Source organism: Arthrobacter sp. M4, from assembly GCF_020251205.1.
Taxonomy (GTDB): domain Bacteria; phylum Actinomycetota; class Actinomycetes; order Actinomycetales; family Micrococcaceae; genus Arthrobacter.
This window is the reverse complement of record NZ_JAIWYX010000006.1, coordinates 115,344-337,618: the sequence shown is the minus strand read 5'-3', so window position 1 is coordinate 337,618 and position 222,275 is coordinate 115,344. Positions and strand designations below refer to the sequence as shown.

Genomic DNA, 222,275 nt, shown 5'->3' with positions numbered 1-222,275 from the left:
ACAACTGACATCACGCGGAGGTATTGCAATGAGGCAACGATGCACCTATCCGGAGGTTTTCAAATGAGGCAACGAATCACTTTTGCCGGAGGTATTGCAATGAGGCAACGGGGGAACTCTTCGTGACGCCACCTTGACCGCGCATCAGGGCAGGTCTACCTTAAATTCATCAGGTGATGAATTTATTGGGCCAGTTCCCTATAGGGCTGGCCGGGATGCCTCGCAGATGAAGTGCCAGAGGGACCACGGAGGAAGCCATGTCCCATATCGCCAAAGCCGCCCGGGATGTCCCCCGGATGCCGGAAGCTATTCAAAGCACTGCAATTGACGTCCGAGGTCTGCACGTCAGAAGGCGTCGCACAACCATCCTTCGCGGACTGGACTTCACTGTGGACTCCGGACGGATCACAGGGCTGCTGGGGCCGTCAGGAAGCGGAAAGACAACTCTCATGCGCACACTGGTGGGTGCCCAACGGATCACCAAAGGCACGGTTACAGTACTCGGCAGGCCTGCAGGGGCCGCTTCCCTGAGGCATGAAGTCGGCTACCTGACCCAGGACCCAAGCGTGTATCCGGACCTTAGCGTCGAAGCCAATGTTCGCTATTTCGGCGCCATGCATGGCATGAAGGCGCCGGACATCGCTGCGGCGATTGCCGCCGTCGGGCTTGAAAAGTTCACCAAACAGCGGGCCGCGGACCTTTCCGGCGGGGAGTTCAGCCGCGTATCGCTGGCTTGCGCGCTAGTCTCGCGGCCAAAGCTGCTGATCCTCGACGAACCCACAGTTGGGCTGGATCCTGTGCTCCGCGCGGACCTTTGGGAGCGGTTTGCAGCCATGGCAGCTGCCGGTACCACACTCCTGATTTCAAGCCACGTGATGGAAGAAGCCAGCCACAGCTCATCGCTGCTGCTGCTCCGGGAAGGCCTGCTGTTGGCGCAGCTGACCCCCGCCGAACTGGGTGAACGCGGGCACAGTTCCGACTTGGAGCGCGCCTTCCTCAACATCATCCGCGACGCGGAGGCCGCAGCGAAGGTCGCCCCCGAGGAAGGACGGTGACGTGATGAATGCACTCATGATGTTCGCAACTGCCAGGCGGGTCCTGGAACAGTTGCGACACGACCATCGGAGTGTGGCCCTGATCCTGCTGGTGCCGGCGCTCCTGCTGACCGCCGTCTACTTCCTCTTCGAAAACGAGGTTCTCCCGCCAGGAATGCCACGGACCTTTGACCGCATCGGCTTGATGATGCTGGCAATTTTCCCGTTCGTGGCGATGTTCCTGGTCACCTCCATCACCATGCTCCGTGAGCGGACTTCCGGCACCTTGGAGCGACTGCTGACCACGCCGATCCACAAGGCGGACCTGCTGTTCGGCTATGCGCTGGCGTTTTCCCTCATGGCGTCCCTGCAGTCGCTCGTTGCTACGGCGGTGGCCTACTGGGTTTTCAACTTGGATATCAAGGGCGGCCCCGGGCTCGTGGTCATGATCGCGGTCATCAACGCCGTCCTTGGTGTGGCCCTGGGCTTGCTGTGCTCGGCGTTTGCGCAGACCGAGTTCCAGGCCGTGCAGTTTATGCCTGTGGTGGTCGTTCCGCAGATCCTGCTGTGCGGGCTGTTCGTGGCACGCGACAGGATGAACGAGGTCCTTGAGGCAATCTCCAACGTCCTGCCGCTGACGTTTTCCGTGGACGCGCTCCAGGAGATCGCCGGCCACAGCGATGCCACCGAAGCCATGTGGCGGGATGCCGGAACGGTTGGCGGGATTGTGGTCCTGGTCTTGGTGCTGGCATCGTTGACGCTCCGACGGCGGACGGCATGAGCGCAACTGAGCCAACTGCGCGGCGCGGCCGACGCGCCGGCGGCGAAGACTCACGGGGCCATATCCTCGCGACAGCCAGGCATCTCTTCGCGGAACACGGCTTCGAAGGAACCAGCCTTCGCCAGGTGGCCCGGGAAGCGCACGTGGATCCCGCGATGATCCACCACTACTTCACAGGCAAGGACGAACTGTTTGCCCTGAGCGTCGAGTTGCCGGCCGATCCCAACCAGGTGCTGGAGGGCGTGGATGAATTGGACGCCGGTGTCCGTGCCGAAGCAATAGTCCGCGCCGTCCTGCGGCTGTGGGACAGTCCGATGCAGCACGCCCTAGTGGCATTCGTCCGGGGAACCATCGGTTCCAAAAGCAAGACCGCGCTAATGCGGCAAATGGTCAGCCGCACTATCCTCTCCCGGATCATGGCCGGAGTGCCTGGTTCGCCGCACGAAGTGGCCTTGCGAGGCGACCTCGTGGCCACTCAAGTGATGGGTCTGATGCTGGTCCGGTACGTGGTCCGCTTGGAGCCACTGGCTTCGGCGACACCCGAGGAAGTGGTTCGTTTGGTGGCGCCGAATGTCCAGCGGTACCTCACAGGTGACTTGGACGCGGTATAGGAATCGACGCCGCAAAGCACTGTGCCCCAGGTCCGCCCTGCGGTGCCTACTTAATGAGGGCTGCTGCCTGATCCAGAAGAGTGCCGGCCCGGTCCTTGGCTGCTTCTTCGCTGGCGCCACCGCCCGCCGTCGCGGTGATCAGAACATCGTCCTTTACTACCTGCGCGACGATCACGGATTGCCGCTGTCCACTCGAAAGCTTGGTGTCCGAGCGATAGGCCAGCGTTCCGGGAACCGACCCCACACCAGCGACCTTGGTAGTCGTGACGGTCGACGTGACACCCTGCATCGTCACCTTCAAGGTGGCGCAAGACGACAACTGCTGGTCCGATTGGGCAATCATCTGATCCAATACGGCTTTGTCGAGTCCAGAAGAAAGCGTTAGGGCGTTACTCGTTCCGGTGGCAGCATCCTGGTTTAGGCCCATGGCTATGGAGGCACCCTCAACAGGCCTGTTGAGTCCGGCCATGGCCAGGTCCTTGCATGTCGCTGGCTCCGCCGTGACTTGGGACATCAACGCCTTGACCTGCTCAAGGCTCGCCGCAACATCCTTTTGCGAAATTACCTTGAGGGACGCGCCAGTACCGTCGGTTATTTGGTGGACAACTGCCTCAAGCTCTGCAGCGGTGTATTTCTTTGGAGTTGGTGTCGGTGTGGGCGTCGGGCTCGGACTGGAAGAACTGCCGGCCGTGCCGCCGGCCGGGGTCGTCGTCGATCCCCCACAGCCAGCCAGCGAAAAGGCGAGTGCCCCGCACACCATTACCGCAGCCAAAGCTGATTTGGCCGCAAAAATCGTGTTCTTCATTTGTTCCCCCAAAGGCGAGTGATCGCGGACACTCGCCCGCTAGAAAAGCACTGTAGCGAACGTTCCGCGCTGGCTGAAGCCCACACGTTCGTAGGTTGCCCGGGCCCGGGTGTTGTAGTCGTTCACATAGAGACTGGTGATGGGTGCGAACTCCCTGGACAGGGCCACGACGGCGGCCATGTAGCCGGCGCTTAGGCCGAGTCCGCGGTAGTCCGGGTTCATCCACACGCCCTGCACCTGGGTGACCCCGCTGGTCACCGCTCCGAGCTCAGCTTTGAATATAACGTTGCCCACTTCATCGAGATGGACCAATGAATGCCGCTGCCGGATCAGGCCTGCGATTCTGCGGCTGTAGTACTCCTTGCCGCCAAGGAACGGCGAATAGCCCACTTCTTCCTCGAACATGGCCGCGCAGGCCGGAAGGATCCGATCGAAGTCTGCCATGTCGCCGAAGCCCAAATTGGGGTTCGGCGACACTGCGGGCAGTCCGCTGAGCACCAGCAATGGCTGGTGCGCGCGGACTTCGTGGGCGTAGTGCCCCAGTTGCTCCAGGCGGGAGTAGAGGGCGAGTACTGCGTCCGCCGGCCCGAAGATCGAGGCGAAACGGCGGCCGGACTGATGAGCGGCCATGGCCACGTATCCTGCGAGGTCCGGAGCCAACTGAACCGGCACCAGGTTGGCGCCGGCCCAGCACGCGCCAATTAGCTCAATGCCGTCGAAGACACCGTAGACCCGCGCGCCGCCCTGGGTAGGGGCGGCCGTTCCGGAGGTCTCCAGATGCGCGAGGATAAAGACGTTGGCTACTTCGTCCGTGAGGGCCAGTTGGCGCAGGGTGTCCGTGTCCAAGCCGGTGAGTTCCCTGACGGACAGGCCCGGCCGGACCGCCGTGTCGCTACGAGACGCTAACCACGGGGCTACCTTTGACAGCATCTTCGCCATCGGCCTCCCCCATCTCTTCAGCGATACGCATGGCCTCTTCGATCAGTGTCTCAACAATTTCGCTTTCGGGCACAGTCTTGATGACCTGGCCCTTAACAAAGATCTGGCCTTTGCCATTGCCGGACGCCACGCCAAGATCCGCCTCGCGTGCTTCGCCTGGACCATTGACCACGCAGCCCATAACAGCAACGCGCAGCGGAACTTCCATTCCTTCCAGACCGGCTGTGACCTGCTCGGCCAGCGTGTACACGTCCACCTGGGCGCGTCCGCAGGACGGGCACGAGACGATTTCCAGCTTCCGGGGACGAAGGTTCAGCGACTGCAGGATCTGGATGCCCACCTTGACCTCCTCCACGGGAGGTGCGGAAAGGGATACGCGGATGGTGTCGCCGATGCCCTTGGAAAGGAGCGCGCCAAACGCGGTGGCGGACTTAATGGTGCCTTGGAAGGCCGGCCCGGCCTCGGTGACGCCAAGGTGCAGCGGCCAGTCGCCGCGTTCGGCCAGGAGTTCGTAAGCACGCACCATCACCACGGGATCGTTGTGCTTCACGGAGATCTTGAAGTCGTGGAAGTCGTGCTCTTCAAAGAGGCTGGCTTCCCAGACGGCGCTTTCCACCAAGGCCTCCGGCGTGGCCTTGCCGTACTTCTGCAGGAGGCGCGGGTCCAGCGATCCTGCGTTGACGCCAATGCGGATGGACGTCCCATGGTCCTTGGCCGCCTGCGCGATTTCCTTCACCTGGTCATCGAACTTGCGGATGTTGCCTGGGTTGACGCGCACCGCTGCGCAGCCGGCCTCGATCGCCGCAAAGACATACTTTGGCTGGAAATGGATGTCCGCAATCACGGGGATCTGCGACTTCTTGGCGATGATCGGCAGGGCTTCAGCGTCGTCGGCGGAGGGGCATGCGACGCGCACAATGTCGCAGCCCGCGGCCGTGAGCTCGGCGATCTGCTGAAGGGTGGCGTTAATGTCCGTGGTGGGCGTGGTGGTCATCGACTGCACGCTGACGGGGTGCTCGGAGCCTACCCCCACCGAGCCAACCTGGATCTGGCGGGTCTTGCGGCGCGGGGCGAGGACGGGTGGCGGGGCCGACGGCATTCCCAGGCTGACCGATGTCACGGGGACTCCTTGGGTTCTTTCTTGGGGATCGTAGTTTGCGTCTTGAAGGCTCTTAGGCCGCGTGGGGAGCCAGGATGCCAATCACCGGCGTCCATTCGGTTGTCCGAATACCTGCGATGGTGCCTTCGGCGGCGTAGGGGTCCTGCTTGAGCAGCTCGTTGAGCTCGGCCTCATCGTTGGATTTGAAGATCAGGAGGGCACCGGCACCGTCGCCGTACGGACCGCTTGTAAGAAGCTTGCCTTCCTCTGCCAGGCCAGCCAGCCAGGCGCGGTGGGCGGGACGGGTTTCGTCGCGGGCTCCCTCGGAATCTGCGGCATACACGTACTCAACAGCGAAAACAGTCATACGGCTACCCTATCCGTTTTAGCCGAACAGATTGACCGGCTTGACGATGTCAGCGTAGATCAGGAGGGCCCCCATGGCGATGAGCAAGCCCGCCACAACATACGTCAGGGGCAGCAGCTTGGCGATGTCGAATGCACCCGGATCAGGCTTTCCTGCCAGTTTGGCCACCCTCCTGCGCACCCCTTCATACAAGGCTCCGGCGATGTGGCCGCCATCCAGGGGTAGCAGCGGAATGAGGTTGAACACAGCCAGCGCGAAGTTGAGGCCGGCCAGGATGCCCACCATGGCCGCGGCCCGGGCCTGCGCGGGCACTTGCTCCATAGCCGCCACTTCCCCGGCGACGCGCCCGACACCCACCACACTCATTGGCCCGTTGGGATCGCGCGGCTCGTCACTGAACGCGGCCTGCGCAACGCCCGCAACACGGGCAGGAAGGTTTAGGACGACCCCGGCAACCTGCCTGATGTTCTCGCCCGCCATAGGCAAAACGCTCGACGCCGGCTGCGGCACCAGGGCGGTCTGCGCTCCGATGCCCAGGAAACCGACCTCCCGGTACAGCGGCTGCCCGTCAGCCCCCTTGGCCTGGCGGCCGTCGTCGCCGATCACCGGCCGGGACGTTAGGACCGGCGTGACCGCCGTCGCGATTGTGGAGCCGTCCCGCTCAACGGTGACCGACACTTGCCGCCCTGCGGACGCGCGGATCCAGCCGCTCAGTTCATCCCAGCTGGTGACATCCTTGCCGTCGAAGGTCTTGACCACGTCGCCTGGCTTCAGCCCTGCTGCGGCGGCCGGTGTTGCCTTGCAGTCAGCAGAATTCGGATCCACGGTCTGACCGGCGTTCACCTGGCACTTTGACACTTCAGCGATAGTGGTGGAGGGCATCGAAATGCCGAAGCCCATCAGCAGTATGGCGGTGAAGACCACACCCAGGACCAGGTTCATGGCCGGCCCGCCAAGCATGATGATGATCTTTTTCCAGACGGGAAGCTTGTAGAAGACCCGGTTCGCGTCGTCCGGCCCCACGTCCTCATGGGCAGCGGAACGGGCCTCCGATGCCAGGGTTTGGAACATGCCCGTGCTGGACGGTCGGACGCTGCCGTCCTCCTTGTTGGGCGGGTACATGCCAATCATGGCCACATAACCACCCAAGGGGATGGCCTTGAATCCGTACTCGGTTTCGCCTTTGCGCTTGGACCACAGTGTGGGCCCGAAACCGATCATGTACTTGGTCACGCGGACTTTGAACAACTTGGCAGGCAACAAATGGCCCACCTCGTGCAAGGCGATGGATACCGCAACGCCGACCGCCACAATGACGACGCCGAGAATGAAGAGAAGGACGGAATTCATAGACGGGAGGCGCTGCTTCTTTAGACGATGTGTGCTTCTTAGAGGATGCTCTTGGCTAAACGATCGTGGGTACGGGTCCGTGCCCACTCTTCAGCATGCAGCACAGACTCAACCGTTAGCTCGGAAGAACCTGAATGTTCGCTGAGCACGGAATCAACCGTATCCACAATGTCGGTGAAGCCGATACGGCCGGCGTGGAAAGCCTCCACCGCTTCCTCATTGGCCGCATTAAACACAGCCGGATAGGTGCCCCCCTGCTTCGCCGCGTCCTTGGCCAGGCTGACCGCCGGGAATGCCTCCGGGTCCAGGGGTTCGAAGGTCCAACTGGTGGCCTGGCTCCAGTCGCAGGGGCTGGCTGCGCGGGGAACCCTGTCCGGCCAGCCAAGCCCCAGCGCGATGGGCAGGCGCATATCCGGCGGGGAAGCCTGGGCGATGATGGAGCCATCCACGAACTGCACCATCGAATGGACCACGGACTGGGGGTGGACCACAACGTCGATGCGGTCCAGCGGAACATCGAACAACAGGTGCGCCTCGATGACTTCCAAGCCTTTGTTGACCAGCGTGGCGGAGTTGGTGGTCACCATGAGTCCCATGTCCCACGTCGGGTGGGCCAGGGCCTCCGCGGGAGTCACACCGCGCAGCTCGTCCCGGTTCATGCCCCGGAACGGCCCACCGGAGGCTGTGAGGATGAGTCGGTCCACTTCATCCCGTCGGCCGGAGCGGAGGCACTGGGCGATGGCCGAGTGTTCCGAGTCGACTGGGACAATTTGCCCATCGTGGGCGGCTTCCTTCACGAGGCTTCCGCCGACGATCAGCGATTCCTTGTTGGCGAGTGCCAGTGTGGCGCCTGAAGCGAGCGCGGCCAGTGTCGGGGCCAGGCCGATGGAGCCCGTGATCCCGTTGAGGACCACATCGCACGGGATGGCGGCGATGGTGGCCGCGGCGTCCGGCCCGGCGAAGATGTCCGGCCGGTAGTCGCGGAGCCCGGCCACTGCGGCGGCATCCTCAATCAGTCGGCGCAGTTCCGCCGCGTCCCCCTGGGCGATCCCGACGGCGGCAGCCCGCGTGTGGACAGCCTGCCGCGCCAGGAGTTCCAGGTTCGCGCCGCCGGCGCTCAGGGCCAGAACGTTGAAAAGGTGCGGGGCGCCGTCGACGACGTCAATCGCCTGCGTGCCGATGGAACCGGTGGACCCGAGGATGACGATCGTGCGCGGCTGCATGGCTTAAGTATCCCGCAGGCAAGACACGCGCCCGCACCCATGGTTGGCGCGGTCCGCCCGCGACGGGCAGACTGTGTCCCATGGACACCGCACAAGCAGGACGGCTTCCGTGACTGATGTCACGGTGGTGGGCAGCGGTCCGAATGGCCTGGCGGCAGCGGTCACGGCCGCCAAGGCGGGGCTGAGCGTTCGCGTGCTGGAGGCGGCCCCGCACATCGGAGGCGGGCTGCGCACGGAGGAACTGACCCTGCCAGGATTTCGGCACGATGTGTGTTCGGCAGTGCACCCCGCCGCGGTGGCCTCGCCGTTCTTCCGCGCGTTCGGCCTCCTGGACCGAGTCCAGTGGATCACTCCCGAGATTTCCTATGCGCATCCCCTCCCCGGCGGCAAGGCCGCGCTTGCGTGGCGGGACCTGGAAAGAACGGTTGAGGGGCTGGGCCGCGACGGCGCGGCCTGGCGTGGCCTGCTGCGCCCGCTTTTGGACAGGCTCGACGGCGTGGTGGACTTTACGGGGTCGCCGCTGCTTCGTGTGCCGCGGGACGTTATGGCCGCATTCCGGTTTGGCCTGGCCAGCCTGGAGCAGGGCACTCCCCTGTGGAACGTGCGCTTCCGGGAAGAGTCCGCCCCCGCGCTTCTGACTGGTTGTGTGGCGCATGCGGCCGGGCGGATGCCGTCGCTCGCATCGGCCGGGGCGGGATTGCTTTTGGCCGTCCATGCCCACGCGGGAGGATGGGGGTTCCCGGCGGGCGGCACGCAGGCCATCGCCGACGCGCTTGCCGCCGAGCTCAAGGCCCACGGCGGGACGATCGAATGCGACCACACCGTGACGTCCCTGCAGGAACTGCCTCGGAGTCAGGTGACCCTGTTGGACACGTCGCCACGGCTGCTGCTGAGCGGCGACGTTCCTCAGCGTTATGCACGGGCCATTCACCGCTTCCGCTTTGGCGCCGGGGCAGCCAAAGTGGACTTTGCCCTTTCCGCGCCGGTGCCGTGGACCAATCCCGACGTGGCACGCGCGGTCACGGTCCACCTTGGCGGGGACCGGGCAAGCATCGCTGCCGCGGAGAACGCCGTACAGAACGGACGAATTCCCGGGGAACCGTACGTTCTGGCCGCCCAGCCGAGCGTATTGGACCCCACCCGAGCCCAACCGGGGGGGCACGTCCTGTGGGCCTACATCCATGTTCCGCCCGATTCCGCAGCGGACCCAACGGAGCTCGTTACCGCCACCGTGGAGCGCTATGCGCCTGGGTTCCGGGACGTCATCCTGGCCTCGACGGCACGACCGGCGTCGGAACAGGAAAGCTATAACGCCAACTACGTTGGCGGGGACATTTACGGCGGGGCGCTGACCATGTGGCAGCTCGCCAAACGGCCGGTACTGTCCCCTGCCCCGTGGCGTACACCGGTGCCGGGCGTGTATTTGTGCTCGTCGGCCACGCCGCCAGGGCCCGCCGTGCACGGTATGGCCGGGTGGTTTGCGGCACGGCTGGCACTCCGGGAACGGTTCGGGATCGAGGCGCCCTACGGGGACCTGGTCGCGGGAGGTTGATGGCCACCGGGGATTGATCCGGAGCGGCTCAGGCGTAGCGTGGTGATTGTGGACTGGCTTGCCTGGTTCGACGCGCCAGAATACGGGTTCGCACGGCAGGTGCTTCAGCGGGGCATCGCTGCGCTGTTTTTTGTGGCTTTTACCTCCACGCTGAACCAGTTCCCGGCGCTCCTCGGCGAGCGCGGACTCTTGCCCGTTCCTGCCTACCTGGCGCGCATCGGCAAACCGTTACGCCCGTCGCTTTTCACCTGGCGATATTCGGACGGACTCCTGCGCACGGTCTGCTGGATCGGCGTGGCTATCTCCGCGTCCCTCATCCTTGGCCTGCCCCAACTGGGTCCGCCGTGGGTTCCCATGCTGGCGTTCCTGTCCCTGTGGCTGCTGTACATGTCCATCGTCAACGTCGGCCAGACCTTTTACGCCTTCGGCTGGGAGATGTTGATCCTGGAAGCGGGATTCACCGTAGCGTTCCTGGGTTCGGACCAGTCGCCCCCGCCGCGTCCCATCCTGCTGTTGCTGGCCTGGTTGGTGTTCCGCCTGGAGTTCGGGGCGGGGATGATCAAGATCCGCGGTGGCCAGGAGTGGCGGGACCTGACGGCGCTCTACTACCACCACGAGACGCAGCCGATGCCCGGTCCGCTCAGCCGCCAGTTCCATCTATTGCCGAAGGCGTTCCACAGGCTGGAGGTCCTGGGCAACCACGGGGCCCAACTGGTGGTGCCGTTCCTGCTGTTCGCGCCTCAGCCGGTGGGAAGCATTGCCGCGGGGGTCATTATCTTTACCCAGTTGTGGCTGGTGGCCAGCGGCAATTTCGCGTGGCTGAACTGGTCCGCGATCGTCCTGGCGTTCGCCGCCGTGAGTGACCCGGTGGCGCATGCGGTCCTTCCCATCATCCCGCCGTCCTGGGTTCCCGCTCCCGGGTCCTCCGCCAGCTCGCCCCTCTGGTGGGTCGGCATCGTCCTTGCCGTCACAGTGTTGCTGCTGGTCCTGAGCTACTGGCCTATCCGAAACCTGTTCTCCAGGGGACAGCTTATGAACGCGAGCTTCAACCGCTGGCAACTGGTTAATACCTATGGAGCTTTCGGCACCGTGACCAAGGACCGGATCGAAGTGACGGTGGAAGGGACCATGGACGAAGACCCGGATGAGGGTGCTGACTGGCAGGAATATGGCTTCAAGGGCAAACCGGGCGATGTGAACCGGCTGTCCAGGCAGTTTGCGCCCTACCATCTGCGCCTGGACTGGCTCATGTGGTTCCTGCCGCTCCGCACGGTCCACGAGCGGTGGTTCTACGCGCTGCTGGCCAAACTCCTGGAAGCGGACCAACAAACCCTGGCGCTGCTCCGCAAAGACCCTTTCAACGGGGAGAAACCCCGTTGGGTGCGCGCCACAACGTACCTCTACCGCTTTTCCACCCGTGCCGAACACAAACAAACAGGCCAGCGATGGATCAGGCTCTACCTGGCCGAGGCAATCCCGCCGCTCTCCCGGAGGCTGGAGCGGCGATAGCATGGCCGCCGGGACGTGAGGCGGCTTCAGCGGCTGGCAGTAAGCCCGGCCCGGCGCAACGTGGCTTCGGCGTGCTTTAGCACCGGCTCGTCAACCATGGCACCGCGATACTGGAACACTCCGGTGCCGGCGGCGGCCGCCGCGTCAAGCAGCTCCCGGGCCGCGGTTACGGCTCCCTCCGAGGGACGGTAGGCGTCACGGACTACGGACACCTGGCTGGGGTGGATACAAGCCTTGGCCCCGAAGCCGCTCGCTGCCGCGTCGCGGGCCTCAATGCCAAGCCCGTCGAGGTCCGGGATGGCAACATAAACGGCGTCGATTGCTTCTTTCCCAGCGGCTTTGGCCGCCAGCAGCACCGATGATCGGGCGTGCAGCGCTACGGCACGGTAGCCGCCGTCGTCGTTCCTGCTGGAGGTGCCGCCGAGGGTGGCCAGCAGGTCCTCGGCGCCCCACATCAGGGCGACAACGTTGGGTTCGGCGGCGATGGCGGGAGCGTTCAGAACGCCGACGGCGGTCTCGCAGAGGGCAATGACGTGATAGTCCTTCAGGGCTTTCACATCCGCGGGGCTTTGCGTCTTGGCGAGCATCACGGTCTGGTACGGAGTGTGTGCCAGGCAGTGCAGGTCCTTGTCGAACTCCCCCGTCCCTGCCGGGTTGACCCTGATGATGGTTCGGCTGGGGTCAAGTTCCGGGCTGTCGCTGTCGGCGCCGAGCTGGGCAAGGATAGCTCCCCGGGCCCGTTGCTTTTCGGACGGCGCGACGGCGTCCTCCAGGTCGAGGATGACAGCATCAGACCGTTCGGCGGCTTTCTGGTACCGCTCGGGACGGTCGGCGGGACAGAACAACAACGCGGGGCCCATCGTGAACGTCATGTACTGATTGTCCCCTCTTCAGCCGCTTCGTGCGCGGACTTGGTCCACATCAGGCAGCTCCTGGTTGCCAGCGCCACAACAATGCCGTCCTGGTTGCGTCCGGTGTGCCGCAGGGTCACCACCCCCTGGCCGGGGCGCGACGACGACAATCGCCGCTCGGTGACAACGGTCTCCGTGTAGAGGGTGTCGCCATGGTAGAGCGGGTGGGGGAAAGAAATATCGCTGAGGCCGAGTTGCGCCACGATGGTGCCCTGGGTCAGTTGCGTGACCGACTGCCCCACCATGGTGGCCAGCGTGAACATGGAGTTGACCAGCCGCTGGCCGAAGGGCTGCCCCGAGCTCCACGCGGCGTCGAGGTGCAGGGCCTGTGTGTTCATGGTGAGGGTTGTGAACAGGACATTGTCTGCCTCGGTAACGGTGCGGCCCGGCCGGTGGGCGTACACCACGTCCTCTTCCAATTCGTCGAAATACAGCCCGCGCTGACGGACCACCTTCGGCTGGCTTGCTTCGGTTGCGGCCTGGGGCGTCGCGGGCTTGTCCGTCATACGGTCAGTTCCTGGTCCTCTTCAAAAACTTCGACGCCGGTGGCCGCGGCGACGTCTTCGGCTGAGACGTTGGGGGCGAGTTCGCGCAGCACCAGCCGGGACTCGTTGCCCTCCGTGACGACGTCGATCACCGCCAGGTCCGTGATGATCCGGTCGACGCAGCCCTTGCCCGTCACGGGCAGCGAGCATTCCTTGACAATTTTGGGCCTGCCGCTGCGATCGACGTGCTCCATCATCACGATGACTTTTTTCGCCCCGAACACCAGGTCCATGGCTCCGCCCATGCCCTTGACCATCTTGCCGGGGATCATCCAGTTGGCCAGGTCGCCGTTTTCTGCCACTTCCATTGCTCCGAGCACGGCAACATCCACGTGGCCGCCGCGGATCATGCCAAACGAGGTGGCTGAGTCGAAGAACGCGGCACCGGCGTTGACCGTCACCGTCTCCTTGCCGGCGTTGATGAGGTCCGGGTCCACTTGGTCCTCGCGCGGATAGGGACCGACACCCAGGATGCCGTTCTCCGAGTGCAGGATCACCTCGACGCCTGCCGGAATGTAGTTCGGAATCAGGGTCGGCATTCCTATGCCCAGGTTGACGTACTGGCCGTTCTCCAATTCCTGGGCCACCCGGGCCGCGAGTTCGTTGCGGGTCCACCCCTTGCCGCCGGGATGCCCCTCGGCCGCTCGACGGTATTCATGGCGAACTGCTTCCGGGCGGGGAGGAAGGTCCGGGTTGCTGTTCGACTCCATGGTTACGCTCCTGCCTGCTCTGTGTTCGGTGACGGGAGGGACACCGTCCGCTTCTCTATCCGCTTTTCGACATCCGGTGCGAGGACTACCCGCTGGACGAAGATGCCGGGAGTGTGGATGTGTTCCGGGTCGAGCTCCCCGGGTTCCACCAATTCCTCAACTTCGGCGATGGTGATTTTGGCGGCCATGGCGCACAGCGGGTTGAAGTTCATTGCGGTGGCGTGGAAAACCAGGTTGCCGTGCCGGTCACCTTTCCAGGCGTGTACCAGCCCAAAGTCGGGGGTTAGCGACTCCTCCAGCACGTAGTCGGTGCCGTTAAAGGTGCGCACTTCCTTGGCTGCGGAAGCGATCGCGACCCCGCCATCGGCGTCGTACTTTTGCGGGAGGCCGCCCTCGGAGACCTGCGTTCCAACTCCTGCCTTTGTGTAGAAAGCGGGGATGCCGGCTCCGCCGGCGCGCAGCTTCTCGGCCAGCGTTCCCTGCGGGGTGAGGACCACTTCCAGCTCGCCGGCGAGGTATTGCCGGGCGAATTCCTTGTTCTCGCCCACATAGGAGCTCACCGTGCGGCGGATGCGGCCGTCCCCGAGGAGGATGCCCAGCCCCCAGTCGTCCACCCCACAGTTGTTGCTGACGGTCTCAAGGTCCGTAGTTCCCTGCGCATGGAGGGCGTCGATAAGGGCGACGGGGATGCCGCACAGTCCAAAGCCTCCGACGGCGAGGGAGGCACCGTCGGGTATGTCTTTGACTGCCTCTGCGGCACTGGCAACAACCTTGTCGATCATCGTCGATCCTTCCTCCGTTGCGGGGTTAGAGACCCAACTCCCGGGCAATGAGCATCAGTTGCACCTCGGTGGTGCCTTCCCCGACCTCAAGGATCTTCGAGTCGCGGTAGTGGCGTGCCACCGTGAATTCGTTCATAAAGCCATAGCCGCCGAATACCTGGGTGGCATCCCGCGAATTGTCCATGGCTGCCTCGCCTGCGACCATCTTAGCGATGGCCGCCTGCGTCTTGAACGGCTTGCCCGCCAGCATTCGCGCAGCCGCGTCGTAGTAAGCCAGGCGCGCCGTGTGCGCCCTCGCCTGCATGCGCGCGATCTTGAACTGGATGGCCTGGTATTCGCCGATCTTGTGCCCAAAAGCCTGCCGTTCCTTGGCATACTTCACGGACAGGTCCACGCAGCCCTGGGCCGCGCCGGTGGCCAGGGCCGCGATCGCGATCCGGCCCTCATCCAGCACGGACAGGAAATTGGCATATCCGCGGCCGCGCTGGCCCAGCAGGTTGGCCTCCGGAACGCGCACATCGCTGAGGGTCAGTGGATGGGTGTCAGAGGCGTTCCAGCCAACTTTGTTATAGGCCTTCTCCGCGCGAAAACCGGGCGTGTCGGTGGGCACCAGAATCGTAGAAATCTCCTTCTTGGCTTCTCCGCCCGGGGCCTCGTTTTGCCCGGTCACAGCAGTGACGGTCACCAGGCGTGTGATGTCGGTTCCCGAATTGGTGATGAATTCCTTGCTGCCGTTGATCACCCAGTGTCCGTCCTCGAGCCGTGCTGTGGTTTTGGTTCCCGATGCGTCTGAGCCAGCCTCGGACTCCGTTAGCCCGAATCCTGCGATGGCCTTCCCCGCAGCGAGGTCGGGAAGCCACTGCTGCTTCTGATCCTCGGTACCAAATCGGTACACGGGCATGGCGCCCAATGACACCCCTGCTTCCAGGGTGATAGCCACGGATTGGTCAACGCGGCCAAGCTGCTCCAGTGCCAGCGAGAGGGCGAAATAGTCGCCACCCATCCCGCCGTACTCCTCCGGGAAAGGCAGGCCGAACAGACCCATCTCCCCCATCTGCTTGACTACCTCGTACGGAAAACTGCGTTCCTCGTCGTGGCGGGCGGACACGGGTGCCACCACTTCGTCGGCGAACTCCCGTACGGTGTCGCTGAGGTCCTGGTAGTCCTCGCTGAGCTCAAAATCAGGCATGCTGCTTCCTTCAGTCCTGAAGGGCGGCCACGGCGCCGCCGGTTTCGGGGATGGTTGTGGAAAGAACGACGCCGGAAGGGTCACCGGAGTCGGTTTGGGCCGGGTTTGCCGGGACAGGGTTTGCCGGGGCAGTGTGGATGGTGGCGACCACCTGATCGGCCTTGACCAGGTCCCCGGTGCGCACGGCAATGTGGACCGTTCCGGCAATCGGCGCAACCAGCCGGTGCTCCATCTTCATGGCTTCAACGGACACAAGCACCTCACCTGCGTCCACCACGTCACCATTGCCCACGCCAATGGAAACCACGGTTCCCGGCATTGGCGAGCGCACCTGCGGGTCGGCAGCGCCTTCCACCCTGCCGATTGCCGCCAGCTTTCGTCGCAGCCGCTCCTCACGGCTGGGGAGGCCGAGGCTAACTGCCCAGCCGGCATTACCGAGCCATAGTTGGGACGGTGCCGGGGCCGCGGAGCCAAGGCCTGCATCGCTCGAGCCAAGCTGTACGGCCGGCACCGCGACAGCGAAAGTGATGGTCCCGCCGTCGAACTCCAGGGCCATATAGCCGCTGTTGCCGGGCCCGGGAAGGCCTGGCTTCAGGGACGCCAGGTGAGCCGGACCGCCGTCCACCGTTATCTGAAACTCTCCCGCCTGATCGGTGCGGGACACCCGCAGGTCCTTGATACCGCCGTCGGGCGTTGCTATGGCGACGCGACGCGGTGCCGGTGCGCCCAACCGCCAGCCGTCTCGATGGTGCCACGGACCTCGGCCCCGCTCGGCGTCCGCCGGACCTTCCATGGACAGGGCGTACAACGCTGCAGCGGCCACTTCGGAGTCGCCAAGCTCGCGAAACCCCAGGCCCGGCAGCTTCCGTTCGATGAGGCCGGTGTCGAGATGGCCGGAGCGGACGTCGTCGTCGTTGACCAGCAGCCGCAGGTATTCCACATTGGTGTCCACGCCCAGCAGCGTGTACCTTCCCAAGGCTTCATCCAAGGCACTGAGCGCTGCCGTGCGGTCAGCTCCCCAGGCGATGACTTTCGCCACCATGGGGTCATAGTCACTGCTCACGCCCTGGCCCTGTTTCACCCCGGAATCCACCCGGATCCGTGTGTCGGCGGGCCCACCGGCGTGGCTATCCGGCTCATCCAGGAACAGAACGGTCCCCGCCGACGGAATGAAACTCCGCCGCGGCACTTCCGCGTACACGCGCGCCTCAGCCGCGTGCCCGGACAGTTCGACGTCGGCCTGCGCCAGCGTGAGCCGCTCCCCCGCCGCTATCCGCACCTGCCACTCCACCAGGTCGACGCCCGTCACCATCTCCGTCACCGGGTGCTCCACCTGGAGCCTGGTGTTCATTTCCATAAAAAAGAACTCGTCCGGGTGCTCGTCGGACACCAGGAACTCCACGGTTCCCGCGCCGCTGTAGTGCACGCTCCGGGCCGCATTGCAGGCGGCCTCACCCAGTCGGTCTCGTAATGCTGCCGGATCCTGCGCCGCTTCCACCAGAGGTGACGGGGCCTCCTCGATCACTTTCTGGTGCCTTCGCTGAAGCGAACATTCGCGCTCGCCAAGGTGGATGACGTTCCCGTGGTTGTCCGCGAGGACCTGGACCTCGATGTGCCGGGGCGAACGCACCAGCCGTTCCAGGAACAATGTGTCATCGCCAAATGCACCGGAGGCCACACGTCTGGCCGCGGCGAGTTCGTCCATGAGGTCTTCGTGGCGTTCTACTATGTGCATTCCCTTGCCACCCCCGCCTGCCGAGGGTTTGATCAGCAGCGGATACCCAACACGCCGGGCGGCGACTTCCAATTCGTCGTCGTTCATCCCGGGTCGCGCAATGCCCGGCACCACCGGCACGCCGTGCGATGCAACGTGGTTCTTGGAGCGAATCTTGTCCCCCATCACCGCAAGCGCCTCAGGTCCGGGACCGATGAAGACGATGCCGGCCTCTTGCAGGGCGCGCGCAAAAGTGGAGTTCTCGCTCAGGAAGCCATAGCCGGGGTGGACTGCCTCAGCTCCGCTCGCGCGGCAGGCACGGATAATCGCCTCGATATTGAGGTAGCTTTCCGCGGCAGGTGCCGGGCCTAGCCGGACAGCGGCGTCAGCCTCGCCTACATGCCGGGCATTGGCGTCGGCGTCGCTGTAGACCGCGACGGCACGAATGCCCATGGACTTGAGCGTGCGGATAACGCGGCAAGCAATCTCGCCACGGTTTGCAACCAAAACAGTTCGGAACATTTCAGGGCCCATTCCGTTCACATCCTGAAAACGCCGAAGGAGGTGTCCGGAAGCGGGACCCGGGACACGACGTCGAGGGCGAGCCCCAGTACGGTCCGTGTGTCAGCGGGGTCGATCACGCCGTCGTCCCACAGCCTGGCGGTGGAATAGTACGGGCTGCCCTGTTCCTCGTACTGCTGCCTGATGGGGGCTTTGAACGCCTCCTCTTCTTCTGCCGGCCAGTCAGTGCCGGCGGCGTCGAACTGGTCCCGCTTGACGGTGGCCAGCACGCTGGCCGCCTGGGCTCCGCCCATCACGGAAATCCGGCTGGCCGGCCACATCCACAGGAAGCGCGGCGAGTAGGCACGGCCGCACATCGAGTAGTTACCTGCGCCAAAGGAGCCTCCGATCACCACAGTCAGTTTGGGCACCCGCGCGGTGGCCACGGCGGTCACCATTTTGGCGCCGTTCTTGGCTATGCCGCCGTGTTCGTAATCCTTGCCGACCATAAACCCGGCCAGGTTTTGGAGGAAGATGAGCGGAATGCCGCGCTGGTCGCAGAGTTCGATGAAGTGGGCTCCCTTGAGTGCGGATTCGCTGAACAGGACACCGTTGTTGGCCAGGATGCCCACGGGGTGTCCGTGCAGCCGTGCGAAGCCAGTCACCAGCGTGGTGCCGTAGTTCTTCTTGAACTCGTGGAACGCCGGCCTCCCACCCGGTCCGGGGCCATCCACTATCCTGGCGATCACCTCCCGGACGTCATACGGCGTGTTGAGGTCCGTGGGTACCGCGCCATACAGCTCGGCCGGGTCCGCAACGGGTTCGACGACGGCGGCCACCTCCCACGCCGGCGCGGCCGGCGGCGGAAGCGTAGCCACAATGTCCCGGACGATGTGGAGGGCGTGCTCATCGTTCTCCGCCAGATGGTCGGTGACTCCAGAGACCATGGAATGGACCTCGCCGCCGCCGAGCTCCTCTGCAGTCACCACTTCGCCGATTGCGGCCTTCACCAGCGGCGGGCCACCCAGGAAAATAGTGCCTTGGTTCCGGACGATGACTGTTTCATCGCTCATGGCAGGGACGTAGGCTCCCCCGGCCGTGCAGGATCCCAGCACTGCCGAGATCTGCGGGATCTTGGCGGCAGAGAGCCTGGCTTGGTTGTAGAAGATTCGCCCGAAGTGTTCCCGGTCCGGGAATACCTCGTCCTGGCGGGGCAGGAAGGCTCCCCCCGAATCCACCAAGTAAATGCACGGCAACCTGTTCTCCAAAGCGACTTCCTGGGCCCGGAGATGCTTCTTGACGGTCATCGGATAGTACGTTCCGCCCTTGACCGTGGCGTCGTTGGAGAGCACCATCACGTGGCGTCCGTGCACCAGGCCGATGCCTGCAATGAGTCCGGCTCCGGGCGAATCCCCGTCGTACATGCCGTGGGCAGCCAAAGGCGCCAATTCCAGGAAGGGGCTGCCGTCATCCAGGAGATAGTCCACGCGGTCCCTGGGCAGGAGCTTCCCCCGGGACACGTGACGTTCGCGGGACTTGGCAGGTCCGCCGAGTGCCGCCGTCGAAAGCTTTTCCCGCAGTTCGGCCACGAGGGCCGATTGTGCAACGTGGTTGCTTTGGAACACCTCCGAGGAGGGGTCCACCAAGCTGGTCAAGGTCTCCATCGACTCCCCAGTACCAATTCATCCTGCGCAGTTCAGTTAGTCCCCAATAACTGAAATTTAGGTTAGTCTCTATTAACTGAAATGTCCACGCAGCGGCGGCTCAACCTACAGGCCAGGCCCCCGCGATCGTCCCAAGGAGTCCTGTGGCAGCGCAGCCAGATTCCCAGCGGGAAACCAGCCGCAGCCAGGCGAAGGAAACCCGGCGGAAAGCCCTGTTGTCCGCTGCGGCAGGCCTATTCGCCGAGAACGGTTTCCGCAGCGTGTCGCTGGAGGATCTGGGGGCTGCCGCCGGGGTCAGCGGACCAGCCGTGTACCGGCATTTCCCCGGTAAGCAGGCGGTACTGGGGGAACTGCTGTTGAGCGTCAGCCGCGATCTCCTGGAGGGCGGCCTGGACGTTGTAGACCGGGCCAAGGATCCTGCCGACGCCCTGGCCGGACTAATCCGATTCCATGTGGACTTCGCATTGAACAATCCGGACGTGATCCGGGTCCAGGACCAGGACTTCAGCTCATTGGCGGAAGAGGACCAATCCACCGTCCGCAAATTGCAGGGACGCTACGTGGAAGTGTGGGTTGGCGTGCTGCAACGCCTATATCCTGCGTCCGAGGAAGCCGGGCTTAGGGTGCGGGCCCATGCGGCCTTCGGGCTGATCAACTCCACACCGCACGCACTGCGCAGCCACGGGCGCCGAGTAGCGGCCAGGACTGCCCGTCCCGTCCTGGAACAGATGGCGCTCGCAGCCCTTACCGCTTTCGACTGACGTCTTTCAATCAAGCACTGACGTCTTTCAATCAGCAACGCGGACACGCAAACGGCGGATCCCGGCTGCGGCCGGAATCCGCCGTTGTTTTCTCACACCATCGTCAGGACCATCCCGGGGTCGCGCAACACCGCACCGACGTCCGCCAGGAACCGCGAGCCCTGTTCTCCGTCCACCAGCCGGTGATCGAAGGACAGGCTCAGGGTCATGACCTGCCTGAGGGCTATTTCGCCGTTGTGTTCCCACGGTGTGGGGCGTACGGCACCTATGGACAAGATGGCAGCTTCGCCCGGGTTGAGGATGGGCGTGCCGGCGTCAATGCCAAAGACGCCAATATTGGTGATGGAAATGGTCCCATGCGACAAGTCTTCCGGTGTGCTCTTCCCCGCCCGGGCCGTCTCCGTCAACGATGCGAGCGCCTCCGACAGTTCGAGCAGTCCCATGTCCTGCGCGTCCTTGATGTTCGGCACCAACAGCCCACGCGGAGTGGCTGCGGCAATTCCCAGATTGACGTAGTGGAACTGCACAATTTCCTGGTTCGCGTCATCCCAGTGGGAATTGAGCGTGGGGTTGCGGCGCAGGGCGACGAGCAGGGCTTTAGCCACGAGGGTCAGCGGGGTCAGTTTGTGACCGGCAAACTCGCGGCTGGCCTTCAGGCGCTCCAACAGTTCCATGCCCGCGGTCACGTCTACAGTGAGGAACTCGGTGACGTGCGGTGCCGTGAACGCACTCGAAACCATCGCCGCGGCCGTGTACTTCCGCACGCCTTTGATGGGTGTCCGGGTTTCACGAACGCCCGACGGCGGCAGCGTCACGGCTGCTGCCGGCGGCACCGACGACGGTACGGCCTCAACACCGGGGGCCTTGTCGGCGAAGCCGCGGACGTCGTCGCGAGTGATGAGCCCTCCGTGTCCTGTGCCGGAGACCTCGTGCAGGTCCACTCCGAGGTCCTTGGCGAGCTTCCTGACGGGCGGCGTAGAACGCGGACGGTCGCCGTTGTGGACGGCCGGCGTCGGCGCAGCAGCGGCCGTGGCCGACGCGGCCGGTGCGGCTGGCGTCGGCGCATCAGTGGCCATGGCCGACGCGAAGACCCGCGGCCTGCGGACCGGATGCCCCTCGGGCTCCGGGGCAACGCCGTAGCCCACAAGGTTCGGTTCGCGGCGCGGTAGCGTCGGGGTTGGAGCCCCGCGTTCCACAGGCGAGGTCCCGCCGTCGTCCGCTGCCGCCGCGTCTTCTGCTTCGGCCGTGTCTTTCGCCGCGGCGGTATCTTCCGCCCCGGCGGTATCTTTCACTCCGGCCGCGTCTTCCACTTCAAACGAGACAATCGGCTTGCCAACTTCGACGACGGTTCCCGGCTGCTCGTGCAGGGCGGCGACTACTCCGGCGAATGGTGAGGGGATTTCGACGACGGCCTTGGCCGTCTCTACCTCGGCGATGATCTGGTTCAGCGCTACGGTGTCCCCCACATTGACCTTCCAGCTGAGGATCTCCGATTCCGTGAGTCCCTCGCCGAGGTCCGGCAGCCTGAATTCCTTGATCATGATGGCACTCATCCCTCCAGTCCGCTCAGTGAATTCGGCCGGCCCAGCGCCCGGTCCACGCCGTCCAGGATCCGGTCAAGATCCGGCAGGTGGTGCATTTCGAGCCTGGAGTATGGGTATGGCACGTCGAAGCCAGTGATGCGCACGGGTGCTTCTTCAAGGTAGTAGAAGCACCTCTCGGTGATGCTCGCGGCAATTTCCGCGCCGAGGCCGCCGTACTGCCCGGCCTCGTGGGTGATGACCAGTCGTCCGGTCTTGCGGACGGATGCCTCGATGACCGGGAAGTCAACCGGGGCTAGTGATCGGAGGTCGATGACTTCCACGGAGACGCCCTCATCCTTGGCTGCCAGGGCGGCGTCCCGGGCAGTCTTCACCAGCGGCCCGTAGGTCACCAGCGTGACGTCCTTGCCTTCCGTCACCACGCGGGCCCGTTCCATGGACAGTGCCGTGGAGATGTCCGCCGCCTCATCCACCTCACCCTTGTCGTGGTACCGGCGTTTCGGCTCGAAATACACCACGGGATCGTCACTGGCGATCGCCTGCTGGATCATTGTGTAGGCGTCCTGCGGATTGGACACACTGATCACACGCAGCCCGGAGGTGTGCGTGAAGTAGGCTTCCGGGGACTCGGAGTGGTGCTCCGGTGACCCAATACCGCCCCCAAAGGGGATCCGGATGGTGATGGGCATCTTCACTGAACCCATCGTGCGGTAGTGCAGCTTGGCCACCTGGCTAACGATCTGGTCGAACGCCGGGTAGACAAAGCCATCGAACTGGATCTCGCAAACAGGGCGGTAGCCGCGATAGGCGAGGCCCACGGCTGTGCCGACGATGCCGGATTCAGCCAACGGCGTGTCCACTACCCGATGCTTGCCGAAGTCCTTTTGAAGGCCGTCGGTTACCCGGAAGACGCCTCCGAGCATTCCGATGTCCTCACCGAGCAGCACCACCTTGGGGTCGTTTTCCAGTGCCTTGCGTAGTCCGGCGTTGATGGCGCGGGCAAAGGTGAGCTGTGACATCAGCGGACACCTCCTTCTTGTGTGCCTTCTGCCAATCCACTGCCTGATCCACCAGCGCCGGAACCGCTAAAGGAGGCGAGATAGCGCGAATAGTGGTCTTTCTGGCGTTCTATCCAGGAGTTCGGTGTGCTGTACACGTGCTCGAAAACGTCCATAGGCTGGGGATCCGGCAGGGTGATGCAACTATTGCGCAGATCAGCGCCCACCTGGTCCGCTTTGCGGTCGACGGCGGCAATTTGCTCCTCGGTCAAGGCACCTTTCGCTTCAAGCAGCGTTCGCAGGCGCTTGATCGGGTCCTTCGCTGCCCAGTCTTCCAGCTCGTTCGGATCACGGTACCGCGTGGGGTCGTCCGCCGTCGTATGCGGGCCCATCCGGTACGTGACCGCCTCGATGAAGGTGGGTCCGCCGCCTTTCCGCGCCCGGTCCAGGGCGATGCGGGTGGCGGCCATAACCGCCAGGACGTCGTTGCCGTCCACCCGCATACTAGGAATGCCGAAGCCCACGGCACGGTCTGCCAATTGGATGTGCGACTGCACGGTCACAGGCTCGGAGATGGCCCAATGGTTGTTCTGGCAGAAGAAGACGACGGGCGCTTGGAAGCTGGCTGCGAACACCAAGGACTCGTTGACGTCGCCCTGGCTGGTGGCCCCATCGCCGAAGTAGGTGATGGTGACGTTGTCCGACCCATCGTTCAGGATGCCCATGCCGTACCCCGCAGCATGCAGGGTCTGGGACCCAATAACGATTTGCGGTGTGGCCATCTTGATCCGATGGGGGTCCCAGCCGTAGAGGGCGTTGCCCCGCCAGGTCCGGACGATCTCTGTCAGCCGTGCTCCGCGGCAATAGGCGACGCCGCTCTCCCGGTAGCTGGGGAAGATGAAATCGTCGTCGCGCAATGCGCGCACTGATCCGATTTGGGAAGCTTCCTGGCCCAGCAGGGGTGGCCACAAAGCGAGTTCGCCCTGCCTTTGAAGTGCCGTGGCTTCCTTGTCGATGCGGCGGATGACCACCATATCTTCATACAAAGCTAGCAGTTGCTCGTCGCCAAGATCCTTGATCCAGACGTCGAACTCCGGCCGGTGGACGCGCTCCCCCTCGGGGCTGATCAGCTGGACCAGGTTCCCGCCGGTCCGCAGCGTGCTCCCTGTACCGTTTGCCGGACCTCCGTTGGTGGGGTGGCCGGGGCCCGTCTCTTCCGTCAACACAGTCGATCGCACCTTTTCACGTTGTTGTGCCGGTGAATCCGGGACTTGTGGTCCCTTGATCAGCCGACCACCAGGCGTCTTTGCCCTAGTTAATTGTGACCCTACTCACAATGCTCATTGGGTACAACCACTACAGTGATTCTTGAGCACAATGCCCTGTCTGATATGGCTGCACCGTGCTAATCTTGCGCAATATGCGAAGCTTGGATGGCCATCATGCACACTCTTGACGGGACTGACACTCGGCTCCTGTCTGCCATGGCGAAGGACCCGCGTGGAACCGTGGTTGCGCTTGCCCAGAGGCTGGGACTATCACGCAATACCGTCCAGGCGCGCGTGGCCCAACTGGAAAAGAAGCACGCGTTCCTGTCCTTTGAGCGGCGCATCAATCCCTCGGCACTGGGGTACCCGCTCATGGCATTCATCTCAGTCCACGTCCAACAACAAAAGCTGGGCCAGCTTTCAACGGATCTGGCGGGCATACCCGAGATTCTGGAGGGCTACGGGCTGACCGGCTCCGCAGACTTGTTCCTTCGGGTAGTGGCCGTGGATGCCGAAGACCTTTTCCGAATCAACGGGAAGATCCTGGCGTGCGACGGGGTGGAGCGCACCGATACCGCCTTGGCCATGGGAGAGTTGATCCCCTTCCGTGTACAGCCGCTCCTGGACCGGGGCCCGCGGAATCCCTAACCCGTCGCGGCAAGTGCCACGTTGACAGCTCCCCGTCGCGTCCATCTTCCTGTCGCGTCCCATCGCCGCGCAGCAGACACACGGCGTTAAGCTGTACCTGCATTGACGGCTGTGGGGATCCGATTGGCGCTCCCCCGAACTACAGGGCAGCGGGTTCGAGGGCTGCCGGGAAGGCCTGGCCATGAGCACCCCCAACGAGCCCCGCGAGCCCCGCGACTCCCGCGACGACGCAAAGGAACCCAACGATCCCGACAACGTTGCGGACACCGGCCAATACAGCACTGGCCCATACAGCACAGGCGAATACGGTCCGCCGGGGCCTTACGGCAGACCGTACGGCGCACCGTACCCGGCTCCGCGCAAGAGCAGAAAGGGACTGTGGATTGCTTTGGGCATCGTCGGCGGCGTAGTGGTGCTGGCTGTCATTGGTGTCCTGGTACTCGTCGGACTAATAGGCAACAGCACAGGCAAAGCGCGACAGACCGCCGACGACTTTACGAACCTGCTCATCAAGGGTCGAACGGACGAAGCCTACGACAAATACCTGGACCCGGCCCTCATGGAAAACCTGAGCCGGGAAGACTTCAACTCCGGCATAGCAAGCCTGGCACTCGACGATTCCTGCAAGGCGAACTACGGCATCATCAACGTCAGCTCGCAGAACGGCAACAACGCCGCGGACGTGGCCGGGGACCTTAACTGCTCGGGTAAGACCATTGACCTTGCCTATCGCTTTGAGGGGCGGGACCAGCTCAAGATGATGTCCATCCGTCTCCGTCCCAAGGCCTGATGCCGAAGAGGTAACTGTCCCAGGAGCCCATCCCCGACGCGCCAAAAAAATCTTCCATCCAGACCCATCCACCAGCGCGAACGGTCCGAATGACGTGTGAGAGCCCCGCCCGGGGCCTCGCAGGACGGCCGGCAGGGACCGGCCCCATTGGAAGGTTTGGACCAATGCGCACTTCCCCCAATCGCTTGATCGCCACCGTCTTCGGAGCCGTTTACCTCCTGGTCGGCGTCCTCGGCTTCTTTGTCACGGGAGGGACCAGCTTCTTTGCCACTGAAGGCGCCAACCTGATCATTTTCGCCGTGAACCCGTTGCACAACGTCATCCACCTGGCCATCGGTGCGGCCCTTCTTTACTCCGGCCTCAACGGCGTCACCCTGTCCAGGACAGTGAACTCGACCGTAGGCGCCGTCTACCTATTGGTAGGCATCCTTGGCCTGTTCCTGGTTGGCAGCCCGTTGAACATCATCGCCCTGAACGGAGCAGACAACGTCCTGCACCTGGCCAGCGCCGTTGTGCTGCTTGGTGTGGGCCTGTCCCAGGACAAAGTTCCGGCAACCGCCCGGGCATAGCAACCCGCTGCTGCCTCGGCAACCCGCTACAGTCTCGCCAAGCCCTGTCAGGGGCCGGAGCCAGCCGATAACCAACACGAAGGGACAGGAACCATGAAGGCCTCAGCACGGCCAACACTTCGCGCGGCAGCGCTGCTCTTCTTCTGTTTCGCCATCCTGGCCACCGGGATGGTTGAGTTGTCCATCGCCGCTGGCTACCTACTCGGTCCGGTATCCGGGACAGGCACCTCCGTTGCTGCCGGCGCCGCCGCCCTTGTTGCCGGAATTGGGTGTCTGGGATGGTCCCTCACGGGACTGCACAGGGGGTCCATCCCTTATCCCAGGGCAACGGTTCCAGCTCTCGCCGCAACGGCCGCCGTTCACGCGGCAGCCGTTGTTGGCGGCCTTTTCAAGGCCACACCCATTGTCGATGCCGGCCAACTGGCCGCCCTTGCGCTGTGCCTCATGGGTTTGGGCTCAGCCGGTTGGCTTGGCCGGCAGCCTTTGATCAACGACGGCGGCAGGAACAGCCAGCCAAGGACCGGGCGGCTCCTGGCAGCTGCCTTCGCTGCCGCCGTCGTTGTTTCTTCAGTAGCGACGCCGGGACTCGCGGCGTCCTTCGCGGGCCAGCGCGCAGTGCCGCACGGTGGCCACACACAACCGCCACCCGCCGTCGATCCGACCAGCGGCAACTCGGGCCGCCACCACCACTAACAACGGGAGTTTGTGTACAGCTCGTACCTTTTTGTTAGTGGTCCACGTTATTAGTGGTCCACGGCTTTTTCTGCGCCGACTCCGGTGAGTGACCGGACTTCCATTTCGGCTTGCTTGGCCGGGTCCTCCGCACGCTTGTCCAGGACGGTACCGAGGTAGCCAAGGAGGAAGGCCAACGGGATGGACACAATGCCAGGATTGCTCAGCGGGAAGAAGGCGAAGTTGGCCGCGGGGATCATCGAAGTCTTGGCGCCGGACACCACCGGGGAGAAGGCTATGAGGATAATCGCTGAAGCCAGGCCACCATACATGCTCCACACCGCTCCCCTCGTGGTGAACCGCCGCCAAAAGAGTGAGTAGACGATGGTGGGCAGATTGGCCGACGCCGCCACGGCGAATGCGAGCGCCACGAGGAATGCGACGTTCTGCCCGTTGGCGAAAATGCCGCCGAGGATTGCCAGGATACCGATCACCACCACCGTACGCCGAGCCACCTTCACTTCCGTTGCCGGGTCGGCGCCGCCCTTTGCGATGACGTTCGCGTAGATGTCGTGCGCAAAGGAGGCCGCGGCTGTGATGGTCAGGCCGGCAACGACGGCCAGAATCGTGGCGAAGGCCACCGCGGAGATAAAGCCAAGCAAGAGTGGCCCGCCCAAGTGGAAGGCCAGGAGCGGAGCAGCCGAGTTGACGCCGCCGGGGGCCGATTTGATGGTGTCGGCACCCACCAGCGCTGCGGCGCCATAACCCAGGACCAGCGTGAACAAATAGAACAGGCCGATTAGCCAGATGGACCAGACCACGGACTTGCGTGCTTCCTTGGCCGTCGGAACCGTGTAGAAGCGCATCAGTACGTGGGGCAATGCCGCCGTGCCGAGCACCAGGGCGAGTCCCAGCGACATGAAGTCGAGCTTGCTGGTGTCGCTCTTGCCGTACTGGAGGCCTGGGTTCAATACGTTCGGATTGTTCGCCGCTTCAGCGGCGGAACCAAGCAGGTTGGAAAGGTTGAAACCGTAGATGGACAGGACCCACAGCGTCATCACGGCGGCACCCGCGATCAGGAGCACGGCCTTGATGATCTGCACCCAGGTGGTGCCCTTCATCCCGCCGATAAGCACATACAGGATCATGAGGGCACCGACAACGATGATCACCAGTGACTGGCCGCCCCAATCACTGATGCCGAGCAGCAGCGAGATCAGGCTTCCCGCACCAGCCATCTGGGCCAGCAGGTAGAAGAAGCACACGGCTAGCGTGGACAGGGCTGCAGCAATCCGCACCGGGCGCTGGCGGAGGCGGAAGGAGAGCACATCCGCCATGGTGAACTTGCCAGTGTTGCGCAGCAGCTCTGCCACCAGCAGGAGCGCCACCAGCCAGGCAACCAGGAATCCGATGGAGTAGAGGAAGCCGTCGTAGCCGTTGATGGCGATGGCTCCGGTGATGCCCAGGAAGGACGCCGCAGAGAGGTAGTCTCCCGCGATCGCGGTTCCGTTCTGTGATCCGGTGAAGGAGCGCCCGGCGGCGTAGTAGTCAGCCGCGGTCTTGTTGTTCCGGCTGGCCCGGAACACAATCACCATGGTGACCAGCACGAACAGGGCGAAGATCCCCATGTTCAGCAGGGTGGTGTCCTTCAGGGCCGAGACGTTGACCATGGGTACCATGCCGCTCACCGCCCCTGCCTGGCTGCCGCGCCAGTCTGCATGTCATGCTCATGGCCCTCGATCTCCGTACGGATTTCCTGGGCAATGGGGTCAAGCCGGCGGTTGGAATAGCTGACGTACCAGGCTGTGATGCCAAAGGTCGAGACGAACTGCAGCAGGCCCAGGATGAGGCCTACGTTGACGTTCCCCCACACCTTGGTGGACATGAATCCCACCGCGTAGTCGGCCAACAGCACGTAGGCGAAGTACCAGAGCAGGAAGGCTACGGCCATTGGAAAGACAAAGCTGCGGTGACGCTTGCGCAGTTCCCGGAAGCGCGGCGTCTGCTGGACCTCTTGGAAGTCCACGGACACACCAGTGTCCGGCATGTGGGCGTCATTACCCATAATTCCTCCTGTAGTGAGAGACCACCGGCAGGGCCCGACGTACCATTCCAATCGCCCGCCAGTGTGATTGTGATCACTATTCATCGGACCGGGCCGTGGCTTCCAGAGCCCGCACGATCACCGTCGCCAAGCGGCCTCCGTCCTGCGCCCAACGGCAGGTCCAAGACCACGGAACACGCGGGAGGCTACGCTGGCCTCATGCCGGATTCACCACTACTAACGGGCGCGACCGTCATCGTGGCGATAGCCCTCGTGATCCTGGCGATCGCCGCCGTCGTCGGGGTTGGACTGAAGGTGATCCGCGCTTTCCGTGACCTGGGCAGCGACGCCGAACAAGCCACCTACCGGACACTGCATGCGGCATCGCGGGCGGGCAAATCCCTCCGTAATGGCCTGGAGCCGTCAGGCGCCGCAAGGGCGGGCCGCCAGTTGCGGTCCATCCTTGGCTGCGACGGCCTGGCTATCACTGACACCGACGGTGTCCTGGCCTGGGACGGCGGTGCCGAAGAACTGCGCCCGCACCTGATGGAGCTGGCGGCGGGACCGCTCGACGACGGTCACACGGCAGTGTTACCCGCCTCCGCCCTCCGCCACGCTCACCTCGCCCCGGCGACGGGGCCTACCGCCCCAAGCCCGGGCGGCACGGCGTCCGCGGATTTCGGAGCTGTCATCGCGCCGATCCGGGTAGGTTCACGGGTTGTCGGCTGCGTTGCCGCCTTCTCTGCCGTCAAGGCCGGATCCCCCGGTGCCGGGCTGGTCCGCGCCACAGGCGAGGTTGCCGATTGGGTTGCCGCCCAGGTTGAACTGGCCGAGCTGGACGCTTCCCGGAGGTTGTTGGTGGAAGCCGAAGTCCGTTCACTCCGAGCCCAGATCAGCCCGCACTTTATCTACAACTCCCTCAATGCGATTGCCTCGTTCATCAACACCGATCCTGCGCGGGCGAGGGAGCTGGTGGTCGAGTTCGCCGATTTCACGCGGTATTCATTCCGCCGGCACGGTGACTTCACCACCCTTGCGGAGGAACTGCGGTGCATCGACCGTTACCTGCTCCTGGAACGTGCCCGTTTCGGTGACCGGGTCCAGGTCAGCCTGCGGATTGCCCCGGAAGTGCTGGGCACCGTCATCCCCTTCCTGAGCCTGCAGCCGCTTGTGGAGAACGCCGTGCGGCACGGGCTCGAAGCCAAGGAAGGGCCCGGGCATATCACCATTTGCGCCAACGACTCCGGGGCTTTCGCCGAAGTCACCATCGAGGACGACGGCGTTGGCATGGATCCGGAAAAGCTTCGGGCAACGCTGGCAGGACACAACGACGGCGAACACGTTGGGCTCCGCAACGTCGATGCACGGCTGAGGCAGGTCTACGGCGACGATCACGGACTGGTCATCGAAACGGCACCGGGCGAAGGCACGTTGATCACCATGCGCGTCCCAAAGTCCCAGCCCGGCCACGACGCCTGAGCCTGACGCCCCGGCCGAGTGGGGGCCCGGCCCGAGTGGGGGCCAGGCCCGAGTGGTGGCCCGGCAACTGCCCCAGCTGCCCGGCGCTACGCTAGGACAATGATCAATGTGCTCGTCGCCGATGACGAGATTCCGGCAGTGGAAGAACTTGCCTTCCTCCTGGGCCGTGACGAACGGATCGGCACCATTTACCGCGCGTCCTCGGGCACCCAGGCCCTTCGCGCACTCGAAGCCGAACCGGTGGACGCCGTTTTCCTCGACATCCACATGCCCGTTGTCTCCGGGCTGGAAATCGCCCGGGCCATCGCCCGCAGTGGGCAACAGCCCGCCGTCGTCTTCGTCACCGCGGATGAGGACTGTGCGCTGGAGGCTTTTGAACTCGCTGCGGTGGATTACCTGCTCAAGCCCGTCAGGGCGGAACGGCTGGCCAAGTCCGTGAGCCGCATCTGTGAGCTCCGGGAAGGCAGGGACGCTCCGGAGATGATCACCGTCGACCAAGGCGGCACCACGCGCATGATCCGGCGCGACGACATCAGCTACGTGCAGGCGCAGGGCGACTACGCCCGGCTCCACACCGCCGAGGCCAGCTACCTCATCCGGGTTCCGTTGAGCGATTTGGAGCAGCAGTGGGCAGACGCCGGTTTCATCCGGATCCACCGGTCCTACCTGGTGTCGCTCAACCACGTCGGGAACATCAAGCTTGCCGCGACAGGCCCCAGCGTGCGCGTGGCCGGGACGGAACTACCCATTAGCCGCCGGCATTTGCCCGCGGTTCGGGAAAAGCTTGAGGCTACGCGCGTGCGGCCGCAACTATGACCCGCGTGAGGGTGACGGCTCCGAGGACCGCGGCGCGTCCAACCCCGCGATTGTCCGCGTCGTCGCCCGCGCTGGAATCCGAAGTTGGCCAGGTCTACGTCCGGTCCCTCATCCGTTCGCAACTTCGGCTCGCCGTGGTGGTGGCCTGCGGTTTCCTGGTGGTCTTGACTGCCTGCGGGCTGCTGATCGGCCTTGTGCCGGGAATCGCTGAGGCCGAGTTGCTTGGCGTCCCCTTCGCCTGGCTGCTGCTGGGGGCGGGCCTCTACCCCGTGATTGGCCTGAGCGCCTGGCTGTACAACCGGGCCGCTGCCCGGAACGAGGCGCGCTACCGCGACCTGGCCCAGGACGGGTGAGACTCCGGTGAGTCCCGCCGTCGGCATCGCCGCCTTTGTCCTGGTTTCCGTCGCGACGGCGGTTGTTGGGTTTTATGGGCTGCGCATCTCGCGCACTACCGGGGATTTTTACGTCGCTTCGCGGACCGTCCGGCCGTGGTGGAACGCCTCGGCGATCGGCGGCGAGTACCTCTCCGCGGCGAGCTTCCTGGGCGTTGCCGGGCTGATCCTGTTGTCCGGGACGGACGCCTTGTGGTTTCCGGTCGGTTATACGGCCGGGTACTTGATGCTGCTGCTTTTCGTTGCCGCGCCGCTCCGGCGCTCGGGCGCCTACACCATCCCGGATTTCACGGAGGCCAGGCTGGAATCCCGTGCGGTTCGGCGGGTCACGAGCCTTGTAGTGGTGGCTGTCGGGTGGCTCTACATCGTGCCGCAGCTGCACGGGGCCGCCCTGACCCTACGCATCACCACGGGGCTACCGTCCTGGCTGGGCTCGCTGGCCGTGGTCTCCGTGGTTTGCCTCACCGTGGTGGCGGGCGGCATGCGGTCCATCACGTTTGTGCAGGCGTTCCAGTACTGGCTGAAGCTGACAGCACTGGCCGTTCCGGTGGTCTTTGTGCTGTTGTCGCTGGCCGGGAACAACACCCCGCCGGTGGCTGACGCAGCATTGAACCCCACCTCGCTTCCGACTGCGGGCGCCTACCAAAACATATCCCTTATGGTGGCACTCTTGTTCGGCACGCTCGGACTGCCGCACGTGCTGGTGCGGTTCTACACGAATCCGGATGGCAGCTCTGCGCGGCGGACCACATTGATTGTGCTTGGGCTTTTGTCCGTGTTCTATTTGTTCCCCACCGTGTCCGGACTCGTGGGCCGAGTCTTCGCCCCGGAACTGGCCGACGGTGGCCGCGCCGACGCGCTGGTCCTGCTCCTTCCGGGACGGTTGGTGGGCGGTCCTGCCGGAGAACTCCTGTCCGCCCTGGTGGTGGCCGGAGCCTTCGCAGCGTTCCTCTCCACGACGTCAGGGTTGGTGGTCTCCTTGGCCGGCGTCATCAGCCAGGACGTCCTGGGCGGCAGCGTGGCTGGCTTCCGCCTGGCCGCGGTCCTGGCTGCCGTAGTGCCATTCGGCTTTTCCCTGGCCAGCGATTCCCTTGCCCTGGCCGGCAGCGTGGGCCTGGTTTTCGCCTTCACAGCCTCCACGATTTGTCCGGCACTCCTGCTTGGAATTTGGTGGCGGGGACTTACCGACGCCGGCGCCATAGCCGGAATGGCCACCGGCGCCTTGCTCTGCGGCGGGGCCATGGTGACGGGAACCGTCATGGGTTCGACGACGCCGGGCTGGCTGGCCCAGCCTGCAGCCTGGACAGTGCCTGCAGCCTTTGGGGTGATGGTCCTGGTTTCCCGCGCCACCAAACGGCGCGTGCCGGCATCCGTCACGAGGATCATGACCCGACTGCACGTGCCGGAACGAAAGCTGGCAACCGAACGCACCTTCGTGCCCGGGACCTCTGGGCGCTAGGGCGGCCTACCGCTTCTGGTTCACGGGGTGGACAATGGCCGCATGCCCGCGAACGCGGCGGAGCCGCTCCGGAGCCAAGGGCCGACCAACAACACCGGCGACGATCCCGCCGTCGCACCATCCGCCGTCGGGGGCGTCACGCCAGGGCAATCCGACGCCGCCCCTTCAGCTACCGTCCGCGCCCAGCTTCTTGCTACTGAGCACTGGAGCCTACTGGCCTCACGGAGCACTGCTCAAGGCGAGGTGCTCACCCGGATCAGCATGTTCCTGACTTTCACTTCGGCAAGTCTCCTGAGCTTGGCCTTGGTAGGACAGGCAACACGGTTCACTGACTCGTTCATGGCGTTCGCCATCACCATTTTGTTTGTGGACGTTGCCATCGGCCTCCTGACGCAACTGCGTGTCATGAACGTAGCCCTCGAGGACCTGATGTACGTCGTGGCAATGAATCGGCTACGCGCCGCTTACCTGGATCTGGACCCGGGGCTCGCACGCTACTTTATGGCCGGCGTCCACGATGACCAGTCCGGGTCGCGCACCACGTACGACTTCTTCGAGCGACGCAGCACGTTCAGCCACGTGGCGGGAAGCAGCATGATCTTCATGAACGCAGCCAATTCGGTCTTGATCGCGTTACTGGCCGGGACTATATGGTGGGCTGTTGGTGCGCCGCTGGGCGTCTGCATCCTGCTGGGGTCCCTGCTGGGTGCGGCGTTCCTCGTTGCGTGTGCCGTGTCCGGCTACCGGAACTATCGCGCAACGTGGAACACGTTCAGCCCGGTCTCCCCCACGCCCACGCCGGATTCCGAGCGGTAGCGCGGCGCCAGTTCAGCAGATGGCCGGCCCTGTCGGCCAGCTTCAGTCGATGGCAGCCATGAGTTCCACGACGCGGTCAAGGAACGCATCCACCTGCGTCTCCTCATAACCATCCTGGCCCTTCGCCGCGCGGAAAACGGCGCGACGGACCGTGTCCACACTCATCGCCTGATCCTCTTCCAGATAGCCGATGAGCTGGCGGCAGAGGCGATCCACGTCCACGGTGTTGTAGCTCCGCGCGTTCCTCTTGGCGGGGCGCCGGAAGCGTTCGCCGTCCGGCCGGTGCAGGCGCCCACGCAGGACACCGGACAGCTTTCCAATCTGGCGCAACCAGGCATCCTCGCCGTGGAGGGCGATGAGCTCGTCCCGTTCCCGGCGGGCAAAAGCGTCTTCAAGGCGATCCAGTGCTGCGTCTACCGCAACGGCGTCGTATCCGCCCTTTACGGGATCGAAGGAAACCGTACGGACGTCAACACTTCCGATCGTATGCTCGGCACCGGCGGGGGACTCGAAGGAAACCCGGGCTCGCTTGAGGAAATGGTCCACCTGCTTGGCGTTGTAGCCATAGCGGCTGCGTTCCACCCGCTCGAATGACGCGGGAATCTGGCGTCGGCTGTCCACTGACACTGCTAGTCCTTCATTGCTTGTCGGCTGGCGATGCTCCGATCCAGCCTAGGGTTTCAAACACCTGAGAAAAGAGAGAACACCACAAACGACACAGGCGCCGCGAACACTATGGAGTCCAGACGGTCCATCACGCCTCCGTGCCCCGGCAGGATGCTGCTCATGTCCTTGACGCGCAGCTCTCGCTTGACCATGGACTCCGCCAGGTCTCCGGCGGTTGCAGCAGCCACCATGGCCACGGCAAGGACCAAGCCGAACCACCACGGCTTGTCCAGGAAGATCAGGCAGGCAAGGACTCCAATCAGCGCCGCGCCCGCCACCGAGCCGGCAAAGCCTTCCCACGATTTCTTGGGGCTGATTTTCGGAGCCATTGGATGCTTGCCGAAGATCGATCCTACGAGGTAGCCGAAGGTGTCGTTGGAGACGACCAAAAGAAGCATCGCCGCGGTCTGCCAGGCGCCTTCCGGGACCCTGCCATCAGGCCAGAAACCAACGGGAGTAGCCCCGGACACGGCGTGCAGGGGAAGCAGCGCGAAGCTGATGAGGAAAGGAACCCACGCCAGCGTGAAAACCCCTGCAAAGATGCTGCGGGGTGCCCCTGCTGCGCCTTCAATGGTCCGCCAAAGCATAACCGCAGCCGAGCTCAGCAACAGGGCAAAGAGCTGGCTCTCCTGTCCGCCGAAGTACGCCGCCAAGGGAATCGCCACCGTGCCGGTCATAACAGGCACGATCGGAAGGGTGGTCCCCCTCCCCTGCAACGCCCTGAAAATCTCCCACACGCCAAACACCGTGAAAGCGGTGGTCAGGAGAACGAAGCCCAGGGGCAGCAGCACCAGCCCGCCGAGTACCACAACCAGCATGGAAAGCCCGACGCCGACAGCCGCCGGCAGGTTCCGTCCCGCCTTGGGCGTTGGGTTGCTTTGTGCCTTGGCCTGGGGCGACTTCCGGCGACCGTTCCGGCCAGCCCCGGGAGCAGCGCCGTCTCCGGGCTGTCCCGGCGTGGCAGGCGCGGGCGCAGACTCAGCGGGGTTCATCAGACCTCGAGGAGCTCGGCTTCCTTGCGCTTGAGCAGTTCGTCGATGCTCTCGACGTGCGCCTTGGTGATGGCGTCCAGTTCGCGCTCACCGCGGGCGCCTTCGTCCTCGCCGGCCTCGCCATCCTTGACGAGCTTGTCCAGGGAGTCCTTGGCCTTGCGGCGAATGCTGCGGATGGATACCTTGGCGTCCTCGCCCTTGCCCTTGACGATCTTCACGTATTCCTTGCGGCGTTCCTGGGTGAGTTCCGGGATCACGACGCGGATCACGTTGCCGTCGTTGGAGGGGTTGGCGCCTACCTCGGAGTCGCTCAGCGCCTTTTCGATGTCGCGAAGAGCAGACTTGTCGTAGGGGGTGATGAGGATGGTGCGAGCGTCCGGCACTGCAAACGAGGCAAGCTGCTGAAGGGGCGTCGGAGTGCCGTAGTACTCCACGATCACCTTGCTGTAGAGGCCCGGGTTTGCGCGGCCGGTGCGAATGGATGCGAAGTCTTCCTTGGCCACCTCAACAGCCTTGTCCATCTTCTCCCCGGCTTCAAGCAGGGTCTCTTCGATCACGGTGTCTCCTATGTATTAGTCGTTCCCGGCGTTGCCGTCACGGGTGAGCGGTCAGGATCCGCGCCAAGCGGAAAGGGTCTGGATTCATCCTAGCGGTGCTAGGGCGTAACCAGCGTTCCGAGGCGTTCGCCGAGGATGGCGCGCGTGACGTTGCCTTCACCCTCCATGCCAAATACCACCATGGACAGGTTGTTGTCCTTGCACATCGTCATGGCGGTCTGGTCCATGACGCGAATGTCACGGCGGAGCGCGTCGTCGTAGCTCAGCACATCAAGCTTCTCTGCGTCGGGGTTCTTCTTGGGGTCCGCGGTGTAGACACCGTCGACGCCGCTCTTGGCCATCAGCACAACATCGGCGTGGACTTCAAGCGCACGCTGTGCGGCCACGGTGTCAGTGGAGAAGTAAGGAAGACCTGCACCGGCACCGAAAATCACCACGCGGCCCTTTTCCATGTGGCGGATCGCGCGGCGGGGAATGTAGGCCTCAGCCACCTGGCCCATGGTGATGGCACTCTGCACGCGGGTTTCCACTCCCGCCTGCTCCAGGAAGTCCTGAAGGGCGAGGCAGTTCATGACGGTGCCGAGCATGCCCATGTAGTCTGCGCGGGAGCGGTCCATGCCGCTCTGGGACAGTTCTGCGCCACGGAAGAAGTTTCCACCGCCAACCACAATGGCAACTTCCACTTCCGCTACGGCAGCGGCGATTTGCTTGGCAATCGCACGGACGGTCTCCGGGTCCACCCCGAGCTTGCCGCCGCCGATGACCTCCCCTGAAAGCTTCAAAAGCACACGGCGCCGGTTTTTGCCAGGTTGGATTGCAGTATTGACGGTTTCCATGGTGCCTTCCCCTTGGTGGACTCGGAGCTAGATTATCGTGCTGTCAGCTGTTCGCGCTGGGCCGCGGGCGATTCACCGCCCGGCCCCGCGCATGCAAAAGGGGCGGCCACTCGTGGTGGCCACCCCTTTTCATGTGGTACTAGTTTCCGACGCGGAAACGAGCGACTGCAGTTGCCTTGACGCCGGCCTCTTCGAGGACCTGGGCCACGGTCTTCTTGGCATCCTTGGCGAATGCCTGGTCGAGCAGAACCTCGCCCTTGTAGAAGCCGGTCACGCGGCCTTCCACAATCTTCGGCAGGGCAGCCTCAGGCTTGCCCTCGGCCTTGGCGGTCTCCTCAGCGATGCGGCGCTCGGACTCAACGAGTTCTGCCGGCACGTCTTCGCGGGTCAGATAGTTCGGTGCCATGGCAGCCACGTGAACAGCGACGTCGTGGGCAGCGGTCGCAGCGGCTTCGCCTTCACCGTCGACGGCGAACAGAACGCCGACCTGGGCCGGGAGGTCCTTGGAGGTCTTGTGCAGGTAGGCGTCTACGGTGGCACCCTCAATGCGGGCGATGCGGCGGACGACAACCTTCTCGCCCAGGACGGCGCCTTCTTCGACGACGACCTCGGACAGCGGCTTTCCCTCGACCTCGGTGGCCAGGAGGGTCTCAAGGTCGGCAGCACCGGACTCGACGGCGACGGCCAGGACCGTGTCAGCGAGCTGGATGAACTTGTCAGCCTTGGCAACGAAGTCGGTCTCGCAGTTGACCTCGATCATGACGCCCACGCCGTTGGTGACTTTGGCGGCAACCAAGCCCTCGGCGGTGGAGCGGCCTTCGCGCTTGGTAGCGCCCTTCAGGCCCTTGATGCGAATGATCTCAATGGCCTTCTCGGCGTCGCCGTTGGCCTCGTCCAGCGCCTTCTTGACGTCCATCATGCCCGCGCCCGTGCGCTCGCGCAGAGCCTTGATGTCAGCAGCAGTGTAGTTCGCCATGTGAACCCCTCTGTCTAGAAATATTTGTGTTTACGGACCGACAGGACGGTTGCCCACCTGGTGGGCAACCATCCTGTCAGGGGCCCCGCGACCGGAAACCGGCACGGGGAACGTCCAGATTTACTTGGCTTCGGCTTCGCCTTCGGTGCCTTCGGCTGCAGCCGGAGCCTCGGCAGCCTTGTTGCCTTCGAGGAGCTCGCGCTCCCACTCGGCCAGCGGCTCTTCCGTGGTCTCTTCGGTGCCCGCGGCGCGGTTGTTGCGGGCAATGAGGCCCTCAGCAACAGCGTCTGCCACCACGCGGGTGAGCAGGTTCACGGAGCGGATGGCGTCGTCGTTACCCGGGATCGGGAAGTCGACTTCGTCCGGGTCGCAGTTGGTGTCGAGGATAGCCACAACCGGGATGTTCAGCTTCTTGGCTTCGTCAACTGCGAGGTGTTCCTTCTTGGTGTCAACAACCCAGAGGACAGACGGAGTCTTGGTGAGGTTGCGGATACCGCCCAGGTTCGCCTCGAGCTTGCCCAGTTCGCGCTTGAGGAGCAGCAGCTCCTTCTTGGTGTAACCGGAACCGGCGACGTCGTCGAAGTTGATCTCTTCGAGTTCCTTCATGCGCTGGATGCGCTTGGCAACGGTGGAGAAGTTGGTCAGCATACCGCCCAGCCAGCGCTGGTTCACGTAGGGCTGGCCCACGCGGGTTGCCTGCTCGGCGATAGCTTCCTGAGCCTGCTTCTTGGTACCGACGAACAGGACGGTGCCGCCGTGGGCAACCGTAGCCTTGACAAATTCGTAGGCGCGGTCGATGTAGGACAGCGACTGCTGGAGGTCAATGATGTAGATGCCGTTGCGCTCCGTAAAGATGAAGCGCTTCATCTTCGGGTTCCAACGACGGGTCTGGTGTCCAAAGTGGACGCCGCTGTCAAGCAGCTGGCGCATGGTTACGACGGGCATGCCGACGCTCCTTCCGGCAGGTCACTCATGAGAAAGCCCTGGGGACCTTCTTACCCTGCCACTAGTTGACGGTTGATTAGCGTGGCCCGGAGGGGCCGTGCTCCTGGCATCCATTGCCCTCTTCCAGCAGGTTTCCCCGCAGGACCGCAAGAGGCGCAATCCTTCCCGCACACGGCAAGTGACATGTGAAGGATGGGCTGGATACGCGAAGTCAGCTTGGAACCCACACGCAATCACAACAGCATGTGGGCACAGCAAACTGCAGGATCAAGTGTACTACAGCGGGTCGCCCCCAAAGACCGGCTGCCAGGTCGGCGGAACACCGGAACAGACCGGTTTTCCACATAGGCCGGCCACCCCATTCCTGGGGATAGAGGCAGGTCCGAAGACTGGCCCTGTGAAGATTCCCAGTCTCTCAGCCGCCGGGCTCCTGCTTGCAGGAGCGCTTAGCTTCTCGTTCAGCTCACCTGTGCCGGACACCAAGGGCAGCTCCGAGGCGGACCACACGCAAAGCAAACCACAATCGGAATACGGCTGGTCATGGCCACTCTCCCCCAAGCCCAAGGTGCTCCAGCACTTCGACCCGCCGCCCAAGCCGTGGCTGAGCGGACACCGGGGCGTCGACCTGATGGCATCGGGCGACGGCACCGAGGTACTAGCTCCCGAGTCCGGAACGGTCTCCTTCGAGGGCGTCGTTGTGGACCGTCCCGTGATCACAGTGGATCATGGCTCTGGCCTCCGGAGCAGCTTTGAGCCGGTAGCCACCACGCTCGAGGCCGGCGCGCGGGTAGAGAAGGGCCAGGTAATCGGCACCGTCCAAGGTGGCCACTGCCCAACAGACGTATGCCTGCACTGGGGCGTGCGCCGGGGTGTCCAATACGTCAACCCGTTGTCGTTTGTCCTGGATATGCGCCCTTCCGTGCTGCTTCCCCTGGAACCTACACGATGGCAGACACGCCCGTGATAGCCCGGCCAGTCACCAAGGCATTGACTTCATACGTTCCCTCGTAGGAGTAGACGGCTTCAGCATCAGCAAAGATCTTGGCCATGCCGTAGTCGGTCACGATGCCGTTTCCACCGAGGATGCTCCGGCCCAAGGCAACACTCTCCCGCATCCGCGCTGTAGTGAACGCCTTGGCCAAGGCGGACTGTTCGTCTTTGGCTTCACCGGCGTCTTCCAACTGGGACAACCGCACCATCATGCCCATCGAGCTCACGGCATTTCCGAGAATCTGCACTAACTGCTCCTGCACAAGCTGGAACGATGCCAGCGGTCGGCCGAACTGAAACCGCTCCACCGCGTATCGCCGAGCGACGTCGAATGCTGCCAACTGCTGGCCAACCGCCTGCCATGCGACAGCCAGGCGCGTAACCTTGAGGACCTTATTGACGTCGCGGAAGCTGTTGGCGCCTGCGAGCTTGAAGAAACCAGGGACACGAACGTTATCCAAGGTGATGTCGGCGTTCTGCACCGTCCTCAGCGAAATCTTGTTCTCTATCTTTGTCGCCCCATAGCCGGGAAGCGAGGTATCGACAAGGAAGCCCTTCACCTGGTTATCAGCGACGTCGCGGGCATAGATGACCACCCAATCTGCGAACGTGGCATTGCCGATCCAGCGCTTGGCTCCGCTGAGGATCCAGGCGTCGCCGTCCCACCGGGCGGTGGTCCGTGTCCCACCGGCGACATCGGAACCTCCAAGGGGTTCAGTGAGACCAAAGGCACCAACTTTTCGGAGCGCATAGATGTCCGGAAGCCAGGCCTCCTTCTGCTCCTCGGACGCCAGGGCTTCAATCGATCCGGTGAAGAGCCCGTCGTGGACCCCCATAAACGTGGCAATGGAGGTGTCGGCACGGGTCACTTCGGCGTGCACCAAGCCTGCGAAGAGGCTTGAGTAGCCTTGGCGGCGCACCGGACTGACGAGGTCGATTTCCGCGAGCTTAGGGATGAGGTCCATAGGAAACTCGGCGCGGTTCCAGCAGTCCACCGCAATCGGCTGCACTTCGCGGGCCAGGAACTGGCGGACTTCCGCAAGGCGATCCCGCTCCTTGGACGTCAGCAATTGTTCGAAGGCGTAGAAATCTCCATCCGCATAGGGAAGGTTTTCTGTATCGATGGCTGCCTGGGACATATCGCTCCTTTGAGTGCACCCTGACGTTGCTGCCGGGACTTTTGTTACCGACGGGTAGATTAAGTTACCGATGAGTAACATAGCTCAGGTGCGGTTACGGGCGCAATGGTTCCGCCCAACACGTGACGCAAAAATGCAGAAGGGCCGAGGATGACTGACTGTCATCCTCGGCCCTGCCGGAGGAAATGTTCTGGAGGAAATGTGTAGGGCTACTCGGACTTGAACCGAGGACCTTAGGATTATGAGTCCCGCGCTCTAACCAGCTGAGCTATAGCCCCGTGCAGACCGATCCCCCAGGGTGAATCTGGGTTATCGGACTAAAAACACTTTAGACATACTAACGGCTCGCTGGACCCTGCATGTACGCACTGAACCCGTCGCTGGCCTCGCCTCTGCCTAGAGAACCTTGTCCTCGTAACTGGCGCCCCTGTAGAGGTCCTCAAAAGTCTGCAGCGTGCCCTCAATGCTGTGGGGTTCCACCATGGCGCGGCTGGCCTTCCCCATCGAGGCCAGCTCTTCGGTCGGAAGTTCAAACATCAGGGTCAGCTTCGCCGCCAGCTCGTCGCTGTTGTTCGGCGTGAACAGGTAGCCATTTTCGCCGTCGCGAACCAGGTGCGGGAGCGCCATGGCGTTGGCCAGCAGCACCGGCGTGGATGCAGACATTGCCTCAAGGGTGACCAGTGACTGCAGTTCCGCGGTGCCGGGCATGCAGAAGACGTCGGCACGGATGTAGGCCTCCCGCAGCTCTTCATCGCTTGCCAGGCCCAGGAATTTGACGCGCTCCTTGAGGCCGAGCCGGGCTACCTGGGCCTCGAGTGCAGGCCGGACCTCGCCTCCGCCCACGATTTCCAGGTGGATGTCCAGTGCGGACGGGGTCTTGGCTATGGCATCGATCAGGACGTCCACGTGTTTTTCCTCGGCCAGCCGGCCGGCGAAGAGGACCGTGGGATGGGCCGCCTTTTCAATCTGCTCGTCCGCCCCCAATTCGTAGGCTGCGGAGTCGATGCCGTTGGAGAGCGGAAGGACCTTGGGAAGGAATGCATGCTGGTGCATGGCCTTGGCAGCGAGCGGGGTGGGCGTTGTGACAACATCGGCCTGGCCCATGACCTTGCCCATGTCCTTCCAGGAGATGCGGCCAATGATGTCCTTGAACCATTGCGGGAATGGCAGGAAGGGATTCAGGTTCTCCGGCATGAAGTGATTGGTTGCGATGATCCTGACGCCACGCTTCACGGCCTCGTAGAGCACGTGCTCGCCGATCATGTAGTGGCTCTGGATGTGAACCACGTCCGGCTGGACCTTGTCGAAGAGGAGCTTGATCTCTTTCTTGATCTCCCAAGGGAAGCAGATCCGGAAATACTCGTGCGTGGGAACGGAATGGGAGCGGAGGCGGTGAACCGTGGCCTCCTGGCGGAATTCGGTGAAGCTCTTGCCCTTGTCCGTCCTGCCGGCGAGGACATGGACGTTGTGCCCGCGTGCCGTCATTCCCTTGGCCAGCCGGTATCCGAACTGGGCGGCGCCGTTTACGTGTGGCGGATACGTGTCCGCCGCAATCAGGATAGTGAGGGGTTTATTGCTGTCGGGAATGGTCACGTAGAGAACTCCTGATTGTCACGGTGCGAACATCGCTGTGCGATCAGCGCTGTGGTGTCGTCGCCGGTAGCCGGACCTGCGGTGTGCGCAAGCCGGGTAATGCAATTGCCCTAGCTCCTCCTCCCGGAAGCCGGCTTGGCGTCTTTGCGCCGCTTGCTGACCTCGGGGTGGTGACGGCTGAGGGCAATTACCCCAACGATAGCAAGGGTTGCGGCGGTACCCATGGCAATCGCCGTCACAGCCTGCACATCGGGACGCAGCTCACCAAGGATGGCGATGCCGATGGCAATTCCCACTATGGGATCAATCACAGTAAGTCCGGCGATGACCAAGTCCGGTGGACCAGTGGAGTAGGCGCTCTGCACAAACCAGGAACCGAGTCCACCCGCAGCAGCGATCGCGAGCACGGTATACCACTGGACATTCAGCAGGAACAGGCCGTTAGGGTCCAGGAGGTGCTTACCGATGGTTCGGGTCAGGACGGCCACAAATCCAAACAACACCCCGGCCCCCAGGATGTAGACAAACGCGCTCATCCGGTGCTTGAACACTGCCGCCAACGTGCCAAACAGCCCTACCGCGAGGGTCAGCAGCAGGACGATGGTCAGTTCGTCGCTGGCGCTGACGTGGTGGTTTTCCTCTGTGACGTTGACTGCAAGGAGCACAAAAAGCGCTGACCCTGTGACGCAGGCACAGATGGCTACCACCGTAGCCCGGTTGATTGTCAGTCCTTGGTCCTTGGTGTTGACCACTGTTGTGATGACCAGGGCGATCGCGCCGATGGGTTGCACCACCGTGAGGGGCGCAGTCACAAGGGCAACCGAGTTCATGGCCATGCCGCTGATCAATAGCAGCAGTCCAAACACCCAACGGGGATTACGCAGCAGGCGGAGGAATCCGTTGGAGCTCAGCGCCAGGCCGCCGGTGTCGGCTTTGACCGCGCTGCCCTGTCGCTGCGCCCCAAAGGCCAGGCAGAAGGCGCCCATGACCGCCAGGAAAACGGCAAGCCAGACCATCAGGTGGCTCCGCCGTCGTTGTTCAGGGGTTGGCCGCCGTTTCGGAGTCCGCGGCCTTTCCGGACGATAGCCCAAAAGTAGTTGTAAGCGGCCACCCAGTGTCCCAGCAGGCCAAGCCCCAGGAAGATCCAGGCAGCTACGAAGTACACCTCAGTCAGAGGCACGGAGAGCTTGGACAGCACAAGCAACGGCGTTCCGGCCAGCAAGAGCGCTGTCCGAATCTTGCCGATCCTGCTGACGGGAAGGTCCGGATGGCTGTGGAAATACAGCAGGGAAGCCGTGGCCAGGATGGCGTCCGGGATGACGAGGGCTGCGAGGTACCACCACTGAACCACACCGGCGATTGCAAGTGTCACGGCAACGGCTATGAGGGCGAGCCTGTCGGCCATCGGGTCCAGGATCCGGCCCAGCTTGGACGTCTGGTTGAAGCGCCTGGCAATGTAGCCATCCACCCAGTCGGTGCTGCCCATGACTGCCAAAACCAGCACTGCGTAACCGTACTCTTTCTGGCTGAGCACCAGCCAGACGAACAGCGGAACGCCCATAAAACGCAACACCGTCAGCAGGTTTGGGACCGTGAAGACCAGGTCATGGTCGACCTGTGGCTGGCCGGGCCGGGCTCCGGCGCCGATGAATCTCACGTGTCCCCCTTCCTTCTCCTGGCGGTGCGAATGAGTGATGGCCCTGACAATCAGGCGCCGTGCAGTTTTCGGTGTGCAGTGGCTGATAGCCGGATCACCGGCCATCCCCTACTTCCTGAGGAGCCTGCGGAGGACAACGACGACGACCGTTGCCGATGCGGCGAAGGCCGCGAGGGCCTTCCAGCGGTCAGCGACGCGCTGCGCGAAGTCGGGCGGAAAGGCATCCCCAGCGGCGGCCAGCCTGGCAGCCGCGAATGTCCTGGCGCTTTCGACCAGCCGCTGGGCGTCCTTCAGCAGGGCCTCGCCCTGGGTCTTCGCATCCAACTGGACGCCAAGCTCGTCGCGGATTTCCGTCAGGTGCGTCCGCCGCCGTCCAAGGCGCTCCAGGAGTTCCTCCTCCGTCGGCGCCGGGCCCGTCTTGCCAAGCACTTCATCCTCATGTGCGGCCTTGGCGGCCTTCTCCGCCTTGGCTTGGGCGGCTTTTGCTTCCTTGGCCGCCTTGGCGGCAAGGGCCTGGGGTGAGTTGGGATCCAGGATCGCGGCGTCGAAGGAGCTGCCTTCCTTGACGATTCCCAGATCGTGCTTGAGGCCACGAATTGCCTTCTCGGGGATCATCGGCATGGCCTGCTTGAACTTCACGGTGCCGGTGAGGGCTCCGACGGCCACGATCAGCAGGAAAACTGCGCCGACCACAAGCGCCGCGAGCCAGCCCGGCATCACAGTGGCCAAGCCCAGGATCGCTGCCACGATCAGTGCCACCACCAGGAACGAAAGGAACACTACGGCGATGCCCAGGGCCGCACCGGCGACCCCCAGGTGCTTGCCCTTGTCTTTGAGCTCTGCCTTCGCGAGGCTGACCTCGTCGTTGAGCTGCCGAGGTAGGAGGCCAATGGCGAGCTTCACGTTCTCCGGCAAGTCCGAGAGGCGGGGGCTGGGGTTTGTTCGGCTGCTGTGACGTCCGGTCATCGGTTCCGCCTACCTGCTTCCTTGACGCGTGATTCGGCATAGGTGCGGCACGGCTACGGCTCCCCGAACGCGCCTGTCCACCAAACTACCATTCAGGCTTCGGACAACCTTCAGGGAACCAGCGGTGGCGCGCCCTGCAACGCTGTAAAAATATGATTCTTGGGCCCTAGGATGGGTGATCGTGACCACTGCCTCCAATCCGGGTGATGCCCTGAGCCGACGACGACGAATCCTCTACATCCTTCTCCTTGGCGCCCTGACCGCGCTCGGCCCATTCACTGTGGATCTCTACCTGCCGGCCTTCCCGGCGCTGGAGGAAAGCTTCAAAGTGTCCGCCGCCGCGATCCAGCTCACCCTCACTGGAACCACCATCGGCTTCGCCCTGGGCCAGTTGGTTGTTGGCCCGTTCAGCGATGCCTTTGGTCGCCGCGGACCCTTGATCCTTGCCACGGCCGTGCACATCCTGTCGTCCCTGGGCGCCGCCTTGTCCCCCGACATCACGACACTTTCGGTGTTCCGTGTTCTTATGGGCGTGGGTGCGGCAGGCGGCGGTGTGGTGGCGATGGCGATGGTCCGCGATCTCTTCAGCGGCTATGCGATGGTGCGGATGTTTTCACGCATGTCGCTCGTCAGCGGACTCGCGCCCATCCTGGCACCAGTGATTGGCTCGCAATTGCTCCTCATCATGCCCTGGCCCGGAATCTTTTTCGTCCTTGCGGGATACGGCACGCTGGTCTTCATTGCGGCGATGTTCCTCATCCGGGAAACGTTTCCGGCTGCGTTGCGCCGCAATTCAGGCACGACGGCGGCCCAGCGCTACCGCGTTTTGCTCACCGACCGTGTTTTCGTCGGAATGCTTCTGGTAGGCGGCTTCAACGTCGGCGGACTCTTCGCCTACCTGTCGGCGTCGTCGTTCCTTTTCCAGCAGGTCCACGGTTTCTCCCCGCAGGAGTATGGCCTGCTGTTTGGCATCAATTCCCTTGCCATTGTTGCCGGGGTCCAGATCGGCTCGCGGTTGATCAAGGTGGTCCCACCACAGTGGATCCTAGCGACCACCACACTCTGGATGCTCACCATGGGCGCGGTAATGATCGGCCTGGAGATGGCCGGAGCCGGCCTTTGGGGCATTCTGGTGCCGCTGTGGTTCTACATCCTGGGCGTCGGGCTCACCTTTCCCTGCGTCCAGGTGCTTGCCTTGTCCGGGCACAGTGCCCAGGCTGGAACAGCGGCCTCGCTGTTGGGTGCCTCAACGTTCCTGATGGCGGGTATCATCTCCCCCATCGTTGGCTGGTTGGGGGTTTCCTCCGCGACTCCGATGGCCACTGTCCAGGCGGCGTGCATGGTTGCCGCGATCTCAGCCCTGTGGCTGGTTGTCCGTCCCCGAACTGTTCCATCCATCCACTGAAATGGCCCATAGCAAAACCCCAGGCGATCCGCCCCTGCAAATAAGCGCAAACCGTCCCGAAACGGCCGGGGACTCTTTCTGGGTGCCGTGCTGGGCGGCGTCATCGGCTTCTTGCTGGGCCGCGCGGCAGGCAACCCGGCTTTCGGCGCGGTCCTTGGCGCCGTCGTCGGGTCCGCCCTGCTCTACCGGGTCAATCCAGGCCCCTGGAAGCGAAAGTAGGCACAGGGATAAGCCCGCCCGCGTGCCCTGTTGCCTGTCCAGCCCCGGAGATACAGTTATTGTGTGCCTCACAGGCAGGACCGCACCCCGCTCCCCGCCGCATGGCAGCGCATCGATGAAGGGATCCTGCCCATGTGGTGGGACAGGCTGTGCTCTGTGACCAGTCCGCAATCGGCTGCCCTGTACGCAGCGGGGCTCTTTACGGAGGATCGTCGGCGGCCCATCGCGCAATGGTTCAATCCCGCGGCCGACGCAGCACTCCTTGTTGCACCCGAGACATCCCCCGAATGGCCAGTCCAGCGTTTTGGAATCTTCTACGCTCCCCCGGGCAGCGGCTTTACGCGGGTGTATTCCGCGCCACATGAGTGGCATCCCCGCGAACCGAGGAAGTCCCCCACTGAGGAAGAGGCGTTCCAGGCCGCAGTGGCCGAAGCCGTTCGCTTCCTCCAAGTGGAGATGGATTTCGTATAGCAGCCCTATTTGCAATAAAAAATGGGCCCCGCAGCCGGTGAATTCCGGTTGCGGGGCCCTGACGCTCCTCCGACTGGACTTGAACCAGTAACCCTTCGATTAACAGTCGAATGCTCTGCCAATTGAGCTACGGAGGAATGAAGCAGGTATGACTTTAGCAAAGGAATTCCGCGAAAGTGAAATCGAGGCTTGCTTCGCCAGAGGTCTCGCGAAATACCCCCGCCGGGTATGAAAAATCCCCGCCAAGAAATGCCTTGACGGGGATTGTGAGCTCCTCCGACTGGACTTGAACCAGTAACCCTTCGATTAACAGTCGAATGCTCTGCCAATTGAGCTACGGAGGAATGCAGCGCGTTCTAGCCTAACAAAGCCGCGCCACGAAGTGAAATCGAGCCCGAAGCTACTCCTGGCGGAGGGCCCGGCGCTCCATCTCGAGCATCATGAGCTCACGATTGAGCCGCTGGAATTCCTCGGGGTGTGCAGCAGCATCCAGTCGTTGCAGTTGCCCCATCTTGTCGGCCTTGACCCGGGTGATCTGCAGCTCAAAAAGCCGTGCCATGATGTCGCGGCAGTACCGCTGCATCGCCTCCGGTGTATTCGCGGGAAGTGGCACGACGGCGAGTTCGGACACCAGCGGCCGGAGCGGTTCGGGAACCTTCCGGCCGACGGCTTCCACCCAAGCGACAGGATCCGCGGCAGCAGCAAGCCCAGCGGCCCGAATGGCGTCATGCACTGCGGCATACGCAGGCGTGGCAAAACGCGACGCCTCGAAGCGCTCCCAGGAGCCGCCAGCAAGGACAGCCGGCTCCTGGAGCACCACCTCAAGGGCCTGCCGTTCCATGCCGGCAAGCGGGTCCCTCGGGTCCGGACGGCTGAACGCGGGGACCTCCGGCAGGGCACCGGAAGGGGAAGTATCCGGCCCACCCTGCCCGGCATGGTCCGGGCGGCCGGGGGCACCCTGTCTGGGCTGCGCTGCCGCCCGTTTGGCCGCCGCACCTACAGCCCGGCTGACCTCTTCGATGGGCATGCCCAGCCACCCAGCCAATTCCCGCGTGTAGGCAGGCCGGATTCCGGAGTCACGGATCTGCGCGACCACCGGGGCAGCCTCCCGGAGGGCTGTGACTCGTCCCTCGACCGTGTCCAAATTGTGGCGCTTCAGCGAGGCCCTGATGGCAAATTCAAACAGTGGCCGACGACTGGAAATCAGCTCACGCACAGCATCGTCTCCGCGCTGCTGGCGAAGGTCGCAGGGATCGGCGCCGGTAGGCTCCACCGCCACAAAGGTTTGCGCGACGAACCTCTGGTCCTCATCGAACGCCCGCAGGGCGGCTTTCTGGCCCGCCGCATCGCCGTCGAACGTGAAGATCACCTCTCCTCCGCTGCCGTCGTCTGACAGCAGCCTGCGGACAATCTTGATGTGCTCTGTTCCGAACGCGGTACCGCAGGTGGCGACGGCGGTGGGAATCCCGGCCAGGTGGCAGGCCATCACGTCCGTGTAGCCTTCCACAACCACCAGCTGCCGGTCGCGTGCGATGTTGCGCTTGGCCAGGTCGATGCCGTAGAGCACCTGGGACTTCTTGTAGAGGGTGGTCTCCGGAGTGTTGAGGTATTTTGGCCCCTGGTCGTCCTCGAAGAGCTTCCGGGCGCCGAAGCCGATAGTGTCCCCGGCTATATCCCGGATCGGCCAGATGAGGCGTCCGCGGAAGCGGTCATATAGGCCCCGGTTCCCCTCAGAAAACATCCCGGTCAGCCTCAGCTCCGCGTCGTGGAAACCCCGGCCACGCATGTGGTTCAAGAGGGCGTCCCAGCCCTGCGGCGCATAGCCAACGGAGAACTGCTCCGCCGCGGAGCGGTCGAAACCGCGGCCCTGCAGGAAGGCCCTGGCCCTCTGTGCACCCGGAGTCATGAGCTGCCCGCGGAAGAACTCATCCGCTATCTTGTGGGCGTCAAGGAGCCGCTGCCTCCGTCCGACTTCTTCGCGGCTTGGTCCGGTGCCGCCATCCTCGTAACGGAGTTCGTAGCCAATGCGGGCGGCGAGCTTTTCGACGGCTTCGTGGAACGTGGTGTGGTCCATTTTCTGGACGAAGGAGATCACGTCCCCGTCTTCCCCACAGCCGAAGCAGTGGTATCTGCCTACCTGGGGGCGAACAGTGAAAGAGGGTGAACGCTCATCATGGAAGGGACACAGGCCTTTGAACGTTCCCAGACCGGCACCCTTGAGCGTGACGTAGCCGTCCACGACTTCCTTGATGTCTGTGCGCTGGCGTACCTCGTCGATGTCCTCACGTTTGATCAAGCCAGCCACCCAACCATCCTAGTGGAGGCTCACCAAAGCGATGGCAGGCTCCCCACCAAGCGCTCGTACATCGCCAGGGCGGAGGCATCGGTGAGCGACGCCACCTGGTCGATGACCACGCGAAGGCGGGCGCCGTCGTCGTTCGCTTCCCGCCAGTCCGCAGCGAACATGGGCTCCAGGTGCCGGTCACCGGTGGCGTTTAGCACGCCCACCAGGGCGTGCAGCACCTCGCGCTGCCGCTCATACACGGGCTGCCGATGGTCGGTGCTGATGACGAAGGTAGTGGCGAGGCCTTTCATCACGGCGATTTCCATCACCGTCTGCTCCGGTACGATCAATTCCGCGTTGTAACGGGTAAGGCAGTCCGGACCGTAGACGGCGCGGGTGGTCTCCAGCGCGCTCTGGCAGAACCGCCCGATGAGCTGGCTGGTCATATCCTTGAGCGCGGCCATGGACTTCCGGCTGCCATCGGCTTCCCGCACCCATACGCTGGTGGCTTCGAGACGTGCCAAGGCCTCATCGATCTCCGCGGGGTCGTTGTGCGGGAGGTACCACTGCTTGGCGTAGCCGACCACGCGGGCGCGATGGTCCGGGTTGTCCATCCAGCGCAGTTGGAAGTGGCCCGCAACGATTGCGTCCTCGACGTCGTGGACTGAATACGAGATGTCGTCCGCGAGATCCATCACTTGGGCCTCAATGCAGGAACGGTTGGGTGGCGCGCCGTGGCGGAGCCACTGGAAAATGGGCAGGTCGTCTTCGTACGCGCCGAACTTACTGGTCCGTTGGCCGTGGATCACGGGGGCTTCTTCCGCCGACCACGGATACTTGGAGGCTGCGTCAAGGCTGGCCCTGGTGAGGTTCAAGCCAGCGGGCTGCCCATCCGTTGTCAGTACTTTGGGCTCGAGCCGCGTGAGCAGGCGAAGGGTCTGGGCATTGCCTTCGAAGCCGCCGATGGCATGGGCAACCTCGTTGAGCGCCGACTCACCGTTGTGCCCAAAAGGCGGATGGCCCAGGTCATGGCTCAGGCAGGCGGTGTCCACAACGTCCGGATCGCATCCCAGGGCCCGGCCAAGTTCCCGCCCCACCTGGGCCACTTCCAGGCTGTGCGTAAGGCGCGTCCGGACGAAATCGTCGGTGTCAGGGGCAACCACCTGCGTTTTGGCCCCTAGGCGCCGCAGGGCAGAGGAATGGAGTACGCGGGCACGGTCCCGCTCAAAGTCCGAGCGATAGGTGCTCTTAGGCGGTTCCCCGACCCAACGTTCGGAGTCTGTTGCCGAATAGCCGGGGATGGCTGCCGGGCGCGATGGCGCAGCCAGTGAATCAGTACCCATATGATCTGCCTCCTCCGGAGTCTCTACTCCCGCTGATGCAGTCCAGTTTTCCACGGATCACCGACAGCCTTGCGCCAGGGGCTCCTTATCCCCCGGAAACGTCCAATTCTGCCGCCGCGATGTCCCGCGACTGCGCCTCGTCCATGTGACGGTTGAGCAGCCAATCCTTGGGCAAAGCAGGTGCCTTGGGCGTCCCTGCCCTGCCGCGTGGCCCTTCCGAATCCACACCGGGATACGGCAGGTCCAGGTCCAGCTGGTCGAGAAGTTCGCGCAGGACCTCCAACGTGGGCACAGTGGCCAGTTTGGCGCGTAGCTCTCCGCCCACAACATAGCCCTTGAAGTACCAGGCCATGTGCTTGCGGATCTCGCGGAGCGCTTTGCCCTCGTCGCCAAAGGTCTCAATCATCAGCTGGGCGTGCCGGTAGACGCCGTCGGCGACCTGCCGCAGCCCCGGCCGGTGCCGGTGCTCACTGCCCTCGAAGGCGGCCTGCAAGTCACCGAACAACCACGGACGCCCCTGGCAGCCGCGTCCGACGACGACGCCATCGACGCCGGTTTCCCGCACCATCCGTACTGCGTCCTCTGCGGACCAGATGTCTCCGTTGCCGAGCACAGGGATGTCCGGAAGGGCTTCCCGAAGCCGCGCGATCGAGGACCAGTCGGCCTGGCCGGAGTAGAACTGCGCGGCCGTCCGCCCGTGAAGGGCGACGGCGGCCACGCCGGAGTCCCTGGCGATGCGGCCGGCGTCGAGGTACGTGAGGTGGTCCTCGTCGATGCCTTTGCGCATTTTGATGGTCAGTGGGATGTCACCTTTGGAGGCTTCGCGCACGGCGGTTTGCACGATTGACGTGAAGAGGTCAATCTTCCAGGGCAGCGCAGAGCCGCCGCCGCGCCGGGTCACTTTGGGCACCGGGCAACCGAAGTTCAGGTCGATGTGGTCTGCGCGGTCCTCTTCCACCAGCATCTTGACCGCCTTGCCGACGGTGACGGGATCCACGCCGTAGAGCTGCACGGAGCGGACTTTTTCGTCATCGTCATGCGAGATGATGCGCAGTGATTCGGGGGTGCGCTCCACGAGGGCGCGCGAGGTCACCATCTCCGCGACGTACAGCCCTCCCCCGTATTCGCGGCACAGCCGGCGGAACGCCGTATTGGTGATGCCGGCCATCGGAGCGAGGATGACTGGGGTGTCCACGGTGATCCGGCCCAGCTTCAACGGGGGAAGCTCGAGCTTCGGGGCGGGAGGGGTTGCTACAACAGTCACCCATCTATTCTCTCAAAGCGGGGCAAATCGGCATTCGGGGCACGCATGCCGCCGTCCGCCGTCGGGCAGTTAGTCCCCGGCGGCCCGCCTCTCGGCAGCCCTTTCGGCCTCCCGCCGCTGCCGGCGGGTTTCGACGACGGCGGCCAGCTCGGCGGTGTCGAGGTGGTCGACGACGGCGGGCAGCACCTCCGCCGATTCCGGCAGCTCGGCCGCTTGGCGCCGGCCGGTGGACTTGACCACCAGGACGGCGATCAGCGTGGTGACGGGAATCGCGAGGACGAGTCCGATAGAGCCCACCAGCGTCCTGATCACTTCCTCAGACAGCTCAGCGCTGGTGAGGGCGTCGAGCAACGGCCGGTCGTACAGCATCACGATAATCAGGATGGGCAGGGCCGCGCCTGCGTAGGCAAAGGCGATTGTATAGACCGTGGATGCGATGTGGTCCCGGCCAATCCGCATGGCAGCGGAGAACAACGTCCGGGCACTGGACTCCGGCGCCAGTTCGTAGAGTTCCCACACGGCCGACGACTGCGTGATGGTGACGTCATTGAGCACGCCAAGGCCGGAGATGATGAGCCCGCAGAGGATGATCCCGGAGATTGAGATCTTGTCACTCATGTTCACAAGCGTGGCGGCGTCGTGGCTGCCCACCCCGGCGAGGTTCGCGGCGTCGGTAGCCCAGGCGGCCAGCAGCGCCGTGATGCCCAGCCCGAAAATTGTCCCCAGGAGCGCCGTGGAGGTGCGGGCTGAGAAACCGTGCGCGAAATACAGGACGCCGATCATGATGGCCACTGAACCTGTGAGCGCCACCAGCAGGGGCGGTTTGCCTTCCACAAGCCCCGGAAGCATAAAGGAGACCAGCACTGCGTATGCCCCTATGAGGCCAAGGAGCGCACGGAAGCCACGCCAGCGGGCAACGGCGATGACCACCACCGCGTAGACGACGGCGAGCAGCATGATGGGCACCGTACGGACAAAGTCAAGGAAGATATACGAGGGGCCGCCCTGCGCGTGCTGGCCGGCGTCCTGACCGTTGCCCTGCTGGCTCCCTTGCTGGCCTGTGGCTGCCTGGACTCCGGTCAGGTTGATGTACCGGATGTTGTCGCCCGGCTTGACTCCATGCGACTTGGCCACGTCCGGATTGATCACTACTTTGACGGGATTCCCGCCCTTGTCCGGCTCGGTCAAGGCGAAAGTGCAAAGGGAGCCCTGCTGCTGCCCGCTCGCCTGCCCTTGCTGCGCTGTTGGCGTGCAGCTCTCCTCCGAGACAGACTGGATCCGGCCGGTATCGAAGGTAACACCCGGCGCGGCGGCATAGGGGCTGGCGAAGGAGATGCCTTCCTTGCTGCCGGAAGGCCACAACGCCACCATGGAGCCCACGGTCAGCAGCGCCAGGGGAATCAGGATCGCGGCGAGGAGCCAGTTGGCCCGTTTCCTTAAGGCACGTGTTGCCGGCGACGTTTCGCCGTTGTCATGGGTGTGAGAATGTCCGTGTCCCACGGCTAATCGCTGACAACCAGAGTCTCGGAACCGCGGAGCCGCGCCTTGCCTGATTCCAGCAGCGGTTCGACGACGGCCGTTACGGCTTCCATGGCGTCGTCCAGTTCCAGGAGCACCGGGTACCGATGCGCGATCAGCGCCAGGAGATCCCGAACTGCGGCCCGGGCGTCGTCCCTGTCCAGCCGAGGTTCGTGGCCGAGGAAGACGTCCGAAGGCTGGTCCTCCCGGCCCACCGCGTAGCTGACTGCGAAGGCCTGGATGGCGCCCTTCCGGGTGGCCGGAACCGTGGCACCGAAGGCACTGGCCTTGGGAGCACGTAGAACGATGGCGCCGTGGGCCCCGGTCCTGTCGTCCAGGAAGAGCCTTTGCACCGTGCCGATACTGATCTCGCCAGGGGTGTCCCAGTGGTGGACGGAGGTGTAGTAGCGGCCAACAACATCGCTGAGCTCCACGGACCCGGTAGCAAGGTCCTCAATCCGCTCAGAGGCGGCTTCGTCCGAGCCATCGCCAAAGACCGGCAGCTTCAGCGGTTCGGGATCCACTACCACCAAGCGGGAACGCTGGATGGGCGACATCCCGGCCCACTCCGCAAAGGCCGCGCCGGCGGTGCCCGGCTGGATCTTGGAACGAAGCTTGGTGGTTCCGGACGGCGCACGCTCAGCCTCGCGGCGAAGCATAGTCAGCAAGGTTGCACCAATCCCTGTCCGCCGGTGGTCGCGCGCCACCTCGACGTACGCCCACAGCCGCTCCGGGTGGAGGGAGGCCTCGTGGACGACGCCGGCAGCCACCGGGATCGCTACACCGTCAACGACGTCCTCCGCCACGATGCACCGCCGCCACGGCGATTCGGACGACGGTGCCAGGGCGGCCCGGAACTGCTCCGCTGGGAGGGTTTCCGGGTCACCCCAAATTTCCAGGAGGGCGAGATCGTCGCCATCGCGCCATTCGCGGTATGCGATGGCCACGGTTAGGCGCCGATCAGCCGTGCGGCCAAGTAGCTTTCCACCTTGTCCAGGGAAACGCGGTCCTGGGCCATGGTGTCGCGTTCACGGATGGTCACTGCCTGGTCTTCCAGCGTGTCGAAGTCGACGGTGATGCAGAACGGCGTGCCGATCTCGTCCTGGCGACGGTAGCGGCGGCCGATGGCGCCGGCGTCGTCGAAGTCGATGTTCCAGGTGCGGCGCAGCTGGGCGCCCAGGTCCCGGGCCTTCGGCGAGAGGTCCTCGTTACGGCTGAGCGGAAGCACCGCCGCCTTGATGGGCGCCAGGCGCGGGTCAAGCTTCAGCACGGTGCGGACGTCCACGCCGCCCTTGGCGTTGGGAGCCTCGTCTTCGGTGTAAGCGTCGATGAGGAAGGCCATGAAGGAACGCGTCAGGCCCGCAGCGGGTTCAATCACGTATGGGGTGTAGCGCTCGTTGGTGGCCTGGTTGAAGTAGCTCAGGTCATGGCCAGAGTGCTTGGAGTGCGTAGACAGGTCAAAGTCGGTGCGGTTGGCGATACCCTCCAGCTCGCCCCATTCGGAGCCCTGGAATCCGAAACGGTATTCGATGTCCGTGGTGCCCTTGGAGTAGTGGCTGAGCTTGTCCAGCGGGTGCTCGTAGAAGCGGAGGTTCTCCGGCTTGATGCCCAGGCCGGTGTACCAGGCCATGCGCTCGTTCATCCAGTACTGGTGCCACTCTTCGTCCGTGCCGGGCTCGACGAAGAACTCCATTTCCATTTGCTCGAATTCACGGGTGCGGAAGATGAAGTTGCCCGGCGTGATCTCGTTGCGGAAGGACTTGCCGATCTGGCCGATGCCGAACGGCGGCTTCTTCCGGGATGTGGTGAGGACATTGTTGAAGTTCACGAAGATGCCCTGGGCAGTTTCAGGGCGCAGGTAGTGCAGGCCCTCGTCGCTGGCTACGGGGCCGAGGTAGGTCCGGAGCAGGCCGGAGAATTCCTGGGGTTCCGTCCATTCGCCACGCGTGCCGCAATTGGAGCAGGCGATGTCCTTGAGGCCGTTCTCCGCGGGGCGGCCCTTCTTCTCCTCGTACTCTTCCTCGAGGTGGTCGGCGCGGAAGCGCTTGTGGCAGGAGAGGCATTCCACCAATGGGTCGGAGAAAACCTCGACGTGGCCGGAAGCCTCCCAGACCTGGCGGGGCAGGATGACGGACGAGTCCAGGCCCACCACGTCGTCCCGGCCACGGACAACGCTCTGCCACCACTGGCGCTTGATGTTTTCCTTCAGTTCGGCACCAAGGGGTCCGTAGTCCCATGCAGAGCGGGAGCCACCATAGATTTCACCGGCCTGGAACACAAAGCCGCGCCGCTTGGCGAGGGAAATGATCTGGTCGAGGACGGATTTTGCTGCCATGGGTACTCCAATGTTGTCTACAGGGCCGCTGGGTGCGGTCCGCGGTTCCGGGCCCGCCCGAACTATACGCCTCCGCACAAGTCGGGCATGCTGTCCGGGGAGGGCTGACGGGAGGGTGCGTGGGAAGGGTTGGGGTTTAGGTCTGAGGAAAGTTGCGTGTCCTAGCCTACAAGCCTTTTGGCCGTCTCTTCCGCCCCAAGGCCCCCTTGGGCCATGGAAGAGTGGCCACAACGATTGATGCCAGCGTAAGTATGGTTCCGAGGACTGTCTCCGGCGCCACAACCGCACCTGGTGCCGGAACCGCGATGTCGAGGGCCAGTGATCCAAGAAGCTGTCCGGCGATCATTCCGAGGCCAGTCACCAGGACGCCCAGGCTGCGAACAAGCAGGGCGGCAAGGCCTATAAAAACGCACCCCATGGGGCCGCCCAGGTAGTACCACCACTCCCCCGGGAGCTCTCGCCCGGCACCCGCCACGGCCACTTTGATCAGCCAGGCAACCCACAACACCAATGATCCGGCAACAAAATTCACCAGCGTGGCGGCCATCGGCGTACCGTAGGCAACTGCAGCGGTGCCGTTCATGGCCTGCTGGAAGCTCATGAGGAAACCACTGATGACCGGCAGGATGACGAGCGCCAGGAGCGCGCGGACGTCGCTCGCTGCGCCGACGTCGCTCGCTGCCCCTGCGGCCCCCGCGGATCCCCCCGCGAACCGCGGCGACACCGCCCACGCGACGGCCGCGATCGTCAGGACGCTGCCCAAGAGCCGGAGGCGGGTGATGGACCGCCTGCCGCCGGGACCGAATCCCGTCCTGTCCACCAACAGGCCGCTAACCGTCTGACCCGTCACGGTCGCGACGGTAAACAGCGCCACACCCAAAATGCCCACGGTAAACGACTGCGAAAACACAAAGAAGGCGCCGATGGCTCCAGCCAAGGCATAGAAAGGCGGAAAACTGCGGTTCTTCAGGGCCGGCAGAATGCGGGCCAGCCCCTGCCGGCCTTTCGGCAGTGCAAACCCTATAACAATCATCAAGAGCAGTCCTGTGGTGAAGCTCACCACAGCGGCCGCTATGCCGTCGTCGAGCCTGACTCCAAGGGCGCCGTTAATACGGCCCTGAACCGGGATGGCGAGGCCGGCGACGACTGCCACCAGCAGTCCGGCGGCAGGCGGGAGTCCGGTTCGCGGGGATGATGGGGCCATTCCATCCACCCTATGTCAGGCATGATGGCAGTATGAGCAACCCGGAAATCGAAGAGATCCCCATCCGTGATGAGATGATCCGCCTTGGCCAGCTGCTGAAGCTCGCCAACCTGGTGGAAGACGGCGTCGAGGCCGCTGACCTCATCAGGAACGGCCTGGTGAAGGTCAACGGGGATATCGAAGAGCGCCGGGGCCGGCAGCTCCACGCCGGAGACACCGTGACCGTGAACGGACGGACCGTCCGGGTGTCGGCTTAGGGGCCCGGCTAGGCCTTGAGCACCTCGTGGGCCAGGAACTCGCGGACGTGACCCACTTCCTGCTCGTTGATGCCGTGCCACATGCCCGTGTACAGCACTTTGGTGAGCTTCACGTGCTTGCGGACCCAGCCCATGGTGAACTCGATCTTGTCCGGTGTGATCACGGGGTCCTGTTGGTCGCGGCCCCAGAACATGGGCACGGTTCCGTCCATCTCCGCGTCCCGGAACGTGGGGTCCGCACCGGCGTCGACGGCAAACCCTGAAAGTCCGACGACGGCCGCATAGTCCGCCGGTCGGCGCCGCAGCAGCGTGGTGGCCATCGCCATGCCCATCGAGAATCCAAGAAGCGACACAGAGGGATGCCCGTCCCGAACGGAGTCGAGCCAGGCGTCAACGTAGTCGGCGGCGTGCTTTACGGCGTCCAGGGAGTAATCGATGGACTGCGTCAGCGGGAACCACGTGAACCCAGGGCCCATTGGCATGGGCGCGCGCACGGAAGCCACGGCGAATTCCTCGGGGAGCATCCCTGCCAGGCTGAACAAGTCCCGTTCGTTGGCTCCGTAGCCATGGAGGAGGACCAACAGTGGCCTGCCGGCACGCTCCTGCTCGTCGTGGGACCAGAGGACAACGGGGGCGGGGAATTCCGGGGCGTCAGTCATGGGTCTATTCTTACAGTTACCCACAAGTAACACGCTTCGCCCGAGGGGCTTCCGAACCGGGAGCACCGCGGGGCTTTCGACGCGGAAGGCAGGAAAACAGTGAGCGACATCATTGCCCACTCAGTGACGGTCAGCGGTGCAACCACCCACCCGTGGAGCCGCTACGTAGCGATCGGTGACTCCTTCACCGAGGGCATTGGAGATCCGGAACCCAGCAGCCCGGGCGGCCATCGTGGCTGGGCAGACCGGGTTGCCGAGGAACTGAGCCGCGGTCACGACGATTTCGCCTACGCGAACCTGGCCATCCGTGGCAGGCTGCTGCAGCAGATCATCGACCAGCAGCTGGAGCCATGCCTCGCCCTCAAGCCGGATCTCGTCTCTATTTCCGCCGGCGGCAACGACCTCATCCGTCCGGGCGGCGACCCGGACGCCCTGGCGGAAAAATTGGACGACGCTGTGGGACGCCTGGGCGCCGGCGGTGCCACAGTGATTCTTTTCAACGGGCCGGATACCGTGTCCACGGTACTGGCGAGGATCCGCGGCAAGGTGGCGATTTACAACGAGAACCTGCGCACGGTAGCTGCACGGCACGACGCGATCGTTGCGGACATGTGGTCCCTGCGACAACTGGCCGATCCCAGGATGTGGGACGAGGACCGCCTGCACTTCTCTCCGCTGGGGCACCACACAATAGCCATGATGGTGCTGGAGGCGCTGAATGTGCCGCACACCCTGGAACCGCTGGCACCAAAGCCCCTCCCTCCGCGGACATGGCGGGAGGCGCGTACCGAGGACCTGGTCTGGGCCCGCGAGTACTTTGTACCGTGGGTCATCCGACGCCTGAGGCACCAATCCTCGGGGGACGGAATCAGCCCCAAGCGGCCAACGCCGGGACCAGTTTTCGGCACTGGACGCGAGTCCGGCGTCGTCATTCCGCAAAGCTAGCTAACGCATGGACGCCGCCGCGCTGGTCAGCCTCAGGCTCCGCAGTCAGCGGCTGCGCGGGCGCCGTGCAGCCACGCCCCAGGCGGCGCTCAGGGACCTCCTGGCGGTCCAGTCGCAGGAGTTCGCCTACGCGCGCTGGACCCTCGGGCAGCGCAGTACGGCTGCGAGCGCGGGCGGCGTCGAAGCGGCGGTGGCGGACGGAGGCATCCTCCGGACGCATGTCCTTCGTCCCACCTGGCATTTTGTCCATAGGGACGACTTGGGCTGGCTCATGCCGCTCTCCGCTCCCCGCTTGCACCAAATCAACCGCGGAATGTACCGGCAGACGGGGCTCGATGAAGTGGCCGCCCGCCGCGGGGACGAGTTGGTGGGCGAAGCTGTTGCCGGGGGCGCCCACAAAACGCGCGAGGAACTGGCGGACGTCCTTCGCAGCGCTGGCTTCGCCGGCAAGGGGCTCGAACTCGCCTACGTGATTATGCACGCCGAAGTAAACGGTGTGCTGGTCAGCGGCATCCCCGTGCGTTCTCCCGGCGGTGCGTTGAAGCAAACGTATGCCCTCTTCGAGGAGCGTGTGGGACAGCCTTCCGTGGAGCCCGGATTGGCTCTGGCCGAACTGGCGTGGCGATACTTTTCCAGCCGCGGTCCGGCCACGGTGAAGGACTGCGCCACGTGGTCCGGGCTCACCCAGAAGGATGTGAGGCTCGGGCTCGCCCTTGCGGAGGACCGGGACCCCGGGGCGCTGTCAACGGTAAACGTGGACGGCGTCGCCTTCCACTTCACGGAAAAGTACGACGACGGCGGGCGACTAGCGGACGACGACGTGGACTGGGACGGCGGGGCGGGACCGCGAATCGACCTCATCCAGTGCTACGACGAATACATCATGGGCTACTCGGAAACCCGGCACTACCTCGGCGGAATGGCGTCGGTCTTCCCAACGGCGGAACTGCCCATACACGTGGTGCTCTTGGACGGGAAACTGGCCGGATGGTGGCGGCATAACTTCCTCCGGGATGGCTGCGAAGTCGACGTCAGGATGACAGTTCCCGTTGACAACGCCATTGAGCAGGCCATTGACGCCGCGGTCCGGGACTACGGGGAATTCCTGGGGATGCCCGCTGCGCGCATCTCCGGCGCGGGCGGTGCCACCTGACCCAGGCGCCGGACTTAAACTTGAAGAACAGCCGGGAGGTGCTGTGCCGTGAACAACATGTTCTTTTGGATCATCGTGCTCTCATGGGTCATTCCGGTGGGCATCCGCATGTATCACCGCTCCCGCAATCGCCGGATTATCGATGAGAACCGGGATTACGGAGGTTACCGTGGCTACCCTGGCATGGACCGGGACTACGGAGGCTACCGGGGCTACCCTGGCATGGACCGGGGCTACGGCGACCCGCGCCACGAGCCGCCGCTGATCATTCCGCCGCCCGGCCCGTACCCTCCCCATTCCTATCCGCCCGGCCCGTACCCTCCCCATTCCTATCCGCCCGGCCCGTACCCGCCCCCTATTGCCCAACAGCCGGTTCCCCAACAGCCTCCTGGCGCCATGCCGCCGTCGGGCGCCATGCCGCCGTCGGGCCCTACTGCTCCACCGGAACCGGCAAGCGATACGGGACCCGCGCCCAAAGGTTACCGGGCACGCAAGTTGGCGGAGCTCGATGATCTGTTCACGCAGGGGAAGATCTCCCTGGAGGACTACATGAAGCGACGCCAGGAGATCATGGACGGCTGATTCAGCCGAAGAAGTCCTGCCGCAACTGCTCGTTGAGCTGGCCGATTTCGGTGAGGAAGCCGTCGTGCCCAATCGGTGCCTCGATGAGGTAGACCGGAACATCGCCCGGCAGCGCGTCAGCGAGTTCACGGGACTGCGCAGGGAAATACAGGCGGTCAGTGCTCACGGCGGCGATGAAGAAGTGTGCCGTGGTGCGGCTGAGCGCGTCCTTGAGCGTGCCCCGCCCCCTGGTGACGTCGTGGCTCATGAGCGCCTCGGTGATGGCGATGTAGCTGTTCGCGTCGAAGCGCCGGACCAGCTTTGTGCCCTGGTGGTCGAGGTAGCTTTCCACCTGGTAGCGGCCGCGGCGGTCCAGGCGCGCGGCTTCCAGCGGCGTTTCCGTCCCCTGCGCGTTCCGGCCAAAGCGGACGTCGAACTCGGTGGCTGAGCGGTAGGTGATATGTGCAATCCGCCGTGCAAGGGCTAGGCCAGCCTCCGGTGCGGGACCGTCGTAGTAGTCTCCGTCCCTGAAGTTGGGGTCCTGCCTGATGGCGAGCGTCTGGGCCTGCGCGAAGGCGATCTGCTCAGCAGTGCTGTAGGCTCCGACGGACACCACGCCACAGCGCTTCACCCGCTCGGGGTAGGTGACTGCCCATTCCAGGGCGCGGGCACCCCCCATGGAGCCGCCGATCACTGCGTACCAACTGTCGATGCCCAGGGCATCGGCCAGCCTGGCTTCCGCGGCAGTGCTGTCTCGCAGGGTCACCAGGGGGAAACGCGATCCCCAGGGGCGACCGTCGGGGCCCGGCGATGCGGGGCCGGTGCTGCCGTAACAGCCGCCAACGATGTTGACGGACACCACGAAGTACTTTCCGGTGTCCACGGGGGCGCCGGGCCCAACCAACTGTTCCCACCAGCCGTCCTCGTCACTACTGCCTCGTGTGACGTGCGTGCTGCCGGTCAGGGCGTGTTGGATGAGAACGGCATTGGAGGCGTCCCCGTTGAGTTTGCCCCAGGTCTCAAACGCCAGCGTTACCTCAGGCAGGAAGCCACCGGCCTCGAGTTCCAGGGCGCCGATGGACAGGTACTGGAGAGTTCCTTCAGGGATACTGCCCGTTCCGTCCGGGACACTGTTCAGGGCTTCCCCGTTGGTGGTTTCCGATGGCGTTTCGGCTGCCGCGGTAATCGACATGTCATAGACCTCTTCATCGCGCTTGCCCGCCGTCAGCAGTACGACAGGCCAGGTCTTCACCCGGGGCACCCCGCCGCGGTGGAGGGTTGCCGGCCAGCAAGCCGGGGCTGTCGCTGGCACTCATGACCTTCCATGAAGTGTACGGAAGGGCTGCAGCCATGGCCCAAGAATGTGACAGCTTTGTGACTGCTATGTGTCCCAGTCTGACGTCGTGGCGGGAACCGCCGCTGAGGGAGTTCCCGTGCTTCAGCTTTGACCGGTAGAATCGGCCCGCCGCCCGCGTTGTGCGGCTTTGGGGCTCGGCGACTGCCGGCAGTGCGATGCAGGGGAGCATATGCGTTTTCCGAAGGTCTTGGGCGTCCTTGTGGCCGCCGTTGTTCTGTCAGGTTTTGGGACAGCCCCGGCGTGGTCGACGGAGGATTCCGGCAATCCGTCCCCCTCCCCTTCCGTAGCCGGCACCGATTCGCCTGTTCGCTCCGCCGAGGGCGTCCCCGCGCCGGAGCCGGGCCCCGGCGAGGACCGCTATGTCGTGACGTTCGACGGCGACACGAACGCGGCTGCCAAAGCCTCCGAGCTGAAGACCAAGGGAGTCCGGGTCGGGGAAACCCTTGAGCACGCGCTCAAGGGCGCCGTTGTGACGGCCACGCCGGAGAAAGCGGCGGAATTGTCCCGAACGGACGGGGTTTCGAGCGTGCGGCGCGACCAACGCGTGACCCTGGAAGCGACGCAGGCGCCCGCACCGTGGAACCTTGACCGCATCGACCAGCGCACGCAACCCTTATCGGGATCCTTCACCCCGGAGACCTCAGGCTCGGGCGTGGACATCTACATAATCGACACCGGCATCCGCGCCTCGCACCTAGACTTTGGCGGCCGCGTGACCGCCGGGTGGACCGCCTTCGCGGACAAACCCGCCACCGAAGATTGCAATGGCCACGGAACCCACGTGGCAGGCACAGCTGCCGGCAGCTACTTCGGTGTGGCCAAGTCGGCCACGCTGGTCCCGCTTCGAGTACTGGACTGCGACGGCGGAGGATGGACCTCTGATGTCATCGCGGCCCTTGACTGGATAGTGGCCCGCCACCAGAACAACACTCCCGCAGTGGCAAACCTGAGCCTGTCAACCGATGGCGATTCCGCAGTGGACACCGCTATCCAATCCGCAATTAATGACGGAGTGACAGTTACGGTTGCGGCCGGGAACAAAAACACTGACGCCTGCTCCTTCTCCCCTGCACGCGTTCCAGATGCTTTGACCGTCGCGGCAACAGATAGCTTCGACGGGCGGGCTGCCTTTTCCAACTTCGGCACCTGCGTGGACTTGTTTGCCCCGGGCGTCAAGATTGCATCCGACTGGATGACAGCCGACAATGCCGTAGCCGAGCTCAACGGAACGTCGATGGCCTCACCCCACGTTGCTGGTGCCGCTGCCCAGTTGCTTGCCCTGCACCCATCCTGGTCCCCAGCGCAGGTGGCGTCAGCCCTCACAGCTGCCGCCACGACGGGCACCGTCACCAATCGTGGCGCGGGGTCGCCGGATCGCCTACTGTATGCAGGACCCAACGACAGCAACGGTTCGGTGAGTGTTGCTGGCGGATTCGTTGCCCGGGCTCCCTACCGACTACTCGATTCGCGGATCGGGACAGGAGTACCGACAGGGCCGATCGGCCCGGGTCAAACCATCACTGTTATGGTCGCCGGACGCGGCGGGATCCCAAGCAATGGTGTGTCAGCCATCGCGATGAACATCACAGTAACCGAGACCACCGCGGCAGGATATATCACCGCCCAGGCCGGAGGCATGTCCGCGTCGCCAACGTCGAACGTCAATTACGGCCCTGGCCAAACCGTTGCCAATTTCGCCATCACGCCGGTAACCGGCGGCACGCTGCCCTATGCCGCGGTGTCATTCACCAACACTTCCAGTGGCTTCGTGCACCTTATTGCCGACGTCTCGGGCTACTACCTGTCCGGACGCCCGACTGCATCCGGATCGTTTTCGGCCCTCAGCCCCGCAAGGCTTCTCGACAGCCGGGACGGCACCGGCAACGTAACAGGACCCGTTGGACCGGGCCAAACGATTACCTTCACGGTGGCCGGACGTGGAGGCATCTTGCCGGGCGCGTCCGCGGTAGCGATGAACATCACGGTGACTGAACCGTCGTCGTCGGGCTTTATCACGGCACATGCCGGGGGAACCACTCCGCCCGGAACATCCAACGTCAACTACGGCCCCAGCCAGACAGTGCCGAACTTCGCCCTGGTGCCTGTATCGGTGGATGGGAAAGTGTCATTCACGAATACGTCGAATGGCACGGTCCAGCTGATCGCGGATAGTTTCGGCTATGTCCTTGGTGGCACGCCTACGGCTCCGGGAACCTTCAAGAGCCTGGCATCGCCCGCGCGCCAATTGGACACCCGCACCGGAGTGGGCGGGGTGACAGGCCCGTTAGGCCCGGGACAGCTCATAGCGGTGAAAGTCACAGGCAGCAACGGGGTGCCAGCCAACAACGTATCCGCGCTCGCCCTGAACATCACTGTTACTGAACCGACGTCGGCGGGCTACATCACCGCGTTCGCGGGCGGAACCGCCCTGCCGTCCAGCTCCAACGTCAACTACGGACCTGCCCAAACGATTCCGAATTTCGCCGTCACTCCGATCTCCACTGACGGCAAAATTGCCTTCAAAAACACTTCAAACGGCACCGTACAACTCATCGCGGACACGTTCGGCTACTACCTTGGCGGGTGACCAAGGGGCTCCGAAAATCCAGCATTACGACTGCAAGTAACAACCACCTCAGCTTAGGTAACCCTAAGCTGAGAGGCCAATCACAAAGTGCCAAGATGAAGCCATGCGCATGGATCACGTTTCTTACGCTTGTGAACACGATGGCCTAGCGGCCACAGCAGAGCGGATTTCCGCGGCACTCGGCGTTGAGGCCGTCAAGGGGGGCGTACACCCGCGCTTCGGAACCCGCAACATGATTATTCCCCTGGCAGACCACAAGTACGTCGAAGTCGTGGAGGTCCTGGACCACCCGGCATCCGACAAGGCTCCGTTTGGCCAGGCAGTCCGGGCGCGTTCAGCGGCCGGAGGGGGCTGGATGGGATGGTGTGTCTCTGTAAACGACCTGGCCCCCTTTGAAAGGCGCCTGGGACGCTCCGCGGTTCCCGGCAACCGCAAGTTCCCGGACGGCCGTGAACTTGTCTGGCAGCAGATCGGAATTCTGGGGCTCATCGCTGATCCCCAGGTCCCCTACATGCTCAAGTGGGAAGGCGACCCGACGCTGCACCCCTCCAACGCCTACGCCAGTGACGTCAAGATGTCCAGCCTCACCATCGCGGGCTCCGCAGAGCGCGTGACGGAGTGGCTGGGTGAACCGGTGGAGAAGCCGCTGGAGGATGTCGCAGTGCAGTGGGTGGCACCGCACGGAACACCGGGCATCATGTCCGTTACGTTCGAAACCAGCAAGGGCGCCGTGACGATCTGACGCTTCGCCCAGGCGCTTCGGCCGCCATCAGCGGGTGTCAATGACGACGCCCGATGATGGCGGCCGAACTGCTTTAAGACCTGGTCAATCTAAGACCTAGCCAAGCCCCACAACTTTGCCAAATAGGCTGAACCCCACAAACGCAACAATGTCCAGGAGGGCGTGGGCCACCACAAGGGGCATAACGCGGCGGGTCCTCGTGTAAAGCCACGCGAAGAGCACACCCATCACCGCGTTCCCGATAAACGGACCGAAGCCCTGGTACAGGTGGTAGCTGCCCCGGAGGACTGCGCTGGCCCCGATCGCGACGGGCATCCTCCAGCTAAACCTGCCCAGGCGATCCATCAGGTATCCAACAACAATGACTTCCTCCACCACGGCGTGCCTCATGGCTGAAAGGATGAGCACCGGGACAGTCCACCAGTATGCGTCGAGTCCGCTGGGAATGATGGCGGTGGTGATCCCCAGCGACCGCCCAGCCGCATAGAGCCCCAAGGACGGGATGCCGATGGCCGCGGCGAGTCCCACGCCCTGCAGCAGGTCCTTGCCCGGGCGGGTCAGGTCGAAGCCAAGCCGACCAAACGCCGTTCGTCCCTCCTCGCCAGGATGCCTGGGAACGGTGAGGAAGTAGAAGACCAGCGCCACAGGCACCAGTGCGAAGGCGATATCGAGCAGCTGGTACGTGAGGTCGAAGTATTCCCGCGGACTCTGTGAGCGGTTCAGGGTGGACGTCGCCTGGGACAGTGGCGCGCGGGTCATCTTGTCGAGGAGTTGGACCACCGAATAGACGGCTGACTGACCCAGGGACAGGCCCAGGACAATGAGCACTTCTGTCCGGAGACGACGGCGCGACGCTAGCAGCATGGTCCTATCTTGCCCTAAGCCACGCGGTTGCCCTTCCGCCAAACGGCGTGGGTCAGGGGAATCCCCGGGCGGTAGGCCAGATGGGTCGCCGAAGGGGCGTTCAAGAGGTGCAGGTCTGCCCGGTGGCCAACGACGACGGAACCCACCGCCCGTTGCCCGTCGACGTCGTCGCCGGTCTCCCTGCCCAAGGCGAGGGCACCGGTGTAGGTTGCTGCCCGGACGGCCTCATGAACGCTGAGTTTCATCTGCAGCACAGCAGTGGTGACGCAGAACGCCATGGAACTCGTGTACGACGTCCCCGGATTGCAGTTGGACGCCAGGGCCACGGGAATGCCGGCGTCGAGCAGTTCACGTGCGGGTGCCAGCGGTGCCCGGGTGGAGAGGTCGCACGCCGGGAGAACGGTGGCAACGGTGCCGCGCCGGCCGCTCCCCTGGGCTTCGTTCCGGCCCGACCAGCTCCCTGCCAGCGCGTCAATGTCCTTGCCTGACAAAAAGTTCACGTGGTCCACGCTGGCGGCTTGGAACTCTACGGCAAGCTGCACCCCCGCGCCTTCTCCCAACTGGTTGCCATGGACGCGCAGGCCAAGCCCGGCTTCCTTGCAGGCCTGGAGGACCCTGCGTGACTGCTCCTCGGTGAAGGCGCCGCGTTCGCAGAACACATCGGCCCAGCGCACGTAAGGGCGGACGGCCTGGAGCATGGGACCACACACCAGGTCGGTGTATGCCTCTGCATCAACTCCTGCCGGGACCAGGTGCGCGCCGAGATAGGTGACCTCATCCACCAATTCCGCCGCGATGCGTGCGCTCCGGGCTTCCTGCTGGACGTCCAGCCCGTAGCCGGTCTTCGTCTCCAGATAGGTGGTCCCCTGGGACACCGCCTCGGCGACGCGCCCGGCAGTCAACCGTTCCAGGTCCGCATCGCTCGCCGAACGGGTGGCAGACACCGTCACTGCGATCCCGCCGGCGCTGTACGACTCCCCCGCCATCCGGGCCTCAAACTCTGCTGTGCGGTCACCGGCAAAAACCAAGTGCGAGTGCGAATCAACCCAGCCGGGCAGGACGGCCCTGCCGCCGGCATCAACGAACTCATCCGCTGCCGGGGCCTGCGACGACGGTCCAATCCACGCGATCCGTTCACCGTCCATCACCACCGCGGCATCGCGGAGGACACGGTGTTCCGCATCCTGGGTCATCAGTTCGCCGATGTTGCCGAGGAGAATGCTCATGTTGCCATTCTTTATCGGCGGATGGACCACCGGGTGGCTGCGAGCGCCGATGCTGTCCGGGATTCCGGACTCCCCTCGGTGTCGGCTGAATCGCCCAGGATCTGCGTTGCGGCCAGTTCTGCCATCGCTGAGGAAGTCTGGAATCCGTAGCCGCCCTGCCCGGCGAGCCAGTAGAAGCCGGGGGCCTCGGCGTCGAATCCGGCGACCGGGACGCCGTCGGCCGCTTCGGTGCGCAGCCCCGTCCAGGCGCGGCTGACGGCGTAGATGCCCAGGGTGGTGAGCTGGTTGAGCCGCTCAATGAGCCGCTCGACGTCTCCGGGCGCCGGTTTTGAGTCCTCGGGACCGCTGGGCACGGCCTCCGACGGTGAAACCAGAACCTGTTCTCCCTCCGCTCGGAAGTAAAAGCTGTTGTCCGCCGCAGCCACCATTGGCGCGCCTTCAGGCAAGGGGTATTCGACGTCGACAATCGCCGCGGTGCGCCGGTATGGCTGCAGCCCGAGCTTTTCCACGCCGCTGATCACGGCCAGCTCATCTGCCCAGGCACCTGCGGCGTTAACGACGACGGCGGCGGCCAGGGCTTCCTGGCCCGCACCGAGGTGCCAGCCCTGGCCGATCCGCTGGGCGGAGTGCACACGGGCACCAGTGATGATGTCCACGCCGCCGGCGGCGGCCCTGGCGCGGTGGTCCTCCAGGAGGACTGGTGCGTTGCAGGCGAACGAGCCCGTGTCCAGTCCGGCCGCACTGAACGATTCCGGCTTCAACGCGGGGCAGAGCCGGAGGGCTTCCTCATGCGAAATGGGCTGCATGTGTCCGCTGGCTTCGGCCCGGACGTTGCTCGCATCGCCAATCAACATGAAGCTGCGGGGTGTGAGGACGGGAACCGGCAGCTCTCGGTCCCGTTGGGCGATGACGTCGAGCGTCCTGATAGTCAGTTCCTGCACGACGTCGGGGCCGTAGCTGGGGATAAGCTGTCGGGCGGACCGTGACGAGGTGTGGTACGCGAGGGTCTGTTCTGCTTCCACCAGGGCCACGCTGCACCGGCCCGCCAGGGCCGAGGCCAGGGACAGTCCGGCGATACCCCCACCAACGATCACAACGTCGTAGCTCTGTGCCATGACCTTATCTTGTCAGAGTTGCGATCTGCCGGACTGTCCGCAATGCCGGGGCTAGCTGGCCACTGCTGCCCGGCTGGCCACAAAGGCCTGCACGCAGGCTTCCACGTCTTCCGGGCTATGCGCCGCGGAGAGCTGTACGCGGATTCGGGCTGCACCGCGTGGCACTACGGGGTAGCTGAAAGCGGTGACGAAGACGCCATGGGCAAGCATCTGGTCCGCGATCCTGGCAGCGAGTACGGCGTCACCGAACATCACCGGAATGATGGCATGTTCGCCATCGAGCAGGTCGAAGCCTTCCTCGACCATTCGTCGGCGGAAGAGCGAGGCGTTGTCGAACAGGCGTTTGCGGAGTTCACCGGAGCCCTGGACCAGTTCCAGCGCCTTGATGGTTGCCGCCACGATGGCCGGGGCCAGGGAGTTGGAAAACAGGTAGGGCCGTGCCTTCTGGCGAAGCATTGCGATGATCTCGCCACGTCCGGAGACGTAGCCACCCGAGGCGCCGCCCAGGGCCTTGCCGAATGTGCCCGTGTAGATGTCCACACGGGATGAGACCCCGGCATGCTCGGGCGTGCCGGCGCCGGTTGGTCCCATAAAGCCCACGGCATGCGAGTCGTCCACCATCACCAGGGCGTCGTACTTTTCGGCGAGGTCGCAGATGTCCTTGAGCGGAGCAAGGTAGCCGTCCATGGAGAACACGCCGTCCGTCACGATGATCTTCCGGCGGGCAGGGGCCACTCCGGCATCTTGGTCTCCGTTGGAGGCTTCCTGGAGCCGCGCCTCCAGGTCCGCCATGTCCTGGTTGGCGTAGCGATAGCGGCGGGCCTTGCACAGTCGGATGCCGTCAATGATGGAAGCGTGGTTGAGGGCGTCGGAGATGACCGCGTCCTCGGGGCCGAACAGGGATTCGAAGACGCCGCCGTTGGCATCGAAGCAGCTTGAAAAGAGGATGGTGTCCTCGGTGCCCAGAAAGTGCGAGACACTCTTCTCCAGCTCCAGGTGGAGATCCTGGGTGCCGCAGATAAAGCGCACTGACGCCATCCCGAATCCCCTGCTGTCCATGGCTTCCTTGGCCGCGGCGATGATGTCCGGGTGGTCAGCGAGGCCCAGGTAGTTGTTGGCGCAGAAATTCAGCACGTCCGTGGCGGCCTGGCCCAGCTGGCCGGCCGCAATATGGCTGGCCTGCGGCGAATCGATGTGTCGCTCGGTCTTATAGAGTCCGGCCTCGCGAATCTCGTCGAGTTCGTCCTGCAGCTGGTCCTTGATGCTTGAGTACATGGCGTTGCTCCCCTTGGTGAAAGTTCTTGGATCCCTTTGCGAACCTAGATCTCGGTCCAGTCGAGGACCACTTTGCCGCCGACGCCTGCGCGGGCGATTTCAAAGCCCTTCTCCCAGTCCGCCGCGGAAAGGCGATCAGTGACAACGGCAGAGATGTTGGCGTGCAGTACCGGATTGGAGGAAAGCATGGCGCTCATGGCGTACCACGTCTCAAACATCTCCCGCCCATAGATTCCCTTGAGCGTCAGCATGTGCGTGACCACCTTGCCCCAGTCGATGTCGATGGGCTGGCTTGGAAGTCCCAGCATGGCGATCCTGCCACCGTGGTTCATGTTGTCGATCATCTCAGGCAGGGCCGTGGGGTGGCCGGACATTTCCAGCCCGATGTCAAAACCCTCCACCATGCCGAGTTCCTTCTGGGCGTCCCGGACGCGCATCCGCGAGACATCAACGGCGAGGTCCACGCCCATGCGGCGGGCCAGGTCCAGCCGAGGCGCGGACACATCCGTGATGGCGATCTTTCGTGCCCCGGCGTGCCGTGCGACGGAGATGGCCATCAGCCCGATCGGACCGGCGCCGGTGATCAGGACGTCCTCTCCCACCAGAGGGAAGCTGAGTGCCGTGTGCACCGCATTGCCGAAGGGGTCGAAGATGGCGCCGAGCTCGGGCGTGATGGATGGATCGTGGTGTACCCAGACGTTCGTTTCCGGGATGACTACATATTCCGCGAAGGCACCGTCCCGTTGCACCCCGACGGACACCGTGTGGATGCACATCTGGCGGCGCCCTGCCCGGCAGTTCCGGCAGATGCCGCACACCACGTGGCCTTCGCCGGAGACGCGGTCGCCCACTTTGACGTCCCGCACATCCTCGCCGACTTCAACCACTTCGCCATAGAACTCGTGGCCCGGGATCAGTGGTGTCTCGATGATGCTCTGTGCCCACGCGTCCCAGGATTGGATGTGCAGGTCGGTTCCGCAGATACCCGTGGTCATCACACGGATCTTGACGTCGCCCGCTCCAGCCTCCGGTTCGGGCCGGTCGACAAGGTCGAAGCCGGCGCGTGGGCCGGACTTAAAGAGAGCCTTCATTGGATCTTCCTCACTCGAGCAGGGTGCCGTTCCAGTCCATTGAAACGCCGCAGATGATTTAGTACAACTAGGTATTTCTCAATCAACGATTTAGCATTTACTAAATGGAAATCCATCAGCTGCAGATGCTCCGGGAACTCGGCGACCTTGGGAGCGTCAAAGCCGTAGCCGAGACCTTGATGGTTACGCCGTCGGCGGTTTCGCAGCAGCTGGCGCTCCTGCAAAAGAGCGTCGACGTTCCGCTGACACGCAAGGAGGGCCGCGCCCTGGTGCTGACCGACGCAGGCCGCGTCCTCGCGGAGGCGGGTGCCGCCGTCGTGAACGCCATGGCAGACGCGCGGGCAGCCATTGGCGCCTACCACGATTCGCCCGACTCCGCGGTGACCGTCAGCGCCTTCCACAGTGCGGGGCAGGCGCTGTTCGCGCCGCTTGCGGCACGACTCGCACCGGGAGGTGAAGGAATCAACGCGTCCCTGGCGCCGCAATTGAAACTCAGTGACGAAGACGTGGCCCAAGAGGATTTCCCAGGGTTGGCCGCCCGGTACGATCTGGTCCTGGCCCACCGCATGGAACACGCACCAGCCTGGCCTCGCGACAAGGTAGCCGTCATCCCGCTCGCGGAAGAGCCCCTCGATGTCGCGCTGCCGGCCGGGCATCCACTTGCCGAACGCGAGATACTGTTGCCCGACGACGTGGTGGAACAGCCCTGGGTGACCAGCCGGGCCGGCTACTCTCCAGCGGACGTCCTGTCCGCCGTCATCGCTGTTGCAGGGCGGCCGGCGAAGGTGCTGCACCGCATCAATGACTACTCCACCGTGGCCGCCCTGGTGGGCGCCGGGAGCGTGATTGGACTACTGCCACGCTTCACGGCGCTGAGGGTCCTCGACGCAAGCGTGGTGCTGCGGCCGCTGTCTGGCGTTAGCGCCGTGCGCCGCATCGATATCCTGGCCCGTCCGGAAGCCCTGAAGCGTCGTTCCGTGGCGATGGTGTGCGACGCACTGCGCGATGTTATGGCCGAACTGGTTGTTGCTGGTCAGTCGTCCAAGTGATGGCCGCGGCCAAATTCCTTGCCGAAACCAAAGCCATGCCCTTTGCCTTGGCCCGCAGTGGGCAGGTCACCCGCGACAATCCGCTTGGCGGTCGCTGAATTTCCACTCTTCGTACCCGCAATGCGGACTGTGTCGCCGGACTTGAGGTCGGAGGCCTTGATATCACTCGGCTTCTGCCGCGAACCGTCAGGATTCTTGGCCACCTTGCCGTCGGCACCAACTGCGGGAAGTCGAGTGATCTTCGTGTCGCCGTTGATGGCATATTGCTGGCTGAAGCCGTCTTCGCTCTTGACCGTGATCGAAGTATCGCTCACAGATTCCACCGTGCCCCGCTGGGCCAGCAGGGTCTGGATTGTGCCGTCAGCCTTCTTGATCACACTCTCGCTGTGGAGGTGCTGGGCACCCTTGCCGGGTTTCTGACTACCAGTTGCACTGGGTGACGGGGAGGACGTGGCCGACGGCGACGGGCTGGGTGTAGCTGTGGCCGCCCAGACGGTTGCCGCTCCGGCACCGCTCAAAGCAACGACGACGGCCCCGGCCAGCAGCGCCCGCCGAGTCCTGAGGCGGCGTCCGGGGTCATTCCCGCCCGGCGAGCCGGACGATGATCCCGGTGCATGGTCCGGTAATGGAGGAAGCTGCTGCATGGACATCGCTCATATCCTCTCGGCGCAGTCAGTCCGTAGCGCTTAAATCCCACAGCACTGCTGCTGCCATCATGATCCCGCCAACAACTGGATTTTTCCTGTGAATTGGATCACTTTTAGCGCAGACATTCCCCGCGAGTTGGCAGTTAACGCCGATGTTTAAGCGCAACACGCGCGCTAACTGCCAACTCGCTCCGCGGCGCTTAGCCCTGGACGCCGAGCTTCTCGAGGATCAGTTCGCGCACGCGGCCGGCGTCTGCCTGGCCGCGGGTGGCCTTCATGACGCCACCAACAATCGCACCAATCGCCTGGACCTTGCCGCCACGGATCTTGTCCGCGACGTCGGGCTGGGCTGCCAGGGCGGCGTCGATGGCTTCCAGCAGCGGGCCGTCGTCGGACACCATGGCGAGGCCACGCTTTTCCACGATCTCCGCGGGGGCACCTTCGCCGGCGAGGACGCCGTCGAGGACCTGGGAAGCCATCTTGTTGTTGATCTTGCCGTCCACCACAAGCTGGTTCAGCTCGACTATGGCCTGCGGCGTAACGCCGAGGTCAGCGGGATCGACGTCGGCTGCCTTGGCGCGGCCAACGATCTCACCCATCCACCACTTGCGCGCGGCGTCTGCCGTCAGTCCAACAGCAGCACCTGCAGCGATCGTCTCCTCAATGGAGTCCATGACGCCGGCGTTGACGACGTCACGGAACTCGAGGTCGGAGTAGCCCCAGGCTTCCTTGAGCCGCTTGCGGCGCTCAGCGGGAGGCTCGGGCAGCGTGGCGCGCAGTTCCTCCACCCATTCACGTGAGGCAACCACGGGCACCAGGTCCGGCTCGGGGAAGTAGCGGTAGTCGTCGGCGTCGGACTTTTCCCGGCCAGCCGTCGTCGAACGCGTGTCCTCATGCCAGTGGCGGGTCTCCTGGGTGACCGGCACGCCGGACTCCAGGACGGCAGCGTGGCGCTGGATCTCATAGCGGACGGCGTGTTCGACGGCGCGCAGTGAGTTGACGTTTTTGGTCTCGGAGCGGATGCCGAACCGTTCCTGGCCGTGCGGGCGCAGGGAAACGTTGGCGTCGCAGCGGACGTTGCCACGCTCCATGCGGGCCTCGGAGACACCCAGGTTCTTCACGATTTCACGGACCGCAGCAACGTACGCCTTGGCCAATTCCGGGGCACGGCTGCCGGCACCCTCAATCGGCTTGGTGACGATTTCCACAAGCGGCACGCCTGCCCGGTTGTAGTCCACCAGGGAGTAGTCGGCACCCTGGATGCGGCCGGCCTGGCCGCCCAGGTGGGTCAGCTTTCCGGCGTCTTCCTCCATGTGGGCCCGCTCGATCTCCACGCGGAACACCGTGCCATCTTCGAGTTCGACGTCAAGCCAGCCGTCGTAGGCGATCGGCTCGTCGTACTGCGAGGTCTGGAAGTTCTTGGGAGTGTCCGGGTAGAAGTAATTCTTCCGCGCGAAGCGGCAAGACTCCGCGATCTTGCAGTTCAACGCAAGGCCGATCTTGATGGACGATTCCACGGCGGCCTTGTTCACGACGGGCAGGACGCCGGGCATGCCCAGGTCCACCTCGTTGACGTTGGTGTTGGGGTCGTCGCCGAAGACGTTGGGCGCGGAGGAGAACATCTTGGTCCTGGTGTTGAGTTCCACGTGGACCTCGAAGCCAAGGACGGGATCGTACTTCTCCATGGCTTCTTCGAAGCTGAGGATGGTGTCAACGGACATTAGAGCGAACCTCCCGCGACGGTTGAGTTTGAATCCAGGACGGGAGCCTGTGCCAGCAGCGGCCCGCCCCACTTTTCTTCGAGCAGGGACTCGAGGACTGCGCCAACACGGTAGACGCGCGCATCTTCCCGAGCGGGGGCCAGCAACTGGATGCCTACCGGCAGCCCGTCCTCGTCGGCCAGGCCGCCCGGCAGCGACAGGCCGGGTACCCCTGCCATGTTCGCGGGGATTGTGGCGACGTCGTTCAGGTACATGGCCAGTGGATCGTTGAGCTTCTCGCCGAGCTTGAACGCCGTGGTGGGCGCCGTGGGCGAGATCAGGACGTCGGCCTGCGCAAAGGCGGCGGCGAAATCGCGCTGGATCAGCGTGCGGACCTTCTGGGCCGAACCGTAGTAGGCGTCGTAGTAGCCGGCGCTCAAGGCGTAGGTACCCAGGATGATGCGGCGCTTCACTTCGTCGCCGAAACCGGCTGCGCGGGTTGCGGCCATCACGCGTTCGATGGTCAGCGGGCCGTCCTTGGGCAGGACGCGCATTCCATAGCGGACGCCGTCGAACTTTGCCAGGTTGCTGGACACTTCGGACGGCATGATGAGGTAGTAGGCACCGAGGGCGTACTTGAAGTTGGGGCAGGAAACCTCCACGATTTCCGCGCCGGCTTCCTTGAGCAGCTCGAGGGACTCGTTGAAGCGGTTCTCAACGCCGGCCTGGTAGCCCTCGCCGTGCAGTTCCTTGATGATGCCGATCCGCATGCCCTCAACGTTGCCCGTGCGGGCTGCCGCCACCAGGTTGTCGAACGGGTCCGTCAGCGACGTGGAGTCGTACGGGTCGTGGCCGCCGATGACCTCCTGGAGCAGCGCCGAGTCCAGGACAGTGCGCGAGACCGGTCCGATCTGGTCCAGCGAAGAAGCCATGGCGATAGCCCCGTAGCGGGATACCGCACCGTAAGTGGGCTTCACGCCCACCGTCCCGGTGACGGCGCCCGGCTGGCGGATGGAACCACCGGTATCCGTGCCCAGCGCCAGCGGTGCTTCAAAAGCCGCGACGGCGGCAGCCGAACCGCCGCCGGAACCGCCGGGGATGCGCTCCAGGTCCCACGGGTTCCGCGTTGGCCCGTAGGCGGAGTGTTCCGTGGAGGAACCCATGGCGAATTCGTCCAGGTTGGTTTTGCCCAGGATCGGCATCTTGGCTGCGCGCAGCTTCCTCACGACGGTTGCGTCGTAGGGGCTCCGCCAGCCCTCAAGGATCTTGGAGCCCGCCGTTGTGGGCTGGCCGATGGTGACAATAAGGTCCTTGACCGCGATGGGAACGCCAGCCAGCTGGTGGAGTTCCTCAGCCGCTGCGCCGCCGGCGGCGCGGATGCCGTCCACCTCGGCCGCGACGGCCAGGGCTTCGTTGGTGTTGACGTGGAGGAACGCGTTGATCTCTCCGTCCACGGAGGCGATGCGGTCCAGGTGCGCCTGGGTGACCTCGACGGCGGAGACCTCGCCCGCCTTGAGCTTCGCGGCGAGCGCGGCGGCGGAGAGGCGGATCAATTCTGTGCTTGGTTCGAAGCTGCTCATCGGGATGTCTCTACTCCTCGTCCAGGATTGCCGGGACCTTGAAGCGGTCATCCTCGGAGTCCGGGGCTCCGGAAAGTGCTTCAGCGGGCGTCAGTACGTGCCCCACAACGTCCTCGCGGAACACGTTGCTCAGCGGGATCGGGTGGGACGTGGCCGGGACGTCTTCTCCGGCGACTTCACTGACGGACTTGACCGAATCCACGATGACGGCAAGTTCGCCGGCCATCCTGTCCAGCTCTTCGGCACTCATTTCAATGCGAGCGAGTCGCGCAAGATGCGCGACGTCGTCACGGTTGATCGCAGCCATGGATCTCCCCTGCAAATGTGGTTGGTTTCCCACCTAGTCTACGTGTACGGGGATGGACCTATGGCGGACGCAGCAGTACCCGTCCGGCGTCCCCCAGTGGGCACCAGACGGGCACTGTTTTGCCCACGGTTTTCCCGCGGACACGATCAGACTAGCCGATACCGATGGCTCCCGTAAGCATCCCGACAGCCAGCATTGCGACGGAGATCACAGCGGTGCGCCACAGGACTTTCTTGTGGTGGTCGCCGAGCTCCACCTTGGCCAGGGAGACCAGGAGCAGGATGGCCGGAACCAGCGGGCTCTGCAGGTGGAACGGCTGGCCGGTGATGGAAGCCCGTGCCATCTCGGCGGCGGAGATTCCGTAGTGGCTGGCGGTTTCGCTCAGGACGGGCAGGACTCCGAAGTAGAAGGCGTCGTTGCTCATGAAGAACGTCATCGGAATGCTGAGCAGGCCGGTGATGACCGCCATGAACGGGCCGAGATCCGCGGGGATGATCTGGACGAGCCACTCGGACATAGCCTTGACCATGCCCGTGCCATTGAGCACGCCGGTGAGGACTGCGGCGGCCATCACCATGCTGACCACGGCCACGATGGACTGTGCGTGGGCTACAAGCTGGGCGCCCTGGTCCTTGACCTTGGGGAAGTTGACCAGCAGGGCAATTGCCGAACCCGCCATGAATACGAAGGGCAGCGGAACCAGGTCGAGCACCAGCATGGTCATTACGGCAACAGTCAGCACAAGGTTGAAGACGAACAGGCGCGGACGCAGCGTCTTGCGGTTGGGGTCCAGTGCCGTACCGGCCAGTGCTTCGTCGTCGGCAAGTTCGGTGCGGGAGCCGCCGTCGGACAGTTCGGTGCGCTCCAAAACCGCGACGCCGGAGCCGCCGGGAGCAGCCGGGGTGCCGGCCGGGCGGGGTGCGCCGGGCTTCCTGAAGCCGGCGCCGCCGTCGAACACGTCGGCAGGATCGGCGAGGTCACCCCAGATCTCCGGGTGGGCTGCCTTGAGGCGGTTGCGCTCCTGCAGGCCGAGCAGCCAGGCGAAGACGAAGACGATGACCAGGCCCGCAATCAGGGACGGGATCATGGGGACGAAGACCTCGGACACACCGATCTTCAGCGCCGTGGCGGCGCGGGCGGTGGGGCCACCCCACGGGAGGATGTTCATGGTGCCGTTGGCGAGGCCTGCCACGCAGGTCAGGACCACAGGGCTCATCTTCAGGCGCAGGTAGACGGGCAGCATGGCGGCCGTGGTGAGGATGAAGGTGGTGGATCCGTCGCCGTCGAGCGAAACAGCCGCCGCCAGGAGGGCGGTGCCCAGGACCACCTTGGCGGGGTCGTTGCCGAGCTTGCGGAGGATGAACTTCACCAGCGGGTCGAAGAGCCCGACGTCGATCATCAGGCCGAAGTAGACAATGGCGAACATGAGCAGCGCGGCCGTGGAGGTCATGCTCTTCATTGAGGTGAGGACCATGTCGCCGATGCCAAGGCCGGCACCTGCAAACAGGCCGAATGCGGTGGGAACAATAATCAACGCCAGAACCGGCGTGAGCTTCTTAGTCATGATCAGCACCATGAACACCGCAATCATGGCGAATCCAAGCAGTACCAGCACAGCCGGCTCCTTACTTCTATGAACCGCATCACGGCGGTGTGATGCGCAATACAGACGTTAGGGTGGCGTCCGTCACGGCCGGGGGTTTGCTTCATTTGATTGGCATACTGCTCATTCAAGGCATTTTGCGCGTTTTGCTCAGTGCTTCAATGGATCAGGACGCATCAACAGAGCAAAGGAGACCTGATGCAGCGGCTAGGCCTGCGCTTCTCCACCCAAACGCTGCTGCTCCAGCTGGGCGTCGTGATCCTGGTGGTCCTGCTCAGCTTTGCCGTCCATGCCTGGCTCACTTATGACCGCATAGGGCGGGAGGCTGAGAACCAGGCGCTGACCCTGGCCCGCACGGTTGCCTCGGACCCGAGCCTGCGCACCACAGTGACGTCAATCAGCAAGGAGCAAGGTACGCCTCCGCGCGATGTGCTGGCAGAGGGTCCGGTTATGGCCGCGGCAGAGGCCGCCAGGATCCGCACGGGCGCCCTGTTTGTTGTGGTGACGGACGAGACCGGCCTGCGGCTGGCGCACCCCGAGGTGGACAGGCTCGGCGAGCGCGTCAGCACGGACCCGAGTGAAGCCCTGTCCGGCCGGGAGATCACAACGCGCAACACAGGCACGCTGGGCCCTTCCGCGGGCGCCAAGGTTCCGGTGTACAGCACCGACCGGTCTGACGCCGTAGTGGGAGAGGTCAGTGTGGGCTATTCCATGGAGACGCTGGCGCAAAGCCTGGCCCGGGACATCGTGCCCACCGCGTTGACGGCGGCAGGGGCCCTCCTTGTTGGCGTCCTGGCATCGTTCCTGCTGCGCCGGCGCCTGCAGCGGCTGACGCTCGGGCTGGAGCCAGAGGAGATCAGCACGCTGGTGCATGACCAGGTGGCGGTGCTGGAAGGCGTGGACGACGGCGTGATTGGCATCTCCGCCGACGGCAGGATCACCGTTTTCAATGGCGCAGCCCGGCGCTTGTTGGGCGGTTCGCACGAGCCCGCACCGGACCTGACCGGCGCGCCGTGGGACGATGCCCCGGTTCCGGCAGCGTTGAAGACCCTCACCGTGCCTGCCTCCCACGACGCTGAGCCCGTGGAGCTTGTGGCTGGCGACCGCGTACTGGTGGCACGGGCACGGAAAGCCCTCCACCGCCGCGAGGACCTCGGCTGGGTGGTGATGCTCCGGGACCGCACCGAACTGCAACAGCTCACGCGCCAGCTGGACGCCGTCGGAACCATGTCCGCCGCGCTGCGCGCCCAGCGCCATGAGTTCGCCAACCAACTGCACACCATCGCCGGTTTTATGAGCGTTGGACAGCACGAGCAGGCCCGCGAGTATCTGGCGGGCCTAGCCGCCACCGGTCCGCTGCGATTCCCCGTAGAGCAGATGGAACTGCTGCAGGACGCCTATCTCCAAGGTTTCGTCGGCGCCAAGGGCGTCGAGGCCGACGAACGCGGAGTAAACCTGCGGATCGGCCCCGAAACGCTGGTCCGGGGACACGTCAAGGACCCCCAGGACGTCACCACGGTGCTTGGCAACCTGATCGACAATGCGGTGAATGCCGCCGTCGCAGGTTCTTCCGGCCAGCGCTGGGTGGAAATCGAACTGCTGGACGAACCGGAAGTCGACGGCGGCACACTGCACATCGTCGTGGCGGACTCCGGCGACGGCTTGGGCGACATTTCGCCTGAGCAGGTATTTGTGGAAGGGTTCACGACGGCGGAACGGCCGGCCCGTGCGGGCGGCGGCCAAGGGTTGGGGCTGGCCTTGGTGAGGCAGTTGGCCCGTCGCCGTGGCGGCGATGTCCGTGTGCTGGACGCCGGACATCCCGGTGGCCCGGGCGCGGTATTCACTGCCAGGCTGCCGGGAACTATGGCCGCACGACAGGATGTGGCAGGCAATGGGAGGAACGCATGACTGAGGACATACGCGTGCTGATTGTCGACGACGACTTCCACGTGGCCAAGCTCCATGCCACCTATGTGGATTCGGTGGCAGGTTTCCTTGCGCTGACGCCCACCAACTCGGCTTCGCAGGCACTGCAGGCGGTCCACAGCCTTCGCCCTGACCTGGTGCTCCTGGACGTTTTCCTTCCGGACGGTTCGGGGCTGGACCTGTTGGGACAGTTGGACATCGATGCAATGATGCTGACCGCGGCCTCGGACCCCGTTTCCGTGAAGACCGCGTTCCGGCGCGGTGCCCTGGCGTACCTGCTCAAGCCGTTCACGGCCGAGTCCTTGTCCCAGCAGTTGCGGGCGTACGCCAGGTACCGGCGGATCCTCAGCCACGGCATCGTGGACCAGGACACGGTGGAGCGCGCAAAGCGGGCCCTGATCTCGGGCGATGTGGGGCCGAGCAACAGGCCGCGTTCCGCTACGGAAGCCGCGGTTCTCGATTCCCTCGAGCCGGGAGCCCAGTACTCTGCGGCAGAAGTAGCGGAACGAGTAGGCGTGTCCCGCGCCACAGCGCAACGGTACCTGTCATCGCTGGCCGATGATGGCGCCGTCGAAATCCAGCTCCGCTACGGGACCACCGGCCGGCCGGAACACCGATACGGCGTTCCGGCCCGGTAACCGGCTAGGCGCTCTGGTGGCTAGGCGCTCTGGTGGCTAGGCGCTTTTCTGGGCGACGAGTTCGATCTCCACCAGCATCTTTGGGTCGAGGAACGGCAGCACGTGCACTAGGGACAGCGTGGGGCGGATCTCGCCGAAGACTTCGCCGTGTGCCCGCCCGGCATCTTCCCACTTGCTGATGTCCGTCAGGTAAAGCTTGGACTGGACGACGTCCTCATAGGAGAAGCCCGCGTCTTTGAGGACCGTGTCGAGTTTCTCCAGGATGTACTTGGTCTGGCTATAGAAGTCGTCTCCCACAATGCCATCGGGGCCGGAGGCAGCCGTCGCCGAAATGTACAGGGTGTTGTCCACCTGGACCGCACGTGAGTAGCCGAGGGTCTGCTCCCAGGTGGAGCCGCTGCCGTAGATAGTGCGCATGGATAGCCTTTCGCTGGTTTACGTCGCCTCAACTGTAGGCGGCTGCAGCCCAAGCCGATAAACCAGCAGCTTTATGTCGGTTCCGGGGACAAACCAGTCCCGTTCCGGGGCGCGGTGGAAGCCCATCCTCTCGTATAGCGCGCGGGCGCCAGTCCAGCCGCTGCCCGTCGTCAAGACGACGGCGTGCACATCCGAGAGCGTCCGTGCGTGCCCGACGACGGCCTCCACCAAAGCCCGCCCCGCACCGCTGCGCTGGACGGCCGGATCCACCACAAGCATCCGGAATTCCAATTCGCCATCAAGGGCGATGTCCGCGAACGGTTCCCCCGCCAGGGCCAGCGTGACGGAGCCGATGATCTGTCCGGCTCGCTCAGCCACCCACACGAGCGCCTTTTCGGCTCGGTCCGCGACATTCTGAATGGCCAGCATGTAAGGGTGGCCGGGATCGTCGAAGTGTCCGGCTTCAAGATAGGAGTCCCGGGTAATGCGGGCGATGTCCTGGTAGTCATCTGGATGGGCGGGACGGATAACAATCTGCGGCTGCACCGGTCAATAGTAGTGGGCAGGCGCGGCGGGCCCAGGCAAAAGGGCCGAATCCGTGATGGAAGTATCACTTGCAGCCCCAATGCCAGCCCTGCGCGGTAACAAGCTAATTCGATGACGAGATGTGGCCCGGCATTGCTTTCCATGGCGTTTCATGTCTGCCGCATGGCGTTCTGTTGAGCCGGATTTCTGGCTTTTGAAGTGCTTCGTCACGATGCTGGCGCAGGGCAGTTGAGGCGTGCTTAGGTGGTGTCCACCCCCCGCTGACGGGGCTCCCCGCTGACGGGGAACAGAGACTGCACCAGCAGGAGACAGGAGGACCCAATGCCTGAGGCACACACCATGCGGAACGCCTACGCGCCCGCTCGCTCCTGCTGTCCCTGCCCGCCCGGCTGTTGACATCGCCGAGCTCCTGATGCCGCGCTGACAGCAGGACCGGATCGCACAGATCCCGCTCTGGGCCAGTGCGGCTGGCCGGACCGGTAGGCTGCTCGCGCCTCGGTCAGCCAGTCGCCGGACACGGGAATCCCTCACACTTAGTGCCGCCGGACAGCCTCCCCTTATCGGAGCACCTCCGGCCGCTTGCGGCGTCACCACTGTCGCCTACTCCCGCGCTTCCCCATGCCCGGGACTGAAGTTTCATGCCCTCGCAACGCAACGCAACTCATTCCTGAAAGGCAGCCATGTCCTTCGCTGCACACCGTATTCCAGCGGCTCACGCGGTCACCGAACTCAGCCGTCGTCGTGCCTTGGGCGCACTGCTGACCCTCCCCGCAATCGGCCTCCTGAGCGCTTGCTCCGGAGCGGCCACTGCCGGCGGTCCGCAGGCCAGCCAATCGGCTCCGGCGCCTTTGGCCTCCAGGGTTCCCGCAGGCACCACCATCAAGGTCGGAGATCCGAGTGTCCGCGTGGCCTTGGAACTGTCCGGGCTGATCGAGGAACTGAACTTCAACGTCGAGTTCGCCAACATCTCCGGCGGCCCGCAAACCACCGAAGCCTTCCGCGCCAATGCCCTGGACGCCGGCTCCGTAGCCGACATCCCGCCCATCCATGCCACTTGGACCGGGCTCGACGTGCGCATCATCGCCAGCGCCTACCGCAAGGACCCACTAAACCACCCACTCTACGAACTCGGCATCGCACCCGGAACGGGCATCACCTCGCTGGACGGACTCCGCGGAAAGAAAATCGCCTACAGCCCCGGACAGGCGCAGGGCGCACTGGTGCTGCGCATCCTGGAAAAGGCCGGCCTGCAGCAAAGCGACGTCAAACTGGTGGAACTGCCAAGCACGGGCGACGTCTACGCGACGTCGCTGGCCAGCAAACAAGTGGATGCCGCACCGCTGGGTGGCGTGCAAATCAAGCGGTACCTGGCCAAGTACAAGAACGAAGGGGCCACCACCCTGCGGCACGGACTCCGTGACGATCCCGGCCATCTATACTCCCCCGCCAAAATCCTGGCCGACCCGGCAAAGGCTGCTGCCCTCGCCGAGTACGTCCGCGTGTGGGGCAAGGCGCAGCGCTGGATCGAGGACCATCCCAAGGAATGGCTGGAGGGTTACTACATCAAGGACCAAGGCCTCTCAGCGGAGGACGGCCAGTACTTGATCGACGCAGCGGGCAAGAAGGACCTCCCGACATCCTGGTCAGAGGGCATCGAACGCCACCAGCAGACCATCGACCTGCTGTCCCGTGAGCAGAAGAAGCCCCGGCTGGAGGCCGCCTCACTGTACGACAAGCGCTTCGAGGCCATTGCCGGCACTGCCTTTGCCGCCGCAGCAGCGTCCCCCTCGGCGAAGGCGGGTGCCTAATGGCCGCCGGACGCACGGCCACAGCAGTTGCCTTCGGCCCCGGCGCGGTGCCCTATGCTGTGGAGCCAGCCGCCGTCGTCGAACCCCATTTGGACCCGGCCCTAGCCGGGTGCCCTAACGTCCGCCCAGTTGCCCGCCGGCTGGGACCCGGCCCGCGACGGCGGCTGGCCTGGCTCGCAGGGCCACTCGCCCTGCTGCTGCTGTGGACCGTATGCTCTGCCACTGGGCTGCTTGATCCGCGGATCCTGTCCGAGCCCTGGACAGTTTCCTCGACCGCGGGCGAACTGATCGCCGACGGACGCTTGCAGGAGAACCTCGCTATTTCGGCACAGCGAGCGTTCCTCGGCCTATTCTTCGGAATCCTGGCAGGCGCGCTCCTTGCCCTCGTGGCGGGTCTGAGCCGGATCGGCGAGGCATTGATCGATGGCCCCGTGCAGATCAAGCGCGCCATCCCCGGCCTGGCCCTGATACCGCTGCTCATTCTGTGGTTCGGCATCGACGAAACCATGAAGGTCCTCACCATCACGCTGGGTGTATTCGTCCCGATCTACCTTCAGACGCATGCCGGCCTGCGCGGGATCGACCTCCGCTACGTGGAACTCGCCCAAACGGTCGGCCTGAATCGCGCCTCATTCGTCCGCCGAGTGGTGCTGCCTGGTGCATTGCCCGGCTTCTTCCTAGGCCTCCGCTTCGCAGTTACCGGCGCCTGGGTGTCGCTTGTGGTGGTGGAACAGATCAATTCCACCAGCGGCATCGGCTACATGATGGAGCTCGCCCGTACGTATGGCCAGACCAACATCATCGTCCTCGGACTCGCCGTCTACGGCCTGCTGGGCCTGCTCTCCGACGCCGCAGTCCGCCTCCTCGAACGAAAGGCCCTCGCATGGCAGCGCACCCTGGCGGGCTGACCGCCGTCAACATTCCCTCCCCCACTGAACCCGCCGTTTCAGTGCGGGAACTCATCCGGAGTTTCGGCCCCAAGGGGGTCCTCAACGGCGTCGATCTGGACATCGCTCCCGGCGAATTCGTTGCCCTGTTGGGTCCGAGTGGCTGCGGAAAAAGCACCCTGCTGCGGGCCCTCGCCGGACTGGATCACGACGTGCGCGGCAGCGGCGTGATCAGCGTTCCGGAGCGCGTCTCCGTGGTCTTCCAGGATTCCCGCCTGTTGCCATGGGACACCGTGCTGGGCAACGTCACCTTAGGCCTGCGGGAGCACGACGCCGACGCGAAGGGTCGCCGCGCACTCGCCGAAGTAGGCCTCGCCGGACGGGAAAAGTCCTGGCCGCACCAGCTCTCTGGCGGGGAGCAGCAACGCGTGGCGCTGGCCAGGTCCCTGGTCCGGGATCCCCAACTTCTTCTGGCCGACGAGCCGTTTGGGGCGCTGGACGCGCTGACCCGGATCAGGATGCACGGACTCCTCCGCGAACTGGTCGCCACGCACCGCCCCGCCGTCCTGCTGGTCACCCACGACGTGGACGAAGCAATCGCATTGGCCGATCGGATTGTGGTTCTGGACCACGGTCGGGTGTCGACAGTGCGGAGCGTGACTGCCGATGTTCGATCCTCCGCTGACCCCGCAGGCCACGAAGTCCTTCGCCGCGAACTACTGACCGACCTCGGCGTCAACGCCCCAACGGCGCGAGCCAGCTAACGCTTCCGTCCACCCAACCCAGCTACACACGATTCCATTAGGAGCCACTATGAGCACACCGCAGCGCACCCTCCACCTCAACGCCTTCCTCATGAGCACCGGACACCACGAAGCCTCGTGGCGGCTGCCGGAGACCGACCCATATGCAAGCAGCAAAATCGAGCATTACAAGAAATTGGCCCGCACCGCAGAACGCGGCAAGCTGGACTCCATCTTCTTCGCTGATTCGCCCGTTCTGTTCGGCGAAGTAGGCCGCCGCCCCGCGGGGAAACTGGAACCCACCGTTCTCCTCACTGCCATCGCCGGCGCCACGGAACGCATTGGACTCATTGCCACGGCCTCCACCACGTACAACGAACCCTTCAACCTGGCAAGGCGATTTGCCTCCATTGACTGGGTGAGCGGCGGCCGGGCCGGTTGGAACGTGGTCACTACGGCAGGACCGGACGCCGCCCGCAACTTCGGCATCGAAGACCAGCCTGCCCACGCCGCACGATACGAACGTGCGGCGGAATTCATCGAAGTGGCGCAGAAACTCTGGGACAGCTGGGAGGACGACGCCATTCTGGCGGACAAATCCGAAGGTGTCTGGGGCGACTCCACGCGGATCCGCACCATCGACCACGAAGGGAAGCACTTCAAGGTCCGCGGTCCGCTCAATGTGCCCCGCACGCCACAGGGCCACCCGCTCATCGTCCAGGCCGGTTCTTCCGAGGACGGAAAGAACCTTGCTGCCCGCTACGCTGAGGCAGTCTTCACCGCGCACCAGACCTTGGCCGATGCCCAGGCCTTCTACACCGACCTCAAAGCGCGGACCGCCGCCGTAGGACGCGACCCGGAAAGTATCAAGATCCTGCCCGGCATCGTCCCGGTGATCGGTTCCACCGAGGCGGAAGCCCTCGAGCTTGAACAAGAGCTGGACAACCTGATCAAACCCGAATATGCCCGCATCCAGCTGGCCAAGACCCTGCGAGTGGACGCCGAAGAACTCCCCTTGGACCGCCAACTCCCCGAGGATCTTCCCAGCGAGGACGAGATTGAGGGCGCCAAGAGCCGCTATACCCTCATCGTTGAACTGGCGCGGCGGGAACAACTCACAGTGCGGCAGCTCATCGGCCGCCTGGGCGGCGGACGCGGCCACCGGACGTTCACCGGAACACCCGAGCAGGTGGCGGACGCTATCCAGGACTGGTTCTACGCCGGGGCAGCGGACGGCTTCAACATCATGCCCCCTGTCCTGCCTTCCGGCTTGGAATCGTTCGTGGACCACGTGGTCCCGATCCTGCAGGCCAGAGGTTTGTTCCGCACCGAGTACACCGGCCGTACCCTGCGTGAGCACTATGGCCTGGAACGGCCCGCCAACCGCTACGCCGGCACCGCAGGCCCTGCCCTCACGTCCATCGGTTCAGGCTTCTAGCGCGCAAACTAGTCGAGCGGGAACCGCCCCGAGAACTCAATGCCTGCGGCGCAGGTCCAGGCGGCGAGCCGTTCTGCGTCGCTGGGGCCGCCGTCGAGGGGGCTGGTCAGGTGCGGCCGACGCACCCAGCAACCAGCTTCCTCGGCGATCAGCGCACCGGCTGAGAAATCGTGCTCATTGAGTCCGCGTTCCCCGTAGGCGTCGTGGGTTCCGTCAGCAACCAGACAGAGGTCCAGGGCGGCCGAGCCAAGGCGGCGCATGTCGCCGAAGCCGTCCATAAGGCCGGGAAGGAACCGGGATTGTTCGGCCCTGATGCCCGGATCGTAGCTGAAGCCAGTGGCAAGCAGGGCAGACCCCGCGGCTCCGCGCCCAGGCTCGGGTCCGTCGAGGCGTCGCGGAGCCGACCTCCCGGCGTCCAGGCGCCAGGCGCCGCCTCCTCGAACGGCCCAGTACTCCCGGCGTAACGCCGGGGCGTTGACGACGCCGGCCAGCCAGCGCCCGTCGGCGTCGGCAACTGCCACACTGGTGGCGTAATAGACGATGTCGCGGATGAAGTTGGTGGTGCCGTCCAAGGGGTCGATGGACCAGCGGAACCCGCTGGGATCCTGTACCCGGGTGGTGCCTTCCTCTTCGCCAGTCACCACGTCAGCCGGACGTTCCGAGACCAGGACCTCCCTCACAGCTTTCTCCGCGGCAACGTCGAACTCTGTCACCCAGTCACTGCCCGAACTCTTGTTCTCCTGCGTCCCGTCACCGGCGAGGACGCCGCCGTCCCGGGTGGCCAGGACGGCGGCACCAGCCGCTGCAGCCCTCCGTGCGACGGCCAGGAGTTCGGCCAGGAAGTCGCCGTCGCTTGCGTTCGACGCGGTCATGAACCCGCCCCGGTTGTCTCTACCGCGTTTTCCGGCAACTCTTCGGCAGCCACTTCCTCCGCTTCCGGGACAGCGGGGCCCTGCCCGCCGCCAACCCCTGCCGGCCCATGGTCCAGGAGCGCCCGGAAGCCGTCCTCATCAAGCACCGTCAAGCCCAATTGCTCTGCTTTATCGAGCTTGGTGCCCGCGTTCTCGCCAGCGACAACGTAGCTGGTGTTCTTGGACACTGAGCCTGCCGCTTTGCCGCCTCGCGTGATGATGGCTTCCTTGGCCTCATCGCGGCTGAAGTTGGGCAGGGTACCCGTCACAACGACGGTGAGGCCCTCGAGGGTACGGGGTGTGGAACCATCGCGTTCATCCTTCATGCGGACGCCCGCTGCCTTCCAGGAGTCGACGATTTCCCGGTGCCAATCCTCGGCGAACCATTCCTTGAGCGCTGCGGCGATGGTCGGGCCAACCCCGTCAACGTGGGCCAACTCTTCCTGGCTGGCGGCCCGGATGGCGTCCATTGAACCGAAGGCCCTGGCGAGGGCACGGGAGGCGGTAGGACCTACGTGCCGGATGGAAAGGGCCACGAGGACACGCCAAAGCGGCTGGGTTTTGGCCTTCTGGACCTCAGCGAAGAGCTTCTCCGTGGACGCCGTGGGTTTGGAAGGGGTCTTGGCTGTGGGCTTGGTCCAGAAATAGGGAACCAGCTCCCATTGCCCTGTGCCAACGCCCTTGGAGCGCTTCTCCCGCCAAACTTTGACGTCGGCCAGCCTGTCACGCAGTTCACTGCCGGGGTAATCGGCGGCAAGCTCAAAGATGCGGGCTTCACTTTCCAATACACCGGGACCTTCCGGCTTAGGGTAGCCGCCGATGGAAGCCGGATCCGGTCCGGGGCCAGAGGTCAGCGCAACCGCCGCTTCCCAACCGAGCGCTTCGATGTCGAAGCCGCCCCGGCCAGCGAGGTGGAAGACCCGTTCCCTCATCTGTGACGGGCACGAGCGCGCATTGGGACAACGGATGTCCACGTCGCCCTCCTTGGCGGGTGCCAGGGGCGTTCCGCAGGAGGGGCAATCAGTGGGCATCACGAAGTCCCTGACCGGCGGTTCCTGCTGATCGCGCAGCGCCAGGACGGGGCCGACGATTTCCGGAATGACGTCTCCGGCCTTGCGCAGCACCACAATGTCGCCGATCTTGACGCCCTTGGCGCGGACCACGTCCTGGTTGTGCAGCGTAGCCATTTCCACCGTGGAGCCGGCAACCTTCACCGGCACCATCACGCCGAACGGCGTCACGCGGCCCGTCCTGCCGACGTTGACCTGGATGTCCAGGAGCTTCGTGTGGACTTCCTCCGGCGGGTACTTGAACGCCACCGCCCAGCGCGGAACCCGGCTGGTGTGCCCGAGGGCGCGCTGGGTGGCGAAGTCGTCCACCTTGACCACAATGCCGTCGATCTCGTGCATCAGGCTGTGCCGCTGTTCACCGTATTGCTCGATGAACTTCAGCACCTCCTCATAGGAGTCCAGGATTTTGAAGTACGGGCTGGTTGGCAGCCCCCACGACTTCAGGAGCTGGTAGGTCTCGGATTGGCTGGTAGTGGGCAGCCCCTCGCGGGCGCCGATGCCATGGACGAACATGCTCAGAGGACGCTTGGCCGTCTCCGCGGGGTCCTTCTGCCGAAGGGACCCGGCAGCGGCGTTGCGCGGATTCGCCAGCGGTGCTTTGCCTTCGGCAATGAGGGCCTCGTTGAACTCGTTGAAGGCCTTGGTGGGAATGTAGACCTCGCCGCGGATCTCCACTTCTTCCGGGTGGCTGTCCCCGGCGAGGCGCCTGGGGATGTCCTTGATGGTGAGGACGTTGTGCGTGATGTCCTCACCAACGTGCCCGTCACCCCGGGTGGCCGCCCGCACCAGCTCGCCGCGCCGGTACAACAGGTTTACGGCCAGGCCATCGATCTTGAGTTCGGTGAGCCAGCGGGCCTTGGGCTGCCCGACGGCGGCGACGCTCGCCTCTGCGCGCCGGATCCAGGCCTCCAACTCGTCGATGGAGAACACATCCTCCAGGCTGTACATCCGCTGGAGGTGCTCGACGGCGGCAAAGGCGGCAGAGACTTCACCGCCAACCTCCTGCGTAGGCGAGTCATTCGACACAAGCTCCGGGTAGAGCGCCTCGAATTCCTCAAGCCTGCGGTACAGCTGGTCGTACTCCGCATCGCTGACCGTGGGGGCGTCCTCCTGGTAGTACGCATAGCGATACTTCCGGACGAGGTCCGCGAGCTTGTCGTATTCCTCCCGAACGGCTTCCGACGGAATGCTTCCTGGCTCAAGCTGGGATGTGGCGGTGTTCTCTGTTGTGCTCACAGCACTATCTTGCCTTACCCCACTGACACAACAGCGGCCTAGTGCTGTGCCAGGCGGTTCCGGCTCCACAATGCAAACGCCAACCCCGCGAGGCCGATCAGCAGGACCCCACCCATGATCGCCATGAGTCCGCCCAGGTCCACGCCGCCGACATCCTTGGCGACGACGGCTGCCGCCTGGGTTGCCCGCTTGCTGCTCTCGACGGGCTTGTTCCAGTTGGGCTCGGAAGATGGCGCAGCGGACGCCGCGGCCATGCTCGGAATGGGCGTGACGGTGGAAGTCGAAGCAGCGGACGGTGACCCCGTCGTCGTCGGGCCGGGTTCAGCGGGCGCGGGGGCGGCGGTTGAGGCAGCCGGTGCCGGGGCTGCAGGTGGGGCTGGCGCCACGGGAGCCGGCTCCGGTGCGGGCGGCGTCGTGGGCCGCGCGGTGGTGGTGGGATCAGGCTTGGGCGAATCGCTTGGTTTGCTCGGGAACAGGCAGAGGGGCTGGCCCGGTGGACAGTCGTTTTCCGCGTGGGCAGCAAGGGCAGGGAAAGCTGCCAGGCAGATGGCCAGGAGTGTTACAGACAGCAACTTTGCAGGGCGGGTTGGGGTCCGGTGTGTCATTGGTACCTCCGCTGGGCCGGACGAACGCGGCCCGGGGTCGGGGACGTTTCAGGGATTTTCCTACAGCCCGGCAGCCGCCGCAAATTCGCAGCGGCTGCCGGACCCTGGTTAACCGCGGTTTTCCGGGGGCATGGCCACTTGGAGCTTGCGGACCTTGCCCCGGCCAACAGTGTAGCCGCGGCCTGGTATGAAGTCCGTGCTGATCTTGCCCAGGGACGTGCTCAGGAGGGAGTCACCCTCAATGTCACCGGGGTTCAGCAAGAGACCGCGGCGGCCGGACTTGAACGGCTGGGCGAGCGACCAGGCCTGCGACCAGGTTGACGATTCGGACTCGCCCACCACCCACTGGTCCGCCTTGATGGATGTTGTCACCAGGCGCTCGACCCCGGACTCTGCCAAGGTGTCCGTGAACTCGGTCAACCCTTCAATGAAGATGGCCAATTTGCCGGGGTTGTCCGTGGAGTAGTCCACCAGCTCGTCGATGGCTTCTTCCACCGCGTCCGGCCCCACCAAGGACCGGTTCCAGATCTTCAGGGCCGCAACCGAGGACCGCCGCGAGCCGATATAGATCAGCTCGGTAGCCGGGCTTGAACGGCGCAGCGCGTAGGCCATGGTCACCAGCGCAACCGTCCGGCCGGCTCCCGGCGGACCGGCCACCAGCAGAGGTCCCTTTGCTGTGATGGTGGCCGGATCCAGGCTCTCGTCGTCGACGCCGATAACCGGCAGTTCGCCGACTCCGGCCGGCAGGATGTCTAGGTCCACTTGCTCCGGCAGGCGCTGGATGGGCGGTGCGGCGTCCAGGCCTTGCCGATTCATGGCCTGGCTCAGCTTGGCTACCTCGCGTGCCTGCAGGGCCAGGTTCGGGTTGCCGCCAAGCACGGCGAGCTGCACTTCGTGGCTGCCCAGCAGGCCGCGCCCGGGAGGCGAGGCCGGGTTGAGCACGTCCTTGGGGACGTCCAGGGACATGTAGTCATCCTCGGAAGTCATCCTCAGGACCAGTCGCCGCTGGATGGAAGCCAGGAGCGACGGCGGCACGGAGTTGGGCCGGTCGCCGCTGACCACCAGGTGGATGCCAAGGGGACGGCCATCCGTGGCCAACTGCAGGAAGATATCCCACAGTGCAGACAGGCGGCTGTACTCATAAGCCTCGCGGAACGCTGACATGCCGTCCACCATCACAAAGATGCGCTTCTCATCCGGACGATTGGCGAGCTTCCGGTACTCGACGATAGTGGAAGCCCGCACCTCGGCGTAACGGGCAGAACGATCCTCGGCGATGTCGCTGAGCCAGCGCAGGAGGCGGCCAACGCGCTCCACATCGTCACCGCTGATCACCTCGCCCACGTGGGGCAGGCCCTCCAGCATCCTGAGCCCGGAGGAACCACAGTCGATGCCGTACACATGGACGGGACCGCCGCGTGGTGTCACGGCTGCAGCGATGGCGATACCACGCAGCGCCGCCGACTTACCGGAGCCACCCGTGCCGTAGACGGCCATGTTGCCGTCCTTGTCGGGCTCGTAGAACACCGTGGGCTGGTCCTGATGGGCAGGATCATCGGCAACACCAAGCAGGAGCCGCTCATCCGTGCGTGGGTTGGGCAGCTTGGAGAAGTCGTAGGTTGTGGCCAGTTCATTGAGCCATGGCTTCCGCGGCGGCTCGATGCCCAGTTGAACAGCGGCCTTGATGATGGTTCCGGTCATCCTGGCGATGTCGTTGGGTCCTGTGGGCTCCTCCTTGACCGCGTCAGCGGGGGTCGGTGCCTCCCAGCTCTGGCCGGGACCGAACGCCATCTCCACAATGTCAATGCGCGGACGCTGCGGCTTCTCCGTGGTCCATCCGCCCGCGTAACCGGTTTGGAACCCCTGGACGCGGCCCGGGCCTGTCTTGGCCGCGCCGCGACCAGGAATCGAGGGATCAAAGTAGGCCGCCGTCGGAACGCCCAGAATGTCTACGGCGTCGTCTTCATCGGCCATGCGCAAGGCGACGCGGAGGTTGGTGTTGGCACGCAGGCTGTCCTTGATGACACCTGCCGGGCGCTGGGTGGCAAGGATCAGGTGCAGGCCGAGCGAGCGGCCGCGGGCCGCCACGTCCACCACGCCGTCCACGAACTCCGGCACCTCGGTGGCGAGGGCGGCGAATTCGTCGACGATGATGATCAGGTACGGCGGCGCCTCAGGGTCCGCCTCACGCTGCAGGGCGAGGAGGTCCTTGGCCTTCTTCCGGTTGAGCAGGTGCTCACGATAATGCAGTTCAGCCCGCAGCGAGGTCAACGCACGGCGCACCAAATGGGGCGAAAGGTCGGTCACGAGGCCAACGGTGTGCGGAAGGTGGACGCAGTCAGCGAAGGCCGCGCCGCCCTTGTAGTCCACGAACAGGAAGCTCACCCGGTCCGGGCTGTAGGCGGACGCCATGCCCATGACCCAGGACTGCAGGAACTCCGACTTCCCGGCACCGGTAGTCCCACCCACCAAGGCGTGCGGTCCCTCGTTCTTCAGGTCCAGGTAGAACGGCTCCACACCCTTGGAACCCACCAGGGCGCGCAGGGTGCCATTGTCCTTGCGATTGGCGACCGCCGAGGCGAGGACGGAGTTGTTCTCCTGCCAACGCTCCGAGACAGCTTCCGGGGTGTCCAGGAACTGCGTGCCGATCAGGGTGGCGTAGGAAACTGCCCGGGGCAGGTCCGAGTCATCGTCCACCGGCTTGCCGACGTCCACCAACGGCGACATCATGCGTGCCAGCTGCATCGCGAGGCCAGCGTCAAGGGTCTCGCAGCTGACCGGGTAGCTGTGGCGGCCCAGGCGCACCTGGCCGGTGGTGGTTCCGTTGTCGCCGTCGACTGCCATAAAGTCCCGGCAGGCGGCCGGCAAGGCCTGGGTGTCCGCGGCTACCCACATCACGTGAACGCCGGAATCCGGTCCGCGTTCCACCAGGCGGGTGAGCCGGCCGCGGTCCACGGGCGCGTCATCTTCCACGATCACCAGCACCGACGGCAGCATGGGAGCCGCCACATCATCAGGCTTCTCAGTGGTGATCCCAGGGCGCGGCACCGGCCGCGGATCCTTTGCCGCCGCCTCGCGCTGGTCCACCAGGTCTTCGAGGCGGGACAGCAGGGACGACCCCGCGGAAGGTCCGGCGGCGAGATGGTCCCCGCCGCCGTTATTGTTACCGAGCGGGCTGTGGCCGGAGCCAACGTGCGGGAGCCACTGCAGCCAGTCCCAGCGCTTCCGGGACTGGGTCGATGCAAGGGCAGTGACAACAAGTTCAGCGGGTGAATGCAGGCCAACCGCCTGCAGGACCATGCCGCGTGCGACGTCGTCCACCAGGCCACGCGGACCGGCCACGCCAACCGACCCGGAGGCACGCAACTGGGACACGATGGGTACGCCGTCGATCATCCGGACCTGCTGGAGGCATTCCTGGATCTCCCGCATGTATTCGGGTTCGGTGTCATTGTTGCCGGGTTCCTCGAACTCGATCCGGGACAGTCCCATGCCCAGTCCAAAGCGGAGGCCCAGGAAACCCCCGTGCTCCGGCCGGTGGGTCCATAGCAGCGGGCCCAGCTTGTAGATGGCGTCCACCGTGTCACTCACGGAGGGCGCCTCCTGCAGGCGCACCGAGCGTTCAATGTTCTGCTTGGCAGTGATGTCTTCCCGGAACGCCTGCATTGCCTTGCGGAAGTGCTTGTGGCCTTCCTTGCGCTGCCGCCTGGACTGCATCTGGTGGTCCACGTAGTGCCCAATGATGAACAGCGGCATCATCATCATGAACACCACGGTGAGAATGTTCTGCGTGACGGCGAACATAATGCCGCCCATCAGCATCGGCGCCACGAGCATGACATAGGGAAACGGCTGGTGGTCGGGCCGCTTGGGACCGGCGGGCAGGACGCGCTTGGGCTCCTCGAAACGCGGAACCACACGCGGCGAACGGTTGAAGTCCACCAGGGGCGACGTCGGCATGGTCCCGTGGTTCCGTGACAGGGACACCACCCCCACGCTGGTGTCGCCCAGCGTGATGGTGTCCGACGACCCGAGCGTGGCACGCGTCACCGGAAGGCCGTCCATCAGGAGCCCGTTGGCGGAGTTCGTGTCAACGATCTCCACCGTCTCACCAACGGTGATCCGGGCATGCCGCTTGGAAGTGAGCGGGTCGCTCAGGCGGACGTCGACGTCCCGATCCCGGCCGATGTAGCTGGTGCCGGAAGGCAGTGAAAATTCGCGTCCGACGTCGGGCCCTGACAGCACGCGGAGCGTCGCCGCCGCGGGGCCGCGGTTTCCGTTTCCCGGCGTCGCGAACTGCTGGCTGACCTGGGTAAGCGAGACCGTGGAGCCGGGACGGAGCCCGGACTCCAGGAGGTTGTCGGCCGGGTTCAGGACGATCCCGGTCATACCGCCGGCGACGTACGCCTCATCGATGCGGAGGGACAGGTTCGACGGCGGTGCGGAGCCGCGTCGGGCCGGGTCCGCGGCCCACAGTTCGGTGGCGATGTCCGCTACCGTGGCGCGGCCGTCCACCGTTACGGCCAGGTCCTTGGCTTCAGCCGGCTCCCGGCGGAGTGTGAGGCGAAACTTCACGCTTCGTCGACCCCCCGCATCTTCTCCAGCAGGTGCAGGTCCTCCGGTGTAACCAGGTGCGAAGTAATGGCGTGTTCCACCAGCCGGGCACGTCGATTGGTGGCCAGCTTGCCGCCTCCCCCGCGCAGCCCCACGACGCCGACGCGATCGAGCTTGTCGCAGACATTGTCGAGCTTGCGGTTGAAGCGGGTGAGCGCCCAACCAAGGCGTTTTGCTGCCTCGGCCGAGGAGGGGATGGCGCTGAAACCGGTACCCTCGCGCCGCAGCATCGGCTCGGCCAAGGCGACGATCAGGGCCTTCTGCGAGTCGGTGAAGACAACGGGGCCGATGGTGGTGTCCCCGTCGGAGTCGTCCTCGCGGGCCTCCTGCCGGAACGACGGCGTCTTGAGGTGGACAGCGAACTCATAGGTGGTGGGGCCGGCCGTGAAGACGACGTTGGTGTGGCTGAACACCAGGGGAATCCGGGCGCCCGGAGCCAGCCAGGCCTGCATCCCCCCGGAACCGTCCGCGATGGTGGCGGACAGCATGCTGCCCACATTGCTGAGCCACCAGATTCCGTCGTAGCGGGCAATCTGGAGGAAACGGCGGTGCAGGTAGGGGTTGTCGTCAACCTCCAAATCGCCTTCGCGACCAATGTCGAATACATCTTCGTCAGACGGTTCGTACCACTCCCCGCAGAAATCAATGGCTAAATCACCCATGAGTTCCTCATCTCCCCCATAATGCTGAATGCTGTTGTCAATTCGCCTTTGTCACTGAGCCTTACGCCGGTGAGCTCCTTGTCTTATTTCGGCTTGCATGAAATTGAGGCCTCGCCTCCCGGGGAAGCCGTGCCGTCGGCGCGGACAATGATGACCTGGATGCACGTGGGCTCGGACGGGTTCTCGCTCACATCCACTTGCTTTAGGGGCGTGCTTGTGTAGGTTCCAGCGTCTCTTGCCGTCTTGACGCGCCACTTATACGTGTCTCCAGGCTTCTCGTCCGGATTCGACCACGTGAACTGAACCTTGGTGGGGGAAACGCTGTAATTGGCGATGAATACGACCTCCGGGACGTTGCCGCTGTCCAGCGCATCCGCCGGTGGCTTGCTGACCGTTTGGGTGGGTTTCGCCTTGGGCGGCGCACCAACCCCAAGCACAATACCGACGACGACGGCCACTACCAGGACTGCCGCGCCAACCGCAGCGAGTACGATCTGCCGCTTCCGGTGGTCGCGTGGTTCGGCTTGTTCCTCGTCTTGGTCCGGCGTCGGCCGGCTGACGGTCTGGTCCAGTTCAGGGCCACGTGACCGTGTGGCGAAAAGTTGCGCCTTCGGTTGCTCGGTTTTCTCCGCGGGCTTCGGTGCCGACGTGACGTCGGCGACGGGCGCTGTGGCGTGGCCTGCGGTTGCGGCCAGTGGGACACCTGCGGTGGTGCCGCCGGCAGCCTGGGCCGAGCGGAGCCTCGTGGCGTCATCTTCACCGGATGTTACGTCTGCCGGCGAAGCCTGTGCTTCCGTCGAAGGGGCCGGCGCTTCTGTCGAAGACCCATCCGGTGTCCAGCCACGGAGCACGGTGCCTACGCCGCGCCCGGTGGCGCCGGCACCGGCGTCGGGGTCGATTGCCGCGATGCTGCGGACCCGGGTTTCCTCTACCCCGTCATCCGGGTGCCGCTCATCTCCGTGGCTTGGTTCCTCCAACACCTCGAAAGGCGTAACGGAGAGGTTCAGCTCGGCCTGGATACGCTGCAAGGCCAGGGCGAAGGCATGTGCCGAGGAATAGCGCGACTCCGGGGTCTTGGCCATTGCCGTCGAAAGGGCAAGCTCCAGCGACTCCGGAACATCGGCGCGTCCCAGTCGCGGGAGCGGGCTGTTGGTGATCCGCGAAATCAGTTCGCGCTGGGAATTGTCCTGCCCCGGCATCACAAAAGGCGACCGTCCGGCGAGCAGGGTGTAAAGGGTGGCGCCGAGGGCCCACACATCCACCAATACGCCGTCGACGGGACCGCCCCGGAACTGTTCCGGCGGCGACCACGGAATGGACATCCCGGCCTCGTCGTCGGAGTCGTCACCGATGGTTCCGGAGATGCCAAAGTCCGTGAGCGCTGGCCGGTTGTAGTCGGTCACCAGGATGTTGGCCGGCTTGATGTCGCGGTGGGCAATACCGGCCCGGTGGGCGGTTTCGACGGCGGAAGAAACCTGGATGCCGATCGCCAGGACTTCGTCCACGCTGAAACGCTGACGCCGGTACCGAACGTCCAGGCTCGGCCGGGAGCAGTACTCCATGGCCAGGTAGGAATGGCCGTCCTCCGTGACTTCCGCCTCGTAGATCGTGACGATGTACGGGTGCGACGACAGCTGCGCCATCAGGTTAGCCTCGGACTCGAAGCGCCGCCGGGCACCCTCGGTCTTCAGTCCGGACAGCAACACCTTGACTGCGACTTTTCGCCGTGGCCTGTCCTGCTCGTACAGATACACATCTGAAAAGCCTCCCGAACCCAGCAGGCTTACATACTTGAAGCCGCGGATGTGCGGTGGCGGTGCGGGGGGACGCTTGGAACTCACGGAATCTCCTCGAAACGCAATGAAACGCCGTCGCCAAGCTCGGCAATGTCACCATCCAGCAGGATGGCCATTTCGCTCTGCGCCAGGCGACGCGGTGCTTGGCCCTCCCGGACCAGCACGGTGCCGTTGGTGGCCTTCAGGTCGCACAGCATGACGTGCCAGCCCTCCAGCCGGACCTCGACGTGCGAACGGGAGATATCCCCTCCCGGGCTGGCCACTTGGACGAGCTTGGGCATGGCCCCGCCCTGCACACGGGAAACGGACGGCTGCCGGCCAATAATCAGGGACTGGTCGAGGTCAATGACGTCTCCCGTGGACAGGCGAACTTTGCCTAGGCTCGGCCGCGACACCTGGACCGCATCGCCGGTCAGCGACTCGCCACACGCGGCGCACTGCGCATGGGTGGGCGGGTTGGCGTGGCCCCGCCCGCAGACGCGCCCCAGCACCAGGGGTCCTTTGGCCTTGGCGGCGGCGTTAGAACCCGACGGCGGTTCCTCCGGAGCCGCCGCTGGCCCGCCGCCGAGGGCCTCCGACAAGTCGCCGAGGCTGCCCTTCATGACGGTCTGGCCGTCGTGGTCCGGGTCCGCTGCGATCTCCACCGGATTCGCCGGCGTTGTCTGGCCGGAATGGGAAGCTTCACCGGGGGCGCTGTCCGCCGGGCTTCCGGGAAAAGGGCGGCCCCACGGCACTGAATCGATCAGTCCGGAGCCGCCGATGATCCCTCCGGTCGGGACGCGGTCCTGTCCGGGACGCTGTTCGGCCGGGTTGTTTGGACTGGCCGGCCGACCCAGTCCTCCACCGGGCAGCAATGATGGCGGTGTCCAGGGAAGCTCAGGCGAGTGGGCAGCAGGTTCGGGGTGGTGGACATTGTCGGCTGCAGTTGAGTCCCCGGTCCCGCCTGCACCGTCTCCGCTCTCTTCAGTTTCAGCATTAGTTTCAGGGTCAGATTCAGCGTTCGGGTCAACGCGGACGGCAGCATCCTCGATGCTCCGCATCACTGTCTTGTCCCACAGGTGGTCGTAGTTGCTGGTGAACTCCAGGGCGGCCGCTGGTGCCGAAGTATCCGTCGCTGGAACAGAGTCGGGCGAATCGCCCAGCTGCGACGGCATAATGGTGAGCTCCAGATCCGCGCCGTCTTCCTCACCAGGAACGTCATAGTGGAGCACGGTCTCCGCAGGGGCCTGGTGGGTAGCCGACACCGCCTGTCCGACGCCAAGGCCAGAGAGCATCACCACGCCCTCGCCAAGAGGCAGCCCTACACGTCCGTCGCCGTCGCGGGCGGCAGGGATGCCCAGCAAGTACGACTCGGGATTGTCGAAGCGGCGCTCCGTCCACGTGGTCACGTCGCGGCCGTGAACCGTCTCGACTTTTCCTGCGGTGGTGACGGCAAGCTCCAGGTCCCCGCGCAGGAAAACACGAAGTGCCGATGTGGCGTCGATGATCCCAAAGGGCGGAATCCGCGACAACGAGACACCAAAGCCGTCCGTGACCTCGTGCAGGACCTCGTGGGCTTCGGTGTGCCGGGCCAAAAGCTCCCAAACGGCCGCCACCAAAGCCGGGTCCGTCTCTGGAGACAACAGCACCGCCGTGCCGCTACGAACCACGCCAAACCACGCACCTGGCGTGTAGCTAATTTCCTTCATGGCCATCCGCATTCGGCTCCGACTCCAGCGGTGAGGTTTCGCGGAGGGTGATGTCGGGCGGCTCGATGGTGACCGTTGCCGCGGTTGCCTCGGCACGCGGGAGGGTATCCTCTTCCGCTTCCTCGGAGCCGGGGCGCGGAGCGGTGGTTGCCACGCCGGCGTCGTTCAGGACGTTTTTCGCGTCCACCACAATGGCTGTGACGTTGTCCCGACCGCCGCCGCGCAGGGCAGCCTGGATCAGGGCATCCACGGCATCCTGCGGGTGGGCGACTGTGCTGAGGATCCGGAGCATGTGCTCATCGCTCAGCTCCCCGTTGAGCCCGTCGGAGCACACAAGGATCCGGTCGCCTTCCTCAATCGGCAGCAGCCAGAAGTCCGCGTCGGTTTCATCACCTGTCCCCAAGGCCCGGGTCACCACGTGGCGGCGGGGATGCACGGCCGCTTCATCCGGGGTGATATCCCCCGAGTCCACAAGTTCCTGGACCTCGGAGTGGTCAACGCTGATCTGGGTGAACTCGCCTTGGCTAAGCCGGTAGGTCCGGGAATCCCCCACGTTCATCACCAGCCAGTAGGGAATCCCCAGCTGTTCCACCACTACGACGCCGGACAGCGTCGTTCCGGCCCGTGCACCAGTTGCTTCCCGGATTTGGTGGTCGGCATCCAACAGGCACCGCTGCAGCTCGGGCGCGGTGGCGGACCGCAGACCCGTCGCAAGTGCGGGCGCGGAACCCAAGGCACGTACGCACATCCCGGAGGCAATTTCCCCGGCCTCGTGGCCGCCCATTCCATCCGCGACCGCAAACACCGGATCGGAGGCGATGAAGGAGTCCTCGTTGAGTTCGCGCCGGAGGCCGCGGTCCGTCCCGTAGCCGTAGCTCAGCTGGAAACCGGGGCCGCCTGTTGCGTCTGGCGTTGCGTCGGCAGGTTGTGCGTTCATGCCTGTCCTACGTGGAAGGTGCGGTCGCCGAAGTGCACGGCGGACCCTGGACGTACAAAGACGGCATGGCCGGGGTAAAGCCTGGTTTGGGCACCGTCTGGGGTGGTTACGGCGCTGCCGTTGGTGGAATTGCGGTCCGTTATCCAAATACCATCCGCTTCCCTTTTGAGGTGCAGGTGGGTCTTGGAGATGGACCGGCCAGGATCGGACACCGGAACCAACTGGTCCACGGCTTCGCCGGGCTGTGCGGCGGGATTGCGTCCCAGCAGGGCGGTATGGCGAAGCTCAACGTCCTGGCCGTCGTCGATGGTAATGCGGAGCACAGGGTGCTGTTCAGCCCCGGGCGCCGGGGCGTCCGAGCGCAACCGTGTGAGTTCGACGGCGTCGTCAGGATGGGAGGTAACAGCCAGCGGCTGCCCGCCCAAGCCGCCCAAGGGATCAATAACGGCAGGCCGGGAGGCCGCCGAACCCGGCAGCGGCGAGGCCACAGCCTGGACGGGAGGCAGGTCTACCGGCGCGAAGCTGTAGGGTCCTTGGATGCCGCCTGTCAGTACCGGATTGCGTCCGGCGTTGACGTCGAAGGCCAGGGTCTTGGCGGCTTTGTCGTGCCAGCCACGCTGCTTGCCGTTGCGGTCCCACGCCGAGGAAACAACCACTACGATGGCCCACGCTACGCCCAGGAGCATTAGCGGTCCGACAACCAGCGGCGCCACGGCTAACCAGCCAAACGCCCCCATCAACACCGCTGCGAGCACGGCCAGAATCAAACCCGCCCCGGTCACCAGGCCACGAAGGAACACGGCACCTCCACCCGGCGCATAACCATCGGGGTCGGTGCTACGGATTCCCATGACCTGGTTACCGATGGTGTTGCCCTTGCGTGCTTCGATGGCCAGCAGCACGATGGCGTAGACCAAGGTGGCGCCGCTGGCGGTTCCGCCTAGGAGAAACAGCAACGCCGTGTCATAGACGATAAATCCGTTGCTGCGGGTCTGGGTGATGCTCCCAAAGCCAATGCTGAAGGCCGCCGCCAGCACAACGGCAGGGCCCAGCCAGTCGAGGATGGCTGCACCCAGCCGCTTCCCTGCCGACGCGGGAACAAGTTCAAGTGTGGCCATCGTGGTCCCTCCCCCTTGCACGTGGTGACCATGCGGTACCCCTTGACCGATGGCGCCGGCCTCGGGCGATAGGGCGATCCTACCGAGTTCCGCATCGCGGGGCTTCACGCCGCCGCGGGCAGCACGGTTGTTGAGGGGCGTTCCGCAGTGTGTGCAGAAAACAGCACCGGCCCGCACTGCCTGGTGGCAGCGCGGGCATCGTTCCGCGTGGTTGGTCATGATTGCGGGCGGTTCCTTCTGTCGTGTTCAGCGCGCGCAAGGCGCTGCCTGCGCAGTGCGTTGCGGCCTTCCGCCACCAGGGACCGCGGGGAGAAACGGGCCTGCTGCTGTTTCCAGAAGCCGACGCTTCCCGTCATGTCCTTCAGCGACGCATCCACAACCTCCCAATACGCCCTTACTTCCTCTTCGCTGGGCTGGCCTTCACCAAAGATCGCGGCGTCGGCCCGGCGTGCCAGGGTGGTGGTGCCGGCGCTGCTCGCCGGGAAAGCCTCTGCGATGACGACGGCGGTCTCACGCCGGGTCGCGCGGCCGTCAATCGCCGCGCCCATGTCAGTGGCGAGACTGATCACCTCGTTCCATCCTCCCCCGACCCGCTGGGCAGGTTCGCCGCCCAGCAGGCGGCCCTTCCGCCGTCGGGCCTTGAGGAAGGCGATCAGCAGCAGTGGCAGCGCGAGAATCAGCAACGGAAGAAGCGCCGTCCCGATGGCGCCCAGCAACGGCCCCCAGAAGAGCCATGGGTTGTCCTTCTTCTGGTCTGCATCGAGGGCATCCGGTGAAGAGTCCGGCGGCAGCTCAGCCGGCTCCTGCGGAGGGGGCGGCGGCTGCAACACCTGCGGCCTGGGCTTGGACTTGTTCTGCGGGTCCGGCGGAATGGGTATGTTGTCCTTGGGCGGTGTCGGATTGAACGGCACCCAGCCGGCGCGGTCGAAGGCCACCTCAACCCAGGCGTGGACATCCTTACCCGTGATCTTGACTTCGCCGGCCCCGTTCTCCGGGCTCTTGGGATCTGGGTAGAAGCCCATCACCACGCGCGACGGAATACCGAGGTGGCGCAGCATCAGGGACATCGCCACGGCGTACTGTTCGTCGTCACCCAGCATTTGCTTGGCGGACAGCAGGCTCCGAATGCGGGCGGCTCCGTGGCCGGGGAGGCTGGGCAGCTGGCCGTCGGACACCAGTCCGTTGCTGAACGCACCGGTCTTCTGGAAATGGGCTTCAAGCTGCCGCACCTGGTCTATGGCGCTCGGTGCGTCGGCCGTCAGTTCGTTCGCCTGCGACGCCACAATTGGCGGCACTTCCTCGGCTGCAGGCATGGACAGCGGCGCAAAGCCGTATTGGGCCAACTGGCCGTCCTCGAGTGTCCCCGGATCGGAGACCTGGACGGAGTAGCTGTCCCCCTTGGACAGTCCCTTGGTGGTGACAGCCGTGTCCGTTCCGGGGTTGAAGTACAGGCCGCCGGCCGCATCCGTTCCCGGCGTGAAGCTGATCCCCGTGGTGCGCCGGCCACCGGGGACAAAGAAGCCCTGGTAGTCGTCGATTGTCACGTTCAGCGTGTAATTCCTGCCCTCTGCTCCCCCTGCGGAATCAGCCAAGGTATTCAGTGAATGTGCATCGCCCACTTTGTTGAAATTGCCGGAACCGTTGGGGTCCATTGTGTAATTGATGCCGTTGTAGGCGTCCAAGGCAGCGAGCCGCACGCGACCGTCCTTGGGGAGGCCCTTCACGCTGAACAGCGTGTTGTCCTTCTTGTCCTTGACGAAGTCGCGGAAGCTCGCCAGCGGTGTGATGTAGTCCTTGGGGTCGAAAGGCGGGACGATGCTTGTGCGGAGCACTTTGCGGTCGTCTCCGGAGCTGACCAGCGGCGATGCGACGGCGGTGACGACGACGGCTGCCGCGATGACTCCCGCGGCCAGGCCGAGCCGACGGATGCGCGCCCTCCTTGCGGTGCCGGCGTCGGACATGGGCCTGTTCGCCGAGATCGTCTTGGTGTCCCTGCGGCGCAGTGCGTCGCGCCTAAAAGTAGCCCAGGCGATGGCCGAAATGGCTAGGGCGGTGCCGCGTTCGACATTGAGGAAACCGGCACTGGTGCTGAAGGCGATGCCGGTGACAAACAGCACCAGCACGGGCAGCAGGGGCCAGTAGGGGCTCTTCAGCCGCCAAGCGAGGAGTCCTGCCGTCAATGCCGTCAGCAATGAACTCAGGAACGGTACGATCAGCATGCCCCCGGCCGTACCAACTGGTACGCCAACCGTGAGCATGTCCTTCCACGAGAAAACGATGCCAAGCAGCAGCGTGCGCAGCGAATCAAGGCTCGGCAGCACCACCGCCACCGCGGCATCCGGAACAGCCAGGGCCGTGCCAAGGACAAGGTAGGCACCCAGTGTTGCCGCCGAGGTGAACAGGAGTCCCAGTCGGAAGTGTGCGTTTGCCGCCGAGATCCCGAGGCCGAGCACAATGCCGCCAAGGCCTGCGGTGAGGTAGTAGGGGTCGCCGCCGAAACTGAGGCTGAAGCCCAGGACGCCAAGGCCCAGGAGGAACAGCATCGCCAACGCGTCAACAATTGTGTGCCACGCGGGCCTGCCATCCAGGAAAGGCGAGGCCTCCGGGCGCGTGCGGCGGCCAGCGTCGCGTGGGCGCGTGGGTGCGGACGTGTTGCTCATGCGGCCGCCTTTCGAAGCACCAGGCCAAGGTCATCCAGCTCACCCAGAGTGAGGACGGTCAGGTCTGCGATTGCTGCGCGGGAGGCCGCGGAGCCAAGCTGCACACGGATGGCAAGGCTGCGGACGCCCGGCGGAACGGACGCCGCCGCGCTCCGCAACTGGGTGGCGGTGACGTGGCTGCCGACGATGAAGAAGACCACCGAGGCGTTGGGGACAATGTCAGGAAGGGTCCTCGCAAGGTCGACGGCGGTCTTCCGCAGCGGCGTGCCTTCGATGCGGGTGAAGTCGTCCAGGAGCGTACGTCCCGTTTCGCAACGCAGCGGACCGCCCTGGGTGATGACGTCCAGTTCGCGCTGTTCCACGATGGCCTGGCGTCCGATCGACGCGGCCACCGAGATGGCGGTTTCGAACTCCGCTTCCGATTCGTACTCGTCGGTGTTTATGGAGAGTGAAATGGCGATGTGCGCCCGGCGGGTCTCCTCGAATTGGCGGACCATCAGCTTGTTCGTTCGAGCCGTCGTTTTCCAGTGGATGTGGCGGCGGTCATCGCCGGGGACATAGTCCCGCAGGGCGTGGAAGGACACGTCCGCGCTGGACAGCTCGGTTGTCGGCATGCCTTCCAGGTCGCGAATAAAACCTGATGCCGAGCCCGCCAGGGCCACAGTCCGCGGGTGGACATAGAGGTCCTGGGGCCCGGTCCAGAGGACCCGGCGCCGCAGCAGGTGCAACGGGTCCGCCCGCACCGAGCGGACGGGTCCGACGACGATAACGGCCCGACGCGCGGTGGGGATCGTGAACAGGTCCTCGTGGGTCTGGCCGGGCTTCATGCGTGGCAGGTGGAAGATGGCCGTGGCAGCACCCACAGGCAGTTCCACGGAGGCCGGAAGCAGGGGCCTGGTGGCGGTGTTGGTGACGGCGATGCTGCCCACGGCATCATCCCCCACGGCCACACGGGAGCGGGCCAGGTCCAGGACCACTCCGTAGGACGAGCGTCCGACGATAAACGCTACCGCGCACAGGACAAGGACGAAGGCCACAATGGACGCGGACGTGGCTTCCTGCCAGCCCCACAGCCGTCCGGTGACCCACAGCAGCACGGCTGCGGCGATGACCGCCCAACCGAGAATGCTGACTACCGACAGAACCGGCCAAACGTGCCGGAGCCATAGTTGCCTGGCCTTGCCGAGGGTTGGCCCCACGAGTTCACCCGCCGCGGCGCTGGCTTCGCCCCAGACGGCGGCAGGATGGAGTTTGGGTGGAAGGGCTTGGAGTCCCGGCAGCTTGAGGCCTGCCGTCCGGTTACGGGCGGCGGCTACCGGGCGTTTGAAGAGTTCAGCAGCCCGTTTCAAGGGATTGCTGGGCGACATGTAAAGAAACCTTTGGCTCGAAGACCGAACGTGGTGGAGGCGTCAGACGCTTGCGCGCTGTTGCGGCGCTGCGACATCGGCCAGGACGCGGGAAAGTACCGCCTCGGGGGTGGCGCCCGAGAACTCAGCCTCGGGATCCATCACAAAGCGGTGCGTCCACACCACTCCGGCGAGTTCCTTGATGTCGTCCGGCAGGACGAAGTTGCGTCCTTCCGCGGCTGCCCATACCTTGGCCGCCCGGACCATGGCCAGGGCACCGCGAACTGACACGCCAAGCCGCGTCTCCGGAGCGTTGCGGGTCTCTTCGCACAGCCGGGAAATGTACTCCAGCACTGCGGTGTCAATGTGGGTGGTGGCGGCGAGGTCTGCCATGTCCGCCACGGCCTGGGTGGTGATGATCGGAGACAGTTCCCGGGACCGGTCTTTGATGTTGCTGCCACCGAGCAACTGCACAGTGGAGGAATGGTCCGGGTAGCCGATGGACGTCTTGATGAGGAAGCGGTCCAACTGGGCTTCGGGCAGCCGGTACGTGCCCGCCTGCTCGATCGGGTTCTGCGTGGCGAGGACCATAAAGGGCCGTCCGGCGTCGTAGCTTGTGCCGTCCACGGTGACCCGGGATTCTTCCATGACCTCAAGGAGGGCCGACTGGGTCTTCGGCGACGCCCGGTTGATCTCGTCGGCAAGGACGATATTGCTGAAGATCGGGCCCTTGTGGAATTCGAATTTCTGCGTTTTCTGGTCGTAGATGGTCACACCCGTGACGTCAGAAGGCAGCAGGTCCGGCGTGAACTGGATGCGGTTGTGGGATCCCTGGACGGTTGCGGCCAGCGCCCGTGCCAGGGACGTCTTGCCTGTCCCCGGCGCGTCTTCGAACAAGACGTGGCCCTCAGCGAGCATGGCTGTGAGGGTCAGCCGAATCACGTGGGTCTTGCCCAGGACGGCCTGCCCCACGTTGGCCACGAGCTTCTCGAACGTGTCGGCAAACCAGGCGGCCTGCTCGCTGGTCATGGTCATGGGATGATTCCTCTTCTATCTATTCGTCTTAGTTGTTATGCACGCTTGCGGCATTGGCAGCCCACGAGGCCTAACAGCCACCAGGGCGGGGGCCGTAGAGGTCCACCGTGGTGGACTTCACGTACCAGCCGGCCTTCGCGGATTCGGTAAGGCGGTACCACGGAGTGCCATTGCCGTAGATGTCCTTGGTGCAGTCAATGTTCAGGCGGCCCCAGGACCGTTCCACCCAGCCGACACCGCAGCGCGGCGGGTTGTCCGCGAACGAGTCGGGCTGCCCCGGCTTGCCCGGGCAGGTCCGCGCATCGGCGGCCTTTACCTGAATGCTCGACGCCGGTGGCGGCGGCGTCGGATCGTTGCCTGACGTTGCATCGGCACTGCCAGCGCTACCGGGGGTCACTGTCACCGCCCGAACACCCAGCGTGTGCGTCTTGTCCCAGCCGCCCGCGTTCCGGTCATAACGGTTCGCCGTTCCGACGTTCTGCCAGGCGCCGCCGTCGTAACTGACCTCGAAGTGGTCCAACGCACGGCCGTTGGTGGCCGGGTTGTTCCACGTCCAGTGCACATCCGGATCTCCCGTGGCGGACTTGCCGCCGTTGACGTTGGGCGCGTTAGGTGGGCCGTACGGGTTGCCTGTTCCGACCGCCTTGGAATCACCGGAGATGTTGTTCTTGGTGGATGTCGCGATGATGTTCACCGTTACGTTGGTGCCATTCGGCATGCCTGAAATGGTGCCGCCGCCAGCCGCGATGGGCCCGGATTGCCCGGAACTGGTGGTGTAGCTGTACCGGATTTCGTTGTCCTGCGAACCGTTGCGCTGGGCAGCCGTTAGCGGTGTGAAGCTGACGTCCAGCTGGCCGCTGTTGCCGTTCGCTGACACGGATCCGCTGTTCACCTGTCCAGGCTTGCCAGCCGCACGAATCGGCGCGGACTGCGCGCTGGCGGGCCCGGCGCCGGCCTTGTTGGTAGCCGACACTGTGAAGGTGTAGTCGGCTTCCGAGTTGTCCACGGTCACGTTCTGCGCGGTCCCGGACACCTGTTGGGTCGCCACCGGCGAACCGCCCCGGTGAGTGGTCAATGTGTACGACGACGGCGCGTCACCATTGCTGTTGGGTGCGGCCCATGTGACGCGGAGCTGGCTTTGCGAACCAACGGATCCGGCCTGCGAGACGTTCGGTGGCGCGGGCTGGGCCGGCGGACCGGCAGGCGTCTCCGATGCGGAGTAAGGACTCCACTCGGAAGGCTCCTTGGCATCGTTGCGGGCCAGGACCCGCACCTTATAGGCCACGCCGTTCTGGAGTCCCTTCCAGACATAGCTGGTGGACGTCAGGTTCTGGATCTGCGGGTTCTGTCCCGGTGGTGCCGGGGAGATTTCCAGGTCGTAGCCCTTGATAGGCGATCCCTTGCTGGCGGGTGCAGTCCACGTGACGTTGAGCTGCTTGTCGCCGAACTTAAGTGTCGGGGCCTGCGGGGTGTCCGGCTTGACGTCCGGACGCACCTCGGCAGAAGCCGGAGACGGAGCCGATTCGCCAAACTGGTTAGTCGCCGTGACGGTGAAGTGGTACTTCGTGTTGTTGGTCAGGCCGTTCAGCGTGCAGGTATTCGCCGGGCAGTCCTGGGAGAAGCCGCCCTCGCCGCGCACCGTGTACTTGGTGATGGACGCGCCACGATCCGCAGGGGCGTTCCAGTTAAGGAGTGCCGTGCCGTCGCCCACGCTGGCTGCCTGCGGCGTTGTGGGAGCGGCAGGCTTGTCCTTGACGGTCAGGCGGACGCGGGCTGTCGCGTTGCGGGCGGGGTCGCCGGTCTTGTCAGCCACCGTGTACGAGGTGATCAATGTACCGGTAAAGCCTTCAGCAGGCGTGACGGTCACGGAGTCACCGTTCACGACGGCGGTCCCCTGCCCGGTCTCGGTGGCCGTACCAACGATCTTCAGCGGCGCGTCCTGGAACGGGTTGGAGTCGTTGGCCAGGACGTTGACCGTGACCGATTTCCCGGCAGCCGCGTTAGGTTCGATGTCGTCATTGGCCACCGGCTTGGGCCGGTTGGACGCGGTTACAGTCAGCTTGTACGTGGCTGTGGCTTCAAGCCCGCGCTGGTCCCTGGCCTTGACCTGGACACTTCCTGCGGCACCGGGCTGGGCGTTGTCCGCGGCGGCGGTCTTCAGCGTGTGTCCGTCCATTGAGACGTTGAAGCCCGCGGGCGCTGCGCCTACGATCTCGTAGCGCATGTTGTCCAGGTCGCCCTGGTCCGGGTCCGTGGTCAGCTTGCCGAGGTCCGTGGCCGTGTTGTCGCCCTTAGGCACGTCGATGTTACTGCCCAGCAGCTCTGGGGCGTTGTTCCGGTTGGGATCCGGCAGCACTTTGGTGCGGATACTCAGGGTCGACTTGAGGCCCCGGGGATCATCAGGTCCTGAACCGTCCGTTACCTCAAAGCTGATCGAGCCCGGGCCCACGTAATCCTGTTTGGCTGTGTACTTGAGGGCCGTGCCATCGTTGGCCACCGGGTCGCCTTCAGCGGCACCGATTAGTTTGATCCGGTCGGTCTGGGTAATGCGGGGCTTGCGGCCATCACGCACTTTGACCCACTCGGAAAGGTCCACCGTGACGGACTGCCCGGCAATGACCTCCAGCACTTCATCCTTGGCCAGGGTGGGTACCTGCTGGCCGAGTCCGGGCACCCAGATGATGGCGGTGGACTTTTGGCCGTCCACGTCCTCCACGGTGTACGGAATCAACTGCGGCTGTTCGGCCAGCTGGACAACCACATTGCCTTTATCGCCGGGCCGGGCGGTCGGCGTGGACGTGCTGATCTTGAGGTTCTCCCCCACGCCGTCCGGGTCCTCATCGTTCTTTAGCACTGGAACATCCACCGCAGTCTTGCCCATCGTCTGGGCGGACGTGACACGGTCGTCCCGGGCGATGGGGGCCAACAAGGGGATGTCGTTCCGGACATTCGCGCGGATGGTGGCCCTACCGACGGCGCCACGGTCGTCCGAAACGCCGTACCGCACGGTCACGGTGCCTTCCTTGGCGGGAGCGGTCAGCAAAATTCGGCCGCTTTGCTCGCTCACGTGGGCGTCAAGGGCGGAATCCGCCTCGATCTCATCGCCCTTGATCCGGATCAGGTCGCCGTCCGGATCAGTATCGTTGGCGGTCGCGTCGACGGCGATCTGCCGGCCGGGCCGAACGTTGACCTGGTCGTCCACTGGTGTGGGCTTCTGGTTCACGTCACCACGCGGCGCAATGCCCACGGTGACGGTACCGGTGTTTGACGCGCCTTGGCGGTCCACCACTTTGTAGCGGAAGGTATCTGTTCCTGAGCCGTCGCCTGCGGCAACGAAATCGATGAACGTGCTGCCCACGGTGGCAGTGCCCATGGCTGGTGTGCTGTCGATTCCGGTCAGCTGGACGGAGTCGCCGTCGGGGTCGATGCCGTCAAGCGGCACCGGGATGCGCACCGCACCGCCGGACACCACGCGTGCGGTGAGGTTCTTGGGTTGCGGACGGGAGTTCTCCGCGCCTTCCAATGGAAGGATGTGGATGGTCACGGCAGCTGCGCTCTTCTGCCCCTGTGGGTCCACGGCGTTGTAGATGGCCCGCACCGTCTTGGGCACGGAGCCGGCGATGAAGCGCAGGGTGTTTTCCGAAACGAAGGCGTGGCCGTCCGCTTCCGGAACCGACTGCGCCAGCACGGGATCCACGCTGAGCTTTTCGCCCTGGGGATGCGTGTCGTTGGCCAGGACGGGGATGGTGACCACGTCGTTGACGCGGACGTTGACTTCGTCGGGTTTGGGCTGCGGTGCTTCGACGACGGCCGGCGCCGGAACGGGCACCACGGAGACGGTTCCCGTGGCCGACTTGCTGCCGTTGGACATCGTGTACTGGAACACGAACGGTTCCTTGGTGCCGATGACGTCCGTGATGCGTAGGACGCTGTGGTCGATGACGCTGACGGAGGCCGTCGGGTTTTCGGGCAGAGTCACGGACTGCAGCACAAGCACGCCGCCGGACGGGTCGGAGTCGTTGGCCAAGGGATCGAGCAGGACGCTGCCGCCCACCGGGAGCAGCGCGACGTCGTGCACGGCCACAGGTGCTCCACTGTCCTTGCCGGATTCAACGTCGACACGGATCAGCCCTTGGCTGCTTTGCGGACCGTTGCTGGCGATGTAGGTCAGGTACACCGGACCTGGCGTGTTGCTGCGGAAAGTGAACGTCCCGCCGTCGGTCACGGGGCCGAGTTCGGCCGGCCCGGCGGCTTCAACGTGGGCAAGGCGCAGCGCACCGCCGTTAGGGTCGGCGTCGTTCTTCAACGGCGCTATGACCAGGTCCTGGCCGACGACGGCGGTCACGTGGTCGGCGTTGACCACGGGCGCAAGCGCGCCCGGCGGCTGCACGTTGATGATCACTTTGCCCGTAGCCGTTGCGCGGCCGTCCCAGACAGTGACGGTGACGGTCTTCTTGCCAGGCGCCGCACCGGAGTCCTGGTACGTCAGCAAGCCATCCCGGCGGACCTTGACCTGGTCCTTTTCGTTGTCCGCCTTCGCGTCCATCAACACCAGGTCGTCGCCGTCGGGGTCCATCCAGTCCGTCAGGATGTTCTGGCTGACAGTCTTGCCCTGCTCTACGAGGATCGTGGTGGGATCCTGCCGCTTGAAGATTGGCGCTTTATTGTCGTTGGGCCCAACGACGTTGAGCGTCACCTTGCCGCCCGCGGACAGGCCACGGCCATCGGAGGCACTGTAGTCGAAGACTTCCTGGCCGGGCTTCGCGTCTGCGGGTACCGAAATCTGGAAGGCCGAGCCGCCGTAGATGCTCTGCAGCGTGCCGGACCTGGGTCCGGTGGTTCCGACGGCGGCTGTCAGGACGTCGCCGTCAGGATCGGAGTCATTGTCCAGCACGCTCAGCACAGTAGTGCGGCCTGGACGGACGCCGAGCTCGTCCGGCCGGGTTTCCGGCGGCCGGTTGGGCTTGGTGCGGTCCGGGAGGACGTTGATGGTGTTGTTGTCCGCCGAGTCCTTGTCCTGGTCGTTGGATTCGTTCTTGGGCGGGACCACATCGTCCCAGTTGTTCACCAGTTGCATGTTCTGGTTGACCATCCAGACGCTGCCGGAGTTGATGTCGTTGAGGACAACCAGGTCCCGGTTTACCCGGAACACGTAGGACGGCTGGGCGCTGGCCTTGGGGACATCCTGCGTCTTGTCGTCGGCGTCGTTGCCGCAATCCCGGATGTACTTGTTGGCCCCGGACCAAGCCGCGTGCACGCAATCGCCCACTTGGACGGGAGCCGCCGGAACGCCCTGGCTACCGAACGTCACGGTGGCGGCGGTCCCGCCGTCGAGCGGTTGTTTCAGGAGGGCCTTCGCTGTGGCGATCGCCACGAAGCTGCCACCTTTGCTGCTCTGCTGAAGTTTCGCCTCGCGGGCGTCCTGTAGCTGCAATGGCCTCCCGCCGGGGAGGAACAGCTTGCCGCCGTTGGCGTCAAGCACCACGGGCTGGTCCCCCACAACGGCGATCTGAAGGTTTCCGGCACCCTTGAGTCCGTCAACCTTGGTGACGTCTGTTCCGGTGGCTTCGCCGTTGGCGTCCACGCGGGTGGCCGTGATTTCGCCCTTCTGGGGATCGGCGCTGTAGATCCGGTCATCGCCGCCGACTGCGGAGACCATGCCCTGCGAACCGACCAGAGCTGGCTCCGAACCTTCTTTGTCGAAGCTGTTGAGCCCGGAAGGAGAGGTCGCCCACACCTTGCCGCTGACGGGGTCGGTGATGGACAGCACCTGTGAGCCAAAGCTCACGTCGGCGGACGATGGAAGCTGCCGGTCGCCGCCAAGGCGCATGTTGGCTGCGGACACCTGGTTGATGGTGGAACCGGAGGCATCGTCCACAAAAACCGTGCTGTCGTGCTGCAGGACATCAAAGGTAGTGGACGCCGGAGTCACAGCACCGTCCAGCACTTTCGACGGATAGTTCAGCCGGGCCACGGCGTTCTTGGTCTTGCTGACCACCCACACGCCGCCGTCGTTAAGGTCCACTTCGGTGGTCTTGAACCCCGGGTACAGCACAGCCCCAGCGACCAGAATGGCGAAGGCCGCGGTAGAGCCAGTGGCGGCAATAATGTTCTTTCGGCGCTTCCTCAGCCCCAGCTTGCCGAAGAAAGATGTCACAGCTATTCAATTCCCTTGTATCACAGCCGCCCCCAGGCAGCTTTCGAAAGCTCGGCTTGAAGCCGGCGGTCGTGACATTCCGCAGTACCCCCATACAGCGGCGGAATTATTAGTCACAATGACTATCGCACGCAATGCGGGGCAATACCAACGCCAGTGGCCGGCACCCCACAATAACCACGCCGTAGACGCCCGCGCGATGGGGACCGCTCCCCATCCAACTTAACGCGCTGCCACTAGGAAGTTAGTTAGCAATCCGTCAATAATCGTGACTAACCAGTCAAGAATATTACTGACGAGGTTTAGTCTACGACGAGGCCCTTGCCACGCCCGCGGGCAAGCATAACCGGGTGAATTTCGCCAAAGCCGCGGACATTTTCGGATTTCTGCGGGACCAGTACAAAACGGTCGTCCTGTGCGAGGGCGGATGCCGTTGTGGCGTCAACCAATACCGTGCCGGGCTGGGCAAGGGCAGTAAGGCGCGCGGCAAGATTTACGGTAGGCCCATAAATGTCACCGAGCCGCGACAGAATACGGCCCCACACCATGGACACGCGTGCTTCCGGAAGAATTTCGTCCTCCGTAAAAGCCCTGGCCAGGGCAAGTGAAATCTCGGCACCTGCGGCAGGGGTTTCCGCGATATACAACACTTCGTCGCCAACGGTCTTGACCAGGCGTCCACCACCTACCGAGATGATTTCGGCGCATTTGTTCTCGAAGCGCTGGACAAGTTGTGCCAGGGTCTTTTCATTCATCCGGCGGGAAAGGCTCGTGTAAGAGACCAGGTCGGCAAAGCCCACGGCCCTGGCAAGGGGCAACGGAGAATCATCTTCGTCGCCGTCGCGGCCCTCCTCGCTGGCCTGGAGTCCCGCCTCGGCGCGGAGTGCAAGGCGCTGGACGCCTGCGTTCAACTGTCGCCGCCATGAGTAAACCAGGATCTCTTCCATGGAATCGATGAGCGCGGGCAACTCGTTAACCAGCATCTTGCGTGCAACTGGGTCGGAAACGCCCTGCTGGGCCACCATGTCTTCAACAAGGGCCTCAACCTGCCAGACCACCATGCGGTCGGTCATTTGCCCGATGGCACGCGTTACGGAGATGGCAGCTTCTTCGGTTAGCTTGCCCGCACGGACTAGCTCCACGATGGTGCTCAGTGCAGCTTGGTCCCGCTCGGTGAACGCCACGTCCTCGTCACCAAAGTTGGGGAAGCCGAGGGCGCGCCAGAGTTTCCGTGCCGATAGCAGGGACACGCCGGCACCGGCGGCAACTTCACGGCGGCGGAGCTTACGTTCCCCGCCAAGCAGCCGCGCCTCCAAGGCTTTGGCCGCAACACGGTCGCCCGACAGCACCCCGGTCTGGGGGGCACCGCTGGGAGGCATCGAATTGGGCGGCACCGTGTCCTGGACGGGCAGGGCGGAAGTTGCTGGCGCGGATCCGCCATCGGTGTCTTCACCGATGTCCCATGTGGACTGCCGTTCCTCAGCGCTCATCTCCTCCACCTTCTCTCAGCTGCCATTCCCCAAAGTCCCCACCATCCGGGAGTTCGCCGATCGCGTCAAGCACAAAAGCCCGGAAGGTTGCTGCTTCCGGAACATCTGCCATCACCAGGGCGGCGTCATGCCCGGTATCCAAGGATATATTCCCGGAACGCAATACGCGCTGGAGGATCGATTGGTGGACGCCAACGTTGCGGATCGCGGCCAGCGGCACTTGCCAATCGCTCCGGCGGAGCATGCCAAAGCGGGCAATGATGCGGCGGTTGGTCAGGAAATAGCGGACGCTGCGCCATTTCAGGACCCGCGGGACGGTGTAGCCCAGCAGGGCCCAGGTCGCGAGCAGGAGGCATGCCAGCAGCAACCACGGTGTCCACGCCGCAGTCACCAAAGGAATGAAGCCTTTGACTCCACCCTTGGTGATCCAGGCGGCAAGGTAGGCGGCAATCGCGGGAACCAATATGAAAACCAGGACTGGCAGGATAAGCATCCTGGGCTGCCGGCGGGTCACTACGATGACCTGTTCGCCGGGCAGGAGCTCTTTACGCATAGCCGCTTTCGGTTGCCCGCAGGTGCACGATGTCCCCGGCGGTCACCACGTGCTCCTTGCCCGCGTGGTCCACCACCAGGAGGGAACCGTATTCGTCCAAGCGCGAGGCGTGCCCCACCAGCTGGTGGTCGCCCGGCAGATGCGCCCGGACCTCCTTACCCAAGGTGGTCATAACGGCCTCGACACGCTTGTGCAGTGAAGGCCCATGGGCCAACCCGGCGTGGGGGTCGCCGTCGGCGTTGCAGAAGCTACGGTACAGGGCCGAGAAGTTGATGAGGTACGACGTGAGCAGCGCAGTGCGGTCAGTGGTTAAGGGTTGTTCCAAGGCCACCGACGTGGCAGTGGGCACCGGTAGCTGTTCCGCCGTGAGGGTTACGTTGAGGCCCATTCCCAGTATCACGGCGGGGCTTGCACCCGAGGCAGAGCCCCCCAGCTGTGCCGACCCCAACTGGGCAAGGATTCCCGCGATCTTGCGGCCGCGGACCACTACATCGTTCGGCCACTTGATTTCTGCGGGCAGCCCGGCGACGTCACGCAGTGTTTCGCGGAGCGCCACTGCGGAAAGCAGCGATAACCACGAGTAGCTATGCGCGGGAACGGGCCTGCCCTCTGCGTTTACAGGGCGCAGGACCAGGGACACCGACACGGACGACCTGCCGGGCGTCTCCCAGTGCCGGTCAAGCCTGCCCCGGGCGGCCGTCTGGTGCTCGGCCACAAGTACGGCCAGGTCCGGCCATTCCCCCGGTTCTTCGGAAACGCCCTTCAACAGGTCGGCATTCGTGGATCCTGTGGACTCGAGCACCACAAGCTTGGGAATGCCGGTTGCGGCGAGGAAGCCTTCGGCCCTCAGTTCGGCCACATCCAGGGCGGGCGTGGCGTCGGATTCAGGCACGGCGGGCTGTTGGGCTTCCATAGCTGAATCCTACCGATTTCACTCACAAGAAAATGTCGGGAACCAGCTCATTTTCGGGACCACCCAGGCTGTAGGACGAGAAATCCGACACGCCGGCGGCCCGCAGGACCTGCTCGTCGGTATAGAAGTTTCCGGAGCTCCGCTCGCGGTCCTCGGGCGTGGTCAGATTACTGCCGGTGAGGATCGCGTGGGCTGCGTCCGCCATGATTTCGGGACCACGGGCGGCGCGAGCCATGGCGGAGCCGCCCGGCAGGTTCCGAATGGCCGCTGTATCAATCAGCGTGCACGGCCACAGCGAGTTCACCGTTATCCCGTCGCCGCGCAATTCCTCCGCCAGCCCCAGCGTGGTCAGGCTCATCCCGTATTTGGCCATGGTGTACGCCAAATGGCGCCCTGCCCAGTGAGGATCAAGGTTCAGGGGTGGGGAAAGCGTGAGGATGTGTCCGGCGCTTGAGGCCCGCAGCGCCGGCAGGGACAGCTTGGACAGGAGGAAGGTGCCACGCACGTTGATGTCCTGCATCAGGTCGTACCGCTTCATGTCCACCTCGTCGGTCCGTGACAGGTCAATGGCTGAAGCGTTGTTAATAACGACGTCGATTCCTCCGAAGGTGCCGACCGCGGCGGCCACTGCGGCAGCGACGTCGTCGTCATTCCTTACGTCCCCCACGACGGGAACCGCAGCGCCGCCGGCCTCCTCCAGCGCCTTGGCTGCGCTGAAGACTGTGCCTTCAAGGCGCGGATGCGGCTCTGCGGTCTTGGCAAGAAGAACTATGTTTGCTCCGTCCGCGGCTGCGCGGCGTGCGATGGCAAAGCCGATCCCGCGGCTTCCGCCCGACATCAGGATGGTGCGGCCCTTCAGCGAAGCCGCGGCTTTGTAGGGAGAGGGGGAAGCTTCGGTGCCCACAGTCATGCCCACCACTGTAAACCAGAAAAGTTACTCTTGGGTAACTTATTTCCTTAGCCCGATGCGGCACGCGAAAGTTGTAGGTTTTCTACAGCGGTTTGCGCCAACTGCGTTACTAGACTAGCCAACAGGGCCCGGCCGTTGTGTGGATGCTACTTAATCTGGCACCACCGGACACGGCCTCCAACTACAGCTACGGAGCCGGAGACACTTGATGAGCCACGATCTGACAACCACAGCGGGGAAGATTGCCGACTTCCGCGACCGCCAGGCACGGGCCGAACAGCCATCCGGCCCCGAGGCGATCGAGAAGCAGCACGCCCGTGGCAAGAATACGGCGCGTGAACGAATCGACATGCTGTTGGACGAAGGATCATTCGTAGAATTCGACGCTCTTGCGGTGCACCGCTCCACAGCGTTCGGCATGGAGAAGAAGAAGCCCCTGGGCGACGGTGTTGTGTCCGGCTACGGCACCGTTGACGGCCGGCTTGTGGCGATCTATAGCCAGGACTTCAGCGTCTACGGCGGCTCCCTGAGCCAGGTCAACGGGGAGAAGATCGTCAAGGTCCAGGAGTTCGCCCTCCGCAATGGCTGCCCGATGGTAGGCATTAACGACGGCGGCGGGGCACGCATCCAGGAGGGCGTGGCCTCGCTGGCGATGTTCGCGGATATCTTCCGCAACAACGTCCACTCCTCCGGCGTCATCCCGCAGATCTCGCTCATCATGGGACCGTGTGCCGGTGGAGCTGCGTACTCGCCGGCCCTCACCGACTACGTCGTGATGGTGGACAAGACCTCGCACATGTTCATCACCGGCCCGGACGTGATCAAGACCGTCACGGGCGAGGACGTGGACATGGAAACGCTTGGCGGGGCCCGCCAGCACAATGCCACTACCGGCACGTCCACCTACCTTGCTGCCGATGAGGCGGACGCCATCGAATTCGTCCGTGAACTGCTGGACTTCCTGCCGTCCAACAACCTCTCCGAGTCACCCGTGCTGGAACACGACCAGGAGCTGGAGATCGACGAGGATGACCTTGCCCTGGACACGCTGATTCCGGATTCAGCCAACCAGCCTTACGACATGCGGAAAGTCGTGGAGCAGATCCTCGACGACGGCCACTTCCTGGAGATGCAGGCCCTGTACGCGCCCAACGTGATCATCGGCTACGGCCGCGTTGAAGGGCACACGGTAGGCATCGTCGCCAACCAGCCACTGCAGTTCGCCGGAACGCTGGACATCTCCGCCTCGGAAAAGGCTGCCCGATTCGTGCGGCACTGCGACGCCTTCAACATCCCCATCATCACGCTGGTGGACGTGCCGGGCTTCCTGCCCGGCAAGGACCAGGAATTCCAGGGCATCATCCGGCGCGGAGCCAAGCTCCTGTACGCCTACGCCGAGGCCACCGTTCCCAAGCTCACAGTGATCACCCGCAAGGCCTATGGCGGCGCGTACATCGTGATGGGTTCCAAGAAGCTTGGAGCCGACCTGAACCTCGCCTGGCCCACCGCGCAGATCGGCGTTATGGGCGCCCAGGGTGCAGTCAACATCCTCTACCGGCGCGAACTGGCCGCGGTTTCCGATTCCGGTGGGGACGTCGACCAGAAGCGGGCAGAGATCATCCAAGGCTACGAGGAGGAACTCCTCAACCCCTACCAAGCTGCCGAGCTCGGTTACGTGGACGCCGTGATTGCGCCGTCGGACACACGACTGAATATCATCCGTGGACTGCGGGCCCTGCGGGACAAGCGGGCCAGCCTGCCCACAAAGAAGCACGGGAACATCCCGCTATGAGCGCGGAATACAACGCGGCAGCGGAGCCTGCTGAAGTCCTGTTTTCGGTGGCCAAGGGAAATCCGACGCCGGAAGAGCTCGCGGCGCTGTCCGCCGTCGTAATTTCTTCGCTGGGCAGCGCCCAGCCGCCGGCACCGTCAGCCCCGAGCGTGCGGCACTGGGTGCGTAGGCAGCAACTGCGACTGGAACCGACGCCGGGGCCCGGTTCCTGGCGACGCAGCAGGGGCTAGGCAACTCCTATGCTCTAACCATGGACGCAGACGTGATCGTGGTTGGGGCTGGTCTTGCGGGGTTGGTAGCTGCCGCGGAGCTCAGCTCCGCGGGCCGCCGGGTCCTCCTGCTCGACCAAGAGTCCGAGTCGAACCTGGGAGGCCAGGCCCACTGGTCCTTCGGCGGGCTCTTCCTGGTGGACTCCCCCGAGCAACGTCGGATGGGGATCAAGGACTCCCGCGAACTCGCCCTCCAGGACTGGATGGGAACTGCCAGTTTTGACCGACCCGAAGATGCGTGGCCGCGCCGATGGGCTGAGGCGTACGTGGACTTTGCCGCCCGGGAGAAAAGGTCCTGGCTGCACGGCATGGGCATCCGCTTCTTCCCCATAGTCGGCTGGGCCGAACGCGGAGGCTATGGAGCCGTTGGCCACGGCAACTCTGTCCCCCGTTTCCATGTCACGTGGGGAACCGGACCGGGCGTCGTGGCACCCTTCGAACAACGCGTTCGGGAGGCAGCAGAGCAGGGCCTGGTGACCTTCCGGTTCCGCCACCGCGTGGATGAACTGATCCTCAAGGACGGTGCAGTAACCGGTGTCAGGGGCGCCATCCTGGAATCGGCCGATACCCCGCGAGGAGCTCCGAGCAGCCGCACGGCAATCGGCGACTTCGAGTTTTCTGCCCAAGCCGTCCTGGTGGCGTCCGGCGGCATCGGCGCCGATCACAGCCTGGTCCGGAGGAATTGGCCGGCAGGCCTGGGCAGGCCGCCGGAGCACATGCTCACGGGCGTTCCAGCCTATGTGGACGGAAGGATGCTGGAGATCGCTGGCAACGCAGGTGGCAACATCATCAACGCGGACAGGATGTGGCACTACGTCGAAGGCGTGAAGAACTGGAATCCAATCTGGCCCGGGCACGGCATCCGAATCCTCCCCGGGCCGTCGTCCATGTGGCTCGACGCAACAGGCAAGCGACTGCCGGGCCCCCTGTACCCCGGTTTTGACACGCTGGGCACGCTGGCCCACCTGAGGGCCACCGGCCACGACCACAGTTGGTTCATCCTCACCCGCAAGATCATCGAGAAAGAGTTCGCGCTTTCCGGTTCCGAGCAGAATCCGGACCTCACCAACAAGTCCGTGCGCCAGACCCTCGACCGGATCCGGCCCGGGGCGCCCGCGCCCATAGAGGCGTTCCTGCAGCATGGCGAGGATTTCATCGTTGCCGATACGCTGGACGATCTCATCAACCGAATGAACGCCCTGACGCCAGAGCCGCTCCTCGATCCCCACAACATCCGGCGTGAAGTTGAGGCGCGGGACCGCCAGTTGGACAACCCGTTTGGCAAGGACAGCCAGATCTCCGCGATCCGGAACGCCCGTCGATACCGGGGCGACCGGATCTCCCGTACGGCCGCACCACACCGTTTCCTGGATCCGAAGGCAGGACCGTTGATCGCGGTCCGGCTGCGCGTCATCACCCGCAAGACACTCGGTGGCTTGCAGACCGACTTGTCGGGCCGGGTGCTCCGGCCCGATTCAACGCCGTTGCCCGGGCTGTTCGCTGCCGGGGAGGCAAGCGGCTTCGGCGGAGGTGGCCTCCACGGTTACCGCTCCTTGGAGGGCACATTCCTTGGCGGCTGCATCTTCTCCGGCCGCCGAGCCGGACGGGCCCTGGCTGAGGCAACAGCCTGAGCATCGAGCGCTATTCCCGCGCCCGGGCGGCGACATACCGGCATTTCAAGTGTTCCTTTCACGACACCAAGTGCCCGGCTAGGCTCAGGGAATGACTCCTCCGTTCGAAAACACTGTGCGCACTCACACCGCCATCGACGCCGTCGCTGATGAGTACACGGACGTCTTGCTGGCCCTCAACCCAACGTTCGCCACTACCCTCGGCCTGCCGGGACATGAGACCGAGTACCAGGACTACTCCCCCGCGGGCGCGGAAGCATTTGCCGCCGCGGCTCGGGAGGCTTTGGCCCGTCTGGACCAACTGGAACCGCAGGACGAATCCGATGTCATCACGCTCGATGCCATGCGTGAGCGGCTCGGCTTACAACTGGAAGTCCACACCAGCGGCTGGGACGCCGCCGACCTGAACAACATCGCATCTCCGGCGCAGGACATCCGGGCCATCTTCGACCTCATGCCCACGGCCACCCCGGAGCAGTGGGAGCACATCGCTGGCCGGGCAGCCAACGTGCCTGCTGCCATTGGCGGATACATCGAGTCGCTCCGCTCGGGCAAGGCTAACGGCAAGGTGGCGGCCGCCCGCCAGGTGCGGAACGTCGTCGAACAGGCCACCAAGTTCGCCGCCGAGGACGGCTTCTTCGCGAAACTCGCGGAAGGCGCCCGGATCGATGGACAACCGCTTCCGGCGGGCGTCCAGGAAAAGCTCGACGCCGGAACGGGCGCCGCGCGCGACGCTTACGCCGGTCTTGCTTCCTTCCTCCGCGACGAGCTGCTTCCGGCTGCGCCCGAGAAGGATGCAGTGGGTAGGGAACGGTATGCCCTGGCTTCACGGGCGTTCCTGGGCGCCCGGATTGACCTCGAGGAAACTTACGCGTGGGGCGTCCAGGAATTGGATCGGCTGATCTCCGAGCAGGAGAAGGTGGCTCGTGAAGTTCGTCCCGGCGCCACGGTGGAAGAAGCCAAGGAGATCCTGAACAACGATCCCGCCCGGCAAATCAAGGGGAAAGAAGCCCTCAGGGCCTGGATGCAGGAGCTTTCCGACAAAGCCGTTGCCGAGTTGGCAGACGTGCATTTCGACATCCCCGAGGTGATGAAGACCCTCGAATGCCATATCGCCCCGACAGACGAGGGCGGCATTTACTACACAGGCCCGTCCGACGACTTCTCCCGCCCGGGCCGGATGTGGTGGTCCGTGCCGGCAGGCGAGGACACGTTCACCACTTGGGCCGAAACCACCACGGTCTACCACGAAGGCGTTCCCGGGCATCACCTCCAGGTTGCTACTGCAACGTATCGTCGCGAGCTGCTCAACAACTGGCGCCGAAACGCGTGTTGGGTGTCCGGCCACGGTGAAGGCTGGGCCCTATACGCGGAGAAGCTCATGCTCGAACTCGGCTACCTCAAGGACCCGGGTGACCACATGGGCATGCTGGACATGCAGCGGATGCGGGCGGCCCGCGTGGTGTTCGACATCGGTGTGCACCTGGAACTGGACATGCCCGAGCGCTGGGGCCAAGGACCATGGACTCCCGAGAAGGGCTTCGAATTCCTCAAGGCGAACCTGCCCATCAGCGAGGGCCAACTGCAGTTCGAGTTCAACCGCTACCTCGGCTGGCCGGGGCAGGCCCCGTCCTACAAGGTGGGCCAGCGGCTGTGGGAGGAGATTCGAGCAGAGCTCCAAACCCGCGACGGCTTCGACCTGAAGTCCTTCCACACCTCGGCACTCAACATTGGTTCGGTGGGCCTCGATACACTACGGCGTGCGCTACTGGGGCAGGATTGAGGAGATTTTTACCACATCAGATGTGGGAATAACTTCATAAAACCCTGAATTTTCGCCGGAAAACCGGGGTTGCCGCGTCTTTGAATCACGGGAATTTGCGTAACATTTCTCAATGTGCGTTCGCCGTGGTATTCGCAAGGCAACTACGGTTTTCCGGTGAGCAATTCAACCAACACCACTTCACCTTCCCGGACGCAGTTCCGGCTCCCCGCTTGGGCACGGTCCTTTGGTGTCCAAATCATCGCCGCCCTGCTGATCGGCCTCGTCCTCGGCCTCATTGCCAAGTACACCGGCAGCACCAAGTCCTCCCCCAACGGCCTTGGCGCCACCCTGCAGACCATCGGTTCGAGCTACGTCTCCTTGCTGCAGACCGCCGTCGTTCCGCTGATCTTCACGGCCGTGGTGAGTTCCATCGCGAATCTCCGCCAGGTGTCCAACGCGGCACGGCTCGCATGGAACACGCTGCTCTGGTTCGCCATCACGTCCCTCATCGCCGTTGTCATCGGCATTGGCCTGGGCGTATTGCTCCAGCCCGGCGCCGGTACAGGCATCACCCAGAAGGCGGAGTATTCGGGTAAAACGGGCGACTGGTGGGCCTTCCTCACCGGGCTGTTCCCCAAGAACTTCCTCGGCCTCGGTGCCAGCACAACAGTCACCGACTCCGCTGCCACCACATCCGTCAGCTTTAACGTGCTACAGATCCTGGTCATCGCAATCGCCGTCGGTATTGCCGCCCTCAAGGTGGGCAAAGCTGCCGAGCCGTTCCTGAACTTCACGGCATCGGCACTGGCTGTCATCCAGAAGGTCCTGTGGTGGATCATCCGAATCGCTCCCCTGGGCACCATTGGCCTCATCGGCAACGCGGTGGCGGTCTATGGCTGGGACACCATCGGCTCCCTCGGCAAGTTCACCGTGGCCATCTACATCGGCCTGGCCCTGGTTCTGTTTGTGGTCTACCCGATCCTGGTACGCACCCACGGGCTTTCCATCAAGCAGTACTTCACTGGCGTATGGCCTGCCGTCCAGCTCGCCTTTGTTTCCCGCTCATCCATTGGCACGCTTCCGCTCACCCAGCGCGTCACTGAGCGGAACCTGGGCGTTCCCAGCGGCTACGCTTCCTTCGCTGTTCCCCTCGGCGCCACCACCAAGATGGACGGCTGCGCCGCGATCTACCCGGCCGTCGCCGCGATCTTCGTGGCCCAGTTCTTTGGCATCAACTTGGACCTTAGCCAGTACCTGCTGATTGTCCTGGTGTCCGTGCTCGGCTCTGCCGCTACTGCCGGCACTACCGGGGCCGTGGTTATGCTCACGCTGACTCTATCCACCGTGGGCCTGCCGCTGGCGGGCGTTGGCCTCCTGCTGGCAATCGACCCCATCCTGGACATGGGCCGTACCGCGGTCAACGTGGCAGGCCAGGCGCTCGTTCCGACGCTGGTGGCCAAGCGCCAGCGCATCCTGGACGAGTCCCTGTACAACGCATCGCGCCAGGCCACGGCCTTCATCGATGACTCCGAAGCTCGCAGCGAATCTGACTCCTCCGAGCGCGAGTTGGCTGCCGCCAAGGCTTAGCCGGCCCAGGGGCTGAACACCACCGGATCCTCCGGCGAATCTGTGATGAGTTCGCCGGAGGATCCCGCTGTTTAAGCGGTTCCATTACTGCTTGCGGCCGTTAGGCTCTGTCCATGCTGATCGTCACGTCAAACGAAATTCCCGGCCACAAGATCGACGCCGTCTTCGGTGAAGTCATGGGCCTCACCGTCCGTTCCCGGGACATCGGTTCCCAGATGCTTGCTGGCTTCCGATCACTCGGCGGCGGCGAACTTCCGGAAATGACCCGAGCGCTCTACGAAAGCCGCCAGGAAGTCATGGCCCGCATGGTGGCCGAGGCCCAGCAACGCGGTGCCAACGCAATCGTCGCGATGCGCTTTGACACGTCAGAAATGGGCAGCAATTGGACCGAGGTCTGCGCGTACGGCACGGCGGTATACGCGATCCCGCTGGCAAAGGGAGAGCCGGGCGCCACCGGACAGTCCATTTACCTGACCAGCCAACCTTCACCGCAAGCGGCTTCGCAGCCGACGCCGAAACCCGGCTCCCAGCCGACCCCACCCGGGGCGCAGCCCTCGCCAGGAGAATAGCCCCCAGGCGACGTGCCGGCGTCGAACGCGCCCGCCGTCGAACGGCCCCGGCGTCGAACACGCCCCGCCGCCGAACGGTGCCGCCGTCGAACACGCCCCGGCGCCGAACGGTGCCGGCGTCGAACACGCCCCGCCGCGGAACGGTGCCGGCGTCGAACACGCCCCGCCGTCGAACGGCGCCGGCGTCGAACACGCCCCGCCGTCGAACACGCCCCGTCGCCGAACAGTCCCGTCGCCGAACAGTCCCGCCGCCGAACACATCCCGCCGCCGAACGGCCCCGCCGCCGAACACATCCCGCCGTCGAACACGCCCCGCCGTCGAACGGTGCCGGCGTCGAACGCCAAAATCCAAAGCCGCTGCGCCAAGGGCCGGTTTCCCCGTTGGGAAACCGGCCCTCGGCGTGTCCGTGCTCCTTCCTGTAAATTGCACCAAGTGAAAACTTGCCTAGAGTGCAAAGTTGCACGTAGTGTATTTTTATGAGTTCCCCCTCAGGCTCCCCCACCCTTGATGACGCCCAAACTCCATCGCGCCGTGAACTGAACAAAGCCGCGACCCGCAAGGCGATTGCCACGGCCGCACTTGCCCAGCTCCGGGAGAAGGGGCCGGGGAACTTCACGGTTGAGGACATCGCGGCGGAGGCGGGAATCTCTCGGCGAACGTTCTTCAACTACTTCGCCACCCTCGAGGCCGCCCTCGCCTCCGTGACTGACGGCTTCCTGGAACACGCCCTGGCCGAATTCCGGAAACGCCCGGCCAACGAGCCCGTCCTGGAATCAGCCCGTGCCGCACTGATGGCCCTGGCGGACCCGATGACTGCGGCCCCCATGGCAGAGCTTTTCAGCCTGACCCACAGCGACCGAACGCTTGCCCGCTCGGAGTTGGAAGCCTGGGAGCATTGCACGGCCCAGATCATCGCCGCCGCCCGTGAGCGATTCGGTGACGGCATTGGCGAGTTGTATCTCCGCGCCCTAGCCGGATCCGTGATTTCGTGCGGTAAGGCAGCCATGAGTGTCTGGTTCGAGAACCGCGGATCCGATCTCTCCCCCGAATCGCTGGCCGAGCTCCGCCAGCACCTCATCGATGCCATGGGCCTCCTCGGCTCCGGCTTCGCCGCGCACTGAACGCCTGCTCAGGCGCATCCGTCCCACTATCGCCCTCTAACGAACGGCATTGACATGGCACTTTTCCTCTATCGCCTCGGAAAGTTCTCCTACCGTCGCCGCTGGCTGGTCATTTCGCTTTGGCTGGCGGTACTTGTCGCCGTCGGCGGTTCGGCGGCTGCCTTCCACGGGACGATGTCCAACAACTTCCAGATTCCAGGCACGGAAACGCAGCAGATGGCGGACAAGCTCAAGCAGGAGCTGCCCAAGTCGTCCGGCGGCTCCGCGAGCGTCGTCTTCCAGTCTGATTCCGGCCAGTTCACCCAGGCAGGCAAGGACGCGGTGGCGTCCGCCCTCAAGAAGCTGGAAACCCTGCCGGACGTCCAGGCAACCGTGAACCCGTTCGACACCCAGGCGCAGCTGGATAAGGCAGCTGCCGACATCGCGGCGGGAGAACGGCAACTTGCCTCAGGGCAAGCCGAAATCGATAAGAACCGGGCGGCCTTGGAGGCTGGCCGAGCCCAGCTTCAGGCCGCCGAGCAACAGATGCTGGCGGCAGGCGTGCCGGCCTCGCAGATCGAAGCGCAGCTCGGCTCACGCAAGGCGGAACTGGCCGCCGGCCAGCAAAAGCTCGACGCCGGTATGCAGGAAGCGGCCGCCGGTGCCGCGAAGCTGGAACTCGGCAAGCGCCAGAAAGCCGCGTCGGAAGGCCTGCGATTCGTTTCCACCGACGGCACCACCGCCATCGCCCAGGTGCAGTTCAGGACGTCGATCAACGCTGTGACCCCCGCCGTGCGCCAGCAAGTCCAGGACATCGTGCATGCGACGTCCTCCGCTGGGGTCACCGCCCTGGCCAGTAAGGACATCACGGAAGACGTATCGCAACTCTTCGGCGCGTCGGAGATCATCGGTATCGCGGTGGCCGCCCTCGTCCTGATCATCATGCTCGGCACGCTGGTGGCAGCGGGGCTGCCGCTGTTGATGGCCCTCATTGGCGTCGCGGTGGGCGTTGGCGGAACCTTCGCGCTGACCGGTGTGATCAGTATGAGCTCGATTTCACCTATGCTCGCGCTCATGCTTGGCCTTGCCGTGGGCATCGACTACTCGCTGTTCATCGTCAACAGGCACCGTGGGCAGATGCGCGCGGGAATGGATCCCGAGGAATCAGTCGCATTGGCCACCGGGACGTCGGGCAATGCGGTTCTTTTCGCGGGCCTCACCGTTATCATTGCGCTGGCCGCCCTGGTGGTGCCTGGGCTTCCGTTCCTCTCCGTCCTCGGCCTCGCCGCGGCGGCAACCGTAGCGGTCGCCGTCGTCGTTGCCTTGACCCTGACCCCGGCGATACTGTCCCTCATTGGCCGCCGTATCATCTCCAAGCGGGCGTGGGCCAAGGCCGAGCGGCACAACGCCGAGCCCGGGCATGAGGCCGCGGACCGCGAGCTGGACGAGAAGCGCAGCACTCACGGCTGGGGCGGGTTTGTCACCCGGCATCCAGTGGTCGCACTGTTGGCCGGCGCGGCCGTGCTGGGCCTGCTGGCCGTCCCGGCCTCGCAATTGCGACTGGCCCTCCCCGACGGCGGCTCCGAGCCCGTCGAGTCCCAGGCCTACAAGGCCTATGACACCACCAGGGCGAAGTTCGGCGAAGGCGTAACTGGGCCGATCGTCGTCGTAGGCGAACTCCCGTCGGGACTGAGCCAGGCCGGCGCCGCCAAACTGCAGTACGACATCGCTGATCAGCTGCGCAGCGTGGATGGTGTCACCGCCGCCGTTCCCGTCGCCCTGAGCGATGACCGGAGTACAGCGGTCTTCCAGGTCATCCCGAAGGAGGGTCCGGCGAGTGCGGGGACAGTCAAGGTGGTGTCCGAACTCCGCGCAAAGGGCACCGCGATCCACGAATCCACTGGGGCCACCATCGGTTTGACCGGCCAAACGGCAGCCAATATCGACGTCTCGGCCAAGCTCGGGTCCGCACTGCCGCCCTACTTGGCGATCGTCGTCGGCCTCTCGCTCATCCTGCTGCTGCTTGTCTTCCGGTCCATTCTGGTGCCGCTGCTGGCTACTGGCGGATTCCTGCTCTCCCTCGCGGCCGCCTTCGGTGGCGTGGTGGCTGTTTACCAATGGGGTTGGCTGGGTCCCGTTTTCGACGTCGCCAACCCGGGCGCCGTGCTGAGCTTCCTGCCGATCATCCTTATAGGGGTGCTGTTCGGTCTGGCGATGGACTACCAAGTCTTTATCACCTCAGGCATGCGCGAGTCGTACATGCACGGTGAGACCGCCCGGCACGCTGTCCGAACCGGATTCCGGCATGCCGCCGCCGTGGTCACGGCTGCTGCGATCATCATGGTCAGCGTTTTCGCAGGATTCATCTTCTCCCACCTGACCATGGTCCGGCCCCTCGGTTTCGCGCTGGCCTTCGGCGTGCTGCTGGATGCTTTTGTTGTGCGCATGACGTTGCTACCCGCAGTGATGTACTTGCTTGGCGAAAAGGCCTGGTGGCTTCCAAAGTGGCTGGGCCGCATCCTTCCGGACGTCGATGTTGAAGGCGCCAGCCTGGAACGGCGGAGCGGTCGCGTCAAGGGACGGGAACTGGTGCACTAGGGACGGGTTCTGCGCTAGGGGATCTCCGGCCCAGAAACGGGCGGACTACGGGCCGCCAGATTTGCGCCGCGAGCGTCGCCGTCCCCACAACTGGTTGCTAGGGGCCGCGCCAGGTCTTGCTCCAACGGAGCGGGCCAGGCGCGGCTTCTTGTTTCACCAGCCTCCGTCTGGTTATCCGGACACCCAAGTACTGCGCAGCCCCAATTGATGAATGTCCGGAAAGTGGAACCGCTCGCAGCGTGTATCCACCGTCCCTTCGAATCGACGTCAAGAATTTGCGTCGATCGTTGAACGGGATGATCGCGACCCCATGAACAAGGCGCCAGACGCCGCACAATTCGAGAACCTCTCGCGCCGTTCCAGATGGGAAGGTAGCTTCGCGCCAGACGCTGTGCGCGGGTCACCGACCCGTTCCCTCGGATCTAGCCAATGTGGAACCACTGTTGCATCAGAACGGGGGTATGTCAGGCACCAAGGCGTGGATCGAAGGCCTTGGTTCGGGTGCTCTGGGCCCGAGGTCTTCGAGAAGTGGCACATGTGGGTGCATTGGTGTGCCGGGAGTGGCTGGTTCTGTGGTGTGTTTGCGGCCGAGGGGTGAGGTCCAGTTGAGGTGGCCGGTTGGGGAGGTGTGTCTGTAGCTCCACGCGCCGATGGATTTGAGCGCGTGGTGCCTTCGGCAGAGCAGGGCGAGGTTGCCGGGGTCCGTTGTCCCGCCGTCTTGCCATTCGATGGTGTGGTCTGGTTCGCAGGTGCTGGCGCGTCGGGTGCAGCCGGGGAAGCGGCAGGTTTTGTCGCGGTGGTTGAGGTATCTGCGGAGTGCTTGTGGTGGCCGGTAGGCCGTGCGTCCGACGCCGAGGGCCTCTCCGGTGACGGGGTCGGTGAAGAGCCGGTGCCAGCTGGGCGCGAGAGCGGCCAGTCGGCAGGCAGTGTGCCCGTCGATGGGGCCGTAGCCCTCCAGTTCAGCCACGGCGGTGAGATCCGTTGCGGTGTCTCCGGCCGCGGTGCCTCCGGCCGCGGTGGTGCTTTCCGCGGCTGAGCTTCCGTCTCCGGTGGCGGTGGTGCTTTCCGCGGCTGAGCTTCCGTCTCCGGTGGCGGGGGTGGTTTCCGCTGCGGTGCCTCCGGCCCCGGAGCTGAGGTCCGTTGCGGTGCCTGCCGCTGCGGTGCCTTCCGCTGCGGTGCCTGCCGCTGCGGTGCCTCCGGTTACGGTGGTGCTTTCCGCAGCTGGGCTTCCGTCTCCGGCCGCGGTGCCTCCCGCTGCGCTGCCTCCGGCCGCGGTGGTGGTTTCCACAGCGCTGCTTTCCGCGGCTGAGCCTCTAACCGCGGTACCCTCCGCTACGGTTCCTTCCGCTGCGGTGGTTCCGGCTGCGGATGCGGCGCCTACGGCGAGTCCGATGGGGATGGTGAGCACGACAGTGGGCTGGAACGGCGCGGTTCCGGGCTCGCCGGGATTACCCAATCCGGGGATCCCGAGCAGGCGTTGGATGAGGGCGTCGGCGCGGAGTTCGGCGAGGGTGCGGTGTTCTGCCAGGGTGCGCGGCTCGGCGAGCGTGCCGGAGGGTTGGGTGTTCGCCGAGTCTCCCTCTGTAATGCCGGCCTCGGTGGCCAGGGCTCCTGCTGCGCTGGTTTCTGCTGCCTGGGCTTTGGCGGTGCGGGCGTCGTGGTCCAGGCCGTTGTAGATGGCCAGGCCGGCTTCGGCGGGCAGGTAGGCGCCCAGGGTGCACATGCCGTCCGGTTCGGGGGTGAACCAGACGCTTCGTTCCCGCCGGGCGGCGGTGGTGCGGGCCTGGATGGTTTCGGGGTGCAGGCGCTCCCGCATCCGGCGCAGCACGGTCCGCAGTTCCGCGGGGGTGCGCATCCGGCCGTGCCGGGTGCGGGTGGCGTGCAGGGCCCTGCGGGTGAAGATCTCGGCGTGGTCGTCCGGGACGGTGCGGGCCTGGTCCAGGATCACCCGGGCATGCTCGGGGGAGATTTCACCGTCTTCGAGGGCTTCGAGGACCTCCCACCGCGGACCGTCCAGGTCCGCTGCGTCGTGCAGGGCCCGCGCGGCGGCGTGCTCGGACACGGCGCAGGCGGTGGCGACCTCCGACACGGCCAGGGCGTGGGCCTCGTTCCCGCCGAACCGTACCGGCTGGGATCCGCGCCGCCGGGATAATTCCTCGGTGTTCAGTTCTTCGGTGATGGCTTCCTCCGCGCGGGCCAGGGCGCGCAGTTTCATCGCGGTGGCCCAGGCGATCAGCCGGTCCGCGGCCACGGCCACGTGCAGGGCGCCGTCCGCGGTGAGGCAGGACGCCAAAGGCAGCCGAACGCTGCCGGAGAGCAGGGAGTCCTCCTGGCCGGTGAACAACTCGGCCGGAACACAGGCATCATCGCCGTCAACGAACGCCCCAACAACCATCCAAACCACCCCCCTTCCCGAAGTACCTTCACCCTACGAGGAGGGTCCGACATTTTTAGCCCCCCACCGGAGGCGCTCCCCGCGCGGTAGCCTCCCGCGTGCGTCGAATGGGGGAAGCCGGCTGTACAAACGCGTGAGCATCCAAAGCCTAGAGCGCAGCTTTGAGGTCACGCCTAAGCCACCGCCTATGATTGCTGCGCTCCACTACGCTGGTCCTGTGACCCGATTGATTCTCGCCTCCAAGTCCCCTGCCCGCACCAAGCTCCTTCGTGAGGCCGGCATTAGCCACGAAGTCTTGGTGTCCGACGTCGACGAGGACGCAGTCCAGGCCCATTACGGCGTCACGAGCCCCCACGACACCGCCTTGCTGCTGGCCCGCGCCAAGGCCGAAGCCGTGGCCTCGCTCGAGGAGGCGGAAGGGGCGCTGGTCATCGGCTGCGACTCAGTCTTCGAATTCGATGGCGAAGCCCACGGCAAGCCCTACACGGCAAACGTCGCGCGTGAACGCATGCTCCGGATGAGCGGTTCGAGCGGTGTCCTGCACACCGGGCACTGGCTGGTGGACTGCCGGACCACGGCGATAGACGAAGAAGATGCTGAAGGCACGGGCGCAACTGTGGGCGCGGTTTCCTCTGCCGAGGTCCACTTCATGGAGATGTCCGCGGAGGACATCGAAGCCTATATCGCCACCGGTGAACCTCTCCACTGTGCGGGGTCGTTCACCATCGATGGCCTTGGCGGCGCTTTCATCCGCAAGGTCGACGGTGACCCCCACGCCGTCGTCGGACTCTCCATCTCAACGCTCCGGGACTTGCTGGGTCACGCGAACGTAAGCATCACGGAACTGTGGACTTTGTAGCATCCCTACAAAGCCACGGCGGATCACACGCGGAATCCGCCAGCAATATGGGCGGAACCCTCACAATCAGGCTAGGCTCCCTGATGGAAAGAAGGAGTCATCTTGTCAGCTAATCCGGTTGTGTCCACGCGCCCGCTCACCAAGGTACTGATTGCCAACCGCGGGGAGATTGCAGTCCGCGTCATCCGCGCGGCCCGGGACGAGGGCATCGCTTCCGTGGCGGTCTATGCCGACCCGGACAGGGACGCCCTGCACGTGCGCCTGGCCGACGAGGCTTACGCACTCGGCGGCAACACGGCTGCTGAGACCTATCTGGTCATCGACAAACTGCTCGAAGTTGCCCGCCAGTCCGGCGCCGACGCCATCCACCCCGGCTACGGCTTCCTCGCCGAGAACGCCGAATTCGCGGAACGCGTCATCGCCGCAGGAATCACTTGGATCGGTCCGTCGCCGGAGGCGATCGCAGCCCTGGGCGACAAGGTCCAGGCTCGCCACATCGCCGAAAAGGTAGGCGCCCCGCTGGTGCCCGGTACAGCTGACCCGGTTGAATCTGCTAACGAGGTCCTGAAGTTCGCCGACGAGTTCGGTCTCCCGGTCGCCATCAAGGCTGCCTACGGCGGCGGTGGACGCGGCATCAAGGTGGCTCGCACGCGCGAAGAGATCCCTGAGCTCTACGAATCAGCCGTCCGCGAAGCCACCGCGGCTTTCGGCCGCGGCGAGTGCTTCATCGAACGCTTCCTGGACGCACCCCGCCACGTGGAAACCCAGTGCCTCGCCGACTCCTACGGCAACGTGGTTGTCGTCTCCACCCGTGACTGCTCCCTGCAGCGCCGCAACCAGAAGCTCGTCGAAGAGGCACCCGCCCCGTTCCTCAGCGACGAACAGAACAAGCGGCTCTACGAATCTTCCAAAGCCATCCTTAAGGAAGCCGGTTACCTTGGCGCCGGAACCTGCGAGTTCCTGGTCGGCCAGGACGGCACGATTTCCTTCCTGGAGGTCAACACCCGCCTGCAGGTTGAACACTGTGTTTCCGAAGAGGTCACCGGAATCGACCTGGTCCGCGAACAGTTCCGACTGGCTCGTGGCGAGGCGCTCGGCTACGACGACCCCGAGGTTCGCGGCCACTCGTTCGAGTTCCGCATCAATGGCGAGGACCCCGGACGCAACTTCATGCCCGCTCCCGGAACGGTGGAGTCCATCAAACTACCCACGGGTCCCGGCGTTCGTGTCGACTCAGGAATCGAGGCCGGCGAGGTCATCAGCGGCAACTTCGACTCCATGCTGGCCAAGCTTGTGGTGACCGGGTCCAGCCGCAAGCAGGCCCTGGAACGCTCCCGTCGCGCCCTCTCGGAGCTTCGCATCACCGGCATGCCCACCGTAGTCCCCTTCCACGCCGCGGTCGTCGAGGATCCTGCCTTCGCCCCGGCAGAGGGACCGTTCAGCGTACACACCCGCTGGATCGAGACCAGCTTCGTCAATGACCTGCCCGCCTGGGTGCCGGATGGCACCGGCGCTGAAGCCCCCGACGCCGTCGAGCGGCAACGCGTCGTCGTCGAGGTCGGCGGCAAGCGGCTGGAGGTGGTTCTCCCAGCCACGCTTGGCAGCCTCGCTCCCGCCGGCGCCGGCGTCGCCAAGCCCGCCAAGGCCAAGAAGCGCTCCCGTTCAGCGGGTGCCGCGGCAACCGCCGCCGGCGGCAACGCGCTCACCTCCCCCATGCAGGGAACGCTGGTGAAGGTGGCAGTGTCCGACGGCGACACGGTCGCCGAGGGTGACCTGGTGGTGGTGCTGGAAGCCATGAAGATGGAGCAGCCGCTCACCGCGCATCGTTCAGGCGTAATCCACGGCCTCACAGCGCAGCCTGGCGAGACCGTGGCCGCGGGCGCCATCATCGCCACCATCGAGGACGTCAGCTAACCCCTTGCGGTTTTCCGGCCCCCGGCTACGCTCATCATGAAGCGTTAGCCCGGGGGCCTGCCATGAAGGCGATGTACAACCTGTGGTACAGGTACGGCACTCCGCCGTGGGTGGGTCCTGCACGCACCAGCCTTGTGGAGCTTGTCTCCGAGGGAACCCTCAAGCCGTGCCGGGCCATCGACCTCGGGTGCGGCGAAGGCGACAACGCGATTTTCCTGGCGAGGCACGGCTTCGACGTCACGGCAGTGGATTTTGCGCCTGCCGCCATCAGCAAGGCGAAAGCGAAAGCGGCGCAGGCGGGTGTCGCCGTCGAATTTTTTGTGGACGACCTTACGGGGCTGCAGCACGTGGCCGGCCAGTTTGGGCTGTTGGTCGATTATGGAACCTTCGACGACCTCTCTGAGCCCCATAGGGCCGCGTATATCCGCAATGTTGTCCCCTTGGCTGAACCCGGTGCGAAGTTCCTGCTCTGGGCGTTTGAGTGGCAGCTGCGGCCCTGGGAGAGAGCCGTCACCGGGGTGCTCCCGTTTGGCAATATCACTCTTCCGCCGGGCTATGTGGAGTCCACGTTCGCGGACCACTTCGACATCCAACGCATTGCGGGCCAGTCCGGGCTCCGTGGCTGGCCGCGCGGATGGGCCGCATACTTGATGACACGTCGGATTGACTAAGAAGCCATATGAAAAAGCCGGTCCCGCACACTCAACGGTGCGCGGGGCCGGCCTTCTTCATGGCGCCTAGCTGGGCGCCAAGCAGGCTCTAGGCCACGTTGTTCTCGTAATCCGTGTCCTTGGTTTCCTTGGTCAGGAACAGCGCAATCAGGGTGAGCACGGCCATGGAGCTGAGGTAGATGCCCACAAGGAATGTGTTTCCCTTACCTAGTTCCCAAAGCCACACGGCGATGAACGGAGCAACGGCGGCACCGAGGATGCTGGACAGGTTGTAGCTAACCGCGGAGCCTGTGTAACGGACGTTCGTGGGGAATAGCTCCGGCAGGAGCGCACCCATGGGACCGAAGGTCAGGCCCATCAGGGTGAAACCGATGACCAGAAGCGCCATGGCTCCAGCAAAGCCGCCGCTGAACAGCGGCACCCAGAGGAGGCCGAACACCAGGATTCCGGCCGTGACCCCCAGGAGCATCTTGCGGCGACCGAACTTCTCGGCGAGCGGACCGGCCACCAGCGTGAAAATGCCGAAGAATACGACGCCGGCAATGAGCATCCAGAGGAAATCGTTGCGGGTGTAGCCGAGGCCTGGAACAAAGGCGGCTGCCGCCGCTTCGGTCATAGGCTTGCCGGCCTTCTCCGCCGCGGCCTGGGCACCGGCCAGTGTGGGCTTGGTGCCGTAGGTCAGGGTGAAGGTAGTCATCAGGTAGAACAGCACGTAGGTGGCCAACATGATGAAGGTACCGAGGATCAGCGGGCGCCAGCTGGTCTTGAAGACGCGGCCGATGGGCAGCTTGGCCACCTCGTTGGATTCGATGACCTTGGTGAACGCGGGCGTCTCGATGAGCTTGAGCCGGACGTAGAGACCGATGATGACCATCACGGCGCTCAGCAGGAATGGAACCCGCCAGCCCCAGGCGGCGAAGGCTGCCGGTGTGAGCGTGTAGCTGAAGACCAGGAAGATCACATTGGCCAGGATGAAGCCAATCGGCGCGCCGAGCTGCGGGAAGGTGCCGTAGATGGCGCGCTTGTCTGACGGAGCATTTTCCGTGGCCAGGAGTGCGGCACCGCTCCATTCGCCGCCGAGCGCAAGGCCCTGGGCGAACCGCATGACAACCAGCAGCGCCGGGGCAAGAACCGTCCAGCCCGGAATTTCGGCCGTGGGCAGGCAGCCAATGAGGAATGTTGCGATACCCATGGTCAGTAGGGAAGCCACAAGGGTCCCCTTACGGCCGAACCGGTCGCCGAAGTGGCCAAAGATGATCGAGCCGAGGGGCCGGGCAACGAACGCGACACCGAAGACCGCAAAGGAGCTCAGCAGCTGTGTTGTTTCGTTGGCCGTGGGGAAGAACAGCTTGGGGAACACGAGCACAGCGGCCGTGGCGTAGACGTAGAAATCGTAGAACTCGATTGAGGTACCGATGAGGCTGGCGACTATCACGCGGCCACGCGAGTTAACCGGCTGCGTCGACTCCTGCCCCGAGGCGGTGGCGATTGAGGACATTAGTGTGCATTGCTTTCAGTCGCACCAGACGGACGCATCATCGGGCCTGCCCGGCTAAGGGATATAGAGGTATCAATAATAAGATCCCGGTCCACTGACCGGACATTCGGTCCGCCATGTGGACTGTTTTGCGCACTGCGTTGAGCCCTCTCATTTTCGGAAACATCACAAAGCTCTCACTCCTCCGTGAGGCCGTCGATAGGCAAATGTCACAGCACGTTAACAAACGGCGACAGAGCGCGAAACGCGCCGTACCTAACTTGGAAAGTGCAAAGTCCCCAGCAAGGAGGCACACCGTGACTGTTGACCGATCAGCAGAAATCCTGGATGCACCCCAGGTATCTGCCACCGCTACTACCCCCGTTCTTGAGCACCGTCCTGGCCGTTGGATCGCCAATTGGGATGCAGAGGACAAGGGCCAGTGGGAAAACGAAGGCCGCTCCATCGCCAAGCGAAACCTGTACTGGTCCATCTTCGCCGAGTTCCTCGGCTTCGTCGTCTGGCAGTTGTGGTCCATCGTTGTCGTCCAGCTCCCTGCAGCCGGCTTCAAGTTCGACACCAACCAGATCTTCTGGCTGATCTCCATGCCGAGCCTGGTCGGCGCGACGCTCCGGATCCCCTACACCTTCATGGTCTCGAGGTTCGGTGGCCGGAACTGGACCATTGTCTCGGCGCTGCTGCTCCTGATCCCCTCCGCCGGCCTGGCGATCTGCGTTTCCAACCCGGCCACTCCGTTCGAAGCAATGCTGCTGGTAGCTGCACTGGCGGGCTTCGGTGGCGGTAACTTCGCCAGCTCCATGGCCAACATCACCTTCTTCTACCCCGCCCGCGAAAAGGGCTGGGCCCTTGGCCTCAACGCGGCAGGCGGCAACCTCGGTGCGGCGGTGGCGCAGCTCGTCGTCCCGATCGCGGTCACCCTCCTGGCGGCTGGAACCGTCAACCTGCCCATGGCCGGCCTTGTCTGGATTCCGCTGATCCTCATCGCAGCCTTCGGCGCCTGGAAATACATGAACAACCTCACCAGCGCCAAGGGTGACGTGGCTGGCTCGATCGCAGCGCTCAAGGAGCCGCACCTGTGGGTCATGGCCTTCCTCTACATCGGCACCTTCGGTTCGTTCATCGGCTTCGCGGGCGTCTTCCCCAAGCTCATCAAGGACTACTTCCCGTCCTTCTCCTCCTTCACCGTGGGTGCCGTCGCCCTCTCGCTGGCCTTCCTCGGCCCGCTGGTCGGCTCCCTGGCCCGCCCCTACGGCGGACGGATGGCAGACCGCATGGGCGGCGCCCGGATGACCGTGGCATCCTTCGCCTCGATGGCCGTGATCACGGTGGCCGTCATCCTGACCCTCCCGCTGAAGAACTTCTGGCTCTTCCTCGGACTGTTCCTGCTCCTCTTCGTCGCCAGCGGCTTCGGAAACGGCGCCACCTACCGCATGATCCCGGTGATCTTCGCAACCTCCAGCCGTGCGGCCAAGTCCGGGGCAACTCCGGCTGAGACCCAGCGCCTGGCTTCCTCCTCGCTGGGCCTGATCTCCGCGATCGGCGCCTACGGCGGCTTCCTCATCCCGCAGGTACTGAATGCCTCCAACGCGGCAAGCGGCTCCTACACCGGCGCCTTCTATGGCTTCGTCGGAGCCTACGCCCTGATGCTCCTCGTCACCTGGGCCTGCTACATCCGCCCGGCCCAGAAGCGCAACATGATCGGACACATCTAATATGCCCAATGGCGCCGACACCCACTGCCCGTATTGTGCGCTGCAGTGCGCCATGACTCTGACCCCGGCTGCACAGCCGGGGTCAGACCCCTTGCCCGCCACAGCCGTCCCCAGCAGTGGAACTCCAGCCCAGGGAGCTCCCGTGCTGGAAGTCTCCGGACGGGACTTCCCCACCAACCGGGGCGGGCTGTGCCGCAAGGGCTGGACGTCGGCGTCGTTGTTGAACCACACCGGCCGGGTCACCCAGCCGATGCTCAAGGGTTCCGACGGCGTCCACCAGCCAATCGGTTGGGACGAAGCCCTCATGCTGGTCACGGCAGCAGTGAAGGAAACCCAGGCACAGTACGGACCTGACGCCGTAGGCGTCTTTGGCGGCGGCGGGCTGACTAACGAGAAGGCCTACCAGCTCGGAAAGTTTGCCCGCCTCGCCCTCCGCACCTCGCGCATCGACTACAACGGCCGGTTCTGCATGTCCTCCGCCGCGGCCGCGGGCAACCGCGCCTTCGGTGTTGACCGTGGACTTCCATTTCCGGTGCAGGACCTGGATTCCGCGTCCGTCATCCTCCTCCTCGGCTCCAACGTGGCCGAGACCATGCCGCCCTTCGTGCAGCACCTCCAGGGTGCCCGCGACGCCGGTGGGCTGATCGTCGTTGACCCCCGCCGCTCTGCCACGGCAGCTTTCACTCGCGACGGCGGCGGCTTCCATCTCCAGCCGATGCCGGGAACCGACTTGGCGCTCATCCTGGGCATCTCCCACGCCGTAGTGCACGAGGGTTTGGTGGACGTCGAATACGTCCAGTCGCGCACCACCGGCTACGCCGCACTCGTCCGCAGCCTGGCTGCGTTCTGGCCCGAGCGCGTGCAGCAAATCACGGGTGTTCCGGCCAGCCTGATCCGCGAGACAGCACACCGGCTCGCCGCGGGAGCCAAGTCCGGCGGCAGCTACATCTTGAGCGGCCGCGGCGTCGAACAGCACGTGGACGGAACGGACACCGCGACGGCTGCCATCAACTTGAGCCTGCTCCTCGGCCTGCCCGGTAGCGCCCGCAGCGGCTACGGCACGCTCACCGGCCAGGGCAACGGCCAGGGCGGCCGCGAACACGGCCAGAAGTCGGACCAGCTGCCGGGCTACCGCAAGATCACCGATCCGGCGGCCCGCGCACACATTGCCTCAGTTTGGGGCGTGGACGAGTCCGTCATCCCCGGTGCCGGCCTGCCTGCCGTCCAGCTGCTGAAGTCGCTTGGAAAGCCCGACGGCGTCAAGTGCCTTTTTGTGCACGGCGCCAACATTGTGGTCTCCGCCCCGGATACGATCGCCGTGACCGAGGGCCTTCGCAGCCTCGACTTCCTGGTGGTGTGCGACTTCTTCATGTCAGAAACCGCGATGGAAGCGGACCTCGTCCTGCCCGTCACGCAATGGGCGGAAGAGGAAGGCACGCTGACCAACCTTGAGGGCCGGGTCATCCGGCGCCGCCGGGCACTCACTCCCCCGCCGGGCGTCCGCACCGAACTGTGGCTCATGAGCCGCCTCGCCGAAGCCCTGGACGCTCCCTCCACGTTCAGCGACGACCCGGAGACCGTATTCGAGGAATTGCGCCTGGCGTCGGCGGGGGGCCTGGCCGACTACTCCGGCATCGACTACGCCATGCTGGACCGCGGAGAGGCCGCTTACTGGCCGTTCCCGGCCGGGAGCACCGGAACCCCGCGCCTTTTCCGTGATGGCTTTGCCCATGCGGATGGCAAGGCGCTTCTGGTGCCGGTAACGCCGTCGAAGCGTGCGCGGCGCACGTTCCCGGACGGTTCGCTGGCACTGGCCACCGGCCGCCTCCTGGAGCACTACCAGTCCGGTTCGCAGACGCGTCGAGTCGCAGAACTGGCCACGTCCCAGCCCGAAGCGACGCTGCAGATCCACCCGGCAGCGGCGGCTGCCCGCGGCATCTCCGCCGGCGACTTCGTCGAAGTCACCAACGAGCGCGGCACCGTGGTCTGCCGAACCGAGGTCAGCAACGCCGTGCGGCCGGACACCGTTTTCCTGCCCTTCCATTTCCCGGGGCTCGAAAACGCCAACCGCCTCACTGAGGCGGCAACAGATCCCACTTCCGGTATGCCGGAATTCAAGACCAGCCGGGTATGGGTCAGCGCTAAGGAGGCTTCATGAGCGAGCGGATTGTTGTTGTCGGATTCGGCCCCGTAGCCGCACGGCTCGTCGAGGAACTGCTGCCCGCCGTCCGGGGCGGACTGGCCCAGCTCCTGGTTATCGGCCAGGAGGCTGAGGCCGCCTACAACCGCGTCATGGTGGCGGAGCTCGGCGTTGGGAGAACGACGGCGGAAGCCCTCGCCATGGCGGACGCCGCTGAACTCACCGCCCAAGGCGTCGACGTTCGGCTCGGCGTGAAGGTCCGGCGCATCGACCGTGCGCGGCAGCAGGTGGTACTGTCCGACGGCACCACACCGGGCTATGACCGCCTTGTCTTCGCGACGGGTTCCCGGCCGGTCATCCCCAACCTCCGCGGCTTGAACCCCGACCCGTCCCGTCCTGTGCTGCCAGCCGGCGTCACGGCCTTGCGCGACCTCCGCGACGCGGCTGTCCTGCGGGAGGCTGTACGCGGCAAGAAGAAGGTTGTGGTGCTGGGCGGCGGCGTTCTGGGCCTCGAGACCGCCCTCGCAGCCGCCGAAGAAGGCGCCCGCACCACCGTGGTCCACAACGGCCCGTTCCCCCTGGGCCGAAACATTGACCGTGGCGGCGGATCCGTCCTGGCGGCAAGCCTGCGTGCCGGCGGCGTCAGCATGGCGGGCAACGCCCGCTCTACAGCGATTGAGACCGCTGGCCCCGGCGGCAGCTTCTCCGCCCTACTGCTCGACGACGGCTCAGCCATCGACGGCGACCTGCTGGTTTTGTCGTGTGGCGTGCGTCCACGCATCGAACTGGCAGAAGGCTGCGGCCTTCCCACGGCTACAGGAATCCTGGTGGATCACTGCCTCCGGACCTACCACGAGCCGCACATGTTCGCGATTGGCGACTGTGCGGAAGTCCGCTGTGCCGATTCGGACTGCCTGGACTGCCGCAACGCCGTGGGTCCGTCCGGCCTGGTGGGTCCCGGATGGCGACAGGCAGAATGGCTGGCCGAATACCTGACCCTGCTGGCGGAAGGCGGCCAGGAGGCAGCAGACACGCTCGCTCCGCTCGCCAAGGAGAAGCCCGGCGTAGTTGTACTCAAGGCGCGCGGGATCGACCTTGCCGTCGCCGGGGACAACTCGGCCGAGCCCTGGGACGATGAACTCCTCGAGGCTGGGGCCGCCAACGGCCGCCCACGCCGGCAAGTGTCCCAATGGGCTGATCCCGAACACGGCCGCTACGTGAAGATGACTACGCGTGGCGGTGTCCTCGAAGGCCTGGTCTCGGTAGGCATGCCGCGCACTTCGGCGGAACTCGTGCTCCTGTTCGAACGCGGATCGGAGCTCCCGGCCGACCGTTCGCTCCTGCTGCGCCTTGACGGACCCGATCAGTTGGACGGTGCGGGCGGAGCAGCCAACGACCCCGACCGAACCGTCTGCCGCTGCGCGGGAGTGTCCGGCGCAAGCATCGAAGACGCCGTTCTTGATGGCTGCGCCACAGTGGGCGAAGTGTCCAAGGCCACGCGGGCCGGCACAGGCTGCGGAGGATGCCACAACGACATCAAGGCGATCATCGAAAAACACTTCCAGGCCGCCCCTGCCTGAGCAGTCCGGCGGCTAGGAGTTGCACTCCCTTACAGGTGGACGTGCAGCCTGCGGGCAGCCTCGGAAATAGATCCGGTCAGCGATGGGTAGACCGTGAACGTGCTGGCGACGTCGTCAACGTGGAGTTTTTGCGTCACAGCAACGGCAATCGGGAAGATCAGTTCCGAAGCGTTGGAGCCCATGACGACGCCACCGATGACTGTTCCGGAACCCTTGCGGGCGATGATCTTGACGAAACCGTCGGTTGTGTAGCGCATCTTGGCGCGGGCGTTGCTCTTGAGTGACAGCTTCACCACGTCGCCCTGGTACTTGCCGGACTCCACGTCTGCCTCTGAGACGCCCACAGAGGCGATCTCAGGCGACGTAAAGATGTTGGAGGCTACATGGGTCAGCTTGAGTGGTTTGACGCTGTCTCCGAGGAAATGGGCGATGGCGATCCGTCCCTGCATAGCTGCGACGGAAGCGAGCGCCAGGACGCCTGTGCAGTCACCGGCCGCGTAGATGTTGGACGAGGTAGTCCGGGAGACGCCGTCCACCTTGATGTGCCCCGACTCGGTGAGGGCCACGCCCGCCTCCTCAAGGCCGATCCCGGCCGTGTTCGGGATGGAGCCGACGCACACCAGGCAGTGGCTGCCGGTGACCTTGGAACCGTCGCTGAGCGTGACCACAACACCGTTCTCCGTGCGGTCCACGGCCTCGGCACGGGAGCGGGACAGGACGTTCACACCGCGCCGCTTGAAGACCACTTCCAGGGAAGCCGCGGCGTCAGTGTCTGATCCTGGCAGCACCTGGTCGCGGCTGGAAATGAGCGTGACCTTCGATCCCAGTCCGTTGTAGGCCGACGCGAACTCGGCGCCGGTTACTCCCGAACCAATCACGATAAGTTCCTCGGGCAGTTCCTCGAGGTTGTAGATCTGTGCCCAGTTCAGGATCCGTTCGCCATCAGGGCGGGCGGTGGGGAGTTCACGGGGGTGTGCGCCAACCGCCAGCAGAATCGCGTCTGCCTCGACTCGGCGGACGCCTTCGGACGTGAGAACCTCAATGGTGTTTCCGTCCACCAGCTTGCCTGAGCCCATGATGATTTCAACGCCGAGGTGTTCCAGCCCTGCCTTGATATCCGAGGACTGCTCGCGCGCAAGGCTCAGGAGGCGTCGGTTGATGTGCTTAAGGTCGGCCTGCATCACGGGGGTGAAAGCACCGCCGTTGACGTGGTCGAACTTGACGCCCAGCTCCCCTGCCGCCCCCACACGGGTCATGAGGTCCGCCGTCGCGATCAGCGTTTTGGACGGAACAACGTCCGTAAGGACCGCTGAACCGCCAAGCCCGGCACGCTCGATGATGGTGACCTTGGCGCCGAGTGAGGCGGCCACCATGGCGGCTTCATACCCGCCGGGACCTCCACCCAGGATCGCGATGCGGGGTGAGCTGAAGTCAAGTTGCGTAGTCACAAAAGTCAATTCTTGCCCATCGCAGGTTTGCCTGCCACTCAGCGTGACCTCACTGCTACCCAAACCTTCCGGGCCCCATGTACTTTGTACCAGTGAGTAACACAGAGCTGCTGAACTCCGACCCCTTCGAAGCGGCCAGTACCGCGGCCGACTACATCGCCAGCGAGACCGGCGTCGAAACACATGACGTAGCCCTGATCCTTGGTTCCGGCTGGGGCGGCGCTGCGGATCTGATTGGCGAGACGACCGCAACGTTGACCGCTTCAGAGGTTCCTGGATTCTCCGCTCCCGCAGTGGAAGGTCATGTGGGAACCATCCGCTCGGTGCTTACCAAGGATGGAAAACGGGCCCTGGTCCTCGGCGCCCGCACACACTACTACGAGGGCAAGGGAGTCCGGGCGGTGGTCCACGGAGTCCGGACAGCTGCCGCGGCGGGCTGCAGGACGCTCGTCATCACCAACGGCTGTGGCGGCCTTAACGAACAGTGGCAGCCGGGTACGCCTGTGCTCATCAGCGACCACATCAACCTCACGGGAACGTCGCCGCTGGAGGGCGCCACGTTCGTGGACCTCACAGACCTCTACTCGCCGCGCATCCGTTCCCTGGCTAAGGAAGTGGACCCTAGCCTGGACGAGGGCGTTTATGTCCAGTTCCACGGCCCGCACTACGAAACGCCGGCGGAGGTGCAGTACGCCAAACGGATCGGCGCCGACCTGGTGGGCATGTCGACCGCGCTGGAGGCCATTGCCGCGCGCCATGCCGGTCTTGAAGTGTTCGGAATCTCGCTGGTTACGAATCTGGCGGCAGGCATCAGCCCCACCCCGCTGAGCCACCAGGAAGTGATCGAGGCAGGGCTGGCCGCCGGGGCGCGCATCTCCCGCCTCCTAGCGGACATCATCGCGCGCCTCTAAACGCTTCGCGTCACATTCGGCTTCCAGGAGCCCATCCGGCTCACATTTCGCGTCAGCCCGCGCGGCTTTCCCGCACCGCCGTTGAAACTTCAACTTTGTCACGTGGCTTTGTCACATCCAGTCAAAGCGCCGCTCCCACGCCGAAGATCAGCCTGCTGTCAAGTCAAGAAGGTCCGGGCTTGACACAGTGTTAACGCAATGTGAATTCTCCAGTGATTCTCCCCACTAAGCTAAACATTTGACTCTCCGCGCCCCCTATGGCACGCGCGCGCAATCAATGATGTAAACGCTTGCACACATTTGTCTGACATCTCATTTTTTGGCCTTGAAACACGCTTTGCGCTGCCCACAAGAGCCCACCTACCGTGGAAACCGCTACGGCAAGTCGACGTGCCAAAGCCACTGACGCGGCCCCCACAAAGGGCTCGTCCAACACCTGATACAACGGCGTCTCTGGAGGCGCCGCAAGCGTCGAACGGGGACGCCGGAGTGACGGTCCGGGCCATTGAGCCCGTCTTCCACGAAAAAACACTCCGCGAGAAGAGCAGGCATGAAAACTCACTCAACCCCAGCACGGCCCCGTCGCCGTCTGCGGCAGGCTGCGTCCCTGGCAGCGGCCGCCGGCGTGGCCGCCGCAACGCTACTGGCATCCCCGGCAGCGCAGGCAAACCTTCCCGCCGACCCGCCGTCGAGCGGTATGCCGGCACCCACCCCCGGGTTCCCGCTGCCGTCGGTCCACACCCAGCAGGCCCACGACCCCGAGGCCAACTTCACCTCGAAGTGGACCCGCGCTGACGCCAAGCAGATCATGGCCCAGAGCAACGCCAATGTTCAGCCCGGCCAGAACTCCATGAGCCCGAACGTCACCATGCCGGAAATCCCCAAGGACTTCCCCGCCATGAATGACGACGTCTGGGTTTGGGACACCTGGTCCCTGACGGATGAGCACGCGAACCAGATCAGCTACAAGGGCTGGGACGTCATCTTCTCCCTGGTCGCAGACCGCCACGCAGGCTACGGTTTCGACCAGCGCCACTGGAACGCCCGCATCGGCTACTTCTTCCGCAAGACCAACGCCGACCCGGCCAAGGACAAGTGGAACTATGGTGGACACCTGTTCCTGGACAACACCTCCATCGGCAACACTGAATGGTCCGGATCCACGCGCCTCATGCAAGGCGACCAGGTCAACGTGTTCTACACGGCCACCACGTTCTACGACCGTGCAGAGCGCAACGCCGGTGGCGGCGGCATCGCCCCCGACGCCGTCATCGCCAAGGCCCTTGGTAACATCCACGCTGACAAGAGCGGCGTGACCTTCGACGGTTTCCAGCACACCAAGCTGCTGGAGCCGGACGGACAGATGTACCAGACCAAGGCACAGAACCCGGGCTTCGCTTTCCGCGACCCGTACACGTTCGAGGACCCGGCCCACCCCGGCAAGACCTTCATGGTCTTCGAGGGCAACACCGGCGGAAACCGCGGTGACTACAAGTGCAAGCAGGAGGACCTCGGCTACCGTCCGGGCGACCCGCACGCCGAAACTGTGGACCAGGTCAACAACACCACGGGTTCCTGGTTCCAGACCGCCAACGTCGGCCTGGCTGTAGCAGACAACAAGGACCTGACCCAGTGGCACTTCCTGCCGCCGATCCTGTCCGCCAACTGCGTCAACGACCAGACCGAACGTCCGCAGATCTTCATCCAGAACGAAGACGGCAAGAACAAGTACTACCTGTACACCATCAGCCACCAGTTCACGTACTCGGACGGCATGCGCGGTCCGGACGGCGTCTACGGCTTCGTCGGCGACGGAATTCGCTCAGACTTCCAGCCGGTGAACAACAGCGGCCTTGCCCTCGGCTCCCCGACCGACCTGAACCTGCCGGCCAATGCTCCGGAGAGCCCCTCCGCCAAGCAGAACGGCCGCCAGTTCCAGGCCTACTCGCACTACGTCCAGCCGAACGGCCTGGTTCAGTCCTTCATCGACAACGTCGAGGGCGTCCGCGGCGGCTCCCTGTCCCCCACCGTGAAGATCAACTTCAAGGGTGGCGTGACGCAGGTTGACCGCAGCTTCGGCCAGAACGGCCTTGGCCCGTTCGGTTACTTGCCCACCAACGTCCGCGTCGGTGGCGAGGGCCTCTACAAGTAGGCCGGTAACCCCGGCCAACTAAGCGCCGGATGCCGCGCACCCCGCGGCATCCGGACAGCCTACAACCGGGCGGGCAGCGTACCCCCTGTTTCCCGTCCACGCTGGGAGGCGCCGCTATCTGCGGCGCCTCCCTTACTAGTTTTGAGTCTGCGACTTGTTATTTTTGAGTCCATGACGTCAACGGATGCCGATTTCCAGCAGCTCATCAACGATGCCCGCGATTGGGCTGCCCGGGACCCGGACCCCGCCACCTCAACGGCGTTGACCGAACTCATCGAACTCGCGTCGAGCGGCGTACCTGCCGCCCGGCAGCAACTCGAAGACAGCTTTGGCGGCACCCTAAAGTTCGGAACCGCGGGCCTTCGGGCAGCCCTCGGACCCGGCCCGAACCGGATGAACCGCGTTGTCGTCCGTCGTGCGGCGGCCGGAGTCGCCAACTACTTGCTGGAAGCGGTAGCCGCTGCGGCTCCCGGAAGCCGGCCACGCGCCGTCGTCGGCTATGACGCCCGGCATAACTCCGAGGTTTTCGCCCGGGAATCGGCCGCAATCTTTACGGCGGCGGGAATTGAGACGTACTTGATGCCGTCGGCATTGCCGACGCCGTTGCTCGCCTACGCGGTCAACGCCTTGGACTGCGACGGCGGCGTAATGGTCACTGCGAGCCACAACCCTCCGCAGGACAACGGCTATAAGGTCTACCTCGGCGGCCGTGCCGTCGGCGACTCAGGACGGGGCGCCCAAATCGTGCCACCGATCGACGGGGCGATAGCGGCGAAAATCGAAGCAGTGTCTGGTTCCGTGGAGCCGATCCCCATGTCCGATGGCGGCTGGACGCTGCTGCCGCAGTCCGTCGAGGCTGATTATGCCGCCGCGGTAGCCGCGCTGGCAGATACAGAACACTTCCCGCACCGCGATATCAGCATCGTATTAACCCCTATGCACGGGGTCGGTGGAGCCACTGCGGTATCCGTACTTAACGCCGCAGGTTTCAAAAATGTCACCATGGTGGCCGAACAAGCCGAACCGGACCCCGAATTTCCCACGGTAAGCTTCCCCAATCCGGAGGAACCGGGTGCGTTGGACCTCGCTATTGGCGCCGCCGAAATGGCCGGGGCGGACCTCGTCCTGGCCAATGATCCCGACGCCGATCGGGCGGCAGTGGCTGCCATCGACCCGGACACTGGTGCCTGGCGGATGCTCCGAGGGGACGAAGTGGGTGCCCTGCTGGGCGCCCACGTGGCTGCCCGGTGGTCCGCAGCCGGCCAAGAAGCTGCGGGGGTGTTCGCGAACTCCATTGTCTCTTCACGCCTCCTGTCCCAAATCGCAGCCGCCAAGGGCTTCGACCACGCGGAAACGCTCACTGGATTCAAGTGGATTTCCCGCGTGCCCGGTCTGGTTTATGGCTATGAAGAGGCACTGGGTTACTGCGTTGCGCCGGAACTGGTGAGGGATAAGGACGGCATCGCTGCGGCCGTCCTCATTGCTGAACTCGCTGCGGCTGCCAAGGCTGCCGGGAAAACGATCTTCGACACGCTCGACGAGCTGTACCTGGTGCATGGCCTGCACGCAAGCGACCAGCTAAGTATCCGCGTTGCCGACCTCGGGCTCTTGCAGGCCATGATGAACAGGCTGCGGGTCAACCCTCCGGAGTCATTTGGCGGATCGCCGGTGGATACCGTGACGGACCTGGCTGAAGGCAGCGAGTCCCTACCTCCCACGGATGGCCTTCTATACCTCACCAGGAACCAGTCACGCGTCATCGTCAGGCCCAGCGGCACGGAGCCCAAGCTGAAGTGTTACGTAGAAGTCATCGAACCGGTGGATTCCGCGGCGGAACTCCCTGAAGCACGGCTGGCAGCCCGCTCGGCGCTGGACCTTGTCCTGGCCGACGTCCGCGAAGCGCTGGGGCTGTAGCGCGTCAGCCGACGCCTCGGCGCACGGGCCCGTTAACCTCGGCACATGAGCCCGTTAAACGCCTCTGGCCGGTTCCGAAACAATCGGAACCGGCCAGGAGGGGCATCGCAGTTGTGGACTGCGTGAAGTCAGAGGGCTATTTCAATGAACCCATCCACAAGGCGAACGCTGTAGGTGGCGAGCCGGAGTTCCGGATTGGTGAAGCATTCGCCGGTCTCAAGGTCGTAAACCTCTTTGTGCAGCGGCGAAGCGATGGTGGGACGGCTGCCCTTGGAACCAATGATGCCGCGGGCCATCACGTTGGAGAGCATGGCCGGATCCTGTTGCGTCGTGGCGTAGACGGTCTCCGGCCCCGTACGGAAGAGCGCCACCTGGTGGCCTTCAACAAGTGCGGCCTCGCCCCAGCAGAGTTCCAGTTCGGTGACTGCGCAGACGCGGTGCCACGTGGCGGCCGCCTCGGCGGTCTGTCCTTCAATACGTTCAAGAATTACGGTCATTTCAGCCCCTATCGCTTTAGCCAGCCTAGGCCCGGGATAATTCCCAATTGCCCGGCACGGGCCGTTTGCGGCCACATAAAAAAGCTAGGCGCGGGGTGTTTCATTGGAAGGCAAAGAATGTGTCCGGCTCGTAAAAGAGACCTCACACGGCCGGAAATCAGTTCGTGATGCAGAAGTTAAGATCACGAAACAATCGGGTAACTGATGCGAAACTGCCCCTACTTAGGCTGGATGGACAAGTTGCGGAGCTTCGTCTGCAACCTTTGCGAAAGGCCCACCAGTGACCGGACACACTTCCACCCCTGAGAACCAGCGCCGCATCGTTGTCGCCGGCGGCGGCCCAGCGGCTCACCGTTTCGTCGACGCCATGCACACCCGCGGACTTGAAGGGTGGCAGGTCACGGTACTGACAGAAGAGGCACACCTCCCCTACGACCGCGTGGCCCTCAGCAAGGCACTCACCGAAACCAACGTAGACCTGACCCTCGGCGAGGCCTCCATGTGGGACCACGACGCCCTGGACCTGAAGACCGGCGAGCGGGTGGTCAAGATCAACTCGGACGCCAAGACCGTTGAAACCGCCGCGGGCAACAGCTACGAATACGACGCCCTGGTGGTCGCCACCGGTTCGGACGCGGCCCGCCTGCCGATCCCCGGCGCCGAGCACACCCACGTCTACCGCACGCTTGAAGACGTGTGGGCCATCAACCAGGCCATCGCCGACCTCACCGAGAAGTTGGGTCGGAAAGTCAACGCCGTCACCATTGGTGGTGGCCTCCTGGGCCTTGAGTCCGCAGCCGGCACGGAGCAGCTGGGCGCAACCCCGATCGTCATCAACGGTGCGCCGTGGCTGATGAACACCCAGTTGGACGAGGGCGCCGGCCAGGCGCTTGGCCGCCTCATCGAGGCCAAGGGCTTCGAAGTCCACGGTGGCGTGTTCCCCTCCGAGGTCCAGACCGACGACGAGGGCCAGGTCACTGGAGTCCTGATGGCCGACGGGCGAATCATCCCCGCCGACATCGTGATCGTCGCTATCGGCGTCAGGCCCCGCGACGAACTCTTCCGGGCTGCCGAAGGCGAAGAGCAGCTCTTCTCGCTTGGCCCCCGCGGCGGCGTTGTCATCAACGACTACTGCGCAACCGAAATCCCGGACATCTTCGCCATCGGTGAAGTGGCCAACTTCGGCGGGATGTGCCTGGGCCTCGTGGCCCCGGCCAACACCATGGCCGAGATCGTGGCCGACCGCCTGCACGGTGGCGAGGCCACCTTCCCCGGCTTCGACACCGCCACCAAGCTGAAGCTTTCCGGCGTGGACGTCGCAAGCTTCGGCGACGCTTTCGCAAAGACCGAGCACTCCCTCGAAATCGTCTACGCCGACCCGGCGCGCGGCGTGTACCAGAAGATCGTCACCACCGACGACGCGAAGACCCTCCTTGGCGGCATTTTCGTTGGCGACGCTTCGCCGTACATGAGCCTGCGTCCGCTCCTGGGCCGCGAACTCCCCGGCGAGCCGGGCGCGTTCCTGACCGCTGCCGGCGGTGGCGAGGCTCCGGAAACGGAACTGCCGGACGACGCCATCCTCTGCTCCTGCAACAACGTAGCGGCAGGAACCATCCGCGACACTATCAACGCCTGCGGTGCCTGCGAAGGCAACGCCCCGGTCCAGGAACTCGGCGAGTTGAAGTCCTGCACCCGTGCCGGTACCCAGTGTGGTTCGTGTGTGCCGATGCTCAAGAAGCTCCTCGAAGGCGAACTCAAGAAGTCCGGCGTCGAAGTCTCCAAGGCCCTCTGCGAGCACTTCAGCCTGTCCCGCCAGGAACTGTTCGACGCTATCCGCGTCCTGGAGCTCACCTCCTTCGAAGACATCCTGGCCAAGTACGGCACGGGCGCCGGCTGCGACATCTGCAAGCCGACCGTCGCTTCCATCCTCGCCTCCCAGCACTCCGCCTACGTCCTCGACGCCGGCCGCGGAACACTGCAGGACACCAACGACCGTGCACTGGCCAACATGCAGAAGGACGGCACCTACTCGGTGGTTCCGCGCATCGCCGGTGGCGAGATCACGCCTCAGGGCCTGGGGGTCATCGCACGCGTCGCCGAGAAGTACGGCCTCTACACCAAGATCACCGGTGGCCAGCGCATCGACATGTTCGGCGCACGCCTGGAGCAGCTTCCGGACATCTGGAAGGAACTGGTGGAGGCCGGCTTCGAGTCCGGCCAGGCCTACGGCAAGAGCCTGCGCACGGTGAAGTCCTGCGTTGGTTCCACCTGGTGCCGCTACGGTGTGCAGGACTCGGTGGCCATGGCCATCAACCTGGAACTGCGCTACCGCGGCCTCCGCAGTCCGCACAAGCTCAAGATGGGCGTCTCCGGTTGCGCCCGTGAATGTGCCGAGGCAAGGGGCAAGGACGTCGGCGTGATCGCTACGGCCGATGGCTGGAACCTCTACGTCGGCGGCAACGGCGGCGCTACCCCCGCGCACGCCCAGCTCCTCGCGAAGGACCTGGATGACGAAACCCTGATCAAATACATCGACCGTTACCTGATGTACTACATCCGCACCGCCGACCGTTTGCAGCGCACCGCCCGGTGGCAGGAGGAGCTCGACGGCGGCCTGAAGCACGTGGAGGACGTTGTGGTGAACGACTCCCTGGGCATCGCGTCAGACCTCGAGGCGGCCATGGCCAAGCACATTGACACCTACCAGGACGAGTGGGCCGAGACCCTGAAGGACCCGGAGCGCCTGCGCCGCTTCCGTTCCTTCGTCAACGCCCCGGACCAGAAGGACGAATCGATCACATTCGTCCCGGAGCGCGGCCAGATCCGTCCGGCCACCAACGAGGAAAAGGGCGGCGTCCTCATCGCCTCCGCATCCATCCCGGTCCGCGGAATCTCCACGGCTGAAGGGAACTGATTGACCATGCAGCTGACTCTCGATCTCGAGGGCCGTGAGGTCCTGGTCACCGGCTCGGAGCACGCCGCCCGCCAGGCTGTCCGCCGCTTTGAGGCCGCCGGCGCCGTCGTCTACCGTCTCACCACACCCAGGGGCGCGGACGGCGACGGTCAATTGCCCGAGCGTCCCTTCCTGGTTGCAGCAGTCGACGACGGCCAGCCGGGCTGGGAGCCGTTGCTGCGCCGCTGCCGCGAAGCAGGCATCCCCGTGGCGACCGAACCGGCCGCCGGACCGGCCGGACACGTCACCCTGGTGGGTGGCGGCCCGGGTGCCCTGGACCTCCTGACAGTCGGCGCCATCAACGCCCTGCGGGACGCGGACGTCGTGTTTTATGACCGTCTGGCTCCCTACCAGGAACTGGCCCGGCTCACCTCGGCGGAACTTGTCGACGTCGGAAAGCGCCCGGGGCACCACAAGGTCACCCAGCGCGACATTGAGAAGCTGATGGTGGATGCCGCCTTGGCTGGCAACAACGTTGTCCGCCTCAAGGGCGGCGACCCTTACGTGTTTGGCCGCGGCGGCGAGGAAGTGGCGGCCTGCGTTGACGCCGGCGTCCCGGTCCGTGTTGTGTCCGGTGTGACGAGCGCTATCTCGGTGCCTGCCGCCGCTGGCATTCCGGTTACGCACCGCGAGGTCAGCCACATGTTCACCGTGGTCTCCGGGCACGCGCCGCTTACCGAGGATGAGCACACCCACTTGGCGGGCTTGGGCGGGACTATCGTGGTCCTTATGGGTATTGGCACCCTGCCGCAGCTGGCTGCGGGTCTCCGCCGGGCCGGAATGCGCCCGGACATGCCCATGGCCGTCGTGGAGCGGGGCTACCGGCCGGGCCAGCGCACTACCATCTCCGACCTGGGCAACATTGTCACTGCGTCCTCGGGCTGCAGCAACCCGGCTGTCCTGGTCATCGGCGAGGTGGTGCGGGTGGCGGAGGCCAACCTTAACCATGCGGGGGCGGCCGCCCACCTCGATCGACTGGCGGCCTCCCTGCTGGAGGCGTAAGGAAGCACAATGACACCACCCAACGTGATTGAAGCAGTAGCGGGCGCCGCAACAAACGGCATGCCCGCGGAAGCTTCTGTTTCCGACCCCGCAGAATCGCCCCTTGACGGCTTCCGCATCGGCGTCACCTCGCACCGCCGCTCCCGGGACCTGATTGAAGCCTTGGAGCGGCGCGGTGCCGAGGTCCTGCATGCGCCCGCACTGAAAATCGCCCCTGTCCAGGAAGACGTCCGCCTTATCGATGACACGCGGGCCGTCATCGAGGCCAAACCAGATATCTGCATCGCCACCACGGCCTATGGCATGCGGCGCTGGTGCGAGGCCGCCGACTCCTTCGGGATCGGCGAGCAGCTCTTGGAGACCCTGTCCGCCTGCCGCATGTTTGTTCGCGGCCCGAAAGCCCGGGGCGCCGTGCGCGCCGCCGGGCTTGCCGACGTCGGAATCAGCAGCGACGAGACCACCGCAACGCTCGTGGACATGCTCCTGGCCGAGGGCGTGCGCGGCAAGACGGTGGCGATGCAGTTACACGGCTACACCGACGTCCGCCAGATCGAGCGACTCCGGATGTCCGGCGCCACCGTCCTTACGGTCACCCCGTACCGCTGGGTGAAGCCCGACGGCGAGGACAAACTGCCGCGCCTCATCGAGGCCGTGTGCAGCGGGAACCTGGACGTGCTGACATTCACCAGCGCGCCTGCGGTTGACGCCATGTGGAGCACGGCCCACGAGATGGGCCTGTACAAGCAGCTCGTCGACAGCCTGAAGACCACCGTGACCGTTGCCGCCGTCGGACCCGTGACCGCCCAGCCGCTGGTTGACGCCGGACTGACCCCGCTGATCCCGGACCGCTATCGCATGGGTGCCCTCATCCGGCTGGTGTGTGAACACCTGGCGCTGAACCACGTGCGCCGGTTGGAAACCCGCAGCGGCAGCGTGGAGCTTCGCGGCCGGGCGCTGCGGATCAACGGCGAACTCGTGGAATTGGCCCCCGCTCCGCTGCTGCTGCTTCGCGCCTTGCTGGGTGCGGGTGGCGCGGTGCTGTCCAGGGAATCTTTGTCAGAGCTGCTCGAGCTGCGCGGCTCCGTACATGCACTGGATATGACCGTCAGCCGCTTGAGGTCCTCGCTGCCTGACGGCAAGCTCGTGGAGACCGTGGTGAAACGGGGCTACCGCCTCAGGGTCTAAATCGCAGGGTCTGAATTACAGAGTCTGAATCGCAGGGTCTGAATCCCGGACTCTGAGAGACCTCTTTCGAATTATTCCAGCATATGGACAGATTCCCGCCTCGGTGGGAATATGGCGCGTATAGTCCCCGGAAACTTCCTTCGGAGAGGAACGCCCATGGTCCAGCTGGGGGGCGGGAACCAAGAATTCGTTGACACCGTTGTAATCGGCTCCGGTTTCGGCGGGTCGGTGGCTGCCTACCGCCTGGCCGCGGGCGGGCAGTCCGTTGTCCTCATGGAGCGGGGCAAGGCCTACCCTCCCGGAAGTTTCGCCCGGACGCCGTCGGACATGGGCCGCAACTTCTGGGACCCCGACCGCGGGCTCTACGGGCTCTTCGACGCCTGGACGTTCCGTGGAGCCGAGGGGATCGTGTCCAGCGGCCTGGGCGGAGGCTCGCTCATCTACGCCAACGTGCTGCTGCGCAAAGACGAGAAGTGGTTCGTGCGCGAAACCCCCGTGCCCGGGGGCGGCTACGAAAACTGGCCCTTCACGCGGGCCGACCTGGACCCCTTCTATGACGCCGCCGAAGCCATGCTGGAGCCGGTGCCCTACCCCTACCGCGACACACCCAAGACCATGGCGATGGAACAAACCGCGGAGGCCTTGGGGCTGCAGATCCAACGCCCGCCCATTGCCGTAACGTTCGCCACCAAGCCGGGCGCCGAGCCGGGCACCAACGAGCTCCTGGCCCAGGCTCCTTACGGAAGCGTCCATGGCGCGGCAGGAATCCGCGTGACCTGCACGCTGTGCGGCGAGTGCGACATCGGATGCAACACCGGTGCGAAGAACACCCTGGACCACAACTACCTGTCCGCGGCGAAGCATGCCGGCGCGGATATCCGGACTTTCCATGACGTGCGGGGTATCAGGCCGCTGGATGGCTTCGGTCATGGCTACGAAGTCCGCTACGTCGTCCATGATCCTGCCAACGCCGGGCAGCTCCTCGTGGAGCGCACCATCCGTGCCCGACGCGTTGTGGTTGCCGCTGGAACTTTTGGCACAAACTTCCTGCTGCTGCGAAACCGCGCCTCGCTGCCTGGGCTGAGTTCGGCACTCGGAACCCGATTCTGCGGCAACGGCGATCTCCTCACCTTTGTGATGGGGGCTAAAAAGCCCGACGACGACGGGCGCCCCGGGGTGCGGGAACTCTCCGGAAGCCACGGCCCGGTCATCACAACGGCGATCCGCGTGCCCGACGCGGTGGACGGAGGCAATGGAGGCCGCGGCTACTACGTTGAGGACGCAGGTTACCCGGGGTTCATGAATTGGCTCATGGAAACGGCGCAGCTGACGCAGGTGGCCGGCCGCGCGGCACGCGTCGGCGTGCAACTGCTCAAGGACCGTTTGTTCGAGGCCCAGCGTTCCAACATCTCCGCCGACCTTGCCGCGGCCCTGGGCGATGGAAGGTTGTCCGCCAGTTCCTTGCCGTTGCTGGGGATGGGCCGTGACATTCCCGACGGCGTGATGACCCTCCAGGGCGGGCGGCTGGCAATCAACTGGACGCTGGCCACATCCACTGAATATTTCGGCAGGGTCCGTTCCACCATGGAAGCTATCGCCAGGCAACTCGACGGAGACTTCGTGGACAACCCGCTGTGGTGGGCCAAACGCGTCATCACCGTGCACCCGCTGGGTGGCTGCGCCGCCGCGGACAACCCCTCAGAGGGCGTGTGCGATTCCTACGGCGAAGTGTTCGGCTACCCGGGACTGTACGTAGTGGACGGTGCCGCGATGCCTGGACCCGTTGGAGCCAACCCCTCACTCACCATTGCGGCGTTCGCGGAGCGGGCCTGCGAGCGCATCCTGGACGGTGAGGCTGCCGGCTCCCGTACGCGAGCCATGGCAGTTGGCACAGTGCCTGACGAGTCCAGCGCTCCCCGGTCGCTCGCGCCCGATGCCACCAAGGGTGTGAAGGCCAAGCGCGAATCCGCGGGGGTCGCCGGGATGCACCCGGGTAGCCGGAGCCTGGCGGCGAGCCCGCAGCGTTCCGGCGACTTCGCGGGCGGCGCTCCCACCTCCGTCAGTTTCACCGAGCAAATGCATGGCTGGTTCAGCCCCGGTGTCACGGATCCGGAGCGTGGGAAAGTGCTGGGCAGGGACCGCAGCAACCGGATCATGTTCGAGCTCACTATCACCGCGGAGGACATCGACGCCTTCACGGAGGACCCGCTGCACCCTGCCACGGCCGCGGGGTACCTCGTGGCGGATCAGCTTGGCGGGCGGCTCCCCGTGGAGCGCGGCTGGTTCAACCTGTTCGTCGCTGATCCCACGTCCGGCGATGCAAGAACGCCCGAGGTACCCGCGCGCAAGATGCTTTACCGGCTCTGGCTGCGGGATCCGGGCGGCACTCCGTTGACCTTCACCGGCTTCAAGGCGATCCGCAACGAGCGCGGCTTCGATCTCTGGCCGGACACCACCACGCTCTACGCCACGATCCTCCGGGGGCACGTCCAGCCGGAGGACGATGCACCAGCAGAGATTGCCGCGGCGGGGATGCTCTATATCCGTCCACTGGATTTTGCCCGCCAGCTGACCACGTTCCGCGCTTCCGGACCCGCGCCGACGCAAGGGCTGGCAGCGTTCGGCTCCCTCTTCCTTGGGGAACTGTGGAAAGTCTACGGCCGGGGCATCCGCCGCACTCCGTTTCCGGTGCTCCCCAGGCCATGAAGCGCCGGGAGCTCGCCAGGCACTGCGCCGAACTCGGGTTCACGCCCCGGGACCCTGTCCGCTGGCTCTCCCCGATTTCCCTGGGCCGTACCGGGCTCAAAGTCGCCGCCGCAACGCTGTTCGCCGATTTCGGGGACAAGCGCGAACTCGAGGCCGGCCTGCCGGGCGACCCCCTGCGCCTTGACCGCCTCCCGGCGGCGGGGCAGCCGGCGCAACCCGCCGTCGTCGAAAAGGGGCTGCCGCTGCCGGCGACGCTCCCCGAAGGGCTGGAGGCACAACAGGAACTGTGGATCGACTTCACGGCGGATCTTGGCGACGGTTTCGATGCCACATATTCCGTGGCGCTGCTGCTGGCAGAGGAGCAATTGTCCATCGATGGCCGCCAACTCCGTCGGGGGAACATCCTGGTCCTCGGCGGCGACGAAGTCTATCCGGTGGCGTCGCCAGCGCTTTACGAGGACCGGATGGTGGGCCCGTATCGCTCAGCCTTCGGTAGGGATGGGGCAGGTGCAGCGGCTGCCCCGGCGACTTCCTGTCCACCGGCCAACGTGATGCTCGCGCTGCCCGGAAATCACGACTGGTATGACGGCCTCACCACGTTCATCCGGGTGTTCACCCGGCAGCGCAGCATTGGCCAATGGCGGACGGTGCAAAGCAGGAGCTATTTTGGCGTGCGGCTGTCCGGCGGGCCGGGGAATCCGGGGTGGTGGCTGCTTGGCCTGGACAGCCAGTTGGGGCAGTACATCGATGAGCCCCAACTGGACTATTTCTACCGAACGGTGACGACCCAGCTGCAGCCTGGCGACGCCATCATCCTTTGCCTCGCTTCCCCGTATTGGGTGTACGCCGATTCGCCCTCGGCCCCTGCCTTCCGGCAGGTCAACTTCTTCGAGCAGGACTATTTGCGTCGCCGATTCAACCCCGCCACCGGTCTCTTCGAAGACACCGGCGCAAGCGTTCGGCTGTGGCTCAGCGGGGACCTGCACCACTATTCGCGGTTTGAAAACAGTGAATCAATCGCGGACGCGGAGGCGCCGGAAACCCGGACGCAACTGATCACGTGCGGGCTCGGCGGCGCCTACCTCGCGGACACGCATTGGCTGCCGGACGTAGTCACGCTCCCGGAACCGGTGGAGTCGCCGTCGGCTTCGGGCGGCGAGGTTCCGCGGCTGGATCAAAAGAACGACGGCGCCCGCGGCCGGCGGTTCAAACGCACACCAACGGCGTACCCGGCTCCCGCGCAGGGCCGTGCCTTGGGACGTCGGCTCGCCAATCCGTTCTCACCGTATTGGCTGCCGGTCCGCAACCCTGGTTTCGGACCCCTGCTGGGCCTGCTTCACTCGGTTATTTTCCTGGCGGGCTGGACTGTGTACAGCTCGGTCCGCGGCCAGTCCCTGATGGGCAGCCTTGAGGCCTCTGCAGGAGCCGGGCTCCTGGTTCCGGTGCTCTGGTTTATCGGGCTTCCGCTGGTGCTTCTAGGCGTGGTGGCGGTGTGGCTTCGCTGGCGTGGACGTAGTCCATCCGGAGCTGTGACGAGCCTCCGGGGTGCCTTGTACCAGGCATCGGCGTTGGGCGTCTCAACGGCCTTGGCATTGCTCTTGTCCGCCTGGGCCCGGTTGCCATCGGGTGTAGGCGTCATTGTTGTGCTGTTGCTGGTTTTTGCGTCCGGCTGGGTGCTGGGCAGCGAGGCGTTCGCCTTGTTCATCCTGGGCACCCGGGGTGGAGAAGTGTCCTCCTGGCGGATGTCCGGCCAGGCCATCGAAGACCACAAGGGGTTCCTGCGGATGCACCTCGGACCAGACGGCTCCCTCACCCTCTACCCGGTGGTGGTGGACGAAGTGTGCCACGACTGGTCGCTGGAAAGGGCCACCGCAGGCATCCGTCCCGTACCGGCGTCGGGATTGCTGCCGCACGTCCGGTTCCTCGAAGAGCCCATCACCATCTCACGGAAAGGATCCAGGCCGTGACCATCACCAGGGCTGATCACCATACGGACGTCATCCCGTTCAAGGCCCGTGACGACACGCCTTTGAGCCTGGTCCACGTCACCTCGCCTGTCGAAGTCACCAAAGGCCCCGTCCTCTTGGTCCATGGCTCCGGCGTCAGGGCGGAACTGTTCAGGCCACCGATCAAAACCACGTTGGTGGACGTGCTGCTGGACAACGGCTGGGACGTCTGGATGCTCAATTGGCGTGCATCGATCGACCTTGACCCCTTGTCCTGGACGCTGGCTGACGCTGCCGTATACGACCATCCTGCCGCCGTCGAACATGTACTGCGCGCCACCGGCGCGGAAACGCTCAAGGCCGTCATCCACTGCCAGGGTTCGACGTCGTTCACCATGTCGGCCGTGGCCGGCCTATTGCCGCAGGTTGACACGGTGGTCTCCAACGCAGTGTCCCTGCACCCCGTGGTGCCGCCGTTCTCCAGGTTGAAGATCGACTACCTGACGCCGGTGGTCAAGCTGTTCAGCCCATACTTGTCGCCAGCATGGGGTTACAAATCGCAAGGCTATTTCTCCCGGCTCATCCGATTCCTGGTGAAAGCAAGCCATAGGGAATGCGACAACACTGTGTGCAAGCTGGTGAGCTTCACCTACGGCAGCGGCCGGCCTGCGCTGTGGTCGCACGCGAACCTGGACGAGGCCACGCACGAGTGGATCAAGGGCGAGTTCGCCGAAGTGCCGGTGACCTTCTTCGAGGAGATGGGCCGGAGTATCCGCGCCGGACACATGGTGGCCGCAGGAAACCATCCTGAGCTGCCCAGCAACTTCGTGGCCCAGGCACCCCAAACCGATGCCCGCTTCGTCTTCCTGGCCGGCCAGGACAATTTGTGCTTCCTGCCCGAAAGCCAGGAACGGACCTTCCACTTCTTCCAGGGCCACCGCCCCGGCAAGGACTCGCTGCACCTTCTCCCCGGCTATGGACACCTGGATGTGTTCTTCGGAACCAGGGCCTGGCAGGACACCTTTCCCATCATTGTCCAGGAGTTGAACTCATGAAAACCATCACCCAACTCATCACGCCCCTGCTCAAGCTCATTCCCTCCCCGGTGCCGCGCCGCCAGCACCAACTCCGCAGCCACCATGCCAGGGTGGACGGCATCCCCTACCTGATGCCCGTAAACTCGGACGACTCACCGGTGTTGATGGCGGCGTTCCCCATCAATAAGCGGGCAGCCGCAGCGATCCTGCCGGGCCGGGAAATGCGTCCGTTCAGCATCGGCGGCAAGGGGCTGTTGGTGGTCACGGTGGTGAACTACAAGTCCACGGACATCGGCAAGTACATCGAGTACTCCCTGGCCATCGCCATCACGCACGGAACACGGCCTGCCCCACCGCTCCTGCCCCTGCTCTTCCAGAAGACTTTCAAACTCGGCCAGTTTGTGGTGGACCTGCCAGTGAGCACGGAAATCTCCGTCAAGGGCGGAAAAGGGATCTGGGGCATGCCCAAGCACCAGGCCAACCTGGACTTCGTGGTCACGGACACCTCAGTCTCCGCGCAGTACGACCAGGACGGCCAGCTCGGCTGCTACATCGAAATCGAGCGGCCTGAGCCCGCCGGCCTGCCCCTCAAGATGGCCGCCTCCAACTACTGCGCCTTCCGCGGCATGCTCTGGAAGTCCGACATCTACTTCGAAGCCAAGGGCGACGTCGCGTTTGGTGCACAGGCCAAGGCGAGGCTGGTGTTGGGAGACGCTCCCGGCGTTGCGCCGCTCAAGGGCCTCAATGTGTCCGACAAGCCTCTCTTCACTGCCTGGCTGCCGGAAGCCCATGGTGTGCTGGACGACCACTACGAAGCATGGTTCCTCACCGCACCCACAGAAGCCGAAGCGGATGTTATCCGCGGCGGGGACATGATGGACAGCGTGGTGGGACTGGGCCAGGGCCAGGATTGGCTGGAACCACCGGACCGGAGCAGGGTGCCCGCAGCGGAACCCGCAGGAGCCGCTGACACCGGGATCAGGCCGTGAACTGGTTCCTGATGTTCAACGCGCTGTACTTCCTGTTCGGCGCCACCATGTACGTCGGGACCATGTGGGTACTGAAATGGTTCCTCTACCCCACATGGCGCTCACTGGCCCGGGACAACGTGGATATGCACTTCGGTATCCCCACCCGCGCTGCCACCAAGTTCTTCACCGTGGTGGTGCCCATCATGTTCATCTCAGGCGGCATTATGGTGTGGGCAGAGTGGGGAACCATACGGGTGGTCTTCGCCGTCATCTGCCTGATCGGCATCATCGTTCTCACCGTGGTCGGCCAGGGCTTGATCATCCCTATCAACGTGCGGATCCGCGGCGGCGACTTCAAGGATGACGCCGAGCTCAGGTCGCTGCTGATGCGCTGGATGCTCCTGAACGACATCCGCTTCTACGTCTCCACGGCCACTTGGGTGTCCATGGTGTGGCTCCTCGCGGATCGCGGGGAACTTCTGGAGACGTTCTCGTGAGGATTCCGCAGTGGGCCGCTGCGGATCCGCTACGCGCGGTGCTGGCTGCGATAGCCGTCATCACAGTGTTCTCGGGTGCAGTGCAGATCCCGTTCGGCGGAAGTATCCTGTCCCTGCTTGGAGTCGAGCCAACCGCAACAGCCCGGCAACTCTTCGGCACCGTCGGCATGTTCATGATCGTGGTTGGCGGGCTCCTCCTCCATACCCTCCTGCGTCCCTTTCCAGCGCGTGAGGTCCTGCTCTGGTCCGCCGTGCAGAAGGCCGGAGCCTTTGCCGCCGTCGGGATTGGAGTCCTCGCGGCGGTGTTCTCACCGCTGGCCCTGCTGGTGGCCTTCTTCGACCTGGCAACGGCGGCCCTCTGCTTCGCCTACTGGCGCAGGCCGGTGACTCCATGAAGCGATCCTTGGTATTGGCCGGTGGCGGTATGCGCGTGGCCTGGCAAGCCGGGGTGGTGCGCGCCCTGGCCGAAGAGGGGCTGACCTTCGACCATATTGACGGCACCTCCGGAGGCATCATGACGGCGGGAATGATGCTGTCCGGAGTTTCGCCCCAGGACATGTGCGCCAATTGGTCCGGCGTGGACGTGAAAGATTTCGGTTCGGCGCTGCCCCTTGGTGATTACCTCAAAGGGCCATGGTCGCTGCCCGCGATCGGCGATGCAGACGGGTTGCTTGGCAAAGTCTTCCCCGCCCTGGGGATCGACGACGCCGAAATCAGGCGCCGCGCGTCGATGCCGGACGCCACGGAAGGCACGTTCAACGTGGTCGAATTCACCGAGAAGCGCTGCCATTCAATCGACGCCACCCAGATCGATGCGGAACTTATGGCGGCCGGGATGTCCCTGCCCATTTTCCTCACTCCCCTGCGACGTGACGGCCGTATCTGGACCGATGCCGTGTGGATGCGGGACGCCAACGTCCAGGAAGCCCTCCGCCGCGGGGCCAACGAAGTGTGGCTGATCTGGTGCATCGGCAATTCCCCCTATTGGGGCGACGGGCCGTTGGAGCAATACGTCCACATGATCGAAATGAGTGCGATGGGCGCCCTCAACGCCGATTTCGAGGCCGCAGCGGCGACAGGACGCGACTTTGTGCTCCACGTTGTCAGGCCGGAGAACCCGCTCCCGCTGGACCCGGAGTTCTACCTGGGCCGCATCGACGCGGACACGCTGATCGCCATGGGCTACCGTGACGCCCGCGCCTACCTGGACACCATGACCAGCTCCGGCGTGGCCAAGGAGCCGTCCTGCACAGCCATGTCAGAGCCCGCCCCCGGCGTGCGGTTCAATGACACCCTGCACGGACAGTACGACGGCGGCCCGGTCACCTTCCGCGCCACGGTGGTCCTACCCTCAGGGGGCGGCGATGCCCGGCTCAGCGGATACCTCGACCACACAGCGCTCGGGGGCAGGGTCTTCCTCTCCGACGGGCGCGTGCAGTCCACCGGCGAAGACGTCAGCTATATAGCGAGAGCCAGGATCAAAGGAGCATGGGAAGACGTTACCGTGACCCGGACCTTCCACGACGATCCAGGTCCGGACGCCTGGGCGGATACACGCAACGCCCGGCTGGACATCGGCGGACAGCCAGCGGCCACGCTGCAAATGACCGTAGGCGATGCCGCCGCCCTGCTGGCATCGGTTGAGCCCGTGGGCTCGCATGGCCTTGGGCAACGCGCGGCGGCCGTGGCGAGCTTCGCAGGCTCGGGCTTGCGCGAGGCCTTCCGCCGCTACGGGGGCCTCGCAGTGTGATCCACGTTATTACCGGTCAGTAAACGCCAGCGAACGTTCGGTGGTAAACGGGCAACGCCGGGGAAACATCCCAGAAAAGCGGTTTCCCTAGGCTGGTGGCAACAACAAACCACCGATCACCGCCAGCGAAAGGGCCACCCATGTCCGCCTCCGCGATCACTGCCCGCACCCGCCTCGTCATTGCAGGAGCCGGACCAGCCGCCTTGGCACTGGTCCACCACCTCCACCGCCATGGCTACCCCGGATCCATCACGCTCCTCAGCAACCGCGACGACTGCCCCACGGAACTCCTGGAGGCCGCAGCGCTGCCGCAGGTTTCCCTCCGACTCGGCCAGCCGGCGTCGTACCTCGACAGCGACTCGCGCACCGTTAGCACGGTGGACGGCATGGAATTCCCTTACGACCAGTTGGTCATCGCCACGGGCTCCGTCCCGGACAAGCCCGCTGTCACCGGCTCCGCCCGTTGCCTCAGCTACTCCACGGTGGACGACGCCGGAACCATCGGCCAGGCGGTCACGGACGTCACACGTGTCCTGGGCCGCCGTCCGCTAGGCATCCTCGTAGGCACCGGGCCGAGCGCCGGACAGGCCGAAGCTGTCCTTCGCGCCCGCGGCGTCCGGCCCGTCCGCACCTCGCTGCGGCCCGCGTCCGTCATGCCGACCGTGGCTGGCTCCGTCCTGCCCGCCACAGGCATCATCTTCGAGGACGGCAGCACCATGAACGCCGACCTGGTGGTGCTGGCCGAAGAACGCACCGCACAGGACCAACTTGCCGCCACTGCAGGCATCCGAACCGCTCCCGCCGGCGGAATCGAGGTGGACCGGCACTACCGCGCCTCCGCGCCGGATGTCTGGGCCATTGGGGATGCCGCAGCGCTCGACGGCGTCAGGCTGGGACTGATGGTTTCCGCTGAGACTGCGGCACGCACCTGCGCCGCGGGTCTGCTGGCCGGCGTACGTGGCGCCTTTCAGGCGGCAGCCGCCGCTGCCTGACAGGACGCTGTGGCAAGATGGTCGCCATGAGCACCGACGCCGACAGCATTGCCTCCTACATCGACCACACCCTCCTGAAGCCGGAAGCCAGTGAAGCGGACGTGCTCAAACTCTGCGCTGAGGCCGCCGAGTACCACTTCAAATCAGTGTGCGTGAACCCTGTTTGGGTCAAGACCGCGGCAAGGGCCCTCAAGGGCTCTGGCGTCCTGACATGCTCGGTAGTCGGCTTCCCGTTCGGGGCGACGCCAAGCGATGTAAAGGCCTACGAAGCCCGCGGCGCCGTACTGGATGGCGCCGACGAGGTGGACATGGTCATCAACATTGCCGCGGCGAGGGCCAACGACAAGGGGACGCTGGTGGATGACATCACCAAGGTGGTCGAGGCGGTGCATGCAGAGGAGGCAGTGGTCAAAGTCATTATCGAGACTTCGATGCTGACCGACGAACAGAAAGTCCTGGCGTGTGAAGCAGCCGTGGAAGCTGGCGCGGACTTCGTGAAAACGTCCACTGGCTTTGGCGGCGGCGGCGCAACCGAAGCTGATATTGCCCTGATGCGCAGGACTGTGGGGCCTGGGATCGGCGTCAAGGCCTCAGGCGGCGTACGAACGCTGGCCGACGCTCAGGCTATGATTGCTGCAGGTGCAACACGTATCGGCGCCAGCTCCGGCATTGCAATCGTCAAAGGCGAACAAGGAACTTCTGCCTACTGACGGCTGCCGGTGCGCCGGAAATGAGAAGTCCTGCGGGGCTGAGGAAGGAACGGAATGGCCAAGCCAACGTACAGCAAGCCGATCGAGAACGAGAACAGCCTGGCATCCAGCCTCGTCATCTTCGCGGTGATGATCGCTCTGTTCCTCGGTGCGATCTACTCGCTGTCCTTCCTGTCGCTGGACAACCCGTGGCCGATGGCCGTCTGCCTGGGCCTGTTCGCCCTGGCATTCTGGATTCCGCAGACCATCCTGGGCCGCTCTGACTCGGCCGGCGAACACTAGTCAGCACCCCATCAGACGAAGGAAGGCCCGGGCATCAGCCCGGGCCTTCTGCTGTCTGGGGACTAGCGCAGCGCTGGGATGAGGCTCTGCACCAACAATGCCGCCTCCGGCGCGTGGGTCTGGGCCGCACTCCAAGCGGCGGTGCACATGCCCACCATGGCGTAGCCGCTCACAGGGATCAGCACCAGCCATTCACGCCGGGATCCCGCCTTGCCCAGAAGCGGAATGGACAGGGCGCCATTAGCCTTCCACACATCGTTCAGCACAGGGACTTTCCGCAGCAGCTTGGGCGGCTTGATCACCACTGGCCACAACAACGGAACACCGCCGGTGGTGACGAGGTCGCCAACGATGTGAACCATTACTCCTGCCAGCATGGACAGCGGCAGCCAGCTCCACTGATGTGGCGCGAACCAGGTCACAAGGCCGGCCATGAGCAGAGCAAACACCCAGTTGGCTATCCAGCCGGAATTGGGGAACAGTTTCAGCGCCTTCGCCGCGATATTGATCATGAACATGCAGAGCAATCCGGCTCCAACAGACAGGCGTCCCCAGGGACTGTCCACCTGGAACTGCGAACAGAACGCAGCCAGCACCACGAATACCGAGGCGCCCAGCAGTGAATGTGTCCCCTGCCGGTGGCCGCCGCTGACCTTTTCGATCCCCACGGCGATCGCGTTGGACAGTGGCGGAAGCGCGTGCGCGATGGTGCTGGAGCGGTGGTCCCAGTCGCAGACCAAGGCGGTTCCCGCCGTCGTCATGGCCCCGATCAGCACGCCGGTGGCGTCCAGCGGGTACCAGCCCAGCGCGTAAGGGCCGGTGGTGGCAATGGCTACCCACGCCGCGGCACCTGACGCGGCGTGGTGTCCTCCCATCATGACTATCGACCAGTCGCTTGGGTACGCGCCGGAGCTTCGGGAGCGGCGGCGTCGGAGAAGATGGCGGCAAGGACGTTGCCGGCCCACTCGAGGATCTCTGCGTCCTGAAGGTCGCGGCCGCCTACCCTGGCTGTTTTGGGTTTGGGGATAAGCACTGCATCGAGCGCCGCCTTGACCTGGGATCCGGGATACATGCGGTTCAGTCGCATGGCCTTGGACTCCGGCAGCTGCGCCGGGGAAAAGCGCACCATGTTGCCTTGAAGTGCGACGTCGGACAGGCCGGCTTCCCGGGCGGCGACCCGCAGGCGGGCCACGCCTATCAGGTTCTTCACTGGCTCGGGGGGTTCGCCGTAACGGTCCACGAGTTCGGCCAGGACCTCGTCGATGGCGGGAGGCGTTGCGGCGGCAGCGAGCTTTCGGTAGGCCTCAAGCCTAAGCCGCTCCCCTGGGACATAGTCGTGAGGCAGGTGGGCGTTGACCGGCAGCTCGATCTTCATGTCCGGAGCTTTCTCCTCGGCTTCGCCGCGGTAGTCCGCCACGGCCTCGCCCACCAGCCGGATGTACAGGTCGAAGCCAACGCCTTGGATGTGGCCGGACTGTTCACCACCCAAGAGGTTGCCGGCGCCGCGGATCTCCAGGTCCTTCATGGCCAGCTGCATACCCGCGCCCAGCTCGTTGTGGGAAGCAACAGCCTTGAGGCGCTCCAAGGCCACCTCGCCCAGCGGCTTCTCCGACGGATACAGGAAGTAAGCGTAAGCCCGCTCCCGGCCGCGGCCCACACGCCCGCGGAGCTGGTGCAACTGCGACAGGCCGTACTTGTCCGCGCCGTCCACAATCAAGGTATTCGCGTTGGAGATGTCCAAACCGGTTTCAATGATGGTGGTGCAGACCAGGACGTCAAAACGCTTTTCCCAGAAGTCCACGATGATCTGCTCCAGCCGGCCTTCCGACATCTGGCCATGCGCCACCTCAACGCGGGCTTCGGGAACCAGTTCGCGGATCTGGTTGGCGATGCGTTCGATCGACGAGACGCGGTTGTGCACAAAGAAGACCTGGCCTTCGCGCATCAACTCGCGGCGAATAGCAGCGGAGGTCTGCTTGTTCGTGTACGGGCCCACGTATGTCAGCACCGGGTGCCGCTCCTCCGGAGGCGTCGCCAGCGTGGACGTTTCCCGGATACCGGTCAGCGACATCTCCAACGTTCGCGGGATCGGCGTTGCGGACATGGCGAGCACATCCACATTGGTGCGCATCTTCTTGAGGGCTTCCTTGTGCTCGACGCCGAAACGCTGTTCCTCGTCCACGATCACCAGGCCGAGATCCTTGAACTCCACCTCCTTGGACAGCAAGCGGTGCGTGCCAATCACAACGTCCACGGAGCCGTTCTTGACGCCCTCCGCCGTATCCTTGGCCTCCTTGGCCGTTTGGAAGCGGGATAATGGCCGCACAACAAGGGGGAAGCCGGAGAAACGCTCTGTAAACGTTTCGTGGTGCTGTTGGGCCAACAGGGTTGTGGGAACCAGGACAGCCACCTGCTTGCCGTCCTGCACTGCCTTGAAGGCAGCCCGGACCGCGATTTCCGTCTTGCCGTAGCCCACGTCACCGGACACCAGGCGGTCCATCGGGATTTCCCGTTCCATGTCCGCCTTGACCTCATTGATGGTGGTGAGCTGGTCCGGCGTCTCCACGTACGGGAAGGCCTCTTCCAGTTCGCGCTGCCACGGCGTGTCCGGGCCAAACGCGTGGCCCCTTGACGCCATTCGCGCCGAGTACAGGCGGATGAGCTCGCCCGCGATCTCCTTGACGGCCTTCTTCGCCTTGGACTTGGTGGCCGCCCAGTCGGCGCCGCCCATCTTGCTCAGCACCGGAGTGTCCCCGCCCACGTACCTGGTGACCTGGTCCAGCTGGTCCGTGGGTACGAACAAGCGGTCACCCGGGGCGCCGCGCTTGGAAGGGGCGTATTCCAGCACGAGGTACTCCCGCACGCCATCGGATCCCCCCGCAACCTTGCGTTGGATGAGTTCCACGAACTTCCCGATGCCGTGCTGCTCATGCACCACAAAGTCGCCGGCGTGCAGCTGGAGGGGATCGACGGCGTTGCGCCGCTTGGACGGCATCCGGCGCATGTCCTTGGTGGAGACAGCAGAGGTACGGCCCAGGAGGTCGGCTTCCGTGAGCAGGCCGAGCTTGAGCCCGTCAAGGACAAAACCGCGGCCGACGGCGGCGGTGGTCACCTCGATGATGCCCCGCTGTGGTTCCTGGTCAAGGGCATCAACACGGCTGCACGGGATATCGGCATCGTGGAAGAGCTCGGCGAGGCGCTGCGCCGGGCCCGGTCCATCCGTGGCAACGACCAGCCGCCACTGGTCCTTCACACGGGAGCCGATGAAATCCATCATTTCCGCCACATCGCCGTGGTAGCCGCGCGGTTCGCGGGCGTGCAGATTGAGGACGTCGATATCAAGCACAAGATCCTCGTCCGAAGCCAGCGACGTCACGGACCACCAGGACACGTCGTGGGCCAGGCAGGAACTGCGGGTGTCCGCCAGCGAGCGGAAGCTCGCCGCCTCCAGGTCGGTGGCGGCATGGGACAGAACGTCAAGGGGCGCCGCACCGCCGTCGGACGCTGTTGACCACGCCGCTTCCAGGAACTCAGCGTTGGTGGCGGCCAGATCGTGGGCGCGGGTCCGCACTTTCTCCGGTTCCATGATCACGGCCAGGGACCCCACCGGCAGCTGCTCAACGAACGGAACCATGGCGTCCACAAGGACCGGCGCCAGGGACTCCATGCCCTCCACCGCGATGCCGCCCGCGATCTTCTCCAGCATGTCCGCGGCCGCCGGCAGCTCGGCCTTCAGCTTCGCGGCACGGGACATCACCGACGGCGTAATCAGGATTTCGCGGCACGGCGGGGCATGCAGTTCTTCCGGATGCCGGATAGTGCCGGACAGAGACGTCAGCGTGCGTTGGTCGGCGACGGCGAACCAGCGCATCTGGTCAACCTCGTCGCCGAAAAACTCGACGCGGACGGGATGGTCTTCGGTGGGCGGGAACACGTCCAGGATGCCCCCACGCACCGCGAACTCACCGCGGTGCGTGACCATGTCCACGCGTGAATAGGCGGCATCGGCCAATTGCTTCACAACATCGCTGAAGGGCACTTCCTGCCCCACCTTGAGCGTCACCGGAACCAGTTCGCCTAGACCGGCGACAATGGGCTGGACTACGGCACGGACAGGCGCGACGACGACACGCAGCGGGGCCGCGGACGATTCGGGATGCGTCAGCCGCCTGAGGACCGCAAGCCGTTTGCCGACCGTATCCGAGCGCGGCGAGAGGCGCTCGTGCGGGAGGGTTTCCCAGCTGGGGAAGGCGGCTACCGAATCTGTGGGAAGGTAGGCGGAGAGCGCCTCAACAAGGTCCTCGGCTTCCCTGCCGGTGGCGGTGACGGCCAATACCACCGGAGCCGGTCCTGGCCCTTCGTTCGCTGCCCCCGAGAGCCCCTCAACCATCTCCGCAACCAGCACAGCGCGCATCCCGGTGGGAGCACTTACCTGGTAGTCGCTACTGCGCACGCTGAAGGGCTTGGCGGCCTCGGAACGGACACGGGCGAACGTCGCATCCTCCGACAAGGCCCTGCGCAGGCCGCTCAGAGGGCGCGCGCCGTCGAGTTTCTGTCCGCCGGTGGACTTGCTGGCTGGACTCATGGACGGGCCTCCCGGGTGGTGCAGGCAACACGAAAGCCCGGAATTCGTTGAATGCCGGGTGCGTCCAGCCTACCGTGTCCGGCAATGAGACGCCCGGCATCGGGCGCCCGTGGAACCGTCATAGGATGTTGGGGAGCTAATAAGGCTTGACCCCCTAGACCTTACGGAGGACCACCATGGCCCTGAGCGCTTCCACCACCCTGCCCTTCAGCGTTGACCGCGTGGCGGCAACGTTCGTCGACGAAGACTTCCTGCGCCACACGAGCGAGTACGTGGGCGGCACGCTGGAATCCTTTGCCATCGAGGGCGACACCGCCGGCGCTTTCACCACCACCACCGTTCGCACCCTCCCCACCACCCGCCTCCCGGAAATCGCCCGCAAGTTCGTCGGCGAAAAGCTCACCGTCACCCAGACCGAGAAGTGGGAAGCCCCCGCGGCTGATGGCTCCCGTGTGAGCAACATCGCGCTCAAGATCTCCGGCGCTCCCCTGGACGTGACGGCCGTGCAGCGCCTTGTTGCCGAGGGTGACAGCACCCGCGTGGAGCTTGACGGCTCCGTGTCCTCCTCCGTCCCCCTGCTGGGTGGCAAGATCGCCGACGCCGCGGAGCCCATGGTCGGCAAGGCGCTCAACATCCAGGCGCAGCAGGCCCAGGCCTGGCTGGAAAGGCACTAGTCGCGTGCAGCTTCCCGCCCTCGCGGCCTGGGTCCTGATCATCGCCGGCGTGTGGTCGCTGGCTGTCTGGCCCCAATTCCTGCGCCGCGTGATGAAGGATCCCCGGGCCCGCGACGCCCAAGGAAAAGCCACCCGCTTCCTCACGGTCCACGTGGTTTTGGTGACCGTGTCCATGGTGTTCGGTGTTGCTACAGCTGGCATCGGCGTAGCGGGGCTGTTTAGTTAGCCAAGCGGGCCGGTTGGCGGCATGGGTTGTGGCGGCGGTACGTCATGGGGGCAGTACAGCCGCAGCACAAGACCTGCAAGGGGTCGGTGGTTGATACCACCGGCCCCTTTTTGCGCGCTCCGGTAAACTGGTCTTCGGTGCGCCGGGAAGTCTGGTCGGCAATGCTTTGCCGACCCTGACCAACCGTGACGATTGGAGCCGTTGTGGCTTTCCGCCAGCCTAGGAAGCGTGCACCCATCGCCCGCCGTCGTCTTTTCTCCCGGGCCACTTATCCCGAGTACCGCCGTATCGCTGCCATCCTTCGCGCTGAAACGGTGGGCGGTGCTTTGCTGCTGGCGGCCGCCGCGGCGGCGCTCATCTGGGCCAACTCTCCCGCGTCGGAGTGGTATACAACGCTTCGGGACGTGAAATTGGGCTATTCGCCATGGCACCTTGAGTTGTCGTTGGGCCAGTGGACCTCGGACGGGCTACTTGCCATCTTCTTTTTCCTGGCCGGCCTGGAGCTCAAGCGCGAGTTCCGCACCGGAGAACTCCGTAGCCCCGCCAAGGCACTCGTCCCGGTATTGGCTGCCGTGGGAGGAGTCGCCCTGCCAGCGGTGGTCTATACGCTGGTTGTCCTGAATGCCGAAGCCGATGCCGCCGGGCCGGGGACACTTAGGGGCTGGGCGATCCCAACGGCCACGGACATTGCCTTCGCCCTGGCCGTGCTTGCCGTTATCAGTACACACCTTCCCGCGGCCCTCCGGACTTTCCTGCTCACCTTGGCAGTGGTGGACGACCTGTTGGCGATTGGCATCATCGCCTTTTTCTACTCCGGCAACGTCCAGCCGTTGATGCTCCTGGCAGCGTGCGCACCGATTGGGCTCTTCGCGGTCCTCGTGAGGCGGCGCATCGGCCGGTGGTATCTGCTGGTTCCGTTGGCTGTGGCAGCCTGGGCACTGGTTCACGCGTCTGGCGTACACGCCACGGTGGCGGGAGTGCTCCTGGGCTTCACAGTACCGGTCCAAGGACGCGGAGCCCTTGCGGAACGCCTCGAGCGCCGCCTGCGGCCATTTTCCGCCGGCTTCGCGGTGCCGGTTTTCGCCTTTTTCTCCGCTGGGGTCGCCTTCGGCGGGTTTGCGGGGCTGCGTGCGTCGCTCGGCGATCCGGTGGCCCTCGGAATTATGGCGGCCTTGGTTTTCGGCAAGGCAATTGGCGTGTTCGGCACCAGCTACGTCCTCGCAAAAACCACTCGGGCCAGGCTCGACGACAGCATCGCCTGGGTCGACCTTGCGGGTCTGTCGCTGCTTGCCGGTGTGGGCTTCACCGTGTCCCTGCTCATTGCCGAGCTGAGCTTCGCACCGAGTTCGCCACACCACGATCATGCCAAGGCCGCCATCCTGGCCGGTTCCCTGACCGCCGCGCTGCTGGCCGCCGTCGTACTCCGCGCCCGGAACCGGCACTACCGCCGCGTTGAGCTTGAAGAACAGCGTGATGACGACCGCGACGGCATCCCCGATATATTTCCCCCGAAAGCCGATGCGTTTCAGGAGCCCAAGCCTTAACCTGTGAGGAAGCGCGCTTCGATTTGGGGGCATAATGCGTATTTCGGTCATTGGCTGCGGGTACCTGGGGGCTGTCCACGCAGCCTGCATGGCCAAGCTGGGCCACGACGTCACAGGAATCGACGTCGACCCCGCGAAGGTCTCCGAGCTCTCCAACGGGCACGCCACGTTCTACGAACCCGTCCTGGACGAACTACTGAGCGAGGTGGAGGAGTCCGGGCGGCTGAGGTTCACCACGGACATGTCGGCAGCCAAGAATTGCCAGGTCCATTTCATTTGCGTTGGCACTCCCCAGAAACGCGGCGAGAACGGCGCAGACCTCCGGTTCGTGGACGCCGCTGTGGACGGAGTGGCACCGTACCTGGATCCGGGCGACCTGGTAGCGGGAAAGTCCACGGTACCTGTAGGAACAGCGGCGCGGCTGGAAGAAATCATCCACGCATCAGAACCGGATGCCATGCTGGTGTGGAACCCGGAGTTCCTGCGCGAGGGCCACGCAGTGTCGGACACCCTCAACCCCAACCGCTTTGTTTACGGGGTCCCCGACGGCAGCGAAGACCACCCCGCCGTCGCAATCCTTGACAGCGTCTACGAAGAGCCGCTCGCCAAGGGCATGCCCAGGCTCGTTATGGACTACGCGACTGCCGAACTCGTCAAAACTGCGGCAAACTCCTTCCTGGCCACGAAGATTTCCTTTATCAATGCGATGGCTGAAGTGTGCGAGGCAACCGGCGCCGACGTCACCCGCCTGGCGGACGCAATTGGCATCGACGACCGCATAGGACCCAAGTTCCTGAACGCGGGCATCGGTTTTGGTGGTGGGTGCCTGCCCAAGGACATCCGGGCTTTTATGGCCCGCGCCGGCGAACTCGGTGCCGACCAGGCCCTGACCTTCTTGCGCGAAGTGGACGCCATCAACATGCGCCGCCGCACGCGAGTGGTGGAGCTGACGCGCCAGCTCTGCGGCGGGACGCTGCTGGGCCAGCGCATCGCCGTGCTCGGCGCGGCTTTCAAGCCGGAGAGCGACGACGTTCGGGATTCCCCCGCATTGAGCGCCGCCGCGCAGCTGCAGTTGCAGGGCGCCACGGTCACTGTGACGGATCCGCAGGCCCTGCCTAATGCCGCCAAGCGCTTCCCCGAGCTTCCGCTGGAACCGGATCTGGAGGCAACGCTGGCCAAGGCAGACGCAGTGCTGCTGCTAACCGAGTGGAAGATCTACCGCGACCTGGACCCCCACGAAACGTTGGCGCTGGTGGCTTCACCGCGGATCCTGGACGGCCGCAATGTCCTGGACCCGGCCAAGTGGCGGGCGGCCGGCTGGACCTTCAAAGGACTTGGCCGGCCATAGCTCACGCCTCCGGTTTTGTTGCCTGCGACGTTGTTGCCTGGGATAGGGCGTCCTCGGCCGCGACCCAGGACAGCATGGCGCACTTCACACGCGCTGCAAAGCGCGACACGCCTTCGAAGGCGGCGGCATCGCCCAACACCTCGGGGTCCGCGGCTACCGTTCCGCGCGAACGCAGCACGTCCCGGAAGGTCCCGATCATCCCGGTGAACTCGGCCACTTCCATGCCCTCCGCCATTTCGGACAGTACCGACGCCGACGCCATGGAAATCGAGCAGCCGTTTCCGTCCCAGCGGAGCTGGCTGACCCTCCCATCCTTTACTGCTACCCGCACGGTGATCTCGTCCCCGCAGACAGGGTTGAGCTGGTGCGACTCGCCGTGGGCGTCACCGTCCGGCAAGGCCGCCGTAGCCAGTCCGCTGCCGTGCCGGAGCTTGGCGTGTTCGAGGATGATCTGCTGGTACAGCTGGTCGAGTCCCATGGTCTCCTCAAACTCCGAAATAAGGCCGCACGGCGGCGACGGCCTCAAGGAGGGCGTCGACGTCGTCGGTGGTGTTGTACAGGTAGGTGCTGGCCCGTGTTGTGGCCGCCAGGCCAAACCGGCGGTGCAGCGGCTGGGCGCAGTGGTGCCCCACCCGGACGGCGATGCCCCGGCTGTCAAGGAACTGTCCGACGTCGTGGGCGTGCACGCCGTCGACGTCGAACGCTGCCAGGCCCAAGCGATCTTCGCCGGCCGCCGGCCCCAGGACGCGGATGCCGGGGATCTCCGACAGGCCCTCCACCAGACGGCTACCGAGGATGGACTCCCAGGCGTGGATCCGCTCCATGCCTGTTTCGCTGAGGTAGTTCACGGCGGACGCCAGGGCGATGGACTGTGAGATGCGCTGGGTGCCGGCTTCGAAGCGCTGCGGCGACGGCAGGAAGTCGGCCTTCTCCATGGTGACGGTGGTGATCATGGAACCGCCTGTGAGGAAGGGCGGCATGGCGTTCAGCAGCTCCGACCTGCCGTAGAGCACGCCAACACCGGTAGGGGCCAACATCTTATGCCCCGAGAACACCGCGAAGTCAACGCCAAGAGCCTTGACGTGGACTGGCAGGTGCGGGACCGACTGGCAGGCATCCAGCACCGTCAGGGCACCGACGGAACGCGCCAACCTCACGAGCTGTTCCACGGGATTGATGGTGCCCAGGACGTTGGACGCATGGGTAAACGCCACAATCCGCGTGCGGTCGCCAATGACTTTGGCGGCCTTTTCCAGATCCAGTGTTCCCACATCGTCAATGGGGATGTAGCGCAGCACTGCGCCCGTACGGATGGCCAACTGCTGCCATGGAATGAGGTTCGCGTGGTGCTCCATTTCCGTCACCACGATTTCGTCGCCTTCACCCAAGGCGAACCGCGCCGCCTCGCTGCCCGCGCCCGGCAGGCCGGCGTTGAGGAACGAATAACTGAGCAAGTTCAGGGCCTCGGTGGCGTTGGACGTCCACACCACTTCATCCCATTCAGCACCGATGAAGGCAGCCACCGAGGCGCGGGCATCCTCAAATGCCTCCGTGGCCTCGACGGCAAGGAAGTGGGCTCCGCGATGGACGGCGGCATTTCGCTGTTCGTAGAACTCCTGCTCGGCTTCGATGACGCTGATTGGGTTCTGGGACGTAGCACCAGAATCCAGGTACACCAGGCGTTGGCCATTGACCATCTGGTCGAGGATCGGGAAGTCATTGCGGATGCGAAGTATTTCCTCGTTTCCCAGCTCCGTCGCTGACGGCCGAAGATGGATAGGCGTGGCGACCATGGGGCGGCTCCTGTTTCCGTGGCTGGCACCCCGGCATCAATGCATTAGTGACCGGGATTACGTCACATCGATTGTGCCTAATTATCCCACGGGAGCCCTTGCCTGCCTCATAAGGGCGGCCTAAGCAAGGCTCAACTGCAGACGGCCGCATCCGCGTCGATGCTAGTGACCCGGACGTTGCGGAACTCCACTGGCAGCCCGCCGTCGTCGTCCTTGATGAGCGAAAAGTAGCCGCCGCGGAAGGCCGTATCCGCGGAAACCACCTTTTGCGCCGAGCTGGAGGGCGGGGCACCTTCCGAGGCATTCCGGGTGATGGCGATGCCTTGCCGCGTGACAAGGATGCTGAGGCGCTCCCAGGCTCCCGGTTTGGGCGGACTGCCGTCCGAGGAAGCCAGCAGGGTTGGCTGCGCTTCATCCGGGGAGAGCCGGTACAGCACCAGCCGGCCTCCGGCCGTGAGTTCCACCACGTAGCCCGTGCTGAAGGGACTTTGGCCCGGTTTCCATGCGGCGTCGTCGTCCTGGCCGAACGCGAGGCCAGCGCCCTGGTCAGCGGCCGGCAGTACCCCGCTCCAGCGCGACTGGGCCTCAAGCCCCCAGCCGGCGAGGGTCACCGGGCCCATGGAACCCAAGGTGTAGGCGGCCGATCCCGGGATGCCAAGCCGGACACCCTCGTCGAGGAAGTCAGGCTGCTGCGTCCAGTCACTCGCGGCGTCCCAGGGCAAGTCTCCTGCCGCGCGAAGCCCGGCGCGGAAAGAGTCCTGCAGGGCCACTGCTTCGCGCTGCAGGACGTAGCGGACGTTGGAACACATCATGCCTCGGACACCAAGCGAAAGGAGCCGGTCCCGCTCGCTCCGCCGGTGCACCTCCCAAGCGATGACGGGGCGTCCGGTAGCCACAAACTGGCGGACAGTGTCGTCCGGGGCGCTGCTTGGGACGCCCAGGAGGTCGACGGCGTCAAGATACTGGCCGGCCTTGTCCAGGTCCGCTGTCCCGAAGTAGCCCCACGTGGTGTAGCCGCTTGCGTGGGCTTCCCGGTGGTCGGTTGAGGTTCCGGGCTGTTTCCAGACAAAGTGGTCGCGCGAATCGGGGTAACTGTCCATCAGGGCCAGGAGGGCTTCGGTGTTGGTGCCTTCCTTGTCCTCTATGAAAATAACGTGTGTGGCGGCGTAGGCGTTGAGGACTTGCTTCAGCGTAGGGATTGGTTCGAGGCTGCTGGCTGGGCCCAACCAGGCCCTGGCGTTGTTCCGCAGCGAGGCCAATGCCGCGTAGCTTGCACGGGGAATCGTCATGTCGAAGCCGGTCATGCGTTTGGTGTTGGCGTCGTGATGGCACACCAGCACGCCATCGGCAGTAGCCCACACCGAGACTTCGAGGGCCTTCAACCCGGCCGCGACAGAACCGGCATAGGCACGCATTGTGTGCTCCGGCCAGTTGTCGCCCGAGCCACGGTGCGCGATGTAGAAGCTGGGCGTGGACAGGAGGTCGGCCAGGGTGTGGATTCCGCCCGGAGCTGCGGGAACGTCCGTCACCGGCGCCAACGCTGCCGCGGCGGTACTTTGCCCCGGAGCGGGGGTCAGCGGCGTCGGACAGCCCGCACAGCCGGCAATGCCGGCCACCGCGCCGACGGCCGCAAGACCCAAAAAACGACGACGGCCGAACTGCTTGGCCATGGCGCGCACCGCCGTCGTTAGCTCAGTGCCGGGGGCGCCAGCCCCGGCACTTCGCTGTGCCCGTCGGCGCGCCGCTTCATCCGTTTCAGCGCCCACCGGGATGGCATCCACTCCTCGGCGGCAGTGTCCCCTGCCATGACCACCATGGCCAGCACGGTCCAGACCAGGATGCCTGCCACGGAGCGCGTGGCCAGGGAACTGTAGGTCTGGGGTACAACGATGGCCAGGATGCCCGCGAGGGTCAGGCCCCTGAGCTGGTGGCGGGTGGCACTGCGGACCACCAGGTACGCCATTACGCCGAAGTACATCACGGCGAAGATGATGCCAATGTCAATGCTGTACATCACCAGGGGATTCTCGAAGCTGGTCCCCAGGCCAGCCTGGTCAGCCACGCGATAACTGGCTCCTATGCCCTGGCCGGCAATCAGGTAGTCCCGCCAGTGGGCAATGAAAGACTCGAAGGCGAGGGCCCTGGCCTCCGCCGAACCCGTATCGTCCTGCAGGCGGCTTGCCACACCGGCGAACAAGGGTGAAAGCACCAATGCCACTGCTACAAGAGCCATAGAGACGAGCAGTGCCGCCCTTAGCCACACAGGCCGTTTGGCGAAAATTACAACTGTGACCACCGCGAACGCCAGCACAAAAAGGCCTACGCGCGACTGGGTGATCAGGACACCGGTGCCCATGATGGCCAGCAGCACCGCCTGCATGGAATTGCTGCGGAGTCCTGCCAGCAGCGGCGCTGTTACAGACACAGCCAAGGACAGGGCGAGGGGCTGGTCCAGCGTACCCATCCAACGGTCCGTGCCCGGATTGAACCAGTATTGGGTCAGGAACCCCCTCTCGTAGAACAGCACATCGTGGGTCAGCCACTGCGCCAAGGCCACCAGGCAGACCACCGCAACCAAGCCCACCAGGAGCGTGCGGAGGAAGACCACCAGGCGGGGGTCATCGAACGCTGCCGACAGCAGCACTAGGAAGAACAGGATCGGGGCAACGATCTGGTCGACCAGCAGCACCATGCCTCCGCCCGCCTCCGAGGTGAAGGAGGCCACGAAGCCTGCGACGACCACCAGGAGCAGGACCAGGAAAACAAGGAAGTTGCGGGCAAGGACGATCGCGATGCTACGGGGATCCTCCAGAAGCCGGACAACGAAGATCGAGACAATGAGCCAACTTGCGGCATGCACGGACAACGGTCCTGTGGCCACGTCTGTGATCAACTGGCTGCCGACCACCGGTACCAGGAACCAAAGCGCCAGGACAGCTGCAGCCGCAAGCCTGATGCGGCGCCGGAGCGTAAAGGCCACCGCCACGCACAACGCAATCCAGAGCGCCAGCTGCATTCAGCTCACGACCCTTGCGGATGGCTGCTGGGCGCCTGCGGCCATGTGAGTCCGCTAGCTGCGGCGACGCGGCAGCATCGCGTCCTGCTGGGCTGCGGGCGGCCGTTGAGGGGCTGCCTCCTGGTTCGTCAGGGCCTTTTCCTTCCCTGCTGCCACTTCTTTCTCTGCAGCCTCTGGCCGCGGTTCCTGCCGGGAACGCTTGATGCCGCGGCGGTGAAATTCCGTCATCCGCTCCGGAAGCCCGTTAACCACCACCCCGAGGAGCCGGCTGTCCACTGAGCGAAGGTTTTCCACTCCTGCGGCCAGTTCCTCCCGCCGGACGCGTTCATGCCCGACTACTATTACCGCTCCATCCGACATAGCGGCGAGGATGGCAGCATCGCTCAACGGCAGCATGGGCGGCGCATCAATCACCACCTTGTCGAAGCCGGAGCCGATTTCCGGGAACAAAGCTTTCATGGCCGCGCTGGCGAGCGATTCAGTGGGCCGCAGCGGAGCGTTGCCTGCAGCCAACGCAAAAAGTCCCGCCTGCTGCGTTGGCTGGACCACTTGGCTCTGGGGCAGTTGCCCTGCCAGCAGGTTCGCCACACCCGCACTCTTCTTCAGGCCAAGATCGGCCGCCAGCCGTGGGTGCCGCAGATCGGCCTCGATCAGGAGGACTTTATGCCCCGCCTCAGCCCAGGCACGGGCAAGGAGCAACGCCACGGTCGATTTGCCCTCGCCTGCGGTGGTGGAGGTCACCGTAACGGTATGGATCCGCGCTTCCAGAGGGAGGAAATCCAGGTTGGTCCGCAGTCTTTGACCGGCCGCCTCGATCATCGATTCGGAGTCATTGTCCAGAATTCCGCGCAACGACAGGCTTCCAGTCAGCGGCTTTCCCCCCAGCGATGTGGCGGCGTTCCATCGCGGGAAACGGGCCAGCAACGTCAGCCCGGCTGCCAGTTCAATCTCTTGCGGAGTCCGCAGGGAACGCCGCATGCGCCTTCGAACAACCGTCAGTGCGATTCCCAGCGCTGCTCCCAAAGCCGCTCCGAGAGCGAGGTTCAGGGTGACGCGCGGTGAGACGGGTGCTCCCGTTGGCGTTGGACCCGCAACGATTTTGAGGACGGTTTGTGGCAAAGGATTCGGGGTGGCGGTGGCCTTCTCCTCGAGTTCATTGATTGCGGGGCCGAAGTTCGCCGCAATGGCTGACGCCACGGCCATCGCTTTGCCGGCATCCGGCATGGCGGTCACCACTGTCAGCAACAGCGTGTCCTTGTCGCCCGAAGCACTAACTGCCTGCTGTGCCTCCGCGACTGCCACTCCAGCAGAATTGCCTTGAATCAGGCGTTCCAGGAACTTATCGCCCTTGACAAGGGCCGCATAGGACAGCACACGCCCTTTCGAGAGCTCATTGGACTGAAACGCCGACTGCCCCTGGACCTGGGGGGACACCACTAAGAACCTGACGGTACTTTGGTAGCTCGGCTCGATGGTTGCGGTAACAGCGCCTGCTGCTGCGAGTCCAATCACGGCGCACAGCACTACTATCCACCAACCGCGTGCCATGGCGCGGAGGTACTCGGACAATTCCACAGGCAGCCCCCATACCCGGCAGCCACGGACGGGCCGGAGGGGTCCCTGGAGACCGTGGCACCTTGTATCGGACCATTATTGACCGGGCCGCCCCGGCGCGGGAAGACCCCGGGAATCCTAGCCAAACACCAGTCCCGGCCTTAGGCTTTCTGGTAGCTTCGGGCGAACAGGAATGGTCTCCAATGACGTCGGCCACCCGCCGTTCCAAGGGCCCCCGGGAGGCAGCCTTCCGTCCGGTGCTGCTCTTCGTCGCGAAGTATTTCTTGGGGGCATTGTGGGGAATCCGCAAGGGCAATTTTCCGTCCTCGTGGCCCACCCGAGTGCCGACCTCTACGGTTCGGACCGGGTGCTGCTGGAGACCGTCGACGGCCTGCTGGCCGCCGGGGCGAGGGTCCTTGCCACGCTCCCCTCTGCCGGTCCCCTCATCCCGGAACTCACTGCCCGAGGCGTCAACAGCGTCCTCTGCCCTACACCGGTGCTGCGCAAGAGCTACCTCTCCCCTGCCGGACTCCTGAAGCTGGCAGGAACGGCCGTCCGCGGCACGTTCGCCGGGATCCGGCTTCTGCGTGGCAGCCGGCCAGACGTCATTTTGGCGAACACCATAACCGTCCCCCTCTGGACCCTTCTCGGAAGGGCCGCTGGAATTCCCGTCGTCACGCACGTCCACGAGGCCGAAGCCAATGCTCCGCATCTGGTCCGCATGCTCCTGGCCCTCCCCCTGGCCGTGTCTTCCGCAATCGTGACCAACAGCCGCTTCAGCGCGGACACCCTCGGTTCCTCCTTGCGGCGGCTGGACGGCCGGTCCACGGTTGTCTACAACGGTGTGCCGGGCCCGCCGCTTGTCGCGGCAGCCCGGGACACGCCCGACGGCGGACTACGGGTGGTGTACATAGGTCGCCTTTCCAGCCGCAAAGGCGTGGATGTGGCCATCGACGCCGTCCTGCGGCTGAACAGGCAAGGGCAAGCTGCCGTACTGGACGTCGTAGGGGCCGTCTTTCCCGGGAATGAGGAGTACGAGGAGAAGTTGCACCGCCAAGTCGCGGACGCTGGAGCGTCGGACCTCGTCAGGTTCCACGGTTTCCAGCCCTGGGTATGGCCGTTCCTGGCAGCGGCCGATGTGGCAGTGGTGCCGTCAAGGCTGGATGAGCCCTTCGGCAACACAGCCGTGGAAGCCCTCTTGGCGGCGCGGCCCGTGGTGGCCAGCGACACCTCTGGTCTTCGCGAAGCAGCGGGCGGCTACCGATCCGTCCAGTTCGTCGAGCCTGGCAGCGCTCAAGAACTGTGCAACGCCCTGGCCGCGGTTGCGGCCGACTGGCCGACATTCAAGGAGCACGCCCTTCAGGACGCGGGCACCGCCGTCGAACGGCACAGCCCGGAACTGTACGGGCGGCGCATGGCGCACCACATCCAGGCAGCGGCGCAGACCGCGGCTCAGCGCAAGCGGGCGGCGGGGGCATGAAAAGTGCCGAATCATTCACTGGACGAGCCGCAGTGCGCGGGGTCCGCTGGAGCTTGGCGGCGGTCCTGGCCCGGCAAGGTTTCCAGATGGTCTGCGCCATCGTCCTGGCCCGCTTGCTCGGCCCTGAAAGCTACGGCATCATCTCCGCGGCAACCATCTACGTCACCCTGACCGGGCTTTTCCTGGACCAGGGCCTGTCTGCAGCGCTGATCCAGAACGCCAGCGTCACCCGCCGGGCGGCCGGCGCCACCGCAACGCTAAATCTGGCCGTCTCCGTGGCGCTCGGGGCAGCCACGGTGTTCCTGGCCCCCGCGGTGGCAGGCTTCTTCCGGGCCGACGCCGTGGCGTTGCTGCTCCTTCCTCTGGCGGCGTCCATCCCTTTGAAGGCGCTCGCCATAACGCCAAGGGCCATGCTTTCCCGGGAGCTGCTGCTGCACCATGTCGCCCGCGCAGACATCGCTGGAGCGGCTATCGGCGCCGCTGCCGGCGTTGCGGCGGCATTCCTTGGGGCCGGCTACTTTGCGCTCGCGTACCAGGTCCTGGCCACCGACGTTGTGACGGCAGTGCTCCTGCTGGCCGCATCCCGGGGGCCTGCCCCCAACATCCACCTGGGCGAGGTGCGGCCGCTGCTGGCCTTTAGCCTGAGCGTCTTCGTCACCAACTGCCTGGCCTATTTCTCGCGGAACGTGGACAACATCCTGGTCGGCAGGGTTCTTGGCGTGGCCTCGCTCTCCCTCTACAGCATGGCGTACCGGATCATGGTGATCCCCATCCAGCTGGTGGGCCAGACGGTCAATCGGATCATGTTCCCGGCATTTTCCCGCGCGGCGGACGATCCAGCCAGGCTCGCCGAGCACCTCCGCACGTCCACCCAAGTAGTGGCGATGATGGTGGTACCCGCCATGGCCTACGTGGCCTGCGCCGCGCCCGCCCTTGTGCACCTGGTCCTGGGCAATGCCTGGCTCCCCGCCGCCGGAATCATCAGCGTTCTGGCCATCGGCGGAGCGCGGGAAACCATCTTCTACGTCACCCCCTCGCTGATGAAGGGCCTCGGCAAGGGCAACTTGATCATCCGGTATGAATTGCTGGCAGCGGCCCTGCAAGTTGGCGGCATCGTGGCAGGGCTGCAGTTCGGTCTTTTCTGGGTCGCCGTCGGCTTGGTCGCCGGAGGCTTGGCGCTGGTTCCGGTCCTGCTGGCCATCCAATCACGGCTCACCGGACTGCGGATTCGCCAGCAGCTGGCTGTCATCTGGCCGCCGATCCACGGGGCGCTGTGGGGCTCGGCCGCCTATTTGGGCCTGGCGCTGCTGGGCTGGTCCGCGTTCCCGACGGCGGCAGCCGGGTTGGGCGCATTCCTGGTGGTTGACGCCGCCGTCCTGTCGATAGTCCACCGCAACCACTTACGGCCTTTCCTGGGCCATGCCCGGACGCTATTCTCGCGTCAGCGCGCGGCCCTGGACGATCCGCAACATGCCCCGGCCAGGCAGGCAAGTTCCGCGCACGGGAATGCACGGGATGGAGCGGCACATGACGGACGGTAAACCCAAATCCGTGGTTGTGGCCGTGCTGACCTACAAGCGGCCGGAGGACTTGGCACTCGCCCTCCCCCGGCTCTTGGCCCAAGCCCTGTCCGTCGACGTGCCGGCCACGGTCATGGTGGTGGACAACGACCCTGAGGCCAGCGGGCTCCCCACAGTGGAAAGTGCCGCCTCAGCCCTCCTTCGCTATGTCCACGAACCGCGACCCGGAATTGCGGCGGCCCGCAACAGGGCACTTCACGAGGCCTCGAAGGACGATGTCCTAGTGTTCATCGACGACGATGAGGTCCCGTCAGAGAACTGGCTCAAAGACCTTCTGGCGCTGTACCACTCAAGCGGCGCTGCCGCCGTCGTTGGTCCTGTCATCAGCGAATATGCCCAGGTACCTGAACGCTGGATCAGCGAAGGGCGGTTCTTCGACCGCAGGCGGCTGCCGACCGGGACCAGCCTTACCGTTGCCGCCACTAACAACCTCCTCCTGGACCTGGAGAAGATCCGCTCGCACGGGCTGGAGTTCGACGAGCGGTTTGGCCTCAGCGGCGGATCAGACACCCTTTTCACGCGCCGCCTGGTACGGCTCGGCGAGCTGATGGTCTGGTGCGACGAGGCGTACGTGGTGGACCGCGTTCCGGTGGGTCGGCTGACGCGTAACTGGGTGCTCCGTCGCGCTTTACGGAGCGGGAACTCGGCTGCCCGCGTGGGCCTGGAATTGGCGGAGGGACCCTGGGAAACGGCCGCCGAGCGCGCGCGGAACCTGGGTCTCGGCGGGATTCGCATCCTGGGCGGAATGGCACGACTGGCGGTGGGCGCCGCCACTGGCTCCATCGGACAACGGGCGCGAGGGCTGAGAACGATTGCCCGGGGCGCAGGAATGGCGTCGGGAGCCTTCGGCTACGTCTACAGCGAGTATCGGCGCAGATAACGATTCAGAGTGACCCACGCCATACACGCACCACAGCGCGCGTCGCGTTACGCAGTGGGTCTGGAAGTTTTTTGCCCTGTGTTTTCGCCGACGCGAAGCCGGTGCGGCGAGCCTGAAATCACGCGGATTTCGTCGGCGTGTCGCATATCGTTATCGAGCTGCAATCTAACGGATCAGAGCAGGGTTACCACCGTTATCAATTTGCAACCTAATTGCACCTCTACTAGCGTGGTGGCTCAGATAGCCGGGGTCGGGGATGCCTACGGGAAACGTCAACTAGCAGTTGGATGAGGGCTCGCCCACCGCCATGGTCTCAGGCGATTCCAGTTGCCTTGACACCGCACATTTACACGCTCGCTGACTCGGTCTTTTCCGCAGTTGCCTAGCAAGTCTGTGCAATTCCCCGTGCCCGGAGAAGACTGAAGAGGGACACAACGTGGCAATTCGCACAGAAAACAAGAAATTGCGGGCAACCACCCTCAGCGCGGCTGTCCTGGCTTCAGCGGCACTCGCACTGACGGGTTGCGGACAGACCGCTGCGAAGAACGGCAACATCAGTCCTTCCGCGGGCGTCGAAGCGTCCGCCACGCAGGACTCCAGCCCTACCCGCACGCCCGCACCGTCGCCCTCTGCGCCTGCCTCAGCCACGCCCACCGCGTCGGCCACACCGAGTGCCTCCGCCGCCCCCAAACCGAGCACCTCGGCCAACGCGAACCTGGCGGCACAGCCCGCACCGCTGGCAAACACTGGTACCGGCAGCCGCGCCGGCCTCGTCACCGGCAGCTACAAGCCGACTGAGGCTACCACCGGGGTTCCGGCAGGCACGGCCCTGACGCCCTACAACACCAGTGGCGCCGACCTCGTGATCACCACCGACGGCACCGTCCTGGACAGCCTTGACATCTACGGCGACATCAAAGTCCGCGCCAAGAACGTAGTCATCAAGAACAGCCGCCTGCACGGTGGAAGGCAGATCCCTGGCGGGAACACCGGCATCATCGACGCGAACAATGCCAACGTCTCCAACTTGGTGGTCGAGGACAACACGATCATCCCGGATGCCCCGTCGTATTACCGCGATGGCATCGTGGGCCACGACTACACGGCCAAGCGGAACCACATCAAGGGCACCAACGACGGCATGGGCATCTTCAACCGCCCCGGCGGCCCCGTACAGGCCAACGTCACCGCGGAGAGCAACTACATCCATGCCCTGACCTTCTGGTCCAACGATCCCGCCCACAGCGACGGCACGCACAATGATGGCATCCAGGTCCAGGGCGGCACGAACATCCGCATTGCCGGGAACAACGTGGTGGCAAACGCGGTATTAGGCGCCGGTTCAGGTCCCAGCCCCCGCGGGGAACACGCCGGAATCGGCATCATGCTCCAGCAAAACGTGGCCAAGCTGGAAAATGTGGTTGTGGATGGCAACTGGGTGGACGACGGACAGACTTCCATCAACATTGACAACGGCAAATACTCCAACATCACCGTGACGGTGCAGAACAACCTCCTGGGCCGCAACCAGCTTGATTATGGGAACGGCTCCAAGTACCCGATCCGTATTATCAGCCGCGCCGCAAGCACGGTGATTGGTCTGGAGACCAATCGCTGGGCAGACACCCTGGCCTTCCTTGTGGAAGGCCGCGACGGCGGCATCCGCTACAACAGCTAACCCTTCAAAGCCGCAATCCCCCGCTTCAGCTCAACCGACTCTGTCGGCTGAGGTACTTCCCCTTGCCCAAAACCCTTGCCCAAAACTCCTTCTTGTATGCGCATCAGCTCCACTTCCGAACCAAACCGGATTCACGAACCTGACTGAGGAATAACAATGATCAACTCGCATGACTTCACCAGACGGAAGGCCCTTGGCCTTGGCATGGCCGGCGTCCTTGGCGCCCTGAGCGCCACCTTTGCCGTCGCCCAACCGGCCACCGCGGCAACCACCCGCAGCTCACTGATTCCTGGAACCTACAAGCCGTCCGACTCCACCACCGGCGTCATCCCGGGTACCACCTTGACGCCATACAACACGGGCGGGGCCGACCTGATCATCACCCAGGAAGGCCGCGTCCTGCAGAACCTGGATATCTACGGCGACATCAAAGTCCGGGCCCGCAACGTAGTGATCCGCAACTGCCGCCTGCGCGGCGGCAAGCAGATCCCCAGTTCCAACACTGGCATCGTGGACGCCAACAGCGGGTCCTGCTACAACCTGTTGGTCGAGGACTGCACCATCATCCCGGACCGCCCCTCTCACTACCGTGACGGCATCGTGGGACACGAATACACCGCCCGCCGGAACCGGATCACGCGCACCAACGACGGCCTGGGTGTCTTCAACCGACCCGGCGGTCCCGTGCAGGCCAACGTGACCATTGAGGGCAACTACGTCAACCAGCTCACGTTCTGGTCCAACGATCCCGCCCACAGCGACGGCACGCACAACGACGCGATCCAGGTGCAGGGCGGCGAGAACATCCGCATCGTTGGCAACACGCTGGTTGGTTCGATCGTGACCGGAGCCGGCAGCGCCCCCAGCCCGCGCGGCACGCATGGCGGCTGCACAATCATGCTTCAGCAGAACGTTGCCAAGCTGAACAACGTCCTGGTCGAGAAGAACTGGGTGGACGATGGCCAAACGTCCATCAACATTGCCGTCGGCAGCAAATATCCGGACATCGTGGTGACAGTCCAGAACAACTTCCTGGGCCGCAACCAGTACGACTACGGCAGCGGCTCCAAGTACCCCGTCCGGATCATCAGCCGTTCCCGGAGCAAGGTCACGGGCCTGTTCACCAACAAGTGGGAAGACAACAACGTGAATCTTGCCGAAGGCCGGAACCTCGGCATCCGCTACGACAGCTAGGCTGCGCCTATCCGCCCTCCACGGTGAAGTCATCAAAGCGGACGTTCACTGGTGCGTTCGTGGCTGACCCGGAGAGGTAGGCAAGCAGTCCTGCGGCTCCGGCCCCCTGCAGCCCCGCGGCGGTGTCCGTGGCCGTGGCCTGCCAGTTGCCGGGTTCAGCCGTTCCGGTGCGCCACACCTTCGACTGGAGCGTAGTGGTCCCTGTTCCTGTGACGAGCAGCCGAATGTTCAGCGACTGCCCGGCCTGGACGGAGAGTCCCGTGCCGGATTGGCTGAGGGTGGTCTCGATTCCGCCGGAGAGTCGCGTGAGCTGCAGGGAGACGGCGCCGGCGGCGTCGATCTTGAGCTTGCCGCGGTACTCTGACGTGCCTACGCGGCGGCCGATAATCCCCGCAAAGGTGCCGCCGCCGTTACCGACTTTGTCCACGTTCACCGTGACATTGGAGTCGGACGCCGCAGTGGAGACGCTTGCGAGGTAGGCGGATGGCCCGCGGCCCGCGGCGAGGTTGATGGTGCCCGCACCATTGCCCACGGAGAAGTACGACGACGAGCCGTTCAGTGTCCAGGTCCCGCCGGCGTCCGCGGTGCCCCACCCTGTGGCCAGTGCGCGGTTGAATGCGTCGGAGGCTAGGAACTGGGCCGGGGCGCCGCCCACGGTGACGGTGGAAGCGGTAGTCGCCGTGGCGCCGTCGTTATCCGTCACCGTGAGTTTCACCGTGAAGCTGCCGGCCGTCGCGTAGCTGTGCTGCGCGGTCACGCCCGAGGCGGTGCCGCCGTCGCCGAAGTTCCAGGCGTACGAAGCGATGCTTCCGTCGGGATCAGCGGAAGCGGAGGCGTTCACGCTCAGCTGCAATTGGTTGACCGTGCTGGTGAAAGACGCCGACGGCGGCTGGTTGCCTGTTGATCCTGCGATGGTGATGGAAACTGATGATCCTGTGACTGCGTTCCCGAGGGGGTCACGGACGGATACCCGGTAGCTGTGCTGTCCCCCGGAAAGGCCCGAATCCGTGAAGCTCAGGGTGGGCCGCTGCCAAAAAGTGGACTGCTGGGAGACGGTGTGCACCGGGGTTGGGTTCCCGTCGCGCAGGATGGTGTACGTCAGGTTGGAGTTATCGCGGTCCCAGTTTGCCTGCCATTGAACCCGCACCTGCCCTGGGCCGGGACTGCTGAGCGTGGGCACGAAGCTTGATCCTGTAACACGGGGGCCCTGCTTGTTCGGCGCAATCTCCTTGAGCGCGAACCGGGACAGGCCCTGCTGGGGATTCTGGTTCACGTTGCGAAACTCCCCCACCATCACCACGTACTGATTAGTTCCGGTTACGGCCCAAGGACCCTGGCTCTGTCCACTCGCGGTACCTGTATCCATGTCCGGGAACCAGTTCAGCATGGAGGGCGCGGGTTGGCCCGTGAAGGATGGGTATCCCTGGGTGTCTTTAGTCAGCGTCCCGGTTGTTGCTTTGCTGAACGACACTGCCCTGTGCCACGTCCGGGGATTCGTTTCCGGGAAGCCACCCAGGTTCTGGCAGTAGTGCGGATGCCCAGCAACGTACACAGCAGTGTTGCTGGCGAAGGCGCTATAGGAGTCGCCATGGCAATCCTCGATCCACTTGATGCGGGCGTCCGACCAATTGGCTGCGAACGTGCCCTCCAGGTTGCCACCCGTGCCGAAAATGTAGCCGGTGCCGTAGAACGTGGTTCCGTCGCTGGACAGGGAAAGGATGGCGGATTCGGTGCCGGCGTCCCGCACAACGTCGTTGACCTGGATGGGCAGAGAGGCTCCAGTGGTGGCGTTTACCATGCCCAGGCCGTAGCCCGGCTTACTGGACCCGTTGAGCGTTGTGAAGGCACCGCCGACCACCACGCGGCCCTGCTCCGGGGATAGCGCCAGGGCGTTGACCCTGCCGTCGGCGGCGTTGGGTGCCCACGGCAGTAGCGCACCGTTGCTGGCATTGACCGCAGCGAGCCGGTTCCGCGACGCCGATCCTACGCTCGTGAACGTTCCGCCCATCCACACGGTGGTGTTGCTGGCAACGATTGCCCGCACACTGGCCCCCATGGACGGCGCGAATCCGCTGATCAGGGCGCCGGTGGAGGGATTCAGGGCTGCCACGCGGTTTCGGGTCACTCCATTGACCGTGGTGAAGTCTCCGCCGATGTAGATCCGGGAGCCGTCCGGCGACGCCGTGATTGCGAGCGCCTGGCCGTTGAGGACGGGCGCGAAGTTGCTCTTCAGCACTCCGGTGGCGAGATCGAAGGCCAGGATATTGCGCCGCGCCACCAGCTGCGTTCCGGCTGCGGCGCCGTAGGGTCTGGCGTTGCTGAATTTGCCCGCCACGTAGACGGTGCCGTTGAGCGTGACAGCCTGCCACGCAACGCCGTCGTGCTGTGCGGTGGGGAGGCTATCAGCGGTGACGGTGACCGGAGTCCTGGGGTCATTGGGGTCCACCGGCGCGGAATCCGCCCACGCCGTGCCAGGCAGGATGAGTGTCCAGGCCGATAGGCAGGCGGCCAAAAGGAGGGCGGCTCTGCTGCGCCGAGCGAATCGCGTTACCTGTCGCGGTAGCCCTCGTTGCCAGGACATCGCGGTGGCCTTTCTCCCGAAACCATTCCACAGGATCTTCGCCTGAAGCGTGGTGGGCGCTGAGCCGCTCACTATCAGCTATAGAGTAGCGTTTCCTTTCGCGTTGATCATTAGTGCGCTTGCCACCTTTTTTCCTACGGCGTTCCTACGCGGTAGTCGTCGAAGCGGAATGTGACGGGTGAGTTCGGGGTGCTGGTCCAGAGGTACGTCATCAGGCCCGTGGAACCTGCTGCCTGCAGAGATGCTGTGGCGTCCGTGGCCGTGAGCTGCCACGTGGCCGGTTCCGCGGCTCCATCCCGCCACACCCTGGCCTGCAGCGTGGTGTTGTTGGTGCCGCTCACCTGCATGCGCAGCTGCAGCTGGTCGTTTGCGGCCACGGTGAGCCCGGCAATGGTGAGCGTTTGGATGGTCACTTCCGAGCCGGCCACCACCCGGGTCAGGTAGAGAATCGCCGCACCGTTGGAGTTGACCCGCAGCTTGGCACGGTACTCGTCGGCTCCCACCTTCCGGCCGATGACACCTGCGTACATGCCACTGCCCGAGCCGATCTTGTCCGCGGACAGCTTGACCTGGACGTCGGCATTGGTGGAAGTGACGCCAGGGAGGGTGATCACGCGGCTGGTGCCGGCATCCGTCAGGATGCTGCCGGAACCGTTGCCGACGCTGAAATTGGTGCCTGCTCCCCCGCCAATGCTCCAGGAGCCGCCCGTGTCGGCTGCGCCCCAGCCATTGGTAGCGGTGCGGCCAAAGGCATCTGCTGCAAGGACGCCGGCAGGCGGCGGGGCAGCCGCCGACACGGTGACTGGTTTCGTTATGGTGCCGGTGGCCCCGCCGTTGTCCGTCACGGTCAGGGTCACCTGGTAGGTGCCGGCAGCGGCGTAGGTGTGCGACGCCGTCGAGCCTGTTCCGCTGGTGTTGTCACCGAAGTTCCACGCGTAGTTGGCGATGGTACCGTCGCTGTCCGACGATCCGGTGCCGTTGAACGAGGCGGCCAGGCCGTTGGGCGTGGCAGTGAAGGCCGCTGTGGGCGCCGCGTTCGGCGGCGGCGGGCTTCCCGCCGTTACGTTGAGGTCGTCGAACGTGACTGTGACAGGTGGGTTGGTTGCCCCACCGGAGAGGTAGGCCACAGCTCCGGTTCCGCCGGCAGCCTGCAGATCAGCGGTGTTGTCGCTGGCAGTCAGCTGCCAAGAGGCGGGCTCGGCGCCAGCCGCGCGCCAGACCTTGGCGTTGAGCGTAGTGGTTGGCGATCCGTCGATCTTGAGGCGAAGGATCAGCGGATCATTGGGAGCGGCAGTCAGGCCCGGCACTGCCACCGACGTCGCAGCAATGGTGGTTTCCACGTTGCTGACCACCTTGGTGAGGTAGAGCCAGACTTCACCGGTGGTGGTGACCTTGGCCTTGGCACGGTAGTCGTTGCTGCCTGCATGCCTGCCGAGCAAGGAAATGAAGGTGCTTCCACCGGCGCTCAGCTTGTCCACGGCTACCTTGATCCTGCCGTCGCTGGACATCGTGGCAACCGAGTTCAGCAACATCGTACGGCTGGAACCCGCTGCGGTGAGGACCACGTTTCCGGTGCCGTTGGCCACCGAGTAGTTGGACGTGGAACCCCCGGAGACGCTCCAGGCGCCGCCGATGTCCGCAGATCCCCAGCCACCCGAGGTAGTCCGGCCAAAGGCGTCCGCGGCGAGCACGGTGTTGGCCGCGGGGGCTGTCACCGTGACGTTCTTGGTGACCGTACCCGTAGCGCCAGCGTTGTCCGTGACAGTGAGCTTGACGGCGTAGGTCCCGGCCGCGGCATAACTGTGGCTGGTTGTGGCGCCGTTGCCGGTCGCCGAGTCGCCAAAGTTCCACGCGTAACTGGTGATGGTGCCGTCGGGGTCGGCCGAGGCGGACGCGTCGAACGCCGCCACGAGATTGTTTGGAGTGGCTGTGAAAGCGGCAGTTGGCGGCTTGTTGGGCGGAGGCGCCGTGACTGTCACCGGTTTGGTGACGGAGTTGGTGTTGTTGCTGTTGTCCGTCACTGTCAGCGTGATGCTGTACGTCCCCGCGGCTGCGTAGTTATGTTGCGCGGTTACGCCGCTGCCGCTGCTGCCATCCCCGAAGTTCCAGGCGTAGCTGGAGATCGGACCATTGGCGTCGTAGGACGCCGTACCGTCCACAGATACTGTGAGGCCGTTGACCGACGTTGCAAAGGCCGCTACCGGTGGGGAGGGAGGTGCGTTGACGCTGCGGCCTGAAGCCACAAAGTGCGCCTGGATCCTCGAGAGCGGCAGGGCTGCGTTGTAGATAGCGACGTCGTCAAGTTGGCCGTTGAAGTACCTTGTGGTGGGCGCCTGGGGCCAGTTGCTGAGGTTGTCCCCGCCGATCCGCCAGTACGCGTCGATTGGCCACGCCGTGGTGGTGTCGGTGCGCGAGGCCACAGCCACGCCGTCGACGAACAATTGCATTCCGCCGGAACTCAGTGTGGCCACCACGTGGTGCCACTGGTTGTTGTTGTAGCTTGCCGTGGTGCTGATGGTGGTGCGGGTCTTGCCGAGGGGCCGGACACCGAAATTGAGCTTGCCGTCATTGGACATATAGACGGCGCGGTCGTAATCGGCGGAGGGTGTGGTCTGGGAGTTGCCGTAGCTAATGATTTCGCCGCCCTTGATGCTGGCGGTCTTGAACCACGCCTCGAGGCTGAAGACGTTGGGCCGGTTGGCAAGGGTCGGGCTGCTGGCAACGCCGTCAGACGTGGCGTTGAAGGTTGCCGCGGTGTTGGGGTCGCCGTTGATGGCTCCGGGGGCGCCGAAAGTGACACCAGGCCTCACGATCAGGTCGTCCTTGCCGGCGAGGTCTACCCCGGTGACACCGCTTGCTTCGCCCAGCCGCCAGAAATTGGCTGGCTGGTCAGCCAAGACGCTTTGGGCATAGCTGCCCGGCGGGTCAACGGATCCGACGGCGGCGATGCTGACGGTTTCGCTGCGGGCCTCGTTGCCGAACGGGTCACGGGCGAAGATCCGGTAGCCGTACGTCTGTCCGGCCACGAGTCCGGTATCGGTGAACGTCATGCCGGGGCGCTTCCAGAACGTGGAGGCCTGGTTGAAGGTGGCAATCACGGCACCGTTACGGCGCACATCGTAGCTGAGGTTCTCATTGTCCTGGTCCCAGTTCGCCTGCCAGCGCACTCGGATTTGCCCGGCGGCAGGAGTAGACAGGGTGGGGTTGAAGTTCACGCCCGTGATGCGCGGTCCGCGCTTGTTCGGCGCTAGGTTGCTCTTGGCGTAGCGGACCATGCCCTGCTGCGGCTGGTTGTTCACGATAGTGAATTCACCGGCCATTACCAAATAGTCTCCCTGTGCCGCGATGGTCCACGGCCCCTGGTCCTGGCCGGTGAAAGTGCCGGCGTCCAGGATCGGATACCAGTTCAACAGGCCTGGCGCGGGCATTCCCGCGTAGTCGAAGTAGCCGTGGGATTCAGTGGTCAGCACGCCGGTGGCCGCCTTTGTGAATGCCAGTCCTCGGTTGAATGTCCAAGGCTGGGTCTGGGGGAAGCCTCCCACGTTGCCGCAGTAGTGGGCGTGGCCTGCCGCGTAGATCACGTCATCTATGGGTGCCATGGAGTACGTGTCCCCGTGGCAGTCCTCGATCCACTTGGTGCTGTTGTCCGCCCAATTGACTGCGAACATGCCTTCCAGGTTTCCACCACCCTGGAACGTGTACCCGGAGCCATAAACCACGGTGCCATCCGAGGCGAGGGCTGTAATGGCCGCCCCGGGGCCGGCGTCGCGGATCTTGCCGTTGATCGGGAAGGGCTGATTCGCACCCAGGTTGGTATCCACGCGGCCCAGCCCGTAGCCGGGGTTGGTGGTGGAACCATTGAGGGACGTGAAGGCTCCGCCCACCACCATGCTTGCCCCGTCGGGGGCAAGCGCCATCGCGTTGACCCGGCCATCGGCGGCCACGGGGTTCCACGGCAGGAGCGTGGCGTTCGAGGCGGTGACCGCTGCGAGCTGGCCGCGGGTTACGGAGCCGACGGCGTTAAAGAGTCCACCCATGTACACGGTGTCGGCGGTTGCCACGATGGCCCGGACCGACGCGGACATCTTGGGCAGGAAGTTCAGATCGATGGCGCCCGTTGTGGGGTTCAGCGCGGCGACGCGCCAAACCGTGGCGCCGTTGATGGCCGTGAACGAGCCACCGGCATACAGCCGACTGCCGTCTGGTGAAGCTGCGAGCGCCGTGACCTCACCGTTGATGGACGGGGCAAAGGCGTTGTCCAGGACTCCGGTGGTGAGGTCGTAGGCCAGGATGTTGCCGCGCGGTACGCCCTGTGTGCCCACTGCGGCACCTGCGGGCCTGGCCTCGGTAAAGGTACCGCCCACGTAGACCTTGTTGCCGATGATCACCTGCGCCCAGGCGACGCCATTGTGCTGGACCGTGGGCAGGCCATCCGCGGCGACCGTGGCTGGCGTGGGGGCGGCGGGTGCAGTATCCGCAACGGCCGGAGCGGCGGTAACAACCGCAACGGCGCCGACGCCGAGGATACCCAGTGACACCGCGACAGCACCGCTGGTGAGTGCCGCCGTCGCTGTCTTCAAAATGCTCCGAGTGCGAACGCCATCCCCAGCCTGATACCTAGCTCGCATCATGCGCTCCATCGTTGAGTGAATGTCCCTGTCATGGCGGACACATCCGCAGTTGAGTACAGGGCCCGGATCCAGTGGTCATTCCGGCTTTGACCAACGTTGAGGTCGCTCAGTGTGTTCGCCTGGCTTCCCGGGATCATGGGGAAATGCCGTGACACTCCGTCCACTTGGCAAACGGGAATCCCGGCGCGGAGGGCCACCCAATGCAGCCAGATATCGTCGGCGCCGGGGCAGGCGTCCTGGAACACGTCCCCCCGGGCTTTCAGTTCCTTGAGCATCCTGGGCGGGTAGATCACCCCGGAAACCCCCAGCGCGAAGTTGTTCAAACCAGGCAACGTGTCCCGGCGCCGGATCCAGTCCTGGTACCCGGTCAAGCTGCCGCCGTTCACCGTGATCGTCCGGACCCAGTGTCCGTGGATCATGGTGGGCCGGGCTTGGTTGGCCTCCACCAGTTCCTGCAGCCAGGTGTCCGGATAGATGATGTCGTCGTCTGCCGTGACCAGCGGGGAATTCGAGTGGCCATTGCACGCGACGTACGGAAAGTATTTGGTGTGGGGACCAAAGTTTTGGGAGAGCTTCACTTCCAGGCCGCGTTCCCTTAGCCGCTCCAGGCCCTTTGGCAAGTGGTCCATGGCCTCGGGTTCGTCGAGCCACAGGATGAGCCGGCGCGGCCTGGCGATGCCGCGGGCGATCGATTCCAGGGCGACGTCAACGGTACGGATCCGCTCCCCGTAGCTTGTCATGGACACAACCACATCGGCGGTCCCGGTGACAGGCTGGTGCGAGAAGCGGTTGATGCATCGCAGGAGGACCATCGCCGCCACGGCATGCAGCCGTTTGGAGGCCTTCCGCATTTTCCGGGCTGTAACCCGGGCCAGGTCCGGCGTTGGACCGACAAGTGTTCCTGTCATGCCGGGGCCTTCCCTTCAAAAGTGGCGATGGGGGTGCCGGCGTCCAGGTTGAAGTAGATCGTTACCTGGTCGCGGGCTTCCCTTGGAACGTTGAAGACGTAAACGGCGGACGCGCTGGTTCCGGCCTTTACCTTGTCCGGGAAAGCCGAGGTGTTGGGTCCGCTGAGGGCACTGGCCGGTTCGCTGTCCTTGCCGAACGACACGGTGACCAGGGCGGTGTCGAGGGGGATATCGCTGCCAGTGTCATTCGTCACGGTGACCTTAAACCTGAGTGATGGTCCTGCCACCTCGCCAACGCCCATGGCTTCGCCCTGCACGGCCTCAAGTTCCGTGATGGTGGCGGAGACCCCCGATTTGACTTCCTTCTTCGCCACCAGGGGTACAGGAGCGGCCACGGGCTGCTCAATGGTTGCCAGTTCTTGATCGGACTTGCCTGTCCGATCCACTGGCGCTGGGTTGGCTTGCGGCCCCGGAGTAGCCGCAGGCGCGGGTTCTGCCGGAGCAGGCGAAGCCGTTCCGGGTGCCGGCGCAGGAGTCGATGGAGCCGTTGCGGGGCTGGCTGAGGCGGTGGGTGGGGCTGACCCGCCCGGGCTGCCTGCCGCCGTCGTCGGCTGGCTGGTTTGTTGGGCAGCCGTGGGCGTGGTGCCCGACTGGGCAGACGCCCAAACCCCTGCTCCAATGGCAAGGACCGCGGCGACGGCCCCCGCCGCGATCCATCGTTTCCGGCGTTTCGCGGACGCGTCGCGGACCGAGCTGGCGTCTTTGCCATTCGCTTGCGGACTCCCGGAGCCTTTCATGTTCATCCCCAGACCTTGTTTTATCGGCTTATGGCTGTGGACCTAGTCGCCCAAGCTCCCTGAACCACTTGACGGCGGCCAGGACCAGGAATGCGGCAGTGGCTGCAAATATGGCGGTGTAAACCCAGAGAAACACCGGCACTGCCCCATACAGCAGGAAGCTCAGGCATAGGAGCCCGTAGTCCATGGGCACCACCAGGACTGAACGCACCCAGGACGGTCGGGCTGAGTCGTCGGCCACCGACTCAACACCGCGCTGCCGCCGGAGCTGCTCGGTCAGGATCATGCAGAAGAACAGGACCGAACACACCAGCGCGGAGCCCAGAGGGACCAGCAGCCAGATCCGATCGGCCGCGTCGAAGCGGAAGAGGGCAACGGCCAGCGACAACGGCAGCGCCGCCGTCTTGACTGCGTCCACCATATGGTCCAGCCACTCCCCCGCGGGCGACCCCTTCCCTGTGAGGCGGGCCAGCTGGCCGTCGGCCGAATCGAACGCGTAGCCGACCACCAGCGCAAAGCTCACGCAGGTGCCCAGCAACCACGACGGCGGAAACGCAAGGAGGAGCCCGATGGCACCAAAGGTGAAGACTGCGCTGATGCCCGTGACGGCGTTGGGCGTCAGCCCTGCGGCTAACGCCGCTGCGGCCAAGTAGCGGCCCAGGCGTCGGTTGATGAAGCGCGAATACGCTGGCGCTCCACGCGCCGCGGTCTTCTGCGCGCCCCGGAGCTGGTCCAAGGCGTTCCGGAAGCCGGAATACCGAACTGGTGTTCCGGCTCCTGGCGTCAGTTCGGCCCCGGTCATTGCCTGGCTCCCGGCGTCGGTTCTGCCCCCGGAGTCTGATGGCCGAGGATTACGTGCTGGGCGAGCCTTCGTGCTGTCCGCCTCGCGTGCCGTGAGGGTGCAGAAACCTTGGCGGCCACCAGGTCAAGGCAAAGCTGCTCGTAGCCGTCGGCCACAAGGTCCCAATCGTAGCGCCGGGCCAGTTGGCGGCCCAGGGCGCCCCGCTCGGCCAGCTCGGCCTGCCCGCGCGGTTCTTCGGCTTGCATCACAAGGGAAGCGACGTCGTCGGGGTCGGAGAAGTAGCGGCCGGCGCCGGCCAGGACCTCACGGTTGAAGTCGACGTCGAACGCGTTGGTGGGCGCCCCGGAACCAATGGCACGCAACAGCGACGGGTTGGTACCGCCCACCGAATGCCCGTGCCAGTAGACCCGGGCGTTGGCGTAGAGCTGATCCAGGAGTTCCTGGTCCCAGACGCCGCCCACAAAGCGAACACGCTGGTCTCCAAGGGCATGGACAAGCCCGGTGTAGGCATTCGAGTACGGCGCCGATCCCACTACCACCAACGGGTGCACGGCATTGCTGCGGACATACCCTTCCACAATCAGGTGGATATGGTTTTCCGGTTCAAACCGGGCCACCACAAGGTGGTACTTGCGCGGCTGAAGGGCCAGCTCAGCGAGCCGATGATGCGCGCCGCCGTCGATGATCGGCGCCCCATAGGCCAGGTACACGGTGTCGGCTTCAAAGCGCTCGCGGTAGTAGTCCTGGATGCCAATGGCGTCGGCGATCAGCAAATCGGACCATTTGACCGCGAGCGCCTCCACCATCCGGTAGTAGCGCTTACCCATGCCGTTCCATTTGGCACGCTTCCATTCCAAGCCGTCCACATGTGTTGCAACGGGAATGCCCGCGGCTCGAATGAGGGGGAGGTACGGTGCGTTGGCGGCGTTGAAGACGATGGCAGCGTCGGTCCTGTGGCGCAGCAAGTGGAGCACCGATACGCCGGTGTGGCTGAGCGTCTCCAACGCACGCTTGTGCATTGCAGGCAAGTGCACCAGCTTCATGCCGAGGTGCACGTCGGGGACCTGCCCGGGCTCGCCCACGTACCTGCAATAGACCGTGACTTCGTGGCCCTTGGCCGCCAGGCGCTGCCCGACTTCCTCGATGGCCGTTTCGAAGCCGCCGTAGTGCGCCGGCACACCACGCGTCCCCACCATCGCTATCCGCAGCATCGTCATACCCGGCCCCGCGTGCGGCGGCCGGCCTCAGCCGGCTCACCCATGAGTTCGAGCGCCATGCGGAGCGCGGTGCTGGACGTGTGGACCGTGTAAGGGAAGTAGACCACTTCAACACCGACGGCGGCGAACGCCTCCTCGAGCTTTCGCCCGGCTGCTGTGCCCTTCCAGTCATCACCCTTGAAGAACAGGTTGAAGCGGAGTTCCTCCCAGACCTGGAGCTTGTCCGGAACCATCTCGGCGAACACCATGTCCACGAAGCTGATGCTGCGGACAATCTCCATCCGTTCGGCGAGGGGCACCACGGCTCGGCGGCCCTTGACGCTTTCCAGGATTTCGTCCGAAACCACGCCCGCGATCAAATAGTCGCAGCGGCTCTTGGCATGCTTGAGGATGTTCAGGTGCCCAACATGGAACAGATCGAAGGCACCTGGGGCGTACCCGATTCTGAGCCCCATTGTGACGCATCCTTTCGTTTCGGCCAGCCCAAGCCTGCGCGGTTAATAGGCTCCGACCGGATTCAGCAATACCTTGACGGTCCGCCACAGGATCATGATGTCTCCGGTCAATGACCAGTTCTCGACGTAGTACAGGTCCAGGCGGACGCTCTCGTCCCAGTCCAGGTCGGAGCGCCCGTTGACCTGCCAGAGGCCCGTTATTCCGGGCTTGATGAGCAAACGACGACGGACATCGCTTTTGTAGCCTTCGACTTCGCTCGGCAGTGGGGGTCTGGGCCCCACCAGGCTCATGTCGCCCCGCAACACGTTCCAGAACTGCGGAAGTTCATCGAGTGAGTATTTCCGCATCCAGCGTCCGCAGCGCGTTACGCGAGGATCGTCCTTCATCTTGAAGAGGGGCCCGGCGCCTTCATTGCGGGGCACCAGCCGTGCCAGTTCCGCCTCCGCAGTGGTCACCATGGAACGGAACTTGTAGATGGTGAAGAGCTGGCCGTCCCTGCCCACGCGTTGCTGCCGGAAGAAGACGGGGCCCTCGCTGTCACGGTGGACGATGATGGCCAGCACCAGCATCACGGGGGCCAGGAGGACCAACGCCAAGGTTGCGGCGGCTAGGTCCACCGCCCGCTTGAGCGTATGCTTCCCGCCCGTGAACTGGGGCCGCTCCACGTGCATGAGGGGCAAGCCTTCCACGGGCCGCCAGTGGATTCGTGGCCCGGCAACGTTCGTGAGGTTGGAGGCAAGCACCAAGCCTGCACGGGTACACTCCAACGTCCAACCAAGCTCGCGGATGGAACGTGTTCCGCCGGGAAGCGTGCCAGCCACCACCACGGAATTTGCACCTGTTTGTTGCACCTTGGCGGCAATGCTGTCGGCATCCACTCCGCACAGCACTGGAATCATCCTGTCAGCGACCTCCAAATGGCGGTCCCTGGTATTGGGCAGCGCTGCGCCCACTACGTCGTAAGCAGCTCCGGATGATTTACCAAATTGCCTTATGACGTACTCGACGTCGGCCTTCTCGCCGACGACGATCGCTTTGGAGAGGTAGTGACCGAACCGCCGCTGCCGGTTGAGCCAAGCCCGCCATTGCCATCGATTGAACAGCAGCAGCAACGCTCCTGCCGGCAGGGCCAGGGCGAAATAGCTCCGAACGATGTCAATGTTGAACAGGATCATCACAATGGCCGTGGCGCCGAAGACCCGCACCGTAGCATCAAGGACGCGCTTGTACTCCTCTGCGCCGATACCCAGCACAATGTCCTCACGCGTGCGGAAGACCTCCAGTGCTGCCAGCCATGCAACCAGGACGCCGAAACTGATAAGCATGTAGGAGGCGCCCCTCCACGAATGGCCGTTCAGCGCGTCGCTTGGCTCGAACCGGAGTGAATACGCGGCAATGACGGTGGTGACGATGATGGCTGCATCTGTCCAACGGAGCCACCGGCGGTACCGTCCGGCCCAAAGGGAACCGGAGTGGACATCGGCAGCAGCGGGATGCTCGAGGTCAAGGTCCCAGGCACCGTCCATCCGGCCACCGAAGGCAACAAGATGGCGGCGCCAAAATCCGGCACCGTTCCCAGCCCGCTGTCCCGCTCGCGCCTGGAAATCGTCGATGGCACTCATGCCGTGACCACAATTGGGGAGCCGGCGGCGGCTGGGGGTAGAGCCTTGGTCTCAGAAGACTCTAACGCCGCCGGCTCCGTCTGGGGGGCGCCGCTTCGTAGATATGCAGGGCGCCGAAAGAGACCCGGGAGAAACTGGGTTTTCAGCGTTGGGGCCGGCATCGCGTCCAGTGCTCCGTACCGGCCTGGTGTGCCGTGCACGAGTTGAGCTGCTGGGATTCGCATCGTGAGACCTTCTCGCTGATCCAGTTGACGAGTCCTAGTCAACCGTTTGGCGAAGGTCCGCACATCCGTAGCCACTACTCGACTTCTGGAGGCGCATCCGGCGCACCTGTACGCGGGTGTACTCGATACATGCGACGGTGCGGGCGACGTCACCCGAGGGTACTCAAAACCAATTTATCCATTCACGGAATTTATTACTTGGAGGGAGATTTACTACTCAAATACGTGAGTTGGAAGCTGCTGAGTAGCCCCGTCCTATCCGCGAAATTTTTTTCCTTACAGACCAGCGGCGCCCCGCAGCTCTTCACGTCGCCGGATTCCGAGTTTTGCGTAGCTGCGATACAGGTGGCCCTCGACGGTCCGTACGGACACCATGAGGCGATCAGCGATCTGGCGGTCCGTCAGACCCTCCACGGCGAGGGCAATGATGTCCCGCTCACGACGGGTCAGAAGGTTGGCCGGAGACGCCGCCGGCTCGGCTACCATCCCGGTTTGCTCGCCAAGTTCCCGCTCCGCCTGGTCCCTGCGGATCACGGCCTGCCGTGCGTTCAGCTTCTCTCCGGACGCTTCAAAAAGTCCTGCCGCCTGGGAGTAGCAGTCGCGTGCCAACCTGGCCATGCCCAGGGAGTAGATGGCGTCGCCCATCTCCAGGGAAACGGAGGCCTCGCCACTGGATCGTGCCGTCGCGTAGTGGTTCCACGCCTGCGCCCAGCTTCCCGTCATGGTCCCCGTGAGTTCCAGGGTCCGCGGCGCGGCGTCCGGGCGGCCGAGTTCCAGCCATGCGGCGAGCCCTTGGAGTTCGACGCCGGCCGGCTGCGCTTCTGCCAGCAATTCCCGCAGCCGTTCCAAGCCCACGCCGTCCCGGGTTAAGGTCTCACGTGCAGCGGCGGCCAGGATGCCGGCATAGGCGGCTTCAGCCCCGCGGCCGCGCCACAGGGTGCGTTCGGATTCCTCCAGCAGGGCCTGGGCCTTGACGCCCTCGCCGCAGCGGGCACCGGCGTAGGCGGCAAGCCCGACGGCGGCGGGCAGCAACTGTAGCGGATCGTTGACGCGCAGCGACTCAACTGCGGGACGGACTGTTGCCCAGGCTGAGTCGAAACGTCCCTGCCTCAGCAGGGAAATCCCCCGATAGAAGTCCACGGTGCCGCCGAACGTCAGGAGGCCTGATCCAGCTGTTGCCTCGTACTTGTCGAGGATGTCAGCGGCCAGCTTCCAGTTGCCGGCGTCAAGGGCCGCCCAGACCCGCCGCTGGAGGATGTACTCGGGGAAGAAGAAGAGCTCAGCTGGATCGTCCGCCAGACTGGCAGCCGCCCGATCCGCAGGCAGTTGCGCGGCGACGGGGTCGCCCTGGGCCCGGAGCGTATCGGAGCGAAGGCAATCCGCGAAGACTGCCAGCTGTGCCCCGTAGTCTTCCTCCGCGGCATCATCCGCCGCTGGGGCCAGAGACGTGTCCGGTCGGGCGATGCTATCTACTCGGTCAAGGGCTTCAGCCAGCGCGGAATAGTTTCCGGCGGCCTGCAGCGCAAGGAGGGTCGTCACGGTGTTCGAATCGCCGTCTGCGGCAGGATCGGCTTCCTGGCCGCCACCACGGTTTCCGTCCTCCGGTACCGGTGCCGCCGTTGACCGTTGCCGCGCCAGCGCGTTCATGATGCACGCGTGAAGGAGGGTATCTCCCACGCGCAAGCTGCCGACGTCGGACTTGTTTCCGCCCAAGCCAGCCTCCAGGGACCGGTCCGCTTCGACGTACTGGCCGCCGTTGAAGTGGGCCCGTGCCGCCGCGGCGCGACCGCGACGGCGGAGTCGAGTGTCCCGGATGCGGGCGGCCAGCCCAATCGCGGTAGTGTTCTGGAACGTTGTTGCCGCATGGATCGCGGCCAAGAGCAGCTGGCCATCCGGGACGCTGACACCGGATTCAAGCGCCCAGTTCACCATTCTGAGCATGGAAGCCGGAGTCTGCGGCTTGTCCTGCAGGTTTGTGAGGAGCCTCTGCCGGAGCTGGAGACTGCGTGAGGCCGACACCATGTTCCGGATGGCCTCGCCATATACGGGGTGCCGAAGCCTCAGCGACGGGCGCTCGTCGTTGTCCACGGAGACCAATTGGCTTTCCACCAGGTCCTGCACCATGTCCGGCCCGGCCGTTGCCTCGAGCGCGTCCAGGCTCACGGGTTCGGCCAGGGCGATCATCGTCAAGGCCTCGCGTTCCTGCGGAGTCCTCCGGAGGAGTTGGTTGCGGACCACCCCCGTCAACGCCGGGCCGCTGCTGCTCAGCGGACGGAGGAGCAGCCAAACGCCGTCTTTTTTAGCGAGGTTGCCTTCACGGCGAGCGTCTTCAATGAGGCAATTCAACAACATCGGGTTGCCTTCGGAGGCCTTCCAGAGCATCTGTATTGCGCCCGGGACAAGCGGGCCGCCCAGGATGTGCTCGGCAATGGTTCCAACGTTCTCGCGGTCGAGCGGCTCCAGGTCGAAGCGCTCGGCCATGCTGTCATACCAGAGCTGCATCATCGCCTCGGGCAGCCCCGGGCGCGGACGGGAAGAGGCCACAACCCTCGCCCAGTTGGCCGTGATGAGGTCCACAATCACGTTTGCGGTGGCCGGGTCCAGTTCGTGGGCATCGTCCACCACCAGCAGAAGAGGCAGGTCGCGGCCCGCCCGCAGGCGCTCGAATTGCGCCCAGAATGCCCGGAGGATTGCCACTTGGGAGTTGGTGGGATCCTCGGGAAGGTCCACCAGGTAGGGGGCCAGGACGCCGTATGGCACCGACGACAGCGAGGCTGTCCCATGGACGCGCATCACGATCATCTCGCTGGACAACGCCGAGGCGATCGCTTCAATCAGGACGGACTTGCCCAGGCCCGCCTCGGCAACCAGGAGGACGGCGCCGGTGCTGCCCCCGCGGATCGCTTCGACAGCTGCCGTGATGTACTCCCGGCGACCAACCAGGGGCGGTGTGCGTACTGGGTTGACGTCTGCGAGGCCTCCGGGACCACCGTCCCATCGGCTATACGAGGCCAAGGAGATCACGCCGTGAAGACACGCTCAGCTTCGCGAACACCTGGTAGAGGTGCCCCTCGACTGTGCGAACCGACACGCCGATATCCTTGGCAATTTCCCTGTTTGAGACCCCGTGGCCCGCCAGGCGCGCAATCTGGCGTTCGCGCTCGGTGAGCAAGGGGGTGTTCCCACGGGGAATCACGGGCAACTCGGCGACAAGCTGGGACAAGCGGTCCAGTCGCGACTGCGCCTGACGTGTCGTGTTGTAATCGGACGTTTGGCGGGCAAAGTCCAGGGCCAGGGCGACGCACCGCGCCTCCATGGCATCGAGCTCCAAGCCGGCGGCCACGTCCGCTGCATCCATCATCGTCCGCGGGTTACGGCCATGGCAGCCCTTGGCGATGAGTCCGGAGAGGCGGGCCAGCGGTCCTTGGCGGTGCTCGGCGATCTCCTCCATCAGGATAAAGTCTTCGTCCCGCCCATTGACCGTGGCGCCCACAAGGCTCACACCGGCGGTCGTATAGCGGTAATGGGCGATGTCCTCACGGGCGGCCTCCACCAACCGCTCCCTGGCGTCCGGTTCACCCAGCCAACGCCGGGCCATGTCTGCGCAGAATTGCCCGGCCCAGCTGACGATGTAGCTGGAGGGCCCTTCGGATTGCTCGGCCAGCGCGAGGTACTTGTAGGCGTCGGGCGAGTTGCCCTGCTGGCCGTAGGCGAAGGCCGTGGCTGCGTAGGCAACAGGGAGCAGGTTCATCACGGGCCGGTGCTCCAGCTGGGCCACCGCGGACAGCAACGAATCGATGGCCTTTTCACCGCGGCCGGAGAACAGATTGGCCACGCCAATGGCTAGTTCCAGGACCGCGCCCCGGTGCTGAAGCTTCAACGGAGTGGCTGCAGGTCCGGACGCCAGCAGTCGCAGGCAGCTCCGCCATTGACCGGACAGAAGCATGGCGCCAAAGGCACGGAGTCGGAAGTGGTCCCAGAGTCCGGGGATGTCCGGACCCTTGCTGATGCGAAGGCTGGTCTGGTCCACCAGGCGCAGTGCATCCAACTCGCGTCCCGTCACCGCGTACGCTTCGATCAGGATGATGGCGCAGTTGATACTGTGCCCAACGCTGCGCGGCGAACGATCAGCGGCGGCCTCCTCGAGCGCCTCGATGATGTCCGTGTATTCGCCGAGGTAGGCCTTGTTGATGAACTCCTCCAGCTGAAGCTGTTGGAAGGCCTCGTCCAGCCGCTCGGCACCAGGTCCGCCCAACCTCCTGAACTCCTCCAGTCGGTCACGGGTTTCATCAAGGACTTGGGAAACGGAGCCGGCACGGCCCCCAACGCTCCTCAGGGCGCTGCAACGCACGGAGACGAATTCCACCAGGGCAACCGCGTCCAGCTCATCGATTTGTCCAGGCGTTACGTCGTCGATGGCATCCAACGCCGCGCAGTGCTCCGCCAGGAGCATGTGGGCCTCGGCCTTTCGCTGCTGCGCTCCCACCCACTGCAGGTCCGTGCGGCGGATGTCGGAGGCACAGGTCAGGGCGAAATGCGGGTCAAAATGCAGCACGGCCTCGCCCGCGGCGGCAAGCGCGTGTCCGGGACCAAGCTGCTCCATGCATTCATGGGTCCAGGCGGCATATCCAAGGAGGTCTTCGGCCGTCATCTCCCACAGCTCAGGGGCGGTGTCTCCCAAGAGCATTGAGCGAAGCTTCCGCCTCCTTGGCACCGTCAGCCAGCTGCGGATGACGTCGGCCACGTACTGCAGGCGAAGGGACGCCCACCGCCGCTCGCTGTCGTCCACCATCAACAGGCCGGAATCCTCCATGTCCGCGAGGGTTTTGGCGCTGAATAGCGCGGCAAGGCTTTGAAGAGGCACGCGCCGGGCACACGCCAGAAGTTCCATGACGTTCCGGGTCTCAATGTCCTCGCGCAGCCATCGGGCCCTCACGATTTCCTCCAGGCCGTGGCCGCCTTCCAGGACAACCTCGTCCAGGAGCGTCCAGACGGAACCTTCCAGGACCAGGTTGCCGGACAGTCGCTGCTCGGAGACAAGTGATTCAAGCAGCATCGGATTGCCGCCGGTGATGGTGTGGAAAGTGCTGACGAGGGCCGTGGTGAGGCGATGGCCCAGCATGGCGGACAGGACCTCGGAAGTCTGCTGGCGGGTGAGGGTCTCCAGCCGGACCTCGGACAGCCGGCCGTCTTGGAGCAACCAGTGGAAGTCGGCGGGCAGGTCGCTGACGTTCGGTGCGATCGCAATAATGCGCGCGGCTCCGGTTGCCAGGACATTCATCAGGACACCCGTGCTCATCTCATCGATGCCCATCGGGTTGTCGACCACGATCACAACGTCCTTGTCGCCAGCGTCGTCCCGAATCATCGCGGAGATTCCCTGAAGAATGCCTGTAGGCGAAGCCAGGAACCGCTGCTCAAGACGTGCCAGCATAAAGCCAAAGCAGTTGTATGGGGTGGGCTCGCCGCCGTTCTTGCTGCGAAGGTGGATGACGTGCGATGCAGTACCCAAAGATGAAACCACCAGGCGGCCCAGCGATGTCTTCCCGACGCCGTGAGCGCCGGTGATGATCACGCCAAGGCACCCATTCTGGCTAAGGGCTGAACGAATCCGCTCTATCTCAACGCTGCGCGCGAGTTCGGACCATTTCAGATGTCCTGCGCTTCTATTTCCGCGAGCACCAGTTGGCTCCACTGCAATCGAAGCATCGCCCCAGCTCTGCGTCTCCATCGACATATGGCTTCCTTAGGTACGACTCCAAGGGTTTTACCCCGTCCCTCCGTCGGTTACGAGTAGAGTACTCCCAAGGTTTCCCAGTAAGTAGAGTAAGGAACCCCCGCAAGGGAAAACTGACGGAAACTTGAGCCGCCCTTGAGTAAGTGCTCCGCCGGACCACTCACGTCCCGCGGACCACCACTCAGGCGCCGTTATAAAGGGCTCGTCAGGCCTTCGCGGGGTGGTGTTTTTGCTGGGCGGCCAGGAGGCCCTGGCCAAGAAGAAGTTCGACGGCGTCTGCGGCTTCGCCTATCAGGAACGGGAGGTCTTTCTTCTCCACAGCGTTGAAATCCCGCAGCACAAAGTCGGCTGTGTCCATGCGCCCGGGCGGACGGCCCACGCCGACGCGAACGCGCAGGTAGTCACGGGTGGAGAGGGCCTTGGTCATGTCGCGGAGGCCGTTGTGGCCGCCCTCTCCCCCGCCCAGCTTCAGCTTGACGGTATTAAAGGGGATGTCGATCTCATCGTGTACGGCCACAACATGGTCCGGGGCGATGTCAAAGAAGCGCGAGAGTGCTGACACCGGCCCCCCGGATACGTTCATGTAGCTCATCGGCTTGGCCAGGACCACGCGCGGACCGCCGATGCCCAGCCTGCCCTCAACTACCTGCGCGCGGGCCTTGTGCGCTTTGAACGTTCCGCCAATCCGCCCGGCCAGTTCGTCCACCACCATCTGGCCGACGTTGTGCCGGTTGCCGCTGTATTCCGGACCAGGGTTTCCGAGGCCAACTATCAGCCAGGTGTCAGTCATGGGATTAGTCCTCGAATTGGTGGTGGGAGGGATCGTGCGGGGGCCCGAAGCTGCAGCTTGGAAAGCCAGTGGCCGGGACCCCACGGGTCCCGGCCACTGCCACGGCGCATGCCGGAACGAGTACAGGCTACTCGGCTGCGGCTTCTTCAGCCGGAGCTGCAGCCTCAGAAGCAGCCTCGGCGCCTTCTTCAGCAGCTTCTTCCTCGGCCACAGCAACGGCCTCGGAGATGTTAACCACCAGGGTGTCGGCGTCGGTCAGAAGGGTGACGCCATTGGGCAGGACGACGTCGGAAGCGTGGACGTGGGCGCCAGCCTCGCGGCCCTCGATGTCCACCTCAAGAGCGGTGGGCAGGTGGGTGGCCTCGGCCTCGACGGAAACAGTAACGGCTTCCTGGTTGGCAACGGCGCCAGCGGCAACTTCACCGGTCACGTGGACAGGGACGTCAACGGTGACCTTCTCGCCCTTGCGGACGGTCAGCAGGTCGAGGTGGTCGACGGTCTGCTTCAGGGCGTTGCGCTGGATGTCCTTGACGATGGCCAGGTGCTCTTCGCCGTTGATGTCCAGGGACAGCAGGGCGTTGGCGACGCGGACAGCCAGGGTGGTCTCGCGGCCCGGCAGGGTGACGTGGATCGGCTCTGCGCCGTGGCCGTAGATGACGGCGGGGATGCGGCCAGCGGTGCGGGCGCGGCGGGCGTAGCCCTTGCCGAATTCGGTGCGCAGTTCTGCTGCGAGCTTCTGCTCAGACATTGTTTACTCCTTGATTACTGGTGCGATACGAGGCCACGCCAAGGCAGGGCCAGGATGATCAGCAAGGGCGGAGGTCTGTGGTGACCTTCCACGCCCGGCGGCAGGCCGCTCAACAGCGGACGCGCCCTTCGTCGAAGGAGATTCAGACCCAGTCGATAACGGAGACTCGCAGCCCGGTTGAAGCATCACTGATGGGGATGACTACCAGCCGGAACCGCTCTCCCTCGCCAAGGTATCCCCAAAAGCTTAGCAGCGCAGCCGCCATTGCCGAAAACGGCCGGGGCAGCTAGGCCTTTCCGTCGAACAGGCTGGTGACCGAACCGTCGTCGAACACTTCACGGATAGCGCGCGCGATCAGCGGTGCGATGGACAGCACCGTCAACTGCGGGAAGCGCTTCTCCGCCGGAATCGGCAGGGTGTTGGTGACTACCACCTCACGGGCGCCGGATTCAGCAAGGCGCTGGGCTGCCGGCTCGGAGAACACCGCGTGGGTGCAGGCGATAATGACGTCCTTGGCGCCCGCGTTCTTCAAGACCTGGACCGCACCGGAGATGGTTCCGCCGGTGTCGATCATGTCGTCGATCAGCACGCAGGTACGGCCCTCGATCTGGCCAACAACGGTCTTGGAGACCGCCTGGTTGGGGACCGTGAGGTCACGCATCTTGTGGACGAAGGCCAGCGGGGCACCGCCCAGGCGCTCAGCCCACTGCTCCGCAACACGCACGCGGCCGGTGTCCGGGGAGACCACGGTGATGTTGTCCGCCTCCACCTTGGTGCGGATGTAGTCGGCCAGGAGTGGGATTGCCATGAGGTGGTCCACGGGGCCGTCAAAGAAGCCCTGGATCTGGGCGGTGTGCAGGTCCACGGACATAATGCGGTCCGCGCCGGCGGTCTTGTACAGGTCGGCAACGAGTCGGGCGGAAATCGGCTCGCGCCCACGGCCCTTCTTGTCCTGGCGGGAGTACGGGTAGAACGGGGAAACCACGGTGATTCGCTTGGCAGAGGCCCGCTTGAGCGAATCGATCATGATCAGCTGCTCCATAAGCCAGTTGTTCAACGGGGCCGGGTGGGCCTGGATCACAAAAGCGTCGGTGCCACGGACACTCTCCGCTGAGCGCACGTAGATCTCGCCGTTGGCGAAGTCGTAGGCATCGATCGGCAGGAGCTCAGTTTCCAGCTCTTTGGCGATTTCCTGCGCCAGCTCGGGGTGCGCCCGTCCGGCGGCGAGGACCAGTTTCTTCTCGCCGTGTGCCGTAATTTCGCTCATGCCTGTATGCCTTCTTCTGTGATAGCCGGAGTGTTGGAGGGGTTCTGGGGAGCAGCTTCGCGGGCATCCAGCGCTGCCTGCGCACGTCGGGCGGATTCCGTGCCGGCGCGGTGGGTGAGGACCCAGCCTTCGGCGTTGCGCTGGCTGGCCAGGCTCAAGGCCAGGGCTCCGGGCGGAACGTCTTTGCGGATGACCGCACCGGCGCCGCTGTATGCACCATCGCCAACGCTCACCGGGGCGACGAAAACAGTATTTGACCCTGTGCGCACACCCGAACCAATCACCGTGCGGTGCTTCTTCTCGCCGTCGTAGTTGGCCGTAATGTTGCCGCAGCCGATGTTCGTGTCCTCGCCGATCTCGGCATCCCCGGCGTAGCCGAGGTGGGACAGCTTGGAACCGCGGCCTATCGTGACGTTCTTTGTTTCGTAGAACGCGCCGATCTTGCCCTTCTCACCCAGGACGGTGCCAGGACGCAGATACGTGAACGGTCCCACGTTGGCCTTCGGGCCGATGACGGAGCCGGAGCCGTGGGTGCGGACCACCGTGGCGCCTTCACCCACCGTCACGTCGGTGAGCGTCGTGTCAGGACCAACGACGGCGTCACGCGCCACGGTGGTGCTGCCGTGAAGTTGGGTGTTCGGCAGGATCCGGACGTCTTCGTCGAGGGTGACCGTGGAGTCGATCCAGGTGGTGGACGGATCCACCACCGTGACACCTGCGCGCATCCAGGCCTCGACGATCCGGCGATTGTGCTCCGCGCCCAGCGCCGCAAGCTGTACGCGGTCGTTCGCGCCCTCAACCTGCCACCGGTCCTCGGTGGGCAGTGCAGCTACCCGGCCCCCGGCGTCGCGGGCAAGGCCGAGCACATCTGTGAGATATTTCTCGCCCTGCGCATTGTCAGTGGTGATGTGGGCGAGGGCCGAGCGCAGCGCGGCGGCGTCGAAAGCGTAGATGCCGGAGTTGATTTCCCGGATGGCGCGCTCTTCCTCCGAGGCGTCCTTGTGCTCACGGATACCGGCCACCGTGCCGTCTGCAGCGCGGAGAATGCGGCCGTAACCGGTGGCGTCGTCCAGGACGGCAGTCAGCACGGTAACGGCGTTGCCCTGTGATTCGTGGATACTGACCAGTTCCCCAAGCAGTTCGCCGGTGAGCAGCGGAACGTCGCCGTAGGTCACAACCACAGTGCCGGCAAGTTCAGCCTCGGCGTCCAAGGCCTCGATGGCGGCCTCAACCGCGCGACCCGTGCCGGGGATGTCGTCCTGGTCAATGATCAGCGCTTCAGGGTCCAGGGCGGAGACATGGCCTTCAACCAGGTCGCGCTCATGCCGGACCACAATCGCCAGCCGCTGTGGCTGGAGGGACCGGGCGGCACGCAGGGCGTGCCCAACCATGGAAAGACCGCCGATTTCGTGGAGGATCTTAGGGGTACGGGATTTCATGCGCGTACCGGCGCCTGCTGCCAGAACGACGACGGCGGCTGGACCGGTGGGGGCGGGGCTCACGTACGGGCTCTCCTTGCTCGGTTTTCCCGGGAACGAAGCCCGGCTTCGGCATCTGATTCATCCTACTTGACGCCGTTCGCGCCCTATCCGGTGCGCAGGCGAGGCACCGGCAGGTGCCCCAACCGTTCCGCCCCTAGGATTCGAACCTAGACTGCACGGCTCCAAAGGCCGGCGTGCTGCCATTACACAAGGGCGGACCGTGCGTGCTCCACGGCGGAAAACACCGCCGTTCCCGCAGGCGGGACGCACACACAAGTAACTAGTTTGCCACGTGCCCGCGGCGTTTGCGTACTCGGAACGCCGGCGCCCCGGCTCACCACCGGGAAAGCGCCCATGCGGCATGATGGACGGGTGAGGAACAGCACAGGACCTGCGGACGGGAACCACGGCACAACGACGGCGTCCCGGCCACCCGCGGCGGCAGTCCGAGCCAGGATGACCGGGCCGCAGCGCCGCCTCCAACTCGTGGGAATCGGACGCGGCCTCTTCGCCGCCAAAGGACTCGACGGCACCACCATCGAAGAAGTCGCCGCGGCCGCTGGTGTTTCCAAACCCGTCATCTACGAACACTTCGGTTCAAAAGAAGGGCTGTACCGCCAAGTCGTTGAATCGGAATTCCGGATCCTGCTGGACGCCATCAACAACTCGCTCGCAGAAGAAGCCAAACCGCGCGTCCTCGTGGAACGCGCGGCCCTGGCTCTGCTGGGGTACATCGAAGACCGCACCGACGGCTTCCGCATCCTCGTCCGCGACTCACCACCGTCACAGCCGGAGGGCGCCTTCGCCACCCTCTTGTCGCACGTCACAGCCAGGGTGGAGCACATCCTCTCCGACGAGTTCTCCCGACGCGGCTTCAGCGCCGACGACGGTGCAATGTACGCTCAGATGCTGGTGGGCATGGTGGCCATGACAGGCCAATGGTGGGTGGACAACCGGGCACCCGACAAGCGAGTGGTGGCCGCACACCTCGTGAACCTCGCCTGGAACGGCCTGACCGGGCTGCAGAAGGAGCCGGAGCTGCGGGACCAGTAGCTGTCGCCTGTGGCTGTCTACCCGGGGTGGCGGCCTCCGGTCGCTGAGCGACGTGCGGCCCACTTCCGCTCGCGAGATGGCAATTGACGCGGGTGCGGGCGCCGAACATGGGCATCAAATGCCAAGTCGGCGGGCTATTCGCCGACGATCTCCGCCGCCTCGAGCCATTCGAGTTCCAGGGCTTCCTTTTCGTCGAGCAAATCCCTGAGCTTCGTGTTCAGTTCTCCCAGCGCGTCGAAGTCGCCGGACTCGCTCTTGGCGGCCATGTCTGCGTGGATCTTCTCTTCCTGCTGCGCGAGCTTGCCGAGTTGGCGGTCGATCCGGTTGAGGTTCTTCCTGGCGTCGCGCTTTTCGGCCTCGCTGGCTCCTGAAGCCGCGCCTGAGCCCGCCGCCACGGACCCCGTTGCCGCAGGGCCGCCTGCCGCCGTCGGGCTTCCCGCTCCGCCGACGACGCCGGCTGACACCGTTCCTGCCGCCAGCGCGGCTTCGCGGAGTTCGAGGTATTGGTCGACGCCGCCGGGCAGTCCGCGCAGCTTGCCGTCACCCAGGAGGGCCATTTGGTGATCCGTGACGCGTTCCAGCAGGTAGCGGTCGTGGCTGACCACCACCAGCGTGCCGGGCCAGCCGTCCAGGACGTCTTCGACGGCGGCCAGGGTATCCGTGTCGAGGTCGTTGGTGGGCTCGTCAAGCATCAGGACGTTGGGTTCTCCCACCAGTAGCCGGAGGAGCTGCAGGCGCCGGCGTTCACCACCGGAGAGGTCCCTGACCGGTGTCCACTGCTTCTGCTTGGTGAACCCGAGCTGCTCCACCAGCTGCCCGGCGGTGAACTCGCGGCCGCCGACTGAGAACGAACGCTTCTCCCGCTCAATGACCTCAACAACCCGCATGTCGGAAACCTCGTCGAGTTCCTTCACGTCCTGGGACAGCACGGCGGTGACTACGGTCTTGCCGCGCTTGAGCCGGCCGGAACTGGGCGCGATGTCGCCGTTGAGCAGCCGCAGGAGCGTGGACTTGCCGGCGCCGTTGACGCCCACAAGGCCCAGGCGCTCACCGGGTGCCAAGCGCAGGGTGATGTTGCTGAACAGTTTTCCGCCAGCGCCGTCGCCGGTGCCGCCGTCGAATTCAAGCGACACGTTCTCCAGGTCCAGCACGTCCTTGCCGAGGCGCGCAGTAGCCATCTTGGTGAGCGCCACTGTGTCACGGGGGTCCGGGACGTCCGCGATGATTTCGTTGGCCGCCTCGATGCGGAACTTCGGCTTGGACGTCCGGGCCGGCGCGCCGCGCCGCAGCCACGCGAGTTCCTTCTTCACCAGCTGCTGCCGCTTGCCCTCGACGACGGCCGCCATCCGGTCGCGTTCGGCGCGGGCCAGCACGTAGGCCGCGTAACCGCCGTCGAACGGGTCCACGATGGCGTCGTGGACTTCCCAGGTGCGGTTGCAGACTTCGTCCAGGAACCAACGGTCGTGCGTCACCACCAGGAATGCGCCCTGGTTGGGGCGCCAGCGGGTCTTGAGGTGCCTGGCCAGCCAGGCGACGCCTTCGACGTCGAGGTGGTTGGTGGGCTCGTCCAGCATGATGACGTCGTGGTCCTCAATAAGGAGCTTCGCCAGCGCGACGCGCCGCTTCTGGCCGCCGGACAGGGCATGTACGTTGGCGTGCCAATCGACGTCGCCCACCAGGCCGCCCATGATTTCGCGGATCTTGGGGTTGGCGGCCCACTCGTGCTCCGCCCGGTCCCCCACGATCGCGGTCCCAACCGTCAGGTCGGCGTCGAGCACGTCCGACTGGTCAAGGTAACCGATGTTGACGTCGCCGCGCTTGGTGACCCGGCCGGAATCCGGCGTGGTTCGCTGTGCCAGCAGGCGCATCAGCGTGGACTTTCCGTCACCGTTCCTGCCGACCATGCCAATCCGATCGCCGTCCTCCAAACCGAGAGTGACGCCGTCGAGGATGGTGCGGGTTGCGAACGTGACGGAGAGGTTTTCGCCGCCGAGCAGGTGGGCCAATGGGTACTACTTTCTGATGCGGAACTGCCAGAGGTACTACAGGAGCGTATCGGAGATGATCCGTGCCCCTGGCACGGGGCCATGCACGGCCAGCGCCTGGTGGCCTTGGTGGCGCAGCTTGTCGGCCAGAACCTCGGCGGCGTCACCGTCCCGGGCCAGGAGGGCCACGGTGGGGCCGGAGCCGGACACAATACCGGCGAGCGCACCGGCGGCTTCACCGAGTCCGATGGTGTCCTTGAGCTGCGGGGCAAGGTCAATGGAGGCGCGTTGCAGGTCGTTGACCAACAGGCGGCTGAGCCCTTCCGAATCTCCCCCGCGCAGCGCCTGAAGGATCTTCGGGTCGACTTCGATGGGTTCGGGCACGTCCAGTCCCTCGGCGTCACGCAAGCGGTCGAGTGTCTTGAACACCTCAGGCGTAGACAGCCCGTAGTCGGCGCAAACCAGCACCCAGTCCATCTGCGCTTTCGCCAGGGCCGGAGACAGCTGGTCACCAACGCCAAGTCCCACTGCGGCCCCACCCAGCAGGGAGAACGGCACGTCGGCGCCCAATTCGGCGGCCAGATGCGCAAGCTCCTCGCGGCTCAGCCCGCTGTTCCACAGAGCGTCGCAGGCCAGGAGGGTGGCAGCAGCATCCGCCGAGCCTCCGCCCATTCCGCCAGCAACCGGCACGCGTTTGGTGATCTCGAGGTGTACGCCGGTGCTGTGCTCGGACACGTCCGCCATGATCGCCGCCGCCCGGTAGGCGAGGTTGCTGCTGTCCAGCGGGATATCGACGCCGTCCAGGTCCAGGGTGCTGTCCGGGCTGATGGACACAGTGATGTCCCCACCCGGCCTGCTGGTGGCGCTGACCTCCTCATAGAGGGAGACAGCGAGGTAGACGCTGGCGACGGAATGGTAGCCGTCTGTGCGCAGGGGCCCCACGTTCAGTGAGACGTTGACCTTGCCCGGTGCCTTGACTTTCACGGTCCTGGCGGCGAATCGCCCTTTCACTGCGCTCATGCGACCAAGCTATTGCATGCTGTGGCCGGGCTCCAAGACGCACCGGCCAGGTTTTCGCGGCCGCTGCGGCGTGTTTTGGCGTCAGTCCGCGGGCAGATGACGGGCCTCGGCAATGCGGATATAGGCGTCGATATCCAGCACTTCGCCGCGTGCTCGGGGGTCCACGCCGGCCGCAACCAGGCATCGTTCGGCTTCCGCCGGGCTGCCTGCCCAGGAGGCCAGGGAAGCGCGGAGCGTCTTGCGGCGCTGGGCAAAGGCGGCGTCGATGACCGCAAAGACTTGTTCGCGCGTGGCAGTGGTCGCGGGCGGTTCGCCCCGCGTGAAGGCGACCAGCCCGGAATGGATCTTGGGCGCCGGCCAGAAGACGTTCATCCCGATAACCCCGGCCTTGCGCATGGTCCCGTACCACGCTGCCTTGACGGAGGGGACGCCATAGATCTTGGAGCCCGGCCGCGCGGCCAGCCGGTCTGCCACCTCGTCCTGGACCATCACCAAACCATGGCGGATGGACGGGAAGTGCTGCAGCAGGTGCAGGACAACGGGCACGGCAACGTTGTAGGGCAGGTTGGCCACCAGCGCCGTCGGTTCCACCGGGAGCTCAGTCACCTTCATCGCGTCGGACAGCACCAGGTGGAAACGTTCGACGGCGTCAGGCCTCCAGGCGCGGACTGTTTCCGGCAGCTTTCCCGCCAGGACTGGATCGATTTCGACGGCGACAACCGTCCTGGCGGCGTCGATCAGCCCGAGCGTCAGGGAGCCCAGCCCGGGACCCACCTCGAGGACCGTCTCGTCGGGTTCCAGTTCGGCCGCTGCAACGATCCTGCGGATCGTGTTGCCGTCAATAACAAAGTTCTGGCCCAGGGTCTTGGTGGGGCGAACGCCGATCTCCTCAGCGAGCCTGCGGATGTCAGCGGCCCCCAGCAAGGGCGCGACGGCGGAGGGCTGGGAATTCGGCTCAATCACCTAGGTATCGTATCGCTAGTGCCAGCAGGCCCCGCCCGGAATCGGGCGGAGCCTGCTGTTATTGGGGGGATGGTGGCGGGTTGGGGACCGCCCCCGGTTGGCGGCACACCGCCGGATGGCGATATGCCGCGGGACTAGCGGGACGCTGCCCAGCCGCAGCCCCACGGCTGGAGGCCGCGCTGGGCGTAGACGCGGTTGGCGATGTCGATCTGCTGGGCCTTGCTGGCGAGGTCAGCTCTGGGGGCGTAGCTTCCGCCGCCGGAGCCGAGCCAGGTCTGGATGTCGAACTGCAGGCCACCGTAGTAGCCGTTTCCGGTGTTGGCTGCCCAGTTGCCGCTTGATTCACACTGCGCGATCTTGTCCCACATGGCCTCGTTCATCATGGCGGGGGCAGCAGCGCCGGTGTTGGCCGCTGGTTCCGGCTTGGCTTTGGTGCCCACCAGGACCTTCTCTTCGACAGGCTGGGCCGTCACGTTCTGGGAGGCGAGGGTGCGGGAGGCTTCGCGGCCGTCCACGAGTACCAGCTTGAAGGTTTTGTCCACCTTGCCGAGCACACCGGCCTGGGTGACCTTCTTCTCGCCCTTGAAGAGGTCGGCGGATTCGGCGCTGACCGTCTCGAACGGAATGTTCTCGGTGACTGAGTCGGTCTTGCTGGTGTCCACGCGGGAGACCTTGATGACCATGTTGTTGACCACGGGAGCGGTGCCAGGCTGCGAAACCCGGTCGTTCGCGCCGAGGGCGACTCCGGCTTCCCGAAGGACCGAGGCGACGTCCGCCGCCGTCGTGGTCTTTGAGGAGCTCTTCCCGTCAGCCACCAGGCTGACAGTCTTGGGCGTGGAGATGGTCAGCGAGGATCCTGATACAGCCAGTTGGGATTCCTTCGGTTCCGAGACAGCGGAGGCGCTGGCGACGCCGAGCTCGGAGACCAGCCCGCCGACGTCGGGGGCGTTGGTGTTGACCGTGCGGCGGGCGCCGTCAAGGGTGACCGTTACCGCCTTGGCCAGATTCACATTGATGACGGTGCCGTTCTCCACGCGCGTGTCGAGGGACGGCGACACATGGTCGGCATCCTTCAACTCGACCTTTGCAGCCTTGACCACCGAGTCGACGGTCCCGCCAAAGCTCTGGACGGAGCTAACTTTGCCGTCCACATTCAGGGTGATGGTTTTGTTGTTGCCAACGAAGGCAACGACGCCGAGCACGAGCGCGGAGAGAACCAACAGCTGCGCGCCGACCTTGAGGTAGCTGAACTTGCCGTCCGATGTGAAGAGTTTGATCACGTCTGCCCGTAACTGTCGGTCCGTCCGGGCACGGGGAAAAACGCACAAAAAAGTCCCCCCGCAGGGCCATCAATGGCTTGCCCGGCTCAGTGAATCCGGGCACCTGTGGTGGACAAGTGCGTTGCCACACTCATTCTGGAGAATGCAGTGAATTGTCCGAAGGCCTTCCCCGACCCCGGCCAATAGTTTTCCACTGTAACCGAAGCGTTATAAACCACCAAGAAATCTGCATACTCGGTATGGAAAATGAATACGTGGAATGTTTGATTTTTCCCGCGGTTATGAGCGGCGTTTTAGCCCGCATTTACGCGTGTTTTACGGCGATATTTCAGCTCCACGAACCGTAGACGTTACGGGTATTTTTGTTAAGTTCGTCACACATGTCGGAAAGTTCGGTTCTTGTCAATTCCGCCATGGCCCGGACGGTGTAGGGCACCATGTAGCTGGCGTTCGGGCGGCCCCGGAACGGAGCTGGCGTAAGGAACGGGGAGTCCGTCTCCACAAGCACCAGGGAAGGATCCGCTACTGCCAAAGCCTCGCGCAGGTTCTCGGCGTTCTTGAACGTAACCGTCCCAGCAAAGGACATGTACCAGCCCCGTTCATTGCACAGCCTGGCCAGCCGGGCGTCGCCGGAGAAGCAGTGGAACACTACGCGATCCGGGGCCCCTTCCTCGGCGAGGACCTTCACCACCTCGTCATGGGCGTCCCGGTCGTGGATCTGCAGGGCAAGCCCCAGCCGCTTGGCGATGTCGATGTGCCGGCGGAACGAGGAAAACTGGTGCGTCAACGCGTCGCCGTGCGTGCGATAGAAGTCCAGGCCGGTTTCACCGATGGCCCGGATCCTCGGGTGGGCGGCCAGGGCTTCGATTTCTGCAATCGCCTCCTCCAGGAGGCCCTTCTCCGCGTAGCGTGGAGCGTCGTTGGGGTGGATGGCAACCGCCCCCAGCAGCCTGTTGTCCGCGTCCACCGCCTCAACCGTGAAACGGGAGGACTCCAGGTCGCAGCCCACCTGGACCGCCGCGCGGACTCCCACCTTTTCGGCGGCGTCCATAGCATCCTGTACCGATACCTCCACCAATCCGTTCCGGAAATCCAGATGCGTGTGGTTGTCGATGACCGGAACCGGAAGCGGCTCCGGAGCCGGAGGGAACTGCCGGCGGGACGTTGCGTCGTCGGGGACTCGGTACGGCGCCGGAACGGAAGCATAATCTGCCATGGTTCAACCCTATCGGCGCAAGACCAACAGCCTGCTTCACATTTCAGCGGAACTCTCTGGGTGGCGGGGCAGTTGAGTGAGTAGTCTGGTACGACAGAACGGGTTTTTCCCGCCCACGCGGCTGAAGGGCTGTCCATGGAATCAAAGCGAAACAGCACGGTTGACGACACCCCCGCCCATCGGCAGGGATTCTCTGCTGTGCCCGCATCCGGAACTGGCCTCAACGGCCACAAGGCAAAAGTCATGGACCCCGAACGTTTCCACGAAGCCAGCGAGCGCATACTGAGCGCCATCAACAAGGTCATAGACGGGAAAGCGGACGCGGCCAAGCTTGCCCTCACTGTCCTGCTCGCCCAAGGGCATCTGCTGGTGGAGGACGTACCCGGCGTTGGCAAGACGCTCCTCGCCAAGACGCTGGCCCGCACCATTGACTGCACGGTCAGCCGCATCCAGTTCACACCGGACCTTCTGCCCTCCGATGTCACGGGTGTCTCCATCTACAACCAGTCCTCGAGGCTTTTCGAATTCCGGCCTGGCGCGGTATTCGCCAACATTGTCATCGGCGACGAGATCAACAGAGCGTCCGCCAAGACGCAGTCCGCCCTGCTGGAATGCATGGAGGAGCACCAGGTCACAGTCGACGGCACGTCGTACCGTTTGGCGGAGCCGTTCATGGTGGTGGCGACGCAGAACCCCATCGAGATGGAGGGCACCTACCCCCTTCCCGAAGCCCAGCGCGACCGGTTCATGGCACGGATCTCAATGGGTTACCCGGACATGGACTCCGAGATCGAGATGCTGGAAACACACCAGGCAATCTCTCCCCTGTCCAAGGTTTCGGCCGTGGTTACCGCCGCGGATGTCGCGGCCATGATCGCCACCGTCCAGCAGGTGTACGTCTCCCAGGCAATCAAGGAATACACCGTGGCGATTGGCCGGGCCACACGGGACAGCGCGAGGCTGAGGCTCGGCGCCAGCCCGCGGTCCCTCCTGCAGCTGCTGCGTGCAGCCAAGGCCACCGCGGCACTCGATGGCAGGGACTTCGTACTCCCCGACGACGTCATCACCGTTTCTGAATCCGTCCTGGCGCACCGCATCATCCTGGACCGCAAGGCGGCCAGCTCAGGAGACACTCCCCAAGGCATCATCCGCAGCATCGTCTCCGGCGTTGCCGTGAGCCCGGACGCCGTCCCGGACACACGGCGCAGGGAATCCCTCCGACATAGCGGATAGCTGGTGACCGATGGCGCTCCTAGACCGCATGCCGAGGCACATGTTTACCAGTCGCGGTTGGGGCCTGTTGGCCGCCGGCGTACTGTCCCTCCTTTTCGCCCAAATCATGGGCCGCCGCGACCTCCTCAGCCTCGGGATCCTGCTGTTTGCCCTGCCACTGCTGGCGCTGGCCGGGAACCGGCTGCTGAAGCCGCGGTTCCAGGTGTTCCGGGAATTCAATCCCGCCACGGTAGAGGCGTCGTCCGCCACCACTGTGCGCCTGGCAGTCGCCCGGACGGGGGCCGGGCCCGGCAGCGTACTGATGGAAGAACAACTTCCTCCCCGCTTCGGCCGTGCCCCCGCTTTCCGCTTCCCGGCCCGTTCGGCGTCGGGCGGCACCAGCCGCTACGAATACCACCTGCGTTCCGGCAAGCGCGGACAATTCCTGATCGGCCCGGTGACGGCCGAGTTCAGCGATCCCTTCGGCTTGTCGCTGCACCGCCAGGCCATCGACGACGGCGACATCCTCACCGTGACGCCGGCCGCCGTCGAACTTCCCGCCACGGGCCTCGCCGGGGCGAGGGGAAACGACGGCGTCACCGCCACGCGGATCAGGGCGAATCCCAGCGACGACGACGTGATGACGCGCGAGTACCGGCACGGCGACCCCATGCGCCGCGTCCACTGGGCGGCGACGGCCCGGCACGGTTCCCTCATGGTCCGCCAGGAGGAGTCGGTGACCACGCCGGAAGCCACCATCATCCTCGACCAGCGCTACTCAGCTTTCGTCTCAGGGCCCAGCGCCGTGATCGGTGGCCCAACCCCGGAAGAGCCGCTGGGGTTGCTGAGCAGCGAAAACTTTGAGTGGGTGGTCACCGCTGCCATGTCCATGTGCGCCCACCTGTCGGAAAGGAACTACACGCTCCGCTTGATGGATGCGTCCGGCGAGCCTGCCTTCGCCCATTCCCGGTCCGCCGCCGAGCCCTATGCGGAGGAGTTTTCCGGCAGCGCCGGTCTTCAGGCGATTGCAGAGTCGCTGGCGGCTATCCAGCTGGCAGCACCACACCACCATCACCTCCACCACCAGGCACCGCACGCGGAGACCGAGCACGCCGCATTTGGGGACCTCCTGATGGACAAGCTTGCTGCCCATCGCCTCCGTGGCCCGGTGCTCGCCTTGTTGGGCTCGCTGTCCCTGTCCGAAGCCAAATCGTTGGCACCCGCAGCTGGCTACGGCGCCAACGCTTTTGCCATCATCGTCACCGATTCCCTGGCTGGCACGCTCGACGGCGGCTCCGAAGTTCTGGACGCCCTGCACCAGGGCGGCTGGAAGGCCGTGGCAGTCACCCGCCGCACGCCGCTGCCCGAGGCGTGGTCCAGCTTTGACCAGGGCGGAATCCTGGCCGCTGCGAGCGCTGCCATGGACGTTCGGCGCGGGGCTGCCGTACCCGTCTATCGGAACGGGGGCATGGAATGACCACCACGCCCGTTCGAGACAGGGGATCAGGAAGCGGTCCAGGGCGGGGTTCCGCCGCGTCCGGTCCCTCCCAGAGCCCGGGCCCGGTTCGGTCAGGGTCCGGGCCGCGACGGCAGGGGCCGGGCGCCTTCCCCTGGGTCATCTCAGCAGCCATCGCTGTCGCAGTCCTGGGGACAGCACTGTCCCTCAACGGAGTATTGCGTGGCTGGGCCTGGTATCTTCCGGTGGCAACCACAGTGATCGTAGTGGCCCTGGCGCTGGCTGCGCTCCGCTGGATTGGTGCAAAGACGCTGGTGGTGAGTGCCGGCGCGATGGCAGCACTCATCCTGATCCTGACATTCACGTTCTTCAGGCAACGCAGTTTCTTTGGCCTGATCCCCACCTCGGAGACCATGGAAGAACTGCGCCGACTGATCCGCCGGGCCAGCGACACTGTGCTCTCCGAGAGCGCCCCGGTAGCTCCCAACGCGGGGATCGTCCTGGTCACCTGCGCCAGCCTGGGATTGATCGTGATCCTGGTGGATGCTTTGGCTGTTCCGCTGTCCATGCCCGCCACCAGTGGACTCGGACTCCTCGCAGTGCTGGTGGTGCCGGCAACCATCAAGCCGCAAAGCGTCGGATTGGCAGGGTTCCTGGCCACGGGTGCCGGTTATGCCATGATCCTTGCCGCGTGCCAATGGTTCGCTCCGGACTCACATGCCCAGTCCGGCCTTCCTCGCGGGACAGGGCACCTGCGGCGCACGGCAATCACGGGTGCCCTTGCCCTGGCCATCGCCGTGTTCCTGCCGCTGGCAATACCAGGATTCGACCGCGGCACCTTTCCGCAGGGCTCGCGGCTCAACCCCTGGGGTGCCTCCAACGGGCTGAATCCGATGATCACCCTGGGAAACAGCCTGCGGAACCCCACCAACGAAGGGCGGATCGTCTACACGTCCAGCTCATCCAGGCCTGTCTACCTGCGCTCCGTGACCATCGACAGGTTCGACGGCGAATCGTGGTCCCCGGACGACCGGAACTCCACCCGGCGCGTGGGGCCTGCCCGGATCACTCCGGGTTACGGAATCACAGGCGAGGTAACGCGGGACATTACCTCAGTAGACAGCGGCCAGTTCAGCAGCCCCTACCTTCCCGTTCCCTTCGCCCCGGAATCAGTCACCGGGCTCAGCGGCCAATGGACCTGGGACCCGGCGACGCTCAGCATCAAGTCGGACAGCAGTACGTCCCGCAACCAGCAGTACATTGTGTTTTCTACTGCCCCCAAGATCACGGCAGCGTCCCTCCTGCAGGCCGTCCAGGCGCCAGTGGGTGTGCCCGACGAGTTCAAGCAGGTGCCGGCGAACGTTCCGGACATCGTGCGCCGGACTGCCACCACGGTCGCGGCCGGAACCACCAACCCCTACGGCAGGGCCCTGGCAATCCAGCGCTACTTGCGCTCACCGGACTTCTCCTACTCGTTGCAGGCGCCTGTCCAAGGGGGTTACGACGGCAACGGCATGTCTGTGCTGGCGGACTTTCTGGAGCAAAAGAGCGGCTACTGTGTCCACTTCGCGTCCGCCATGGCCGTATTGGCCCGCTTGGAAGGAATTCCCAGCCGCATCGCGGTGGGTTTCGCGCCCGGACGCATGACCGGCGACGCCGTGGCGCTTGCCGGCCAAGGCTCTTTCCAGGAATACGAAGTGGACGCCCGCGATGCCCACGCCTGGCCGGAACTATACTTCGAGGGCCTCGGATGGGTGCCGTTTGAGCCAACACCGTCCCGTGGCGTGGTCCCCGACTACGCCACCGAACAGTCCGACGCTGGCAACCTGAGCACCAACCTTGACCCCAACGTCCTGCTGCCAACGGCACCGGCGACGGGTCCGGCGGTGTCTCCGCTTCCCGCTCCGGCGGCAGCCGCCGGGGGCGAAGGCGCCAACTCCAGCCCGCTGACGTTCCTCTACGGCGCTTTGGCCGTTGTGGCTGCGGTCCTGGTTGCCCTCTCGCCGCGGCTGGTCCGGTCAGGAGTCCGGGCGCGGAGGCTGCAGCAGCGCTCCTCCCCCGGCGAAGACCGGAACGCCCGCCGAGGCTTCCTGCGGCGCCGAAGATACCAGGGCCCTCCGGCCAACGCTCCGGAGCTGGCCTGGGCCGAGCTCCAGGATCTTGCCACGGATTACGGCGTTCCGCCGTCAGCCAGCGAAACCCCGCGCCGATTTTCGGCAAGGCTGCGGGGTTCCAGCGCCCTCGGCGAGCCAGAAGGAATCGACGACGCCGGCCACGCCGCCGTCGAATCCCTCACCTGGGACTTCGAGCGGCACCGCTTCGGCCGGCCACTGCGTCAGGGCGCCCAGCCGGCGGCGGACAGAATCGCAGCCGTCCGGGCATCCCTGCAAGGTAATGCCCGCTGGCTCAAGCGCATGCGCGCTGAATGGCTGCCGCCGTCGGTCACGTCCCGCTGGGGGCACATCGCGGGCTGGCCGTTCCGCCTCGTTGGACGTTCAGTGGCCGGGGCGACCCGGGCAACCGGGCGAGGGTTGCGCCGGACCGGCCAATTGCTGTTGCGGCTGGGCCGGCGCTAGGCCCTCCCGGCCCGCTTCCGCGTTACCCGGCGTTGGGGTCGGCGATGCCGATGTACTGCGTGTAGAGGTATTCCTCGATGCCTTCCAAGCCGCCTTCGCGGCCCAGGCCGGACTGCTTGACGCCGCCGAATGGTGCCGCGGCGTTGGACACGACTCCGGCGTTCAGGCCGAGCATGCCCGTTTCCAGCTTTTCGCCCATCCGGAGGCCGCGGTTCAGGTCCCGAGTGAAGACGTAGGCCACCAGCCCGAACTCGGTGTTGTTGGCCAGCCGGACAGCCTGCTCTTCCGTCGTGAAGGTGGTGATGGGCGCAACCGGACCGAAGATCTCCTCGGACAGGATCCGGGACCCCTCGTTGACGCCGGTGAGGATGGTGGGCTGGTAGAAGTAGCCCGGTCCGTCCACCGGAGCGCCGCCAACAACGGCCTTCGCGCCCGAGGCCACCGCGTCGGAAACAAGCTCGTGGACCTTGTCACGGCTCTTCGCGTCGATGAGCGGGCCAACCTTGGACTCGGGCTCGGTGCCGCGGGCGGTGGTCATCGCGGACATCTTCTCCGCGAACTTCGCCGCGAACTCCTCGGCCACAGTTTCCTGCACAATGAAGCGGTTGGCCGCGGTGCAGGCCTCGCCCATGTTGCGGAGCTTGGCGATCATGGCGCCGTTCACGGCGGCGTCCAGGTCGGCGTCTTCGAAGACCACGAACGGGGCGTTGCCGCCCAACTCCATCGAGGTCCGCAGCACCGTTTCCGAAGCATCGGACAGCAGCCGGCGGCCCACCTCGGTCGAACCGGTGAAGGACAACTTCCGGAGCCTCTGGTCCTTGATCAGCGGACCGGTGGTGGCGCCGGCAGTCGTGGTGGAAATGACGTTCAGGACACCGGCCGGCAGTCCGGCTTCCTGCATGACCTGCGCGAACAAGTGCGAGGTCAGCGGGGTCAGGTTGGCCGGCTTCAGGATCATGGTGCAGCCAGCCGCGACGGCGGGGGCGATCTTCCGGGTGGCCATGGCCAGCGGGAAGTTCCAAGGAGTGATAAGCAGGCAGGGTCCCACCGGCTTCTTCTGCACCAACAGCCTGGACTTACCGTCCGGGGACGTGGAATAGCGGCCAAAGGCACGCACGGCCTCTTCGGAGAACCAACGCAGGAACTCGGCGCCGTAGGCAACCTCGCCGCGTGCTTCGGCCAGCGGCTTGCCCATTTCCATCGTCATCAGCAGGGCGAAATCATCCGCCCGCTCGGTCACCAGTTCGAAGGCCCGCCGCAGGATCTCTCCGCGCTCACGCGGCGGTACCGCTGCCCAGGCATCCTGGGCGGCCGCGGCCGCGTCCAGCGCGGCAGCCGCATCCTCGGCCGACGCATCGGCAACGGTCAGCAGGACCTTGCCAGTGGCAGGATCCTCAACATCGAACGTCTTGCCCGATGCAGCCGACCGCCACTGCCCGTCAATGAGCAGGCCGGTGGGGACAGAAGCCAGCAGTTCGCTCTCGCGTTCAGTGGTTACAGTCACGGTGACTCCTTCGTCGTAGGCTTGGATTACTGCCACGGTAACGCCGGAATCTCGCCAGTGTCTACGCATTCACGCACTATTGGAATCGACGCTGATTGTGCGATTGCACAGTGACATTCCGCGCGATTCCGCGGGTTTTTGGGACCTTGCCCTATCTGGCCGCAAGCACTGCTGAATACAGCTCCCTCTTGCTGATCCGTGCGTCATCAGCCACGGCAGCCACGGCCTCCTTGAGCCGGACACCCTTGGCCACCAATTCGTTGACGGCCGCAACGTGGTCTTCCGGCCTGGCCGGCGCTTCCTCCGCTGCGCCGGCAACGACGACGGCAATCTCGCCCCTGACTTCGTTCTGTTCCGCCCACTGGAGGAGCTCCCTCACGGTGCCACGAAGCACTTCCTCGTAGGTCTTGGTCAGTTCACGGCACACGGCTGCACGGCGGCC

174 protein-coding genes, 4 tRNA genes and 1 riboswitch (1 of these 179 only partly in view) are annotated in these 222,275 nt (G+C 64.7%); of the genes, 75 read left to right on the top strand and 103 right to left on the bottom strand.

The features are described from left to right. The first annotated feature begins 257 nt into the window (after nt 1–257). Genes LD110_RS13140 through LD110_RS13130 form a run of 3 tightly spaced genes read left to right on the top strand, consistent with a single transcriptional unit; the run spans nt 258 to nt 2,426 of the window. Nucleotides 258–1,055 carry an ABC transporter ATP-binding protein gene (locus LD110_RS13140; RefSeq protein WP_225499264.1) on the top strand — a complete coding sequence of 266 codons (798 nt, stop codon included), beginning with the start codon at nt 258–260 and terminating at the stop codon, nt 1,053–1,055. 16 nt (nt 1,056–1,071) lie between these two features. Beyond that, nucleotides 1,072–1,815 carry an ABC transporter permease gene (locus tag LD110_RS13135; protein WP_374200341.1) on the top strand — a complete coding sequence of 248 codons (744 nt, stop codon included), beginning with the start codon at nt 1,072–1,074 and terminating at the stop codon, nt 1,813–1,815. Further along, nucleotides 1,812–2,426, top strand: a complete 615-nt coding sequence (locus LD110_RS13130) for a TetR/AcrR family transcriptional regulator (protein WP_225499263.1) — start codon at nt 1,812–1,814, stop codon at nt 2,424–2,426. Before LD110_RS13135 ends, LD110_RS13130 begins: the two co-directional genes overlap by 4 nt. A 46-nt stretch (nt 2,427–2,472) precedes the next feature. Here LD110_RS13130 and LD110_RS13125 read toward each other — a convergent pair whose 3' ends face one another. Genes LD110_RS13125 through dxr form a run of 6 tightly spaced genes read right to left on the bottom strand, consistent with a single transcriptional unit; the run spans nt 2,473 to nt 8,209 of the window. Further along, nucleotides 2,473–3,231: a hypothetical protein gene (locus LD110_RS13125; RefSeq protein WP_225499262.1), complete on the bottom strand. Its 759-nt coding sequence runs from the start codon at nt 3,229–3,231 to the stop codon at nt 2,473–2,475. Nucleotides 3,232–3,270: 39 nt separating this feature from the next. Then, nucleotides 3,271–4,161: a GNAT family N-acetyltransferase gene (locus LD110_RS13120; protein WP_225499279.1), complete on the bottom strand. Its 891-nt coding sequence runs from the start codon at nt 4,159–4,161 to the stop codon at nt 3,271–3,273. Beyond that, complete coding sequence (ispG, locus tag LD110_RS13115) at nt 4,124–5,290, bottom strand: flavodoxin-dependent (E)-4-hydroxy-3-methylbut-2-enyl-diphosphate synthase (protein WP_225499261.1); 1,167 nt, start codon at nt 5,288–5,290, stop codon at nt 4,124–4,126. The genes LD110_RS13120 and ispG overlap by 38 nt, the downstream gene beginning before the upstream one ends. A gap of 52 nt (nt 5,291–5,342) precedes the next feature. After that, nucleotides 5,343–5,636: a YciI family protein gene (locus tag LD110_RS13110; RefSeq protein WP_225499260.1), complete on the bottom strand. Its 294-nt coding sequence runs from the start codon at nt 5,634–5,636 to the stop codon at nt 5,343–5,345. An 18-nt stretch (nt 5,637–5,654) separates the two neighbouring features. After that, the gene (locus tag LD110_RS13105) at nt 5,655–6,986 is read right to left on the bottom strand and encodes an RIP metalloprotease (protein ID WP_225499259.1); all 1,332 of its coding nucleotides are present in this window, start codon (nt 6,984–6,986) and stop codon (nt 5,655–5,657) included. Nucleotides 6,987–7,024: 38 nt separating this feature from the next. Beyond that, the gene (gene dxr / locus LD110_RS13100; RefSeq protein WP_225499258.1) at nt 7,025–8,209 is read right to left on the bottom strand and encodes a 1-deoxy-D-xylulose-5-phosphate reductoisomerase; all 1,185 of its coding nucleotides are present in this window, start codon (nt 8,207–8,209) and stop codon (nt 7,025–7,027) included. Between the two features lie 109 nt (nt 8,210–8,318). On the opposite strand from dxr, the gene LD110_RS13095 reads away from it, so the two are divergent. Then, complete coding sequence (locus LD110_RS13095; protein ID WP_225499257.1) at nt 8,319–9,761, top strand: NAD(P)/FAD-dependent oxidoreductase; 1,443 nt, start codon at nt 8,319–8,321, stop codon at nt 9,759–9,761. Nucleotides 9,762–9,809: 48 nt separating this feature from the next. Further along, nucleotides 9,810–11,270: a lipase maturation factor family protein gene (locus LD110_RS13090; protein ID WP_225499256.1), complete on the top strand. Its 1,461-nt coding sequence runs from the start codon at nt 9,810–9,812 to the stop codon at nt 11,268–11,270. Between the two features lie 26 nt (nt 11,271–11,296). On the opposite strand, the gene LD110_RS13085 is transcribed toward LD110_RS13090, so the two are convergent. The 7 genes from LD110_RS13085 to LD110_RS13055 are packed head-to-tail and all read right to left on the bottom strand — an operon-like array spanning nt 11,297 to nt 19,286. Next, nucleotides 11,297–12,142: a CoA ester lyase gene (locus LD110_RS13085; RefSeq protein WP_225499255.1), complete on the bottom strand. Its 846-nt coding sequence runs from the start codon at nt 12,140–12,142 to the stop codon at nt 11,297–11,299. Then, the gene (locus LD110_RS13080) at nt 12,139–12,687 is read right to left on the bottom strand and encodes a MaoC family dehydratase (protein ID WP_225499254.1); all 549 of its coding nucleotides are present in this window, start codon (nt 12,685–12,687) and stop codon (nt 12,139–12,141) included. The genes LD110_RS13085 and LD110_RS13080 overlap by 4 nt, the downstream gene beginning before the upstream one ends. Then, a complete protein-coding gene (locus tag LD110_RS13075; RefSeq protein ID WP_225499253.1) occupies nt 12,684–13,436 on the bottom strand; it encodes a CoA transferase subunit B in 753 nt (250 codons plus the stop codon). The genes LD110_RS13080 and LD110_RS13075 overlap by 4 nt, the downstream gene beginning before the upstream one ends. A 2-nt stretch (nt 13,437–13,438) precedes the next feature. Continuing rightward, the gene (locus tag LD110_RS13070; protein ID WP_225499252.1) at nt 13,439–14,218 is read right to left on the bottom strand and encodes a CoA transferase subunit A; all 780 of its coding nucleotides are present in this window, start codon (nt 14,216–14,218) and stop codon (nt 13,439–13,441) included. Nucleotides 14,219–14,243: 25 nt separating this feature from the next. Further along, a complete protein-coding gene (locus LD110_RS13065; RefSeq protein ID WP_225499251.1) occupies nt 14,244–15,407 on the bottom strand; it encodes an acyl-CoA dehydrogenase family protein in 1,164 nt (387 codons plus the stop codon). 10 nt (nt 15,408–15,417) lie between these two features. After that, entirely contained in the window at nt 15,418–17,643 is a 2,226-nt protein-coding gene (locus LD110_RS13060; RefSeq protein WP_225499250.1) for a biotin carboxylase N-terminal domain-containing protein, read from the bottom strand. A 17-nt stretch (nt 17,644–17,660) separates the two neighbouring features. Beyond that, complete coding sequence (locus tag LD110_RS13055) at nt 17,661–19,286, bottom strand: carboxyl transferase domain-containing protein (RefSeq protein ID WP_225499249.1); 1,626 nt, start codon at nt 19,284–19,286, stop codon at nt 17,661–17,663. 143 nt (nt 19,287–19,429) lie between these two features. Here LD110_RS13055 and LD110_RS13050 point away from each other — a divergent pair, with 143 nt between their 5' ends. Continuing rightward, the gene (locus LD110_RS13050) at nt 19,430–20,047 is read left to right on the top strand and encodes a TetR/AcrR family transcriptional regulator (protein ID WP_225499248.1); all 618 of its coding nucleotides are present in this window, start codon (nt 19,430–19,432) and stop codon (nt 20,045–20,047) included. A 92-nt stretch (nt 20,048–20,139) separates the two neighbouring features. Here LD110_RS13050 and LD110_RS13045 read toward each other — a convergent pair whose 3' ends face one another. From LD110_RS13045 to pdhA, 3 genes are read right to left on the bottom strand one after another with little or no spacing between them, the layout of a single operon-like run. Then, on the bottom strand, nt 20,140–21,600 hold the full coding sequence (locus LD110_RS13045; protein ID WP_225499247.1) for a dihydrolipoamide acetyltransferase family protein: 1,461 nt from the start codon (nt 21,598–21,600) through the stop codon (nt 20,140–20,142). After that, nucleotides 21,597–22,607: an alpha-ketoacid dehydrogenase subunit beta gene (locus LD110_RS13040; protein WP_225499246.1), complete on the bottom strand. Its 1,011-nt coding sequence runs from the start codon at nt 22,605–22,607 to the stop codon at nt 21,597–21,599. The genes LD110_RS13045 and LD110_RS13040 overlap by 4 nt, the downstream gene beginning before the upstream one ends. Further along, the gene (gene pdhA / locus LD110_RS13035) at nt 22,607–23,812 is read right to left on the bottom strand and encodes a pyruvate dehydrogenase (acetyl-transferring) E1 component subunit alpha (protein WP_374200337.1); all 1,206 of its coding nucleotides are present in this window, start codon (nt 23,810–23,812) and stop codon (nt 22,607–22,609) included. The genes LD110_RS13040 and pdhA overlap by 1 nt, the downstream gene beginning before the upstream one ends. A 216-nt stretch (nt 23,813–24,028) precedes the next feature. Between pdhA and LD110_RS13030 the strand changes: the two genes are divergently transcribed. From LD110_RS13030 to LD110_RS13015, 4 genes are all read left to right on the top strand, one after another. Further along, entirely contained in the window at nt 24,029–24,502 is a 474-nt protein-coding gene (locus LD110_RS13030) for an Lrp/AsnC family transcriptional regulator (protein ID WP_225499245.1), read from the top strand. Nucleotides 24,503–24,683: 181 nt separating this feature from the next. Continuing rightward, a complete protein-coding gene (locus tag LD110_RS13025) occupies nt 24,684–25,292 on the top strand; it encodes a hypothetical protein (protein WP_225499244.1) in 609 nt (202 codons plus the stop codon). 164 nt (nt 25,293–25,456) lie between these two features. Then, entirely contained in the window at nt 25,457–25,861 is a 405-nt protein-coding gene (locus LD110_RS13020; RefSeq protein ID WP_225499243.1) for a DUF4383 domain-containing protein, read from the top strand. A 93-nt stretch (nt 25,862–25,954) separates the two neighbouring features. Beyond that, nucleotides 25,955–26,554 carry a hypothetical protein gene (locus LD110_RS13015; RefSeq protein ID WP_225499242.1) on the top strand — a complete coding sequence of 200 codons (600 nt, stop codon included), beginning with the start codon at nt 25,955–25,957 and terminating at the stop codon, nt 26,552–26,554. A gap of 50 nt (nt 26,555–26,604) precedes the next feature. Here LD110_RS13015 and LD110_RS13010 read toward each other — a convergent pair whose 3' ends face one another. Together LD110_RS13010 and LD110_RS13005 are read right to left on the bottom strand one after the other, a co-directional pair. After that, nucleotides 26,605–28,212, bottom strand: a complete 1,608-nt coding sequence (locus LD110_RS13010) for a cation acetate symporter (RefSeq protein ID WP_225499277.1) — start codon at nt 28,210–28,212, stop codon at nt 26,605–26,607. Nucleotides 28,213–28,217: 5 nt separating this feature from the next. Next, entirely contained in the window at nt 28,218–28,598 is a 381-nt protein-coding gene (locus LD110_RS13005) for a DUF485 domain-containing protein (RefSeq protein ID WP_225499241.1), read from the bottom strand. A 198-nt stretch (nt 28,599–28,796) separates the two neighbouring features. Between LD110_RS13005 and LD110_RS13000 the strand changes: the two genes are divergently transcribed. From LD110_RS13000 to LD110_RS12980, 5 genes are all read left to right on the top strand, one after another. Next, on the top strand, nt 28,797–30,056 hold the full coding sequence (locus LD110_RS13000; protein ID WP_225499240.1) for a sensor histidine kinase: 1,260 nt from the start codon (nt 28,797–28,799) through the stop codon (nt 30,054–30,056). 99 nt (nt 30,057–30,155) lie between these two features. Next, the gene (locus LD110_RS12995; RefSeq protein ID WP_225499239.1) at nt 30,156–30,872 is read left to right on the top strand and encodes a LytTR family DNA-binding domain-containing protein; all 717 of its coding nucleotides are present in this window, start codon (nt 30,156–30,158) and stop codon (nt 30,870–30,872) included. After that, nucleotides 30,869–31,225, top strand: coding sequence for a hypothetical protein (locus LD110_RS12990; RefSeq protein ID WP_225499238.1), 357 nt, complete (start codon nt 30,869–30,871; stop codon nt 31,223–31,225). Before LD110_RS12995 ends, LD110_RS12990 begins: the two co-directional genes overlap by 4 nt. A 7-nt stretch (nt 31,226–31,232) precedes the next feature. Further along, on the top strand, nt 31,233–32,723 hold the full coding sequence (locus LD110_RS12985; RefSeq protein ID WP_225499237.1) for a cation acetate symporter: 1,491 nt from the start codon (nt 31,233–31,235) through the stop codon (nt 32,721–32,723). A 42-nt stretch (nt 32,724–32,765) separates the two neighbouring features. Beyond that, nucleotides 32,766–33,539 carry a hypothetical protein gene (locus tag LD110_RS12980; RefSeq protein ID WP_225499236.1) on the top strand — a complete coding sequence of 258 codons (774 nt, stop codon included), beginning with the start codon at nt 32,766–32,768 and terminating at the stop codon, nt 33,537–33,539. 42 nt (nt 33,540–33,581) lie between these two features. Here LD110_RS12980 and LD110_RS12975 read toward each other — a convergent pair whose 3' ends face one another. The 6 genes from LD110_RS12975 to rpsB form a co-directional block, all read right to left on the bottom strand. After that, nucleotides 33,582–34,166, bottom strand: a complete 585-nt coding sequence (locus LD110_RS12975) for a DivIVA domain-containing protein (protein WP_225499235.1) — start codon at nt 34,164–34,166, stop codon at nt 33,582–33,584. A gap of 53 nt (nt 34,167–34,219) precedes the next feature. Beyond that, complete coding sequence (locus LD110_RS12970) at nt 34,220–35,197, bottom strand: phosphatidate cytidylyltransferase (protein WP_225499234.1); 978 nt, start codon at nt 35,195–35,197, stop codon at nt 34,220–34,222. After that, the gene (gene frr, locus LD110_RS12965) at nt 35,197–35,754 is read right to left on the bottom strand and encodes a ribosome recycling factor (protein WP_225499233.1); all 558 of its coding nucleotides are present in this window, start codon (nt 35,752–35,754) and stop codon (nt 35,197–35,199) included. The genes LD110_RS12970 and frr overlap by 1 nt, the downstream gene beginning before the upstream one ends. Before the next feature lie 98 nt (nt 35,755–35,852). Next, nucleotides 35,853–36,590, bottom strand: coding sequence for a UMP kinase (gene pyrH / locus LD110_RS12960; protein ID WP_225499232.1), 738 nt, complete (start codon nt 36,588–36,590; stop codon nt 35,853–35,855). Nucleotides 36,591–36,729: 139 nt separating this feature from the next. After that, nucleotides 36,730–37,566, bottom strand: coding sequence for a translation elongation factor Ts (gene tsf / locus LD110_RS12955; RefSeq protein WP_225499231.1), 837 nt, complete (start codon nt 37,564–37,566; stop codon nt 36,730–36,732). Nucleotides 37,567–37,686: 120 nt separating this feature from the next. After that, nucleotides 37,687–38,511, bottom strand: coding sequence for a 30S ribosomal protein S2 (rpsB, locus tag LD110_RS12950; protein WP_225499230.1), 825 nt, complete (start codon nt 38,509–38,511; stop codon nt 37,687–37,689). A 397-nt stretch (nt 38,512–38,908) separates the two neighbouring features. Between rpsB and LD110_RS12945 the strand changes: the two genes are divergently transcribed. Beyond that, nucleotides 38,909–39,475, top strand: coding sequence for a M23 family metallopeptidase (locus LD110_RS12945; RefSeq protein WP_225499229.1), 567 nt, complete (start codon nt 38,909–38,911; stop codon nt 39,473–39,475). Here LD110_RS12945 and LD110_RS12940 read toward each other — a convergent pair. The 6 genes from LD110_RS12940 to LD110_RS12915 all read right to left on the bottom strand — a co-directional run bounded on the left by LD110_RS12940 (nt 39,450) and on the right by LD110_RS12915 (nt 44,856). Next, a complete protein-coding gene (locus LD110_RS12940; protein ID WP_225499228.1) occupies nt 39,450–40,640 on the bottom strand; it encodes an acyl-CoA dehydrogenase family protein in 1,191 nt (396 codons plus the stop codon). The genes LD110_RS12945 and LD110_RS12940 overlap by 26 nt on opposite strands. Before the next feature lie 204 nt (nt 40,641–40,844). Beyond that, a tRNA-Ile gene (locus LD110_RS12935) sits at nt 40,845–40,918 on the bottom strand. Between the two features lie 118 nt (nt 40,919–41,036). Then, entirely contained in the window at nt 41,037–42,233 is a 1,197-nt protein-coding gene (locus LD110_RS12930; RefSeq protein ID WP_225499227.1) for a glycosyltransferase, read from the bottom strand. A 110-nt stretch (nt 42,234–42,343) separates the two neighbouring features. After that, nucleotides 42,344–43,249: a DMT family transporter gene (locus LD110_RS12925; RefSeq protein ID WP_225499226.1), complete on the bottom strand. Its 906-nt coding sequence runs from the start codon at nt 43,247–43,249 to the stop codon at nt 42,344–42,346. Continuing rightward, nucleotides 43,249–43,890, bottom strand: coding sequence for a CDP-alcohol phosphatidyltransferase family protein (locus LD110_RS12920; RefSeq protein WP_225499225.1), 642 nt, complete (start codon nt 43,888–43,890; stop codon nt 43,249–43,251). The genes LD110_RS12925 and LD110_RS12920 overlap by 1 nt, the downstream gene beginning before the upstream one ends. Before the next feature lie 108 nt (nt 43,891–43,998). After that, on the bottom strand, nt 43,999–44,856 hold the full coding sequence (locus LD110_RS12915) for a phage holin family protein (protein WP_225499224.1): 858 nt from the start codon (nt 44,854–44,856) through the stop codon (nt 43,999–44,001). 175 nt (nt 44,857–45,031) lie between these two features. Here LD110_RS12915 and LD110_RS12910 point away from each other — a divergent pair, with 175 nt between their 5' ends. From LD110_RS12910 to LD110_RS12905, 3 genes are all read left to right on the top strand, one after another. Beyond that, nucleotides 45,032–46,261 carry a multidrug effflux MFS transporter gene (locus LD110_RS12910; RefSeq protein WP_225499223.1) on the top strand — a complete coding sequence of 410 codons (1,230 nt, stop codon included), beginning with the start codon at nt 45,032–45,034 and terminating at the stop codon, nt 46,259–46,261. A gap of 78 nt (nt 46,262–46,339) precedes the next feature. Continuing rightward, nucleotides 46,340–46,480 (top strand): glycine zipper domain-containing protein, encoded by a 141-nt coding sequence (locus tag LD110_RS23660; RefSeq protein ID WP_263855214.1) that lies wholly within the window; start codon nt 46,340–46,342, stop codon nt 46,478–46,480. Between the two features lie 63 nt (nt 46,481–46,543). Further along, nucleotides 46,544–46,951 carry a hypothetical protein gene (locus tag LD110_RS12905; RefSeq protein WP_225499222.1) on the top strand — a complete coding sequence of 136 codons (408 nt, stop codon included), beginning with the start codon at nt 46,544–46,546 and terminating at the stop codon, nt 46,949–46,951. Nucleotides 46,952–47,015: 64 nt separating this feature from the next. Here LD110_RS12905 and LD110_RS12900 read toward each other — a convergent pair. The 9 genes from LD110_RS12900 to LD110_RS12860 form a co-directional block, all read right to left on the bottom strand. Further along, nucleotides 47,016–47,088, bottom strand: a tRNA-Asn gene (locus tag LD110_RS12900). A 134-nt stretch (nt 47,089–47,222) separates the two neighbouring features. Then, a tRNA-Asn gene (locus LD110_RS12895) sits at nt 47,223–47,295 on the bottom strand. 56 nt (nt 47,296–47,351) lie between these two features. Next, nucleotides 47,352–49,256 carry a DNA primase gene (gene dnaG / locus LD110_RS12890; protein ID WP_225499221.1) on the bottom strand — a complete coding sequence of 635 codons (1,905 nt, stop codon included), beginning with the start codon at nt 49,254–49,256 and terminating at the stop codon, nt 47,352–47,354. Nucleotides 49,257–49,276: 20 nt separating this feature from the next. Further along, nucleotides 49,277–50,578 carry a deoxyguanosinetriphosphate triphosphohydrolase gene (locus LD110_RS12885; RefSeq protein WP_225499220.1) on the bottom strand — a complete coding sequence of 434 codons (1,302 nt, stop codon included), beginning with the start codon at nt 50,576–50,578 and terminating at the stop codon, nt 49,277–49,279. A gap of 85 nt (nt 50,579–50,663) precedes the next feature. Continuing rightward, nucleotides 50,664–51,842 (bottom strand): tRNA dihydrouridine synthase DusB, encoded by a 1,179-nt coding sequence (gene dusB / locus LD110_RS12880; RefSeq protein ID WP_225499219.1) that lies wholly within the window; start codon nt 51,840–51,842, stop codon nt 50,664–50,666. Between the two features lie 69 nt (nt 51,843–51,911). Next, the gene (locus tag LD110_RS12875) at nt 51,912–53,342 is read right to left on the bottom strand and encodes a YibE/F family protein (RefSeq protein ID WP_225499218.1); all 1,431 of its coding nucleotides are present in this window, start codon (nt 53,340–53,342) and stop codon (nt 51,912–51,914) included. A gap of 2 nt (nt 53,343–53,344) precedes the next feature. Then, nucleotides 53,345–54,307, bottom strand: coding sequence for a GNAT family N-acetyltransferase (locus tag LD110_RS12870; protein ID WP_225499217.1), 963 nt, complete (start codon nt 54,305–54,307; stop codon nt 53,345–53,347). A gap of 2 nt (nt 54,308–54,309) precedes the next feature. Further along, nucleotides 54,310–55,695 (bottom strand): glycine--tRNA ligase, encoded by a 1,386-nt coding sequence (locus tag LD110_RS12865; RefSeq protein WP_225499216.1) that lies wholly within the window; start codon nt 55,693–55,695, stop codon nt 54,310–54,312. Between the two features lie 166 nt (nt 55,696–55,861). Next, on the bottom strand, nt 55,862–56,899 hold the full coding sequence (locus tag LD110_RS12860; RefSeq protein WP_225499215.1) for a DMT family transporter: 1,038 nt from the start codon (nt 56,897–56,899) through the stop codon (nt 55,862–55,864). Between the two features lie 32 nt (nt 56,900–56,931). Between LD110_RS12860 and LD110_RS12855 the strand changes: the two genes are divergently transcribed. Beyond that, nucleotides 56,932–57,156, top strand: a complete 225-nt coding sequence (locus LD110_RS12855; protein ID WP_225499214.1) for an RNA-binding S4 domain-containing protein — start codon at nt 56,932–56,934, stop codon at nt 57,154–57,156. 8 nt (nt 57,157–57,164) lie between these two features. On the opposite strand, the gene LD110_RS12850 is transcribed toward LD110_RS12855, so the two are convergent. Continuing rightward, a complete protein-coding gene (locus LD110_RS12850) occupies nt 57,165–57,815 on the bottom strand; it encodes an alpha/beta hydrolase (protein ID WP_225499213.1) in 651 nt (216 codons plus the stop codon). Nucleotides 57,816–57,914: 99 nt separating this feature from the next. Here LD110_RS12850 and LD110_RS12845 point away from each other — a divergent pair, with 99 nt between their 5' ends. From LD110_RS12845 to LD110_RS12835, 3 genes are read left to right on the top strand one after another with little or no spacing between them, the layout of a single operon-like run. Then, on the top strand, nt 57,915–58,760 hold the full coding sequence (locus tag LD110_RS12845) for an SGNH/GDSL hydrolase family protein (protein ID WP_225499212.1): 846 nt from the start codon (nt 57,915–57,917) through the stop codon (nt 58,758–58,760). Nucleotides 58,761–58,767: 7 nt separating this feature from the next. Further along, nucleotides 58,768–59,913: a winged helix DNA-binding domain-containing protein gene (locus tag LD110_RS12840; RefSeq protein WP_225499211.1), complete on the top strand. Its 1,146-nt coding sequence runs from the start codon at nt 58,768–58,770 to the stop codon at nt 59,911–59,913. Nucleotides 59,914–59,970: 57 nt separating this feature from the next. Continuing rightward, nucleotides 59,971–60,495, top strand: coding sequence for a hypothetical protein (locus LD110_RS12835; RefSeq protein WP_225499276.1), 525 nt, complete (start codon nt 59,971–59,973; stop codon nt 60,493–60,495). Nucleotide 60,496: 1 nt separating this feature from the next. Here LD110_RS12835 and LD110_RS12830 read toward each other — a convergent pair whose 3' ends face one another. Continuing rightward, nucleotides 60,497–61,660 carry a homoserine O-acetyltransferase gene (locus LD110_RS12830; RefSeq protein WP_374200340.1) on the bottom strand — a complete coding sequence of 388 codons (1,164 nt, stop codon included), beginning with the start codon at nt 61,658–61,660 and terminating at the stop codon, nt 60,497–60,499. A 19-nt stretch (nt 61,661–61,679) separates the two neighbouring features. Beyond that, nucleotides 61,680–61,794: riboswitch (SAM riboswitch) on the bottom strand. Between the two features lie 206 nt (nt 61,795–62,000). Here LD110_RS12830 and LD110_RS12825 point away from each other — a divergent pair. Then, nucleotides 62,001–64,418: a S8 family peptidase gene (locus LD110_RS12825; RefSeq protein ID WP_225499209.1), complete on the top strand. Its 2,418-nt coding sequence runs from the start codon at nt 62,001–62,003 to the stop codon at nt 64,416–64,418. A 103-nt stretch (nt 64,419–64,521) separates the two neighbouring features. Next, nucleotides 64,522–65,160 carry a VOC family protein gene (locus LD110_RS12820; RefSeq protein ID WP_225499208.1) on the top strand — a complete coding sequence of 213 codons (639 nt, stop codon included), beginning with the start codon at nt 64,522–64,524 and terminating at the stop codon, nt 65,158–65,160. A 96-nt stretch (nt 65,161–65,256) separates the two neighbouring features. On the opposite strand, the gene LD110_RS12815 is transcribed toward LD110_RS12820, so the two are convergent. From LD110_RS12815 to tdh, 5 genes are read right to left on the bottom strand one after another with little or no spacing between them, the layout of a single operon-like run. Next, entirely contained in the window at nt 65,257–66,024 is a 768-nt protein-coding gene (locus LD110_RS12815; protein ID WP_225499207.1) for a CPBP family intramembrane glutamic endopeptidase, read from the bottom strand. A 14-nt stretch (nt 66,025–66,038) separates the two neighbouring features. Next, nucleotides 66,039–67,250: an imidazolonepropionase gene (hutI, locus tag LD110_RS12810; RefSeq protein ID WP_225499206.1), complete on the bottom strand. Its 1,212-nt coding sequence runs from the start codon at nt 67,248–67,250 to the stop codon at nt 66,039–66,041. Between the two features lie 11 nt (nt 67,251–67,261). After that, nucleotides 67,262–68,365 carry an FAD-binding oxidoreductase gene (locus LD110_RS12805; protein WP_225499205.1) on the bottom strand — a complete coding sequence of 368 codons (1,104 nt, stop codon included), beginning with the start codon at nt 68,363–68,365 and terminating at the stop codon, nt 67,262–67,264. Between the two features lie 51 nt (nt 68,366–68,416). Further along, a complete protein-coding gene (locus LD110_RS12800) occupies nt 68,417–69,640 on the bottom strand; it encodes a glycine C-acetyltransferase (RefSeq protein WP_225499204.1) in 1,224 nt (407 codons plus the stop codon). Between the two features lie 44 nt (nt 69,641–69,684). Beyond that, nucleotides 69,685–70,731, bottom strand: a complete 1,047-nt coding sequence (gene tdh / locus LD110_RS12795; protein WP_225499203.1) for an L-threonine 3-dehydrogenase — start codon at nt 70,729–70,731, stop codon at nt 69,685–69,687. 104 nt (nt 70,732–70,835) lie between these two features. On the opposite strand from tdh, the gene LD110_RS12790 reads away from it, so the two are divergent. Next, a complete protein-coding gene (locus LD110_RS12790) occupies nt 70,836–71,780 on the top strand; it encodes a LysR family transcriptional regulator (RefSeq protein ID WP_225499202.1) in 945 nt (314 codons plus the stop codon). Here LD110_RS12790 and LD110_RS12785 read toward each other — a convergent pair. The 5 genes from LD110_RS12785 to LD110_RS12765 form a co-directional block, all read right to left on the bottom strand. Then, on the bottom strand, nt 71,765–72,430 hold the full coding sequence (locus LD110_RS12785; protein ID WP_225499201.1) for a hypothetical protein: 666 nt from the start codon (nt 72,428–72,430) through the stop codon (nt 71,765–71,767). The genes LD110_RS12790 and LD110_RS12785 overlap by 16 nt on opposite strands. A gap of 197 nt (nt 72,431–72,627) precedes the next feature. Continuing rightward, a complete protein-coding gene (gene gatB, locus LD110_RS12780; RefSeq protein WP_225499200.1) occupies nt 72,628–74,148 on the bottom strand; it encodes an Asp-tRNA(Asn)/Glu-tRNA(Gln) amidotransferase subunit GatB in 1,521 nt (506 codons plus the stop codon). Next, complete coding sequence (gene gatA, locus LD110_RS12775; protein WP_225499199.1) at nt 74,148–75,707, bottom strand: Asp-tRNA(Asn)/Glu-tRNA(Gln) amidotransferase subunit GatA; 1,560 nt, start codon at nt 75,705–75,707, stop codon at nt 74,148–74,150. The genes gatB and gatA overlap by 1 nt, the downstream gene beginning before the upstream one ends. Nucleotides 75,708–75,717: 10 nt before the next feature. Then, nucleotides 75,718–76,014, bottom strand: a complete 297-nt coding sequence (gene gatC / locus LD110_RS12770) for an Asp-tRNA(Asn)/Glu-tRNA(Gln) amidotransferase subunit GatC (protein ID WP_225499198.1) — start codon at nt 76,012–76,014, stop codon at nt 75,718–75,720. A gap of 151 nt (nt 76,015–76,165) precedes the next feature. After that, a complete protein-coding gene (locus LD110_RS12765) occupies nt 76,166–77,629 on the bottom strand; it encodes a CitMHS family transporter (protein ID WP_225499197.1) in 1,464 nt (487 codons plus the stop codon). 186 nt (nt 77,630–77,815) lie between these two features. Here LD110_RS12765 and LD110_RS12760 point away from each other — a divergent pair, with 186 nt between their 5' ends. Both LD110_RS12760 and LD110_RS12755 read left to right on the top strand, forming a co-directional pair. Further along, nucleotides 77,816–79,525 carry an ATP-binding protein gene (locus tag LD110_RS12760; RefSeq protein WP_225499196.1) on the top strand — a complete coding sequence of 570 codons (1,710 nt, stop codon included), beginning with the start codon at nt 77,816–77,818 and terminating at the stop codon, nt 79,523–79,525. Next, the gene (locus tag LD110_RS12755) at nt 79,522–80,181 is read left to right on the top strand and encodes a response regulator (RefSeq protein ID WP_225499195.1); all 660 of its coding nucleotides are present in this window, start codon (nt 79,522–79,524) and stop codon (nt 80,179–80,181) included. Before LD110_RS12760 ends, LD110_RS12755 begins: the two co-directional genes overlap by 4 nt. A gap of 36 nt (nt 80,182–80,217) precedes the next feature. On the opposite strand, the gene LD110_RS12750 is transcribed toward LD110_RS12755, so the two are convergent. Together LD110_RS12750 and LD110_RS12745 are read right to left on the bottom strand one after the other, a co-directional pair. Continuing rightward, the gene (locus LD110_RS12750) at nt 80,218–80,598 is read right to left on the bottom strand and encodes a RidA family protein (RefSeq protein WP_225499194.1); all 381 of its coding nucleotides are present in this window, start codon (nt 80,596–80,598) and stop codon (nt 80,218–80,220) included. Between the two features lie 18 nt (nt 80,599–80,616). Then, complete coding sequence (locus tag LD110_RS12745) at nt 80,617–81,144, bottom strand: GNAT family N-acetyltransferase (protein ID WP_225499193.1); 528 nt, start codon at nt 81,142–81,144, stop codon at nt 80,617–80,619. A gap of 680 nt (nt 81,145–81,824) precedes the next feature. Between LD110_RS12745 and LD110_RS12740 the strand changes: the two genes are divergently transcribed. The 4 genes from LD110_RS12740 to LD110_RS12725 are packed head-to-tail and all read left to right on the top strand — an operon-like array spanning nt 81,825 to nt 86,020. Next, nucleotides 81,825–82,952, top strand: a complete 1,128-nt coding sequence (locus LD110_RS12740; protein ID WP_225499192.1) for an ABC transporter substrate-binding protein — start codon at nt 81,825–81,827, stop codon at nt 82,950–82,952. Further along, nucleotides 82,952–83,860: an ABC transporter permease gene (locus LD110_RS12735; protein WP_225499191.1), complete on the top strand. Its 909-nt coding sequence runs from the start codon at nt 82,952–82,954 to the stop codon at nt 83,858–83,860. The genes LD110_RS12740 and LD110_RS12735 overlap by 1 nt, the downstream gene beginning before the upstream one ends. Then, entirely contained in the window at nt 83,836–84,603 is a 768-nt protein-coding gene (locus LD110_RS12730) for an ABC transporter ATP-binding protein (protein WP_225499190.1), read from the top strand. Before LD110_RS12735 ends, LD110_RS12730 begins: the two co-directional genes overlap by 25 nt. Before the next feature lie 49 nt (nt 84,604–84,652). After that, complete coding sequence (locus LD110_RS12725; protein WP_225499189.1) at nt 84,653–86,020, top strand: LLM class flavin-dependent oxidoreductase; 1,368 nt, start codon at nt 84,653–84,655, stop codon at nt 86,018–86,020. Nucleotides 86,021–86,028: 8 nt separating this feature from the next. On the opposite strand, the gene LD110_RS12720 is transcribed toward LD110_RS12725, so the two are convergent. The 17 genes from LD110_RS12720 to LD110_RS12640 form a co-directional block, all read right to left on the bottom strand. Then, nucleotides 86,029–86,892 carry an inositol monophosphatase family protein gene (locus LD110_RS12720; RefSeq protein ID WP_225499188.1) on the bottom strand — a complete coding sequence of 288 codons (864 nt, stop codon included), beginning with the start codon at nt 86,890–86,892 and terminating at the stop codon, nt 86,029–86,031. Next, entirely contained in the window at nt 86,889–89,237 is a 2,349-nt protein-coding gene (gene ligA, locus LD110_RS12715) for an NAD-dependent DNA ligase LigA (protein WP_225499187.1), read from the bottom strand. Before ligA ends, LD110_RS12720 begins: the two co-directional genes overlap by 4 nt. 38 nt (nt 89,238–89,275) lie before the next feature. Further along, nucleotides 89,276–89,842, bottom strand: a complete 567-nt coding sequence (locus LD110_RS12710) for a hypothetical protein (protein WP_225499186.1) — start codon at nt 89,840–89,842, stop codon at nt 89,276–89,278. Nucleotides 89,843–89,950: 108 nt separating this feature from the next. After that, nucleotides 89,951–94,417 carry an FtsK/SpoIIIE domain-containing protein gene (locus tag LD110_RS12705; protein WP_225499185.1) on the bottom strand — a complete coding sequence of 1,489 codons (4,467 nt, stop codon included), beginning with the start codon at nt 94,415–94,417 and terminating at the stop codon, nt 89,951–89,953. Beyond that, nucleotides 94,414–95,118, bottom strand: a complete 705-nt coding sequence (locus LD110_RS12700) for a hypothetical protein (RefSeq protein ID WP_225499184.1) — start codon at nt 95,116–95,118, stop codon at nt 94,414–94,416. Before LD110_RS12700 ends, LD110_RS12705 begins: the two co-directional genes overlap by 4 nt. A gap of 83 nt (nt 95,119–95,201) precedes the next feature. Continuing rightward, complete coding sequence (locus LD110_RS12695) at nt 95,202–96,959, bottom strand: serine/threonine-protein kinase (protein WP_225499183.1); 1,758 nt, start codon at nt 96,957–96,959, stop codon at nt 95,202–95,204. Further along, nucleotides 96,956–98,602 carry an FHA domain-containing protein gene (locus LD110_RS12690; RefSeq protein WP_225499182.1) on the bottom strand — a complete coding sequence of 549 codons (1,647 nt, stop codon included), beginning with the start codon at nt 98,600–98,602 and terminating at the stop codon, nt 96,956–96,958. The genes LD110_RS12695 and LD110_RS12690 overlap by 4 nt, the downstream gene beginning before the upstream one ends. Next, on the bottom strand, nt 98,589–99,539 hold the full coding sequence (locus LD110_RS12685) for a PP2C family serine/threonine-protein phosphatase (protein ID WP_225499181.1): 951 nt from the start codon (nt 99,537–99,539) through the stop codon (nt 98,589–98,591). Before LD110_RS12685 ends, LD110_RS12690 begins: the two co-directional genes overlap by 14 nt. Continuing rightward, complete coding sequence (locus tag LD110_RS12680; RefSeq protein WP_225499180.1) at nt 99,536–100,876, bottom strand: RDD family protein; 1,341 nt, start codon at nt 100,874–100,876, stop codon at nt 99,536–99,538. The genes LD110_RS12685 and LD110_RS12680 overlap by 4 nt, the downstream gene beginning before the upstream one ends. After that, nucleotides 100,873–103,317, bottom strand: a complete 2,445-nt coding sequence (locus tag LD110_RS12675) for a transglutaminase family protein (protein WP_225499179.1) — start codon at nt 103,315–103,317, stop codon at nt 100,873–100,875. Before LD110_RS12675 ends, LD110_RS12680 begins: the two co-directional genes overlap by 4 nt. Next, nucleotides 103,314–104,684, bottom strand: a complete 1,371-nt coding sequence (locus LD110_RS12670) for a DUF58 domain-containing protein (protein WP_225499178.1) — start codon at nt 104,682–104,684, stop codon at nt 103,314–103,316. Before LD110_RS12670 ends, LD110_RS12675 begins: the two co-directional genes overlap by 4 nt. A gap of 42 nt (nt 104,685–104,726) precedes the next feature. Further along, nucleotides 104,727–105,698, bottom strand: a complete 972-nt coding sequence (locus tag LD110_RS12665; RefSeq protein ID WP_225499177.1) for a MoxR family ATPase — start codon at nt 105,696–105,698, stop codon at nt 104,727–104,729. A gap of 70 nt (nt 105,699–105,768) precedes the next feature. Further along, nucleotides 105,769–111,855: an Ig-like domain-containing protein gene (locus LD110_RS12660; RefSeq protein WP_225499176.1), complete on the bottom strand. Its 6,087-nt coding sequence runs from the start codon at nt 111,853–111,855 to the stop codon at nt 105,769–105,771. A gap of 302 nt (nt 111,856–112,157) precedes the next feature. Further along, nucleotides 112,158–113,234: an adenylate/guanylate cyclase domain-containing protein gene (locus tag LD110_RS12655; RefSeq protein WP_374200339.1), complete on the bottom strand. Its 1,077-nt coding sequence runs from the start codon at nt 113,232–113,234 to the stop codon at nt 112,158–112,160. Between the two features lie 100 nt (nt 113,235–113,334). Then, on the bottom strand, nt 113,335–113,898 hold the full coding sequence (locus LD110_RS12650; protein ID WP_225499174.1) for a PH domain-containing protein: 564 nt from the start codon (nt 113,896–113,898) through the stop codon (nt 113,335–113,337). Continuing rightward, entirely contained in the window at nt 113,891–114,811 is a 921-nt protein-coding gene (locus LD110_RS12645) for a biotin--[acetyl-CoA-carboxylase] ligase (protein ID WP_225499173.1), read from the bottom strand. Before LD110_RS12645 ends, LD110_RS12650 begins: the two co-directional genes overlap by 8 nt. 22 nt (nt 114,812–114,833) lie before the next feature. Further along, nucleotides 114,834–115,721, bottom strand: coding sequence for an NAD(P)-dependent oxidoreductase (locus LD110_RS12640; protein WP_225499172.1), 888 nt, complete (start codon nt 115,719–115,721; stop codon nt 114,834–114,836). Between the two features lie 208 nt (nt 115,722–115,929). Here LD110_RS12640 and LD110_RS12635 point away from each other — a divergent pair, with 208 nt between their 5' ends. From LD110_RS12635 to LD110_RS12600, 8 genes are all read left to right on the top strand, one after another. Beyond that, the gene (locus LD110_RS12635) at nt 115,930–117,513 is read left to right on the top strand and encodes an acyl-CoA carboxylase subunit beta (RefSeq protein WP_225499171.1); all 1,584 of its coding nucleotides are present in this window, start codon (nt 115,930–115,932) and stop codon (nt 117,511–117,513) included. Then, on the top strand, nt 117,510–117,743 hold the full coding sequence (locus tag LD110_RS12630) for an acyl-CoA carboxylase subunit epsilon (protein ID WP_225499170.1): 234 nt from the start codon (nt 117,510–117,512) through the stop codon (nt 117,741–117,743). The genes LD110_RS12635 and LD110_RS12630 overlap by 4 nt, the downstream gene beginning before the upstream one ends. A gap of 20 nt (nt 117,744–117,763) precedes the next feature. Then, complete coding sequence (locus tag LD110_RS12625; protein ID WP_225499169.1) at nt 117,764–119,413, top strand: FAD-binding dehydrogenase; 1,650 nt, start codon at nt 117,764–117,766, stop codon at nt 119,411–119,413. A gap of 91 nt (nt 119,414–119,504) precedes the next feature. Then, nucleotides 119,505–121,196 carry a DUF885 domain-containing protein gene (locus LD110_RS12620; protein ID WP_225499168.1) on the top strand — a complete coding sequence of 564 codons (1,692 nt, stop codon included), beginning with the start codon at nt 119,505–119,507 and terminating at the stop codon, nt 121,194–121,196. 156 nt (nt 121,197–121,352) lie between these two features. Then, the gene (locus tag LD110_RS12615) at nt 121,353–122,765 is read left to right on the top strand and encodes a dicarboxylate/amino acid:cation symporter (RefSeq protein WP_225499167.1); all 1,413 of its coding nucleotides are present in this window, start codon (nt 121,353–121,355) and stop codon (nt 122,763–122,765) included. A gap of 113 nt (nt 122,766–122,878) precedes the next feature. After that, nucleotides 122,879–123,334: a YbjQ family protein gene (locus LD110_RS12610; protein WP_225499166.1), complete on the top strand. Its 456-nt coding sequence runs from the start codon at nt 122,879–122,881 to the stop codon at nt 123,332–123,334. A 477-nt stretch (nt 123,335–123,811) separates the two neighbouring features. After that, nucleotides 123,812–124,456 (top strand): TetR/AcrR family transcriptional regulator, encoded by a 645-nt coding sequence (locus LD110_RS12605; protein ID WP_225499165.1) that lies wholly within the window; start codon nt 123,812–123,814, stop codon nt 124,454–124,456. Between the two features lie 54 nt (nt 124,457–124,510). After that, entirely contained in the window at nt 124,511–127,033 is a 2,523-nt protein-coding gene (locus tag LD110_RS12600; protein ID WP_225499164.1) for an MMPL family transporter, read from the top strand. A 448-nt stretch (nt 127,034–127,481) separates the two neighbouring features. On the opposite strand, the gene LD110_RS12595 is transcribed toward LD110_RS12600, so the two are convergent. After that, entirely contained in the window at nt 127,482–129,428 is a 1,947-nt protein-coding gene (locus LD110_RS12595; protein ID WP_225499163.1) for an HNH endonuclease signature motif containing protein, read from the bottom strand. A 217-nt stretch (nt 129,429–129,645) separates the two neighbouring features. Here LD110_RS12595 and LD110_RS12590 point away from each other — a divergent pair, with 217 nt between their 5' ends. From LD110_RS12590 to LD110_RS12580, 3 genes are all read left to right on the top strand, one after another. After that, nucleotides 129,646–130,287: a nucleoside triphosphate pyrophosphatase gene (locus LD110_RS12590; RefSeq protein WP_225499162.1), complete on the top strand. Its 642-nt coding sequence runs from the start codon at nt 129,646–129,648 to the stop codon at nt 130,285–130,287. 102 nt (nt 130,288–130,389) lie between these two features. After that, nucleotides 130,390–132,201 (top strand): biotin carboxylase N-terminal domain-containing protein, encoded by a 1,812-nt coding sequence (locus tag LD110_RS12585; RefSeq protein ID WP_225499161.1) that lies wholly within the window; start codon nt 130,390–130,392, stop codon nt 132,199–132,201. Nucleotides 132,202–132,263: 62 nt separating this feature from the next. Next, entirely contained in the window at nt 132,264–132,872 is a 609-nt protein-coding gene (locus LD110_RS12580; RefSeq protein ID WP_225499160.1) for a bifunctional 2-polyprenyl-6-hydroxyphenol methylase/3-demethylubiquinol 3-O-methyltransferase UbiG, read from the top strand. Nucleotides 132,873–132,960: 88 nt separating this feature from the next. Here the strand turns inward: LD110_RS12580 and LD110_RS12575 are convergent, their stop codons facing one another. Beyond that, on the bottom strand, nt 132,961–134,370 hold the full coding sequence (locus tag LD110_RS12575; RefSeq protein WP_225499159.1) for an MFS transporter: 1,410 nt from the start codon (nt 134,368–134,370) through the stop codon (nt 132,961–132,963). Between the two features lie 296 nt (nt 134,371–134,666). On the opposite strand from LD110_RS12575, the gene LD110_RS12570 reads away from it, so the two are divergent. Genes LD110_RS12570 through LD110_RS12560 form a run of 3 tightly spaced genes read left to right on the top strand, consistent with a single transcriptional unit; the run spans nt 134,667 to nt 139,802 of the window. After that, nucleotides 134,667–136,082 (top strand): MFS transporter, encoded by a 1,416-nt coding sequence (locus LD110_RS12570; protein WP_225499158.1) that lies wholly within the window; start codon nt 134,667–134,669, stop codon nt 136,080–136,082. Nucleotide 136,083: 1 nt separating this feature from the next. Beyond that, on the top strand, nt 136,084–138,240 hold the full coding sequence (locus tag LD110_RS12565) for a molybdopterin oxidoreductase family protein (protein ID WP_225499157.1): 2,157 nt from the start codon (nt 136,084–136,086) through the stop codon (nt 138,238–138,240). Continuing rightward, on the top strand, nt 138,237–139,802 hold the full coding sequence (locus LD110_RS12560; protein WP_225499156.1) for an FAD-dependent oxidoreductase: 1,566 nt from the start codon (nt 138,237–138,239) through the stop codon (nt 139,800–139,802). Before LD110_RS12565 ends, LD110_RS12560 begins: the two co-directional genes overlap by 4 nt. A 29-nt stretch (nt 139,803–139,831) precedes the next feature. Here the strand turns inward: LD110_RS12560 and LD110_RS12555 are convergent, their stop codons facing one another. Next, nucleotides 139,832–141,250, bottom strand: a complete 1,419-nt coding sequence (locus LD110_RS12555) for an NAD(P)H-quinone dehydrogenase (protein WP_225499155.1) — start codon at nt 141,248–141,250, stop codon at nt 139,832–139,834. Nucleotides 141,251–141,342: 92 nt separating this feature from the next. On the opposite strand from LD110_RS12555, the gene LD110_RS12550 reads away from it, so the two are divergent. The 3 genes from LD110_RS12550 (at nt 141,343) to LD110_RS12540 (ending at nt 146,227) form a co-directional block, all read left to right on the top strand. Then, the gene (locus tag LD110_RS12550; RefSeq protein WP_225499154.1) at nt 141,343–142,161 is read left to right on the top strand and encodes a purine-nucleoside phosphorylase; all 819 of its coding nucleotides are present in this window, start codon (nt 141,343–141,345) and stop codon (nt 142,159–142,161) included. A 550-nt stretch (nt 142,162–142,711) separates the two neighbouring features. Next, entirely contained in the window at nt 142,712–144,313 is a 1,602-nt protein-coding gene (locus LD110_RS12545; RefSeq protein ID WP_225499153.1) for a glycoside hydrolase family 68 protein, read from the top strand. A gap of 171 nt (nt 144,314–144,484) precedes the next feature. After that, nucleotides 144,485–146,227, top strand: a complete 1,743-nt coding sequence (locus LD110_RS12540; RefSeq protein WP_225499152.1) for a phospho-sugar mutase — start codon at nt 144,485–144,487, stop codon at nt 146,225–146,227. Nucleotides 146,228–146,355: 128 nt separating this feature from the next. Here LD110_RS12540 and nirD read toward each other — a convergent pair whose 3' ends face one another. After that, the gene (gene nirD / locus LD110_RS12535) at nt 146,356–146,724 is read right to left on the bottom strand and encodes a nitrite reductase small subunit NirD (protein ID WP_225499151.1); all 369 of its coding nucleotides are present in this window, start codon (nt 146,722–146,724) and stop codon (nt 146,356–146,358) included. Nucleotides 146,725–147,004: 280 nt separating this feature from the next. Here nirD and nirB point away from each other — a divergent pair, with 280 nt between their 5' ends. The 13 genes from nirB to LD110_RS12470 all read left to right on the top strand — a co-directional run bounded on the left by nirB (nt 147,005) and on the right by LD110_RS12470 (nt 162,755). Beyond that, nucleotides 147,005–149,638, top strand: coding sequence for a nitrite reductase large subunit NirB (nirB, locus tag LD110_RS12530; RefSeq protein ID WP_225499150.1), 2,634 nt, complete (start codon nt 147,005–147,007; stop codon nt 149,636–149,638). A gap of 6 nt (nt 149,639–149,644) precedes the next feature. Continuing rightward, on the top strand, nt 149,645–150,679 hold the full coding sequence (cobA, locus tag LD110_RS12525) for a uroporphyrinogen-III C-methyltransferase (protein ID WP_225499149.1): 1,035 nt from the start codon (nt 149,645–149,647) through the stop codon (nt 150,677–150,679). A gap of 60 nt (nt 150,680–150,739) precedes the next feature. Continuing rightward, nucleotides 150,740–151,864 carry a uroporphyrinogen-III synthase gene (locus LD110_RS12520; protein ID WP_225499275.1) on the top strand — a complete coding sequence of 375 codons (1,125 nt, stop codon included), beginning with the start codon at nt 150,740–150,742 and terminating at the stop codon, nt 151,862–151,864. Between the two features lie 156 nt (nt 151,865–152,020). After that, nucleotides 152,021–154,570, top strand: a complete 2,550-nt coding sequence (locus LD110_RS12515; protein WP_225499148.1) for a GMC oxidoreductase — start codon at nt 152,021–152,023, stop codon at nt 154,568–154,570. After that, nucleotides 154,567–156,537 (top strand): hypothetical protein, encoded by a 1,971-nt coding sequence (locus LD110_RS12510; RefSeq protein ID WP_225499147.1) that lies wholly within the window; start codon nt 154,567–154,569, stop codon nt 156,535–156,537. Before LD110_RS12515 ends, LD110_RS12510 begins: the two co-directional genes overlap by 4 nt. Continuing rightward, nucleotides 156,534–157,571, top strand: a complete 1,038-nt coding sequence (locus LD110_RS12505) for an alpha/beta hydrolase (protein ID WP_225499146.1) — start codon at nt 156,534–156,536, stop codon at nt 157,569–157,571. Before LD110_RS12510 ends, LD110_RS12505 begins: the two co-directional genes overlap by 4 nt. Then, entirely contained in the window at nt 157,568–158,542 is a 975-nt protein-coding gene (locus LD110_RS12500; protein WP_225499145.1) for an acetoacetate decarboxylase family protein, read from the top strand. The genes LD110_RS12505 and LD110_RS12500 overlap by 4 nt, the downstream gene beginning before the upstream one ends. Then, the gene (locus LD110_RS12495) at nt 158,539–159,021 is read left to right on the top strand and encodes a DUF1772 domain-containing protein (protein WP_225499144.1); all 483 of its coding nucleotides are present in this window, start codon (nt 158,539–158,541) and stop codon (nt 159,019–159,021) included. Before LD110_RS12500 ends, LD110_RS12495 begins: the two co-directional genes overlap by 4 nt. Then, nucleotides 159,018–159,416 carry a hypothetical protein gene (locus LD110_RS12490; RefSeq protein ID WP_225499143.1) on the top strand — a complete coding sequence of 133 codons (399 nt, stop codon included), beginning with the start codon at nt 159,018–159,020 and terminating at the stop codon, nt 159,414–159,416. The genes LD110_RS12495 and LD110_RS12490 overlap by 4 nt, the downstream gene beginning before the upstream one ends. Further along, nucleotides 159,413–160,771 (top strand): patatin-like phospholipase family protein, encoded by a 1,359-nt coding sequence (locus LD110_RS12485; RefSeq protein ID WP_225499142.1) that lies wholly within the window; start codon nt 159,413–159,415, stop codon nt 160,769–160,771. Before LD110_RS12490 ends, LD110_RS12485 begins: the two co-directional genes overlap by 4 nt. 140 nt (nt 160,772–160,911) lie before the next feature. Continuing rightward, nucleotides 160,912–161,763, top strand: a complete 852-nt coding sequence (locus tag LD110_RS12480) for an FAD-dependent oxidoreductase (RefSeq protein ID WP_225499141.1) — start codon at nt 160,912–160,914, stop codon at nt 161,761–161,763. Between the two features lie 26 nt (nt 161,764–161,789). Beyond that, nucleotides 161,790–162,473, top strand: coding sequence for a deoxyribose-phosphate aldolase (gene deoC, locus LD110_RS12475; RefSeq protein ID WP_225499140.1), 684 nt, complete (start codon nt 161,790–161,792; stop codon nt 162,471–162,473). Nucleotides 162,474–162,527: 54 nt separating this feature from the next. Next, complete coding sequence (locus tag LD110_RS12470; RefSeq protein WP_225499139.1) at nt 162,528–162,755, top strand: SoxR reducing system RseC family protein; 228 nt, start codon at nt 162,528–162,530, stop codon at nt 162,753–162,755. A gap of 62 nt (nt 162,756–162,817) precedes the next feature. On the opposite strand, the gene LD110_RS12465 is transcribed toward LD110_RS12470, so the two are convergent. Together LD110_RS12465 and mfd are read right to left on the bottom strand one after the other, a co-directional pair. Then, nucleotides 162,818–163,633 (bottom strand): metal-dependent hydrolase, encoded by an 816-nt coding sequence (locus LD110_RS12465; protein WP_225499138.1) that lies wholly within the window; start codon nt 163,631–163,633, stop codon nt 162,818–162,820. 2 nt (nt 163,634–163,635) lie between these two features. Then, nucleotides 163,636–167,340, bottom strand: coding sequence for a transcription-repair coupling factor (gene mfd / locus LD110_RS12460; RefSeq protein WP_225499137.1), 3,705 nt, complete (start codon nt 167,338–167,340; stop codon nt 163,636–163,638). A gap of 176 nt (nt 167,341–167,516) precedes the next feature. Here mfd and LD110_RS12455 point away from each other — a divergent pair, with 176 nt between their 5' ends. The 4 genes from LD110_RS12455 to LD110_RS12440 all read left to right on the top strand — a co-directional run bounded on the left by LD110_RS12455 (nt 167,517) and on the right by LD110_RS12440 (nt 171,132). Further along, nucleotides 167,517–168,014 (top strand): DUF2505 domain-containing protein, encoded by a 498-nt coding sequence (locus LD110_RS12455; protein WP_225499136.1) that lies wholly within the window; start codon nt 167,517–167,519, stop codon nt 168,012–168,014. A 4-nt stretch (nt 168,015–168,018) separates the two neighbouring features. Further along, nucleotides 168,019–168,240, top strand: a complete 222-nt coding sequence (locus tag LD110_RS12450; protein ID WP_225499135.1) for an SCO4848 family membrane protein — start codon at nt 168,019–168,021, stop codon at nt 168,238–168,240. A 203-nt stretch (nt 168,241–168,443) separates the two neighbouring features. After that, nucleotides 168,444–169,784 (top strand): Na+/H+ antiporter NhaA, encoded by a 1,341-nt coding sequence (gene nhaA, locus LD110_RS12445; RefSeq protein WP_225499134.1) that lies wholly within the window; start codon nt 168,444–168,446, stop codon nt 169,782–169,784. 34 nt (nt 169,785–169,818) lie between these two features. Beyond that, nucleotides 169,819–171,132, top strand: coding sequence for a UDP-glucose/GDP-mannose dehydrogenase family protein (locus LD110_RS12440; protein WP_225499133.1), 1,314 nt, complete (start codon nt 169,819–169,821; stop codon nt 171,130–171,132). Between the two features lies 1 nt (nt 171,133). On the opposite strand, the gene sufU is transcribed toward LD110_RS12440, so the two are convergent. The 5 genes from sufU to LD110_RS12415 all read right to left on the bottom strand — a co-directional run bounded on the left by sufU (nt 171,134) and on the right by LD110_RS12415 (nt 177,516). After that, nucleotides 171,134–171,610 (bottom strand): Fe-S cluster assembly sulfur transfer protein SufU, encoded by a 477-nt coding sequence (gene sufU, locus LD110_RS12435; RefSeq protein WP_225499132.1) that lies wholly within the window; start codon nt 171,608–171,610, stop codon nt 171,134–171,136. A 7-nt stretch (nt 171,611–171,617) separates the two neighbouring features. After that, nucleotides 171,618–172,925 carry a cysteine desulfurase gene (locus tag LD110_RS12430; RefSeq protein ID WP_225499131.1) on the bottom strand — a complete coding sequence of 436 codons (1,308 nt, stop codon included), beginning with the start codon at nt 172,923–172,925 and terminating at the stop codon, nt 171,618–171,620. A 131-nt stretch (nt 172,926–173,056) separates the two neighbouring features. Further along, the gene (locus LD110_RS12425; protein WP_225499130.1) at nt 173,057–174,691 is read right to left on the bottom strand and encodes a glycerophosphodiester phosphodiesterase family protein; all 1,635 of its coding nucleotides are present in this window, start codon (nt 174,689–174,691) and stop codon (nt 173,057–173,059) included. Then, the gene (locus LD110_RS12420; RefSeq protein WP_225499129.1) at nt 174,613–175,941 is read right to left on the bottom strand and encodes an O-antigen ligase family protein; all 1,329 of its coding nucleotides are present in this window, start codon (nt 175,939–175,941) and stop codon (nt 174,613–174,615) included. Before LD110_RS12420 ends, LD110_RS12425 begins: the two co-directional genes overlap by 79 nt. A gap of 54 nt (nt 175,942–175,995) precedes the next feature. Then, on the bottom strand, nt 175,996–177,516 hold the full coding sequence (locus tag LD110_RS12415) for a polysaccharide biosynthesis tyrosine autokinase (RefSeq protein WP_225499128.1): 1,521 nt from the start codon (nt 177,514–177,516) through the stop codon (nt 175,996–175,998). 172 nt (nt 177,517–177,688) lie between these two features. Here LD110_RS12415 and LD110_RS12410 point away from each other — a divergent pair, with 172 nt between their 5' ends. The 5 genes from LD110_RS12410 (at nt 177,689) to LD110_RS12390 (ending at nt 184,307) form a co-directional block, all read left to right on the top strand. Beyond that, nucleotides 177,689–178,975, top strand: coding sequence for a glycosyltransferase (locus tag LD110_RS12410; protein ID WP_225499127.1), 1,287 nt, complete (start codon nt 177,689–177,691; stop codon nt 178,973–178,975). Beyond that, complete coding sequence (locus tag LD110_RS12405) at nt 178,972–180,516, top strand: lipopolysaccharide biosynthesis protein (protein ID WP_225499126.1); 1,545 nt, start codon at nt 178,972–178,974, stop codon at nt 180,514–180,516. Before LD110_RS12410 ends, LD110_RS12405 begins: the two co-directional genes overlap by 4 nt. Then, nucleotides 180,503–181,435, top strand: a complete 933-nt coding sequence (locus LD110_RS12400) for a glycosyltransferase family 2 protein (protein WP_225499125.1) — start codon at nt 180,503–180,505, stop codon at nt 181,433–181,435. The genes LD110_RS12405 and LD110_RS12400 overlap by 14 nt, the downstream gene beginning before the upstream one ends. Before the next feature lie 436 nt (nt 181,436–181,871). Continuing rightward, nucleotides 181,872–183,113: a hypothetical protein gene (locus LD110_RS12395; protein ID WP_225499124.1), complete on the top strand. Its 1,242-nt coding sequence runs from the start codon at nt 181,872–181,874 to the stop codon at nt 183,111–183,113. Between the two features lie 156 nt (nt 183,114–183,269). Continuing rightward, nucleotides 183,270–184,307, top strand: a complete 1,038-nt coding sequence (locus LD110_RS12390; protein ID WP_225499123.1) for a hypothetical protein — start codon at nt 183,270–183,272, stop codon at nt 184,305–184,307. 7 nt (nt 184,308–184,314) lie between these two features. On the opposite strand, the gene LD110_RS12385 is transcribed toward LD110_RS12390, so the two are convergent. The 15 genes from LD110_RS12385 to LD110_RS12315 all read right to left on the bottom strand — a co-directional run bounded on the left by LD110_RS12385 (nt 184,315) and on the right by LD110_RS12315 (nt 207,786). Continuing rightward, nucleotides 184,315–186,960, bottom strand: a complete 2,646-nt coding sequence (locus LD110_RS12385) for a PKD domain-containing protein (RefSeq protein ID WP_225499122.1) — start codon at nt 186,958–186,960, stop codon at nt 184,315–184,317. Between the two features lie 62 nt (nt 186,961–187,022). Then, entirely contained in the window at nt 187,023–191,468 is a 4,446-nt protein-coding gene (locus LD110_RS12380; protein ID WP_225499121.1) for a PKD domain-containing protein, read from the bottom strand. A gap of 47 nt (nt 191,469–191,515) precedes the next feature. After that, complete coding sequence (locus tag LD110_RS12375; RefSeq protein WP_225499120.1) at nt 191,516–192,427, bottom strand: hypothetical protein; 912 nt, start codon at nt 192,425–192,427, stop codon at nt 191,516–191,518. Further along, nucleotides 192,424–193,230 (bottom strand): hypothetical protein, encoded by an 807-nt coding sequence (locus LD110_RS12370; protein WP_225499119.1) that lies wholly within the window; start codon nt 193,228–193,230, stop codon nt 192,424–192,426. The genes LD110_RS12375 and LD110_RS12370 overlap by 4 nt, the downstream gene beginning before the upstream one ends. A gap of 22 nt (nt 193,231–193,252) precedes the next feature. Next, nucleotides 193,253–194,026: a CDP-alcohol phosphatidyltransferase family protein gene (locus LD110_RS12365; protein ID WP_225499118.1), complete on the bottom strand. Its 774-nt coding sequence runs from the start codon at nt 194,024–194,026 to the stop codon at nt 193,253–193,255. Then, nucleotides 194,023–195,243, bottom strand: a complete 1,221-nt coding sequence (locus LD110_RS12360) for a DUF1972 domain-containing protein (RefSeq protein WP_225499117.1) — start codon at nt 195,241–195,243, stop codon at nt 194,023–194,025. Before LD110_RS12360 ends, LD110_RS12365 begins: the two co-directional genes overlap by 4 nt. Beyond that, nucleotides 195,240–195,698 (bottom strand): adenylyltransferase/cytidyltransferase family protein, encoded by a 459-nt coding sequence (locus tag LD110_RS12355; protein ID WP_225499116.1) that lies wholly within the window; start codon nt 195,696–195,698, stop codon nt 195,240–195,242. Before LD110_RS12355 ends, LD110_RS12360 begins: the two co-directional genes overlap by 4 nt. Before the next feature lie 42 nt (nt 195,699–195,740). After that, nucleotides 195,741–197,321, bottom strand: a complete 1,581-nt coding sequence (locus LD110_RS12350; protein ID WP_225499115.1) for a sugar transferase — start codon at nt 197,319–197,321, stop codon at nt 195,741–195,743. A 500-nt stretch (nt 197,322–197,821) separates the two neighbouring features. Beyond that, complete coding sequence (locus LD110_RS12345; protein ID WP_225499114.1) at nt 197,822–200,569, bottom strand: AAA family ATPase; 2,748 nt, start codon at nt 200,567–200,569, stop codon at nt 197,822–197,824. Continuing rightward, on the bottom strand, nt 200,547–203,120 hold the full coding sequence (locus LD110_RS12340; protein WP_225499113.1) for a LuxR C-terminal-related transcriptional regulator: 2,574 nt from the start codon (nt 203,118–203,120) through the stop codon (nt 200,547–200,549). The genes LD110_RS12345 and LD110_RS12340 overlap by 23 nt, the downstream gene beginning before the upstream one ends. A 367-nt stretch (nt 203,121–203,487) precedes the next feature. Then, nucleotides 203,488–204,072, bottom strand: coding sequence for an aminoacyl-tRNA hydrolase (pth, locus tag LD110_RS12335; RefSeq protein ID WP_225499112.1), 585 nt, complete (start codon nt 204,070–204,072; stop codon nt 203,488–203,490). A 127-nt stretch (nt 204,073–204,199) separates the two neighbouring features. After that, on the bottom strand, nt 204,200–204,820 hold the full coding sequence (locus tag LD110_RS12330; protein ID WP_225499111.1) for a 50S ribosomal protein L25/general stress protein Ctc: 621 nt from the start codon (nt 204,818–204,820) through the stop codon (nt 204,200–204,202). Nucleotides 204,821–205,106: 286 nt separating this feature from the next. After that, entirely contained in the window at nt 205,107–206,087 is a 981-nt protein-coding gene (locus LD110_RS12325; RefSeq protein ID WP_225499110.1) for a ribose-phosphate diphosphokinase, read from the bottom strand. Continuing rightward, nucleotides 206,084–207,589, bottom strand: coding sequence for a bifunctional UDP-N-acetylglucosamine diphosphorylase/glucosamine-1-phosphate N-acetyltransferase GlmU (gene glmU, locus LD110_RS12320; RefSeq protein ID WP_225499109.1), 1,506 nt, complete (start codon nt 207,587–207,589; stop codon nt 206,084–206,086). Before glmU ends, LD110_RS12325 begins: the two co-directional genes overlap by 4 nt. Nucleotides 207,590–207,714: 125 nt before the next feature. Next, nucleotides 207,715–207,786 (bottom strand) — tRNA-Gln (locus LD110_RS12315). A gap of 238 nt (nt 207,787–208,024) precedes the next feature. Between LD110_RS12315 and LD110_RS12310 the strand changes: the two genes are divergently transcribed. Continuing rightward, complete coding sequence (locus LD110_RS12310; protein ID WP_225499274.1) at nt 208,025–208,621, top strand: TetR/AcrR family transcriptional regulator; 597 nt, start codon at nt 208,025–208,027, stop codon at nt 208,619–208,621. A gap of 134 nt (nt 208,622–208,755) precedes the next feature. On the opposite strand, the gene LD110_RS12305 is transcribed toward LD110_RS12310, so the two are convergent. The 5 genes from LD110_RS12305 to LD110_RS12285 all read right to left on the bottom strand — a co-directional run bounded on the left by LD110_RS12305 (nt 208,756) and on the right by LD110_RS12285 (nt 215,085). Further along, entirely contained in the window at nt 208,756–210,627 is a 1,872-nt protein-coding gene (locus tag LD110_RS12305; RefSeq protein WP_225499108.1) for an ABC-F family ATP-binding cassette domain-containing protein, read from the bottom strand. 36 nt (nt 210,628–210,663) lie between these two features. Beyond that, nucleotides 210,664–211,626, bottom strand: coding sequence for a 4-(cytidine 5'-diphospho)-2-C-methyl-D-erythritol kinase (locus LD110_RS12300; RefSeq protein WP_225499107.1), 963 nt, complete (start codon nt 211,624–211,626; stop codon nt 210,664–210,666). Nucleotides 211,627–211,707: 81 nt separating this feature from the next. Further along, nucleotides 211,708–212,589 (bottom strand): 16S rRNA (adenine(1518)-N(6)/adenine(1519)-N(6))-dimethyltransferase RsmA, encoded by an 882-nt coding sequence (rsmA, locus tag LD110_RS12295; RefSeq protein ID WP_225499106.1) that lies wholly within the window; start codon nt 212,587–212,589, stop codon nt 211,708–211,710. Nucleotides 212,590–212,723: 134 nt separating this feature from the next. Further along, a complete protein-coding gene (locus LD110_RS12290) occupies nt 212,724–213,869 on the bottom strand; it encodes a resuscitation-promoting factor (protein WP_225499105.1) in 1,146 nt (381 codons plus the stop codon). Between the two features lie 328 nt (nt 213,870–214,197). Next, nucleotides 214,198–215,085 (bottom strand): TatD family hydrolase, encoded by an 888-nt coding sequence (locus LD110_RS12285; RefSeq protein WP_225499104.1) that lies wholly within the window; start codon nt 215,083–215,085, stop codon nt 214,198–214,200. A gap of 135 nt (nt 215,086–215,220) precedes the next feature. Between LD110_RS12285 and LD110_RS12280 the strand changes: the two genes are divergently transcribed. The 3 genes from LD110_RS12280 to LD110_RS12270 are packed head-to-tail and all read left to right on the top strand — an operon-like array spanning nt 215,221 to nt 220,329. Next, nucleotides 215,221–216,318: a MoxR family ATPase gene (locus LD110_RS12280; protein ID WP_225499103.1), complete on the top strand. Its 1,098-nt coding sequence runs from the start codon at nt 215,221–215,223 to the stop codon at nt 216,316–216,318. Between the two features lie 10 nt (nt 216,319–216,328). Next, nucleotides 216,329–217,774, top strand: a complete 1,446-nt coding sequence (locus tag LD110_RS12275) for a DUF58 domain-containing protein (protein ID WP_225499102.1) — start codon at nt 216,329–216,331, stop codon at nt 217,772–217,774. After that, nucleotides 217,771–220,329, top strand: coding sequence for a DUF3488 and transglutaminase-like domain-containing protein (locus tag LD110_RS12270; protein WP_225499101.1), 2,559 nt, complete (start codon nt 217,771–217,773; stop codon nt 220,327–220,329). The genes LD110_RS12275 and LD110_RS12270 overlap by 4 nt, the downstream gene beginning before the upstream one ends. A gap of 22 nt (nt 220,330–220,351) precedes the next feature. Here the strand turns inward: LD110_RS12270 and LD110_RS12265 are convergent, their stop codons facing one another. Both LD110_RS12265 and rsmI read right to left on the bottom strand, forming a co-directional pair. Further along, nucleotides 220,352–221,833 (bottom strand): NAD-dependent succinate-semialdehyde dehydrogenase, encoded by a 1,482-nt coding sequence (locus LD110_RS12265; protein WP_225499100.1) that lies wholly within the window; start codon nt 221,831–221,833, stop codon nt 220,352–220,354. A 151-nt stretch (nt 221,834–221,984) separates the two neighbouring features. Then, a protein-coding gene (gene rsmI / locus LD110_RS12260) for a 16S rRNA (cytidine(1402)-2'-O)-methyltransferase (protein WP_225499273.1) crosses the window boundary here: on the bottom strand, nt 221,985–222,275 show its 3' end. It continues 555 nt past the right edge of the window; 291 of the gene's 846 nt are visible here — the last part of the coding sequence; its start codon lies off the right edge, out of view; the stop codon is at nt 221,985–221,987.

Coding starts and splice junctions, on each gene's coding strand:
- LD110_RS13055 (WP_225499249.1), bottom strand. CDS start 19,286: ATGGAGACCTTGACCAGCTTGGTGGACCCCTCCTCGGAGGTGTTCCAA.
- LD110_RS12540 (WP_225499152.1), top strand. CDS start 144,485: ATGACGTCAACGGATGCCGATTTCCAGCAGCTCATCAACGATGCCCGC.
- LD110_RS12835 (WP_225499276.1), top strand. CDS start 59,971: ATGTTCTTTTGGATCATCGTGCTCTCATGGGTCATTCCGGTGGGCATC.
- LD110_RS12640 (WP_225499172.1), bottom strand. CDS start 115,721: ATGACTGTGGGCACCGAAGCTTCCCCCTCTCCCTACAAAGCCGCGGCT.
- LD110_RS12455 (WP_225499136.1), top strand. CDS start 167,517: ATGGCCCTGAGCGCTTCCACCACCCTGCCCTTCAGCGTTGACCGCGTG.
- LD110_RS13120 (WP_225499279.1), bottom strand. CDS start 4,161: ATGCTGTCAAAGGTAGCCCCGTGGTTAGCGTCTCGTAGCGACACGGCG.
- LD110_RS12800 (WP_225499204.1), bottom strand. CDS start 69,640: ATGTACTCAAGCATCAAGGACCAGCTGCAGGACGAACTCGACGAGATT.
- gatC (WP_225499198.1), bottom strand. CDS start 76,014: ATGGCTGCGATCAACCGTGACGACGTCGCGCATCTTGCGCGACTCGCT.
- pth (WP_225499112.1), bottom strand. CDS start 204,072: ATGACTGACACCTGGCTGATAGTTGGCCTCGGAAACCCTGGTCCGGAA.
- LD110_RS13060 (WP_225499250.1), bottom strand. CDS start 17,643: ATGTTCCGAACTGTTTTGGTTGCAAACCGTGGCGAGATTGCTTGCCGC.
- LD110_RS12670 (WP_225499178.1), bottom strand. CDS start 104,684: ATGTCGCCCAGCAATCCCTTGAAACGGGCTGCTGAACTCTTCAAACGC.
- LD110_RS12390 (WP_225499123.1), top strand. CDS start 183,270: ATGATCAACTCGCATGACTTCACCAGACGGAAGGCCCTTGGCCTTGGC.
- LD110_RS12410 (WP_225499127.1), top strand. CDS start 177,689: ATGGTCTCCAATGACGTCGGCCACCCGCCGTTCCAAGGGCCCCCGGGA.
- LD110_RS13135 (WP_374200341.1), top strand. CDS start 1,072: ATGATGTTCGCAACTGCCAGGCGGGTCCTGGAACAGTTGCGACACGAC.
- tsf (WP_225499231.1), bottom strand. CDS start 37,566: ATGGCGAACTACACTGCTGCTGACATCAAGGCTCTGCGCGAGCGCACG.
- LD110_RS12280 (WP_225499103.1), top strand. CDS start 215,221: ATGGAATCAAAGCGAAACAGCACGGTTGACGACACCCCCGCCCATCGG.
- LD110_RS12665 (WP_225499177.1), bottom strand. CDS start 105,698: ATGACCATGACCAGCGAGCAGGCCGCCTGGTTTGCCGACACGTTCGAG.
- LD110_RS13065 (WP_225499251.1), bottom strand. CDS start 15,407: ATGCCTGATTTTGAGCTCAGCGAGGACTACCAGGACCTCAGCGACACC.
- LD110_RS12400 (WP_225499125.1), top strand. CDS start 180,503: ATGACGGACGGTAAACCCAAATCCGTGGTTGTGGCCGTGCTGACCTAC.
- LD110_RS12405 (WP_225499126.1), top strand. CDS start 178,972: ATGAAAAGTGCCGAATCATTCACTGGACGAGCCGCAGTGCGCGGGGTC.
- rpsB (WP_225499230.1), bottom strand. CDS start 38,511: ATGCCCGTCGTAACCATGCGCCAGCTGCTTGACAGCGGCGTCCACTTT.
- LD110_RS12310 (WP_225499274.1), top strand. CDS start 208,025: ATGACCGGGCCGCAGCGCCGCCTCCAACTCGTGGGAATCGGACGCGGC.
- LD110_RS12815 (WP_225499207.1), bottom strand. CDS start 66,024: ATGCTGCTAGCGTCGCGCCGTCGTCTCCGGACAGAAGTGCTCATTGTC.
- LD110_RS13110 (WP_225499260.1), bottom strand. CDS start 5,636: ATGACTGTTTTCGCTGTTGAGTACGTGTATGCCGCAGATTCCGAGGGA.
- LD110_RS12925 (WP_225499226.1), bottom strand. CDS start 43,249: ATGGTCTGGCTTGCCGTTTTCCTGGCGGTCATGGGCGCCTTCTGCCTG.
- LD110_RS12785 (WP_225499201.1), bottom strand. CDS start 72,430: ATGTCCATGCAGCAGCTTCCTCCATTACCGGACCATGCACCGGGATCA.
- LD110_RS13020 (WP_225499243.1), top strand. CDS start 25,457: ATGCGCACTTCCCCCAATCGCTTGATCGCCACCGTCTTCGGAGCCGTT.
- LD110_RS12990 (WP_225499238.1), top strand. CDS start 30,869: ATGACCCGCGTGAGGGTGACGGCTCCGAGGACCGCGGCGCGTCCAACC.
- LD110_RS12740 (WP_225499192.1), top strand. CDS start 81,825: ATGTCCTTCGCTGCACACCGTATTCCAGCGGCTCACGCGGTCACCGAA.
- LD110_RS13105 (WP_225499259.1), bottom strand. CDS start 6,986: ATGAATTCCGTCCTTCTCTTCATTCTCGGCGTCGTCATTGTGGCGGTC.
- LD110_RS12645 (WP_225499173.1), bottom strand. CDS start 114,811: ATGGAAGCCCAACAGCCCGCCGTGCCTGAATCCGACGCCACGCCCGCC.
- LD110_RS12700 (WP_225499184.1), bottom strand. CDS start 95,118: ATGGGTGATTTAGCCATTGATTTCTGCGGGGAGTGGTACGAACCGTCT.
- LD110_RS12580 (WP_225499160.1), top strand. CDS start 132,264: ATGAAGGCGATGTACAACCTGTGGTACAGGTACGGCACTCCGCCGTGG.
- LD110_RS12735 (WP_225499191.1), top strand. CDS start 82,952: ATGGCCGCCGGACGCACGGCCACAGCAGTTGCCTTCGGCCCCGGCGCG.
- LD110_RS12375 (WP_225499120.1), bottom strand. CDS start 192,427: ATGACAGGAACACTTGTCGGTCCAACGCCGGACCTGGCCCGGGTTACA.
- LD110_RS12650 (WP_225499174.1), bottom strand. CDS start 113,898: ATGCGTAAAGAGCTCCTGCCCGGCGAACAGGTCATCGTAGTGACCCGC.
- LD110_RS12725 (WP_225499189.1), top strand. CDS start 84,653: ATGAGCACACCGCAGCGCACCCTCCACCTCAACGCCTTCCTCATGAGC.
- LD110_RS12600 (WP_225499164.1), top strand. CDS start 124,511: ATGGCACTTTTCCTCTATCGCCTCGGAAAGTTCTCCTACCGTCGCCGC.
- LD110_RS12470 (WP_225499139.1), top strand. CDS start 162,528: ATGGCCAAGCCAACGTACAGCAAGCCGATCGAGAACGAGAACAGCCTG.
- nirD (WP_225499151.1), bottom strand. CDS start 146,724: ATGACCGTAATTCTTGAACGTATTGAAGGACAGACCGCCGAGGCGGCC.
- LD110_RS12355 (WP_225499116.1), bottom strand. CDS start 195,698: ATGGGGCTCAGAATCGGGTACGCCCCAGGTGCCTTCGATCTGTTCCAT.
- tdh (WP_225499203.1), bottom strand. CDS start 70,731: ATGAAGGCTCTCTTTAAGTCCGGCCCACGCGCCGGCTTCGACCTTGTC.
- LD110_RS13130 (WP_225499263.1), top strand. CDS start 1,812: ATGAGCGCAACTGAGCCAACTGCGCGGCGCGGCCGACGCGCCGGCGGC.
- LD110_RS12510 (WP_225499147.1), top strand. CDS start 154,567: ATGAAGCGCCGGGAGCTCGCCAGGCACTGCGCCGAACTCGGGTTCACG.
- LD110_RS12365 (WP_225499118.1), bottom strand. CDS start 194,026: ATGACCGGGGCCGAACTGACGCCAGGAGCCGGAACACCAGTTCGGTAT.
- LD110_RS13080 (WP_225499254.1), bottom strand. CDS start 12,687: ATGACGGACAAGCCCGCGACGCCCCAGGCCGCAACCGAAGCAAGCCAG.
- LD110_RS13040 (WP_225499246.1), bottom strand. CDS start 22,607: ATGTCACAGCTCACCTTTGCCCGCGCCATCAACGCCGGACTACGCAAG.
- LD110_RS13010 (WP_225499277.1), bottom strand. CDS start 28,212: ATGGTACCCATGGTCAACGTCTCGGCCCTGAAGGACACCACCCTGCTG.
- cobA (WP_225499149.1), top strand. CDS start 149,645: ATGCAGCTGACTCTCGATCTCGAGGGCCGTGAGGTCCTGGTCACCGGC.
- LD110_RS12575 (WP_225499159.1), bottom strand. CDS start 134,370: ATGTCCTCAATCGCCACCGCCTCGGGGCAGGAGTCGACGCAGCCGGTT.
- LD110_RS12560 (WP_225499156.1), top strand. CDS start 138,237: ATGAGCGAGCGGATTGTTGTTGTCGGATTCGGCCCCGTAGCCGCACGG.
- LD110_RS12995 (WP_225499239.1), top strand. CDS start 30,156: ATGATCAATGTGCTCGTCGCCGATGACGAGATTCCGGCAGTGGAAGAA.
- LD110_RS12420 (WP_225499129.1), bottom strand. CDS start 175,941: ATGCAGCTGGCGCTCTGGATTGCGTTGTGCGTGGCGGTGGCCTTTACG.
- LD110_RS12430 (WP_225499131.1), bottom strand. CDS start 172,925: ATGGTCGCCACGCCTATCCATCTTCGGCCGTCAGCGACGGAGCTGGGA.
- LD110_RS12480 (WP_225499141.1), top strand. CDS start 160,912: ATGTCCGCCTCCGCGATCACTGCCCGCACCCGCCTCGTCATTGCAGGA.
- LD110_RS12605 (WP_225499165.1), top strand. CDS start 123,812: ATGAGTTCCCCCTCAGGCTCCCCCACCCTTGATGACGCCCAAACTCCA.
- LD110_RS12825 (WP_225499209.1), top strand. CDS start 62,001: ATGCGTTTTCCGAAGGTCTTGGGCGTCCTTGTGGCCGCCGTTGTTCTG.
- LD110_RS12485 (WP_225499142.1), top strand. CDS start 159,413: ATGAAGCGATCCTTGGTATTGGCCGGTGGCGGTATGCGCGTGGCCTGG.
- LD110_RS12885 (WP_225499220.1), bottom strand. CDS start 50,578: ATGGGTACTGATTCACTGGCTGCGCCATCGCGCCCGGCAGCCATCCCC.
- LD110_RS12370 (WP_225499119.1), bottom strand. CDS start 193,230: ATGAACATGAAAGGCTCCGGGAGTCCGCAAGCGAATGGCAAAGACGCC.
- LD110_RS12915 (WP_225499224.1), bottom strand. CDS start 44,856: ATGACCGGACGTCACAGCAGCCGAACAAACCCCAGCCCCCGCCTCTCG.
- LD110_RS12500 (WP_225499145.1), top strand. CDS start 157,568: ATGAAAACCATCACCCAACTCATCACGCCCCTGCTCAAGCTCATTCCC.
- dxr (WP_225499258.1), bottom strand. CDS start 8,209: ATGCAGCCGCGCACGATCGTCATCCTCGGGTCCACCGGTTCCATCGGC.
- LD110_RS12860 (WP_225499215.1), bottom strand. CDS start 56,899: ATGGCCCCATCATCCCCGCGAACCGGACTCCCGCCTGCCGCCGGACTG.
- LD110_RS12350 (WP_225499115.1), bottom strand. CDS start 197,321: ATGAGTGCCATCGACGATTTCCAGGCGCGAGCGGGACAGCGGGCTGGG.
- LD110_RS12750 (WP_225499194.1), bottom strand. CDS start 80,598: ATGCGCACTATCTACGGCAGCGGCTCCACCTGGGAGCAGACCCTCGGC.
- gatB (WP_225499200.1), bottom strand. CDS start 74,148: ATGTCCGTTGACACCATCCTCAGCTTCGAAGAAGCCATGGAGAAGTAC.
- LD110_RS13015 (WP_225499242.1), top strand. CDS start 25,955: ATGAAGGCCTCAGCACGGCCAACACTTCGCGCGGCAGCGCTGCTCTTC.
- LD110_RS12595 (WP_225499163.1), bottom strand. CDS start 129,428: ATGGTTGTTGGGGCGTTCGTTGACGGCGATGATGCCTGTGTTCCGGCC.
- LD110_RS12940 (WP_225499228.1), bottom strand. CDS start 40,640: ATGTCCCAGGCAGCCATCGATACAGAAAACCTTCCCTATGCGGATGGA.
- LD110_RS12515 (WP_225499148.1), top strand. CDS start 152,021: ATGGTCCAGCTGGGGGGCGGGAACCAAGAATTCGTTGACACCGTTGTA.
- LD110_RS12865 (WP_225499216.1), bottom strand. CDS start 55,695: ATGGCAGCAAAATCCGTCCTCGACCAGATCATTTCCCTCGCCAAGCGG.
- LD110_RS13085 (WP_225499255.1), bottom strand. CDS start 12,142: ATGACGTTCACGATGGGCCCCGCGTTGTTGTTCTGTCCCGCCGACCGT.
- LD110_RS13075 (WP_225499253.1), bottom strand. CDS start 13,436: ATGGAGTCGAACAGCAACCCGGACCTTCCTCCCCGCCCGGAAGCAGTT.
- LD110_RS12465 (WP_225499138.1), bottom strand. CDS start 163,633: ATGATGGGAGGACACCACGCCGCGTCAGGTGCCGCGGCGTGGGTAGCC.
- LD110_RS13125 (WP_225499262.1), bottom strand. CDS start 3,231: ATGAAGAACACGATTTTTGCGGCCAAATCAGCTTTGGCTGCGGTAATG.
- LD110_RS12285 (WP_225499104.1), bottom strand. CDS start 215,085: ATGGCAGATTATGCTTCCGTTCCGGCGCCGTACCGAGTCCCCGACGAC.
- LD110_RS12805 (WP_225499205.1), bottom strand. CDS start 68,365: ATGGCACAGAGCTACGACGTTGTGATCGTTGGTGGGGGTATCGCCGGA.
- LD110_RS12275 (WP_225499102.1), top strand. CDS start 216,329: ATGGCGCTCCTAGACCGCATGCCGAGGCACATGTTTACCAGTCGCGGT.
- LD110_RS12680 (WP_225499180.1), bottom strand. CDS start 100,876: ATGACCAACCACGCGGAACGATGCCCGCGCTGCCACCAGGCAGTGCGG.
- LD110_RS12820 (WP_225499208.1), top strand. CDS start 64,522: ATGCGCATGGATCACGTTTCTTACGCTTGTGAACACGATGGCCTAGCG.
- LD110_RS12270 (WP_225499101.1), top strand. CDS start 217,771: ATGACCACCACGCCCGTTCGAGACAGGGGATCAGGAAGCGGTCCAGGG.
- hutI (WP_225499206.1), bottom strand. CDS start 67,250: ATGAGCATTCTCCTCGGCAACATCGGCGAACTGATGACCCAGGATGCG.
- LD110_RS13140 (WP_225499264.1), top strand. CDS start 258: ATGTCCCATATCGCCAAAGCCGCCCGGGATGTCCCCCGGATGCCGGAA.
- LD110_RS12850 (WP_225499213.1), bottom strand. CDS start 57,815: ATGACTGACGCCCCGGAATTCCCCGCCCCCGTTGTCCTCTGGTCCCAC.
- sufU (WP_225499132.1), bottom strand. CDS start 171,610: ATGGGACTCGACCAGCTGTACCAGCAGATCATCCTCGAACACGCCAAG.
- LD110_RS12635 (WP_225499171.1), top strand. CDS start 115,930: ATGAGCCACGATCTGACAACCACAGCGGGGAAGATTGCCGACTTCCGC.
- LD110_RS13000 (WP_225499240.1), top strand. CDS start 28,797: ATGCCGGATTCACCACTACTAACGGGCGCGACCGTCATCGTGGCGATA.
- LD110_RS13070 (WP_225499252.1), bottom strand. CDS start 14,218: ATGATCGACAAGGTTGTTGCCAGTGCCGCAGAGGCAGTCAAAGACATA.
- LD110_RS13005 (WP_225499241.1), bottom strand. CDS start 28,598: ATGGGTAATGACGCCCACATGCCGGACACTGGTGTGTCCGTGGACTTC.
- LD110_RS12685 (WP_225499181.1), bottom strand. CDS start 99,539: ATGAACGCACAACCTGCCGACGCAACGCCAGACGCAACAGGCGGCCCC.
- LD110_RS12720 (WP_225499188.1), bottom strand. CDS start 86,892: ATGACCGCGTCGAACGCAAGCGACGGCGACTTCCTGGCCGAACTCCTG.
- LD110_RS12855 (WP_225499214.1), top strand. CDS start 56,932: ATGAGCAACCCGGAAATCGAAGAGATCCCCATCCGTGATGAGATGATC.
- LD110_RS12970 (WP_225499234.1), bottom strand. CDS start 35,197: ATGAACCCCGCTGAGTCTGCGCCCGCGCCTGCCACGCCGGGACAGCCC.
- LD110_RS12330 (WP_225499111.1), bottom strand. CDS start 204,820: ATGTCTGAGCAGAAGCTCGCAGCAGAACTGCGCACCGAATTCGGCAAG.
- LD110_RS12630 (WP_225499170.1), top strand. CDS start 117,510: ATGAGCGCGGAATACAACGCGGCAGCGGAGCCTGCTGAAGTCCTGTTT.
- LD110_RS12755 (WP_225499195.1), top strand. CDS start 79,522: ATGACTGAGGACATACGCGTGCTGATTGTCGACGACGACTTCCACGTG.
- LD110_RS12625 (WP_225499169.1), top strand. CDS start 117,764: ATGGACGCAGACGTGATCGTGGTTGGGGCTGGTCTTGCGGGGTTGGTA.
- LD110_RS12360 (WP_225499117.1), bottom strand. CDS start 195,243: ATGACGATGCTGCGGATAGCGATGGTGGGGACGCGTGGTGTGCCGGCG.
- LD110_RS12520 (WP_225499275.1), top strand. CDS start 150,740: ATGCCCGCGGAAGCTTCTGTTTCCGACCCCGCAGAATCGCCCCTTGAC.
- gatA (WP_225499199.1), bottom strand. CDS start 75,707: ATGAGCAGCTTCGAACCAAGCACAGAATTGATCCGCCTCTCCGCCGCC.
- LD110_RS12675 (WP_225499179.1), bottom strand. CDS start 103,317: ATGAGCAACACGTCCGCACCCACGCGCCCACGCGACGCTGGCCGCCGC.
- LD110_RS13030 (WP_225499245.1), top strand. CDS start 24,029: ATGCACACTCTTGACGGGACTGACACTCGGCTCCTGTCTGCCATGGCG.
- LD110_RS13045 (WP_225499247.1), bottom strand. CDS start 21,600: ATGAGTGCCATCATGATCAAGGAATTCAGGCTGCCGGACCTCGGCGAG.
- pyrH (WP_225499232.1), bottom strand. CDS start 36,590: ATGGAAACCGTCAATACTGCAATCCAACCTGGCAAAAACCGGCGCCGT.
- LD110_RS12980 (WP_225499236.1), top strand. CDS start 32,766: ATGCCCGCGAACGCGGCGGAGCCGCTCCGGAGCCAAGGGCCGACCAAC.
- LD110_RS12655 (WP_374200339.1), bottom strand. CDS start 113,234: ATGCCTCCCAGCGGTGCCCCCCAGACCGGGGTGCTGTCGGGCGACCGT.
- LD110_RS12545 (WP_225499153.1), top strand. CDS start 142,712: ATGAAAACTCACTCAACCCCAGCACGGCCCCGTCGCCGTCTGCGGCAG.
- LD110_RS12300 (WP_225499107.1), bottom strand. CDS start 211,626: ATGAGCGCAGTGAAAGGGCGATTCGCCGCCAGGACCGTGAAAGTCAAG.
- LD110_RS12710 (WP_225499186.1), bottom strand. CDS start 89,842: ATGACACACCGGACCCCAACCCGCCCTGCAAAGTTGCTGTCTGTAACA.
- LD110_RS12840 (WP_225499211.1), top strand. CDS start 58,768: ATGGACGCCGCCGCGCTGGTCAGCCTCAGGCTCCGCAGTCAGCGGCTG.
- deoC (WP_225499140.1), top strand. CDS start 161,790: ATGAGCACCGACGCCGACAGCATTGCCTCCTACATCGACCACACCCTC.
- LD110_RS12620 (WP_225499168.1), top strand. CDS start 119,505: ATGACTCCTCCGTTCGAAAACACTGTGCGCACTCACACCGCCATCGAC.
- LD110_RS12730 (WP_225499190.1), top strand. CDS start 83,836: ATGGCAGCGCACCCTGGCGGGCTGACCGCCGTCAACATTCCCTCCCCC.
- LD110_RS12610 (WP_225499166.1), top strand. CDS start 122,879: ATGCTGATCGTCACGTCAAACGAAATTCCCGGCCACAAGATCGACGCC.
- LD110_RS13025 (WP_225499244.1), top strand. CDS start 24,684: ATGAGCACCCCCAACGAGCCCCGCGAGCCCCGCGACTCCCGCGACGAC.
- LD110_RS12325 (WP_225499110.1), bottom strand. CDS start 206,087: ATGAGCGAAATTACGGCACACGGCGAGAAGAAACTGGTCCTCGCCGCC.
- LD110_RS12790 (WP_225499202.1), top strand. CDS start 70,836: ATGGAAATCCATCAGCTGCAGATGCTCCGGGAACTCGGCGACCTTGGG.
- mfd (WP_225499137.1), bottom strand. CDS start 167,340: ATGAGTCCAGCCAGCAAGTCCACCGGCGGACAGAAACTCGACGGCGCG.
- LD110_RS12760 (WP_225499196.1), top strand. CDS start 77,816: ATGCAGCGGCTAGGCCTGCGCTTCTCCACCCAAACGCTGCTGCTCCAG.
- LD110_RS12565 (WP_225499157.1), top strand. CDS start 136,084: ATGCCCAATGGCGCCGACACCCACTGCCCGTATTGTGCGCTGCAGTGC.
- LD110_RS12690 (WP_225499182.1), bottom strand. CDS start 98,602: ATGAAGGAAATTAGCTACACGCCAGGTGCGTGGTTTGGCGTGGTTCGT.
- LD110_RS12440 (WP_225499133.1), top strand. CDS start 169,819: ATGCGTATTTCGGTCATTGGCTGCGGGTACCTGGGGGCTGTCCACGCA.